This is a genomic window from Vibrio sp. La 4.2.2, assembly GCF_027586995.1.
Classification (GTDB): domain Bacteria; phylum Pseudomonadota; class Gammaproteobacteria; order Enterobacterales; family Vibrionaceae; genus Vibrio; species Vibrio mediterranei.
On record NZ_JAPPTJ010000002.1, the window covers coordinates 57672 to 288357 of the forward strand.

Sequence of the window (230686 nt, forward strand, 5' to 3'; positions counted from 1 at the left end):
TGGTCGACAAATTGATTTGAATTACAACGTCGAACAAGAAGCATTGAACACCTCTTATAGTTTTATCCAAGCGCTACCTAAATGGGGTGGGTTACAACTTTATCCATTAGCTGGTGTCGGCGTTCAGGTCAAAAACGGCAAGTTTACTGGTGATAAAGTTGAACAGGTATCTTCAGGCCAAGTGAACCCAGACGATCAATACATCGGATATACCTTACCTGGCGTCTATGCCGTTGTTGGTGGCTATAGCAAATATTCAATTACAGACAAGTTGTGGGTTAACTATAACCCGATGTGGGTCACGCCTTTAGCGGGCTCGCAAGCTTGGACGGATGCAGGTTCTGTTTTTACTAATGAGTTTGTAGTTTCTTACCAGTTCACTCCACGTTTTAACGTTCGTTACTTTGCTAACTGGACGCACGCTCAATCCTATTTCGATGGTGATCAACGTGTCGAGTTCAACTATCAGTTTTAGTCGAGTCGTTTTGAGAACGTCCACTAAGTAAGTTAAGAAGATTGTTTAAGTAGGCTCCAATGAAACTCGCTAATTCTTTATTTTTACTCTCACTAACGCTAATTGGTACTAGTGCTCAAGCTACATCTTTCACAGACCCAATTGATGGTCAGTTGGACATGGGAGACTACTTAGCGGAAAACGCGTATGGCTTCCTCCCTGTGCCCATTCTGATCACTGAACCTGCGGTGGGGTATGGCGGTGGAATGATGGGAGTATTCTTGCATGAATCTGATGCTCAAAAAAAGAAGCGTAAAGAATTAGCCCTAAAGTCACTTGATGGTGGAGCCAAGCTTCTTACTCCAGCGATTACCGTTGCAGGGGTGTTTGGTACTCAAAATGGTACGTGGGCGGGTTTTATCGGTCATAGGCATACCTGGAACAAAGACAGCATTCGCTATTTAGGCGGCGCCTTTTATGGTGACATTCATATGAATTTCTATGCTCCGTTTGCGAAAGATGACGCATCAGGTTTTGAAATGGGCATGAATGGATATGGTGTTATCCAGAAGTTGCAGTTTCGAGTTGGTAAATCACCCGTCTTAGTTGGTGTGAGTCAAAAGTTCGTTTCCCCAGAACTGAGTATTGTGGAGCCAAGCAAAGCGAATCAGGTGGCTAATCGGTGGTTGAATATGACGCCGACGGTATCAGGTCTGGGGGCGATTGCTGAATATGACACCAAAAACAACTTCTTATATCCAACGGAAGGTGGAGATTATAAAGCGGAATACATGGTATTCAGTGAGCACCTTGGTAGTGACTACGACTTTCAAACATTTGCCGCAGAAGGCACACAATATTTCCCCGTTAGTCAAAAATGGAATGTGGCATTGAAGGGTAAGTACAACACTTTATCGACGGATGAGAGGTTGCTGCCTCCTCCGGCGTACCCTGATATCGAGCTTAGAGGTATTGCTAGAAATCGATATCAAGGCACTTCAACAGCTTCAATCGAATCACAGGTCACTTATAGCTTCACAAACCGCTGGTCGAGTTCGGTATTTGCCGGGGTTGGTTCTGCTACCGATGCGACTAATGAGCTATTTAGTGACGGAAATCACTACGCCTACGGAGTGGGCTTTCGTTATTTGATCGCTCGTCGTTACGGCTTAAAAGTAGGAATAGATGTCGCGAAAAGTGAAGAAGACAATGCGCTCTATTTTCAAGTGGGTACCGGACTTTAGGATCCAAATAACACCGTAATTATTATTAAACCAAAGCTTAAAAGGTAAGTATCATGAACATTCATTTTAACACACAAAGCATTGTTTTATCGGAAAGCATGCGTTCACATTGTGTCACCAAAGCGGACCATTTATTCGCAGTGCACCCTCAGGCAACGGAGATTTTCGTCTCGATAATCCACCACCGCTCTTATGGGCAATATGATGTTGAGCTTAAAGTTCACGCTGAGCATCAATGGTGTTTCGTTAAACACTCTGGTGATGAGTTATACCATGTCGCGGCTGAAGCATTTTCTGCTATGACGCATAAACTTCAGAAACAAAAAACGAAAGCAAAAAGAGAGCTTAGAGATCATTCATTGGAGGTGGAGCACGATGAGTAGCCATAACTTAACCTATGACCTATTGGAGTGTGGTCGTTGTCGTCAACGTGTCATGCTTACCAGCAAAAGTCGCGGAGAGCTACAATGTTGTGGTTTCCCTATGCGCAATGTCACTTATGATCGACTTGGGCATTACTTGGATTTGTCACTAGCACAAAAATCATCATTGGCTCAATGCTTGAGTACCATCGAAAGTAAACTAGTGCAAAGTGATTCTTCCAATAAAGAACTGACTCATTTGAAAGAGCTAATTAACCGCCAACAGGCTGTAGCAGGCGAGTTCGCGCAACTATTAATGGGTATATCAGATGAGCCGACAAGTTTGTCGAAGTCTTTCATGAACGTCATTGATGACCTCTACCTTTCTTCGTTAAACCTTTATCCTAGCTTTTCTTTGGAAGCAAAAAGTGAAGCAAATATGGAATACGTGAGGCTTTTTGATGAGGCGACAGAGCTCGATAAGGAAACCATCGCGTTGTTAGAAGACACCTTGTATAGAGTAGAAAAAAGCCCTCAGTCCACACCATAATGCTGACTTCAAATAAACAGAAATCATTGACTCACCACGTGTAAAGACAGCTATAACTAATAGCTGTCTTTTTGTTTCCGCAATTAGTCATTCGTAATTTGATTTGAATGGACTATGTTTAATTTAGGCGAATCAGACAGATAGAGCGGAAATAATGGATCTAAATCTCCTTAAAACCTTTGACGCGGTTATTAAGTCGAAAAGTGTGAACGAAGCGGCCGAAGTTCTCAACATCACTGCTCCAGCGGTCAGTCATGCGCTAAATAGGCTTAGAGATGAATATCAAGACCCGCTATTTATTCGTCAGGGAAGAGGCATCGTACCTACTAATTTTGCTATTGAGCTTCACAACGAGATTCAAGAGCCGCTTAGCCTGTTGCTGAATGGGTCCAAATCACGTCAAGACTTTGATCCTGAGTTAAGCCAACGTACCTTTCGCATTTCTAGCCATAAAGACATCGACCTAATCGTTGTCCCCCCTTTGGTTCGCTATAAAAATGTGCATGCACCGAATGTCACCATACAGGCAGACATTGAACATTTGAATGAGCAAGACCGACACGACGACCTGAGGCGTCGTCGTGTGGACGTAATATTAGCGACGGTGCCATTAGAGGATAGGGGCTACCACAATGAGGTACTCTTTGATCAAGAGTTGGTGGTTACCGTAAGTAAAGATCATCCAAGGATACAAAGTGAATTGACGATGGAGGATTTTCTTAGAGAAAGCCACATTACTTGGAAAACTCAACGTCTTAATACCAATACACTGGACTCTGTAGCGATTGACGTCGCGCTTCCGCCACGACAAGTCGCATATTCCACGGGCTCTGGTGCGACGGCGTTGGTTATGGCTGCACAAACAGATTGGCTTGCTGTCAGTGGTCAATGGCAAGCGGAACAGCTTGCAGAGTCTCTAGGACTAAATGTCTTTCCAATACCATTTGAAACTCAGAAAGTTCCGGTTTACATGACGTGGCATCAGTCCCAAAAAAACGACAAAGGACATGAGTGGTTTCGGCAAGCGATAGTGTCATCGCTTGACCTGTAGACAGTAAAGCGACTTTACAAGATCTCAATTAGATAGCGACCTAACAGCGGTCGCTTTTTGGTGTGAATGCTGACGAAAAGTAGTTAGAAAATGACGGCAGTGAGTAAGGTTAGCAATAACACTGCTGACGAATAAAAGGTTAGTGCGAAGCCAAATGAGCGTGCTGGTGCGCCGTGCTTATAGCCAATTGCAAACAGGATTCGACCTAAAAGGAAAAGAGCTGAGCATATTGGAACCGCAGAAAGCCAAAGGCTGGGCGCCAGTGTACTCCATGCAAAGTAGATGGGTAGTGCTATGACAAGTTGTTCAAGGGTGTTCTGTATGATGCTCTGTAAGATACGTGCTTGTTGTGAGCCTTGAGTGAGGCCACTACCATCAATATCTTCTGCGCTAAAAAAACGATGTTTAGCTAGTCGCCCAATGGATATGAGTAGAAATAACGTTGGTAGAATAAACGAGTAAGACAGAACTTCGAAGCGATTTGTATTGTCATCAAAACTCAATGGGTTTGAATAAATCGCATAGCCTATGGATGCCAATGAAAGGAACAAAGCCAGCCCCATGCCTTTGGCTACGCCTTGCTGTTTGGTTGAAAGTGCCATTAAGTCGCCCTTCTATGTAATTATGAAGGGCTGAAAACAGCCCTCTCTTTGTGATTGAAGTCGTGTTGGGTATATATGTCCCTGAATAATAAAGTTAACCTTCAAATAACCAGTTCTGCCAACTTTGCATTCTTAAAATCACTTTACGGACAATACTGAACATCTCCCATTTAGGTGAATAAACCGCAACATGAGCATCAGTACCTGAAGGTATTGGCATACCTTGCAAAAGTGACGGGTTGTCCAATTCAACTTTTACTAAGATCCTACCGTTATGAGGTATCTGTTCTGGATACTTCATGATGCCAGATGGAGTGATTGCACCTTGAGCAAATATATCGTTTACCTGTACCACATGGGCTTTATACGCGTGACCTGGAATAGTATTAAAGGTCACTTCTGCCGGATAACCAGCTTTAATATAGCGCGCAGGCGCTTGTTTAAACGCAGCAAATAGTTGTTTGTCTTCTTTATGTACGAACGTTAGATTACCTTGAAATGGAACAATACGGCTTTTCATGCCTGGGCGAAGTGCCACTTGAGTTACGTAGCCATCAGTAGGCGCTTTTACAGTAGTTTTCGCTAAGTTAAATTTCGCTAACTCTAACTGAGATTGATATTTGCTTTGGTTGGCTTTTTGTTCCAACAATTGAGTTTCGATATTGTCGATATTCTCTTGCGATGAAAACCCTTTCTTACCGAGTTTCTGGTAACGAACCAATTCCGATTCATAAAATTCAATGGCAGAAGATGTTCGTTGAATGTCGCTTTCTATACGGCTCACTTTATCTTGGAAAGGCGTTTTATCGATTTGATAAAGTGGATCACCAGCTTTCACCTGTTGGTTGCCTTTCACATAGACATCGGTAATTAACCCCTCTACTTGTGATGTGATAGGAGTCGTGACGCTGTATAAACGAGCCATACGAGAAACTGGTTGATACATCGCCATATAGAGAAAGATCCAACCTACGATAAATAACCCAATAACGCTGGCCGTTGTTAGCGTCCATTTATTTTTAGGCACTTTAAAAGCTTTAAATACAATAACGCAAAGTGCTGCGTAACTCAGGATGATGAGCGTTTCCATTTCGTTACTCCTTGATTGATTTTTCAAGAGCATCAATGCGTTCAACTAATGCTTGATATTGTTTATCGGAATGGGCTGAACGAGCCCCTAACCACTGTTGTTTATCACCGTCATACATGGTTGCCCATACCCAAAGCACAGGCCACATAACATGGAGGAAAAACAAACTAATCCAACCAGCAACATGAATCGCATCGGCATGTGGATGATTACGTTTTTTGGCAATCTCATAAGGAATATCGTGCAAAATGATCAATCCATAGATCAGGATTAGAAGCACAACAAACAAAATCGCCAGTGATGCATAATCTAGAGTGAGGTTCATAGTCTCCCCCTTAGTTTAAAACGTTGTAGCCGCGGCCAACCATGCACTGTTTCATGACACTATCAACATCGTGTTGATATTTGGCTTCACTGTATTGTGCTTCAGCACGGTGGTGGAGTAAGCCACCTACCAGACCAACCCCTGCACCAACTTTGGCGCCTTTAGAACCGTGGCCGCCGGCAATGGCTGTACCTGCTGCGCCTAATGCTGCAGTGCGGGCTGTGCTTCCCACAACGTCGCGACCTAAACTATCGACTTGATTGCTTTGAACCTGGGTCGATAGTTGTTGGCATTCGTACATATCAGCGTTGTATTTTTCCATATCGACACCTTTTGTATCGACAATAACGTTAGCGAACGACGTCGCTGAATAGATGGCAGTAAATAAAATGAAAAGGCTGCTTTTGATGTTCATAATGGTCTCTCTAACTGTTTTTTCTAATAGTATTTCTGTCGTTAGAGTTGAACAAATAGCGTTCGTTAATAGTGGATTAAGTGTTATTCAACTAAGAAAAAGGTATTTGATAACATAAGGTTATGTTACATAGTTTAGAGGTGGAGATGATGAGATGATTATATAAATTAGCGTAATGAATTTTGACGCCACCTACGTTTAACAAAGTAGATGGCGCTTTAGGGGACTAATTGTCTACTGTGACGTTTAGTCGTTTGAGCTGAATGTAAGTGATAACACTCAAAACCAAAAAGAACAGTGGATCACTCCATCCCAAGCCAACGAATATTCCTGTGATACCTGCATAGGTCGTAATGACAACACCGAGTAAGTTGGTAATAAGCAACGCTTTGATCAATTGAAACTGGGCATATAAGTCTGACACTCCGCGCATCATAAAGCTAACCGCTGCAATTCCTCCTAAGAAAATGCTCGTATGCTGTGAAAGAAACAATGCATATTGATCATTGATCTGTACTCCGTATACAGGCCACATTATCGAAGGCATAACGAATAAAGCAATGGCAAACAGTGAGTAGATAACACCGTGTATGGTCAGGAATAGTCGAGAATGCATTACGTGCTCCTATACCGGTGTAATCGGGCCATGGTTGATTGCTGTAAGAGGGGTATTAATATCGAAAATAATGCCTCTAACTTCTTCAACACCAAGTTGCTTTAGTCGGGCAGTATGCATGGTTAAGTATGATTGAGCGGTTGTTTCGTCTTGGAACAAGTAAACACCTCCGCCTATACCCATTTCCGCATTTTCTGTCCATATTTTCCAAACCATACCTGGCTCTTGATTAATGGATTGAGCGAGGTCTTTTAGTGTGTTGGCCATGTCATTACCAAACGGTCCTGAAAACGCAAAGTCGACTTGTAGTAGTTTCATGAAGATTCTCCATTAGTTGAATAGGTGAATATGTCCGATTACGTACGGTGATTATTGCTTGCAAAAAACAAACAGAAAAGTTCATAATTTTGCCAACTAATGTCGAAAAAACTGACATTTTAAGTGAGGGCGAGATGAGATTTAGGACGACCTTGGAGCAATGGGTGACGTTGCGCGAAATTGATAGAGCCGGAAGCATTCAAGCTGCAGCGTTGTCATTAAACAAAAGTCACACAACAGTGATTTACGGTATCCGAAAATTAGAGCAACAATTAGGCATTGAGTTGCTTGAAGTGAAAGGACGCAAAGCCGTGTTGACATTAGATGGTCGGGATCTATTGCGTCGCGCAAATACAATGCTTGATCAGGTGAAAGAGTTAGAGCTGTTGAGTGGTCAGTTATCGGCGGGAATGGAACAAGAAATTACGGTGGCCATGGATCACCTATGTGATCCTTCGCTGTTATATGACGCGATGGGTCGCTTCATTACCAACAATAGTGCAACCTCAGTACAGGTCATCGAAACTTCACTCTCCAAGACAGAAGAGGTGGTGAAACAAGAAGTTGCAGATATTGCGATTATCACACTGCCGATCACTAATTATCCCGCAGAAGCTTTTTCTGTCACCACTATGCTACCAGTAGTGTCGAAGTCACACCCATTAGCAACATCGGTTAAAGTGTCGCTTTCAGAGCTAGCAAATGTGACTCAAATTGTTATTCGCGACCTAGGTGAAAGCGCTCTCAGGAAGACAAAGCAAGATGTGGGATGGTTAAAAGGGCAGCAGCGAATTACGGTTGATAACTTTGACCATGCTTTCAAAGCAGTAGAAAGTGGCGTAGGTTTTTGTCGGCTTCCTAGGCATATTATTGAAAGCCGTAATCAAGGACAATTAGTTGTACTTAATGTGACACTGTCAGATCAATATCAGGTGCCACTGCACCTAACCTTACCAAAAGGCGTACGAACGGGCCCTGCGGCATTAGCTATGTATGAAGCGCTTAAACAATTAAGGAAAGCATGATTTGGCTATGTTTAGATAAAGAAAAAGGCTCATAGCATAACTACTATGAGCCTTTTGATTAATAAGTCGTTTTATTTGTCATCAACGTTGACAAACATAAACGTCAACGCAAATGCCAGTGCAAACACACCAATCACGCCAAGAACCGCTTGAATGAAGTTTTGAGTACCGCTTGCTAGGTATGCAGGCAAACTAAATACTGAAGACAAAATGTAGCTCGTTAGATGCGTGTCGATAGTTACTGAGATCGCACCAACAATACCTGCTGCTAGGCTCGCCATGAACAGTGCTTTAGTGTATTTAGTCAACACACCAAAGAGTGCAGGCTCAGTGATACCAAGAATTGCAGTGATACCAGAACCTACGGTAACAGAAGACTGTTCTTTTGAAACGTTCTTACGCTGTTTATACCATACCGCCATCGTAGCACCCGCGATAGCGAGGTTACCCAAGCACATTATTGGCATAAGCAAGTCTTTTCCATACAGCGCGAAGTTATTCAAGCTGATTGGCGTCATGCTGTGGTGAATACCAAATACGATGGTGATTGGGCGAGTTAAACCAAATACAAAGCCAGTCAGTGTTGGAGAGATTTCTAATAGCGAGCTTACCACCCAACCTGCGCCATTACTTAACCATATGCCAGCTGGGGCAACCAGGGACAATACGATAGTTGAAGTGACCGTGAAGGCGAGTAGGGGAGTGAATACTGGCTTGGCGGATGAAGGGACGAATCGATCAACAAATGGTGTCACTTTTGAAAGTACCCAAACCGCTAAGATAGCAGGTACGATTGCGCCGCCATAGTTAAGCAGTTCGATTGGTACCACACCAAGTACAGTCAGCTCCGGAACGCTACCAGCGTCTTTGAGTAACGCCGCTTTTTCTACTAGTTTAGGCGCAAGCATGGCGGAAGAAACTGCCAATGCAATGTATTCGTTCACTTTAAATACTTTAGCGGCAGAAAAAGACACTAACATTGGTAGGAAGAAGAATACAGCGGTAGAAATCGAACGGAAGAAGTACACTGTATCTGAAGATTCTGAAATAACGTTGGTCGCAATTAAACCAGAAAGAAGGCCCATCAACATACCCGCACCAGCAATTGCAGGAACCACAGGGCCAAAAATGCCCGCAACGATACGCATTGCATTTTGGAACAGCTTACCTTTTTCAGCTTCAATCACTGGTTCATCACTGCTTTTGCTAACACCTGATAGCGCGTTGTACCACTTTTCTACATCTACACCGATGACGACTTGAGTCTGACCTTGAGCAAGAACCACCCCTTTGACCCCAGAAATGGCTTCTAGCTGCTCTTTCTTAGCAAGTGTCTCATCTGCTAACTTGAATCGAAGACGAGTCATGCAGTGAGTAATGTTGATGATGTTATCTTGGCCGCCAAGTGCTTGAACCAATATTTGTAGGTTGTCGCTAAAGCTATTCTTGTTACTCGATGCTTGAGCATTCAAGTTCACTTCATTATTAGTTTCAGTAAGTTGCATCTAAGGAGTCCCTATGTGCTTGCGTTATTTGTTGGGGACATAATATCCATCACTCATATTTACCCCAATCGGAAAAACAGAGACTTCCGTCACATTAAGTGCGGCAAATTGTTAATTTTCAGCAAAATTCGTCGATTGGTTCGTTTTTTTTAGCGAATGTTTAGCAATAACGAACCAGTTACTTTTTACCGAAAATTAGCGCTTGAAATAAGGTTTTTTTCGCTGTTATATAGAATAAAACCACTGACATAGAGCTATTACGCCGTGAAAGAAAATATCATATCCAACATTGAATGTATAATTACTAAGCCAGACCGACACAATCTAATTACTGTGATTGTAGAAACCGAGAGCGGCGTAACAGGCTATGGATGTGCGACATTCCAACAGCGTCCACTTGCTGTTAAAACTATGGTTGATGAATATATTAAGCCTTTGTTATTAGGTAAGAATGCGAATAATATTGAAGACCTTTGGCAAATGATGATGGTCAATGCCTATTGGCGTAATGGTCCGGTTATTAATAATGCTATTTCTGGTGTTGATATGGCTCTTTGGGATATTAAAGCCAAATTAGCTAACATGCCGTTACATCAATTATTTGGTGGTAAATCTAGAGATGCCATTCAAGTGTATACACATGCAACGAGTGACACAATGGAAGGGCTTTATGAGCAAGTTGAGCAATTCCTAGAGCAGGGTTATAAACACATTCGTTGCCAATTGGGATTTTATGGCGGTGTACCAGAGAATATGCACACCACAGAAAATCCAACTGAAGGCTCATACTACGACCAAGACCAGTATATGGATAACACATTAGAGATGTTCCGTTTACTGCGTGAAAAGTACGGTCGTAAATTCCACATTCTTCATGATGTACATGAACGGCTATTTCCTAATCAAGCGTTGCAATTTGCCAAGCAAGTTGAACAATATCAACCGTATTTCATTGAAGATATTCTGCCGCCAAATCAAACCGAATGGTTGGATAACCTACGCAGCCAAACCTCGGTATCGCTAGCGTTAGGGGAGCTTTTTAATAACCCTGAAGAGTGGAAGTCAGTCGTTGTTAATCGTCGTATTGATTTCATTCGTTGCCATGTTTCACAGATCGGTGGTATCACTCCTGCTTTGAAATTAGGCCATCTATGCGAAAGCTTCGGTGTTCGTATTGCATGGCACTGTCCGCCAGATATGACACCAATTGGAGCAGCGGTGAATACTCACCTAAATGTGCACCTTCACAACGCGGCAATTCAAGAGCATGTGCATTACAAAGAAAACACAAGAAAAGTGTTCCCTAATGCAGCTGAACCTAGAAATGGTTTTCTTTATGCTTCAGAAGACATAGGCATCGGAGTAGAAATCAACCGTGCTGCGGCACTTGATTTCCCAGTAGAATATCGTCCTCATGAGTGGACTCAAAGCCGACTTCCAGATGGCAGTATTCATACGCCATAAGGTTTAAATACTATTTAATAAATCGACCGCTATAATTAGCGGTCGTTTTGATCTCGATATTGCAAACTCTCATTATTGAATTTTGTGTGATAAGTGCATTGATAATTTATATCAATAACATCGCTAACAATAAAAGCCTCACCTGATGTTAAAAAACCGCGATTAGTAATATTCATAGCAGCGGTGGTACGTTTACATTGTAAAATGTTGGCATCCTCCGTTGATAAGTTAATTGCTTTATAGTTGGTTAGATAACTGTCAATCTTCAAACCTAACGACAACGCATATTTTTGCAGTGAACTCTCAATAATACTGTCGTTCATTTTCGGAAAAAGATGTACCGGAACGATCGTTTCTTCTATCTGTGTGATTTTATTTTGGATTAAACGTAACCTTTTGATATGCCATAAATAGTCATCTTCTCCAATAGTAAAGACTTGCATCTCATGAATAGTCGGTACCCGTTTATTCAATTGCACTTTCTTATAGGAAATTTGCTCGAAGCTGTTTTCCGTAATTGAATTGTAGATTAAGGGAGAGCCGATAATAGAAGTGTTAACATAATAACCAGAACCCGTTTTTGGTTTAACAATGCCAATGGCTTCCAATTTTGACAGGGCTTTTCTGACAGAAAAACGTGATAGTTGGTACTTATCTACAAGCTCTCTCTCAGATGGCAGCTTATAAGTGATAACGTTATTGCAGATCTTACTTATTAAATCTTGTACCAGTTCTTCGTGTTTTTTCATCTTTATCTAATTCGATAAACCAAAATAATAAAGTTAATAATAGCGGTTATGTTGTCTTACTAGCAACACCTTTACGGTTAACAGATAAGCAAACACTCACAAGTCGCAAAACTGGCATTTCTTTCATAAGAGAATGCCAGTTCGTGTCGAGGTTGTAGGCATGGTGGCCTATAGAAAAAGTAGTGTAGGTTATTCAAAAATTGCTTTTTTTCTATCCTTTAAATGAAACCATACACTTATCAAGATAAACAAAAACGCGAAATAGTAGACGAACGAGGAGAGTGAAGCGATAAAGTCGACACCTTGCTCAACTTGCTCTTGGCTGTAGCCTTGAGAAACCAGTTTGTAGTAGTACGCGTATAGCACGCCAATAGAACCATATCCCAAGTTAAACATCAGTCCTTTGAAGCTTAGAACGGTTGCGCGGTTGTGTGATTCAGTTTTTCTATTGAGGTGGTAACTAATAAAGATGTTCATCGTCATGATGATAAAGATCAGTACTAGTGCCGGAATTACGCCGTAAATCGACCAACCTAAACTGATAAAGTAGTAGGTCGCGATAGTCGCTATACCCATGATTACGATGAACTTCTTAGGGGCTAAACTTTCGGCAAATCGACGACTTTGTCCTGCAAAGAGTATCTTAAAAATACTCACGCCAGCGCCAATGAATCCAATGTAGATAATAGGAATGTCGATAGCGCGATAATATTGACTATTCATGGTGAGAAACATGCGTGAGGTGTGCTCGAAAAGACTGTAGTAGAGCAATATGAACAACACATAAGGTGTAGACATAACCCACTTACCGGTACTGAGCGTCAAGTTTAAGCTTGCTAACGTTGTTGCTAGCTTATCGCCGCTTTTGGGCATCGGTTTTTTATCTTCTTGCATATTGATTGCTGCGTAAATGGCGACCATGGCTACGATCAAAGTGGCGTAAACCGGAATACGCATAATGTCTTGAGTGCTCTCTGGTGCTGTCCATCCAAACAATTGGTACACAGACCCCATGACATCGACATCATACATAGCGGCCCCGATCAGCGTAACGAAGATACCCACTGCAGAGGCCACTCGTATTTGAATCTGCAATACATGAGGCCATGCCTCTTCCTTACCTTGTTCTTTCAAGGTGTCGTATGCCAAAGCTTCGTCGGCACCGCTAGCAAGGGCCATAGCTAAGCCACTTAATATCCGGTTAACCAAAAATACCGCGAATACCAAACTCGGATTACCTGTCGGGACAAAGGCTATCATGGCGATCTCAACGAACATGATAATCGAGGATAAGACGACAAGTTTCTTACGACCTAAAGTGTCGGCAAAGGCTCCTGATGGTACTTCCGCAAGAACGATGGTAGCAGCCCAAATCACATTGAGCATTGCAAACTGCGACAGTGTTAACCCGTAATCCAGATAGAGCAGGGTGAAAACAGGATAATAAAAACGCGCAAAATAGCTGCTTCGAAACATTAAGAAGTAGCGCACATTGCGAACTTGGATGATTTCCTTAAGTGTCATGACTTTTTCATTTATTAGACTTATATAAGGTTATGTATAACCCTTTTTGGCCGAGATGGTAAGGTTTCAGCCGAAAAATCATAGGTTTGTTGCAAAGCGATTTAGCTTTGAATATTTAGAGCAGATTAATTATGGTGGCTTCCGCATCAAAAGGACTCTTCTCAGTGTCCTCGTTAGTGACAATAAAATAAAAAACCACTAGTCACTCGATTTTCTAGCTAATCAGCATCTATGCTGTATACATGAGCTGAATGCAATCAATGAGTTAATCATGGATCCATTATCCCAAGGAGTGCTAGGTGCCTCTTTGTCTCAATCATTAAGTAGAAAAAAACAAATAGTCGTTGCTGGTATATTGGGTCTGCTCGCGGGAATGTCCCCTGACTTAGATGTGCTTATTCGTTCGCATGATGATCCTTTGTTGTTCTTAGAGTTTCATCGCCAATTCACACATTCATTGTTTTTCATCCCTATTGGTAGCTTAATTTGTGCGTGGGTGCTACATCCTTTGATTGCGAAAAGACATGGACTTTCCTTTAAACAAAGTTGGCTTTACTGCACGTTAGGTTATAGCACTCATGCATTATTAGACTCTTGCACTAGTTATGGAACTCAATTGTTGTGGCCGTTTACTAATGAGCGTTATGCATGGAGCACGGTCTCGGTCATTGATCCTATCTATACGCTACCTATTTTGATACTGGTCGTTTTGGCAACGTTTAAGCGTAAAACATGGTTAGCCCGATTGGCTTTTTTGTGGGCTGTTATGTACCCAACGATAGGCATGATTCAAAGAGACCGAGCGGAAGCAGCTGGTTGGCAATTGGCTAACGAAAGACAGCATACCCCGATTAAACTAGAGGCCAAGCCGAGCTTTGCTAACATATTACTGTGGAAAGTAGTCTACGAAACCAGCGATCGATATTATGTCGATGCAGTTAGAGTAGGAAGTACAGTGAAAACATACCCTGGACAATCCGTACCTAAACTTGATGTGAATAGAGATTTTCCTTGGCTCGATCCTAACTCACAACAAGCTATCGATATCGAACGCTTTCGATGGTTTTCTAACGGATATGTTGCACAAGATCCTGATGACAAGACACGAGTCATCGACGTTCGATATTCTATAATTCCGAATCAAGTTAAATCACTTTGGAGCATCAAGCTTTCTCCTTCCGCGAACATAAAATCTCACGTTGAATATCATACTCATAGAGACAGCAGTCCTGAGTCCCGCGAAGTGTTCTTTGGTATGTTGTTCGATTCATACTAAGAACATTCAATTGAAGCGCCTAGGTACAGCTCGGAGATTCTAGAGTCTGTCCATGGTCATTCCTATATAGGTAGGAATCTAATAACAGCATTTAGGATAACCTAGTTAGTTTATCAATAAACCTTTCAGTTGCAGTCTGTAGGTTTTCTTGTCACATCACTCCAACTATCATTACAGGATCCTGGAACGTTCGCCCAAGTGACGCTTTGATCACAAAAATACCACCTTGGTATTGTATTGGTATTACTTTGAATAGTACCATTGTTTTGTACCCTACAGTACCTAAGGATTAGAAATGAAAACGACAAACATCAAACTATCTTCAATGATGTTCATTGAATGGTTTATATGGGGCGCATGGTTCGTCCCGTTATGGCAAATACTAAGTACCAACGGTTTTACCCCAACAGAGATTGCATGGTCATACGCTTGTACTGCAATTGCAGCGATCTTATCGCCAATCTTGGTAGGTTCTATCACCGACCGATTTTTCCCAGCGCAGAAAGTACTCTCTGTGATGTTGTTGGCAGGCGCGGTACTCATGTATTTAGCGGCACAACAAACTGAATTCGCCACCTTTTTCCCGCTTTTACTTGGCTATTCACTGACCTACATGCCAACGATTGCACTGACAAACAGCATTGCTTTTTCTAATGTAGAAGATGTCGAACGTGATTTTCCACGCATTCGTGTGATGGGGACGATTGGTTGGATTGCCTCGGGTGTTGCGATTGGCTTTTTGCCTTCTTGGTTAGGTTACGGTGACATTTCTTCAAGCAATATTCCGCTTATTATTACGGCTGCAAGTTCAGCGTTATTAGGCATATTCGCTTTAACTTTGCCTAATACACCGCCAAAGAGTACCGGAAAACTAGACTTAAAAGTCATGCTTGGTCTTGATGCGATGGTGCTATTGAAAGATCGAAACTTCTTGGCGTTCTTTGTATGTTCATTCATGTTTAGTATGCCACTCGCGTTTTATTACATCTTTGCAAACGGCTTCCTAACAGAAGTAGGTATGAGTAACGCAACAGGTTGGATGACGCTGGGTCAGTTCTCTGAAATCTTCTTTATGTTAGCACTACCATTCTTTACTAAACGATTTGGTATTAAAAAGGTATTGCTTCTTGGTCTTGCTACGGCCGCCATCCGTTATGGATTCTTTGTCTACGGCAGCGCAGACACATGGTATCTGTACTCACTATTGTTCTTGGGCATTTTGCTACACGGCGTAAGCTACGACTTCTACTTTGTAACCGCTTATATTTATGTTGATAAGAAAGCGCCAGCACACATGCGTACTGCTGCTCAAGGTTTGATTACGCTAGGTTGTCAGGGTATCGGTAGCTTGCTTGGTTATCGCCTTGGTGGTGTCTTAATGGAAAAAATGTTTGCATACGACACACCACAAAACGGCTTAACGTTTGACTGGGCAGGTATGTGGGGATTTGGTGGTGTCATGATCGCGATCATCCTAGCCATCTTTATGTATTTCTTCCGTGAGCCTAATGGTGAGATAAAACCAATCCAAATGGCTGATCAGCAAGATTCCTCTAGTGCAGAACAAAAAGCACAAGCTTAAATTTCAGCCCTGCCCGATGTGTTTAATTCATGTTGGGCAGGACGTTTAACCCTTTTTTTTGGTAAGTAAGATGACGATTACAAAACAAGACAGAATCCTTGGCACTTTTTATGGTCAAGCACTCGGTGACTCAATGGGGATGCCATCTGAACTTTGGCCTCGCAGTCGAGTAAAAGCCCATTTTGGTTGGATTGACCGTTTTCTTGATGGTCCTGAAGATAACAATGCTGCGTGTTACTTTAAAGCATGTCAATTTACCGATGATACATCAATGGCACTTGCGTTGGCTGACGCAATTATAGAATGTGATGGTCAAATTGTTCCTGAAGTCATCGCTCGTAATGTACTAACGTGGGCAGAAGGATTTGATGCGTTTAATAAAAATATTTTTGGCCCAAGTTCAAAAGCGGCAATGCGCTCGATTAAAGAAGGAGTAGCGATTAGTGAGTTGGAGAACAATGGAGTAACTAATGGCGCTGCGATGCGTGTGTCGCCTATGGGTTGCCTGTTACCAACAAATAACCATGACGACTTCATCGAGCAAGTTGCATTAGCTTCAAGTCCTACTCACAAGTCGGATGTTGCCATTTCAGGAGCTGTCATTATTGCTTGGGCAATATCGAAAGCAATTGAAGGGCACTCTTGGACAGAGATTAAAGATCAACTACCAACGATTGCTCATACTGCACAAACAAAGAATGTCACGACGTTCAGTGCATCTATGGCATCACGTGTCGAACTAGCTCTGCAGGTGGCAGAAGAGAGATGTGGTATCGAAGAGCGAATGGAGAAAATCTATAACCTAGTGGGCGCTGGTGTAAGTACGATTGAGTCTGTACCGGCAGCGATTGCGATGGTTGAACTGGCCGAAACTGATCCAAACCGCTGTGCAATTTTGTGTGCAAACCTAGGTGGTGATACTGATACCATTGGCGCAATGGCAACAGCAATTTGCGGTGCATTGAATGGTATTCAAGCAATTGACGCTGCGCTCAAGCAGCAGTTAGATAATGAAAACCAGCTAAACTTTGAAGAATACGCGTGCAAATTCCTTTCTCTTCGGGAAGCTAAGGAGCAGGGCCATGCCTCATAATGCACTAATTGAATTAATACCGACACTTAACAACAAACGTCAATTATGCTTAATCGGCGCTGCTGTCGTCGACATTGTGACCGAAACCCCTTGCTTACCTGAGCGAGGCGGTGACTTGGAAATGCAAGAAAAGGGCATTCATATTGGTGGTTGTGCGCTTAATATCGCGATTGCAGTTAAACGTCTAGGCCTGCAGTCGACCAATGCTTTACCCATCGGAAGTGGAAAATGGGCAGACTTAATTCGTCACTCAATGGAGGAGAAAGGACTACAAAGCAACCTAACCGATCCAAGTGGAGACAATGGCTGGTGCTTAGCCCTTGTTGAACCAGATGGCGAAAGAACGTTTCTTTCTGTCAGTGGTGTGGAAAACAACTGGAATAGAGAAAATCTAAGTCAGCTATCGATCAATGATGACGCGATTATCTATTTATCTGGTTACCAGCTAGCTTCAGATTGTGGCGTAGAAATTATCAATTGGTTAGAAACGCTACCAAATTCTATTCAATTGTTTATCGATTTTGGTCCGCGTATCGCTGACATCGAACCGGTTTTACTTGAGCGGTTGTTGCTCTTGAAGCCAATCATTTCGCTTAACCGTCAAGAAGCAGAGCACCTAGGGATGAAAGACAGTCAACGCTTTGTGGAACAATGGTATTCACGTTATCACTGCCCGTTGATTTTACGAATTGATAGTGACGGTGCGCTATTTAGCAATGGAGAGTCTCATGGAGTCGTTGCACCATTTGCGGCGCAGGTTGTTGATACGATTGGGGCCGGTGATACTCATGCTGGTGGTGTGCTTGCTGGTTTGAGTTCAGGGTGGGAACTGGCCGATGCTGTCCTTCTCGGTAATGCAGTTGCATCATACGTAGTTAGTCATGAAGGCGGTGACTGTGCTCCAAATGTTGTCAGAATCTCAGATTATCTTCGACAATATTAAAATATTGTAATTATAAAAGGGGCTTAACACTCAGTTAAGCCTCATCACTTTCACCATCAATCTAATCGAAGGTCGTTCGGCTCCGAGCGATGCTCATAAGTAATTATCATGAATAACAAAGCTATAAGGATCCTAGCCATAGGTTGCGGGATTAATCTGTGCATCGGTGTGCTTTATACATGGAGTGTGTTTAAAAATGCCCTTATTGAATTAGGCTGGAGCCACACGCAAGCGTCTTTGCCATATACCATTACTATCGTCACATTATCATTAGCGCTTCTGGTGGCAGGGCGTATTCAAGATCAAATTGGCCCGAAGAAGGTACTGATGCTTGGTACATTAATGGCTGGTGGAGGGATGGCATTATCGAGTCTATCTATTACTCCCATGAACTTATGTTTGAGCTTTGGAATGTTGACAGGTTCCGGTATTGGTTTTTCTTATGCGTGTCTTAATCCGACTGCAATGAAATGGTTTCACGCTTCCAGAAAAGGAATGGTCAATGGCGCGCTGGCTACAGCCTTTGGCTTGGCGGCACTGTATCTTGCACCTCTAACTAGTGTGCTGATTTCTGAACTCGGGTTAGAAGTGAGTTTGCAGATCCTTGGGCTTGGTTTGTTGCTGATTGCGTTTCCTTTGGCGTGCTCTTTCACCAATCCACCTTCAGATTTCAAACCTAAACCTGCAAACATGAAACGTGAATCGAAAGCTAAAGCTCAAAGTACCGACGTGCTATGGCGAGATATGCTATCGACGCGTCCTTTTTATCTACTATGGTTTGCTTATGCATTTGGGGCATCTGCAGGGCTAATGATCATCGCAAACATTACCTCGATCGCATCAGAACAAGGGAACATTATAGATGGTGCATATTTGGTAGTAGCGTTAGCAATTTTCAACTCAGGCGGTCGATTAGCCACTGGCTTATTGAGTGATAAGATCGGTTCGATCAAAACCCTTGCTCTAGCTATGTTACTACAATTAGTAAATATGCTGCTGTTTGCTCAATTTGATTCGTCTTTCACCTTAATTCTTGGTGCAGGTTTAGCCGGTATTGGCTATGGCGCTTTACTTGCAGTTTTCCCTTCTGTTATGGCGGAGCTATATGGGTTGAAAAACTTCGGCACCAACTACGGTATTTTATACACGGCGTGGGGCGTTGGAGGATTTATTGGCCCAGTGCTCGCGGGCTGGTCGGTCGATACATTTGGAACTTACGATCTCGCTTACTCTACGTGCGCTGTTTTAGTTTTTGTTGCTACGATATTGTTGCTTGTGGTCAAACCAAAAGGGGATGCGAAGCTAGTCGTTGCTGTCACGTGAGATAAATAAAAAGTTGAAACTTGCCTGTTTCAGCTTTTTTCGTCGCCCTATCTAATCCTTTCCAATATCAGGTATAATGCAAAAATTGCTGATAAAAATAAGAACGTTATGACAACCTACCAGCCTCTTATCGAACTGATACTGACTCGTATTGAACAAAAAGATAAATCACCGCTGTATATGAAGATATCTGAATCAGTAAAGGTCGCCACTGAACAGAAAATCTTAAAAAGTGGAGATTTTATTCCCACGGAGCGCGAGTTCAGCGATTTGTTAGGTGTCTCAAGGATAACGATTCGAAAAGCGTTAGACGTGCTCGATAAAGATGGCGTCATTGTTCGCTCTCGTGGTTTGGGAACCATGATTAGCGACACGGTAGAGTATTCAGGTAAAGCTGCGACAGGTTTTTCTCAACAAGTCGTGTTAAAAGGGAAAAAGCCAGATACGCTTTGGATCAAGAAAGACACTGTATCTTGTGTGGCGGAAATTGCTCAAACCCTAAACCTTAAAGAGGGGGAGGAAGTGTTTCTTTTGAAGCGCGTTCGTTATATCGATGAGCAAGCGGTATCAATTGAAGAATCTTACGTTCCGTCTGATTTGATTCAAGATCCAGATGACATCCAGTTATCGTTGTACGATTACTTCCACAGTCAAAACATAACACCTTCAAGAACGCAAAGTCGTGTGTCGGCAAAAATGCCAACAGAAGAGTCACTTGAGAAGCTTAATATAGACTCGACAACTCCCGTATTGCTCATTGAGCAAACCGCGTTTGATAATTCAGGGCGTCCAATCGAGTACAGTATCAATCATTGTCGAGGTGACCTGTACGTGTTTGTCAGCGAGTAAAGTAGCAATACAGTTTGCAAAGAAACCACGCCGCTTGTTGGCAGCGTGGTTGAGGTATTTCATAACCAGAAAACTAGCTGAGCTGATTTAACAATTTTGGATTAATCGCACTCTAGCCCTACTGTTTTAGCCTTCTCAGACTCAAGTTCAGCCATATTTTTCGTTTGCTTGAACGATTCATCAAACAGCACTTTCTTTTCTTCTGCACTTTCAATTTCGTCGGTCACGTCAACCTTCAATATTAAGTTCAAACCAAGTGCAACGAGAGAACCTGTGGTAATTCCCGAACCTAGAATAACTCTTAAGGAATCTGGGAAGTAGGTCAATGTTTCAGGACGAATCGTCACTGTCATTCCGGCGGCGACACCCAGAGCAACAATCAACATATCGCGCTTGGTAAAGTTCAGACGAGACAGAATGTTGATACCGGATGAGATGATCATTGAGAACATAACGATGCCAGCACCGCCTAACACGCTGCTAGGAATAGTAACGACTAGGCCACCTATCTTAGGAATCAACCCTGCACAAACCATAATGACACCAGTAAAGGCGACCACGTGGCGACTTGCAACACCAGTAATCGAGACAATACCAACGTTTTGGCTGAATGAAGAAAACGGTGTCGTGCCGACAATGGACGCTAAAGCACTGCCCACTCCATCACATAAGATACCACTGGAAAGTTTTTTACCCGTGAGCTTAGTTTTGGTGGCATCGCTTAGGGCTAAGAAATCCCCTGTAGATTCCATAATAGTGACCAAGTAAGCGATGGACATACCGATAATGCCAGCTACAGTGAATTCAATGCCAAACGGCAATAGGTCTGGAGTAGCAAAAACGGTCGCCTCTTTTACAGGAGTAAAGTCCACCATGCCCAATGCCAACGCAATCAGATATCCAACAGCAATACCAATAACGATAGATGCCGCACCGAAGATCCCCTTGCCAAAGTTAGAAATAGCGATAATCAATAAAAGAACAAAAGTGCCGAGGGCGAGATTTTCTAACCGTCCGTATCCTTCTTGGCCTACAAAGCCTCCCGCGATCCAGTCGATACCGACAGGGAGTATGGTAAGACCGATCAATACAACGACCGTTCCGGACACGACGGGCGGGAACAACTTGCGTATTTGAGGCATAAATTTGGAGCCAATGATCATGACCAAGGAGCCAACCAATGCCGCTCCAAAGATGGCAGCAACACCAGATTCAATGCCAATAGAGATAGAGATAGCAACAAACGTAAAGCTTGTGCCCATAACAACCGGAAGTCTAATGCCTATTACTCCAACGCCTTTACATTGGATGATAGTAACGACTCCCGATACCAGTAACGCTGCATTAACTAAGACAATCATTTCATTAGTCGGAAGGCCAATGGCACTTCCCACAACTAAAGGCACCGCAATGATTGCCCCCATAGCCGCCAGCATATGTTGAAATGCTAATAGTAACGATGTTCCAAATGGCGGTTTATCCTCAACTTCATATGTTAACTTCATACTACGTCCTTCTATTCACCACTTAATAAATTCGTCAGCAATAGAGCAAGTTATGTTCCAAGAGCTTTGACAACCGATTATTACGTTTAGCTTTTTAGAGACTCGTTGGAGTTTTGCGATGGTAATAATTAATTTTTGATTGATGGATTTGTGAGCGTGCCGATCTCCGAGTTTAGTGGTGATTAACCGTGAATCTCGAAAGGGTAACAAGGTGTCAAGTTGATAGTTAGTGGCGATAACGAGGTTATCATTTTGATAGCTAAGCCTTGAGCAGGTGGTTAAAACGACGGGTTTGTTTCATTTTTACTAACGTCAACGTCGTAAATAGACTAAGATACACGGCCTTTATCTAGCCCAGAGCCCAGAGAGTAATGACTGACAAAACATCTCCAACAACATTCGCTGACCTAGGTCTGATTCCAACCCTAGTTGAGCGACTAGAGGAGTTGGAATACAGCCAACCGACTCCAATCCAATCTCACACCATTCCTTACCTACTTGAAGGGCGTGATCTTGTTGGTGGTGCGAATACGGGTTCTGGTAAAACTGCCGCGTTTTCGCTGCCGATTCTGCAAAAAATCTGTCAACAGGACAAACCTAACAGTCGTCGTGGCAACACGGTTTCTCACCTAATTCTTGTTCCTACGCGCGAGCTAGCGTCACAGGTGGCGTATAACGTTAAATCATACTCATATCATCTACGAAATGAGATAAAAACGGTTGCTGTATTCGGTGGTGTCTCAGCAAACCCTCAAATGCTAGCGCTTCGAGGTGGCAGCGACATTGTTGTGGCAACACCTGGACGATTACTTGATCTGGTATCAAGTAATGCTATTAAGCTAGACCAAGTGCAAACACTAGTACTAGATGAAGCGGACCGTATGTTGAGCTTAGGCTTTACAGAAGAGCTCAACAAAATTCTTGCTTTGCTACCAGAGAAAAAACAGACGTTACTATTTTCAGCAACTTTCCCTGAGAAAGTAACAAGTCTGGCGCAGCACTTACTTAGCAACCCTGTTGAAGTGCAATTGCAAAGTGCTGAGACCAGTACTCTCGTGCAACGTGTGTTTAGCGTGAATAAAGGTCAAAAGACGGCGGTACTCGCGCACTTAATCAAACAGCATCAATGGCGACAAGCGTTAATCTTTGTTAATGCCAAAAATAGCTGTAACCATTTAGCACAAAAGCTATCAAAACGCGGTATCACTGCAGAGGTTTTCCATGGTGATAAAGGGCAGGGTGCTCGTACACGTGTGTTAGAAGGGTTTAAATCTGGCGACATTCAAGTCCTGATCGCAACCGACATCGCAGCTCGTGGCCTTGACATTGAAAAGCTACCAGTCGTAATCAACTTTGACCTGCCACGTAGTCCCGCCGATTATATGCACCGTATCGGGCGCAGTGGCCGCGCAGGAGAAGTTGGTCTTGGTTTATCTCTTATCGATTATGACGACTACCATCACTTTAAAGTGATAGAAAAGAAAAATAAGTTCCGTCTTGAACGCGAACAAGTTGCGGGATTTGAAGTGGATGATGACCAGAGTGAAGCTTATTTCGCACCCATGAAACCACGAGCAAAACCGGCTGGAACGGGTAAGAAAAAGAAGAATCGAAATCAATAGAGCAACGCTGATTAAGATTAGATAGAAATCATTGCGGACTAGTTTTGGCCGCAATGATAATTCATTATAGTTGTGCTTAATGATTTGCTATTAACACAACAATGTTCAATACACTAAACACAGTTAGCCACTCAACGTTCACTTACAAAGACTGAATATGACGATAGAGACTAAATAAGTTTAATTGTTCCATCTTATCGTTTTATCCCTATATCCACGTATTCTAACGTCTCATTACCCCTTAGCGATTCAGCTATTGCCAACAAAACCGATGACATAAACCATACCAAGCATGACAAATTTCATGCACTAAAGTCGCTATCATCCTAGAACTTTATATTCACGAGCTGGTCACAAGCTCGTGTATCAATAATTGGTGTGAATGATGGCAAAAACTTGGATGGTCTCGGCTGTGTGTATGGCGCTGCTCGGCGGTGGTGCGTATTTCTATCTACAATCTTCGGAGCAGCCGTTAGCTTTTCCTACTCTGGCGGTAGAAAAAGGAACCATTGAGAAACAGGCGGTGGCCGTTGGTAATATCGTGCCCGCTCACTCAGTATCCATCAAATCTCAGATTGATGGCATAGTAGGTGAGATTTATGTCAGCGTCGGTGAAAAAGTCAAACAAGGTCAACCGCTCATCAAGGTTCGTCCTAATCCAACACCTCAAGCGTTAACCGATGCTTCAACCGATTTGATGCGCAGTGAAGCAGAGCTTGAATCAGCCAAGCAAAAGCTTGCCAACTTAAAGAGCTTAGTTGAGCAGGACATTATTCCTAAGAACTACGATGAGTACGTAAGCGCTCGTTCGTCGGTGAAATCTGCTCAAGCCAATGTGTTGCAAAAGCGTCAGAACCTTGAGCTTATTCGTAGCGGTGAAGCCTCCATCGGTAATGCTCGTCTGACATCCACTATCTACGCGCCGATTGATGGTACGGTTCTTAATCGCAAAGTTGAAGTTGGTGAACCAATAATCTCCACCCAATCCAACCAAGAAGCCACCGCCATGATGTCGCTAGCGGATATGAATAGTTTAATTTTCAAAGGCAGTGTCAGTGAACATGACGCCGCTCAATTGTCTCCAGGAATGCCTGTTGTGTTGACCGTTGCACCGTACCCTGATGTGGAAATTACCGGAGTACTGTCCAAGGTTGCTATTCAGTCTGAAAACTTAAATTCACCAGCAAGTAACTCGTCGGCAAAGAGTTTCGACAATGGATTTGGCGTTGAGGTGGGTGAGCTGTCGATCCCTAAAGGGGTTGTGTTGCGTTCAGGTTTCTCCTCGACAGCTAAAATTACCCTGAAGAAGTCAGAAAACGTCTTAACCCTGCCTGAGCGAGCACTGCAATTTAACGGCGACACACCCAATGTATTGATCCCCGATGCTTCTGAGCAGGGTTTTCACACACAACCAGTGAAACTCGGTCTGTCAGATGGCATTAATGTCGAGGTGCTCGACGGAGTTGAGTTGAACGAAGAGATTATCGACAACAGCATGATGGCAGGAGTTACACATGGCTAAGTTATCGTTGTCGAAATTAGGGTGCGCGGTATTAATTACTACCTTGAGTTTACCAAGTTATGCGATTTCTATAGAGCAAGCTTGGCAACAGGCAAAACAAAATGACCCGAATTATGAAAAAGCTAAAATTGGCGTGCAACTGGGTGAAGTGGGAGTTGAGGCACGGCGCAGTTCTCTACTCCCAGGCTTAAGTGCCAATGCCTCTGCTAATTGGAGTGAGTCGACAGACAATTCGAATAGCTACGGGGCAACACTGTCTCAAACCATTTGGGATAGCAGTTTATGGTCAGATTTAGATCTGGCGAATGCGAAATACATCAAAGCACAACTAGAGCTTTCTCGCTCACACAACGAGTTGGCGCAAAGACTGTTGTCTTCATATTTGGACGTAGCAAGTGCGCAGGGAGATCTTCAACTGGCCAAGTCTAAGCTAGAAGAAGGCAATAAGCTGCTGAAGATTATCGAGAAGCGCTACCGCGCCGGTAAAGTAAAATCGGTGGACGTAGAAGAGATTCGCGCAACTCAGGTATCTGAACAAGCTGGTATTTTGAGTGCGCAAGCTGACTTAGAAGTAAAAAGAGCAACGCTTGCCGAACTTATCAATCAAACGCCGCAAAATGTTGACCAAATTCGTACCGAGTCCCTGGCAGAGCCACCTATGTTGGTGAACTCACAACAACAATGGTTAAAGCTTGCGAAAGACAGCAGTCCAGAGTTGCTGGTGGCGGCGCAGAATGTTAAAGCGAGCGAATTTGCGAGAGATTCTGCCAAAGGTGGCTATTACCCTACATTAAAGGGAGATGTGGGATACAACGGTGGTGACCAACGCAAAGATGGTGAGTTCAGTGCCGGTATTACTCTGAGTGTCCCCATTGACCTCAATGGCTCGACGCGTGCCAAAGTAGATGAAGCATCACTTAATATTCTCAGCGCCAAGCAGGACTTTCGCAAAGTAGAGATCGATATCCATAAACGCGTGGTGCAGCAATTTACTCAAGTGGGAATCAATTGGAATCAAGTGCTGATGGCAGACAAACTGGTGCTATCTCGAGAGAAAGTTCTGCGGAGTAAAGAGAAACTATACGATGCTGGATTGCTGGAAGTGTCAGAGGTAATCAACGCCCACAACAGCCTGTTTGAAGCAAAAAACAGTCTACAAACCAATCTGTACAATTATTGGCGCCAGCGCATAGGCTTATTGCAAACGGCAGGAAAGCTGGATGATGACACGATCGCATTGATATCTCGAGCTCTTAACTCATGACCAATCTGTTGCAGCAAACATGGCAAACTCTGCTGGCGCACCGCATGAAAAGTGCGCTCGCAATTATTGCCATTGCTTGGGGTGTCATCTCCGTGGTGGTGTTGATTGCACTTGGAGAGGGCTTTTATCGTCACCAAACTCAACAGCTATCTTTCTTGATGAATAATGTACAGGTTGCATTTCCTTCTAGTACCAGCAAGGCCTGGCAAGGCTTACCTTCTAGACGCCAGATCACCATTTCCCAAGAACAAGTTGAAAGAATAAAAAACACCGGCTTCGTCGACGCTGTGTCCAGTGTTTACGCCAAATGGGATGCCAGCGTTACCAATGAAAAAGGGCAAAACTTATCGAGCAGTGTAAACGGTATCGACTCGAGCTATTTCTCCCTTATGCAAAGTAAGTTCGAACCCACCTCGCGCCATATCTCGCCTAGTGATATTGCTAATCACACTCGTGTAGCAGTGTTAGGCGACCAAATTGCTAAGATGGGAGGCCTCTCCATTGGTCATACCGTCAAAGTGAACGGCATTCCTTTTCTGGTGATTGGCGTGCTCAAAGATGAAGATTCCGCCAGCTTTTTCAGTGATAGTCGCACTGTGTACATTCCTCAAACTACTTATCGTGACTTATGGAACGTTAAACCATGGATGCTGTTAATGAAGCCTATTGAGGGCATGGATGCGCATTCGTTTAGAAAAAGTGTTGCCGATTTTTATTCGAAGCTGCTTCATTTTGATCCCACAGATAGAGACGCTATTGATATGCCAGATTTTAGCGAGGGTGCTTCCATGATTAAGGGGATCTTCAGAGGTATCCAGATATTCTTGGGCGCAAGTGGCGCCATGACCATGGCAGTTGGTGCGCTTGGTGTTGCTAATATTATGTTCCTGTCTGTTACCGAAAGAACCAGAGAAATTGGTGTGCGCCTAGCAGTGGGAGCAACGCAAAAATCGATTCTGAATCAGTTTATCCTTGAAGGGCTTATTCTTGTCGCCGTTGGAACGGCGCTAGGGTTGGCGTTTGCCTTTGCTACTGTGATGTTACTTAACTCCATCGCTCTTCCCGAGTGGTTAGGCACACCAGTGATAACTGGAGGCTCCATTGCTTGGTCGCTACTGGTGACTCTGATTTTAGCGTTGATGGCCTCTTATTTTCCCGCGAGGCGAGGTTCACGCCTTACACCGGTTATTGCCTTAAGTGCGAGGGCGTAGCGATGTTGTTACCAATAAGACAAATCTTTCAGGAAATGTCAGCAGAAAAGTTGCGTTTGGGTTTAACCATATTGGCGGTGGCTTGGGCAACGCTATGTATTGCTGCCATGCTTGCTGTCGGTGAGGGTATTCGTCAAGGAGTACTGAAAACGGCGCAAAATGGCAATGGCAACTTGATCTACTTAACTGGCGGCATCGCCAGTATCGACCATGGCGCTTTCCACCAAGGTAAGTTTCTTAAGTTAAAAAAAGAGGATGTCCAAGTTATCAAGGCGTTACCTGAAGTAGCCAGTGTCGCTCCTACTGCTCAATGGAACGAAAACATCACGGTTGGCGATAGAGGTTCATGGAAACAGCCGATAGCTGTTCCGACCGATTTTGCGTCGATGACTAACCTAATCCCGTTGCCGGGAGGGCGATGGTTGAACCCGCTAGACCAAAAGCAGATGCGCAAAGTGGTTGTGCTTGGCTATTCATTGGCTGCAGACCTGTTTAATCCAACTGACGACTATAACTGGTTTGCGACGGTGACTTTACAAGCGGATCCTGTTGGAAAAAAGGTGAAAATTGGCAGTGAGGAATTTACGGTTGTTGGGGTTTTGGCGAAGAATAGCGGACGAGTTGAGCAAGGGGATGGCATTAACTATTCGAGCTTTGTACCGCTGGCTACTTGGCAACGGTTTCACACCAATGGAGACATTGGCGGTATAAACGTCGAACCTAAAGCCAATGTGGACCGCAAAAGGTTGGCGCAAATCATTCGCCAAGTCATCGCTCGTAAACACGGAGCAAGCGTCCATGACGAGCAAGTAGTTCAAGTGGAAGACATGTTCCTACGACAAAAAAGTATGCAGCAGTTTCTTATTGGCTTACAAAGCTTCCTAGGCATTATTGGTTTTGTCACTCTTGCGGTGGCGGGTGTTGGGATTGCCAATGTCATGTATGCGACGGTAAAGCGTTCAACTCGCGATATTGGCGTTCGTATGGCGGTGGGGGCAACGCCTACGGCTATCCGTGTTCATTATTTAGTTCAATCTCTTATGACCATGATGATGGGTGGCGCGTTAGGGTTAGGTGTCACTTACGCTCTGATCTCTGCGATTAGCACCATCAGCCTTGAGGGAAATGCGTTCTATGAACAACTCGGAAAGCCTGTTCCTGAATTATCTTGGATTGTGGTCGCGATTGTTATCGTTACCCTAATGATTATCGGTGTCGCATCGGCTTGGCTACCCGCCAACAGAGCGGCCAAAGTCAGCCCGCTGGAGGCATTACAAAGTGAGTAACAATAACGCGAAACAAAGCTTGGCAAATATGCCTCTTGTTGAGCTGACTAATATTTGCAAATACTACGCTAGTGGTGAAATGGAAGTACGTGCATTAGATGGCGTTGACTTAACCATTAACCAAGGTGAATTCCTGTCGATTCTTGGTCCCTCGGGTTCTGGAAAATCAACCCTAATGAACATGCTTGGCTGCCTAGATAAACCTAGCGATGGTGACTATTTATTAGCAGGGCAGAACGTCGCGAGTTTAACCGCTAATGCTCTAGCTACAATTAGAAACCAGAAGATTGGCTTTGTGTTCCAAAGCTTCAATTTACTTGAATACGCTACCGCACTCGACAATGTAGCGTTACCTCTGGTGTACGGCGGAATTAAAGCTAAAGAGCGTCGCCAGCGTGCGGCAAGACTGCTAGAGCAGGTAGGCTTAGGGGACCGCCTTGACCATAAACCAAACCAACTATCTGGTGGTCAAAAGCAGCGAGTTGCCATTGCTAGAGCCTTGGTAAATGACCCTCAAATTATCCTAGCTGATGAACCCACAGGCGCATTGGACTCGAAGTCAGGCGCTGAGATTGAAGCATTGTTTAATCAACTTCATGAGGAAGGCAGAACACTCATTATTGTTACTCACGACAATGCATTAGCAGAGCGTACTAAACGTATTATTACTATTAAAGATGGTAAGGTGATTTCAGATAGAGCGCCGACTTAGAGCTTCTGCGTAAGATTCATTCAATGAGTTAACATGCCGACCACTGTCTTCGTGAGGGAATATAATTAGTGGCGGCATGCATTCTATTAAGTTAGCGCTGTGCTTAGTTCGTTACTTGAGAGCATACGTCTGGAAAATCAGCCCACCAATTTCGTTGATGATTTGGTTACGTTCAGACATCGATAGGTCGGTTTGTGTTAGATAAATGCTGATGACCAATGGTTTGCGATTGTCAGCCCAAATAGCACCAGTAAAACCACGTGAACCATTAGCGCCTGCACCAGAGCGGTCTGCGATAGACCATCCTTGCGGTAGAACCGATCGTAGCAATGAATCTGAAACCGTGTTCCCTTGCATCCAAGCCATTAACTGATTTTTCGAGCCTTGATTCAGGGCCCCTTCAAATAGAAGACGATGCAGTGTGGTATTCATCGCATTTGGTGTTGTTGTATCCCGTTTATCGCCTGAAAGTGCCTGATTTAACTCTGGTTCAATGCGGTCTAATCGAGTCACGTCATCTTGGTTCAAACGTAGAAACTCAGTGAGTCCTTGAGGTCCCCCTATGGAATGCAGAACGATATTGGCTGCAGTGTTGTCGCTCGTTTCCATTGTCGCTTCACAAGCTTTGCTGACGGTAATGGAACTGCCCACCATTTTCTCTGTAACCGGTGACCAAGGAATAAGTTTGTCAGACGTTATGGGAGCCAAAGCGTTCTTGTCTAGCTCTCCTGAGTCAGCGTCATGTAACATCTTTGCGCATGCCAGAGTTTTAAACGTGCTCATCATAGGAAAGCGTTCATTGCCTCGATAGTGCCATTGCTGTTGATTTCTGGAATCCAAAACGGAGACGCCGATGCGTCCCGAGATTCGTTGCTCAATTGATGCTATAGACTCATCGAGCGTTGAGGCAGATGAAAAGAAAGATATAAGTATGAGGCTCAAGAGCAAAACAGGTTTTTTCATGGTTTCAGTTTTTTACAGGAAAGCGAGTTTACGGTGCGGAGTATTACTAGGGAAACAGTATTATTCAACCGTCAAAATGCGCACAGTGCTTAATATGTTCAATGAACAACGGTATCTTGTTGGCTACATGCCTTCTTGACGCGTAAAATGCATATAGCACCAAGTCATCAGGTTGATGTTCCATTTCTATCACTTTCAAAGCACCAGAACTCAGTTCACCTTGGCATATGTCTCTAGGGAGAATTGCCAGCCCTATACCAGAGAGCGCGCCTGTTTTAGCGAGATGTCCGCTATTGACCTTAAAAGAAGACTTAACTTTTTGGGTAATTCGTTCACCGCTGTCCGTTTTGAAAACCCACGGTTCGCCATTGATCGCGGTCAGACTGCTAATGCAAGGAATGTGTTGTAAGTCAGTGGTCTTAAAGGGTCTAGGGTAACGATCAAGAAGTTCCGGAGCACCGACTACAATACTAGGCCAGCGTTTAATTTCCCTCGCTACCAAATTGGTATCGTCAAGATTCCCACGATGGAATTTTAAAATTACATCGAACCCGTTGAATAAGTCCTCCTTGGGGCTGACGCTGGTATCACAACTAAGCGATATTGAGGGGTGTTTTTCGCAGAAACTTACCACGGCATTAGCCAACACAGGGGAGTCGGGCATCAGTATTCTCAACTGTCCAACGGCCTCTTGAGAATGATACGTAACCTCTTCAAGTGCATCATTAAGCTTATTTAGCAGTGGCTGTGTGAGTAGATATAGGTGCTCCCCAGCACTTGTCGGCGCAATTCTTCTAGTCGTTCTATCGAAGAGTCGGGTATCAAGTCGCTCTTCAAGCAAGCTGATATGGCGACTGAGATTGGAGGTTGGAAGTTGGAGAAACTCCGCGGCACGTTTAAAGCTCATGTTTTCGTACACACAATGAAAGCTCTTTAGCCATTGTTGGTCAATTCTCTCAAGCACGACTTATTGTCCCAAAATGTTGGATTAAGTAACTCAATATCGACACTTTATTGCTAATTACGAGTTTATACAATGATGAAATCAATTAAATCACGAAGGTATAAACGCGCATGAGTTGGCTTGAAAAGCTATTACATAGAAAAAAACTGGTTAGTAATCGCAAAGCAAACATACCCGAAGGTTTGTGGAGAAAGTGCTCTCAATGCAGCCACATTCTTTACAACAAAGCGTTGCAACTGAGTTTGGAGGTATGCCCCAAATGTAGTCACCATATGCGAATAACAGCACGTCGGCGTCTCGCTAGTTTCTTAGATACCGAGGGACAGGTTGAAATTGCAAGTCACTATCAACCAGAAGATATCTTGGGTTTTAAAGATAAAAAGCATTACACCGACCGCTTAGCTTCAGCACAAAAAGAAACTGGGGAGAAAGATGCCCTCGTCGCAATGAAGGGACAGCTTATGGGGTTGCCTGTTGTTGCCTGCGCGTTTGAGTTTTCGTTTATGGCTGGTTCTTTGGGGGCGGTAGCAGGCGCTCGGTTTGTTCACGCTGTTAACGTCGCGAGAGATAGCAATTGTGGCCTAGTGTGTTTTTCAGCTTGTGGTGGTGCACGGATGCAAGAATCTTTAATGGCATTGATGCAAATGGCCAAAACCAGTGCCGCTTTGAATCAACTATCAATGGCTGGATTACCTTATATTTCCGTCCTCACTGACCAAACATATGGCGGTGTGTCTGCTAGCATCGCTATGCTAGGTGACATTAATATTGGTGAACCCCAAGCAAGAATTGGCTTCGCTGGACGCAGAGTCATTGAGCAAACCGTACGTGAAGAATTGCCAGAAGACTTTCAGCAAAGTGAGTTTCTTTTGGAGCATGGGGCGTTAGATATGATTGTGGATAGGCGCGATATGAGAAATCGAATCGCTGAGCTTTTATCTAAGATGACCAATAGTCAGCTGGTGGAAGAGAGTGATTAAGCATTTACACTGATTTACTCTCCCTGACGTAGGGTTACATTAGAAGGAGTAGAGTTAAAGCTCAACAGGAGCGTTATTATGAACAAACTCTATTCAATGGTGCTCGCCCTCATCCTGGCTATCATCTTTATCTGGCTTCAAGCGGAGCCTTCATTGGTCGCCAATGAAACCTTCATGCAGTGGCGAAGCGCCTTAATCCAAATCACGGGTATCGTTTCAGTACTTCTATTAACTCTAGTGATGTTGCTCGCTTTGAGATTACCACTGATTGAGAATTTTACCCGAGGCTTAGATAAGTCTTATCGCCTACATAAATGGGTAGCAATTTATGCTGTTATCATAGGCGTTATTCACTGGCTACTTGCTATCGTACCAAAACAACTGGTGCGTGCGGGATATATTGAACGACCTCAGCGTGGTGCTTCGTCCATCGACCCTGACTCTTTCTATGCTCTAATTCGTCCTTTGCGTGGCAGTGCGGAAACAATGGGCGAGTGGACGTTGTACTTATTTGTCGTTTTAACGGTATTGGCGTTATTTGCTCCTGTTCGCTATAAGTTTTTTAGATGGACTCATAAACTGATGGCGATTGCCTTTATCGCTATCGGCTATCACTCGCTGATTCTTCTCAAACACTCTTATTGGGATAACATTATCACACCAATCACTGTGTTCGTTGTTCTTGCGGGCATTACGGCTGCCATTTTGAGTGTGATTGGGTGGATTGGCAAAGACAACAAACATGCTGGCACTATCAGTGAGGTGGTTTATAGCAAAGAAAATCATACGACGCGACTTTCCGTCCATCTTCCAAGTTGGAGAGGTCATTTAGCTGGTCAGTTTGCGTTTGTAAGGATCGGCAGCGAAGAACCTCACCCGTTCACTATCGCTTCAGTAGATAGTAAACAGCGCAATGTAAGCTTTTTAATTAAGGCTCTTGGCGACTTTACTGGCAACATTCATAAGCAAGTTCAAATAGGACAACAGATAGAAGTTGAAGGTCCGTATGGCAAGTTCGATTTTGACGATAGTAAAAAGCAAGTATGGATTGCTGGAGGGATTGGTTGCGCGGCGTTTAAAGCCCGATTGGATGAACTCGCCCAACAACCAGATAGAGGTGGAGTTGTTTTCTATTATTGTACCGAGAGCCCATCGCCTTCTTTGATCATAGAGATGGAAAGTGCAGCCAGAAAAGCAAACATTGAGTTTCATGTGATCGATAATCGGCTAAAACCTTTTTTGTCTATTGAGCAGATACGCCAAAAACATCCTGATATTGCGCAGCGAAGCATTTGGTTTTGCGGTCCTGTTGGATTTAGGAAGGCGTTGCTGGGTCAACTTAAGGCAATCAGATTCGACACAAAGAATTTTCATTCAGAGTTGTTCAACTTTCGCTGATCTTGTTTAGTTCGGATTCTCTTACAAGGTTCAAAGGTGCTGTTTGATGTGTTCAACCAAAAATAAACTAATGGTTGGTAATTGAACTGGTTTAGAAAGACTGCAATATTGAACGATGAAACCCACGAACAATCAGCCAACAAGCACTAGGTCGCTCGGGACGGTGAATAGGATCAGACATATGGAAGTTAAAGATTGGGACACTCCATTCAGTGAAGGAACGATATATATCGTTGATTTATCATGGAATGGAAGGCATTTTGCAGTGACGTATCCAGATGGTAGTGGTTACGAGCTTGAAGGAAGTGAACGGCATGAAGATTACGCATTGATAGTAAGCGTCTTCCATGAAGAAACTGAAAGTCTATACGATGTCATGTTTGATATGGTAAGTGGGTTTCGCCTGTTAGATGAAGGTGGTTTACTCGAACTTTGGGCGGTAGGGGATAGATTCCCAAATTGTGCTCTTATTAAAGGGCATCTATGGAGTAAAGAAAGTCCAATAACGTTTATTTCTGGCTATGAAGATGAATGGTCCCACTTAATTGCAACCTCCGATGAGTGTGTAGAAATTGTTTCTCATAAGCATCCAGACATCAAGCTAGTAGGGAAATCTAATAAACGGGAAACAGCTAAGTAACCATAAAGCTCAATGAAAACGTACGGTAGTGAGCATCTAACGCATATTTTAATAAGCTACTGACCCACTTATGTGCTGTTATCAACGTCACTTTGGTACAAAAATATACCGTTATTCCCTTGATAAAGAGAATCTCCTACAGCGTGTCGTATATCTAGTTAACATGACCTGGTTTACATATTCAGTAATCTACACGCTATAGAACACCATCTTCGTTTTCACGAAGATGGTGTTCTATTTGAGATCGAAGGTGGGTATTGGATAGTAAATAACTTATTACTTCCCAATATGCTATCTCAACGCCCTTTGGAACTTGAATCTCTTTGGTTTAGTGACATTGGGACGGTGTACTTCGTAGCTTCTGAATTACCTAATAGCGCTTCTATGGTGGTTACGGCTATTTGGCTAAAGTCGACACCAACAGAGCTAAGTGATGGTCTTTGATATTGATTGAAAGGGCTGTTATCGAATCCTACGACGCCAATTTGATTCAAATAATCAGGGTCGTGTTCTCTAAGTGTTTGAATGAAGCCATAAGCGATAACATCAGCAGCACATACAAAAGCGTCTGGACGAGAGGTCATTCCAAGCACTTTGTGGGCAGCTTCCTTTCCTGATTTTTCCGAGAAAAGTGCATCAAATACAACTTGCTTCGCATTGGCTTCAAGTACAGCGCTTCGATAACCTTCTAGTCGACTATGAGCAGAGTGTTTGTTGTCCAAACCACCGATAAAAGCGATAGAGTTGAAATCTTGTTCGTATAAGTGTTCAACGGCGAGTCTAGCGCCACCGAAATCGTCGGTGAAAATATTAATACTCTTCTTAGCCTCTTTGATCTCTCGATCTATCACTGCGATTCGATAGTCATCCTCTATCAAGTTATCTATAAACTTGACGTCGTTAGAAAGCCCGAGAAAAACCGCAGCCGCAATGGTTTTTGAATCAAAGTCTTTACGTATTTGTGCTTCAACTTCTTGTTCGTTATCTCCGAACTCTATGAGTTCCACAACAAGTTTATGGTTGTGGTTTTTTGCAGCTTTAATGAAGTTAGAAATTATTCCCATGACATAGGGTGATTCTAATGAGCTCAAAGAATCAGTTTCCATATCCACCTCGTAAGCGTACGCATAAAGAGCGATCACGGTCTGTGGCACCCCCTTAAGTACTTGAGCAAAGGCATTTGGTTGATACTTATGCTTCTCAATTACCGATAGAACCTTGGCTTTTGTGTCCTCTGGGATATCAGGGTAGTTGTTGATGACTTTTGATACGGTACTTCGAGAGACTCCCGCGAGCTTAGCGATCTGCGTTGCATTGATTGGTTTTTGAGACATGGCAACCTCTAATGAATGGCTGCGAAAATAATACCAGCAAAAGAGTTTCTCTCACGAACAAATATCATACGCTCAAGTAGTCAGTTTGTAGATCTAAATCACGTTTTTTGACTAGAGCATACTGAATGTGCGGTGGATCACTTACACGCAAGGCAAATTCTTATAAGTTTACGAACAGCTGTTCGTAAACTTATAATTTTTGATTCGTGTAGATAGAGATAAATAATGAAGCTAGTAGATTATTTGACGTTTGAAGCAACTTGTCTCGATACAAATGCTGTAGAGGTAACTGCAACTCCTCGTTTTGATGAGGAGGTTGTGTTTTTAGATATTGAGGTTTCAGCAAAAGAACCCACTAGGTTCCCTGAAGTAACCGTAGACGTCCATTTTCCCTTTATCGACATGCACAGCCTCTGGACGCCGTGCCCTCACGGTAACCCCAAAGCATTGCGTAACAAGGGTATCCCAGAATGGTGGCCATACTACTCAAGTCATATTAGCCATGTCGCTCCGGTAGGGTGTTTTTACTCTCAACGTAGCCAAAGCCGCTTGGCTTTTGCATTTTCGGATTGCAAAAACATCGTTAACGTTCATGCGGGAGCATACGAGGAAGAAAATGTTGGCAGAATTAGACTTCGTCTGTTTAGTCAATCGAATGAAGAGCTAACCTCTTACCGAGGAACGCTTCGCTTAGACACAAGAGACATACCAGTATTTGACGCGATTGAATCTATGGCTTTGTGGCACGAAAAGCTACTTGGTGGCGAGCAAATGCAAGTTCCTGAAGCAGCCTTGGAACCAGTTTATTCAACATGGTATGCATTCCATCAAGATCTCTCTCAGCAGGAAATTGAAGCGCAGTGCGAGATGACCGTATCGGCAGGGTGTAAAACAATTATCCTCGACGATGGTTGGCAGACGGATGACAACAATCGAGGTTATAAATACTGCGGTGATTGGCAGGTAGCAACATCGAGATTTCCAGATTTTGCCCAGCATGTACGCAATGTTCAGGGTATGGGCATGAAATATATGTTGTGGCTCAGCGTACCGTTTATGGGGAAGGGGTGCGAGAGATGGAACGAATTTGAAGACTATTTATTGTTCTATAGTGAACAGAATGAAACTGGGACGCTTGATCCGCGCTACCCACAGGTTCGAGATTATCTAGTGGAAACATTCAGTCGAGTAGTACGTGAATACAATCTTGACGGTTTAAAGCTGGATTTCATTGACGAGTTTGACATGACAAATGCGCAAGGTAGTGCTTTGTCGCCAGACCCAAAAAGAGACACAGAATCTCTTCCAGAAGCAGTAGACATGCTGATGGTCGATGTTCGCCGAACTCTGGAAGCTCTAAACCCTAATATAATGATTGAGTTTAGGCAGAGATATATCGGTTCGATGATCCGAAAGTATGGCAACTTGTTTAGGGTTCATGATTGTCCAAATGATCCTATTGGGAATCGAATGGGCATTGTTGATTTGAGAGCTTTTTCGGGTAGTACTTCCGTTCACTCCGATATGTTTACTTGGTCACCTGAGGACACAGTCGAAAGTGCTAGCTTACACTTTATTAACTCCCTATTTGCGGTGCCTCAAATCTCTCCCAACATGCGAAAACTATCAGACTCTCACTTAACGATGGTTAAGCACTGGCTTGGTTTTTGGGTAAAACATAAAGATATTTTAATGAAAGGCAAGATTAAAACTTGCAACCCAGAAATGCAGTATCCGATCGTCGAGTCTTCACTGGATCATCAAAAGGTAGTCGCTGTCTTCTCTGATACACCTGTTGAGGTCTTTCATGATGGTATTAACGATATTACCATCGTCAATGGTTCTATGAACGAAAGAGTCATTCTTAGAAGCTTGAGCGAGAAATCAGTATCCGTTAGCACTTTTGATTGCCTGGGGAAACAATTAGAACACAAGACAATGGAACTGAAAGTGGGTCTTACTGAGCTCGCGCAGCCAATCTCAGGTTATATGAAAATTAGCGTCTAATCGATTTAAAGCCTGATAACCCTACAGTCAGGCTTAGTCCAAATTGCAAGCATTTCTAAGGAGTGATAATGAATAACGTGATTACAGGTAAGGTCAGTAATCAAACCAAATGGTCGTTTGGTTTAGGTGGCTTTGGAAAGGATTTTGGTTTGGTGTTAGTAAACATCTTTATCATGATTTACTACACAGACGTCGCCGGTCTCTCCCCGATATTCCTAGCAGGTATGTTTCTACTTGCTAGGGTATGGGACACCATCAACGACCCAATACTGGGTTATATAGTTGCTAAGACAAATACTCGATGGGGTAAATACAAGCCTTGGATTCTTGTCGGGAACGTATTGAATGCCGTCTTCTTAGTGGGCATTTTCGCCGCTCACCTTTTTGAAGGAAACGCGCAACTGTGGTGGGTAGTGTTTACCTATGTAGGTTGGGGTATGACCTACACGATGTTAGATGCACCTTTCTGGTCATTAGTCCCTAAGATCACTCTGAATAAAGATGAAAGAGAAGGGTTAATGCCTTATCCAAGAGTATTCGCGACTGCTGCAAGTTATACTGTGCAGGGGGTAGCTGTTTATGCGGTGATGTTTTTTGGTGCGGGTGATGATGGGCGCGGCTATATGCTGTTCGCCGTGTGTGCTGGAGTGTTGGCTATCATTAGCGCTTTGATTACCTGCAAATGGGTAGAAGAATCCTTTGAAGAGGATGAAGCTGCTTCAAAGAACTTCAACTTAAAGCAAGCTTTCTCGTTGATACTTAAAAATAAACAGTTTCTTTGGCTATTAGCTATTGCGCTTTGTTACAACGTCGGTACTGCTCTTATGGGCGGCTACACATTGTACTTCTATACGTATGTGCTAGGTGATGCGACAAAGCTAGCTGTCGCCTCTGCCTGTGGCGGTATTGCAGGAGTTGGTACTCTACTTTTCTTCAAACCTATCGTCAAAGCCGTTGGTCGCCAAGCTCTGTTCTCTGCTTCATTGGTTTTTCCAGTACTCGCCGCTGTTTCTCTATGGTTTGCTGGGAATTACGCACCAGAGTCGAATCTGCTTATAGGGCTTTCTGGTGTATTCGGAGGTGTCTCTGGAGCGGTCTATTGGCTAATCATTCTGATAATGGTTGCGGATACAGTCGATTATGGAGATAAAACCATTGGTATTCGTGCTGAAAGTGTATCGTACTCTGCTCATACATTAATTTCTAAATGCTCTGGTGCTCTTACGGGCTCTCTTATCGGGTTGGGGCTAGCCGCAATTAACTTTGTCCCTAACGAAGTTCAAACGACTGAGGCGTTAACGGGTTTACAATTCCTATATTTATCTCCTGCGGTACTATGTGCCCTTGGCTTCTTCATCTATTCAAAGTTCTATAAGCTAAACGGTGAAAACCTCGATAAATTGCAAGATGACCTCAGAGCTAAATACGCGTAAAGACTATACTGAGTAAAGTGCCGCCTTATGCCGATAGGACGGGTGGCACTACTGACCGATAAATGCTCCAGCCCAAATACTGTCATTCCTGCCAAGGCAGGAACCTACTGACAACGCCCACTGAATCATATGGTTCACTCCGCAAACTGAGTGACGAGGCTAGATTGTTTTTTGCCCATTTCTAAGCTAGTTCACTTAGATGTCATACTTTACGCATAAGAACTTGATCTACTCTCTTATCAGTTTGGTGCGTGCTTAGTAAACTGTAGGCTTACATCTTTTCAATTCGAGGCAAGCAAGCTTTTTTGGCATTTTTAAACAAGCGACTTAATCTTTTTTAATACTGGAATAGTTAAGGCTAATATCAACCCGATTTGAAGGGCTATATCGACGTAGTTGATGCTATGTCCAAGCGCTGTCGTATATTTGGAGAATTGATAGAGCCCCAATACGCTATAAATCACTAGTAAGCTAAACACCATTGAATACTGTTGGCTATCACTCCAATTCGCGCACTGACTCCAGCGCAACATAAAGTACATTCCGAGCAGATAGGCAGACAGCATTGAAAACGCGACAAAATGCTCGCTCAGTCCAAGCGTGTACATGTGATAGTGCTGACCAAAAAATACAACGCCTAAAATTATGGTGGTGATAAACACCTTTAAGTTGCTAACTCTCTTGTTACTAAGCTTGAAGGCGATTTTAAGTCTAAAAAGCGCGAGAGCGGAAAACGCTATTATAACCGTAATAACGGCTAATTTTTGTAGCAACGTACTCTGATAAGGAAAGGCTTGCTGGGTTCCAAGGAAGATGGACGCTGACGCTACAAAGTAGAGAGTTGTACACACGAAAAAGGACGGCCAGTTTAACCAAAGTTTCTCACGCTCTGAACTATCCAAGCGCAACTCAACCATTAATATAGGCAAACAAATACTGCCAAGGCTATGTAGCCCGAGAACATATATTATCCAGAATGGTGACGTACCAAGTGACTCGATATATCCAAAAGATAATAATCCAGCGTGATAGTAATCCGTGTTGAAAAACGTTTGAGTTAGCAATCCCTCTTCTATTAAACCAAACGCAAAAGAAAGTGCGAATATTCCAACCCAGCCACTTCCGCTTCGTCTTGCAATTTCTCTCACAAGCAATGCACCACAGCCATAAAAAGGCACCAAGAATAGCAGTGATGAAAGCTGCGTCAGTGACCATATACCTAACAAGTACTCGGCAATAATGGGGCTTAGGATACAAAGTGAGATAGCGGCTAGTTTGGCATCGCTAAAGCGAATAAGTTTCTGTAGTGACATGGAAATATGGGACTCTCAAAATAAATGGTTGTCGGCAATCGCTCTACAATACAAAGGGTTTCAGTTTACTCAATTTCTGTAAAGTATTTAGTCTAAATATATCGCACATACTAGACGAAGCATGTATGAATTTGTCGATTGTTACTGGGCTTTAAAGTCAAGCTAAAGAACTAATTCTTTTTAGGTTTGAATCTTACGAATGCTAGAATTAGTTGCCTTAACTATGCGATGCGCATGAACTAGTACATTCAAACAACCCTTTGTATTGTCGATAACTACAGGAGGATCAAAAGCGTTTGGACGTAGCATAGCTGTTCCAGCATTTGAAGCGTCCTTCTCCTTAATTGAACGGCTCTTCTCAGCTTAGGTGCACTTGACGTATGGGCAAAAAGTTGAGTGGGTATCAAAGTACGATGTTTATCTGATTTGCATCATCAAAACTGGACGCATAACTAATGGACTTTCCAAACCTGTGGCTATTGACCTATTTCTAATCTAGTAGCGATTCTGGCACATTTTTGTCCATTTCTGTGTCAGTCAACTCAGTATTAACTCACTTATTGTCGATTACGTAGCAGATCAAATTATCAATGACGTCTTGTTACTACATGTTAACTACATACAAATACAGTATGTAGGCACTTAAAGCATATTCGATAGGTGCAGGCTCGGTACCAATCAATAAAAACAGCTAGGTGCATATCAAAAGCATTATGTCTGTATAGAAGTGTCAGGTCTGATCTGAAAAATTGATCTTGAACAAGTTATGCTAATGAGATGTTATATCCATGTATTCACATAACAGAGAGTAAAGGTATAAATATGGCACAAGTAACTTTCCAAGGTAACTCTGTAAGTATTGCGGGTTCTATTCCTGTCACTGGTGATTCTGCACCTGAGTTTTCTCTTACAGCGTCTGATTTATCGGACCTTACATTATCAAGTTTCTCAGGTAAAAACGTAATTCTTAACATCTTCCCAAGTATTGACACTCCAGTATGTGCCAACAGTGTAAGACGTTTCAATGAAGAAGCTGCGCAGCTAGAAGATACGCAGGTGATCTGTATTTCAGCTGATTTACCTTTTGCCGCTGGTCGGTTCTGTGAAATTGAAGGTATTGAGAATGTTCAGCACGCGTCCACCTTCCGTAGTGCAGATTTTGCAGAAACTTATGGAGTGGCGATTCCTGAAGGTGCTCTGCGAGGTTTGACGGCTCGTGCAATTGTATGTGTGAGTAAAGAAGGCGTGGTGACTCACAGCGAATTAGTTTCAGAGATAACTAACGAACCAAATTACGATGCTGCAATTGCGGCGATTCAACAATAAGTCTTAAGAAATAGTACGAGCTGCGAAGAGTATTAGTTTTTTATTGTTACTCTGTTGATTTCTAGCTTTAGGTATCGAATCAAAGCGCCTCAGTCTATGGGGCGCTTTTTGATTTAATGAATCGTGGCTTACTGCTGTAGTGTCACTGTTTAGCCTGCATCTCTAGCAAGAGTTACTTGGCCGTTAACGCTACACCATCAAAGCGAACGCCATCCCAGCCATGCTGGATAAAGTTACGGATATTGGCATGGTCGCTGCCATTTGGATTTTTCAACACGTCATCACGATAGAACTGGCCGAAGCAAGCCAGAGTTGATGGTTTGTCTAATCCTTGTATCTGAGCAAAAGCAAAAATCTTACAAGAGCCATTGTTTTGTCCTGCCTGATTTTCGGTTTCTCCGTTTACAAAGCTTACTGGGCTAAAGTCAAAATGTTCGTCTATAACCTGCATCGTTTGCTCGAAAGTGACTTCATTAGGCTTAGTTGCCAGTAGCTTTAGAAATTTATCCATTTTACTTTATCCTTGATACTTGATTAGAGTTGCTACTATAACACCCAGTCAACAGAATGTGACGATATCGATATAGAAAAGTACTAGTTTACGGGGAGTTACGGTTCGTTCTTCGCAATTTGTATGCCTGATGGCAGAGTTCTTAAAACAGCCCATTAGTCCTTAAAATAAAAAAGCGAACCGTTTAAGGTTCGCTTTTGAGTATCATTTGTGGCATAGAAAACTAGTCTTCGTAGTTATCAATGCTTGGGCAAGAGCAAATTAGGTTACGGTCGCCGTACACGTTGTCTACGCGGTTAACCGTTGGCCAGTATTTCCAGCTCTTAGTCGCGCTTGACGGGAAGCAGCCTAGTTCGCGAGAGTACGGGCGATCCCATTCTTCTTTTGATAGGTCTACTTGTGTGTGAGGCGCGTTAACAAGCGGGTTGTTATCTAGTGGCCAAACCCCTTCTTTAACTTGTGTCATTTCGTTGCGGATCGCAATCATTGCATCACAGAAACGGTCTAGCTCTTCAAGGTCCTCTGACTCTGTTGGCTCTACCATTAGCGTGCCAGCAACTGGGAACGACATCGTTGGTGCGTGGAAACCGTAGTCCATTAGGCGCTTAGCGATGTCTTCTTCACTAATGCCTGTTTCGTCTTTCAGTGGACGAATGTCGATAATACATTCGTGCGCTACGCGGCCGTTAGTGCCACGGTAAAGAACAGGGTAGTGTGGAAGTAGACGTTCCATTACATAGTTCGCGTTTAGAATCGCGACTTTAGTTGCGTCAGTCAGGCCCGCCTCACCCATCATTGCAATGTATGCCCAAGAGATTGGTAGGATAGAAGCACTGCCTAGATCTGCTGCGGATACCGCGTAATCGCTACCTTCAACACCATTTTCAATGTGGCCTGGAAGGAAAGGTGCTAGGTGTGATTTTACACCGATAGGACCCATGCCTGGACCGCCACCACCGTGTGGGATACAGAAGGTTTTATGAAGGTTCAGGTGAGAAACATCAGAGCCGATGAAACCAGGGTTAGTCAGACCAACCTGTGCGTTCATGTTCGCACCATCTAGATAAACCTGACCGCCAGCTTCGTGAACCATTTCGCACACTTCTTTCACATGCTCTTCGTACACACCGTGTGTGGAAGGGTAGGTGATCATGATGCTTGATAGGTTTTCGCGATGTTTTTCAATCTTCGCAGCTAGGTCGTCAGTGTCGATGTTACCGTTGTCGTCACACTTCACTACTACCACTTTCATTGACACCATAGACGCTGTCGCTGGGTTAGTACCGTGTGCGGAGCTTGGAATCAAACAAACGTTACGGTGACCTTCGCCACGGCTTTCATGATAGCGTTGAATCGCAATCAGACCTGCGTACTCACCAGATGCACCTGAGTTAGGTTGCAGTGAGAACTCATCGTAGCCTGTGATTTCACATAGCTTCTTCTTAAGGTCAGTCGCTAGGGCTGTGTAGCCCGCCGCTTGGTCAATTGGAGCGAATGGGTGAATAGAACCAAACTCTGGCCAAGTTACAGGAATCATTTCAGCTGCTGCGTTTAGCTTCATGGTACAGCTGCCTAGTGGAATCATACCGTGCGTCAGTGAGAAGTCTTTGTTCTCAAGCTGTTTTAGGTAGCGCATCATCTGTGTTTCGCTGTGGTGCGTGTTGAACACAGAGTGAGTTAGGTAGCGAGAAGTACGACGGCAGTTCTCTGGAATAGCAGCAAACTCATTACCAGCGATTTCAGCAGATAGAGTTTCTACTTTCTCTTTAACTTCGAAGACGGCAAATAGGACGTTGATATCTTCAATCGTTGTTGTCTCATCGAAGCTGATACCGATTTGACCATCTAGTTGACGTAGGTTGATGTCAGATGCCACGGCTTTTTGAAGCAGCTTATCTGTGTTCTCACCAGTGTTGACTGTGATGGTGTCGAAGAAGCTGTTGTGAGCCAGTTCGTAACCAGATTTAGTTAGACCTGCTGCTAGGATAGCTGTCATGTGGTGTGTACGGCGAGCGATAGTTTTAAGGCCTTCTTCACCGTGGTAAACCGCGTAAAACGCAGCCATGTTGGCAAGCAGTGCCTGAGCAGTACAGATGTTCGATGTCGCTTTCTCGCGGCGGATGTGTTGCTCACGAGTTTGCATTGCCATACGAAGTGCTTGGTTACCGTTAGTATCGATAGAAACACCGATAACACGACCAGGCATAGTACGCTTATGCTTATCTTTTGTTGCCATGAACGCAGCGTGTGGACCGCCGTAGCCCATTGGTACACCAAAGCGTTGTGCAGAACCGATAACTACGTCTGCACCCATTTCACCCGCAGGCTTAAGTAGAGCAGAAGCAAGAAGGTCGGTGGCTACCGTTACTAGCGTTTTGTTTGCTTGTGCTTTAGCAATGATGTCAGTTAGGTCGCGAACTTCACCTGTTGTGCCAGGGTACTGTACTAGTGCACCAAACACGTCTTGTTCAGGTAGTGACTCAAGTGAACCAACTTGAACTTCGAATCCGATGAACTCTGCACGAGTTTTCACAACTTCTAATGTTTGTGGGTGTACATCGTCAGCGACAAAGAAGACTTTGCTCTTACTCTTACCAGCACGCTTACATAGGGTCATCGCTTCTGCCGCTGCAGTTGCTTCATCAAGTAGCGACGCGTTAGCGATTTCCATACCAGTTAGGTCCATGACCATTTGTTGGTAGTTTAGAAGTGACTCAAGACGGCCTTGAGAGATCTCAGGCTGATAAGGTGTATAAGCTGTGTACCAGCCTGGGTTTTCCAGAACATTTCGCAGAATCACGTTTGGCGTGAAGGTGTTGTAGTAACCCTGACCGATGAATGTGCGTTTAACTTGGTTCAAATCCGCGAACTTTTTCATTTCAACCAGCATGTCCGCTTCGCTCATTGGAGCGTCTAGCGTCATTGGCGTTTCAAGGCGGATTTGCGCTGGGACAGTTTCTTCAATTAGCGTATCTAGATTGAGTACGTTAATCGCGTCCAGCATCTTTTGTTGGTCAGATTTGTTTGGCCCATTGTGGCGTGCAACAAATTCATTTTGCGTGCTTAGGCTTTGAAGTAATTCAGTCATGATTCCTTTACCTTCTCAAAGATCCTCTGCGAGATCTTTAAAATCGTTGCTCGAATTTTTAACGTCATTCTTACTTTTTACGTCATTCCTGCGCAGGCTGGAATCACTAAAAGCATGTGCCCAACTAAAATAAGATCCCTGCCTACGCAGGGATGACGACGCTTTTTTACGGATGCGTCGGTTCAAGTTAGGCGACACTAAAACAGACAAGCAACGTCTGTATATTGCTTACTCGTCTTCGATAGAAGCTTGATACTCTTCTGCACTCTTAAGGTTTTCAAGCTCAGAGGCGTCAGACATTTTCACCTTAACAATCCAGCCGCCTTCGTACGACTCTTCGTTGATAAGCTCAGGGCTGTCTTCAAGCTCTTCGTTGATTTCAACGATTTCACCTGAAACTGGCGCGTAAATGTCGGAAGCTGCTTTCACTGACTCTACTAGAGAGAAGCTTTCACCCGCTTCGATTTCGTCTTCTACTTCTGGTAGGTCAACGAATACTACGTCACCTAACATCTCTTGAGCGTGCTCTGAAATACCGATAGTCACAGTACCGTCACCGTTGTCACGTACCCATTCGTGGCTGTCAGAAAACTTCAAAGTGTTATCCATTGCTTTATCTCCAAAATTAAGGATGTTTTATTCTTTAAGTGTAAAGTGGGAAGCGAGCACACAGTGCCTTCACTTCTTTACGAACACGTTGTTCGACTTCTGGGTTACCCTCAGGGTTTTCTACCAGACCGTCAAGAACATCGCCAATCCACTCACCGATGAGTTTGAATTCTTCAGTACCGAAACCGCGAGTGGTTCCAGCTGGCGTCCCTAAGCGAATACCAGAAGTAATCATAGGTTTTTCTGCATCAAACGGGATGCCATTTTTGTTACATGTGATCCCCGCACGCTCCAATGCTTCTTCTGTTTTGTTGCCTTTCAGACCCTTAGGTCGTAAGTCAACAAGCATAAGGTGCGTATCTGTACCGCCAGTCACAATGTCACAACCGCGAGTTTGCAATACTTCGGCTAGAACTTTTGCGTTAGCGATCACTGAATCGATATAAGTTGAGAACTGAGGGCCTAAAGCTTCGCCAAATGCCACGGCTTTCGCTGCGATGACGTGCATTAGTGGACCACCTTGAAGACCCGGGAATACCGCAGAGTTAATCTTCTTAATGATGTCTTCGTGGTTAGTCAGGATCATGCCGCCGCGAGGGCCGCGTAGTGTTTTGTGTGTTGTCGTAGTGACAACATGCGCATGCGGTAATGGGCTAGGGTGAGCACCTGTTGCGATAAGACCAGCGATGTGTGCCATATCTACCATCAGGATTGCACCCACTTCGTCAGCAATTTCACGGAACTTGGCGAAATCAATAACACGTGGAATGGCACTACCACCTGCGATAATCATTTTTGGTTTGTGTTCAACGGCTAAGGCACGAACGTCGTCGTAGTTAATTTCTAATGTATCTTTATCAACGCCGTACTGAACAGCATTAAACCATTTACCAGACAGTGCTGGACGTGCGCCGTGAGTTAAGTGTCCACCTGCATCAAGCGACATACCCATAATGGTGTCACCCGGCTGTAAAAGGGCTAGCTTAACTGCGCCGTTTGCTTGTGCGCCAGAGTGAGGTTGAACGTTTGCGTATTCACACTTAAAAAGGGTTTTTGCACGTTCAATAGCAATAGCTTCGACTGTATCTACGTGTTCACAGCCACCGTAGTAGCGACGGTTTGGGTAACCTTCTGCGTATTTGTTGGTCAGGCATGTGCCTTGCGCTTGCATTACCGCTTTAGAAACGATGTTCTCAGAAGCGATAAGCTCGATTTGTTCATTTTGACGGACAAACTCGGCTTGTATTCCGGTGAATACTGCGTCGTCTGTAGCAGACAGGTTGGTTGAGAAGAAGCTTTCTAGGCTGTGATTTTGGTAGCTTTTCAAGTACTGAGCATTCATGGCGGTGAACCTTCCATTGTTCAATCAGTGCCTTTTATTACCTATTGTTGGTACTGACTGAGGCTTGTCTTAGTACTGCTTGGACGAAACAAAAGTCCAATGTTGCAGCGCGAGAATGTCCCAAAAAGTAGGACTAAATCATTCAAAAAAACGGCACAGGTTGGAGTTAACAACGCAACGGACCTGTACTCGCTAATGCATCTCTTCATCTAACAAGCCGATAACATACCTCGCTCGGCACCAACAATCAATCAAAAATTTCCTATAGGAAACACAGTTTCCAAAACTGTTACGGAGAGCACGCTTTATTTTTGTACATGGTCTTTAATAAAGACACAGCTTCATGCAACAATGAAAATGAGTCACAGGAAGTTACTGGTAGAAGAGGGAAAGCATGTCAGAAGACATCTATGATGAATACCCATCGCTGACTTTAGCGAAGGAAGGTGATGAGAACATTGAGCCTCTAAAACTAGGCGAAAGAATTAAAGATATTCGCGCCAAACTAGGACTGACGTTAGAAGAAGCGAGTCAAAGAACTGGCCTTGCACGTTCAACGTTAAGTAAGATTGAAAACGAACAGATATCGCCAACGTTTCAAGCCATGCAAAAACTTGCATTGGGCTTGCATATAGATATGCCGCAACTATTTGAACCGCCTAAGAAAAAGGTGGCAACCGGTCGTCGTGATTTTACTCGTCGAGGTGAAGGTAAACCTCACCCAACACCTACCTATGAGCATGAGTTACTTGCCACTCAGCTATCAAACAAAAAGATGATGCCTTTTAAGAGTACTGTTAGGGCGAGAACCTTCGAAGAATATGGTGACTGGGTACGACATGATGGTGAGGAATTTTTGCTGATTCTCTCAGGGGAAGTGAAGTTCTTTTCTGAGTTTTATGAGCCGATGATAATGTCGGCGGGAGATAGTGTGTATTACGATGCAAATATGGGTCATATGCTGATATCCATCAGTGAAGAAGATGCCCATATTTTGTGGGTGACGGCGAAATAATCGTCAAACGAGATAGTTTCCTATAATAAAGGCAAACGTTTGCTTTTGTGTTTAAAAGTCGTGAACGAGCGTGGTTTTGATGAAAATGTCGTCGAAACCACGCTTTTTTCATGCCTGTTACTCTGTGAATGGAATGTTAAATGTCACATTTTTGAGTGTTCATATCTTGTTAAAGGTGAAAAATGGGCGCATTCTTGTTTATTATAGGAAACAAGGTTTCCAAATGACGAAAATCTAACTTCGTATAGGCGTCAACTATAAGACGTAAGGTGCGATAACTCATGCTCCGCCATTCCTACTGCAAAGCAGATAAATTAGGGATAGCGGAATTTAGACATCCCCGATTTAGGAGCAGGGCTAATTAATGCAGCCCGACCCAATGGAGAATACAATGGCTCAAGAACAAGCAACCCAAGATTTGTTGAAAACACCACTGCATGCATTACACGTGGAAGTGGGGGCGAAGATGGTTCCTTTTGCTGGCTATGATATGCCAGTTCAGTATCCACTTGGTGTGAAGAAAGAGCACTTGCATTGTCGCGATGCGGCTGGTCTGTTTGATGTGTCTCACATGGGACAAGTGCGTTTATACGGAGAAAACGCAGCGAAGATTTTAGAGTCATTGGTGCCAGTTGATATTATCGATTTACCGGAAGGTAAGCAGCGTTATGCTTTCTTCACTAATGAAGAAGGTGGCATCATGGACGACTTGATGGTTGCGAATCTAGGCGACCACTTGTTTGTAGTCGTAAATGCTGCATGTAAAGAACAAGACATCACTCACTTGGAAGCGCACCTTACTGATGGCGTAGAAATGGAAGTGATTGAAGATCGTGCTCTGCTTGCGCTTCAAGGGCCAAAAGCCGCTGAAGTGTTGGCTCGTGTACAACCTGAAGTAGCAGATATGCTATTCATGGACGTGAGAAAACTCGACATCAATGGCGTTGAGTGCATTGTTAGTCGTTCAGGTTACACTGGAGAAGATGGTTATGAAATTTCGGTACCATCTGCAAATGCAGAAGCACTGGCGAAATCTCTAACAGACTTTGAAGAAGTAGAGTGGATTGGTCTTGGCGCCCGTGACTCACTTCGTCTGGAATGTGGCCTGTGTTTATATGGTCATGATCTGGATACGACGACGACACCAGTTGAAGCGAGCCTGCTATGGGGCATTCAAAAGGTTCGCCGTGCTGACGGTGAGCGTGCTGGTGGCTTCCCGGGCGCAGACATTATCCTAAAGCAAATCGAAACTAAAGATGTAGCACGCAAACGTGTTGGTCTTGTTGGTCAAACCAAAGCACCTGTTCGTGAAGGTGCGAAGTTGTTTGATGCTAATGATAACGAAATCGGTATCGTGACAAGTGGTACTGCTGGTCCTACAGCAGGCAAGCCTGTATCAATGGCTTATGTTGCGACTGAATTCGCGGCAATCGGTACCGAAGTATTTGCTGATGTTCGTGGTAAAAAGCTGGCTATGACAGTAGAGAAAATGCCATTCGTTCCTCAACGCTACTACCGTGGCTAAACACAGTTCTACAACACAGAACTAGATGATAATAAGCATCGCATTAGCGGTGCTTTTTTCATTTTAGGACATTGTTTCTATGAACGATAGAAAAGGCCACAAAATGAAAAAACCGTATGGTATTAAATAATTAGTGAGGTAACCCCACACAAAAGTCATATCTTGTTTGCATGTTTTTTGCGAGAGTGATATCAAAAGAGAATGAATCTCAGTTCGTCGATAGTGTACAAGGAGTAACTGTCTAGTGATTCTATCATTACCTTATAAACGCGCTGCATTTACATCGCTCGCGTATACAGTGCTAGCGTTTTCTATCACTTCACCGGCTAACGCTCAAGTCGAAGTCACACCTTATATTGTTAACGGTAGTACGGCGAATGTTGCCGATTATCCGTCGTTTGTTAGCTTATATTTGGACGGTCAAGAGTATGGAGTGGGTTATTCTTCCTCTCCTTATTGTGGGGGAACACTTCTTAATTCTGAATATGTTTTGACCGCGGCGCATTGTGTTTATGGCAATCGCGACTCGCAGCTACTTACAATGGCTGCACCTAACTTGCAGTATGAGTCAGATTACGTTAACTCGGAAAAAAGACGTGTAGTTGAGATATTTTATCCATCTGACTATGTGGATGATATTAATAAATTATTACCCAACGACATTGCGATACTTAAACTAGAGTCTGCATTAGGAGTGGGGACGGCAATAAACCGTCCAAATAATGAAAGCTATCGCAATCCTGCGAGCGTGTTTACTGCTGTTGGCCATGGTAATACAAGTTATGGTCACGATGCGTTTGATGTACTGCAGAAAGTGAATCTAACGTATGTGAACAATACTGTTTGTGCCGGTGCGTTCTCGGATGGTAGTCATCTATCACCGGAGAAGCAAATTTGCTTCACCGGTGATTACAGCAACGCGACGAAATTGTTAGCAGGTACTTGCCAAGGCGACTCAGGTGGACCTATTTATTGGGATAACAATGGTCAACAAGTTCAGGTTGGTGTTACAAGCTTTGGGCCCGTACCTTGTGGCGACAAAAATCGCTCGGTAACCGCGGTGTTTACCGAAATAGCGGATTATTCTGATTGGATTAATCGTGTCCTTAATGGACAAGAGGTAGCTAAACATATGTCCAACGATACTGCGAGGCGTAATTATCTGATCAGTAAAGGCTATAACATTGGTTCATCTGGCAATAATGGTTCTTCTTCGAGTTCCTCTTCGGGCTCTGGAGGTGGTGGAGCGGTGCATTTTTCTTTTGTTGTGTTACTGGTTGGTTTGGGCTGGATGAGACGTCGAAAGACAATTCAAGTCTGAGTCTTACTTTCGATACTGCTGCTTAACAACAATTTCTCGAACTCCCTTGGTTGAGCTCTATACTTATTTATGAACGACCGCTCCGATGGCGTCGTCGATAAGTTGGGTTGCAAAGGGAGTTTTTTATGAAATCATGGTTCGCCAACCATTCCGGTTCGTTACTTGCCCTTTTAAGTTCATTAAGTGTTTTGACGTTACCAACTAACGCGGATGAAATTGATATTGCACCTATGATTGTTGGTGGGGAAGACGCTTCAATCAACGACTTTGATTCTTTTGTTAGCTTATACATTGATTCTACGGATTACGATGGTCGCTACTCAAGTGGAGCCTATTGTGGGGGAACGTTCTTAACGTCGGAATATGTGATGACGGCGGCTCATTGTATTGAAGGTGATATGGGAGCGTTACTTTTCACATCCGCTGTTGCCATGTTGGAAAGTGAACGAGATTTCTTGAATGCGGACCGGCGCCGTGTCACCGAAGTATATATTCATCCTGATTTTAACAACAACATTACCTTACTACTGCCTAATGATATCGCTATTTTGAAACTGGAATCACCCGCGTCTTCAGGGAGTAATGTTAATCGTGTTACGACGCAAAGCTATCGAAACGTCAATGAGACCTTTGTTGCTGTAGGGCATGGCAACACACGCTCCGGTGTAGATGGCACACCGATTTTGCAAAAGGCGAATTTGTTTTGGGTAAGTAATGCGGATTGTGCTTCAAACTTTCAGAATGGCAATAATTTAACAGATAAGCAGGTTTGTTTTAGTGGCGATGTTAGTCAATCAACTGGGCTGAAAGCGGGGACGTGTCAGGGAGATTCCGGTGGTCCTATTTACTGGAACAATAATGGTAGTTACCAGCAGGTTGGTATTACGAGTTTTGGTCCAGCGACGTGTGGTGACCCTCAATCTTTGGTAACGGCTGCATATACAGAAATAGCGGATTATGTGACGTGGATTGATAGTGTGTTAGCCGGATCGGAAACGCCGTTTATTGTTTCCGATGAACAAGCGCGATTGGACTATCTATCAGTTAATGGTCAGGTCATCTACACTGGTGGCACGACTTCCTCCAACACATCGTCAGGTGGCGGTGGTGGGGCACTGACCTGGTTCGCATCGCTAGCGTTACTTATCATCGCGGGATACAGACGTCGCCTTGGCTAAGTTATGAGTCCTTTCTGATTCTTGTGTAAAGTCGAGTCGTTGTACTCGGCTTTTTCTTAGGTGCAAGTTTAATCACACTTTTTTGTAGCATTAGGCTATTTGGATAGGTAATTAAGTTGCCATTGTCGTGCCTAATTAAGACGTGGAACATTCGTATATCTTGAATAATGCCAGAAATATCCTCGTCTTTATCAACCACCTTAATTCTGTCACCAACACGATAAGGAAAGACGAAAAAGATCAAGAAACTCGCGGTTATGTTGCTCAACATTGACCACTGTGCGACGAGAGCGACACCTAATACCGCAAAAACTGAGGAGAAGAACAGTGATAAGTCGCCGTATCCAACACCCACAGTAATAGAGAATATGGCAATAAATATGAAGGCAAAAGCGATATTGAAAGTTCTCAGGATAAAACTGCTTCTAGCGGCAGATACTTTCTTGGTTTCTGCTAACCGTTTAATCCAACCATTTACCAGCTTAGTAAACAGGTAATAACCAAGAAATAGCACGATCGCAAGTAAGATTTGGACCGAGAGGGTATGCGGAATTGAGTTCGCTAGGCGTAGTAAATGTTCCATGGCATTCAGAGTTCGTTAACAAGTCATAAGGAATATGGAGCCCAAAGGGACGGAATACAAGCTATTAGTAAAAACACAAAAAAGCGCTGCGAGGAGCAGCGCTGAAAATGCCTATTTGGGGGTGGCATAGTGCCAAGTGAGTAGGCTCACTTGGACTTTTAAATGGGTTAGGCTGTCGCCACTTCTTTGCTTTCTTCACGACGCTTTAGGAAAGCGTAAGTGAAGCCAGTTACTGCCGTACCTGCCGCGATAGCCACTAGGTACATAAGCACTGGTGAGATGGCACCTGGAATCAGTAGAACAAACAGACCACCGTGTGGCGCCATTAGTTTCGCACCGACTAACATAGATAGAGCACCTGTTAACGCACCACCAATCATACAAGATGGGATAACACGCATTGGGTCTTTTGCTGCGAATGGAATCGCACCTTCAGAGATGAAGCACATACCCAGTACAAAAGATGCTTTACCCGCTTCACGCTCACCTGCTTCGAACTTGTCTTTAGCTAGGAACGTTGCCAAGCCCATACCTAACGCAGGAACCATACCTGCAGCCATGATTGCTGCCATTGGAGCGTAGGTTTGAGAAGCTAGTAGACCAACACCAAAGGTGTATGCTGCCTTGTTGACTGGACCACCTAGGTCGAAGCACATCATTGCTCCAAGGATAATACCCAGCAGTACTGCGTTCGCGCTGCCCATGTTGTTTAGGAAGTCAGTCATTGCTGCCATGATGCCTGCAACTGGACCACCAACGATGTAGATCATGACCAAACCAGTGAACAAACTTGCTAGGAATGGGATGATCAAAATAGGTTTAAGCGCTTCCATTGACTGTGGCAGAGACACTTTGTCAGCAATCAACTTTGCTGAATAACCCGCAATGAAACCTGCTGCGATACCACCAAGGAAACCTGCACCTGTAGAGCTTGCCAGCATACCGCCGATTAAACCCGGAGCTAGACCCGGACGGTCTGCGATTGAGAATGCAATGAAGCCTGCTAATACAGGGATCATCAGAGCAAATGCGCTGCCACCACCGATGGTCATTAGCGCAGCCGCTAGTGTGCCTTCTTCTTTAAATGCTTCGATACCGAATACGAACGACAGAGCGATGATCAAGCCACCTGCTACAACAACAGGTAGCATGTGAGATACACCAGTCATAAGGTGCTTATAAACGCCTTTTTTCTCTTCCGTTGCGCCTGCTTGGTTGCTTGCACCAGAGTGAGTGTAAGTAGTCGCTGAAGCGAAGGCCTTATCGATTTCTTGTTCAGTTTTCTTAAGTGCTAGACCTGTACTGGTTTTGTACAAAAGCTTGCCGTCAAAGCGATCAAGCGGCACTTCAATATCAGCGGCAATGATGACTAAGTCAGCATCAGCGATCTCTTGAGCAGTCAGCTGGTTTTTGGCGCCTACTGAGCCGCGAGTTTCCACTTTAATTGTGTGACCTAGACGTTTACCGTGTTCTTCTAGTGCTTCTGCTGCCATGAAGGTGTGTGCAACACCTGTTGGACAGGCCGTGATAGCAACGATTTTCTTCGCGCCACCAGTTTGTTCAACTGCAACTGGAGTAACTGATGTACCTTCGGTTAGCTCAGTCGCTTTTTCGATTGCGTTAGCTAGGAACGCTTTTGGATCCGTTGTGCACTCGGAAATGCTCGCTTGGTAGACTTTCTTACCTACTAGGCGCTGTGTATCCACAGGCGCATTTGCGGCAACAATCACCACTTCCGAGTCAGCAATTTGCGCGTCAGTTAGTGTTTGTGTTTCAACAACACTTGAGTGACATTCGATAGTTGCATCGTATCCAAGTGCTTTAGCCGCTTGATCGAGCAATCCGGCTGCGATAATGCTGTTTGCTACCCCACTAGGGCAGGCTGTAATAATTGAAATTTTCATAGGTTTGACCTTTGTGTCCATAAGTGCCACAAAATCAGAATCAAAGATTCGGATCGATTAGCGGCTCAGCTCTTGTAACAGTATTTGTTGTTGTAGTGATTTAACTTCTTCAATGCTTGGCACTCCAACACCCACTTGACTTACCGCCAAAGCAGACAGTGCAGTTGCAAAGGAGAGTAATTCTTCTTTAGCGAATGATTGCATGTGACCCCAACATAGTCCTGCAACCAGAGTGTCGCCCGCACCAACGGTGCTAACGACATTCATTCTTGGTGGTTTTGCTTGTAGCCATTGGTTGTTTTCAAGCCAAAGCACGCCATCGGCACCCATAGAAACAACAATATTGGTAATGCCTTTGTCTGAAATTGACTCTGCTGCTTCTAAACATTGTTCTTGAGTTTCTAAATGACGACCAACGAACTGAGACAGTTCTTCGTCGTTAGGTTTGATTAGCCATGGCTTAGAATCTAGACCTTTGGCAAGCGCTTCGCGGCTGCTGTCGAACAGTACGCGTTTGCCTTTTTGCTCTAATCGTTCGATCCAATTTGCACATTGCTCGCTACTAATACCGCGAGGCAAACTCCCCGCGAAGACAAAGTAATCGTGCTCTTGCATCAACTCATCAAGCGTGGCTTCAAATTGACGGATTGCTGCTTCGTCGACTTCTACACCTGGGAAGTTAATGTCGCTCACTGCGCCGTTCTTCTCGACCAGTTTCACGTTTATGCGAGTAGAGCCTGAGACTCGAATAAAGTGGTCTTTGGCACCCATCTGCTCGAAAAGTTGGCAGAACAGCTCTTGGTTGTCGCTGCCTAGGAAACCTGTCACAGTAACGTCTGCGCCTAAATCACTAAGTACTTTCGCTACGTTGACACCTTTTCCCGCAGCATGTAGAGAGCCTTGATTAACCAGACTCACCGAACCTGTGTTTAAGGTATCTAAACTCCCTGTGAGATCTAGTGCGGGGTTAAGTGTAATAGTTACCACTTTATTAGTTTGTGCTGTCATGACGAGCTCCTTAACCTTCACCAAGGCCGGAAGCGATCGCTTTACCAATGGCTTCTAGTGCCTCTGCTGCATCAGGGCCTTCAGCAGAGAACTGCAATTCGTGACCATGTTTTACTCCTAGAGCAATCACTTTCATTAGGCTCTTCGCGTTAACCGCTTTACCTTCACCGTTTAGGTTAGAAACCGTAATGGTTGATTCGAATTTCTTCGCTTCTGCCACTAACATTGCACCTGGACGAGCGTGCAAACCATGCGCATTCTTAATCTTAAATACGGCAACGTTTCCGTCTGTCACATCGGCACTTGCTACTTCTTCGCCAGTGAAGAAACCCAGCACCTGTTCTGCGGATAGTGATAGCAACTTCTCTTGCTCTTGCTTGAATACCACTTCAGTGATTTTGTTGAGCATAGATTGGTGAGCATTGTTACAAGCTGCAAATGCGATCAGAGCGTGTACTGGTGTACCGTCTAACTCACATTGATTGATGGTTGAAACAAACGCCATACCTGTGCGAGTCACCGCCTTGTCGCTGCTCACTAGCCACAAACCTTTACCTAGGTGAGTAGGGGATTTAGTCACTAGGTCTGCAACGAATTCTGTTCCAGCACCGCCAGTATTTTTTAGCAGACCGCCAGCGACTGCTGCCATTTGAACCATGTCGCTTGCAGGGAAGTTAAGTTGGATAAGTGATGCGTCAAAATCTGCTTCAAGCTGAACATCACCATTAAGTAGAGCGATGATTTCGTTTGCTGACTTCGCTTGCTTAAGCTTTTGTTCAACGCCGTCAGCAGACAGTACTTTGGTAAGCTGTTTTAGGATGCCTAAGTGCTCATCTGATTTTGCGGCAATACCAATTGCGACGTAAGCAGTGTTGCCGTCGCCCCAATCAACACCGTTAGGGAAGTGATGAACCGCAACACCAGTTTGTTTTACAAGACCGCGTGTGTCTGTTGTGCCGTGTGGAATGGCAATACCGTTGCCCAAGAAGGTAGAGTTTTGATCTTCACGATTAAGCATACCGTCGACATAACCTTCTTGAACTAAGCCCTTTTCTGTTAGATCAGCAGCAATCACTTTGATTGCGCTTAGTTTGTCGTCCGACGATTGATTTAGTTTGATGTTACTACTGTTTAGTTCAAGCATGTTCGCTCACCCACGTTATTCTTGTTCTTGAATCGATTCTTTGTTCTGCTTTTAGCTCAACTGAATCGATTCAGCAAAATTTTAAAAAAATTCAGCAAAGCGTATTTGCTGTACCGACTTTGCTGTGCTAGTTCCTATGTTCACTGACATTTTTATCTGACAACGTCACTGTAAATATAGGTCAGTTTTCAAAACTGTGAACTTTGCTGAATCCTTTCAGCTTTTATACTGAACCGATTCAGCTTATAATTCAACTTGTCAGTTAGGTTGGAATTCATTTATATGATCCATCGCACAAAAAGGATCGAGTTATGACTTTAGATGAAATAGCGAAGTTAGCGGGGGTCTCAAAGACCACAGCAAGCTATGTAATCAACGGTAAAGCACAGAAATATCGAATTTCTGAAAAAACCCAAAAAAAGGTAATGGCCGTTGTCGAACAGCATAATTACCGCCCAGATCATGCGGCATCATCACTCCGTGCTGGCCATAGTCGTTCATTTGGTTTGATCATTCCTGATTTGGAGAACACCAGTTATGCACGTATTGCAAAACTGCTCGAACAAAACTCTCGTAAAGCAGGGTTCCAAATTCTAATTGGTTGCTCAGATGATGATCCTGAAACGGAAAAACTTGTAGCTGATGCCTTGGTTTCTCGTCGAATTGATGCGTTGTTTGTTGCCAGTGCTATAACAGAAGCCAGTGACTTTTATCTTACGATCCAAAATCGTGGCACCCCTGTGATTGCGATTGACCGTTCGTTGGACGATGAACACTTTAGTTGTGTGATTAGTGAAGATTTTGGTGCAGCGTTTGAACTCACTAACTCGGTTATCGATACCAGCACGCAATCGGTTGGACTTATCGGAGCTCTGCCCGAACTGAATATTTCTCGTGAACGTCAGTTGGGTTTTGAGTCCGCGGCGAAAGATGCGGGTATCGAGTGTTACGTAACGTATGGTGAGCACTTTAATAACGACGAAGGTAAGCGTGTGTTTAGTGACTGGGTTGAGGCGAACTCTATTCCTGATGCTATTGTAACAACGTCTTATACCTTGCTTGAGGGGGTGTTGGATGTCCTTATCGAACAGCCCGAGTTAATGAGCAAGATTAAACTCGCCACATTTGGTGACAACCGTTTATTGGATTTTCTTCCGACCAAAGTAAACTCGTTACCTCAGCAGTTTGAGCTGATTTGCGATAGCGCTTTGGAGCTGGCGTTAAACGCGTCTGCGAAGCGTTATAAGCATGGAGTTGAACTTATTCCAAGGAAACTAAAGATGAGGTAGGTCAGCGTAGCCGTTTTTATCTGAAGTCATTGCTTCACTCTACTTCCCACGACATTTCAAGCAATTAATCGCGGGTTTACTGGAAACCAATCAACCGATTACTAGACTGCTTTCAAACGATATTCTCGGTGGAAGACGGTAAAGGAGTCGCGATGAAAGGTTTGATGATTTGGGTTACGGTGATGTTGTCTTGGGTGACGTACGCCAACGATATTGTCGTTAACCAATTAGGTTATGAACCTTCCGCAAATAAACGGGCGTATTGGGTCGATCCAGAAAGCAAGCACCTTGATCTTCTTGCCATTCCCAATGACGCTAAGGTCGCTCGGTTTCCTCTGACCTACAATAGCCATTTACCCAACGGCAAACCGGTTTATGTTGCTGACTTTTCTGTTGTCGCCGAACCTGGCTGGTATGTCCTAAAATCAGCAGATAAGCGTTCGGTACCCTTCGAAATAAAAAACAATGTGTACCAAGGATTGCAAACTGCTTTAGTACACGCGTTGTTTTTGCAGCGCTCTGGTGAGGCCGTGTATTCACCAGTAACAGGCATGGCGAGGCCGCCAAGTCATATCAAAGACGGTGAGATTTTTCGTGGTGATGAGTTTAACCCTAAAGGGACAGTTATTGATGCTAGTGGAGGTTGGTATGATGCTGGTGACTTTGGTAAATATATCGCCACGGCGACAATTACCGTAGCGAGAATGCTTGAAGCTTATCGACAGTCACCGAATCAGTTTGATTCTCCTAACGGAGCAATGCCCCCAATCTTAGTTGAAGCGCTATATGAGCTGAACTGGATGATGAAGATGCAGCGCAAAGACGGAGCAGTGTATCGCAAGCTATCTGGTGCGACGTGGCCTGCTAAAATTCCACCTTGGTTGGATACCCAAACTCGATATATCTATGGCGTCAGTACGCCAGATACCGCAAAGTTTGCCGCTACACTAGCGTTCGCATCGCGCATCTATCAACCATTTGATAAAACCTTGTCAAAGCAAATGCTCGCTGCGGCAGAATTGGCATGGCGTTATTTAGAGACTCAACCTGAGCAATATATCGATTGGCAAAAAGAGGACGACAGTGGTTCTGGCCCTTACATTTACAACCAGTTTGATAAAGAAATTGCGCTGGAGACCGACGTCGACGATAGAATTTGGGCGGCAGCAGAACTCTATATCACAGCTAACAAAGAGAGTTATCTGTCCTATGTTGAGTCGCATTATTCCCAGCTTGTTGCCACCGGACGCCCAATGCTCGATTTTTTTGAATGGAAAAATCCAGCGCTTATGGGGGTATGGCACGTTATGACTGATACCAACACCAAGTTGGTTGAATCTATGAAAAGGGATCTAGATAGTGTCGCGCGTGATTATGCTAAGAGCGCTCAGCAATCACCCTTCTATGTTGCCAACCGAAAGTTCATTTGGGGTTCCAACAAAATGGTTGCCGAGATTGGTATCTTGCTTGCTTGGAGCGATATTATCTCTGGTAAACGGGATTACCAGTGGTTGGTTCAAGCTCAACTAGACTACTTGCTTGGTGCGAATGGTTTTAATATGAGTTACGTGACCCACTTTGGAACTCATGCGGTAAGACATCTCCATCATTTATATCGAATTGGCACGGGTGTAAGTCTCCCAGGTTTCTTGGTGGGAGGACCAAATATAAAAGGGCAAGCAGGCATCGCGCCTAAAGACTTGGGAATGCTGAGTTATGTTGATGATGAAAAGTCGTACGCTGTGAATGAGTTTGCCATTGACTACAATGCGGCATTAATCGGTTTGCTCGCCGTAATTGACTACTATCAGGAAGAGTAAGATAAGTCACCCTCTTACCGAGTGTAAGAGGGTAGAATTGGTTACTGCTGAGCGCAGTTAATATCGCCTAACGCAGTGCAAATCTCTTTTTCACGCTGAGCGTCTTGCTCCATTTTGTTGCCAATTTCTTGGTTATTGCGATATTCATTTGATGGTGCACAACCTGCGATCACTATAAGAGCGCCCATTGCCAATAGTGCTTGATACTTTTTCATGTTACCACTCCTAATCCTTGGGTCATTTATATTGTAGTTATAAGCAAACACTATAGATTGAAAGAGATGGCTATACAACCATATGAAATTTGGTTGCTGGTGAATTGAGCGGCAGAGGACAGAACGAAGGGCGCTTTGGTATTAAGCGCCCAGCTAGGTATGATTAACCTTTCACGGCTCCTGCGGTTAAACCGTCGATAAGCTTACGAGAGCTGATTACAAACATCACCATTAGCGGTAGCACGGCGATAGCGACACCACTGAAAATTGCGCCGTAAGGAACCAGTCCGGTACTACCTTGCAACGCACGCAACGCGAGCGGAACGGTGTACATTTCCATATCGTTCATAACAACCAGTGGACCCATGAAGTTATTCCATTGACCAATGAATACCACAAGACCCAGCGTACCCAACGCAGGTTTGATCAATGGCACAACAATGCGCCAGTAAATTCCGAACTCGCTACAACCGTCCATTCTCGCCGCTTCAATCAGCTCTCTTGGAATGGCGCTGCCGATATATTGTCTCATCAAGAAGATGCCCATCGCCCCACATGCCATAGGGACATAGAGCGCTTTTGGCGTATTCATCCAACCGAGAATCGACATGATTAAAGCGGTCGGAATCATGCTCAAAAACGCGGGTAACATGAGTGTGCCCATAATGAACACGAACAACATCTTTTTGTATCGAAACTCAAACATAGCAAATGCATAGCCAGCAAGTGAACAAAACAGCAGGTTCAAGGCTGTTGTGATAGCAGCAATGTAGAAGCTCCAACCTAAGTTTTTCCAAAAGTAGGGTAAGTAATCAATGAGCGCGGTTAAGTTGTTGCCTAACTCGTCACCAAACCACAGTGGAGGCGGCACCGACATAATGGCCGTATTATCGTGGGTCGCAAAAACAAACATAAAGTAGAACGGAGCTAACATAACGATCGCACCAAAGGCGACGAAACTGTAGGCGGTGATTTGTCCTGCGGAGAAATTAGTCTTCATCGTTTGCTCCTCGGTTTTTCTCAGAGAACAGTTTGTTGTTGCCCCAAGATAGAGCGGCAATAATCATAAATAGAATCCAAGAGATCGCGGAGGCAGTACCAAAATCACCTTCTTGGAATGCAGTAATGTACATATGCATAGCCGCAGATTTACCGGCTTGGTCTATACCGCCCGTCCCATTGGTAATGATGAAGGGTTCTTCGAAAATTTGTAGACTACCAATGATCGACAGCGTAATCGCGAAGAACATCATCGGTTTAAGCATTGGCAGCGTAATGTAGAAGAACTGCTTTATTCTGCTTGCCCCATCAATGGTGGCAGCTTCATACAGGTCTTTTGGAATAGTTTGCATCGCTGAGAGGTAGAGAATGGTATTCCAACCCACATAACGCCAAAACACCACGAATGAAATCATGCCTTTAGTATATTCGGGCTGATTCCAGTCGATGTTTTGCGTTGGGAAGATCCATGCAAACGGCTCTATACCGCCAATGGAAATAGTACCTATAGAGGTAAGGACCATATTTACTAAGCCATAGTCACGTGAAAATAGCGTAGTAAAGATCATCGCCACCGCAACGGTTGAAGTAATGTAAGGCAGAAAGTAGACGCCGATGACTCCATTTCTGGCACGCTTAAAACTGGTATGGATGAAGAAAGCCAGAGGTATGGCGACTAAGTGTTGTGGAACGCCTGATGCCAGTGCCATCCAGAATGTGTTGTAGAGCGATTTGTGGAACCAATCGTCGGTAAGCGCAAATTGGTAGTTTTCCCAACCCACCCATTCCATCGCACTGAGACCAGCCGCTGGCTCCCAATAATGAAAGGAAAGGTAGAGAGAGAACAGCATTGGGAACACCCCAAATGCTAAGAAAATAATGAAAAAAGGACTAATAAACAGGTAGGGTACCCATTTATGACTCTTGGCTCGCCATTGATGCCAAGTACCAGTATTTTCACTGGGTTTATTGGTAGTGGTTATGCTAACAGACATGTTGGACTTCCTGTAACGATACTCGATTAGGCTGCATGTAAAACTTTGCCTTCGGCATTAAATACATGCGTTCGTTTAACATCGAAAAACAGCTCGATGTCTTCTCCTTCAAGTCGAGTGAGGGAGTCTGACGAATCGATTTCGGCAAGAATTTTGTTGTCACCTAACTGGCAGTGTAAGTGATACATAGATCCTAGAAGTTCAGCGTGAATCAAACGTACTTTAACGCTGGCAATGTTGTCTGACTCAATGGCTTGTTTATTAAGATACAAATCGCTTGGACGCACACCATACTCGATGCCTTCATGTGAATTGTGCAGGCAGCGGTCAAGTTCAACAACTTGATTGCTGATATTCAGGCCACGTGAGTGAGGCATAGTCACGGGAATCATGTTCATTTCAGGACTGCCGATAAAGGTGGCGACAAAACGACACTCTGGGGTGTCGAAAATCTCTTTAGGTGTGCCAATTTGTGCCACATAGCCATCTTTTAAAATCACGACTCGATCGGCAAGACTCATGGCTTCTACTTGATCATGAGTAACGTATAGCGTGGTTGTTTTTAACTTCTGATGCATCGCTTTGATTTCAGCGCGCATGCTGCCTCTTAATTTGGTATCAAGGTTAGACAGTGGTTCATCAAACAGAAAGACAGAGGGAACACGTACCATCGCTCGCCCCATCGCCACGCGCTGTCTTTGTCCACCGGATAAGGCTTTTGGATAACGTTTGAGTAACGGAGTGAGTTCCAAGGAGTCAGCTACGGCAGCAACTTGTTGTTTGATATCATCTTTGCTGCGACCAGCCATTTTAAGAGGAAATGCGATGTTTTGCTCCACCGTCATATGTGGGTAAAGGGCATAGCTTTGAAAAACCATGGCGGTATCACGATCAGTTGGGTGAAGGTCGTTGACTAAGCGGTCTCCGATATAGATTTCGCCCTCAGAAATCTCTTCTAATCCAGCCAACATGCGTAGCGTCGTGGATTTGCCGCAGCCAGATGGTCCCAGAAATACGACAAACTCACCATCGTTAATATGCAGATCAAACTGCTTAACGACTTCAGTTTTGCCGTAGCGCTTTTTTAAGTTCTTAAATGTTACAGAAGCCATAGTTTTCTACTTACCTAAATCGAGCATCACTCCTAGCAATCGCTAGGAGTATGTCTTAAAAATTGATGAAACGGGATTAACGACGAGCGCGGCGCTTAATTTGACGTGCGGCATCTGATAGCGCCTTATCGATCTCTACATTACGAGTCAGTACCGATTGAAGCGCGTCATCGACGATCTGCTCGGCAATAGGATCATGTCGATGTGCCTTAATTGCAGGGATGTTGGCGGCGGCCAGTTTCCACTGCATGCGAGCTTGAGTTCCACCTAAGTATTCAACAGGTTGTTCCATAAATTCGGAATTTTGCGCTTCGATAAGAGAAGGGAAGATATTGAGCTGCTCGAACACTTCCATTTGAATATCAACACGTTGGCTCATGAATTCAATGAACTTCCATGCTTCATCTTTATGGTCCGCGCGTTTTGGAATTGCCAAGAATGAGCCACCCCAGCTTGCAAATGTATTAGCAGGAAGGTCTGCGGTGCGCCAGACGTTTTCTCCCGGAGATATCCAGCCGTTAAAGTGCCCACCAAGCCAAGAGCCCATCATCTGGCTGGCAATATCACCGCGACGCAGACCTTCGGTCCACTCCGTACTCCATGCTTTTACCTGCGCATCGAGATGAGCATCACGCACTTGTTTTGCGAGTTTGAAAGCTTCTTTAAAACGATCAGACTCGACCATGATTTTGTTGTCTTGATCGAAGTAGATAGATTCGCCATCTTTTAGACCAGAGCGGATAACGATATCTTTAATGTCCACCGCGTCTGCAACAAGGTAGGAGCCGGTTTTCTCTTTGATTTTCTTGCCAGATTCAATGAATGAGTCCCAGTCACGTAGCAGTTCTTCTTGGGTCACACCAGCTTTGGCCAATACTTCACTGTGATAGAAAATCGCACCCGGGCCGATATCAACCGGTAAGCTTGATTGCTCGCCTTTGTTGTTTTGGCCTAAAGGTACTGTAAATGGTGAGAAAGTATCAGCAAATGTGCCTGCGTTGTAAGGTGGTTGATTAAGATCTTCCAAGCCGCCTGCGTTAGCGAATCGGCCGATATAGCCCACTTCAATTGCCATTACATCGGGTACGTTCGCACCCGTCGACAGTGAGGTTGTCATCGCTGTGTGGTGATCATCGAATGCCAAGGAGGTTAGGTTGATTTTGATGTCTGGATTCTCTTTTTCAAACATCGGGATCGCCATACGAATTGCCTGGTCGTAGTTTGCAAATGCTGCCACATTTAGCGTCGTTTGCGCCCATGCCGTGCCAGACAGTGTTGCTAGCGCGATAGCAGAGACAAGTTTGGAGTATTTTAATGCTGTTTTCATTGCTCTATCTCTTTCTTATTAGGGTAAGCGCTCAGTTTTTGTTCTTTAGTGCTGAGTCACTTTGTGGTTGATGCTAGCGACCAATTTGGTCGCTAGGTCAGGTAAGCGTTAGTTTGTTCTAGAGTGCGACTACCGTCATATCCGTGAAGTGCACAGGGCCTAATTGGTTGTAAAAACCTACACCGCCAGACTGATAGGTGTCAGGCATGGTTTCATCAATAGACGTCAGAACTTGTTTGCCGTTAATCGAGCAAGCAAACAAATTGCCGTTCACCGAAAGGTCGAAGTGATAGCGCTCGTGTGGTTGCCATTGGAATGGCTCTATGGCGATAACGACATCTTTGCTAAACTCTCTGCGTATCAATGAGATCTGATCATCCGTATTGAGTTCGACTCGGTAGTAACGTTCCAATCCTTGGTAGCGAACTATAGGACCAAAAGCTTGTTTTATCTGAGGCTTAAGCGCGATGGATAAAGAGTAGTCGTGCCAATCTTTACTGCCGTATACGTAGAGGCCAGGGTGAGACGCGTCGTTATTGACTAAGCGGTAGATATCTTGATTGTCGAACTTGATGCAGGTATCCATAGTATTGATAAAGCTGCTTTCCCATATTTCATGGATTGGGTTGCTATCAATGCCTATGGTTTGCGATGGTGTGCCTTGCCAGTCCAATGAATGCAGCTTGATATATCCAGCATCGTTTCCTGAGTGAGGGTTACTAATTTGCAGTCCAACGGTGGCAATCATTACGTTATCGAGTTTTGGTAGGGTCCATTGATGAGTTTGTGGTTGCGTTGACAAGGTGAATGGTTCACTAAAAATGCGTTCAACGTTCATTTGGCTGTCGTAAGTTTCGACGTAGAAACTGACACTGGCGTGGTCATAATCGGTTGCACCTGACACGCTCGCTTCGATAGTTTGAGAAGGATAGAGTGTAGGACTGCCAACTATGTGGTACGACGATTCGTTTACTTTACTATCAAGTGGCGTATGTGTTGCGGTACTCACTTGCAACGGTACACCACATACCAAATGCGAGAAGTCCAGTCGCAGCGCTTGCTCACTGTTGCTAAGGCGTGCGTTTTGGTTGTAGTTCAAGTCAGGGTTAATAGCAAAACCTTGCAATGACCCTTTAGGCGTAAAGTGGAATCTAGGACGTTTGGGTAGGCGCTCATTATGATGTAATTGATGAGCGATCGCATAGAGCTTATCGGCTTCTTGAACTGCATCGAAAATATGATCTTGAATATTGGCACTTGGAAGAAGAATTCTATCCGCGACTGGTGTGCGCCAATCAAAGCCATCATCAAGAGCGGCTAAGCCTAATCGAATACCGTTGAGACAACCTACGTTCGCCGCGTTACAGTCGGTATCCCAACCTAATGTATTCACAATTTTCATTGATTCGTGGAAGCTTTCACCTCCGTAAAGAAGAGATAAAATGATTAATCCATGGTTGGGAATTACATGACAAGTGCCGTCAAACTTGTCGTAGCCATAGTGAGTTTTAAGCTGCGAAAATGCCCAATTCCAATCACGTGGATTCTCTTCATGCCAGCCACGAACAGCGTTAATGACTTCAGCAATTTTCGATTCTTTGGGGATATAACTCAAGCCGAGGTCGATGAGAGCGTGCAAGTCGGTTTCAATAAACGCTTGAGACTCCATAACGGCAAGTAGAACTGCGGCGTGAACGGCTTCACCGTCGTGGCTAACCTTAGCTGCTTCAGTTGCCATCTGCGCGGCTTTATCTGGCATTGCAGGGTTGATGAGTGCCCAGCCATCAATAAAAATCTGTGCGCCTATTTGTTCTGCGACGGTTTTTCCGTTGGTTTCTATTGAGCCACTATGCGGTGCTTCAAACCCATTTCTTAAATTGAGCCAAGCAGTGTGCTCGGTCGATTGTCCATAGCCACCCCACCAAAGAATGGTTTTTCCTTCGATTAAATTATCAAGCCAAGATTGACCAAGATGCTGGCTAGAAAAGTCAGAGCGATACTCATGATCTTCCAAAGCGTGAGTGAACATAAAGGTGCCAGTAATGTCGTCATCACTGACGATAAGAGGATGGTTAACTTGTTCGTTGACGTAGCGGTTTATCTCACCGAATTGGTCAACGATATGCTCGTTAACCCAACCCTCAAAAGGTCGTCCTGCATACACTCCAATTATCTTGCCTAAGATTCCAGCGTACAGCTTTTCGTAATATGTATTATCTAATTTCATTGTTGCTTAAGGTCTCTATATAAATCCGACTGAATATGGACATGACAAACATGCAGCGAGTGAATTTCTAAATTTATGCTAACGAACAATAATGAGATGTTTTGTGATCTAATCCACCATGTCTAATTTATAAAACTAACGGGTATGAAATATTTTTCATCATAACTATTTGATTTATGTGGTTAAATTGTGAAAAATAAAAAGATATTTCATGGCTTTGTTGTATTTCTAAATATGGTTCATGGTTTCGATATAAATAAAATCTGCAGCAGAAGTAGTGAGACAGATATCACTCAATTAGCACATTAATTTGTTTAGCCTTGAGTGATTACAAAGCAAGCGTGAAGTGTTGTAAGTCACACAAACCAAAGCAGATGAGATTAAGGAGAAACGATGGCTTTCAAAGATGATTTTATTTGGGGGGCTGCTGCCGCCAGTTATCAAATTGAAGGTAATACCCAAGGTGTTGATGGCTGTGCAGATTCCGTCTGGGACATGTGTTCTCGCCGTGATGGATTCGTAAAGGGTGGAAACACAGGATTTATGGCTTGCGATCACTACAATCGCTATGAAGAAGACGTAAAAATCATGCAGTCAATCGCTCTACAAGCGTATCGATTGAGCATTATGTGGCCAAGGGTGATGCCAGAAGGAACTGGTAAAGTGAATACTCAAGGGTTGGATTTTTACGACCGTTTGGTAGATGAGTTGCTTGCTAAAGGCATTTCACCTTGGGTGACGTTATTTCATTGGGACTATCCGATGGCGCTGTTCCACAAAGGTGGATGGTTAAATGACGACTCTAGCGATTGGTTCGCTGAATATACTCGAGTGATTGTCGACCGTTTGTCTGATCGAGTGGAAAACTGGTTTACGTTAAATGAGCAAGCATGTTTCATTGGGCTTGGCCACCAAACCGGAATGCATGCCCCTGGTCTTGAACTCCCTGCGAAGGAAGTGAATCGTGCGTGGCACAATGCACTACTTGCCCACGGTAAAGCGGTACAAGTGATTCGGTCGAATTCGAAACGTCCAGCTAAGGTCGGGGCAGCACCTTGTTTCCGAACCGCTGTACCTATGACCAACAGCCCAGAAGATATTGCAGCTGCAAAAGCGCATACCTTTAATGTTATTAATAAAGAAATGTTTAACGCGAGCTGGTGGATGGATCCTGCATTCAAAGGTGAATATCCAGAGGATGGATTGGCATTATTTGGCGCTGATGCACCTATTATCAAACCTGGTGATATGGAAACCATTTGTCAGCCTTTGGATTTTGTTGGAATTAATGTCTACAGCTCGGAAATGGTACGTGCAGCAACCGATGGGACACCAGAAGTTGTGGAGTATCCGAATAACTATCCGAAGACCCATTTCGATTGGCCGATTACGCCTGAAGCACTCAAGTGGGGCACTGAATTTTTGTATGAGCGTTATAACAAGCCGATTATTGTCACCGAAAATGGACTTAGCACCAATGATTGGGTCAGTTTAGACGGTAGAGTGCATGATACGACTCGCATCGACTTCTTGCATCGTTACTTATTAGGTTTGAAAGAAGCGGCCGCGAATGGTGTCGACATCATGGGATACTTCCAATGGTCAATACTCGATAACTTTGAATGGGCGGAAGGTTACAAGCAGCGCTTCGGCTTGGTTCACGTTGATTATGAAACGATGAAGAGAACGCCCAAGGAATCTGCACTTTGGTATAAGTCAGTGATCGAATCAAATGGCGCGTCATTAGGAGAGACGAGTGCGTTGCAAGGCTGGATGAAACCGAGCGACTTTAACCGAAATACTTGTTAACGCTCTCGGTTTGACCCTGCCGTTTCGAGTAAGTTATAAAGCGTCTATGTTTAGGCGCTTTTTTTATGGGCGCTGATGTTGGTAGAACCATGAAAAAAGAAAAGGAAAGCAAAGTTACCTTAACCGAGGTAGCAAAACGAGCGGGTGTCTCTCCAAGTACTGTTTCTCGTTACTTAAATCGAACCAGCTTCATTGCTAAAGATAAAGTGCGTGCTATCGAAGAAGCGATGTTTGAGTCTGGGTTCAAGAGTAAACCTCGAAAATCGCAACCTATTACCAAGCGCAGTATGTCGATTGGGGTTGTCGCTGCATCATTTGATAGTCCACATATCGCAAGAATATTAAAGGGCATGGACAGTACTGTACTCAACCACTCATACCAGATCATTGTTGAAACGAGCCATTGGAATAAAGCCCGTGAAACTGAAATCCTCAAACAGTTTAAGCAGCGAAATGCCGATGCTATTGTGTTAATTGGTAGCTACCTCAATGATGCTGAAGTAAAAACGATCCTTGGCAAAACGCCGGTGTTACTACTGGGAAGTCCGGTCTATCTAGCTCCTACAGATAGCATTACTGGTATTCCTCAAGTCTTAGTCGATAATGAGCTTGGTGGGTACTTAGCGACCAATCATTTGATTCAGTTAGGTCACACCAGAATCCTTCATCTTCGCGGAGCCATCGGTAATAACGATTCTGACGAGCGGGTAGTCGGGTATAAACGCAGTTTGGAAAAAGCGGGAATCGAGGTGCTGGATGAGTTGATTGTTGAAGGTGAATTTAAGTCAGAGCAGTCGCTTGAAGTGGTTAAAGAGACAATAGAGCAAGGGATTGAGTTTACGGCTATCTTCGCGTCTAATGATGAAAGCGCTTATGGAGCAATTCAGGCATTACATCAAAAAGGCTATTCTGTTCCGGATGACATTTCACTCATAGGTTTTGATGATCTGCCATTTTCCAGCTACCTAATTCCACAACTCACCACGGTTAAACAGCCACTCGAAATCATGGGATCTATTGCGATACGTTATGCTCTTGATTTGATTAGTGGAATTAAGCCAAACTACCAAGTCCCTCCTGTGGAGGTAATTGTCCGAAATAGTACACAAAGGAATGCGGTGAAATCGGCCATATGAAAGAGAAAAAAGCCACCATATACGACGTTGCTAGAAAAGCTGGCGTTTCGCCAAGCACCGTCTCACGTTATTTAAATCGAACGACCTTCATCGCTAAAGACAAAGTCGACACCATCGAAAAGGCTATCTTTGACCTTGGTTTTAAACCTAAAGGTCGTAAAGCCCAGCCTAAGACAAAGCGAAACATGAAGATCGGTGTTGTTGCACCTTCATTTGATACCCCTTATGTAAGCCGCATCCTATATGGCATGGATCGTAGAATGCGTAACCACAGTTACGATATTATTATCGAAACCACGAACTGGGAACAAAGCCGTGAACGTCACGAGCTTCAAGATCTGGTTTCACGGCAAGTGGATGGCATTATCGTTGTCGGTGGTGATTTGGCAGAAGAAGATATCGCAGCACTAACAGGGAAGATCCCGACATTATTGATGTGTCGTAGAGGTAAAGGAATTTTGCCTCTCATAAACGTTGATAATGAAATGGGGGGATATCTTGCCACTAACCATTTGGTTCAGCTAGGTCATAAGAAAATCATGCATTTGACGGGACCAAGTGGCAATATTGATTCTGAGAACCGTATTGCTGGTTATTTGCGCTCGCTGAAAAATGCAGGGTTAGTGGCAGAACCCGGTATGGTTATCGACGGTCACTTTGAATCAAGAAATGCTTTCCAAAACCTTACGACTGCATTAAAGGGCGGTGCCAAGCCCACTGCAATATTTGCAGCTAATGATCATAGTGCGTTTGGCGTAATTCAAGCATTGCATCAGTACGGTTTACGAGTCCCTGAAGATGTTTCGGTAATTGGTTTTGATGACCTTCCTATTGATGAATACTACATTCCTCGTCTAACTACAGTACGCCAACCATTTGCAGAAATGGGTGAGATCGGTGTCAGATATCTACTCGATCTTATCAGTGGCAATAAACCAAATTACGACATCCCCCCTGTGCAAGTTATCATTCGAGACAGCACTCAAGCACACAGCTAATTGGTGCGCCCTTAGTGGATCTGGGCGCATTTTCGTTACCTTCTAAACGTTGCTATTGTCCTTTTAGTTATTAAATGAAAATATATTTTTTTGCGATCTTGATCGATGAAGTAAATTTTTATTAATGCAAAAGTAAACTAGGCTGTATGACATGCTAGTGACCATTTTGCGTCACTCAGTTTTTTATTCAGGCCTACTTTGTTGTGATTCAGAGCGTTGTCGAGTCGTTGTCGCAAAGTAACACCATGAGTTAGTTTGGATTTAGACAGAAGGGAACAAATATGGTTTTTAGGATAAACCGACAAGCAGTTTGGCTCGTTATGGCAATAGGTACCGCTCCGCTGGCAAACGCAGAGCTGTTTGATTACATGGCAACAACTGACCCCGTCAAAGATCAGCCAAGTGAACAAGGCTGGATTGCAGATCATAGCCAAAGTGGTAGTGGTGCGCTATCAACAGTAGATGGGGTGACAGCATGGGTCGCTCAAGGTGAAGGCGGACGAGCACAGTGGAAAACGGTGTTATCTGACGCGTTAAAGAGTCAAGCAACGAACTACGGCTGGAGGTTATCGACTGAAATGCGCGTGGTTAGTGGCGGCATGATCACCAACTATTACGCCGATGGCAGTCAGCGTGTGTTGCCAATTTTATCCATAAACAGTGCTGGTGAGCTGGTGGTGGAGTTTGAAGGTCGAAGTGGTACTACTGTACTGGCGACAGGCGCGGCGGCAACGGACTACCATAAGTACGAATTGGTCTTTCACCCGGGGGATAACCCTAATGCGAGCTTTTACTTCGATGGACAGCTAATTCTCGATCAGATATCTCCTTCACCAACGTCACAAAATATGTTGGTGTGGGGTAACGGCTCAACCTATACCGATGGTGTCTCAGCATACAAGAATATAGAGTTCGAAGTGCAAGGCGATGTGATTTTCAACGGCCCCGATCGCATACCATCTCTAGTTGCGAGCACAGAAACACCCGGTGTGGTGACAGCCTTTGCAGAGAAACGAGTGGGGGGAGGTGACCCAGGTTCAACCGCCAACACCAATGATATTATTACTCGCGTCTCTACCGACTCAGGGGTGACATGGAATACTGAATTGAACTTAACCGAGCAGATCAACGCTAACGACGACTATGATTTCTCTGATCCTCGTCCTATTTACGATTCAGCGTCTGACAGTGTTATTGTTTCTTATGTCCGTTGGCCGACTGACGCCGCGCAGAATGGCGATAAGATCAAGTCATGGATGCCAAGTGGGGTCTTCTACAGTACCTACGATATCGCTACTTCAAATTGGCTGGCTCCGGTGGATGTGACTCATCAAGTGAAGGAGCACAGCTATCAAATTGCAGGTTGGGGAGGTTCAGAGCTCTACAGTAAATCAGCCACTCTAAACAGTAATCAGGACTGGCAGTTGAATGCCACACTACGAATCTTTGACGGTGCTGCTAACCGAATACAGGCGGCAGATGGAGCTCGTACTTTTGTGGTGACGTTTGCTGTAGACCCGTCAGGACAGCTTACCGCGCAATTAAATGGTGAGTCTTCGCCTGTTGTTGTCGCGCTAAGTAGTGGTGATGTGTATGGTTTTCATCAATACCAAATTGCCTATTCAGCCCTGAGTAATCAAGCGTCTCTATTGGTCGATGGCAATACTCTGGCTAGTTGGTCAGGTGAAACGTCGAGTAGCAATCTTGTGGAGTTTGGTAACGCAGACAGCAGTGTTGATGGCCGAATTCATCTACAGGATATCGCTCTTGAGCAATCAGGTGTGATCTTGGTTAGCCTAGATGCGGCTTATTTAGCTCAACAAGATCCAGCGAGTACCACGACTGACCTAGAACAATTAGGTTGGAGCAAACAGAAGTCCGGCAATACCATGAGCTTTTACGGACACGCCAGTGTGAACCCTGGGCCTGGTCACGGGATCCAGCTTGAACGACAGCAAGCGATTGCTGGTAGTCATAATGGACGTCTAATATATCCCGCTATTACACTAGACCGATACTTCTTAAACGTCATGTCTGTGTACAGTGACGACGGTGGTCAAAACTGGCAAACAGGGGCAAGCTTACCGCTTCCTTATCGTTGGAAGAGTGCGAGCAGTTTGGAAACGCTTGAGCCGAGTGAATCGGATCTTGTTGAACTAGATAATGGTCATTTGCTCTTGACTGCACGCCTTGATTTTAACAAGACCGTAAGTGGTGTTAATTACGGTCCGCGTCAACAGTTCTTGAGTGAAGATGGCGGTAAAACATGGGCTATGCTCAGCGGTAACAATGCCGATGTTTTCCCAGGTATAAGCTCTGGAACCGTCGACGCTTCAATTACTCGCTTCGAAGAAGCGGATGGTAGTCGATATCTGCTGTTCACCAATCCCCAAGGTAGTCCGTCTAGAGCGAGCAATCGTCAAGACTTAGGTTTATGGTTTAGTTTTGACGAGGGCAACAGCTGGAAAGGTCCAATTCAATTGGTCGAAGGTGCATCGGCTTATTCAGATATTTATCAACTTGATGCTGAAACAGCAATTGTGATTGTCGAAACCAATAGTTCCAATATGCGTATACTGCGAGTGCCTGTCACTTTGCTAAAACAAAAGGCGTTGGCGCTGCCTTAAAAAGCGCGTAAACAAAAGCCAGACCTGTTGTCTGGCTTTTTTTCATTTGGGTTATTCGCTTAGTGATTTACCTTGGGTTTTAATCACTTCTTGATACCAATGGAAGCTTTTTTTACGCTTACGTTCTAGTGTGCCGTTGCCGTCATCATGACGGTCGACATAAATGAAACCGTAACGCTTACTCATTTCTGCGGTGGAGTTCGCTACAAGATCGATAGGACCCCAACTAGTAAATCCCATTAATTCAACACCATCTTCAATCGCTTCTCTCGCTTGTACTAAATGGTCATTTAGGTATTTGATGCGGTAGTCATCTTCAATGTTGCCATTCGCATCAATTTCGTCTCTTGCTCCTAAACCATTTTCTACAATAAACAACGGCTTTTGGTATCGGTCGTGCAGGAAGTTAAGCAAAATGCGCAGTCCTTTCGGATCGATCAACCAACCCCACTGGCTTTTCTCCAGATATGGGTTCGGTACACTGTCAACGATGTTACCTACTTCTTTTTGCTTTGGATCGGCACTTGCACAGCCGCTGGCGTAATAGCTAAACGAAATGAAGTCGACTGACGCTTGTGCGATGGTCTCTAAATCTTCGTCGTGAATATCGAGTTCAATTTGGTTTTCACGGAAGTAACGCAACATGTAGCCTGGGTATTGACCACGAGTTTGTACATCTCCGAAGAAGAGCCATTTGTTATTTTCGTGCATCGCTGCGATCACGTCATCAGGGTTGCACGTGTACGGGTAGTTTAACGCGCCTAACAGCATGTTACCGATCTTGCCATCTGGAACGATCTTTTGGCACAGTTTTACCGCTTTGGCATTGGCGACCAACTGATGATGGATAGCCTGATAGATTTCTTGTTCTGTAGCATCTTCTTGCAAACCTACACCGGTAAAAGGTGCGTGCAATGACATGTTGATTTCGTTGAATGTCAGCCACAGTTTCACTTTGTCTTTGTAACGTTCAAACACCGTTGTAACGTAACGTTCAAACATCTCAATCAGTTTTCGATTACCCCAGCCGCCGTAGTTTTCTACTAACGCGTAAGGCATCTCGTAGTGAGACAAGGTCACGAATGGTGTCATGTTGTACTTCGCTAACTCATCAAATAGACGGTCGTAATAAGCGAGTCCCGCTTCGTTTGGCTGTGTGTCGTCACCATTTGGAAAAATGCGAGTCCAAGCGATAGAAAGTCTCAAGCAGTTAAAGCCCATCTCATCAAAAAGCGCAATGTCTTCTGGATAACGGTTGTAGAAGTCGATAGCAAGATCTTTGATACCAGGAGTACGTTCATCGCGAGTTTGATGAGGACTCAAAATGCCTGAAGGCAGCATGTCTGAGGTCGAGAGTCCTTTGCCATCAAGGTTATAAGAACCTTCAACTTGGTTGGCAGCAATGGCACCACCCCACAGAAAGTTATCCGGAAATTGAGTCATATGAAACCTCTAAGCTTATTTGCTTTATTGATTTGGATTTGTCGCTAATGAGCTTGCTGCAAGCAACAATCTGTAAGTAAAACTACTATAGACCTAGTATTGATTAATATGAGGAATGAAAAAAGAGTGAATGTTTTTGTATAATCTTCCTCAATATGTGTTTATTAGCGAATTTTAGTGCTAAATAGAGGTGGCGGGATTTAAATGAGGAAGAAAATGTATCGTAATTTTCCTGACTGTGCTTCGAAATCAGCACGCTTCTGTAATTGAGGGATGAAATGAAAGACCAGCGCGCACTGCATTATTATGAACGTTTACTGCCTCTAGGAACCAAATGTGATGTGTTTATTTCTCTGTCTGAGGTGGCAGAAAAACTTTGTACTACGACTCGTCACAGCCGCACCTTGTTGCAAGAGCTTCAACAGCGACAATGGCTTACCTGGCAGCCCAAAGTCGGGCGAAATCAGCGCTCGGTAATACACCTTGCTTTTGAACGTGCCGAAATTCGCCAAGTATTAGCTCGAGTGCAGATTGAAGCTGGATACTATGAAAATGCGATGACGTTCCTCGAAGATGACCAACAGCAGTTTGCCGCTTTATTGCGCCAAACTTCAGGTGCGATCGTTCGTGAAGATCAGCTGCATATTCAACTAACGTATCGACGCGTATTCGATGAACTGTTGCCTCACACTCCATTGAGAAACAGCGAGCGATTCTTAGTAAGGCAGGTTTATGCTTGTTTGACAGGGTGTGACAAAGAAGGGCAGTTAACCCCTCAGCTCTCTCACGCGTGGACCAGCAATGAAGACGCTACCATTTGGCGCTTTTATATTCGCCCGCAACTTAAATTTCATTCCGGTGAGGTTATCACCGCCGCACTCATCAAAGAGCTATTTGAGCAATTGCACGGGCTTCCAGAATACCGCGAAGAACTGTCGCATGTGGTGACTATCTCCTTTACAAAGCAAAGTGTGACGTTTGAACTTAGTAGTCCAGATCTAGGCTTTGCAGCATTGCTCTCTGACTTGCGCTATTCCATTCAACCTCCTAAGCAAATCAGTTCCCCCATAGTAGCAACCATAGACGGTTCTGGAGCTTTCCAAGTCGTTGAGCAATCGGACGAGCGTTTAAGGTTACAAGCGAACGACTTTTATTTTGGTCTGCGTTCTTTGACCGACACTGTGACGATTTGGCAATTAGCCAATACACCAAGTGAACGTATTCAGTTAGGTCATTATGATCAGCCTAATCTTCTAGATCGGCCTGACTATTTAATAGAAAACCGCAGTGATGTTCAGGAAAGTACCCAGACCAGAATCGAAAATGGATGCCTGTATATGTTGTTCAATACAGCCAGTCAGCAACAGTTAACCCTCGCACAGCGGCGTTGGTTGGCGAGTGTGCTCTCACCTGAAACGATATTACAGCATGATCAATTGTCAGAACTGTTAATGGCGTCGATTCCAGCTCACAACTTTCTACCTAGTTGGACACAGATTAAACCTTGTCAACCAGAGCCGGCATCGCTTCCAAGTTGTCTGGATATAGCAGTCTACGACCATCTGGTAATAAAAGATTGCGCTCAGGTGATGAAACATACTTTGAATCAAATGGGTATAGACTGCACCATCAATGTCTACTCGTTAGAAGAAATGCATAAGTTGTCACAACACCGTCAGCTCAGTGAGCCTTTAGTGATTGCCAGTTTTAATGTAGATGACAACTTGCCGATTTCTGTGTATCGATGGTTGATGTCAGATTCTATCTTACACCAAGGTTTATCGGACGATGCATCTGCGTGGCTAAGGGCAGAAATGATCAGCCTTCGTGAAAGTAGCCAAGTAACTCAGTATTTAGCGAAGCTAGAGTCTATTGCCACAACGATGCATTATCAGAACTGGCTCACGCCGCTGTTTCACCACAGACAGACACTGCGTTGGAAAGGAGTGTTGCAGGGAGTATCCATTACGGATTGGTCGTGGCCAGATTTTAGAAATGTTTGGATAGAAGATGAGTTAGAGCAATAGAGAAGATGTCATGGAGCTTATAAAAAGGGAGTGCTCCATGACGTATTCGTTATTTCAGAGGGTCATTGTCGGGTAAGGCACTGTGGAGCCAAATAGCGAGTCGTTTTTTGATGTGAGGTCCATCTTCTTTGTCTTCCGGGAGAGGGACGATTTGTTTTACTTCTACGAGAAAGTGATAGAGAGCTTTTGCTTTCGTTGCTGGTGTCGCTGATTGATCCTGAATGGGATATCCCTGCATTGCTGCCATTTTGCAGCCAACTTCCAATGCCTTTTTGAATAACTTGTCTTCGTTCTCAAGTTTGGTTGTTTTTGACATCTGTTTACCTCGTACACTGATAACTGTGCTGTTCTGCGATTAGAATTTACCGCCGTTGACCCACTCATGCTTTGGTGGAACAGGCTCTTCATTGATCCAAATTTCGACTATTTTCGCATTACTCACTCTGAATATCTCAAAGCGCGCATACTCTTGTTTTTGATGGATTACGCGACTGTACGCCACCACCGTATCACCCTGTCCGATGATTTTAAATACTTGGTTGTAAGCGCCGATGAGTTTTGATGGGTGAACCACGTTCGAGGAGGCATGAATAGGAATATCGTCAAAGGTGATGTAGTTGTCTATTGATTCCGTTTGACCAAGAACCATTACATCACAGAGAAAGCGACGTACTAGTTCTTTGTTGGACTCGGTGTGCTCTAAATCAGTGATTTCAGTTGGCCCACTGATCTGGTCGAGTTGGTCATCCGGATTATTTTGATAGGCAGAAATGACGTCCCAATGCTCAACTATCTTGTCGTGTTGGTCGGTGTCGAAAAGGTCAGTTGTGAGCCAATAAGCTTCGCCGTTATTGATATCTTGATAAGCTTGAACAAAAACATATTGTCCGTCGACAACAGAGCGAATGATCTGGATATCTCTGACTCGACAGCGTTCAATGAATGGCTCAAAAAACTCCACGAAACCCTCAATTCCATTTCGGACACCAGTACTGTGCTGGGTATAACGAATTCCTGTATATTTGGTCACCGCTTCTCTTACGTGACCATCGCGAATTCCTTCCATATATAGATTGGTGGCATTTTCCAGCTTCTTGCTCATATCTAACCCCGTCAATAAAGTGTCATTGTTAGAGTATTAAGCGTAGTTGAATCTTATTTAATGAGGAGAGAAACAAAAAGCCTCTCGTTACCGAGAGGCTAGGATAAGACTATTGTCCTTTAATGGTCTTCTTCAAATTTTGCATGAAGGTTTTGAAGTGGGGCATAAAGTCAGAGAATAGCGGATGCTTACGATCTTGCATCATCAAAGGACCTAATAGACGGATACTGACTCCAAGACGAGTCGCCGCTTGCTCATCCAGTCCACTCGACTGCTTCATTTTTTCGACAATGGCAAACATATCTTCTCTATCCTCGATTTCAAACGTCATGGTTTGAAGCTCGCGTTCCGCTTTAGTATTAGTTTCTTCGATAGTGATTCGATAAGTGTTGTGTTTACTATTGAGTGAATTCATAGTGCGCTCCTGTAGGGGGATTATTATTCTAAAGTCTAGCTTTTTAAGAAGGTTTCGATTTTAGGTTTCACTGTCATTGACATAACGACCATGATCGTTAGGCCAACAGGTAGTGCGGCAATAAAGCCCTTGAACCATTCATTGGTGAATACTGTCATATCAGCAAATCCAATGTTGTTGGCTGCGGTAACGAAAGCCAATAGCGATTCCATTACGACCGCCATACTTATCCCAACGATGAGGTTACGAAATGTCGCGCTTATTGACGGTAGCAGTCGATTGGCGAGCTTAGTAAGTAAAGTCATCATCACCATCCCGAAAGGCATCATTACGATAGCGGCTAGGGCAAATGAAGATAACCAATCGCTGTAAAAGGTTTCACCTAAACCGACATTCATGTAAGTCATCACACCTGTCAGAGTTCCTCCAATCACTGTCATCAAACTGACAATGACAAGCACCTTATATAGGATAGGGGTGCTTGCATCATTGGTGACAGGGGAAGCAGGCATTGTTTGTGTCGTCATTTAGGTTCTCCGGTCTTGAAATTGCTTAGAATTAAGTTGATAATGTCAACTATAAATATAATGGTTGATAATGTCAACTATATTTTTAAGGATCATTATGTCTGAAAACACCTCACTTGAATCGATTTTCCGCCTCGTCCATACGCTGAAGCGTCAAATGAGTGAACAAATTGAAAGCCTTGATTGCGATGTAGCACCGATGCATATCAGAGTAATGAAGATCATTACTAAGCGAGCACCTTGTACATCAATTGATATTGCAAACCTGCTAAGCAGAGATAAAGCGCAGGTTACAAGGCTTATTAATACTTTGATTTCAGAAGGGTTGTTGGAGAAAGCTCCAAACCCTGAAGACAAGCGAAGCCACTTCCTGATATTGACGCCCGCAGGTGAAACCATCATGAGTAAAGTGGCTGAGATTGATAAAGCGATGTTGCTTCAAATGACGGCGGGTATTGATAAGCAAGACTTGGCCAAGTTTGCTGCCGTTGCGGACGCGATGACGGATAACCTAACAAACTAGCGTAGCAGTCCTGATAGTGTGGGGTACCTAAACGGTCCGCAATATAGGAAAAATTGGAAAATTGCTGCAATCTGATTAGAATGCGCGGTTCCATTTGATCGTTAACCAGAGCAACTTACTATGCTTCGTGATTACACCTTTAACTGCCTTGTGACCATGCCTCGTCATGAACTGGAAGAATTCAGCCTTCGAATGATTAGCCGAATGGTGCCAGAAGATGTTATGAGTGAGCTGTTTACCTTTGAACAAGAAGAAGCGGACAGCGAAGAGCGCATGATGTCGGCCCGTCTTGACGCAACGTTGCGAATGACGGCAATTGCTCTGAGCGAGATTCAACAGGCATTTGATGATTCTGAAAATGCAAAACAGAACAGTGAGCGAATGACACGACTTGTTTTGTGGCATTTCTATGCCATCTCATTCAATTTAGAGCAGGCAATTACCCTAGAGGTGCACTGTGAACAGGTCGAAAAACTGCTGATTGATCCGCCACAAGATGCGTTTGGCTGGGTCAAAATACTCACTGAGCTGCTGCACACGTACGCGAAGATAAACGCTGAACAGAATCCGCAACAAGACGCCGAATAATTGCGGGCATTTAGAGTTTAGTTATATATGAATTGAGAAGGTGGTCGCGCCTTCTCAATGCATAGCTAGGTAGAGCTATCGCTCAGAGCCGAATGATTACCTAGCTAAAAACTGACTGTTTTGTCCGCCATTAATACCCAATTTGCCAAATCATCCATTGTGGCGAGTTCACAGCCTTCAATAACATCAAGTCCTGATAATCCACGCGCCTGAATACAAGAGCCGCAGAATTTGACCTCACTATCTTGGGCAATCACTATCTCTAGCATTTGTTGTATGTTGTAGCCTTCGTTCGGGGATTGTCTTGGTAAGACTGCAGTGACAGCATCGGAAAGCAAAAATAGATTCACCTTAACGTTCTGACTGTCTTGCTCATTGAGTTGAATGGCGAGTCGCAAGGCATTAAAGAGCTTCTCGGAACCATAAGGTGCATCATTGACGATAATCAGGACCTGCTGCATTTGAATTTTCCCTCTCGCAAAAAATAACCGTAAGAAGGGTAACATTACCTCACAAATTAAAGGGTTAATGGGATCACGTTATAGGTTCTGTTCGCAAGCTTAGACTGCCACTGTCTTAATATAGTCTCGAGGTGATAAACCAAATTTTCCTTTGAAGCGTTGGCTGAATCGACCCTCGGATTGATATCCACACGATTGGGCTAATAGTGCGACGTTATAAGAGCCGTTTTGGATTAAAAACAGAGCATGGTTTAAACGCACTTCTGCCAGTACTTCTCGATACTGTGTACCTTCTTGTTTTAACCGACGAATCAGAGTAGCACGACTCATAGCGAAATGTTGTGCGACGGTTTCTAGGGCATGTTCTTCGCTTGGGGAATGAGAAAGATAGCGACTCAGTTTTTGACTAAATCGAGTCTCTGAGTCAGAGAACAACTGATGCAACGCGCCGTATTCCGCTAATTGTTGGTAAAGCCCCATCACCCAGAAATTCTGGGTTACGTTACTCATGTGGTGTTGTTCAAATGAAAACAAAGCATTGAGTATGTCTTGTAATGTGTTTGTCGCTTCTAAGATTGGTAGGTCGTCTTCTTGGCTACGATTTCTGCTTGTCTCTAACATGGATTGTGTAGGTAAGCAGTGGAAACTGAATACTCTGGAAAGAAATCGTCCTTTCTGTGGTAGGTTTTCAAAGCTTAGTGATGCGGAGGCTTCGCAAAGCAGCAATTGAGAGTGCGACACATCCATGGCATTGTCTTTCCAAAAAAGTCGCTTACTTCCAGAAATGATTTGAATAATACTAGGGGAATGAATCCGCACATTTCTGAGTCGTTGAAGTTGTTCGGCTCGAAATAACGTTACTTGGTATGGATGGTTCATCATTCCCCCTTGAATAAGTTAGCGTGTATAAGTAGCAGTCAGTTTTGCTTTGCCTATCGCCATATTATTAAGCGTAAAGCCGATAACCGCAGATGGTGTGTCCTGATCAAGATCGAGTTTCTCTGTTGGCAACGCCCAGACGGTAAATTGGTAACGATGCATACCATCGGCCTTTGGTGGGCAAGCACCACCAAATCCAACACTACCATAATCGATTCGAGATTCTTGCCCCCCTAGTTTTTTGATATCCACACCTCGCGGTAACTCGGTCACAGAAGCTGGAATATTAAAGGCGATCCAATGCCAGAAACCACTGCCGGTTGGGGCATCTGGGTCATAGGCGGTGATTGCAAAGCTCTTTGTTCCCTCTGGAACGTCGCTCCATGTCAGTTGCGGTGACTGATTGCCACCATCACAACCCCAACTGTTATATTCAAAGGTTTTAGCCATTGGATGGCCTTCTTGAATATCATTGCTTTTTAATTCAAAGGCGTGTGCTGATCCCATGGCTAACAGGCTTAGCGCTAATACTGACGGAGTAAATACTTTCATTGTGGTGTCCTTTTGTGTGAGTTCGAAGCTAAGTGTATTCCTTCATTCACACTTCAGATTGTCAAAAAGTATCAAAGTTAACGGTAATTAATAATTTTATGATACTTAATGATAAAGGCAAACACCTCAATAGAGGTTTAAATGAAGTGGGGTGCCACTTTTGTTGTATAGGAAAGATATTGTTGTAGTAGGAAGACCCCTAACTCTGAACGGTGACTAGATATTGACGCGCACCAAAAACAGCACGAATAACGTTTCTATGGCATAATCCTGCGCCATCAAAGTACGCTTTTTATTATCTGACAAACCAAGTAGAACCCTATCAATGACAACAGAATCTACCGTCATTATCGGATTACACAATCCGAAGAGCCCAACGAATGTCGGTGCCGTAATGCGAGCAGCAGGGTGCTATAACGCAACCCAAGTTCGTTATAACGGAACCCGTTATAGCCGAGCTGTGAGATTTCAAACGGACACGCAAAACACCCATGAACGGATTGAGCTGGTTGAGATGAATGACTTAACGGCTGACGTCGCAGATAACGTTTCAGTTGTTTGTGTCGAGTTCGCCGTCGGCGCGACGTCGCTTCCTTCATTTAATCATCCAGACAATGCCGTTTATGTATTTGGCCCTGAAGATGGCTCATTACCACAAGAACTAGTAGATAAAGCCGACCATGTGGTTTATGTGCCTACCCATGGCTGCATGAATCTTGCGGCAACCGTCAATGTTGTCTTGTATGACCGTTTGGCCAAGTCGTTAGGACCGATCGACGATCATCAACAAGTTATGAGCAATCGAGATAATAAGAATCGTCTAAAGGTGAAAACAGTCGCCGTGTGACGACTTCAAGACCTCAAATAGTTGAGTAAAGCCCACTTTCTAAGGTGGGCTTTGTTTTCACTAATCCTATGTGAAAAACAATTACCTTCCAATCTGTTAGCTTAGGTGTTATACATGTATATAACACCATTTCAGTCAAGGGGCGCTAATGACGCATTGGCATGATCGTCAACCGATTTTCCGTCAGTTGGCTGATCAAATTACTCAACAAATACTCCAAGGTATATGGCAAGAAGGCGAGCCGTTACCGTCAGTTCGTAATGTCTCTGCAGACATGAAGATTAACCATTTAACGGTAATGAAAGGTTATCAGTTGTTGGTAGATGAAGGGCTAGTAGAAAAGAAGCGTGGCCAAGGCATGTTTGTGGCGATAGGGGCTAAAAACAAATTACTGGCTGATGAAAAAGCCCGTTTTCTTGAACAGCAAATCCCTCAAATTGCTGTAACTTTGCAGCGTCTGGATATGTCATTAGACGAGTTTGTCCAGCAAATTAAACCCCATATTAAAGGTGACCAATGAGCGCTTTAGTCAGTGTGCAAAATGCATCCAAGCAATATAGTAAGCAAGGTGAAGGCTTGCACGATATCAGTTTTGAGTTACAGGCTGGTCAGGTACTAGGTTTGCTTGGACACAACGGTGCAGGTAAATCGACACTCATTAACGCCTTACTCGGCGCACACGATTACAACGGAACCATCCGTATTAATGGATTCGAACCGATAACTCAGCGTGACAAGATCATGCAAAGCTTGTCGTACATTTCGGATGTTAATGTGCTTCCTGGTTGGATGACCGTGGCGCAGTTATTGGATTACACCGAAGGGGTGCACACAGGGTTTGACCGCAGTAAAGCGGATGAACTACTGCGCCAAACTGACATCAAACCACGTGCTCGAATCAAAGCTTTGTCTAAAGGTATGAAAGTGCAATTGCACCTAGCGGTAGTCATTGCGACCAATACCCAAATACTGATTTTAGATGAACCAACATTAGGACTCGACTTGGTTTATCGAGATACTTTCTACCGCCACCTTCTAGAGTGGTTCCATGATGGTGATCGAGTACTAATTATCGCCAGCCACGAGGTGAGTGAAATCGAGCATCTACTTACCGATGTGTTGATTCTTAAACAAGGGCGTACAGTGCTGCAAAGCTCAATGGAAGCCATCAGCGAAGATTACTTCATTCTAGATGCTAGCGATGAGTATCGCGCCGAAATTGAAGCTATGAAGCCGCTCTCTTCTCAGAAAGGACTGGGCAGCACCAAGTGGTTGCTGCACTCACACTTTTCAGAACAGGCAGAAACGCTAGGGGCGGTATACGGCGTGAAATTGGCAGACTTATTTTTGGCTTTGCAAAAGGAGGCGGTGTAATGCGTTCTATTATGGCAATGCTACGTAAAGAGTGGATAGAGAACCCGCTTGTAACGCGAGTTCCGTTATTCCTATTTGCTTGTGGTTTACTTTTGTTTATTAGCTTAATGAGCAGTTCGACCTTGCAGCACAATATGTTCTTTCATATGAACTTTAGTGGTGACGTGAGTGACATCCATAAAGAAATGGCTGACGACGTCAACATGCTGATTGCAGGTGGTGCGGGGCTTTTGTCAATACTGCTAGGTACTCAGTATTTCCCACGAACACTGCGTAAAGAACGTACTGAAGGAAGCATTATGTTTTGGCGTAGTATGCCAGTCAGTGATGTGAAAATGCACCTAGTTAAGTTAGCCTTTGGATTGCTAGTGATTCCACTGGTGTGTTCAATACTGGTGTTTTTTGCCGATTTTCTGTTGTGGTTGCTCAATACTTCAACCGATCATCAATTGGCATTGTTACATAAACAGTCTTCTTTACTAGCGGTTATGTTTAGTTGGGTAGGCTTCTACTTGAGAATGGTGATTGCCGGTGTACTCTTGCTCCCATTGGCCCTTAGCGCTATGGCAATATCGCAAAAAGTAAACTCTCCATTGTTGATTATGCTTATTGCAATCTATGTACTGCGCTGGATGCCGATAGCCATGTTTGGGTTTTACGGTGTCGACCAGTTCTTTTCGGACATTTTCTATCTGCCATTACATGCGATCTTGGCACCAAATCCGTTGAGTGCGATTCCAGCCGCCGGTTGGATGAATGTTAGTGTGTACGCAATTATCGGGTTCGCTGCTTGGACATTGAGTTTGAGGTTTAGTAAAACCGTTAGCTAATCGATATCACTCTAACTGACAGCCGTCTCCTGCTTGAACAAGGGACGGCTGTTTTGTATTGAGGTTAAATAGATTGCCCAGCCATCACAATGGCAACAATTCCTAAGCTTGCTCCAAGGCCGCGGTTGACCCACAAGAAGTATTTAGGCGATGTCAGTAGCTTATTGAGTGCTGAACCACAGTATGCCCAAATGCACATAGACGACACTCCAATTGCAATGAAAATAGCCATAATCACCGCGTCATCCGATAGAACTCTGTTTTGACCAGGCAGAAACTGCGTCAGTAGAGTTAAAGACGCAACCCAAGCCTTGGGGTTCAGAATCTGAACCAGCGTACCACTGAAAAAGCCAGTTTGTTTGTCCGTCTCACTATCGCTCAGTTTGAGGGTTGAAATCGACCAAGCAAGATAAAGTAGGTAACAGGTCCCTAGTACTTTTAGCGCTGTGTATAACATTGGTTCGGAGCTCAAAAGGTTTGTCAGTCCGAGCCTTGAGCCAACAAGAATAATCGACACACCTAAAGCACTGCCTGCGATGAAAGGTAACACAGCAACAAAGCCATACCGACTCGACAAACTAAGTAGCGCGATATTACCAGCGCCAGGTGCTATCGATATAGAAAATGAAAAAACGATAAACGCAAAGAGCAATTGTGCACTCATAAAATCCCCTGATAGTGTAATGTTGCAGTCACTATTTAGCTTATCGAAACCACTAGAAATAGAATTGCAATTTACGTTAATATCGAACTCATATTGAGCAGAAAATTTCCAAATTAACTATGAATAAGAAAGAAAGCGCTACATATGAGTTGGATGATATAGATATTGCCATACTGAGGATCATTCAACGTGAAGGTCGAATTAGTAATAATAAACTTGCTGAACGAGTGAATTTGAGTGAAACGCCATGTTGGAGGCGTTGGAAACGACTTGAAGAAGCGGGTTATATCGACAACTACACAACGGTTCTCAATCGACAGAAACTCAACCTACAAGTGTCAGGCTTTACATTGGTAACGCTAGGTAATCACGATGTTGAAAGTACAGAGCCGTTTGAAGAATTTGTGGGTTTGGTAGAGTGGGTGGTTATGTGTAGCTGCATTGCTGGCAGCGCCGATTACATTGTCCAAATAGTTGCCCAAAGCCTTGAGCAATACTACGACAGGCTTAGCGAGTTGCGACGTGTCAAAGGTGTCACGGCGCTACAGTCGAATATGTCGATAAAAGAAATAAAGAGTACCTCCCACTTACCGATTGGTTGAACACAAGCAGTTTCATACCTAAACGTTGACCATTGCCACTTATTTTCTAGAGAAAACTATCAATAGGTTGCTTGGTGGAAACTTCCTACTCTTTGATAAAAATATAAGCAAATTTCGCCTATATGCCTCATTTTATTACCTTGGTCTAGAATTATTCACTTATTGATTTTTCATCGTGAATTAAGATCACGATATCGAAAATCTATACAAAAAGTACATGTATATCATGTGATTAATTTCTTACTTCAATCATATAATTCCTACGGAACTCAATGCGTTGCTGTATCTAAATGCTGAGTGAATCCCGTAATGAAATTGAATGAATAAGAGGTAATATGATGAAGCAAAAAACGCTCTATCTTGCTGTGGCTCTAGGTTTAGGCAGTATTGCGAGTGCAGCATCGGCGAATGAGATGGTGAACCCGGAAGCTGGTGTTGTAGTTGGTTATTGGCATAACTGGTGTGATGGCGCTGGCTATAAAGGTGGTAATTCGCCTTGTATTACGTTGGATGATGTTGATCCTATGTACAACGTTGTCAACGTTTCATTTATGAAGGTATTTAACACCAGCGAAGGCCGTATTCCCACTTTTAAACTAGACCCTGCTATTGGCCTTTCTGAACCGGAATTTATCGCACAAATTGAGAAGCTTAATCAGCAAAACCGAGCAGTGTTGATCGCGTTAGGTGGTGCTGATGCTCATGTCGAATTGAAGACAGGTGATGAACAAGCATTCGCACAGGAGATCATTCGACTGACTGACAAGTTCGGTTTTGATGGTTTGGACATCGACTTAGAACAGTCGGCGGTAACCGCTTCGGACAACCAAACCGTCATACCAGCTGCGCTACGTATAGTAAAAGAGCATTACCAGCAGCAAGGCAAGAACTTCCTAATTACGATGGCCCCTGAATTTCCTTACTTAACGGAAGGTGGCAAATATGTTCCGTATATCACCGGACTAGAAGGCGACTACGATTGGATAAACCCACAGTTTTATAACCAAGGTGGGGATGGTATATGGGTGGATGGCGTTGGTTGGATTGCTCAGAACAACGACGCTTTGAAACAAGAATTTATTTATTACATCTCGGATTCTCTTGCTAACGGAACACGAGGTTTCCACAAGATTCCGCACGATAAATTAGTATTTGGTATTCCTGCCAATATTGACGCTGCGGCGACTGGTTTTGTCCAAGATCCTCAAGACCTCTATAACGCGTTTAACCAACTAAAGGCTCAAGGTCAGGCGCTGAGAGGTGTGATGACATGGTCAGTAAACTGGGACATGGGCACCAACGCTTCAGGTCAGGCTTACGGTGAACAGTTTATTAACGACTACGGTGCGTTTGTACATGGTCATACACCGCCACCACCTAGTGAAGGTAAGCCTGTATTTAATGGTGTATCTGATGTTCGTGTGCGTCATGGTAATGCGTTCGACCCTTATGCAGGCGTGACCGCAAAAGACAAAGAAGATGGAGACTTAACCAATAGCATTTCTGTTGAAGGCTCGGTCGACACTAACACCATCGGTACTTATGTATTGATTTATAGTGTGACAGACAGTGATGGCAACGAGACCAAACAGAGCCGTAATGTGGAAGTGTACAGCTTAGCTCCAGAGTTTGAAGGCGTCGCCGACGTCACCATCAAATTGGGCGATAGCTTTGATCCAATGCAAGGGGTAAAAGCCATTGACGCAGAAGATGGTGACTTAACCTCTCAAGTGCGTGTAGAAGGCAGCGTGGATGTAAACAAACTAGGTAAATACGACTTAGTTTACCGAGTAACAGACAGTGCTAATCAAACCACTACGGCAAATCGTGTGGTAACGGTCGCTGATGGCAGTTCTTGTGCAAACGCATGGGATGTTAGCGCTACCTACTCTAAAGGAGATCTCGTTTCTCATAACGGCTCAACGTGGCGTGCTGAATGGTGGACTCGTGGTGATGAACCAGGCACTACCGGAGAGTGGGGAGTATGGCGAAAAGTGGATGATAATGGTTGCGGAACGCCAGCGCCAGGTTTTGAATTCACTATCGATGGGTTGAGCTCTCAGTACACTTTGACTGGTGGTAGTGTTACTTTAAACCCAGTCATAAAAACCAGTGAATCTGCTTCTGTCGCCGTTACAGTTGAAGATAGCTCTAGCGCTAAGATATACGAGCAAACCCAGCAGGTGAATGGCGAAGCGACGTTAACCTTGACATTGTCAGCTATTGAAGCTGGTAACTTTGTATTCAGAGCCACCGCGACAGACGGTGACGGCAATTCGGAAGTGGCGACTCATGGATTTAAAGTGGTGGATGAATCAGTAACACCTCCTCCGGGAGAACATCCTGCTTACGATCCTAACACGACCTATGCAGAAGGGGATATAGTCACTGGCTCTGACGGCGGTTTATATCAATGTAAACCATGGCCTTATACAGGTTGGTGTTCAAACCCATCGTATGCACCGGGTGAAACTGTGCATTGGTCAGATGCTTGGGACAAACTCTAATAATTAACTTCTGAGTTCCAAAGATAAGCCTCTCTGAATATCAGAGGGGCTTTTTTGTTGGCGGAGAGTAAGCTTTGCTCGGAAATGTGTTCTTTTACGTGATTCGTAGACTAAACAGCACTATTTTTGAAAGTGATTGAATACATCATCAATTGAACATGATACATCGAGTGGATTTTCTTGCCCTTGCACTAACATCATAGCGGAGCTAATTTCGGCTAGCGTACTGTTTCTCGAACTAGCAACCCTCTCTGGAGTCGACATACCAGCATGTGGCCAACCAGCATAGCCACCTTCTCGCCAGTTATCATTCGCACCACCTTCACTACCACTTGGCAATCGAAAGTCATCCTCTTCGGCTTTATCGATGACGACCATAACTAAGTCTTGGTCCCTTGGGTAGTAACCTGGGTCCATACCCAATAAGCGTTCTATTCTTAGGTGTGACAGGCCTATGCCAAAGCTATCAAATGTACTGCGGTCTGTAACCCAGAAAACACCGTCTTTTCTTCCGAGTGTCCTGTTGGATTTCACATACTGCTCAAAGATATTCCTAGGGAACACGCAGACTGGAATATTAAGCTTATAGTTTGTCATCGGCACGAGAGCGGTAGAGGTTTTGTCGATAACGGCTAAAGCATTACACAGTCGAGTTGGTGTAACTAGGTTTTTAGACTGCTGTAATAACTGTCGAGATAATAATAAAGGTGATGGAAACATGGTATGACCCCTGTAAATAACTAGTAGTGAAAATGACAGCTCATACTTCGATAGTGCGTGTGAGAATTAGTATGGCACAACTTTCATATCGCGTTGCGTTTTATAGAACGGTTTTCACAACGAGCAATCTATAGGGCGTTAACGAAGTTTGGTCAGAAAAAGTTACTTAAAATGTCGTTATGAAAGGCCGAGGGCGCGAAGTTCGGGTTACATGTACTGGCAGTGCTTTAATAAGAATCAATGGGGTCGGGTCTTGCTTTTTCTACTATTCGTTTGGGTATTTCAAAGAATTGTCGTCGGACAATAAAGTTTGTGACCAATTTCGAAGAAGCTTTTGGACAAAAATAAGTTACGGAAAATTGCCTATTTAAAACTCATGAATAATAAAAAGTATAGTCGCAAAATAGCAGACTAATCATTTCTTTCCGCTTGCTGTTTTAGTAGTGCTGATATAAATCAAGTTAAAAAGACTGATGTCAAGCCATACAAACCAAGTCACCATAAATAGCAGCGTAAAAACGGCGAATTCGGTAAAACCAAGGTGAGGACTCAAGTAATTTCCCAGCACGAAAATCGATAAGACATGAGCCAAGTCGTGAAAAAGCCCTATCCAGTGCACATGATCGCTGCAGGTCTCCGCATCTTGATGGGGCTTGGGTTTGCGCCACAATGGATGTTTCTTGAATAAATCCATATAGTTACGTCCTTTGCAAGATCACTGTGCGCTAAGCCGCATGTTCTGTTCAGTATGTTAGCACCACCAATAATTTCAACTAGTTTATTTTTGGTAACCTTTAACCGTCTATCAACCCACACGCCCACTCCAATGAAAAAATAAAAGTACAGTAAAACATACACTTAAGAACATTCAATTCGATCTTTATGGTGGTTACTAAAAGTTAACTAATTGCACTAGAAATGTAGGTAACCATAATAAACCACAAGACAGCGAAATCATTATTCGCTCGGTAAACATCCAAATATTGAAGGGTTAATATCATGAGTAACGTTCTAATCATTAACGCACACGAACCATCTCCATTTTCTGAAGGCAAACTCAATGCGGCTTTAGTTGAGAAAGCTCGTACCCAGTTAGAATCAAAGGGTCACGAAGTTCGCGTAGTGACAATGCAAGATGACATCGTCGTTGACGAGCAACTGGCGAACTTTGAATGGGCAGATCGAGTGATCCTACAGTCACCTGTCAACTGGATGACCATCCCATGGTCTTTCAAGAAATACATGGATGAAGTATTCACTGCGGGTATGGGAGGCGCACTCTGTGCCTTTGATGGCAGAACGCCAGAAGAACCAAAGAAAAATTATGGAACAGGCGGCACTCGAACCAATACCAAATACATGCTTTCTTTCACATTCAATGCACCAGAGGAGTCATTTAATGATGATAGCGAATACTTATTCCAAGGTCGCGGTGTGGATGATTTGATGTTCCACATGCATGCAAACTTCCGCTTCTTTGGCATGACTGCACTGCCAACGTTTGCTTGCTACGACGTGATGAAAAACGCAGACATTGAGAACGACTTTGCTCGCTTTGAATCGCACCTAGACGCATACTTCTAAGAGGTAGTCATGAGCACTGGATTTACTAAACGTCAAGCGCTGGAAGTGCTGACTGGCCTGGCTGCTTAGCTTATCTCAAACTTCACTAACGCATTGGCGCACACTCAGCCGGATGCGCCATTCTAGAAGTTTGCGTGGACGCACCCTAGCGAACGTTAAACTCAGTTAAAGATAGCAAACGCAAATAAAAGCACTGTTTGCCGCGTGAGTACAGTGCTTTGAGTGGGAAACTCATATGAATAATACAATTAAGCTCGACATTATTAGTGATGTTGTCTGTCCATGGTGCATCATCGGATACAACCATTTAAAAGCAGCTATCAAACAGCTTGGCATTGAAGATAGCATCGAGATTGAGTGGCAGCCTTTTGAATTGAACCCTGATATGCCTGCTGAAGGTGAAAACCTTCGAGATCACGTTGCTCGTAAATATGGCAGTAGCGCAGAGGAAAGTAAGAACGCGCGCATCCGTATCGCCAGTATTGGGGCAGAGCATGGCTTCAAGTTTAACTACTTTGATGAAATGAAAATGGTGAACACTTTTGACGCACACCTTTTGCTTGATTACGCCAAGAGTTTGGGCAAGCAGACTGAGCTAAAATTACGTTTATTTACCGCATTCTTCAGTGAGCAGAAAGACGTCTCTGACCGTGAGATTCTTAAGCAAGAGCTAATTTCTGTAGGTCTTGAACCCGAAGAAGGAATGCGTTGGCTAGATGATGTGCAGCGACGAAGCTCAGTACGTAGTACAGAGAAACAATGGCAAAAAATGGGCGTATCGAGTGTTCCAACGGTGATTTTCAATGGAGAACATGGTTTTTCTGGCGCGCACTCAGTGGAAAGTTACAAACAGATCTTAGTTGAGTTAATAGCTCAGGCGAATCAACTCTAGGTTACTAAAAGTATACTGGTTGCAACTTATTTCTTAGTATCCTATCTTTTTCTAACTAGTTGTGACTTCAATCTCAGGAGCCCAGATGACATACTCACAAAAACTAAAAGCGAGTGACGCTTTTCCTACATTAGAGGCAACAAAGCTTGATGGAACCAAAGTCAAGTTAGGTCAACCTCAAGGTGATGCAACATGGCAAGCGGTGTTTGTCTATCGTGGTAAACATTGTCCACTTTGCACCAAATATTTGAATGAAATTGAGACCTATAAACAAGCATTTAGTGACTCAGGTGTTGATATTTTGGCAGTCTCTGGTGACTCAAAGCAACAATTGGAGCAACACCTAGAAAAGCTCGATATCAGTTTTCCTATCGCCTATGGCCTTACGGAGCAACAAATGAAGACTCTGGGGCTTTATATATCACTACCACGCTCCGAAGCTGAAACCGACCATAACTTTGCAGAGCCGGGGTTGTTTGTCGTCAATGAACACGGCAACCTACACGTGGTAGACATATCCAATAACCCATTTGTTAGACCTGAGCTCGGTGCACTGACCCGAGGTTTGGCATGGATTCGTAACCCAGAGAACCACTACCCTATCCGTGGCACACTAGACTACTGAATCGCCAGTTCGAAATACTACAAGGCAACCATATTGGTTGCCTTGCTACGTTAAAGAGGGAGTTAGATAAATGTAGCTCTCGCTATCTTAGCTGTATATTGTTGCTTTCAGACCATTTTCTCAACTCATCGAGAATTGTTAAAGCACTGCGCCCAAACTCGGTAAGTTCGTAGCTGACTGCCAGTGGTTTTTCATTGAGCACACGGCGTATTACCATGTTTTCACTTTCTAGCTCTTTTAGACGCTGATCGACCATCTTCTTGCTAGCACCGCCCAACATTCTTGAAAGGTCATTGAATCTCACTGGGCCATCTTTTAGATGGTAGATAATCGATCCCTTCCATTTTGAACCCAAAATCCTCATACCTTTTTCGATCGCACAAGGCTGAGTACAGGCATCAACGACGCTCTTACGCCCTTTTGGGTCAACTTCAACTTTTGCTTTCATACAGCCCCACGTCATTTTGAGAAACTAAGCAATGTAATTTTTCAGCATTGATAATAAAACGTCACTCGTAGTTATTGAACACGCACATCGAATAAGTATAAGAGTAGGCACCTAATGGCGAGCGCCTTACGGTATATTTTAGTTACCTAGAGATTGAATACAATCAGTATACTTTTAGTAACCTAGTTGATAATGAGCTGTAACAACTAATATAAAAGTCTCCATAGACTGACTGTACAGCTAGTTTTTTTGGCCATTTCGACTAACTTTTCTCGTCACAACACATGTCTATAACTTGTATTGGAGCAGTTTTGTGTTGCGTACTCCGTCAGCACACCTCTGGACAAAAGTGAGTCAGTGACTATTTTAATTTAGCAAATCATTGATAACTCTGTGTATGGAAAGACACTTAAACCGGTGTCCAACCTTTTATACATATATATAAGGGAAGTGTGGACTTTTGAGTGCTCTCCTACTCAAAAGTAGCTCTAAGGAGGAACTTGAAAGTGAGGAGAGCTGTATAGTCAGTGAATCGTCTATATTATTGACCTTTCGTAATCTAACTCAATATGATTACTTACCACCATGGATGAATTGAGCTTTCCTATATTCAATCTCTGTTTGTTCTGCTTTTCTAATTACTTCATCCAATTCGGCTCCTCGGGTTTTGGTAGCGGGTGAATAGACTTCAACATACACAGACTTCATAAACCCATAACTCATCATCGTTACCATAATGGCGAAAGGGCACCCCATAATAACGAGTAGCGATTGAATAGCGGTCATGCCTCCACTCATTAATAACAAGCTAGTGATACCAGAAATTGCAATTACCCAGCCAATACGTTGTGAAATCGGAGCATTATCTTCATCCTTTGATGTCAATGTATTAATAACAAGCGTGCCCGAATCAGAAGTCGTTATAAAGAACACGAAAATACTGAATAGTGCTAAGTAACTAGGTAGACTCCAATCAGATACCAACTCAAAGAACTTAAATAATGCCGACGAGGAGTTGGTCATCACTGCCGCACTTAACTCCTCGATACCTTGGTTATGAATAAGGTCCAACGCACTATTACCGAATATTGTTAGCCATGCGAAAGAAAAACCCACTGGTATAACAAGAACACCTACCACAAACTCTCGTATTGTTCTGCCACGTGAAATTCGAGCAATAAACAACCCCGTTGGCGCAGCGAAAGCAATCCACCAAGCCCAGTAAAATAGTGTCCAACCATAAAACCAATCTGGGTTAGTATAAGCGTAAGTATCAAAAGACAGGGGGACAAAGCTCGCCAAATAGTTGCCGATATTTTCAACTGTTGAGTTGAGGATAAAGGTTGTATTAGAGGCTAAAAATACATACGTCATTAGTCCAATTGCGACGCAGATGTTAATGAGTGATAGCGCTTTTATCCCTTTCTTTAGGCCAAGCACCAGTGAAATACACGTCGTTATTCCAATAATTGCAATCAAGACAATTTGATTGCCTGTGCTAATCTCCACGCCTAGTACATAATTTAAGCCAGTATTAATTTGTTGCACGCCAAAACCTAGGGGAGTCACAATACCAACCACTGTTGCAAGTACAGCAAAGACATCAATAGCTACTCCTAAAGGTCCATTGATTCGGTCACCAAATATTGGATAAAATGCGCTTCGCATTTCTAGTGGACGGCCTTTACGATACGCTGCGTAAGAAATAACAAGAGCTACAATAGTGTAAATAGCCCATGCATTGATGCCCCAATGAAAGAAAGTAATGTTCATTGCATCTCTCACTGCTACATCACTCTGTGCCTCAACGATAGGAGGGTTCATATAATGCATGACAGGCTCAGCGACGCCGAAAAAAACAAGCCCAATGCCCATCCCTGTGCTAAAGAGCATCGAACCCCATGCAAACCCTGAAAATTCAGGTCTCTCATTATCTTTACCGAGCCTTAAATCTCCAACACGGCTACATGCACTAAAAATTAAGATAGAGATAAACAATGCGACACTGCCCATATAAAACCAGGCAAACTTATGCGCGATGTAGTTTTTCAGATTTGAGAACATGTCAGTGCTTGCTTCTGGAGCAAGTAATACATAGACAAAGCACAGAGTTAAAATTATCCCAGCTCCCGCGCTTACTAGTAATTTATGAGTGTTTTTAGGTACGGATGTCATGTGCTGCTCCTACTTTAATAACTCTTTTTCAAATGGGTAGTTCGTTAGGTTTTCAAACCCATCTTCTGTGATAATGACTTGGTCTTCCAATTTGACCCCTTCTTTGCCGCCAACAGCGCCAACATATGCCTCAACACAAAGTGCCATGCCTGGCTCCAATACACCGTCATACCCATGACCTTCTAGATCTTCTGGATATCGTATTGAAGGGTACTCATCGCATAAACCGACACCGTGCATCATTACTCCATAGCGTTGTGGTCGGTATTTTTCAGGAAGTAAAAGGCCAGAGCGTGTTACTTCTTCGAATGTCATACCTGGCTTTAGTATTTCCATATTGTGTTGGATATGTTCATAGGCCACGCGGTATAAATGTCTCTGTTCTTCGGTCGCTTCTACATCACCGATTAGCCACGTGCGTGATAGGTCTGCACAGAATCCATAAGGACCAATGAGGTCGGTATCAAAAGCTAACAGCTCTCCTTCTTTAACTATGCGAGGACCGCACTCTTGGAACCATGGGTTTGTACGAGGTCCTGAAGACAGGATTCGACACTCTATCCATTCACCACCGCGCTTAATGTTTTCTGCATGTAACACCGACCAAATATCGTTTTCAGTGACGCCAGGAACAGTTGCCTCTTGCATTTTTTTCATTGCAATCTCTGTCGAAGCAATCGAACAGCGCATTGCGTTGATCTCATCAGTGTTTTTGACTGCTCTAGCTAGTTCCATCACTTCTTGGCCATCAAAGATATCGAGGCCTTGCTTATCGAGCTCACGCAAACCAACAATCTCGATCTTGTCTACAGCGATACGATTGCTCCCACCACCGTGACGCTTAACGATGTCAGCAATCTCTTTTGCAAAATGATGGGCGTGTTCATTGGTTCGATTTCCAGTTTCGAAGTAGAAGAATGACGCTCCATTACGTACTTCTTTCACAAGCGGTAGGTGTGCAGATAAATGGTCACAGTTATGGAAATCCCAAAGAATCATGTAGCCCTCTGCAGATACAAAACAAGCACGAGCGTGGTTGTGTGCAATCCAAAGCTGCATGTTGGTCGAATCTGTTGCATATCGAATATTCAAAGGATCAAATAACAACACCCCTGCCAAGTCACGGGCTTGCAATTGGTCTACAATGCGTTTTAATCGATACTCTCGCATTTTATGCAGATTTGGTGGAGTGAGACCTAGGTCTGCCCACTCTTGGAATGCAAGAGCAGTAGGCCCTATCTCGACTCTATCATTGTCGTTCACGCTTCCATCTGGTTTTAATTGTGCGGCACGTCGACGTGACGGATCTATTTTTCGATTGGAGCCAAGTACAAATTGGTTTGTCATTTTATTTCCCTTAATAAACCACCGTATTAACTGGGTTTAATGTTACAGCAATGTTATTGGTGATTGATGGAAATAAAGTCTCATACCTAAGAACAAAATTCGCTGGGTAATGAATCCTCTGATTAAACAATCGGTTAGATTAAGTTGAGCTTGAATGTCTATATGCCAATAGTGATAGCCATCAATAACGCGTTGTTAATTGAGTGTTGCATTTTGAAAGGTTTACTTTTAGTTCTGTGAGCTAAGTTTAATTGCCTGACGTGCGTAAAAGCCAATATCATTCTAGGTATCAGTAAGTTAGGTTGATTTTGTAAAACCAGTGGCTTGTAAAACCCTTGGGTTAGCAATAGAAGTAGATGGAGATAGTTGAGCTAACTGTTGACTATATCCGGAAGGGGTCAAAAAGTGTTAAGTATGACTGGCGTCATTCAGGAAGCTGACAGTTATAGATGGGGTTTTCAAATTAAAAATACAAAAAATGGCACGTTAAGTGCCATTTGAATACAGTTTGAATTATATGCCATTTATTCAGCGTAAATACCTTTGGGAAGGCGAGCCTCTCGAGGTATACGATTTCCTGCGGTGTAATCGTTGATTATGTCGCAAGGCGTATAATTGCGTTCTAACTCAAATATATCATCTTGATCTAGATTCATTTCCAACGCAGCTAGAGCGCTATTGAATTGTTCAGGTGTATCAGCACCAACTAACATCGAGGAAACGTATTGTTTAGATAGTACCCAAGCTTGTGCTACCTGAGCGGGGGCTACGTTGTGCCTCTGGGCTACGCGGGCAACAGAAGTAGAAATATCTAATGAAGCCTTGTCGTTATACATTTCGGCAGTAAAGAAATCGGTTTTGTTTCGGTTAGACTGCAGATCATTAGTGAGAATACCCCGAGCAAGAGGACTAAATACCGACACTCCGATGCCTTGGTCTTGGCAATATGGAATCATCTCTCTCTCTTCTTCTCGGTAGGCACAATTATATTGTAGTTGCATGTTGATAGGTTTTACCCAACCGTTTTGATCACATACCTGGATGATCTTAGCGAGCTGCCATGTATACATGGTTGAAACACCAATATAGCGAGCTTTGCCTGATCGAACAATATCATTCAGCGCGCACATTGTTTCTTCTATAGGGGTGTTTACATCAAAGAAATGAAGCATGTAAATATCTACATAGTCCATCTTCATACGCTTTAGCGATGCGTCAATGGAGTTCATTATATGCTGGCGAGAATGGCCTTGTGCGTTGATGTCATCATTCATTTGGTAGCCAACTTTAGTTGTTACAATCAGTTTGTCACGTTGTCCAATGCGATTGAGAACATTACAAACGACTTCTTCACCTGCCCCATATGAGTAAAAGTCTGCTAGGTCGATAAAGTTAACACCATGGTCGATAGCATGACGAATGATTGGTTCGCTCTCTTTCTCATTAAAGATCCAAGGCTTCCATTCTTTAGAACCCATGTTCATCGTTCCAAGGCACAAACGAGACACCTTGAGGCCAGAGTTACCTAGTTGTACGTATTCCATATTCACCTCTCGCATTATGTAAACGAAATGTTTAATTTTTGTTTGTTGACCTGAGTATTTAGATTCAAAAGCCAACAAAACACGAGTGAATATAAGTTAGGCTTGTATGAGTTTAGTTCATTACCGCATGCAAGGTGAATTTAAAACCTTAAAAAACAATTGGTTATATTTTTGCCTTCAATAGGGGTTATTTGAAAAATTGAAGCTAAGACACGCTAAGACACTCTTCTTTCAACCAGGACACAAATGCTTCAACTTTACTCGTACCGACTTTGGGAGTCGGGACATGAATGAAGTACCCATAGCGACTGCGGCATTGTAGAGGGTGGAACTGAATGAGCTCTTGTTTTTTAAGCGAGTGATAGACCATATTGAGATCTACAACCGCGAACCCGCCCCCAGCGATAGCTGTATTTATCACCTGCTCTTGAGTACTCATCGAAATCCCTTTTCGGTGTCCCTCTGCCAATTGGATATTTGCTGATTCAAGCCAGTCTTTCCATGCTGGGAGGTTATGGCCGTGGTGGCGAATATGGAGCATCTTATGTGTATGCGCCTCAATATTCATGCTCTCGGTAACAAGATCTTGATTGCAGACTGCTACGTATTTTTCTTTAAACAACAAGTTGTCTTTTGCATAGAACTCACTGACTTCATCAAAGAGGATTTCAATATCGTATAGGGTACTTTGTTCTCGTTTGCTATAGATCTGTAAGTCATACTGAGGAAATACTTTTGCAAAGTTAACGAGGTGAGCACTCAACCAACGACTGGTAAATGTTGGAGGGGCTAGGACAACTAATCGCTGTTGGAGATTGGGGTTTCGTATGACCTCTAATCCTTTCTCAACCTCAGAAAGAGAACGAGAAATTGTGTCGAGAACTTGCTCGCCAATCGGAGTTAACTCAAGAAGCCCTCGAGTAGATGTGCGTTTGAAAAGCGGTACACCTAAATACTCCTCAAGTTGCTTTATCTGTTTGCTAACCGCCCCCTGTGTAACATTTAAGATGTTTGCCGCAGCGGTGAAACTCAAGTGGGTGCCTGCAACTTCAAATACTCGAACTGCATTAAGCGAGGGTAGCTGTCTCATTATCTTGCTCCTAGTCACAAATACAACGACCTAGAACTCAAACTCAGTCACTGCGTTTCACATTAACTTCCGCAATAGCGCGCTTTTATAGATTTTTCTGAATTCTAATGATTAAATTTCATATGTTAATTACTTTTATTCGGTTGTTGTGAAATTGTGACATCTGTAAATTTTTAAGGACTGACCACAATGACAAATGCGCAGTTTGGAGAAAATATGGATACTCAATACAATTTAGCGATCACTACAGCTAAAGAGTGGCTAAGCAAAGACAAAAAACAATTTATTGGTGGCCAATGGGTTCTCGGCAACTTAGAGAATAATTGGATGGTTACCAACCCTAGCAATAGAGATGTGTTGTGTAACATCCCTTTAGCTGATGAGCAGTTAGTTGAAGAAGCGACGGCTGTTGCCTCACAAGCTCACCAATCTGGTGTGTGGAGTAAAGTGAGTAGGACTGAACGAGCTAAAGTTCTTCGCGATATTGCTCAAGTTATTCGTGATCATACTGAAGTCTTAGCGGTGCTAGAGACGCTACCAAACGGGAAACTTTTAACAGAGTCGTTGGCAGATGATATCCCAACTTGTGCTGATATCTTTGAGTACTATGCAGGTTGGACTGACAAGTTTTATGGCGAAACGTCACCTGTCGACCCTGAGTACCTTAACTTCACGAATAAAGAACCGGTTGGCGTATGTGCGCTTATCGCACCTTGGAACTTTCCTCTTTATCAGGCCGCGTTGAAAATTGCTCCGGCTTTAGCTATGGGGAATACGGTTATTCTTAAACCATCCGAGTTTACACCTTTGACCTCCTTATATTTGATAGAAAAAATTGTTGAAAACGTTGATATTCCAGACGGTGTTTTAAACTTAGTAATTGCTGATGGAGCGGCTTCAAATCAACTAACAGTCAGCAATAATGTGCAAAAAGTTTCCTTTACGGGCAGTACACCAATTGGACGCAAAATTATTGAGAATAGCGGCCAATCAAACATGAAATCAGTCACGCTTGAGCTTGGCGGTAAGTCTCCTTGTATCTTCTTTGAGGATACTGAAAACTTGGATGCAGCTATTGATCGTGCCTTTACTGTTATGTTCTCTCACAAAGGTGAAAAGTGCTCCGAACCAACACGATTCTTAATTCAAGAAGGAATTTATGACTATGTTCTCGAGAAACTGATTGCGAAAGCAGAGGCTGTTAAGTGTGGTGATCCGTTAGATCCTGAAAGTGAACAAGGGCCTCAATGTAATGAAGCGCAGTTCAATAAAATCATGTCTTACATTGAGATAGGTAAAACCGAAGCGAAACTGGTTGCTGGTGGTACGCGAGATACATCAAATGGGAATGATAACGGTTACTTTGTGCGACCAACGATTTTCTCAGAAGTACCTGAAGATGCCCGTATAGCTCGTGAAGAGATCTTTGGGCCAGTGCTTTCTTGTATCAAATTCAAAAGTGAAGAAGACGCCGTTAGAATAGCTAACAACACGGAATATGGACTTGCGGCAGGTATATACACATCCAATGTGACTCGCGCACATCGAATGGTTGATCAGATTGATGCTGGTATGGTGTTTGTAAACAAATATGGTTGCTATGGACTTGCCAGCCCATTTGGAGGCTTTAAACAAAGTGGCTGGGGTAAAGAAATGGCCATTCATTCGCTATCTTCTTACACAAAGACTAAGAGTATTTGGGTCTACTACGGCGAAAGCTAATCAAATATGTTGGGCGGTCCTATCCGCCCAATTAAGGAAAATCATGCAATACAGAATCGAAGTCGATAATATTGGTGAAGTGAAAATTCCGGCGTTACTCCCTTATGGTGCTCAAACACAGCGAGCTCTATATCTGTACCCCGTAGACAATCAAAAAACACTTGGCGACTACGCTTCACTTATCAACGCTGTTTTACGTATCAAATTAGCTTCTGCTCGTGTAAACAGGGAAATAGGAGAAATGGATCCAGTACTTTCATTGAACGTTGAAAACACCTGTCAGTCCATATTAGAAAACTACCAAAGGGAGCTATTCCCCGTTCACGCATTTCACGGTGGTGGTGGGATTTCCGTTAATATGAATGTCAATGAAGTCGTCGCGAACATTGTCAATCACAGTTATTATGCCCAGCCCTACGGCACTTATTCTCCCGCTCATCCGAATGATACCATTAACATGAATCATTCAACGAGCGACTGCTTGCAAACCGCAAGTCACTTGGCTGCGATTGAAGCCCTTGACCGCTTAGATATAACCATCGAGCGCTTGATATACGCGCTTGAGTATTTAATAGCGAATCACAGCAACAGTTCTAAACTCGCCAGAACCTGTATGCAGGATGCTGTCACGATTGAGTTTAAACAATTCTGGAGCGGTTACTTAGCATCACTACACACCTATCAAATGCACCTTAAAGCGTGTCGCAATGACCTTCAGGCTGTTAATTTAAGCGGTAATATCATTGGTCGAAGTGGTGACTGCTCAGCGGCTTATGCCGAGCGTTGTATCTCAGTACTTTCAGACGTTACCGGTATAGAGCTTCGCAAGAACGATAACTTGTTTCAATCCAGCCAATCATTCGATGCTCAAACTAATTGTGTGAGCCAGGTGGAGAACTTAGCGGGCTTTATTCTCAAGATAGCGAAAGACCTGCGTCTGATGTCTTCCGGTCCAGAGGGCGGTTTATCGGAAATTACGCTTCCAGCAGTACAGGCTGGTTCAAGTGCTATGCCAGGGAAAGTAAACCCTACGATTCCCGAGTTTGCCATTCAGTCTGCTATGCAAGCACAAGGGCATTGTTACTCATCTAAACAAGCACATATTCATGGAGAGTTAGATTATAACCCGTGGGGAATGCTACTGATTATCAATCTATTGGATGCGATAGATCACTTAGAGAAAGGTATTTCAGTACTAACTGAGAAGTGTATTCTCGGGATAGAAGTCAACTCAGAGACACAATCTCGTAATGAGTCTGCCTTAGTGCCACTCGTTGTACGGGTTAAGTCTAAGATTGGATACAAAGCGACTTTAGACCATGTTAAAGAGGCAAAAAACTCGATTGAATTAAAAGAGACGTTACAAGAGATACTCAAGCGGTGACTTCTACTCATTAATAGCCACTAATACTGTAACCGGAATGCTAGATTGTGGCACCGACTCTATTAAAGCGGCTTAAATCTTTTGATGTCGCTCCACCTGCGAGTGACAGTTCTGTAGACATTATTCAGATTAGAATAAATAGGCCAAATACCAATCTGCAAAGCATCACACGAAAGTTATGTAGCTTGTAATGGGGCAAATTCGTGTTACCAACGGCGTCAGTCGTGACCCTGCTCGCATGACCAAAAGTATGGAAAAACTCTATATACGTGGCCAGTTTTAGTGAATCACTACAAGATGTCTGGAATAGCTTGAACAGAATAGAGGCCCCCAACTGGCTTAAGGCTTTAGCTTGGGTTTATCTTGGTAGGGTCATAGGAGTCGGTGTGTGTCTTGATTCTAAAAGCTGACCAGATTTCAGCTTGGTTTGATAGGTATCTACTGAAGAAAGACAAAAAGTAGACATGATTGTGAAGCTCTAGTATCGGTCCTTAACATGATAAAAGCGAGTAGCCAAAATGAAATGGCTCTCGCTTTTTCATCAATTACCACGTTCGATTCGAGATAAAAATTACCCAGTAAACTCTTCAGAATCGGGACGATTGGTAAACTGCACACCATTTAAGAAGTCACACAACAGTTGGTCTTCACACTGTTTGTAGTTTTTGTTGCTTGGCTTGCGGAAATACGCACCAATTTCGTATTTACTTAAACTAATACCAACCACTTCTAATACGTCCAACACATCTTCTGCTTTCATGTCTAGCGCAATGCGCAGCTTCATGAGAATCATGTTGTTGGTCAACGCCATTTCTGGCTTAGGTTGCTCGCCGTCTTTTTTTCCTCGCTTGAGGTTAATAAAGCCATTTAAGAATACCGCCAACTCTTTATCCTTCATCTTCACGCAAGATTTGTCGCTTTCATCTTTTAACCAGTTTGCCACTTTATCGTGAGCCACAGTGACTTCGGCCTGCCCGAAAGCTTTCATTATCTGCGCGTTTTTAAGGTTTAACGCGTGTTGGATACGACGTAAAATTTCGTTGTTAGTCACTAGGGATTCCTAAAATGAGTTCTAAGGGTGAATAAAAATCCATCAATTACATGCGATCTGTGGGTGTCTTTATTCAATAGCGTAGTTGACGGTGACTCTAACAGAGAACACGTTTCTTCGGTAGGTTAAAAAATGGAAATAAGACGGCCTATTCGAACTAGTTGGCTAAGTTGGTAAGAGCTCATTTTCATAGACACTATGCTGATTAGAAGAAGTAGGTCAAACCACCTCACTGTGATTTGTGAGGTTGAATGTTACTGGCAAGGAATAGGGCAATAATAAGCTAGCCTCGTCACTCAGTTTGCGTAGTGGACCATACGATTCAGTGGCGCTGTCAGTAGATTCCTGCCTTCGCAGGAATGACGGGGTTTGAGTTTGGGTATTTTTCTTTGGAAATTTGCCCATCCTGAAATGCGCAGGGGAGTCGAAGAGTTACAGTGACGGGTGTTGTAAATGTCAGCGTATTAATGAGTGATCACTCAAGATTTGACAGTTTGTGTTGGCGAAATGACCAGACTTGGCTAGCTTCATAGAGTGACTACACTAACGACAAGGAGAATGCGATGGATTGTAGCTCGCTTGCGGTTTGCATGAATATTAACGGAACGGATTTGACGTTAGCATGGGGACCTAACAAAACTAAACAGCAGTGTCTTGACGAATACCACAGTATAACGGCCGACCTTAATGCTAAAACCTATACGCTCAACCTGAAAGATCATGCTGGCTCAACGCTGGTTAAACCGATTTCACACCGAAAAGCCTCTGAGTTAATGGACGAGTGGGGTGATATACAAAACAACTTGAACCAAGATCTAGATATCCACTGGTAGCGGCTCGAATAGAAACTTCTATGCCCTTGTTTGGATTTGACCAAACAAGGGCTTTTACATTAATGATTTGTATAACAGCTGCTGTTATCTCACGACGGGCTGTTTAAACTGTAACTCCACCAAACGTTTATATAGTTCGCAATTTTCTAGCAACGAATGATGATCGCCAATATCGACCAAACGACCATGGTCTAACACCGCAATTTGGTCTGCGTGCTGAATGGTTGAAAGACGGTGCGCGATGATGATAGTGGTTCTTCCGACCATTAACTCTTCTAATGCTTGTTGTACATGATGTTCACTCTCGCTATCGAGGGCGCTTGTGGCTTCATCAAGCAGAAGGATTTTTGGATCTTTGAGGATAGCGCGCGCAATAGCGATGCGTTGGCGTTGCCCTCCAGAAAGTCGCACGCCCCTTTCTCCTAAGAAGCTGTGGTAGCCATCTGGCAACTGCATTATGAACTCATGGGCATGGGCTTTTTTCGCTGCTTCAATTACTTGCTCATCGGTCGCGTCTGGATTGCCGTAACGGATGTTGTGAAAGACGTCGTGACTAAACAAAGCGGGTTGTTGTGGAACTAGTGCCATTTGCTTGCGAAGTTCGTGAGGGTCAAACTCTCGAATATCGACGTTACCTAACTTCACTTGTCCGGCTTGAGGATCGTAGAAACGCTGCAAAAGCTCAAATACCGTTGTTTTACCCGCTCCAGACGGCCCAACGAGTGCAAGTACTTTACCTTCGTCTGCTTTGAGGGTTAACCGTTCAGTGGCAGATTGAGAAGGTCGGGAAGGGTAATGGAAGGTTACATCGTCAAACGTAACTTCAGATCGCAGCGTATTGGTAGCATTGAAGATGCTATCAGGCGCCTTGATATGGCTGTCAACTTGCAGGATTTCTACCAAGCGCTCGGTTGCGCCAGCAGCGCGTTGCAACTCACCTAAGACTTCTGAAATGGTCGCTAAAGAAGAAGCTACCATAATTGCGTAGAATACAAAAGCACCAAGGTCACCGGCTGACATGGTGCCGTGGATCACGTCGCTGCCCCCAACCCAAAGCATGCCAGCAATAGCAGTAAAAACAATAACGATAACGCCAGAAATCAAGATAGCGCGCTGCTTAACGCGCCTACGTCCAATGTCATAAGCTCGTTCTACTTCCTCAGCAAAAGCCGCACGCTCTTGCGCCTCAAAACTGTAACTTTGGACCGTTTTGATATGTTCAATCGCTTCGCCTGCGTAGCTGCCTACGTCCGCCATAGAGTCTTGGCTTTGACGTGAGAGTGCTCTTACACGACGCCCGTAGAACAAGATGGGAATCAAAATAAACGGAACCGATGCTAATACAATGAGCGTCAACTTAATGTTGGTGGCAAACAACATGATAATGGCACCAATACACATAAGCGCACTGCGCATTGCCATAGAAAAAGAAGAACCAATGATACTTTGCAATAGCGTCGTATCAGTGGTTATTCGAGACATGATATCGCCGCTGCCGTTGGTCTCAAAATAACTCGGATGCAGAGTAATGATGTGATTGAATACCGCGAGGCGAATATCTGCGCTGACGCGTTCACCAACAGAAGAAACTAAATAGAATCTAAAAAAGGTGCCAATGGAAATGCACACGGTGACCAACATGATAAATTGAATCGCATTACCCAAGTCTTGCAGTGATTGCTGAGCAAAGCCTTGGTCAATTAAGATTCGAACCCCATGACCAACAGACAGAGTGAGGCCTGCGGTGAAGATGAGTGCTACCAGAGCGGCAAATACTTTGGCTTGGTAAGGGCGAATGAAGTTAACCAGTTCTAATAGAATACCTAAGTTTTTGCTCTTAGCTCTGGATTGATCTTGTTGTTGCATTGATGTGCCTAATCGTTCGCTTTATTACTTAAGGTTATGGGGGTGGATTAACAAATAGCAACACTATTGCCTATTTCTGATCCCAAAAGCGTGAGCTTGAATAGCCAGAGAATGAATTTTCATGAAATATTTCAACCTAAGTCAATGATTAATATAATTTAAATTATGAAAATTATAGAAAAGTTTCATGAGTGAGGAGGTTTCTGTGCAACGCTTTTTAGTTTTAACAAATAGGCAACCCATTGCCGATCCAATGTGGTTTTAGTCACGTTTATAAACCGAATTCCTCGCTAGTATCCTTGAAAAACAACGATAACGAACTTCGCCTACACAGTTCATAAACAAGGATAGATAGATGAAAAAAACGCTGCTTCTTACTTCTGCAATTGCTGCATCAATGGTTATCCCCGCTCACGCTGAAGAATCGTCTTCCATGCCAAACTTGAAGATTCTCAATGAATTCTCAACTGGCTGGGTGCGTAACTTTAACCCTTGGTTTGGTGGTCGTTCAGACTTTGCTTATGAATCGCTATACATCTTCGATATCTTAGACTCGAAAAACGTCCATCCTTGGCTCGCAACAGGTTATGAACTGAGCGATGATTTGACGGTACTGACTGTCGATCTTCGTGAGGGTGTTCTTTGGTCTGATGGGAAACCGTTCACGGCTGATGATGTTGTGTTTACTTACGAGTATCCGAAAGCACATCCAGAGATCGATACCGGCGGTGTCAGCGGTAAAGTTGACAAAGTCGAGAAGGTTAATGACCTACAAGTTAAAATCTATCTAAAAGAACCGAATGCGTTTGCAGCGCGCGATGTTCTTGGTGAAACGGTTCGTATCGTCCCTAAACATATTTGGGAAGGTAATGATTCGCCAGCCCAAAGCACGAATGATAACCCAGTGGGCACGGGCCCATTCACAGAAATCCAGCGTTTTACACCACAAGTTTATGTTCAGTGTCGTAACCCAAATTACTGGAATAAAGACCTCAAAATCGACTGTTTAGAGTTCCCGCAATTCTCAAGTAACGATGCAGCGCTAGAGATGCTTTCAAAAGGAATCGTGGACTGGGCAGGTATCTTTATTCCTGATATCGAGCGTACGTTTGTTTCTAAACATCCAAATAATAAGTACTGGTTCCCATCGAACGATGGTGTTCGAATCACATTCAACTACAAAACAGAGAATGAAGGCGCAAATAAAGCCTTCCATGATGTGAACTTCCGTAAAGCGGTAAGCCTATCAATGGACCGTGAAGCCATGATGATGATTGGTTCTTATGGTTACGTTGTCGGTGGAAACCCAGCAACAAACTTACCAAAAGGTATGTGGAATTGGCGTGACGAACAAGCCGACAAAACTTGGGCTGAAGTGAACCAGTACGACATTAACAAAGCTAAGCAGTTATTAGCAGACGGCGGTTACAAAGATACTAATGGAGACGGCTTTGTAGAGAACCCAGATGGCAGCAAATTAACCTTCAAAATCCAGGTACCAAGTGGTTGGAGTGATTGGGTAAACAACACTTCTATTGCGGTAGAAGGTCTGCGCATGGCAGGTATCGATGCAACGGTAATTACTCCAGAAGCTAATGCGTATGCGAAAAACTGGGAAACAGCGAACTTCGATGCCACATTCGGTGCTGGTTCGATGCAATCTTCAGTATGGAAGTTCTACGATTTCACTATGGGTTCTGAATACGTACAAAGTCCAGTGTGGTGGTCTACTACCGTTAGTAACTATGTTGACCCACAACTTGACCAGTGGATCTCAGAGCTAGGTTTGACTAAAGACGAAGATCAACAGAAGAAAATTGCGGCTAACGTAGAACGTTACTTTGCCGAAAATGTGATTCAAATTCCTCTTTACTACAACGGTATCTGGTACGCATATAACGACTCTCGCTTCGAAGGTTGGGCTAATGAAGATAATCAAATTGGTCACCCTGCACCTTGGAATGGCATGAGCCGTCTTGTTCACCTAATGAACCTAAAACCGAAAGGTTAATCCAGTTTAGCGTGGTCTCTTGAGCGAGGGAGGCTGCGCTTTTTTCTCTCACTTCTCTTACTTGTCGGCTCCCCATAAGGCGGAGCTGAGGGGAAAGTCTAATTGGAATTTAGGTTATGAGATATTTATTAAGCCGATTTGGCTTCTATTTGCTGGCCTTTGTCGCCGCAGTAACCATTAACTTTTTCTTGCCAAGATTGATGCCTGGTGACCCAATTCAATCATTTTTGGGGCGTCTTGCACAAAATGGTGGGCAAATTACACCAGAGACCATCGCTTCTCTTGAAGCTCTTTATGGTTATTCCACCAATACTCCACTGTTTCAACAGTTTTTAACTTACCTACAAAGCATCATGACGGGTGAGTGGGGAACATCGACACGTTTCTTCCAACCTGTATTTGATGTTCTTGGCCGTGGCATGTTGTGGACGTTGTTGTTGGTTGGTTCTTACCTTGTCGTGTCTTATACCATCACAACGTTGCTCGGTATTTGGGTGGCTTGGAAGCGAGGCACGTGGGTCGATTCTGTCATCACTGTGAGTTCGGTAGTGATATCGTCGATTCCTGCCGTAGTAATGGCTCTACTTATGTACTTTATCTTTGCATCAGATCTCGGCTGGTTTCCGACGAGTTATGCTTACGACCCATCGCTCGATCCTGCAATGAGTTTTGAATTTGTCAGCAGTGTGGCTTATCACTTGGCACTGCCATTGCTCAGCATGGTACTGCTTGGAATGGGCAACGTTATGGGCATGCGTTCCAACATGATCAACCAGCTTGGTGAAGACTTTATTGTCATGGGCTGGGCTAAAGGTGTGAAAGACAAAAAGGTGATGCTGCAATACGGTGCGCGCAACGCAGTGCTGCCAATGATCACTACATTTGCTATGTCGGTTGGCGCCATCTTCGCGGGCTCGCTGATTATCGAAATCATATTCAATTACCCGGGATTAGGACAGGTCATGTTCCAAGCCATGCTTGCGCGTGATTACCCGTTGATTCAAGGCTACCTGCTTATCATGACCATCATGGTATTGGGCGCTAACTTTATCGCAGATTTACTGCTGTTCGTGCTTGACCCACGTCTTCGCACTGAGTTGGGTTAAAGGAGTTAAGAGCATGAAATACTTTAAAATGGCTAAACAATTTTTCTTGGATAACCCCAAAGCTGCGGTTGGGATCTTCTTAGTCGCAACAGTGGTGTTGATGTGTGTTTTTGCACCGCTGCTTACCGATGTATTGCCGGGAGCTCGCGTTGGTCGACCACACCAAGCTCCAAACCCAGACAATATTCTAGGTACGACGCGAATGGGACGTGATGTCTGGTCTCAGCTCCTTTACGGTGGTCGCGTTTCGCTTATGGTTGGCTTCGTCGCTGGCACGTTTGTGATTGTAATGGCGATGGTGATAGGTATCGCTTCCGGTTACTTCGGTGGTGTGATTGATAACGTATTATCATTCTTTACTAACCTAGTGATGGTTATTCCAAGCCTACCGTTAATGCTGGTATTGGCTGCGTTCTTAGACCAAGTATCGCCTCTGGTTATCGCGATAATAATTGGTGCGACGTCATGGCCGTGGGGAGCTCGCGTACTACGTGCTCAGACCTTAGCGATTCGAAATAAGGACTTTGTCCACGCCGCTGAAGTGATGGGTGAAACCAAACCGAGAATGCTGTTTGCTGAAATTATGCCAAATATGATGTCGATTCTGGCGAGTAGTTTTATTGGTACGGTCATCTACGCCATTATGACGCAAGCGACCTTAGAGTTTATTGGGTTGGGCGACCCTCTTGCAGTGACGTGGGGCGGTATGTTGTACAACGCCGACCAAACTTCTGCGATACGTATCGGTGCGTGGTGGGAAATTATGGCCCCTTCTGTTGCGTTAGCATCGGTCGCCATTGGTCTAGCGCTTATCAACTTCTCGATTGATGAAATATCAAACCCGAAACTGAAAGCTCAACGAATCATGGCCCGTTATCGTCGTGAAGAGAAGAAAGCAGCGAAACAAGCTGCGAAGCAACAGCGCTTAGAAATGGAGAGTGCCAATGGTTAATTTCACACATACAGAAACGTCTAAGTTGGTGGATGTCCGAAATCTCTGCGTCGACTACGTGACTTTTGATGGCAAAGTTCGTGCAGTGAATAACGTCAGCTTTCACATTAACCGTGGCGAGATTTTAGGGCTAGCGGGCGAGTCAGGTTGCGGTAAGTCAACTATTGCTTACTCGCTAATGCGTTTGCACAGACCGCCTGCATTGATCTCTGAAGGTGAAATCCTATTCGAAGGTCAAGATGTACTGAAAATGGACGACGATGAGTTAAGAAACTTCCGCTGGAAGGATACGTCGATGGTTTTCCAAAGCGCAATGAACTGTTTAAACCCAGTGAAAACCATTGAATATCAGTTCTTTGATATTTTCGATGCTCATGGTTTGGTATCTAGCCGAGAGGAATCCATTGAGAAAGCGAAAGAGTTGCTCCGTATCGTAGATATCCCAACAGAGCGTCTGTTTGACTACCCACACCAGTTTTCTGGTGGTATGAGACAACGAGTTGTCATTGCTATGGCGTTAGCTCTAAATCCAAAGCTACTTATTATGGATGAACCTACTACTGCACTTGATGTGGTGGTACAACGCGAAATCCTGCAAAAAGTGTATGAGCTTAAAGAGCGTTTTGGTTTCTCTATTTTGTTTATTACCCATGACCTCAGTTTGATGGTGGAGCTATGTGACCGTATTGGCATCATGTACTCAGGTCAGCTGGTGGAGCTCGCACCATCGAAGATCATTTTGCAGCAACCAAACCACCCTTATGCACATGGCTTGGGCGACTCATTCCCGACATTAAAAGGTGAGTTACAAGAGATGAAAGGAATTCCAGGTTCTCCTCTCGATCTTAAAAATGTGCCTTCAGGCTGTCGTTTTGCGCCTCGCTGTTTTAAAGCCACTGCACAGTGCCGAACACAAGAACCTAATTTGGTCAGTTTAGGAGAGTCGCGTTGGGTGGCTTGTCATACTCCACTACAACTTGAAGCCGAAGGAGTGGCGTAATTATGAATGCAAGAAGTCCTCATATTGACCAAGCGGCATTGGATGCAAAGCATCCGGTTATTTTGGAAGCCAAAGACCTTTGCATCGATTTTCGTAAAAAAGGTGACTCAATTTTTTCACCAAAGCAGTACTTACGTGCTGTTAATGGACTCAATTTCCAACTACGTGAAGCGCGTTGTGTAGCAGTGGTTGGGGAGTCGGGGTGTGGCAAAAGTACCAGTGCAAAAATAGCGACTAAGATTCACAAGGCCACCGAAGGTGGTATCTATTATCACGGTACCAACATTGATGAGTTTACCTCTGGAGAAGAGCTAGATGCCTATCGACGCGATGTACAGATGGTATTCCAAGACCCGTTCAGTTCGTTAAATCCGCTACATACGATTCGCTATCACCTGATGCGTCCAATGCAGATTTACCACGGATTAAAACCGGGTAAAGAAATGGAATATCGCCTAATAAAAATCCTAACCCAAGTGGGTTTAACACCGCCGCAAGAAGTGTTGGATAAGTTTCCACATCAGTTGTCAGGCGGTCAACGTCAGCGTGTTTTCTTGGCAAAAACACTGGCTATTGGTGCGAAAGTGATTCTGGCGGATGAGCCAACGTCAATGTTGGATGTCTCGATTCGAATTGGTGTGCTTAACTTAATGAATCGCATGAAGCATGAGATGGGCAAGTCATTTATGTATATCACCCATGATATTGCTACGGCACGCTATTTTGCAGAAGACACCATAGTGTTGTACTGCGGTCATATGGTCGAGTGGGGAGACACAGAGCAAATCACGCAAAACCCGCAACACCCGTATACCCAGTTATTGCTTGCGGCGGTGCCGGATCCGAGCCGCAGCATTCACGAGAAACTACCAACGCACCGCTCAATGGAAACACCAATGTGGTCACCTGAAAAGAAAGGTTGCCCGTACGCAGGGCGTTGCCCACAGGCGAAAGCGGAATGTTCGCAGTATTTGCCTGAACCGGTAGAAATTTCAGCTAATCACTTTACTCGTTGTCATTTATTCACATAGTTTTGTATTTAGGAATTCAAGATGTCTTATCAAACACCTTACTTTAAAGAATGGCCACAAATTAAATCTGCAATCGCTAAAGACGCTGCAATAGAAAACGAAGTCGCAAGCATTGTGGCTCAGATGACTACCGAAGAGAAACTGGGTCAGATGATTCAGCCGGATCTTCGCGGTGTAAGCCCAGAAGAGGCTAAGCAATACAAGCTAGGCTCAATATTGAATGGCGGCGGAGCATGGCCAAACGAGAATAAGCACTCTAGCGCTCAAGATTGGAGCGATAAAGCGGATGAGTTCTGGCATGCCATTGAAGAAGCCTATGCAGATAGGCCATTCCGTATTCCATTTATGTGGGCGACTGATGCAGTACATGGTCACAACAATGTATTTAGCGCGACAGTCTTCCCGCACAACATTGGTTTAGGCGCAGCACGCGACCCTGAGTTGATTCAACGAATTGGCAAAATTACGGCGGTTGAAGTTGCAGCAACAGGATTAGACTGGACCTTTGCTCCAACAGTAGCAACGCCACGTGATTTACGTTGGGGACGTGTTTACGAGGGTTACTCTGAAGATCCTGAAATCACCTTCGCTTATGCCGCTAAAATGGTCACGGGCCTTCAAGGGACGGCGGATGATCTGAAAGGTGAGCATCATGTTATTTCTAACGTGAAACACTGGGTTGGAGATGGCGGTACGCTCACTGGGGTAGACAGAGGTAAAAATGGCTACTCAGAAGATCTACTCAGAAATATCCATGCAATGGGCTATTTCAGCGGTCTAGAGGCCGGTGCTCAAGTAGTCATGTCTTCATTCAATACATGGGAAAATGAAGCGAATTATGACCACAATCCTGAAGTAGGTGAGCGCTATAACTATAAGATTCATGGTAGTAAATATCTTCTAAATGATGTGCTCAAAGGCAAAATGGGCTTCGATGGTCTTATTGTCACGGATTGGCATGGGCATGCGGAAGTTAGCAAATGTACCGACGGCGATGCAACGTATGCGATTAATGCAGGTAACGATGTGTTAATGGTTCCGGTGCATGAGCACTGGATAGCGGTGTACCACAAAGCGCTAGAAGACATTAAGTCAGGTGTAATCCCAATGGAGCGTATCGACGATGCGGTTACTCGTATTCTCCGCGTCAAAATGCGTGCTGGTTTATGGGATAAGCCTTCACCGAAAAAGAGAGCACTAGCAGGCAAGCAATCTTTATTGGGTGCGCCAGAGCATCGAGAAGTAGCACGAGAAGCGGTACGCAAATCTTTGGTGTTATTAAAAAACAAAGATCAGTTATTACCTCTGAATCCAAATCAAAAAGTATTGCTTACGGGTAGTGCTGCAGACGACCTACAAAAGCAGTCTGGTGGTTGGAACTTAACGTGGCAGGGTGATGAGAATACACTTGATGATTTCCCGGGAGCAACGACGTTCAAAATGGCTCTTGTCAATGAATTGGGTTGTGACAATGTCACTTACGATCCGCAACTAGAGTCGACTATTCAAGCAGGCGATGTTGCAATTGTAGTCATTGGTGAAGATCCTTACGCTGAAATGATGGGTGATATCAAGGCCTGGCAAACACTTGAGTTTGGCAAGCTTAAACGTAGCTACAAGGCTGATGTAGAGAAAATTCACAAGTTACACAAGCTGGGTGCTAAAGTGATTACCGTATTCTACAGCGGTCGTCCTTTGTACTTAAATGAAGAGATAGCTAAGTCGAATGCCTTTGTCGCTGCTTGGCTTCCAGGAAGTGAAGGTGAGGGCATCACAGATGTGTTGATTGCTGACGCTAAAGGTAACGCTCGTTATGACTTCCAAGGTAAGCTGTCATACAGTTGGCCAAATAAAAAACGAAGTGCAACGGTCAGCCGTATTCCGCCACATATTCCAGATTATCAGGTGCCTGAGTTGGAGCAATCTCCATTGGGTGAGCACGCTCCGTTATTTGAATACGGCTACGGACTCAACTATTCAGATACGCTTCAACAGGCCGACCTTGACCAGATTGAGTTGGATGAGGCTGGTACTCAGGGCGAAGGTGTCGCCGATAGTGCGACAGAGATATACGGTATCAAATCGACAATTGGTGATTTCCAACTGAAAGTCGCCGATTTTGTTCATTGGATCGGCAGCGATGTATCGCGCAACAATCCTATGTCTCTGAGAACGATAGATACCAAACCGTATAACTATCAGCAGCAGCAAGATGCGGTAGAGTTGACGTTCAAAGGTGGGTTTGCTGCTGCGTACATCCAAACTGGTGATGGTGGTATCGAGAACTTATCAGGTTATAACTCTGCCAAGGGAATGCTGAGTTTTGAGGTTAAGGTTTCTAAAGCACCTAAGCAGCCAGTTTATTTGTCTCTGCAAAAGTGGACGGAGAATAAGCTTCCAGATGACGTAGCTAAAATTGATATTGCCGATAAGCTGCAGTCTATTGACGAGTTTGTGACTATTGATATTCCAGTCTCACTTTTTGTCGCTCAAGATGTGGACCTCGCATTTTTGGATACGCCGTTCATGCTATTTAGTGAAGGAGAGTTCAAAACGGTACTCGCTAATATCCGTTGGCATAATGACTAACCAGTGACGTTCAAATTGTTTAGTCAAAGGCTCCTAAATAAGGAGCCTTTTTTGTTTGTGTAACGGATGCACTAGTTAGAGGTATCCGCTTTAATATCAATACTCCAAAAATTGGCAAGAAAATCTATAAACTGTCGAACGATTGGTAATTGGTAACTCCTTGAGAGATATACTGCCCAAAGTGTACTGGTTGGAATAGCGTAGTCTTTTAGAATTGGGGTAAGTGAACCCGATTCGATTAGCGGATTTGCCAAGTCACAAGGCAGTAAGACGATTCCCTTATCTCTTTGCGCTGCTTTTACTAATACGCCTAGATCATTTGCCTTTATGTTTCCACTAACGTTAACTGACACTGTCTCACCACCTTTGACTCCCTCCCAAGAAGTACGCTCCAAATGGAGAAAGCAGTTGTGATTGCTAAGATCATCAAACCGCGTTGGCTCGCCATGTTTTTCGATATAGTTTTTTGAGGCACATATCAGTGAGTCGATAGACATGAGTTTACGAGCAATAAGATTGTCTGCTGGTTTGTTGGTATAACGAAGTGCGATGTCGATACGCTCGTCAACTAATTCAGCAAAACTGTCCGAGGCAAAAAGCTGAATAACAACGTTGGGGTGCTGTTCTGTGAACTGCTCAACAGCATCCAGTAAGATGTTTTGTGTTAAGCCAATAGGCGCCGCAACACGAACAGTACCGGAGAGATAAGGGGTTTGTGGCTGAGATGACAGTTCTAACTGTGACGTTTCGTGCAAAATGCTTTCACATCGCGCCAGTGCTTGTTCACCAGCTGTCGTTAGACTGACTTTGCGTGTGGTCCGGTGAAGCAACCGCTGCTCCAACCACTGTTCTACTTCGTTAACGTGACGAGAAACTTGTAAGCGACTTAAACCAAGGCGTTCGGCTGCCTTAGTGAAACTGGCGCAGTGAGCTACCTCGACAAAACTGCGCATCGCTGTAAGTCTATCCATCATCGGCTCCTGTTAGATATGAAGCTTATTAGTAACTCAACTAGATACAAACTGCATCAATTTTGTGAATTTATCTCGAAAAAAGGTTCTATTAGACTGTCAACGTCATCAAGAAAACACCAAACAAGACGGAGAGATAATTATGAAAGTAGCAGTAGTAGGCGCAACAGGTTGGATTGGTAGCCATATTTTAAACGAAGCTAAACAGCGTGGTCATGAAGTTGTGGCACTGGTTAGAGAAGTGAATCGAGTTGAAGATCCAGATATTGAAGCTAGAGCGTTTGACCTCACAGCGCCTATCGACGAGATGGTCGACTCATTATCAGGTGTCGATGCCGTGATTGCTTCCATAGGCGGACGCGCGAAAGGTAACCACGATATTGTAAAACAGGCAGCTAAAAAGCTACTCACGTCGGTCTCGGAAGCGAAAATAGGGCGTTTGTTGTGGGTAGGTGGTGCTGGCTCTCTGGAAGTTGCACCGGGAGTGACTTTGATTTCAACTTCAGAGTTCCCTGAAGAATATAAAGCTGAAGCCATCGCACAGGGGGAAGCGCTTGATGTGTTCAAACATACAGCCAACGGCGTGAATTGGACATTTGTATCACCAGCTGCGGAGATTTTTCCGGGAGAAACGCTATCAAAATACCGTACTGGTGGTGAACAGTTATTGCTTGATGAACAAGGCAACAGCCGAATTTCAGTAAGCGACTACGCTAAGGCTATGATTGATGAGTTAGAGTCTAATCAACACCCAAACCAGCGAATTGGCGTGGCTTATTAGTAATCTGATATTTATTAACCCGGTGATTTGGCCAAAGATGACAAACCATCTTTGGCCCTGTTTTCAGTGTTACTGCCATTGATTATCAGCAAATTGATGTTGTTGTAATAGTTCAATAAGAGCGTTTAGTACCGGGCCATTAGTACGACTGCGTGACACAAGACAACCAACCGTCGTCACCCAGCCACTTTTTTCATGAGCCACAGGTAGCGCAACCATTCTCCCTTCAGCCATAGGCTTCTTAACTAACATTTCAGGTAAGTTAGACCATCCCAATCCTTCTGAGACCATATCAACGAGCGTTTTGTGGTCGTTTGCGTACCAAATATTAGAGCTAATACCGTAGGTAAACCATAGCTCCTGTTTTTCAACACTTCGGTGGACACATTGCCGAAAGTGCTTTAAGTCGGAGTCCTTGACCACTGGCAATCGTGTGAGTTCGTGGTTTGGAGCGACAACGGTTAAGAAACGAGCTTGACCGAGGATGAAAATATCCATGTCTACTTTTAACTCACCGTCGGCATAAACAATACCTATTTGTGCTTTGTCTTGCCGAATGAGTTCTTCGATATCAAACGTTGAGGCGCAGATAAGCTCGAAGTTAGTAATAGGGAACTGAGCCGCCAATGGGGACAATAGTTTAATAAACTCCTGACTCATCAAGCTATCGTCGACAGCGATGGTCAGTTCGTGTTCTGAGTCATTGGAAAGAGCTTCGATCTTTTGGTCGAAGTATTTTTGCTGATGCAATATAGAGCGAGCAATAGGAAGAAGTGCTTTGCCATTTTCGGTGAGCTCGGGTGTGTTTTTTTCTCGACTAAATAAGGTTTGATCAATGGCGATCTCCAAATTAGAAATGGCTTGGCTTACCCCTGATTGGGCTCTTTTAAGCTTACGGGCTGCGGCGGAAAATGAACCGTGCTCGCAAACCGCTACAAACACTTTAAGCTGCTCAAAACTGTACATTGTGATACCCCAAAAAGTCGAAATGCCAATTTAGGCTATCACGATGTGTGATGGTTGTTAACTTTCTATATTGCTGAGAATAACGATAATCACCGCATACGATGTCCCCAAACAAAAATTAGTGAGGAATTTATAATGGGAATAGTAGAGCGTGTCTTTCACTCAGTGCTTTTTGAAGCGTTGGCAGTGACGTTTTCAGTTATCGGATTAGCGTTGTTTACCAACCATGATGTTGCTGCATTATCAGGAACTATGATAGTTATTGCCACCATGGCGATGTGTTGGAATTATCTATTTAACATGATGTTTGACTCTTTTGTTCAAGGGGAAAAGACACTGCGTTCTTTGAAGACGAGGATAGTTCATGTTGTTCTTTTTGAAGCAGGTCTATTGCTGGTTACTATTCCTGCAATGGCTTACTTACTTAACGTTTCTTTACTAGAGGCGTTTGTGATGGATATTGGTGTCACGATTTTTATTACCATCTACGCTTTCTTGTTCAACCTGATCTATGACTATGCTCGTGTTTGGATAGTTACCAGCCGTATAGAAATGGTGAAATAACCTATGAAGACAAGACAGAGTGAACTTTAAAACGCTCTGTCTGAAAACACGGATAGTCTGCACGAAAGTTGACCTGTGTAGCTCTAATCATGTGATGTTGGTTCAAAAATGTGGAGCGTCTACCAAATTTAAACTTTTGGCTTAAAAAAAGGGATATCGTCGAAGCAATATCGCTAACTAGGGTTTAGACTCTATTATTCGATATTCAACGTTATGCACTTTTTTTACGATTTATGCTTGAACTTATATTGTCAGCACATCAAGGTTCCTCCGAAGAATTACTAGGCTTATCCGAAGTCTTTGATGCGGTGGATGCTTATATCTTCATTAAAGACAATAAAGGGAAGTACCAGTATGTGAATCGTAAAGTACTCGACAACTTTGATGTCACAATGAAAGGGATAAAAGGCAAAACGGATTGGCACCTGTTCAATTTCAGTGTTGCCAAAAAAATGCGTATCAATGACAAAAAGGTGATTGCAACTAAGAAGCCGACGCAGCAAAAAATCCCTTTCAATATCGATAATCAGGAGTTGTACCACTTAACGGTTTCGTCACCCATTATCAAGAACGGCAAAGTGCTTGGAGTTATTGGGTTTGCTGTTGATGTCTCAAAGGATATGGAAGAACGTCAGACCTTGCTAGAAGAAGCTAACACTGATGGCCTTACCGGATGTTTCAATCGACGTTACCTGCATTTAGCCTTAGAACAGCAAAAACAGAACTTTGCTCAGAGCCAAACGCCAAGTTCACTGCTTATTATTGATGTAGATCGCTTTAAACCAATTAATGATAAATATGGTCACTCCATAGGAGATAGAGTATTAATTGACGTCGTTAAGGTTATTAAACGCTTTACGCGTGAAGAAGATATGCTGTGCCGATATGGCGGTGATGAGTTTGTACTTTTGTTACCGGGCAGCAATATCGATCAAGCCTATGCATTAGCGGGACGTTTGTCCGAAAAAATAGACAAGCTAACCTTTAAGAGCAGTGGGGGTAAGTCGTTCAATGTTTCTTGCTCCATCGGGGTAGCGACTCATACGGTCGAAGACGCGAACATCATTGAGCTGGCTGATAAAGCTTTGTATGTCTCGAAGAAAGGCTGTTCAGAAAAAGTACATATGCATTGTCCTAAAACTCAACAAATCCTTCATTGTCACTATTGTGATGCAGAAGTGAGCGCCTAGCTCCAACTGTTGCAAAGATTAACCGTTTATTAGCACGCTAGAGCCTTCCTCCCCTTGAAAACCCCGTGAAATACAGCTATTTATATCAGTATAAATACGTTTAAGCATCACGATGATGATAAGAAGAGAAAGGACGTTTCAACTCGGCCTTTCTCTATTTTGGGGAGAAAGGAATGGCGCTATTGAAGAGAGCAGCAATGGCTGTGGGAGTTGGTTTATTCACGAGTAGCGTATGGGCTGCCAATGTAGTAGAGACGACAACCTTGGTGGGTTTTGGAACCGCAAAATACCCCGCAGACTTTAAACACTTCGATTATGTCAATCCTGACGCACCCAAATACGGAAAAGTAACCTACGGCCAAAACGGCACGTTTGATAACTTCAACCGATATGCCTCTCGCGGACAACCTGCTGCCGCTACTGGTAACCTCTACGATACGCTTATGTTCTCTCCAAGCGATGAGATCGATGCATTTTATCCTCTGATTGCTGAGAAAGTGCGTTACTCAGACGATTACTCGTGGCTTGAAGTCGATATCAATCCCAAAGCGAAATTTAATGATGGTGTTCCTATTACCGCCAAAGACGTTGAGTTTACTTATGCCAAGTTTGTAAAAGAGGGGGTACCGCAATTTCGTGCGTACTATAAAGACGTTAAAAGCGTAAAAGCAATTTCTGATCTCACTGTGCGTATAGAAATGTCGGTTCCAAATAAGGAAAAGTTATTCAGTTTAGCGCAAAGTACTCGTGTACTGCCTGAACACTACTGGAAAGATAAGAACTTTTCTGAGCCGCTAAATGAACCGCCTGTTGGCAGTGGTGCTTATAAGATCGTCGATTATAAGATGGGACAATCTCTAACTTACCAACTCGATGAAAACTATTGGGCAAAAGATCTTCCGGTGAATGTCGGACGCAATAACTTCAAAACGATTCAGTACGATTACTATCGTGATGACACGGTTATGTTAGAAGCATTCAAAGCAGGGGAGTTTGATTTTAGAGAAGAGTCCAGTGCTAAGTTTTGGGCTAGTTCCTATAACGGTGTGAATTTTGATAAAGGATATATCAAGAAAGAAGAGATTGAGCACCACAAACCAATGGCTACTCAGGCATTTGTGTTTAACACGGAGCGTCCTGTATTTAGCGACCCCAAAGTACGCGAAGCTCTAAACTACGCCATGGATTTTGAGTGGATGAACAAAAATATGTTCTATAACCAGTACACTCGAACTCGTAGTTATTTCCAAAACACCGACTATGAAGCAAAGGGTCTACCATCTGAAGCAGAACTTGAGGTCTTAAATAAATATAAAGGTAAGATCCCAGAGCGCGTCTTCACCGATGAATATAATCCACCGGTCACAGACGGATCAGGTCGCATCAGACCACAAATGCGCAAGGCCTTTGCACTGCTAAAAGAAGCCGGCTGGCAGTTAAAGAATAAAGTCATGACTAACATGGAAACGGGTGAGCCGCTGAGCTTTGAACTATTGATTTATAGCCCAACTTCCGAACGATTCGCGATTCCGGTGCAAAAGAACATGCGTGCGATGGGTATCGATATGCGCATTCGTACTGTCGACACTACACAATACTTGAAACGTTGGCGTGATCGAGACTTTGACATGGTCTCATCTCGTTACACAGCACATCCATATCCAAGCTCTGACTTGAAGATTGTTTGGAACTCTAATTTCATCGATTCGACCTATAACCAAGCGGGCGTTAAGGATCCTGTTATTGATGATCTGACTGACTTGATTGAACAAAATCAGCAAAACCCTGAAAACTTATTAGCGTTGGGAAGGTCTTTAGATAGAGTACTTCAGTGGAACTTTTACATTATCCCTCAGTGGTATATCAAAAAATACCGTGTAGCCACTTGGGATAAATTTGAGCGCCCTGATGTCTTACCTACTTACGACTTAGGTGTCGATACTTGGTGGGTGTCTAAAGAGAAAGCTGAAAAGCTTCCTGCAAAACGTCGATAAGAGGGATAGATGGCGGCTTATATATTCCGGCGCTTGTTGCTGGTGATTCCAACACTTTGGGCAATTATAACCATTAACTTCTTCATTATTCAGATTGCACCTGGAGGGCCTGTAGAACAGGCTCTTGCTCAAATGCAAGGTCTGGAATCTGGAGTCATGGAGCGCTTTAGTGGCGGCGGGAGCGAGGTTGATCTTGATTCAGGCCCTAGTGATGAAGCAACGGGATACAAAGGTTCCCGTGGGCTAGATCCTGAAGTTGTAGAGGCAATTAAAAAGCAGTTTGGTTTCGATAAACCAATGCATGAACGCTATTTTGACATGCTCAAAAACTACGCGATGTTCAACTTTGGAGACAGTTTGTTTCGTGGCGGTAATGTCATAGACCTCATTAAAGAGCGGCTGCCAGTATCGATATCATTGGGGTTATGGAGTACCCTGATTATCTACTTGATATCGATACCATTAGGCATTCTTAAAGCGATACATCATGGATCTCGCTTCGATATTTGGTCGAGCGCCGTTGTCATTGTCGGTTATGCTATCCCGGGTTTTTTGTTCGCCATTATCCTCATCATCTTTTTTGCCAGCGGCAACTATTTCAGTTGGTTCCCATTAAGAGGTTTGGTGTCGAGCAACTTTGATCAATTGACTTGGTATCAGCAAATCGTCGACTATTTTTGGCATTTAACCTTGCCGATTCTTGCTATGGTTATTGGCGGTTTTGCTACGCTCAGTATGCTGACCAAAAACTCTTTCCTTGATGAAATTAACAAGCAATATGTAGTGACAGCTAGAGCGAAAGGGCTTGATGAAAGCAGTATTCTCTACAAGCATGTATTCCGAAATGCAATGCTGATCATCATTGCCGGTTTCCCTAGTGCTTTTATCAGCATTTTCTTCACCGGTTCTATGTTGATAGAGGTAATGTTCTCGCTTGAGGGGATAGGGTTACTCGGTTTTGAATCTACTATTCAACGTGATTACCCCGTGGTATTCAGTTCTCTCTACATTATGACGTTACTAGGTCTGATCTTGAGTATTATTTCTGACTTAACTTATACGTGGGTTGACCCTCGTATCGACTTCGAGGCGCGTTAAATGGCAATGAATCCTCTTACAAGAGCTCGTTGGCAGCGCTTTAAAGCCAATAAACGTGGGTACTGGTCAACATGGGTATTCTTCGTTCTTTTTTTCTTGAGTCTGTTTGCTGAGTTTATCGCCAACGATAAGCCGCTACTGGTGGAATACGACAACCAATGGTATTACCCAATTTTCACACAGTATGCAGAAACCAAGTTTGGTGGGGAGTTTGAAACAGAAGCTGATTATACTGACCCATATGTTATTGACCTTATTGAGGAAAAGGGCTTTATCATTTGGCCGTTAATCCGCTTTAGCTACGATACCATCAATTACGATATAGTGGCGTCAGTTCCGTCTGCACCGGATAACGTCAACTGGCTGGGTACAGATGATAAAGGTCGGGATGTGTTAGCTCGGATTATTTATGGCTTTCGAATATCTGTATTGTTCGGTTTTATCCTAACCATAGTATCCAGTGTGATTGGTGTTGCAGTGGGTGCGACACAAGGTTATTACGGCGGTTGGATAGATTTATTCGGTCAACGCTTTATTGAAGTGTGGTCTGGCATGCCGACTCTTTTCTTATTGATTATCTTATCGAGTTTTGTTGAACCAAACTTCTGGTGGCTACTGGGTATTATGGTGCTATTCAGTTGGATGAGTTTAGTTGGTGTCGTTCGGGCTGAATTTCTAAGATGCCGAAATTTCGATTACGTGAAAGCGGCTCACGCCATGGGTGTAGACGACAAGCGAATCATGCTCAGGCATATGTTACCCAACGCGATGGTGGCGTCACTGACGATGATGCCATTCATCCTCTCTGGCTCAGTGACCACGTTAACGTCGCTAGACTTCTTAGGATTTGGTTTACCCGCAGGCTCGCCGTCGCTAGGTGAATTGCTTGCGCAAGGTAAAGCTAATCTACAAGCGCCTTGGCTTGGTTTGTCGGCGTTTGCCGTTCTATCGATAATGTTAACGCTACTTGTATTTGCTGGTGAAGCAGTACGAGACGCATTTGACCCTCACCAGCAAGGTTAATAGGCAACGTATGACGAAAGATGATCCAAAACACGTACTTGCTATTGAGGACCTTTCCGTTGGGTTTGGTAGAGGTAAGCATGTAGAACAAGTGACCTATGATGTTTCCCTAAAAATCCGCAAAGGGGAAACTTTAGCATTAGTAGGAGAGAGTGGTTCAGGTAAATCGGTAACAGCCAACGCGATCCTTAAGCTGCTGCCGAAAGGCTCTAGCCACTATCTAAACGGTCACATTACGTTTGATGATATTGATATGCTTAATTGCTCCGAGCGGCAACTTCGAGGTATTCGAGGTGGTCGCATCGGAATGATTTTCCAAGAGCCGATGGTGTCATTGAACCCGTTGCATAAAATAGGCAAACAGCTGGTAGAAACTTTAGCTATTCACCGAGGTATGAGAACCAGTAAAGCAGAGTCGCTGGCGATTTCATGGCTGAAGAAAGTTGGCATTCGATATCCAGAACAGAAGATCTTAGCCTATCCACATGAGCTTTCCGGTGGAGAGCGTCAACGTGTCATGATTGCCATGGCGCTGATTAACGAGCCTGAACTCCTAATCGCTGATGAACCTACCACAGCACTAGATGTGTCGGTCCAAGCACAGATTTTAGACCTTCTGAAAGATCTACAACAAGAACTCGGTATGGCGATGCTGTTTATTACTCATGATTTGAGTATTGTACGGCGTATTGCCGATAGAGTGGCGGTCATGCAACAAGGGCGTTTGGTTGAGGTTGGCGAGTGTCATCAAGTGTTTAATGCACCTGAACATCCTTATACACAAAAACTGATCAACTCCGACCCTAGAGGCTTACCCGTTGAGGTCTCTGCCTCCGCGAAACCACTGCTTGCTGTTGATGATTTGAAAGTTTGGTTTCCTATCACGGGTGGCTTGTTCAAACGCGTTGTCAGTCATGTCAAAGCAGTAACCAATATGCAGTTTGAACTTAAGCAGGGTTACTCGATTGGCCTAGTTGGAGAGAGCGGTTCAGGCAAATCAACGACGGGCATGGCGATTCTTAAGTTAGTTCAAAGTGAAGGTATCATTGAGTTTGATGGCCAAGACATTCAGACGTTGGACCGCAAAGGTATGTTGCCTTTTAGAAGCCGAATGCAGGTTGTGTTTCAAGATCCTTTCTCAGCACTAAACCCAAGAATGTCTGTGGCACAGGTCATAGGAGAAGGATTAAGAGTTCATTTTGAGCACGACGAGGCGACTCTAGACAAGATGATTTGTGACGTGATGCAAGAAGTGGACTTAGATCCTGAAACAAGGCACCGATATCCAAATGAGTTCTCTGGAGGACAAAGGCAGCGAATTGCGATTGCAAGGGCATTGATTCTCAAACCAGAATTTATCTTGCTAGATGAGCCTACGTCTTCTTTAGATAGAACGGTGCAAGCACAAGTTCTTGATTTGCTCAAAGAGCTACAAATAAAACATGGGCTGACTTATTTATTTATCAGTCACGATTTGAATGTTGTAAAGTCACTTTGCCATTACACCATCGTAATGAAAGATGGCGAAATTGTAGAGCAGGGCGATACACAAACGCTGTTCGCAACGCCTCAGAAAGACTACACCAAAACCTTGGTTTCTTTATCGGCATTCTAGAATTGCTGCAAAAAATCCCCCTACCAAAACAGAGTGATAGGGGGTGAGCTACCGATGAAATTTGGTAAAAATCTAAAAGCTCCAGCCGATTCGTGTAATTAAGTGAGTGAGCTGCCCATTGTGAGAGTCCACCAAGCTGGTTTCAAAACCTCCTGACAGAGTTAAACCAAAATCGAAACTAGCAAGTACTCCGGTGCCGAGTGCAAGAGCTTTGTTGTCCTCATTTTTATAACGATAATCACCCACACCGCCTGAGAAATAGAACGCGACGTTATCAGTAAATCCGTAAGAAGCACCGAGCATATAGGTTTGAAGTGACGGCTTTTCTCCACGTATCTCAGAGTATTTTAAGTGTTGGTAACTCAATAGCGGCGCCCAGCCATCCTTACTAGGCATTTTTCCAGCCATTGCACCGATATTGTGTTGTAGAGAGTTGCTCCACGTGTCACTCCAGGCAAAGCCAACGGACACGAAGAGTTTGTTTTTGTCGTCACTGTTAATAGTGTCTTCTTGTTTCGCTTCCGCAAATGAAAGCCCACCTAAGAAAAGGAATATCGTCGCAACTAATTTGGATACCCAAGACGGCTTAGCTTGCTCTAATTGCATATTCATATTGTCACTTCTATTGAAAGTTGAGGTTGAAACCAAGTTCGTAAGTACCTTCTATGATTTGAGACTCACTAAGACGAACACGGTGTTGTCCGTATCGATACTTCGCAAGTGTTCAAAGTATTTAGGTTCAAAAGTAAGAGTTAAGTCGACGTGATAGCTGCTAGGTTACAGTGAGACATCCAACATAATTCGCTCGTTGCTTCATACATTCGAAGTTGACTCTGTTTAAGCGCACAATAGACCTCTCTTACAAGGAGGCGAGTTTACGCTGGATGCTAAGGTATTCTAATGAAAGGGGGGAATAAGGCTGATTACCCATAGTTATTAATAATCAAAGGTAGTGGAAGTAATAGTTAAATGGAATTACTCCAGTAATATGTCGAGGAGTTTGTTGTGCAGCCAGCGAGTCGTGGCATTATTGCGGTTTTTATAATGATAGAAGGCATTAATGTCAGTATTGACGGTCTCACTAGCAAACAATATTTCTAGTGAACGAAGTCCGGGGTGGGCGTCAAGGTTTAGGTATCTTGAGCCAGGGAAAAGCACGTCACTATTTTTCACGATATCAATTATTGCTGAAGGGAGCTCAGATCTAAAAACGATGTTGGCTTCAATTCCTCGTAGCTTCATCATTTTTTCAGAATTAGAAATATTTGAGTTCCAATCTGCCGCTATTAAAGTTGCGATTTCAAAATTACCACCCTCAAGCAGATCTACTTGGTTTCTATCAAAAGGGTGTTCATTTCTTACGTAGGCACGAAAATCATCAGAAACCATAAATTTCCGAATGAGTTCTTTTGGTGCGTGCGAAATACTGTAGTTAAGTCCGATATGAATGTCATCATTAACAATATCTTGCAGAGTAGTCTTACTCCAGTTCAAAAACTGTATTTGTACTGATGGTGCCTCTCGACGCAATGAATGAAACAGCTTGGTAGCAATACCTGAAAGGAAAAATGGGGAAATAGCGATCTTAATTGTTCCTTCAAGTTTAGCCGGGTCAAACTTTGAGGAGTGGTTTAGGGCGTTCGCCAGTTCATCCATTAGAGGAGAAATAGATTCAGCTAACTGTGAAGCTTTTTCAGTAGCTCTAAGGCCATGATGCGTTTTCACAAATAGTTCATCATCGAAATGGTCACGAAGCCTTTGAAGTGCTTTACTAATGGCGGGTTGCGACACAAATAATCTTTCAGATGCCTTACGCATATTTCGTTCTTGATTAAGAATGATAAAGGTTCTTAAAAGATTTAAGTCGAGGTTGGCGAACAAGTCTTTTGCCATTAAAGGTCCCCACATACTGCCTAGCTTTTATTCAATACTAAGTACAAACACTTACCTTCGCAAAGAGTTGGTAACAAATCGTAAAACAAAACATTGAATTTTTGAGATAGATGCCGATATAGTGATGAATTAATCAGGATTTTATAGAGGTTTAAGGATGAAGCTCTCGATATCGGGTAAGCTCAGAACAAGTTTTCTGGCGCTTGGCGTACTTTTTATCGTCTCATCACTTTTTGTGTATCGCAGTGTAGAAAGCGTGCAAGCAGACACCCAGTCTTTGTTATTACATGACCTTCCAACGGTCGATGCCAGTCGGCAACTTGGTCAGTCTATTCAAGAAACGGTTTCAGAATTGCGAGGCTTTCTGCTCTTAGTGGGCTCTGAAGAGCAAGTCGAAAGCTATCGTGGAGAGGTTCTCTCAAAAATAGATCTAGTTGATATCCAGTTGATTAGCTTGGAATCATTGATTTCTTCTCAGCAATACCAAGTCATCAATGATGAATGGAGCACTATTAAAGCAACTTCAGCTGATATTTTAGCAATAAGCCATACCGATGAAAATTTACCGGCGCACTCTCTATTTATTAATGAAGCCGCTCCTATTGCCGAAGTGGCTCTCGATCAGTTGCAAGGACTGATCAATGATGAAGCCGGAAAAACGGAAGGTGGAGAGAGAAAGCGACTCTTTAAGCTTTATGCCGATGGTTATAATTCTCTCGCAAATGCATTAGCGGCGCTACGTGACTACTTGCAATATGGCGCGCAAGATTATCTAGATAAGTATGCGGACTTGATGAAATTCCACGACCAAGTCGTGACCCAAATTGGTTACAAGCAATCGTTCATGAGTGATAGTGACCAGAGCTTATGGTCTCTATTTAACGAAATGAAAGCGTTGTATGTTCCGCTAGCAAAGCAAGTTATTGAGATACGACAATCGGATGGTTGGAATCGCTCGAATAGTCTGATGTCTGACACTTTGCTGCCTGCGATTAAAGTGGTTCAAAATGAACTGAATGGTATCGTTAGCGCACAACAACAAAAAGCGTCATCGACAGAACAAAGTATCAGTAGTAGCGTGACCGCACTTATTACCGTGCTAGGCATCAGCTGTATTGCGGTACTTGTCGCAGCGTTTGTCATTTCTCATATTATGGGACGCCAAATAGGAGGGCGTATTTCCCTTATTGTCAAACGAGCTCAAATTATCGCGGAAGGTAACGTCTCCAGTGAACCACTGGCGGTGTCTGGCAGTGATGAGCTTGCTGATTTGACCAAATCTATTAACGCTATGAACCATGCGCTGGCAACATTAGTTGGTCAAGTTACCAATAGTGTAGAAGCTGTTGAACTGAGGATGGGCGATTTAACTCAAAACAGCCGTGAAAGTTTGACTAAAGTTGAACAGCAGTCACAACATGTCGATGAAATAGGTCACTCTTTGTCTGAGGTTGCGGTAGGGTCTGAACAAACGGCCAGTCAAGTACAGTTGTCGTCCTCGGCATTGGTTGATGCGAAACAAGAACTGATTTCTGGTGAGGATGTGTTGACCGAAAACCATACCAACATGACTTCGTTAGTCACGACCATTGAAACAACTCAGCAGTTAGTTGAACAATTAAGTAACGAGAGTCAAGCGATCGGTAAAGTGACTGAGGTCATCGAAGGGCTAGCAGAGCAAACCAACTTACTGGCACTGAACGCAGCGATAGAAGCTGCGAGGGCTGGAGAACAAGGGCGAGGCTTTGCCGTTGTTGCTGACGAGGTGCGAATGCTGGCTAGTAGAACGACGGAATCGACAACGGAAATCAACACTATCATTCAAGCTATTCGAACTTCCACAAGTAAAGTTGTAGAGCAAATCAACGTCGGCACCACCATAGCATCCGAAGCGATGGAACAAACTAGTGGCGCATTGAGTCGAATTCAATCATCCGGTGAACAGGTAGAGCTCGTAAATGACCAGATGGCAAGCTTGGCGGCAACCGCGGAGCAGCAGGCGATGGCCACTCAGTCTATTTCGAAGCTTGTTAACGAGATTAATGAATCGCTTAAATTAGTAGCGGAACAATCTCGTACAACAAACCATGTAACGGAGCAAGTCACCAGCAACGTAGGGGAGTTGCACGCTCAGGTCGCTAAATTCAAGGTCTAGCAAACAAAAATGCCCTTCATATGAAGGGCATTTTCTTCACATATTTTAAGCGCTGCTGAGTTAAACCAAAATGTTCATTAGGAACATAGCGCCAAACGCGTTCAAGACAGAAATTGCAATCATTACTGGGATATAACGACCCTCTGTACCGATTGGTCCCATGATACGTCCCATATATTGAATTTGAGAACCCATCAAATAGATAGCTGGAGCTAGGATGGCAATATGAGTGCCGTTTAGAATGCCTTGGTCGAATAAAGTGATTACCACACCGACAGCACCGCCCATAGACATCCAAGCACCGATAAGTACAGCAGCAGCTTCACCCGGTAGGCCAAATACAGCCATCACAGGAGAGAATAAAGCGCCCATTGCATCCAATGCCCCCGTTATCTGTAGCGCTTTAATAATGACAAACGCCATTAGAACGTTAGGGACTGTAGATGTGGTTGCAATAACCCAACCTTTCTTAGCACCTTCAACAAAGATGTCCGTCACCATAGGTTTTTTCGCTTTTACTTCACTCATGATGTCGCCTCTTGTTTAGTCATAGTTTCGTCGTCTTTATTCGACTTGTCTTCTTTACCTTCAGTGATATTTAGGTAAACACGGAATAGATTGGCACCAACAAACTTAAATAAGAACATAACGGCTACCGCTAAACCGATTGAGGAAGAAACAGCTAGTGAGCCGTCCATCATCGTTAACGTAAACAGCACCGCGCCAGAAGAGAAGAAGTTAACAATTGCTGCGCCAGCAGTGAACTGGAACATAGTGAAGACATCCGTTTCGCGTTTGGTCAAATGACCTTCGTCTTTCAACTGTCGAGTCATCGCAGCACCCGCATCAGTACTTTGAAGTGAAGCGATAAGTGCCAAGCCAGAGTTTCCTGGGATACCCATTAAAGGACGGAGAAGAGGAGAAAGAAGTTTGCGAGCCGCATCAAGTGCTCCGTAGTGCTCTAAAACATTGATCATGCCCAGTGCAAACATAACGGTTGGAATTAGTGTTAGTGCAAAAATGAATCCGTCACGAGCACCGCTACCACCAACACCTCGAAACGAAGTGGTAGCAGCTTGTACGCCAGCTTCCGTTTCAGTTACGTTGTGGGCAACTTGTCCAAATGCGCCGTTGAGTGTTGTAAAGTCAAATACCCCATACCATTCGTTGGATTGGAGTAACCCAGAGAAAAACACAATAGCAAAAGCTAGCGCAATGTAGCTTCCTATCGTTACCTTACGTTCTTTAGTTGAATCAGTCATATGACAGCCTTGAGATAGTGGAACAGTGTGCATATTTTGAGGAGTTTGATGTGCTAGAGAGATGATCGCGGTCAATTAGAATATGTATTTATATGAAGCGACTGTAACAAAATATATATCTGTGAATCAGCTTTGAAATTAGATATAGCTCTGCTAATCCCAAGGTTAAAGTTTCTAATGAGAGGGCGGAATATGTATTCAATTTGGCTAAGGAACAGAGTGGGCACTAGTCATAGTATGTTACTTAACTATCCCGTGTTTTACTTATTTCGCAGCAGCATAATTGGGACACTTTGGGATACTTTTAGACATTAGGTTCCTAATTATGATGGAAAAACATGGTATTTCGTATTGGTACGCAGCAGCGTTTATGTTTGGTGCGGTGCAGTTGGTGGCGTTACCGATTTTGATTCCAAGTCATATATTTGAAGTAACAGGGTCGATGGCACATACTGGCGCGGCTCTAGCCTTTGTGGGGCTGAGTGGTTTTGTTGCGCCAATCATAGGCAGTGTGATAGATCGTTTGCGAGCTCATGCCTTAGCGCAGAAGCTCGCTTTGTTGAGTCACATTGTTGCGATGGTTATTTTTGCGTTTGTCCCTCAAACATTGGCAATGTATTTGGCGACGTTTCTTGTCGGCTTGGGCTCAATCACTTTAATGACGGTTAATCCTACATTTATCGTGGCTGCGGGTTACAACGACGAACAGCAAGCTCTGCGTCTTACTCGAATGAACCAAAGTATTTTTGTTGGTGCAGTGATGATGGGAGCAATACTCCCCCTGAGTATAAACCTGAGCTCTCAAGTAGCATTTCTTGTCGTCGCTATTACCGCTGTACTCTCATTAATGATCAGTGAAATTGACAGCAAGAAAGCGGCATCACGTTTGGTACTAGAAGAGACGACTGAGTCAGAAACAACGGAAAAAGGTCATTGGAATGCCACGTTCGTGACGTTTTTATTGGCGGTGTTCATCGCTATGATTGCGAGTTCCAATCAGGTGGCGCAAGGTCCTAATCTATTTGAAAGCTTATTCTCAATCGATAAGTCAGCAACTTCATTATTACTGGCATTCTCCTCTGTAATTAGTTTACTAACGTTGGATATCGCAGGTCGAGCGTTAACCAAATTTGGTGCAGGGAAGGTATGGATAGTCGGTTTAATCGGTTATTTTGTCGTCGGTTTGGTATTGTCTTTACTGGCGACAGGGTACGCGCGATTTTTCTACTTGCCGTTAGTCATGCATTTGTTGTTTATGCAATGCTTATCTATGGTCGACATGGTTAAACCGGCTATTGTCGCCAAAGTAACCACTCTGCCTCCGGCTTCTACACAAGGCTTGCTACTGTTTGCTATCGCGGGCGGTTATGCAGCTGGTACAACGATGGGTGGAATCACCGCAGAATGGTTTGGATTAGCGAGTATCTTTAGTTTAGTTACAGGCGCTTCAGCGATTGCTGGGCTGTTTGCTGTACTTACGTTATCAAGAATCAAATCTTAGAAGGAAAATTGGCGTGTTAACGGTAAACGCAGCCACGCCATTATGCTAGTTATTCAGCAAACCAATAGCCTTTATTGACTAGTTCAGTGATTAACGAAATCGCAGCGGAGTTTTGTGTTAACGATTCTCCGCTGTTTTCAAGACAAATAGTATCTTGGTTAGAGAGCAATTCTGCGAAGCTAGTTAACTCTTCAGGGATCTTGAACATTTCACCGTTTACATAAATCATGTTCGGCTCGGCTTCGTGTGAAAGTGTTCTTAATCCAGCGACTTTGAATATAGCGCCACCACTTTCTAGGTGCTGATACACATCCTCGCAACTCCACTTTGAACTAGGCTCAATAATATTAAGTTGGTGTCGAGATTGGCTCAGCATGCATCCCATGAAATCTTTGATAGTGTCTTCGTCATCCAGTTTCGCTTTTAGCATGCTGACAAGGGAATCTAAGTCGCTTGTTGAAATCTTACCAAAGTTGTCTTGTGTGCGAAGATCGGGCTTGTGGAGATGCTCATCACCATAATCGTGAGCCAAAATGTAATCTGCGAAGTTACTAATAAGTTCTTGTTCTTTTGGAGAGCGGAATCCAACAGAGTAGCTCATTGAAGGTTCAAGGGCGTATCCATCGTGTGGGAAACCAGGTGGAATGTAAAGAATGTCACCGGGTTCCAAAATGTCATCAATCTCTGCTTCGAAAGATTCGATTTGGCGTAGCGCTTCATGGCGCTGAGTCTCTTTATACTGTCCAACATCTTTTGCGCCAACTCGCCAATGACGTTTACCCATACCCTGAATAATGAATACATCATATTGGTCGATATGAGGACCAACACCACCACCCTCGACAGAGTAGCTAATCATTAGATCATCAAATAGCCATTGCGGCATAGTTTGAAAAGGTTTAACAAGTTGCGCTGCGCCGTCATGCCAATGGTTCGCCGCCTGAACGATAAAAGACCAATTACTCTGAGGTAGAGAGGCGAACTTATCATCACCAAAAGGACCGTGTTCGGCTAGCCAATTATTATCAAGATTAGATACAAAACGTGAGTCGACCACTTCTTCCATCGTTAATCCTGCAAGTTCTTCGGGAGTGAGAGGATCTTGGAATTCAGCGAATCCCCCCTTGATGATTGTTGGCTGTTTTTGCCAATAATTGCGTAAGAACTCGTCGAGAGAGATGGTCAATTTATACATGGTTTTACCTAGTCTTCGTTTGATTGCGGAGGGATTCTAACAAAAACAGCTAGCAACACCCACGATAATCACGATGGCTCACGTTTTTCACTCTCGACACTGTTTATTAAGTGAGTGGCGCCTATGCTTGAAAGGTGACAATTGAGGAGGTCCGGAGCTTGAAAGTAAAAATCTTGGTGTTATCGATGATGTTAGCTGTGACGGGATGTACAAATACGCTTCCAACGCAGTCAGACTATAAGCCGCAAGACAGTTATCGACACTTTGCGGTGGAAACCATAGGTACGTATGACGGCGTTTCTTGGTATGAACAAGGCTTTAGTCTCAATAACTACGCTGCTCTAGAATTAGGAACCGTCACCGCGGAGCGTAAAGCAAACCAAGCGTATGTGTCACAGAGTGTCGTTGATACATTGCGCTCTGAACTTGAGCAATCGCTACGAAAGCGAATAGAAAATCACTCTGTGAAATCATCGATGAATAGCAAACAAACTCTGGAAGTGGCTGTTGATGTACAGAACATTGAAGGAGTTTCCGGTGCAGTGAAGCCAACGGATTTCATTCCTATTGGTGCGGTTATCGATTTAGCTAAGGTTGTTTCAGGCACACGTGATCGTAACTTGCGATTGATTGTGTCCGTCGAACTTGTTGAGAGCGAGAGCAAACAAGTAGTAGGAAAGAGATTATTCGTTATCACTGATAAAGGGGTATTGGAGAATCGAAACTCAGAAATAACAGTAAAGTTACTTGAGCCAGATGTTAAAGAAATCTCTGATAACGTTTCTGCTTTCATCGAATATTTGAGTCAGAGAAGTTAGCCCACTCGATAAGAGCGGGCCATGAAGATGAGTCGTTGGTTGCGTAATACTAACCAAAGTCCCCTGAAATATAGCGCCTTGTGCGCTCGTTTGCCGGGTTATGGAAGATGGTCTCAGTAAGGGAAAACTCTTCGAGTTCTCCCAAATACATAAAGCCTGTGTAGTCAGAGATACGCATTGCTTGTTGCATATTATGTGTGACGATAACGATCGTGTATTTCTCTCGTAACTCTGTGATTAAGGTTTCTATTGCGGCAGTCGCAATAGGATCAAGCGCCGAAGTCGGTTCATCCATCAAAATAACTTCAGGCTCAAGGGCAATCGTACGTGCAATACATAGCCGTTGCTGCTGCCCACCCGAAAGGCCATTCGCATCGTGATGCAAATTATCTTTTACTTCTTCCCATAGGTGCGCTCGTTTAAGTGCCGATTGAATACGAGCGTCAATCTCGGCTTTTGATAGCTCGCCTTGTATCTTTAACCCAAACGCCATGTTGTCGTAAATAGACATTGGGAATGGTGTGGGTTTTTGAAATACCATCCCGACTTTAGAACGCAGTTCATTTACATCTGTATTAGAAAATATGGATTCGCCATCAAGAAGAATCTCACCTTCTGCGTACTGGTTACCATAAAGATCATAAATGCGATTTAAGGTGCGCAGTAGCGTGGATTTTCCACAGCCTGACGGTCCAATTAGTGCCGTTACTCGGTTTTTATATATCGGCATCGACACATTCTTCAATGCAGGATTTAGCCCTTTAGCATAGAAAAAGTTTAGATTTTGAATATCCATACGGTGTGTCAGATTAGACACGTCGTTGGCGTTGTTTGTCTCACAATCAAGGGTAGAAATGCAGCTTCCAAGAATGGATTGTTCGCTATTTTGAATTATGTTTGCAGTAGCCATACTTATGCCTTTCTCGCTTTTAGAAGTTTCGGCAAAGCTGTTGCCGTGATATTTACAATCAAAATAAAGGTGGTAACGATGAGAGCGCCCGCCCATGCCAGTTCTTGCCAAGAGGCGAAAGGACTCATAGCAAATTGATATATGGTGACAGGCAAGTTAGCCATTGGTTTGCTCAAATCAGTCGTTAAGAAACTGCTGTTCAATGAAGTGAAAAGCAGAGGAGCCGTTTCGCCAGAAATACGTGCGACAGACAGTAATACGGCAGTAATAATTCCGGGTCCAGCGGCTCGATATCCAAGCTGGGTGATGACTCGCCACTTCGGAGCGCCTAGGCCACTTCCTGCTTCTTTCAATGTTGGTGGGACCAAGCGCAGCATCTCTTCTGTCGACGCTACGATCACAGGCAACGCCAATATTGCTAATGCAATTGCACCTGCCCAGCCTGAATAACCTCCGGTTGGAACCACGATAACCGCATAAACAAACAAGCCAACTAGGATTGAAGGCGCACTCATAAGCATACCGTTTAGGAAGCGAATTGATTCGGCAACTTTATTGCCAGGCTGAGCCTCTACTAACCATGTTCCAGCAAGTACCCCGATAGGTGTAGCTATGAGGATACCGATAGTGGTGAGCATTAAGCTCCCTAATAGAGCATTTTTGAGTCCACCATGACTGCCAGGACCTGGAGTAATCTCAGTAAAGACTGCCCACGTGATGCCTTTGATTCCTTCACCCACTAAGGTATACAGTACGCAAGCCAATACAAACACACCACATGCTGCAGAGAAGGTACAGAATGCGAGAAACAGCTGATTCTTTAGCTTTCTTATTTTCATGATGCTTTCCCTACTAGACGACGAGCAAATCCCATCACGAAGAACGTAATAAAGAAAAGTACAACGCCAAGCGCAATCAGTGATGCAATATGCGTTGGGTCGGTGGCTTCATTAAACTGCTGAGCGATTGTCGATGAGATTGATGCAGCAGGCATAAAGAAAGAAGTTTCAATACGGTTTGCACCCCCAATCACAAATGCGACCGCCATGGTTTCGCCTAGTGCGCGACCCAAACCCAAGATACCAGCGCTCACGGTTGCATTTTTCACTTTAGGAATCAGTACCTTGGTAATCACCTCAAAAGGTGTCGCTCCGGTACCATAAGCTGCTTCTCTCAACACATTGGGGATAGACTTTAGTGCATCTCGTGTAAGTGACGTCATGATTGGTAAAATCATGAAGGACAGAATAATGCCCGCAGTAAGAAGTCCGATGCCAATAGGCGGACCATTAAACCAAGGTCCGATGATGGGGATTTTAATAAGGTGTTGACCAGCCCAGGTTTGGAAGCCATTTGAGAACCAAGGAGAAAAGACAAAAAGACCCCACATACCATAAATAATGCTTGGAATAGCCGCTAGCAATTCGATCGCTTTACTTACCGGTACGCTGACCCATTTAGGCGCTAACTCGGCGAGAAATATTGCTGTACCTAAGGCAATAGGGACGGCAATAATAATGGCAATTAGTGATGTCACTAGAGTACCGTAGATGGCTGACGCAGCGCCGAACTGACCTCGAATCGGATCCCATACGTTATGGAATACAAAGCCCGGTCCGAATTCTTTAAATGCAGGCCATCCTCCATCAATGAGTGACAGTAAGATTCCAGAAAGAGTAACAAGAATAAGTAGGGCACTAGTAAAGCTCAATCGTTCGAAAATTGAGTCGCCATTTACTTTGTTGGATAAAGTTAAAGTAGTCATAATACTGGGAATACGAGCCTGAACCTCGAGAGGTTAGGCTCGTTAATAGTGAATTATTTAATAATGGCTTGATTGTTGGTTTTTAGACTTTGTTTCCAAGTGTCATTAACCATGCTAACGACTTTCTTCGGCATTGGAATATAGTCGAGTTCTTCAGCAGCTTTGCCTTGGGTATAGCTCCATTCAAAGAACTTAATAATCTCTTGTGCTTTCTTGGCGTCAGGTTGGTCCTTATGCATCAAGATGAAAGTTGCGGCGGTCATCGGCCACGAATCAGCTCCCGGTTGGTTGTTAAGAAGTAAATGATATCCTGGAGCGTCTTCCCAATCGGCGTTTGCGGCAGCGGCTTGGAAGGTTTTCATGGTTGGCATTAGATATGCACCATCGTGAGCCTGCATTTGTGTGTACGCCAGATCATTTTGTTTAGCGAATGCATATTCTACGTAGCCGATAGCACCACGAGTGCGCGTAACGAAGTTGGCGACACCAGCGTTACCGTTTCCACCAATTGCCGTCGCTGCCGAGGGCAATGCGATGTCTTTGCTTGCACCGATTTTTTCGTGCCATTCTGGGCTAACTTGATCAAGATATTCAGTGAAATTGAATGTAGTACCTGACCCATCAGAGCGGTGGACAACATAAATAGGTTGATTCGGGAGCGCTATATCTGGGTTAAGTCCCGTAATAGCTTTATCGTTCCAGTTCTTGATATTTCCTAAGTAGATATCAGCTAATACTTTGCCTGTCAGTTTTAATTGACCTGCCTTGATACCTGGGAGGTTGATTACAGGGACAATCGCGCCCATGACCATAGGAAATTGAATCATGTCTTCTTTGTTCAACTCTTCGATGGTAAGCGGTGCATCTGTCGCGCCAAAGTCTACCGTTTTTGCTGTGATCTGACGAATGCCACCACCAGAACCGATAGCTTGATAGTTGATCTGGATACCCGTTTCCTTTTGGTATTGCTCAGCCCACTTTGCATAAATTGGATGAGGGAAAGTCGCGCCCGCACCGTTAATAGTGGTCTTTGCTGCCAAGCCGAATGATGCAGTGACTAACAAAGAAGACAAGAGAGCTGATCTGATAAATTTCACAATATATCTCCGATATAATTCGTTTAGTGTGGGCCATTAAAAAGGAGTAATACTTTTTAATGGCCCGGTTTAGTTTTGTGTTCAAATAAAACTAAGGTGATTGAAACTACTCAATCCATTAATCGGTATGTACCAATCAACAAAGCGGAGATTAAGAACCAAATATTACAGTTATATTAAGCGAGTACGTGACAGTGCTATTTAACGCAAAGGTTTATATAAAGTGATGCCTATCTGATAATAAAACTTCACAACATTTTACTTGGTTGTTTTAGCATGTAATACTTCTATTAATAGGTAACTTAACGATGTGAATTAAAATATTACAAAGTATGGATGAATTACTTACTTTTTCAGTTTATTTGGTTTATGGACTCGCTTTCTTTGCGATCTTTTTCGCTATATTGTTCCGAGACCTGAGTCAAAGTCGTATTTCAATGGCATCGGCACTACCGACGCTTGCTGCGTTCGGTTTATTACATGGTCTGCATGAGTGGTCTGAGCTTTATCTTGTTATTTACGCTGACGACCTAGAAAGTGTCACGGGCTTAGCAACCTTCAAGGTCGCCAAGTTGTGGCTGTCGTATATTGCATTGGGTGCTTTTGCGTGGCAGTTGCTTTCAGTAACCACTTGGCGGCAGATAAGATGGATAAAAGCATTAGGTTGCGCTGCGTTTATCTATTTCATGTTCAGTGTGGTTATCCAGTACTGGGCGTTAAGCTATAGCGATTACCTGCAACTGATTGCCAATCAAGTTCGCTTGATTTTTGGCTTTGGTGCTGCTTGTTCAGCAGGGTTAGTGATGTACGTTTACGCGAATGAGCTTGAACACGAAGGGCATGGTGCTTCAAAACCGTTTAAATTAACTGGACTCGCATTAGTTTTATATGGCATTTCAGCAGGAGTACTTACTGCCGAGTTTGGCATCTGGGTAATAATACTGCGAACGGTTAGCGCAATACTCATACTCATCTTCATTTGGAGAGCTTTGCGAGTCTTTGATCGTGAGCGAGATATACAGTTAGAAACTCGGCTTCAGCAGTCACTGCATGATGTGAAACTTCGTGAATTGGGAGAGCTATCGTCAGCCGTGGCCCACGAAATCAAGACACCACTCTCAAGTGCAACGATGGGCTGTGATATTCTTGAGCGTCAGCTACCTGAAAACGATGTATATCAACGCCAGTTGACGCGAATTCGTACTGGGCTTGAACGAGCTGCAGATATCAGTCAAGAAGTCCTAAATTACGCACATAAAAAGCCCGTATTACGAGAACGAGTGAACGTACAAGACGTGATTTACAATACATTTGAGCTTAATCGATTTCGACTTGACGGCACTGACTGGCAAGTAGATTGTCAACATGGTTTAGAGGTAGTTGGTGATGCTCAAGCTTTGCAAGATGTAATTTCTAACCTGATATCGAATGCTTGTGATGCTAGAAAAGATGGGTTAATTATAACCTTTAAGGCCTATCAAGAGCAGTTGAACGCAGTCCTAGTGTTTAAAGATAATGCTGGCGGTATAAGTAAAGAGATCATTGCGAATGCTTGTAAGCCATTTTTCACAACGAAACCAAAAGGTGAAGGGACAGGGATGGGGCTTGCTATAGTGAATCAATTGGTAATGCAGCACAATGGGTCAATGAACCTCTACAACGAAGGTTGTGGTTTGACCGTAGAAATAAAACTTCCGAGATATTTGAAATGACACTGAGATTGTTACTAGCTGAAGATGACAATGAACTGCAAGAAGCACTGATTGAAGCACTTAGCCTCGAGTCATTTGATGTCGTTGCATTTGATAATGCCGAAGATGCCATTGAGGCTGCATTGGTACAACACTTTGATGTTGCGTTACTCGATGTGGTGATGCCTGGTATAACGGGCATAGAAGCGTTATCAAGTCTTCGTCGAATTCACCCGAACATTGGCATAGTGATTTCTACGGCATTTGCGACGGTAGATGTTGCTGTGGATGCGATGAAAAAGGGAGCGGACGAGTTTCTTACTAAACCTTTTAACCTCACTACGGTTTCGACAACCTTGAAACGAATTCATGCTCAGCGATCTCCTAAGTCCCCTAAGCTAGAGCGGGATGATGATTTAGTGTTTAGCGCTCTGTCGAATCCTATTCGACGACAAGTGCTTAAACAATTACGACTGCATCGTAAAATGAAGTTCATGGATCTATGTCGAGTAGTGGGGGTAGAAGATCACACCAAATTCAATTTTCATTTACGTCAATTAGTTAAAGCCGGGCTGGTGTTTAAGGGTGAAGGGAAAATTTATTCTTTAACTCAAATGGGGCTGCAAGTCCATTCGGGGTTATTAAAATAATGATGGGGATTTAATTGATATAACAATTAAATCCCTAAGAAAAGCGTTATACATTATCTATCAAACTATGACGTTAATATAACTCAATAGGTTGTTGGTTAATTTAATATTTAAAAATCTAAAAAAAGGAGCTACTATCAGCTCCTTTTTTATCTACTTTATAAAAGGTCTCGAACTCTAAAATAAGACATGGCTAGAACCAACGCTGGGGTTCTAAACATTCGACCACCCGGGAAGGGCATGTGTTTGATTTTATCAAATATAGAGAATCGCTCTGCAGTGGTCGCAATACACTCCGCCATTAATGTACCCGCCATACCTGTCGCGGCGATACCATGGCCTGAAAAACCTTGCGCAAAATAGACGTTTGGTTTTAGCCGGCCAAAGTGGGGGGCTCGATTCATAGTGATGGCGACGTTTCCTCCCCAAGCGTATTCGATTTTTGTGTCTTTAAGCTGTGGGAATATATCAAGCATCCGCGCGCGCATGGCTTTTTCTAAGTTAAATGGTGCGACGCCTGAATAACTCACCCTTCCACCAAATAGCATACGGTGATCACCGGAACATCGGTAGTAATCGAGAACGAAGTTGATATCGCAAGCTGAGATATGATCTTGCATCAGCGATCCTGTTACTTCCTCGCCTAATGACTCGGTCGCGCAAATATAAGTACCGACCGGCATTACTTTATTTTCGAGTTTCGATTCCAGCCCTTCCATATAGGCATTACAAGCAAGAATGACGTGATTTGCTTTTACTTTTCCATCTCTAGTAAACAGCGTTGCCGGATCACCATGTTCAATCTTGTTTACTGCGCTATCTTCATAAAATTCTGCCCCAGCGAGTTTGGCTGCATTAACCAAACCTAAGGTATAGTTGAGCGGGTGTAAGTGGCCACTGTTACTATCAAACATTCCAGAGGTATACTTGGTACTTGCAATGCGACTGGCAACTTCATCTTTGTCCCACATTTCTAATGATTCATAACCATAGTTTTCAGTTAAATCGTCATACCATGCTTTTAACTCTTTATCGTGGCGTGGTTTCATACCCACATGAACCATGCCATCACGCCAGTCGCAATCAATGTTGTATTTGTTGATGTTCGATTTCGTTAACGCCAGCGCTTCGACAGAGATGTCCCAAAGCTTTTTGGCATCGGATTTACCGACTAATTTCTCAAGTGTGTCCTGCTCTGATGCCCAACCGAAAATGGCTTGGCCTCCACTGCGACCAGATGCCCCCCAGCCCACGCGGTTAGCTTCTAACACAATGACTTTAAAGCCTTTGTTAGCCAGCTCTAATGCAGCGGTGGCTCCGGTGATTCCGGAGCCTATCACACAGACGTCGGCAACATGTTCTCCCATAAGTTTGGGGAAATCGAAATGCTGATTTCTTGATGCTGCATAGTAAGAGTCTGTGTGTTTGACTTTCATTTTGTATCCTTACTTATTTGTACCACTGGTATTCTAATGGAGAGACTTGTGCTGAAAAGCGCGCCTGTTCATGTTTTTTATTGGCAAGATAGACTTTACAAAACTCTTCACCAAAACTGCTTTTCATAAACTGACTGTTTTCAAACTCATGGAGAGACATATCCCATGAAATAGGAAGCATAGGCAGTTCTAGTAGGGTCGCATCCCCTTCAATTGGTGCTGGTGGAGTCAGTTTGTTCTCTATTCCGTCGATTATTGATGCTAGCAATACTGCTACGGTGAGATAAGGGTTTACGTCCGCGCCGGAGAGTCGATGTTCAATTCTTTTGTCTTCGGTACCGCTCGCTGGAATTCTTACCGCTACAGTACGATTGTCCCACCCCCATGTAGCGTGAAGTGGTACAAACATATTGGGTTGAAGTCGACGATAGGAGTTTGCATTGGGCGCAAATATTGCCATGCTATCCTCTAAATGAGCGAGAACGCCCGCGATGGCATTGAGTAGTAGTTCTTCATTTTCACCAAATACGTTGTTGCCGACGTCGTCTTGCAGACTAATGTGGACATGGCAGCCGTTACCAGCATACTCGGTGTAGGGTTTGGCCATAAAGTTTGCGTAGAAGCCGTGTTTCTTTGCCACCGCTCGCACTACACGTTTTAGCAGCATAGCTTGGTCACAAGCCAGAAGTACGTCGCTCGTATGTTTGAGGTTGACCTCGAACTGTCCAGGTGCGTATTCGGCGGTGATATTGTCGGCAGGGATATTTTGAGCGTTGCAGGTCTCAATCACTTCATCTAGAAACGCTTTAAACTCATCGAGCTCTTCGAGTGAGTAGACTTGCGTTTGTGTCATCCTTTCACCGCTTATCGGCATCAATGGTGGTTGCGGGTTACCCGCTTCATCGGGCTCAAGGTCTTGTAAGTAAAACTCGAGCTCAACGGCTATACAAGGCTTAAAGCCTTTCGTAGCTAATTTGTTTAGCTGTACTTCTAGTACGTGGCGAGGGTCGGCAAAAAACGGTTGATTGGATGTGGGTTCAAACATAGTCACAATGGCTTGAGCACTGTTTTCCTGCCATGGTGTAGTAACCAAAGAACTTGTGACCATACGACAAATTCTGTCACCATCGCCTTTTTCGAAACCTAAACCAGTTTCTTCTACGGTTTCTCCACAAATATCTAAGGCAAATACAGAAGCCGGAAGACAGATACCTTGCTCTAGTACCTTATTTAGTTGTGATAAAGGAACGCGCTTACCTCTCACTACGCCGTTCATATCGAACAATATGAGATCCAACGTTGTCACGTCAGGGTGGTGTTCAATAAATCGTTCAATTGTTAGCTTATCGTGACTAACCTGTATTGGTTCTATGTTGTCAGCACTGTTTGAAAGTTGACTTGTTCCCACTGTGGCTCCTCCACTTATCTCCAACCTATCCATGTATAGCAAGCCTTTGTTTTGAATCTTGCGCCACTGGTTGCTTTTTAACCATAGACATAATGTTCAGTAAAAGACAACACAAATGTATATAAAATGTTAATCAGTATCTCAAAAGTTACAAAATAATTAACATATTTGTTTGACAATTGTACAGCTTGCTGCCAATCCTAAATGGAGCTTATTGATAAATTCGTTGAGCAATTTTTGAAAAAGAAGGATTTATGGAAACGATTAGGAAATGGATAGAAGAGAACCGTATTACTGAAGTTGAGTGCCTGATCCCCGATATTACAGGCAACGCGCGAGGCAAGATTATGCCTGCGAAAAAATTCCTTCGAGAAGGGGGCATGCGTCTTCCCGAAGTGGTTTTTTTCCAGACTGTAACCGGAGACTGGCCAGACGATGAAAGTATGATCGACCTGACAGAGAAGGATATGACTCTGGAGCCTGACCAAAATACCATTCGTTTTGTTCCATGGACAAAAGAGCCTACCGCTCAGGTTATCCATGATTGTTTTACCGTCGATGGAGACCCGGTAGATATCTCACCGAGAGCCGTGCTACGTCGAGTGCTAAACCTCTATGCAAAAGAGGGGTGGCAACCTGTTGTTGCCCCTGAACTTGAGTTCTTTCTGGTACAGAAGAATCTAGATTGGGACTATCCATTAGAGCCGCCAATTGGTCGAAATGGACGCCCTGAAACAGCTCGTCAGTCTTTTAGTATTGATGCAGTGAATGAGTTCGATCCTATTTTTGAAGACATGTACGACTACTGTGAAGCTCAAGAATTGGACGTCGATACTTTGGTGCATGAATCTGGCGCTGCACAAATGGAGCTGAACTTTGACCACGGTGAGCCGCTCGATAGAGCTGACCAAGTGTTCTTATTTAAACGCACTGTACGTGAAGCAGCTTTAAGACATGATGTGTATGCCACCTTTATGGCAAAACCAATGGAAGATGAGCCTGGTAGTGCAATGCATATTCACCAGAGTTTGGTGGATAAAAACGGAAAAAACCTGTTTGCCAATGAAGATGGTACTAACAGTGACCTTTTCTTGAATTATATCGGCGGTATGCAGAAATACACGCCAGCGGCTATTGCGTTCTTCGCGCCTAACGTGAACTCCTATCGCCGTTTAGTATTTGGTGACTCTGCACCAACGAACGTGGCTTGGGGTGAAGATAATCGTACTGTTGGATTACGTGTGCCTATCTCAGATAAAGAGTCTCGCCGTCTTGAAAACCGCTACGCCGGCGCGGATGCAAACCCTTATCTCGCCATGGCATTGACGTTGGCATGTGGCTACTTAGGTATGAAAGAGAAGCTTACACCAACGGAAAAAAGCACAGGTGATATGACCACTGAGCCATACTCACTTCCTCATAACCTAGAAGACGCTTTGGTGTTGTTAGAAAACAGTGACGAGCTGAGAGAAATTTTAGGTGACCGATTCGTATCTGCTTACGTAGCCATCAAACGTAAGGAGTACAGAACGTATTTCCAAGTCATCAGTTCTTGGGAAAGAGAGTTCTTATTATTGAACGTTTAATACAGGCAACGCTATAGAGAAAAGCAAACCCGTTAATACAGCGAGAAATGGAATTAAGTTATGTCAAAACAAACTGGGTCTAAATGGATTGAACAAGATAGTGCACACTGCTTGCACCCATTTACCAACTTTAAAGCACTCAACGATAAAGGCTCACGCGTTATTACCCGAGCGGAAGGCATTTATATTTACGACGAAGATGACAACAAAATTCTAGATGGAATGGCAGGGTTATGGTGCGTCAATATGGGCTATAACTGCCAGCCACTTATCGAGGCTGCGACGAATCAACTTCAAGAGTTGCCTTACTACAATTTGTTTTTCCAAACCACTCATCCACCAGCTGTAGAGCTTTCAACTTTGCTTGCCGAAGTAGCGCCTGAAGGCATGAACCACGTGTTCTTTACCGGTTCAGGCTCAGAGTGCAACGACACCGTGGTTAGAATGGTGCGCCATTACTGGGCAAGCTTAGATAAGCCAAATAAACAAACCATTATCAGTCGCAAGAATGCATATCACGGCAGCACGATGGCAGGGGCAAGTCTAGGTGGCATGGCATTTATGCATGCCCAAGGTGGTCTACCACTACCGAATATTGTTCATATTGATCAACCTTATCATTTTGGTGAAGGACAAGGGATCGACGCGAATGAATTTGGTCTAGAACGTGCGCAGCAGCTTGAAGCCAAAATCCTAGAACTGGGTGAAGACAATGTCGCTGCGTTTATTGCGGAACCCATTCAGGGTGCAGGTGGCGTTATTATTCCGCCTGACAGTTATTGGCCTGAAATTCAACGTATCTGTGACAAGTATGAAGTCTTACTTATTGCTGATGAAGTCATTTGCGGCTTTGGGCGCACCGGTGAGTGGTTCGCAAGCCAAACATTCAATATCAAACCTGATCTGATGTGTATGGCGAAAGGCATTACTTCTGGGTATTTACCACTTGGCGGTGTAATGGTTCGAGACCATGTCGCACAAGTGTTGACAGACGCAGATACTGAATTCGCTCATGGCTTTACCTATTCGGGTCACCCAGCGGCATGTGCAGTTGCTATCGCCAACATTAAAGAGATGCAAAAACACAATATTGTTAATCGTGTGCGTGAAGATATTGCTCCGTATTTTGCTTCTCGTTGGAATGAACTTCTTGAACACCCAATGGTGGCAGAAGCTAGAACGAAAGGACTGGTCGGGGCTATTGAATTAGTCAAAGACAAGACCACCAATGAGCGTTTTGACAAAGAACTTGATGTCGGTACTCGATGTCGTGAACACTGCTTTGCCGCGGGTGTCGTGTTGCGAGCTGTTGGCGACACCATGATCTGTTCACCACCGCTTATCATTACACGTGCAGAAATTGATGAGTTTATCGACAAGGCAAAAATAGCCTTAGACAACACACTCGCCGACGTTTCGCAGTAGCCGACGAGATTTATACCCAAAGGTATTAACCAAAGAGCAAACAGGAACGGAGATCCAAATGGAGAAAACAAAAGCATGCTTCGGTATCGCGTTAGGGATGACGATAGGACTTAGCTCAATGACATCCTATGCGGCTGAGGAAAAAGTGCTCAATATCTATAACTGGTCAGACTATATCGCGGAAGATACGATTAAAAAGTTTGAGGAAGAGACAGGCATCAAGGTGGTTTACGATGTATTCGACTCAAATGAAGTATTAGAGGCGAAGATATTATCTGGTAATACAGGCTTTGACTTAGTTGTGCCAAGTAATGATTTTCTGGGACGTCAAGCCAAAGCTGGCGCGTTCCAAAAGCTGGATAAGTCAAAGCTAACTAACTACAGCAACCTAGACCCTAAACTAATGGGGATTCTGGCGGACACTGTCGACCCCGACAACGCTTACTCTGTGCCATATCTTTGGGGCACAACGGGCATCGGTTACAACGTTGCTAAAGTGAAAGAGGTTTTGGGTGAAGATGCGCCAGTGGATAGCTGGGACTTAGTATTCAAACCAGAAAACATGGAGAAACTTTCTAAGTGTGGTGTTGGTTTCCTGAATGCACCGACAGAGATCATGGCAGCGGCGCTGAACTATATCGGCAAAGATCCAAACAGTACTGATCCTAACGCTTATAAAAAAGATGCGCTTGCACTGCTTAAACAAGTTCGTCCTTATGTAACCTATTTCCACTCATCACAATACATCAATGACCTAGCTAACGGCGATGTATGTGTGGCGATTGGTTGGTCAGGCGATGTTCTGCAAGCGGCAGATCGTGCAGCTGAAGCAGATAATGGCGTAGAAGTGGCTTACTCGATTCCAAAAGAGGGAGCGCTTGCCTGGTTTGATTTAATGGCGATTCCAAAAGAAGCGAAGCACCCAGAAAACGCTCACTTGTTTATCAACTATCTACTTCGTCCAGAAGTGATTGCTGAAATCAGTAACTATGTTTGGTATGCGAATCCAAACCCACCATCACGTGAGTTTATTGACGCAGAAATCTTGGAAGATCCAGGAATCTACCCAACAGAAGAAGCGCAAGCGAAGTTATATAGCTCAAAGATGTTACCGCATAAGACATCACGTGCTATGACTCGCGCTTGGACGGATTTCATTAAGAACTGATCAAACCCTAATTTGGCGACTCGCTTTGAGTCGCCAATTTTGCTTGGAGACTACCATGACAGTGATGTCACTTGATACAGAACTCAATCACCAACATGTTTCGCCGGTGCCACCAAAACCATTATTAGAAATCCGAGGACTGACGAAGGACTTCGGCGGCCATCTTGCGGTAGATAACATCGATCTTACGATCAACCAAGGTGAACTGTTTGCGCTATTAGGCGCGTCGGGGTGCGGAAAATCAACCTTGCTACGAATGCTCGCTGGATTTGAACAACCAAGCGCAGGACAGATTATTCTTGATGGTGAAGATCTTGCCGATATCCCTCCATACAAACGACCTGTCAATATGATGTTTCAGTCCTATGCACTGTTTCCTCACATGACCGTAGAAAAGAACATTGCGTTTGGGTTAAAGCAAGACGGTATGCCAAGCCAAGAAATTGCTAGTACCGTTAAGCATATGCTTGAGCTGGTCAGAATGACAGATTTCGCGAAGCGTAAACCGCACCAATTATCTGGCGGTCAAAAACAACGTGTTGCACTCGCCAGAAGCCTAGCTAAAAAACCAAAGCTACTTTTGCTAGACGAGCCAATGGGTGCACTGGATAAAAACTTACGCGAAAAAATGCAGCTTGAGGTGGTCGACATACTGGAAAGTGTGGGTGTTACCTGTGTGATGGTCACGCATGACCAAGAAGAAGCGATGACCATGGCAACACGTATCGCCATTATGAACAAAGGCCAGTTTGTGCAAATTGGTTCTCCAGAAGCTATTTACGAGCATCCGAACTCGAAGTTTGCCGCGAAATTCATCGGCTCGGTCAATATTTTTGAGGGTGTTCTAGAAACCAATCTTAGCGATAAATCGACGGTTCGAACCCCAGACCTATCGAATGTGATTACTATTAATCATGGTATTTCAGGTGCTCCGGGTATCCCTTTGATGATAGCTGTTCGACCAGAAAAAATGACGCTATGTGACCATACCCATCACTCTAGTAATTCTTGTAGTGGGGTGGTGGAAGATATCGCCTATATGGGCAACCAATCCATTTACCATGTTCGTTTAGATTCCGGCAAGTTGGTCACTGCAACGCTACAAAATACGAGCCGTGTGAGGAAAGGTATGCCAACGTGGGAGCAAAGAGTCAATCTTTGCTGGGACATGGAAAGCTGCGTGGTACTGAAACTATGAAGAAACAAGCCAAACTCAATATTTGGCGTATTGTTCCCACGCCAAAGTGCTTATTGCTTGCTGTTCCCTACGGATGGTTACTGCTGTTCTTTCTATTGCCGTTTCTAATCGTATTCAAAATCAGTTTTGCTGAAGCTCAAATATCGATTCCACCTTATTCTGAATTGCTTAGTTATGCTGAGCAGCAGTTGCAGCTATTACTCAACGTCGGCAACTATCAATATCTGATAGAAGATGACTTATACGCTTCGTCGTATTTACAGTCGATTCGTATTGCACTTATCTCTACATTACTCTGCTTAGTGATTGGTTTTCCGATTGCCTGGGCTATTGTTCATTCGAAGCCGTCAACTCGAAATGTGTTATTAATGCTGATCATATTGCCATCGTGGACCAGCTTTTTGATTCGTGTTTATGCTTGGATAGGAATCCTCAAGAATAACGGCCTTCTGAACAATATGTTGATGACCTTCGGTGTTATTGAGGAACCGCTCAAGATATTACACACAGATACTGCAGTTTATATTGGTATTATCTATACCTACTTACCCTTTATGGTTTTGCCTCTTTATACCGCATTGATGCGAGTGGATTACTCCTTACTGGAAGCGGCAAGTGATCTCGGGGCGAAACCAGTAACGACACTATTCACGGTTCTCGTACCATTGACACGTGCCGGTATTATCGCAGGGTCGATGTTAGTGTTCATCCCTGCTGTGGGTGAGTTTGTTATTCCGGAACTACTTGGCGGGCCTGATACAGTATTGATTGGTAAAGTCTTGTGGCAAGAGTTCTTTAACAACCGAGATTGGCCAGTCGCTTCGGCGGTAGCTATCGTAATGTTGCTTATTTTGATGTTGCCTATCTTATGGTTCCATCGTTATCAAAAACGTGAACTGGAGGCGCAAGCATGAACGACATTCCGGTCTATAACAGTAAACTGAAGTGGTGTATTTTGGCGGCGGGTTTTACCTTTCTTTATCTGCCAATTCTGATTCTGATTGTTTACTCATTTAACGAAAACCGATTGGTTACGGTATGGTCCGGTTTTTCGTTTAAATGGTATTTTGAGCTATTAGAAGATGATTTGCTCATGGGCGGTGTGAAGCTGAGTCTGATGATAGGCTTTTTATCAGCCAGCGCAGCTGTTGTTTTAGGTACTATTGCTGCATTTGTATTGAATCGCTTTGGGAAATTTAAAGGGGAAACTGGGTTTGCCTTTATGATCACGGCGCCCTTGGTTATGCCAGAGGTTATTACAGGTCTTTCTCTACTATTGTTATTCATTGCGATGGGACAAGTGTTTGACCTGTTTAGCCAGCGAGGCATGATGACCATTTGGATTGCCCATGTAACTTTCTGTACGGCTTATGTCACTGTAGTAGTGAGTTCTCGACTTCAAGAAGTCGATCGCTCTATCGAAGAAGCTGCTATGGACTTGGGCGCACCACCTTGGAAAGTGTTCTTACAGATAACGCTGCCTTCGATTGCACCCGCTATTTTGGCGGGATGGTTATTAGCGTTTACCTTGTCATTAGATGACTTAGTGATTGCGAGCTTCGTATCTGGTCCGAGTGCGACAACATTACCTATGGTGGTATTCTCAAGTGTCCGTTTAGGTGTTAGCCCTAAAATCAATGCATTAGCAACACTGACCATATTAGCTGTGTCTTGTGCCACGTTTATAGCGTGGTGGTTGATGGCGAAGGCGGAAAAGCGTAGGCTGCTTGAAATGAAAATGAGTCAACAATAGTTCAGCAAGTGGTTGATGCTAAGTAATCGGTTCTAATTTGGGAGAAAGACATGGATGTAGGTAAGCAACTAAAAACAATTCGTACCATGCGAGGGATGTCACAGCGTGAACTCGCTAAACGAAGTGGTGTCACCAACTCCATGATCTCTCAAATAGAACAGAACTTAGTAAACCCCTCCGTTGGCTCTTTGAAAAAGATCCTCGATGCTATACCAATCTCAATGGGAGAGTTCTTCACCCTCGACGTTGAGCCTAAAGATGACATCTTCTTTAGTGCAGAACAGATGGCGGATTTAGGGGATGGACAGATAAAAATGTTGCTAGTTGGTGCAAAGCGAGAAGGTCGCCAATTAGCAGTCTTAAGAGAAATCTATCCGCCAGGCTCAGATACGGGGACTGACTTCATCGAGCATGATGGAGAAGAGGGCGGTGTCATTATTCGAGGAGAAATTGAGATTACGGTTGGCAGCCATACTAGAGTATTAAAGGCAGGTGACTCGTATTACTTTGAAACTCGCAAACCACATCGCTTTCGTAATAAAGGAAAGGTCGAATGTGAGCTTATTAGTGCGGCGACACCTCCAACTTTCTAAAGTCTTTGAATAAAAAAATAGCGAAGCATGAGCTTCGCTATTTTTCTTGTGTTGAAAGAGAACTCTAGTCTAATTCAATCCACGTCGATTTCACTTCAGTGTATTTATGCAGAGCATGCAGCGACTTATCACGACCGTTACCACTTTGCTTGTATCCACCAAACGGCATGGTCATGTCACCGCCATCCCAGTTGTTCACGAATACCGTTCCCGCTCTTAATGCACGAGAGCATTTAATGGCTGTTGACATGTCAGATGTCCAAATACCTGCCGCCAACCCGTATTCGCTATCGTTAGCAAGTTGGATCGCTTCATCAATCGAGTCAAAACTGGTAACACATAGAACGGGCCCAAAAATCTCTTCTTTATAGATGCGCATATTGGGTGTGACATCAGTAAACAAAGCGGGTTGAATAAAGAAACCATCGGTGTTGCCCATTGCAGACTTACCACCGTAAGCTAGTGTTGCTCCTTCTGTCTGACCAATGTCGATGTAACTTAATACACGCTCATACTGTGCAGCATCTACTATCGCACCGACCCGAGTATCACTCTCAAGAGGATCGGCAGGCTGCCAATTCGCCATGTATTTCTTAACCAGTTCAATAAACTCATCTTTAATAGAGGAATGAACCAGAAGTCGCGAACCTGCTGTACACACTTCCCCTTGGTTGTAACAGATAGCAGAGGCGGCTGTTGCAGCAGCTTTTTCTATATCTTTAACGTCGTGATGTACAATGTGGGGGCTCTTGCCGCCACATTCCATAAATGCACGTTTTAGGTTGGATTCACCCGCGAAAGATAACAGCTTTTTACCTACGGCGGTTGAACCAGTAAAAGTGATACAATCGACATCGTTGTGAAGCGCTAATGCTTGTCCTGCCTCATGGCCAAAGCCAGGGAGCACTTGAAACACTCCGTCTGGAATACCTGCTTGTTTGGCCAAGTCGGCGAGCAAAATAGCGGTGAGAGGTGATTTCTCAGAAGGCTTCACAATAACTGAATTACCAGTTGCTAATGCGGGCCCAATCTTCCAAGCCGCCATAACAGTAGGGAAGTTCCAAGGTACGATTGCCGCAACGACACCTAGTGCCTCGTGAGTCACAAGTGCTAATGCTCCTTCTGTTACTGGTGCTACTTCATCATAGACTTTGTCTATGGCTTCTGCGTTCCATTGAATGCAGCGCGCGGTAGCCGGCGCGTCATATCCCATTGCATCTGATATCGGTTTACCCATATCGAGTGATTCGAGAAGGGCAAACTCTTCTTTATGTTCGTCAATGAGCTTAGCGTAGTTAAGTAGGATCGCTTTGCGCTCTGCCGGTGGTAGACCACACCAGACACGGCTCTTAAACGCTTGGCGAGCAGCATTTACTGCAAGCTCAACATCTTTATCTGTGCAGCGGGCGACATGCGCCAATAGGTGACCTGTTGCTGGGTTGATGATTTCAAACGTATCGCCGGAGACTGAATCAACAAAGTGTCCGTTGATAAAAGCCTGAGTACGAAAACTCAACGCTTCGGCTTTATCATGCCAAGTCATAGTGTCCATATTGTTTACCTTCTTCCTTAAAAACTGGCTGGTGAGTTTGCACTGACAATGATGCAATCAATATCAGAAGTATTTCTAAATCGGTGAGTACGTGTACTGTCGAAATAATAGCTGTCGCCTTCATGTAGAACGACGACTTCACTGTCGACCGTGAGCTCCAACTCGCCTTGGACAATAACACCGCACTCTTGACCTTCGTGAGCGAGCATCTCATCTCCGGTGTCTGCACCTGGAGCGAGTGTTTCTCTCAACATGCCAATTTGCCTGTCGTCGTGATAGTGACCTATCTGGCGATAGCTGATCTTTCCTCTGCCTATTTCTGGTTGTTGCTGTTTGCGTGAAAAAAACTGATCAGGCTTTGGTTCATCAACCGCAAAAAACTCCGCCATAGATGAAGGGATCTTGCTAAGTAGTTTACTCAGCGACGCGACAGACGGGCTTACGGCGTTACTTTCAATCTGAGAAATGAATCCATTGGTCACGCCGGCTCTTTTGGCTAACTCACGCTGTGATAAGCCTGCACGTTCTCTTAGTGCTTTAAACCTTGGTCCTATTTCTGTTTCCATTAGGCGAAATCTCCAACTCTTCCCTTTGTGATTAGTAAACTAAACACAATCCTAGCTCACTAAACAGAAAAAACCAGCAAATGTTTATAATTTAATCATTGAATAGGCAAATAAAACGTTCTATAGTCAATTTTGTTCATTATTTAATAACATTGCATTTACATACTGTGGTTCGAGTGTTTAGCGGTGTTTAGTAAAAGAAACAATGCTGTTCAGTATTTTTAGTTGGAGTGCACGATGCAAGGTATAAACAAGCAAGGTACAACTAGTTCAGGAAATATGGATGCTTTTTGGATGCCGTTTACTGCTAACTCGCAGTTTAAATCAGCGCCACGCATGTTAGTTTCAGCTGAAGGGATGTACTACACGTCAGAAGATAAACGCAAGATACTCGACGGTACAGCAGGTCTATGGTGCTGTAATGCAGGACACGGGCGTCATGAAATCAGTGAAGCGGTGGCGAGTCAGATTCACAATCTAGACTTTGCGCCAACATTTCAAATGGGTCATCCATTGCCATTTGAATTTGCTGAGTCACTCTCAGAAATCGCTCCATCAGGTTTGAATCGCGTATTTTTCACTAACTCAGGTTCTGAATCTGTTGATACCGCACTAAAAATTGCGTTGGCTTATCAGAGATGTATCGGACAAGGGACTCGTACGCGCCTAATTGGTCGAGAGCGTGGTTATCACGGTGTCGGGTTTGGTGGTATTTCGGTAGGTGGAATTGTTAATAACCGCAAGACGTTTGGCAGTCTGTTAACTGGTGTCGACCACCTTCCGCATACATTGAGCATTGAAAATAGCGGCTTTAGCAAAGGGCTACCTGATTACGATCCCGGCTGGGCGGAAAGCCTAAACAATATCGTTACTCTGCATGATGCGAGCAACATTGCTGCGGTTATTGTTGAGCCGATTGCGGGATCTACGGGGGTAATTCTTCCTCCTAAAGGTTACCTGAAACGTCTTCGTGAAATCTGTACCCAACATGGCATTCTATTGATATTCGATGAGGTTATTACAGGATTTGGTCGCATCGGTAGTCCTTTTGCAGCGCAAGAATTCGACGTCAAGCCTGACATTATTACTACCGCTAAAGGCTTAACTAATGGTGCTATTCCTATGGGAGCCGTTTTTGTCAGCGACGAAATTTACCAAGCGATGGTGGCTCCAGATAGTCAAGCTATCGAGTTGTTCCATGGCTACACCTATTCCGGCCATCCAGTAGCCGCAGCGGCTGGTTTAGCGACACTAGATATTTATCGCAATGAGAATCTCTATACACGAGCGGCTGAGCTCTCAGATTATTGGGAGCAAGCGGTCCATAGCTTGAAAGGGCTACCTCACGTAAAAGACCTTCGCAATTATGGTTTGATTGCTGGTATTGAGTTAGAAGGAATTGCGGGTAAGCCAGGATCTAGAGCGTTCCAAGTCTTTACCAAGTGTTTCGAGAAGGGCGCACTGATTCGTGTCACTGGGGACATCATCGCGCTTTCTCCGCCGCTGATTATTGAGAAGCAGCATATCGACGATTTATTTACTCTGATTGCAGACGTTTTGCAGAATATTGATTACAAGGAATAAGACTATGTCAGTTTTGGTATCTAATTTTATCAACGGCCGAACGGTAGAGAGCCACAGCGGAAGAAACGCAGACTTGTTTAACCCAGCAAATGGTGAGTTGCGAGGGCAAGTTCAGCTATCAAGTGCTAGTGAAGCGCTAGAAGCTGTGGCTGTCGCGAAACAGGCGCAAGAAGCTTGGCAAGCAACACCACCACTGCAACGTGCTCGAGTCATGTTCAGATTCAAAGCTTTGCTTGAAGAGAACGCGGATGAGCTTGCTACGTTAATTTCTACCGAGCATGGCAAAGTACACAGTGATGCATTAGGAGAATTGACACGTGGATTAGAAGTGGTTGAGTTTTCTTGTGGTATCCCACATCTGCTAAAAGGTGAACATTCACTTAATGTTGGACGCGAGATAGACAGCTATTCTTTAATGCAGCCAGTTGGTGTCTGCGTTGGTATTACACCATTTAACTTCCCTGTGATGGTACCGCTATGGATGATCCCAGTAGCGCTTGCCTGCGGAAACAGCTTTATCCTTAAACCATCTGAAAAAGATCCGAGTGCGTCTTTGAAGCTGGCTGAGTTATTGAAACAAGCAGGTCTTCCTGATGGTGTTTTTAATGTTGTCCAAGGTGATAAAGAAGTGGTTGATGCGCTTCTTGAGTCACCAGACGTTGCAGCCGTGAGTTTCGTAGGTTCAACGCCGATCGCTGAAGCTATCTACAGCAAAGGAAGTGCAAATGGCAAACGAGTTCAAGCGTTAGGCGGTGCTAAGAACCACTTAGTTGTTATGCCAGATGCAGACCTTGAAGGGGCGACAAATGCCATTATGGGAGCGGCCTATGGTGCGGCGGGAGAGCGTTGTATGGCTATCTCAGTGGCGGTTGCTGTCGGTGATGAAACTGCCGATCGATTAGTGGCACAGTTGAAACAAAAAGTGGAAGCACTGCGCGTAGGCCCAGGGCTGGGAGTATCACCTGAAAACGAAATGGGTCCATTGGTGAGTGAGCCTCACATGAACAAGGTAACGGAGTACATTCAGAGTGGTGTTGACCAAGGCGCAACGCTTGTAGTGGACGGGCGTGGCATCAATACCTCTGCTCCTGGTTACTTTGTCGGCGGGACGTTATTTGACAATGTTACTCCAGATATGACGATTTATAACGAAGAGATTTTTGGTCCCGTTTTGTCGGTAGTACGTGCCAAAGATTATCAAGAAGCACTGCAACTTATTAATGAGCACGAATTCGGTAATGGTACTGCAATTTTCACTCGTGATGGTGATACCGCGCGCGACTTCTCAGAAAAAGTAGAAATCGGTATGGTAGGGGTGAACGTGCCAATTCCAGTGCCAATGGCATTTCATAGCTTTGGTGGTTGGAAGCGCTCAATCTTTGGACCTCTCAATGTTCATGGCAATGATGGCGTGCGCTTCTATACTCGTATGAAGACGGTTACTGCTCGCTGGCCTAAAGGGCAAAGAGAAAGTGAATTTGTAATGCCAACAATGAAGTAGGTGATAAATGAAGATAGGGATATTAACGTGCGGCCATGTGGACTCGCCATTATCAGATGACCATGGTCAATATGCAGACATGATTGAGGCCTCTCTCTATGAGGTCAACAATGAGTTCACTTTTCAGAACTACGATGCGACAAAAGGAGAGTTACCTCATCATGATGAATGCCATGGGTTTATAATCACAGGTAGTGTACACAATGCTTACGATAATCATCCCTGGATTCTCAAACTCATAGACTGGATAACGCGCTGTGAAGCTCGTCGACGTCCACTAGTAGGCATCTGTTTTGGACATCAGATTATTGCGAGAGCTCTCGGCGGCAAGGTGCAAAAATCGGAAAAAGGGTGGGGACTTGGCAGCTATGAAGTTCAAATTACCGCTCAGAAGAAATGGATGAATCTGTCTGTAGACTCTGCGCGACTATTAGTGAGTCATCAAGACCAAGTGATTATTGTTCCTGGCGGTGTGAAAGTTATTGCTACTAATGATTTTTGTCCTAACTTTATGCTTGTGAAAGATAATCATATATTCACAGTCCAAGGACATCCTGAGTTTAGCTCCAGCTTCACAGAAAAATTGGTGGAGAAGCGTAAGCATCTCCTAACTCCTCAGCATTATGACCAAGCGTTTATTGAAATAAACAAAGCACAAGACTCTGCGTTAATACTGCATTGGATTGATAATTTCTTTGTAATGGCGCAGCAAGGTAAATATGCTGAAAACTTGCAACAAGCCGTGTAGCGGCAATTAGGAAACAAAAAAAGAGCTCATAATGAGCTCTTTTTTAGGTAAGTTATAAAAAAGAGTTTTAGACTCCGCAGCTGAAGCAACCGTCATCCCTTCGCAGGCGAGGAGCTACTTACAACTCGCTTCAAGTCCTGAACATTCTTACCTTAATTACTAAACGTACTGTGAAATAACGGTTTGCATAACGCCTAAGCAAACTCTTTTTGCAGATAAGAAACTATGTCGGAAGACTCATACATCCATTTCTCTTCACCACCTTGAGTGATCTTCAGACAAGGTACTTTTACTTTACCGCCACCCGCTAGCAGTTCGTCGCGCGCAACTGAGTCATTTTTAGCATCTTTCAATGCAATGTTGACTGATTGACGTTTCATTTCTCTACGTACTTTCACACAAAAGGGACACGCTTCAAATTGATAGAGCTGCATAGTTTGCGCTTTTTGATCGGCTTGTTGCTGTGCTTCAGGCGTGCGTTTAACGCCACGCGGAGAGAAAACGAAATTTAATAGCAGTATGATTTTACCAAGAATAATACGGATGAACTTCATAAATAACCTGTTGAGCAGTCTTGTTGTTTTTAGAAAATTATAATGACGGTATGCGAGACATACCGTCGAATATTAACATCTTATTTACGATTCTGGTACGGTTAACATTAACTGCGAGAAAGGGTATGGCTTTTGGTCACACTAATTCCCAACCGTTTCGATAAGCGAATCAAGTTAGCTCGATCAGTTTTAAGGACTCTGCTTGCTTTAGCCCAGTTATACTCGCATTCAATTAAGGCATTGGATATCAAGCTTCTTTGATATTCTTCGGTGGACTCTCGAATGCCTTTCGAGTGGTCAATCATTGGAGCGCTTGTTTTACTTTGCTTGGTCGGAGTGATGCGGCTTTCATCGTCAAAATGACCACAGTCGTCAATGCTTACGGTGACCACCTTCTTATCAAACAGCCTTGCTTTCGCTTTCAGAGCTGCTCGGTTAATAACATGTTCTAACTCTCGAACATTACCGGGCCATGAATAGCGGTTCAAATGAGATACGACATTTGGACTTAGCTTGATTTGGTTAATGCCAAGCTTACGTCGAGCTTGCTCCAGAAAGAAGCCTGCCAGTAACTCTATATCGCCGTTTCTTTCACGCAATGGCGGTACAGAAATTGGGTAAACACTGAGTCGGTGATAAAGGTCTGCGCGGAACTTACCTTGTTCAACTTCTTCCTTGAGTTCACGGTTGGTTGCGGCGAGGACTCTAACATTGATCTTTTGAATCTCATCCTTACCAACGGGTTGTATTTCGTTATTCTGTAATGCTCGTAAAAGCTTACTCTGTGCTGCAAGTGGGAGCTCGCCAATTTCATCCAAAAATAGTGTCCCGCCATCGGCTAGCGCAAACTTACCCATGCGATTTTTATCTGCACCCGTGAACGCCCCTTTTACATGACCAAATAACTCACTCTCGATGAGGTTTTCAGGAATTGCCGCACAGTTAACATAGACTAACGGATTCTGTCGGCGAGTTGATTGGTAATGTAGATTACGTGCCACCAACTCTTTACCAACACCGGTCTCACCATGAATTAAGATATTAAAATCTGATGGCGCGACAATTTCGATATCGGATTTCAACACGCGCATTAACTCGCTATCACCGATCATATCGCTGCCATCTCGTTCCCAAGCTTCGACGTTGAGTTCTTCAAGCAGCTGTTTGGATTGTTTGGCTTGGTATTCCAACTGAGAAAAAGTTAGTGCCATTTTTAATGTGGATGCAGCAATGGCAGACAATACTTCTAGGCTGCGCGTTGGAATGTGGTCAAAAGCATTAGTCCCTAGGCTATCGAGGGTGAGGGCTCCCAACATCTTGTCGCCAAAAATCAAAGGCAAACCCATACAAGAGTGCATTGGAAGATCGCCATGGTGGTCAATGAGCAAGCCGTCAAATGGGTCAGGCAACTCAGAATCGGCGTCAAAGATAACCGGAGATGTGGATGCGCAAATCTGAGCGAATCTTGGATGTTCACTAATAACGAACCTGCGCCCTAGAGTATCGCGGCCTAAGCCCTGCATCGCGAGAGGAACAAGCGTATCACCTTGAAGTGATAACAAGGCAACACAGTCACACATGATGGTTTTTCTGATGGTATTGATAAGCGAATCGAAGCGTTCTTGGTCGTTATTGCTGCTGGCTAGGCCAATAGTCAGCTCCATTAAGTTGGAAGGGGAAATGTCTTGCATAGGAGATTACAACTTATGGTAATGAGTATGCTAGGCATTATAGAGTCATATTGACCTAAATTAAAGCAGTCATTTTGACTGATATTTAATAGTTAACTCTTGAATAAGTGAGAGTTTTTAAGGATTTCAAAATTGGCACGCTCTGTGCTTTGTAGGTATTCGTTGAAAAACAAATAAGTGTGATTCTCAACTCGCACTATACCCGAGAGAAATATCTCAAGGGATACAACTAAAACTATAAAAAAACAATATGAGACAGTCGAAGTTCGTACTGTAAAAGTCTAAGCCTTCTAGGGAGCGTATATGCTAAATAACAACCATATCGAAATCATCAAGAGCACAATTCCATTACTTGAGTCTGCAGGCCCTGCTTTAACTCAGCATTTCTATCAAAGAATGTTCTCTCACAACCCTGAGCTGAAGGACATCTTCAATATGACGCACCAAAAGACAGGGCGTCAAAGTGTTGCTCTATTCGAAGCTGTTGCAGCGTATGCTAAAAATATTGAAAACTTAGCGGCGCTTACTACAGCCGTTGAACGTATCGCGCACAAACATACTAGTTTTAATATCAAAGCAGAACACTATCAAATCGTTGGTCACCACCTCATTGAGACCTTAAGAGAGCTGGCGCCAGATGCGTTTACCAAAGAAGTTGAAGAAGCTTGGACTGAAGCTTACCTATTCTTAGCGCAAATCTTTATTGATCGTGAGGAAGAGCTATACCAGTTGCGTGAAAAGGCGACCGGTGGATGGCGCGGTACTCGCCGATTTGTGGTAACTGATAAAAAGCCTGAATCTGAGTTGGTTATGAGTTTTGTCTTTACTCCAGAAGATGGCGGCAAAGTCCTTGATTATGAAGTAGGGCAGTACCTAGGTGTACAGGTCACACCTTCAAAAGGTGAGAATGTAGAAATTCGCCAGTATTCACTTTCCCAAGCTCCAAATGGTGAAAATTACCGAATTTCTGTCAAGAAGGAAGGTAATAACAGCGACCAGTTAGGTTTGGTATCTCACTATTTGCATGATGAAGTGGAAGTGGGTGCGGTGATCGAAATACTGCCTCCTGCAGGGGACTTCTTCTACAAAGAAGTTAATAAGCCGGTCGTTCTGATTTCTGCAGGTGTTGGCTGTACGCCAATGCAAGCAATGCTTCAACAGTTGGCAAAGGATGGCAAGTCCGATCCTGTTACCTATTTGCATGCCTGTGAAAACGAACAGCAACATTCTTTCATTGATGAGGTAGATACCATCGTATCAGCAAAAGGTTGGAACCATAGAGTGTGGTATCGTGAACCACTTAATGCAGAGGGTATCAATAATTCGAGCACAGGTTTAATGGATCTAGCACAAATCAAAGATTCTCTTCCAACGAACTTTGGGCACTTCTATACCTGCGGCCCAGTAGTCTTTATGGACCATGTTGTGAAGCAACTTGAATCGATTGGCGTTGAGCGAGACAGAATTCACTACGAGGTATTCGGACCTCACGCCAATCTTTAATCGCCACTAAAGAGCTGATTCAGCTCGCTAGTTGAACCATTTCTCAAACCACCGTTTCCATCCAGAAGACGGTGGTTTGTTTGCTTCAAATTCTCGAAAACCAAGATAATAGCTTTGGTTAAAGTCGGTACGTAGAGCATCAGCGCTTTGATCGAGCAATCCACTGATTGCGTTACTGGTTTGTGTTGCGTGGTCATTGGCCAAACTATAATCCATACCAAGATAGCCTTGAATATATAGCCATATATGCGTGACGAGTTGCAACTCTTCCAGCACCGGTAGCCGAAAAGCCTTAGCATGTTTCTCTTCAAGCTGTTGATCGAATATGGATTTCATTTCAGAGATTTGCTCTATATGAGATTCAACTGAGGAAAGAGCTTCAACGTTTAACTTAGTGAAAAGGCCAAGAAGCAGGTGAGTTGGGCTAGATTCTGGCTTGTTCTCTTGAGCTGTTGCATACAGCAAGTTTTCTCGTTCACACAAATTATCCAGTGCTTCAGACTGAACATTGACAAGTTGAATTTGATTAACCTTAATACTGTTGAGCGCTTCCCTCAATTCGATCATTTGTCTTGCAACTCCTCAATCGTCACTTCTGCTGATCCAGTCTCTGCGTCAACAAATAATGAGGTTCCGGTAATCATGACTGAGAGATCCATTGTGCGAGTGACTAGCGAAGAGAGGGCTTCAATCGAGTCATTATTGAAACGATAAACACTGGCATCGAGGTAACCGAATTTACCTTGGTTTTGCTGCCACCATACGTCGCTTTTAGTGTTGAAGCTGTAAACTTTGGTCTTTTTAGCCAAACGTGTCGCTTTTTTGACGCGCTCAACGTCAGGCTCTCCGATATCAATCCACAGTAAGGTTTGATCGTCGAGAGATTTTTCCCAGATATCAGGCTCTTCAATCGTCGATAGTCCCTTTGTGAACTGCAGATCAGGAGAGGCATTGAGACAAAAAGCCATGAGCCTTGCCATCATACGTTGATGGTTTTCAGAAGGGTGCAGTGCTACGGTCAGATTAAAAGAGTCATAATAATCTCGATTCATATCCGTTAACGCTACGCGAAACTTATATATGGTTGGTTTTAGTGCCATGGGAGTGTCTAATTCGTAGAATAGTGATGTCTATAGTACGCTTATGGGCGCAAAAGGGTATAAACAATAGAGAGAATGTGCTTCAAGTGATATAAAAATAGCCAGCTTAGCTGGCTATTTATCAAAGGTATTGCTTACTGGCAGTTATACCAAAGTAATCTCTTCAGCTTGAGGACCTTTTTGGCCTTGTGTCACTTTGAATGCCACTTTTTGACCTTCAGCTAGAGTACGGAAACCGTCCGCTTTGATGTTGCTGAAGTGAGCGAACACGTCAGGACCATTTTCTTGTTGAATGAAGCCAAAGCCTTTAGTTTCGTTGAACCACTTAACTGTACCAGTAACTGTGTTAGACATATCTATATCCTAAATTTTACTATCTTTTGTTTCTTGTTTGCCAAATCCGGCAGCTATAGCGTGGAAAAGTAAATTGCTATTGCGTACAACGCGTCGGGGGAATTCCGAGAATTCAACGAATGCCTTTTGTAAACAATGGAACTATTTTTCTAGCCAGTCATGAATATAAGGTAGTTCTTACTTAAGTCAAAGATAGTTACTTGGAAAGTTGCTGAATATTTGAAGTTCAGCTCGTTTTTAAGTGTCAATTACATGACATTTCAAACAAACGAGCTTATTTTTATGATCTAAGTCAATACAAGGGTTTCTGGTATAACTCTTTGATATAAAACATTATTTCGATTAGTGAATTAATAGTTTTGTAAAGATTTTGCAAACAATTCTATTATTATGAATCCCATTAGAGTTCTATAAAATAATCTTCTTATTAAGTATTTTATCGCTCAATCTTTGGTGAGTAGATCGAATATGCGGTTATTTGTCCGGCTACGATAGCAGAGAACATAAATAATGCGGATAAACCGATGTTTGGTATCGGAAGAATCGATTGTTCAAACACTGATTGACTTGCACTAACGAGAACGCGGCTACCAGGAACAAGAATAATAATGCCTTGAACAATATAAATTGAGCCTGTTAGATCCAAGCGTTTCGCTACCCATGTACCGTATAACGTTATCAATACAGTGGTGACCCAAGTACCGACGATCCAGCCGCTATCAAAGCCTAAATAAAATGGCCCCCACATACCTAATACAGCAACGGGAAGACCCAACAAAATATCCTTAGGTCTAGCGTTGAAAATCACACCGATTGAGGTAGAGATAAGCAGTAATCCAAAGCAATGAAGCCAGAGTGGCACCTCATTGGTATAAGAGAGTGATTCTGTTTGACCCCATAAAGCTTCACCAATATTCAAGCCCATTATCACGCCAATGAACAGTTTGATGAGGGTAAGGGCACTCTGTCCTAAAAGGGCAGTACCTGAAACGAGATCATTGAACGCCAAACACTCTAAAGAGTTAGCAATAGATAGACCGGGCACAAATAGTACCACCGACGCAATACATAACGCCCAAATAGGAATGGCCGCACCTGTACTTGCAATGAAGGCAACCAACACGCCTGTCAATAACGCAGACACAAACTCAACAGCAATGGAGTTGCGACCTTTATAAATAAGTTGGCATATCCAAACCATCAAACCCAATAAGATGGAGAAGCCAATCGCTTCAAGCGTGCTTCCTACCAGCATAAGATAGGCTGGTGGAATCCCCATATTGGCTAGGGCAACCACCCATTTAGGGTAACCAACGGGCTCAGGAAGCGCTTCGTTACTTGGTTGGTTGATACGGATAATAGTATTAGCGAGCAAACTGAGGTTAATGGATGCTGGCTTTAAACGCTTCATTACTACCGTATTGTTTTTGTCCGGAAACTGATAGTTGATAGCGGTAGGTGTTGCTTGAACCATTACATCAAGTCCGTGCTTTTGAGCATAGTATTGCGCGTACTTTTCCACTTTATATGGAGCACAACCACTTCGATGAAGTGTGTCGCCAATTTCTACGATTTTTCTGATGGTTTGTGGAGAAGGCATAGTTCCGTCTAATCAATTAAAAGCACTCGATTTAATGGCGTAAAGGTAACAGAGCTTAATAGAATTATCGAGAGTGAATATTCGAAATATTGTCAATTCTATGCAGTTTTATAATCACTGGACTGCGAAAAGTGCAAGCGATTGCGTGAACCGTCTATGTTCGGTACGAGCAAGGTGCTCCACAATGACGATACATAACAAGGAGTGCTAATAAATGCACCAATTTAAAGTCATCAAATAAGGAAGATACCATGTCTCTACAACAAGAATTTCGTAATGCTATGTCTAAGTTGGCTGCGGCGGTCAACATTGTCACTACCGGCGGAGAGGCTGGAACCGTTGGCATTACCGCGACAGCAGTTTGCTCGGTGACTGATTCACCGGCAACTGTATTGGTCTGCGTCAATCGCTCGAGTGCGTCAAATGAGATCTTCAAAGCAAATGGTCGTATGTGTGTGAATACATGTGCGAGTGAACACCAAGAAATGTCCATGCACTTCGCTGGGATGACTGGATTGGAAATGGAAGAGCGTTTTGCTTTAGAAGGGTGGAACCTAAATCAATATCAAGTTCCAGTGTTAAAAGGAGCATTAACGACACTGGAAGGGCGTATTAGTGATATGAAAGAAATGGGTACGCATACAGTGCTGTTCTTAGAGGTTGAAGCAATTACGACTCAGGATAAGGACGCACTCATGTACTTCGACCGCCAATTTAAACATCTGCAAGCTGACGTCAAAGTAGCGGAAGTGGCTTAATTGCCATAGTTAGAGTTCTAAACTTGAAAACACCCGCCTAAGCGGGTGTTTTAGTGCTTGCTATCAATAAGTTCGTTGAGCAAATTGGAAAGTTGTGAGTACTTCTCTTCACCCATCCGTTGTTTAAGTGATACATATTGCTCTTCGATGCGAGGTCGAAGCGTCTCAACCAGCGCAACGGCTTTATTGGTCAAATGGATGTATGATTTACGACCGTCATGTTCGCATTTTTTCTTTTCAACGTAACCAAGCTTCTCTAGCCTATTAATGATGCCAGTCAGACTTGGGCTTAGAATACAAGATTCGCGGGAGAGTGTAGTAAAGTCAATTTCCCCTTTCGTATCCAATACACGCATGACACGCCATTGCTGTTCCGTTATGTCATTGCTGGCTAAAACTGGGCGAAAGTATTCCATTGCGATGTCTCTGGCCCGAATAAGTTGTAGCGGGAGAGAATCTTCGTATTTAGTCACTAAGTTAACCTTCATAATTTCCTTACTCGTAATAAACCATATATCAGAAACGAGGCGAAGTCATCCTATTGATATATGGTGAGTTATTTGTCAGCTAATACATGTAGATACATTGCTCTAAACGAAAAAGAGCTTTCCTCTACGGAAAGCTCTTTCATAGTTAATACAACATGTTAGGTAAAAACAGAACAATTGCCGGAACCAAAACAATAACTGCTAAGCGAACCATGTCGGCTACCCAAAAAGGAAACACCCCTTTAAAGATGGTCCCGGTATTGATGTCCTTAATAATCCCAGACAGCACAAAAACATTTAGCCCGACTGGTGGTGTGATTAAGCTGATCTCTGTTACGACAACGACCACAATGCCAAACCAGATAGGGTCAAAACCAAGTTCTACCACTACAGGGAAGAAGATTGGTACGGTAAGTAGCATCATTGACATACTTTCAAATACGCAACCCAAGATAATGTATATCAATAGAATCAGCCCCAACGCCATCATCGGTGTAACGTTGGCTGCTTGAATCATTTCAACCAATGCGGTAGGTAAACCGGCTCGGTTGATGAAATTGGATAGAATCAGCGCACAGATGACCACGGCGAACAAAGAGGCAGAAGTTTTTGCTGTGTCGACAAGAATATCTCGCATGACCTGATAATTCAGTTTACGACGACACGCAGCAAGGGCAAACGCTCCAGTAGCACCAATACCAGCAGCTTCAGTTGGCGTGAACGCACCGACGTATATGCCTCCCATGACTAATACAAAAAGAAGTAGTGTCGATAGAATCCCTTTTAAGGCAACAAATCGTCCTTTCCAGTTAACGCGTTCTCCGGGAGGCGCGCTGTCTGGCGATCGAAAGACTACCCATTGAACGGCTGCGAGATAAAGACCAATACCAAGTAGGCCTGGTAGGAAGCCTGCGGCAAATAACTCTCGTATACTGCTCTCGGTTAATAGACCGTAGATAACGAGCATGACGCTTGGAGGAATCAAAATTCCGAGTGTTCCGCCAGCAGCAATCGAGGCCGCGGCCAAACCGTCTGAATATCCATATTTTCTCATTGGCGGCATGGCGACTTTAGACATGGTGGCAGACGTCGCTAAGCTTGAGCCGCAAATCGCTGAAAACCCACCACAAGCCAAAATGGTCGACATGGATAAGCCACCTTTTTTGTGGCCGACAAACGCATTGCACGCTCGGTATAGTTCATTGGATAGCCCTGCTTTGGTGACAAAGTTACCCATCAAGATAAATAGTGGTATGACGGAAAGACTGTAATCTTGTCCGGTGTCGATAATGCGTCTAGCTGCCATCGACATTGCCGCGTTCCAGTTGTAATCGTTGATGTACCAAAAGCCAATAAAGCCAACAACTCCCATTGCAAAAGCAAGTGGCAAGCGAAGAAATACCATGATGATAAGGGCTGTAAAGCCAATAATGGACTCTATCATTTAAGCCTCCTTGCTCGTTGTGTTTATCGTATTTTTTGCTGGTTTACTATTAAATAGACCCTTGGCATAAAGCAATGCGTTAAGGCCTGTTAATGCACCGCCTACAAAGCCAGTAATCGATATCAAATACGTGACGTATCCCAGTGGCATCTCGAGTATTTCTGTTACTTCTTCGTAATCCAACGAGCGACCGGCTAACTTCCAGTTCATCATGGCTACAAGTATTAAAGAACATGAGCAAATGAGGTTGATCACCACCTGTCTTAGGCCTATCCATTTTTCAGGAAAGTAGTTATCCAGAAGGTCGACACAAATATTCTCTTCATTCCAAGAGACAAGAGGAAACGCCATAAAAACCATAACTGCGAGCAATACTTCAATAAGCTCAGTCGAACCCATCACAGGAGCGTTAAAGAAATATCGACCAGTCACATCAACAAACGTAATCAACATCATGAGCAGTAAGCTGATGGCAGCGAGAGCTTCAAGCCCTCGCTGTATGGTCTTAGCAATACTAAAACCATTCATAATTACTACAATCCTTGTTCAAGTTGTTGATAGAAGTAGTCGTAAGCCGCGTGGCCATCAACTTTGCGTTTCTCCGCAACCTTGTACCAGTTGGAAACTAATGGCTCACTCGATTTCTTGAGTTCAGCGATCATTTCTGGGGAGGCTGGAGTGAAAGTATGGCCGCCTTCCAAAGCAGTGGTATAAGCGGAATTGTCCACGTCATCCCACATTTTGCCAAATAAGCGCGATAGCTTCTCACCCGATACATTCTTAATTGCTTCTTGGTCCTCTTTAGATAGGTCATGCAACGTGTCGAGATTCATGACGATTGCAAAACTACCGCGGTACAGACCACCAGGAATCACTAAAGTGTTATCTGCGACTTCTGCTAGTCGGAACGAGCTCAATGCTTCTACAGGTTGATAAGCGCCCTCGACGACACCTTGCGAGATCGACTCGTAGACTTTGGTGGTGGGGATAAAGACAGGTGTTACCTTCATATCTTTAGCAACGGATGAAATAACACCACCGCCGACACGAATCTTTTTGCCTTGGAGAGACTCTAGTGATTTGACTGGATTTTTGGTGATGAGTTGTCCAGGTCCATGTACGCTTAGCGCCATTACTTCAACGCCACGATGTTCACGACCTTTTTTCAGATACTTCTCGTATGTACGCCAATAAGCCTGAGACATTAACTCTGAGCTAGTACCTTCAGAAAAAGTCGGAATTTCAGGAAGTTGAGTTAACTGAAAACGACCTGCTTTATGTCCATGGAAGATCCAAGTTACATCACCGATACCATCAGTAACTACATCTATCTGTGTTTGAGGTGGTGCAAGATCATACTCGATTTTAATACCAACCCGACCATCTGTAGCTTCTTCGATCCATTGACCCCAAGTTGGCCAAACCACTTTGTTGATACCATGGTTTGGGGAGCCCCAAGTGCTTATTTTAATTATTTTTTCTGGTTCTGCGTGTACAGAGAAAGAACTTAATAAAAGTAGAGCAGTACTAGTAATGGTGGCGACTTTGTTTACTCGCATAACGTATTTCCTTTCGTTTCACGGTTTATTTATTGCTCTGTTCCTGCTTGAGCATTGCCCACTTAGTGAGTCGTTGTTTGAATACTTAATATATTAACTACTTTTATCAGAATGCGAATCTGTTGTGTTAATTAAATGTAGGCAAAATGCTTAATATGTTAACTAGATCAATGAATCAAAAATTAATCACAGGTTTGTAAAAAGAACTAAGTGATAAAAACCTCATTTCACCTCTTCTGTTGGCACAATAGTGTGATGTTAATCAATTTTACAATGTAAATGGATTACAGTCTCATGGTCTATAAAACGAGAATATATAAAATAATATATAAATATCAGTGTCTTATGTGGTGCGTTTGGGTTTCTGGACTTTATTTAATATATTAACTAAAGTACTTAACATATTAATTAAATCGGCGAGTGTGTCGCTCGGTTTGCAAAGGCCAGTTGATAATTAAAAGGTCGAAATAGAAGTCAGTACTGAAACGAAAGGAAGTCGAATGTTAACAGAAGAGCAAATTCAAGTAGCTGCGGAACGCCTTTATAAAGCAGAGAAGAATAGAGAGCAAATTACCGCTCTTACGCTTGATTACCCAGAAATGTCGATGGAAGACGCATACAAAATTCAAAGTCGATGGGTAGATAGGAAGAAAAGAGAGGGTGCAAAAGTCAAAGGTTACAAAATTGGCCTTACGTCTCGAGCGATGCAAATGGCAGTCAGCATTGATCAACCGGATTATGGCGTACTGCTCGACGACATGTTTTTTTCAGACGGCTCACAGATACCTGTTGGCGACTTTCTCGATCCTCGTATTGAGGTTGAGCTTGCCTTCGTACTAAAAGAAAAACTCGAAGGTGACAATGTCACTATTTTTGATGTGCTTAATGCTACCGACTATGTGGTTCCAGCATTGGAGCTGATAGCTGCTCGTTGTCACCGAACTGATCCCGAAACTGGTTATACGCGAAAAGTTTACGACACAATCGCGGATAACGCGGCTAACGGAGGAATCATTATCGGTGGAAGGCCAATTAAACCTACAGAATTAGACCTTCGTTGGGCAGGCGCCATGCTTTACCTCAACGGACAAATTGAAGAAACCGGGTTGGCAGCTGGCGTATTAGGGCATCCTGCGAATGGTATATGTTGGGTATGCAAACGCTTTGCACCGCATGGTGTTTCATTAGAGCCTGGACAGGTCATTTTAGCGGGTTCTTTCACTCGTCCCGTAGCAGTGAATGAGGGAGATACGATTCACGCGGACTTTGGTCCATTAGGCGGAATCTCGGTCAAATTTGTTTAAGGATAATTGAGATGCTTGAAAACAAATTTAAACAATCTTTAAAAGGCCATGATCCATTGTGGGGGTTATGGTTGGGGTTACCTGACACGAGTTGTGCAGAGATCTGTGGAAGCGCTGGGTTCGATTGGGTACTCATTGATGGTGAGCATGCTTCGTTTGATCTAACGGGTATTAAGCATCACCTACAAGCTCTGGCGGCTCACAGTGCTTCACCAATTGTCAGAGCTGAAGACAGTAATCCAACACTAATCAAAAGGTTGCTCGATATTGGCGCACAAACGGTTTTAGTACCGATGGTTAATGATGCAAACGAAGCCGAGCAAGTGGTTAAGTCAGCACTTTATCCGCCACTTGGTCACCGTGGTATTGGCAGTGCTCTAGCAAGAGCGTCCCAGTGGAATAGAGTTCCTCAATATCTACACCGAGCGAATGAGCAGATCTGTATTTTGGTGCAAGTCGAAACCAAGCAAGCTATCGACAATATTGAAGCAATTGCAGCGGTGGAAGGTATTGACGGCATATTTATCGGACCTTCGGACTTGTCGGGCTCAATGGGGCATATCGGTAACCCGTCTCACCCAGAAGTTGTTGCAGCAATTGACCACGCGATAGAGGTCATTCAACACGCCGGTAAAGCAACGGGGATACTGTCATTAAACCCTCAGCAAGCACGCGAATATGCAGCGAGAGGCGTTAAGTTCATAGGTGCTGGTGTTGATACGTTGTTGCTTCGACTTGGTGCGGAACAACTTGCTTACAAGCTTAACCATGTAGATGACATTGAAACGCCAGTCATTGATAACGTTTATTAAGCAGGAAATATGATGAAAACAAAACTACAAGGAAAAGTGGTGTGTGTGGCTCTCAATGACCAACAGCAATTGGATAAGATGACGATTGAGTTTGAACAAGCACCCTATAAGGCTCTACCCACTGAACCAGTATTGTACTTCAAACCCCACAATACTTGGAATAATGACAATAGTCCCATTGATTGGCCACATCAAGATAAAGCGTTGGTTGTTGGAGCGAGTCTTGCGGTTATTATCGGGCAGCAATGCTGTCGAGTCGCCGTGCAAAATGCCGAAGAGTATATTGGCGGCTTCGCGTTGCTGCATGACTTTTCCCTCCCAGAGAAAAGCTACTACCGCCCAGATATTAAAGGAAAATGTTTAGACAATTCCGCAACCTTGTCTGCGCCAGTATCAGCTTCTGACATACCGAACCTTAGAGAGCTTGAGCTGACGACGTCTGTGAACGGCTCTGTTAAACGTTACTTTCCAATAAGTCGTCAACACCGTTCGATTGAGACACTTATCAGCAAAATTTCCCACATCATGACCTTAGAAAAAGGAGACGTAATTGCTGTTGGATTTGCTGGTGAGCGCGTGGAGTTGCAACCTTATGACCAAGTGAATTCAAGCTTAGGTGATGTACTTCGCCTTGAAAATATTGTTACAGGAGGTGAGTAAATGAGACGGGCAAGAATAGATTATCAAGGGCAAACGCTAAACGTAACGGTGAATGATGATTTATCTGTAACGAAGCAATCTGGTGAAAAAATAGCAAAGGATACGTTTAAGTGGCTGGTACCAATAGAGAACCCAGGAACCATTTTTGCGCTGGGTCTTAATTATGCCGATCACGCTTCAGAGCTTGCTTTTGAACCACCTAAAGAGCCACTGGTTTTCCTTAAAGGTCAAAATACACTAACAGCACACGGTCAACCTTCTTACCGCCCTGATGATATCGAGTTTATGCATTATGAATGTGAGCTTGTTGCTGTGATTGGCAAGGAAGCACGAAACGTGAAGCGTCAAGATGCAATGCAATACGTCTCGGGTTTGACGGTATGTAACGACTACGCCATCCGTGACTATTTAGAGAATTACTACCGTCCAAATCTACGAGTAAAAAGCCGAGACTCTCTTTGTCCGATTGGACCTTGGATAGTGGATATTGATGATATTGGAGATATCAACAACCTGACGTTGGAAACTCGTGTTAATGGTGAAGTCACTCAGCAAGGTACGACGGCGGATATGATTTTCGACATTCCATTTCTTATTGAATATCTAAGCCAATTTATGACTCTTAAACCCGGAGACCTAATTGCGACGGGCACACCTAAAGGTCTGAAAGACATTCAACCGGGTGATGTAGTGACGTGCGAAATCGCAGAGGTGGGTACGCTTGAAAACCCAGTGTTATCTGAGCAGGCATTCTACGAACAACGATAAATTCAAAAGGATAAAGGAATTACATCATGGCTCAACAACTCGACTTAAATTTGACTAAAGCAGAACAATATCTCACTAAATACAGGGAACGCACTTTAGGTCACTATATTGGCGGCGAATGGACACTTGGAAGCGAAGGGGAAACATTTGAGAATCTCTCGCCAACGAACAACGAACCCTTGGGGTTGGTGGTTAAAGGCTCTGAAGAAGATGTAAATCAAGCGTGTTTAGCAGCACAGAAAGCGTTTACTGAGTGGGCCGATTTACCTGGTGCTCAACGTAAGAAGATACTTCATTGTTTAGCGGATAAAATAGAAGAGCGTGCTGAAGAAATTGCGCTTGTTGAATCTATGGATTGTGGGCAGCCATTACGATTTATGAAACAAGCTGCGATTCGTGGTGCTGCCAATTTCCGTTTCTTTGCTGACAAATCACCGGAAGCTAAAAACGGTCTATCACTTCACCAAGATGACCATACAAACTATACCGTTAGGACACCAATTGGGCCAGTGGGCGTGATTACGCCTTGGAATACTCCGTTTATGCTTTCTACTTGGAAGATTGCACCAGCGTTAGCCGCGGGCTGTACCGTTGTGCATAAGCCAGCCGAGTTTAGTCCTTTGACGGCAGCCATTCTTGCAGAGTGTGCCGAAGAAGCGGGGTTGCCGGCCGGAGTGTGGAACATGGTGAATGGTTTCGGTGAAGTTGCTGGCAAAGCGCTGACCGAGCACAAAGCCATAAAAGCAGTCGCGTTTGTTGGTGAGACAGTCACTGGTTCCATGATCCAAGCGCAAGGCGCGCCTACATTAAAACGTGTTCACTTTGAACTAGGCGGTAAAAACCCAGTGATCGTGTTTAATGATGCGGACTTTGAACGTGCACTGGATGCAGTGGTTTTCATGATATACAGCCTCAATGGGCAGCGCTGCACAAGCTCCAGTCGATTGCTAATTCAAAAAGGAATCAAACCTAAATTTATCGAAGCGTTAAAGGCACGTGTGGAAAATATTCAGGTAGGACATCCGTTAGACCCAGAAACAGAAGTAGGGCCGCTAGTTCATAAGTCGCATTACAACAAAGTGCTTAGCTATATGGACGCTGCAAAAGAGGATGGAGCGACAGTAGCAGTTGGTGGTCGAGCTATCAAGGAGTTAGGGAACGGTAACTACCTTACGCCAACGTTGTTTACTGAAGCCGATAATACTATGCGTATTGCCAAAGAAGAGATTTTCGGTCCAGTGCTTACTTGCATCGAATTTGAATCCGAGGAACAGGCGATTGAGATAGCGAACGATACGGATTACGGGTTGTCGGGATACATTTGGACATCCAATACGGGTCGAGCCATGCGATTGGCGAGTAAGGTGGAAGCAGGCATGATTTGGGTGAATTCAGAAAATAACCGCAATCTACCATCGCCTTTTGGAGGGGTAAAAATGTCTGGGATTGGGCGAGACGGGGGAGATTGGAGCTTTGACTTCTACATGGAAACTAAAAATATCTGTATTGCTCATGATACACACAACGTTCCGACGTTAGGAAAACGCTAGGTCATTTGACCATTCAGTATTCGTTAAAAGTAATGGCAATTGCGCAGGCTCGTTTCAGCGATTGTAGCGAGCCTATTTTAAGGAGATGAAAATGCCGCATTTCATAATGGAGTTCTCACCAAACATAGAGAAGGATGTAGACATACCGGATTTAATGAAAGTTATCCATCGAGAAGCCATTGCTACGGGTGTTTTTCCTAAGGGTGGAATTCGAACCCGTGCGGTCAAAAGTGATTACTATCTTATCGCGGATGAGGATCCAGAAAATAGGTTTGTCCACCTAACGGCAAAAGTCGGTACGGGCAGAGACCTAGATGTTAGAAGAAAAGCTGCTGAACAAATTTTCGAGGTATTTTCAGCGTATTTAAAGCCAGTATTCGAACAGCAATACTTAAGTATTGGCTTTGAGATGATAGAACTGCATCCAGAGCTAAATTTTAAGAAAAATAATATACATCAGAAGCTTACTAGTCAGTCTCAGGCTTGAAAGTGGAAGGAGAAGACTCGTGATAGCTATCGAACATCTCCAATATGTAGTGATGACTATTCTCCCGGTATTTCTTGTTATTGGCCTGGGTTACCTTGCTTCTAAGAATAGAATCATACCGGAAAATGGTCATAAAGCGTTGGCAGCGTTTGTTTTTAACTTCGGATTGCCAGCCGCTATTTTCAGTGCATTAAGTACTAAGCCTCTGGAAGAGGTATGGAATGTGGCTTATGTAATGGTGTACACCGTTGGTTCGCTTTTAGCCTTTACGTTTGTTGCCGTTCTTTGTATTTTTGCGCTAAAAAAAACGGTCACAGAAAGTATTGTTTTGGGATTGGGAAGCAGCTTTTCCAACAGTTTGTTGATCGGTTTCCCTGTTATTTACTTCCTGTTCGGTACCTCTGCATTAGTACCATTTTCTCTGACCTTAGTTGTTGAGAATTTAATTATGTTACCGCTTTTGTTAGCTCTTGCAGATATGTCTAACTCGAACAAATCTACTCGTTTTCTTAAGAAGCTATCAGATACAGGGAGAAGCCTTTTAAAGAATCCGATCGTATTGTCTATTTTACTCGGGATGTTGGTCTCTGGACTGAACATCAATACACCAGAAATGGCTGAACGGATGGTCGAGATGCTCGCCAATACTGTTACCGGTGTTGCGCTGTTTACGATTGGCGGCGGCTTGGTTGGTGTGCGAGTCAATGGCATGAAAAAGGAGATAGGGACAGTAGTATTTGGAAAACTAGTCATTCATCCTCTGCTTCTGCTGGTGATGATTGTCCTTTGGTTCGATCTCGATCCTACGATGAGTGCAGTCGCTGTCATTTTGGCGAGTATGCCTATGTTTGGTGTCTATGCCGTAATTGGGCAGAGATACAACATGGGAGGGTTGTGTTCGGCGGTTCTACTACCTACCACCATTATAGCGATGGCAACGGTCAGTGTAGTGACGACCAGTGTCATTACGATCTTCAGTTTGTATTAGTTTTATATTCAATAACCTATCAACCAATAATGGAGCTTCTTGCCACAGAGCGAAGCCTTATTCAAAAGGAACCGAAAATGGGAAAATTATGTGTTGCCGCCAAAATTACTCACGTGCCTACCATGATCATGTCAGAGCAACCAGGCAGATTACATGGTTGTCGTAAATCAGCGATAGATGGGCATAAACAAATTGCTCAGATGGCTAAAGATCTTGATGTCGATACAGTGGTGGTTCTGGATACACACTGGCTGGTAAATGCTGGATATCATATTAACTCGCGAGATAGATTCTCGGGAAACTATACCAGTAACGAGTTCCCTCATTTTATCCAAAACCTAGAATACCAATATTACGGTAATACTGATTTAGGCGATAAAATCGCAGAGTGCGCGACTGAAAAAGGCGTGTTTACTTTGTCTCATCAAGTTGAATCATTAGACCTAGAGTACGGCACGCTAGTGCCAATGCGTTATATGAATGAAGACTGTCAGTTTAAAGTGGTCTCAATTGCTGCGTGGTGTACGGTGCATGATATTGAGTCTTCACGCAAACTCGGAGAAGCCATCCGTGAAGCGATAGAAGAAAGTAGCAGTCGAGTGATGTTACTAGCCTCTGGCTCGCTATCACACAGAATATGGAATAATGAGGAGTATGAAGCCAACAACGGCACGTTCACTATCTCAAAGGAGTTTAACCGCCAAGTAGACTTGCGCGTACTGGAACTCTGGGCCCAGCGTGATTACAGCACTTTCCTCAATATGCTTCCTGATTATGCAAACCTTTGTTCAGGTGAAGGGGGAATGCATGACACTGCTATGCTATTTGGCGCTCTGGGATGGGATAAGTATGAAGGTAGAAGTGAAGTAATAACAGAATACTTCCCTAGCTCAGGCACGGGGCAAGTTAACGTAGTATTTGAAGTGACTGACTAGGAGAGCACATGAAACTCAATAATCCTAAATTATTGATTCAGCAACGCTGTTTTATTGGCGGTGAATGGTTTAGTTCACCTAACGGCACTTATGATGTGGTTTATAACCCATCGAATCAACAAGAGATTGGTTCAGTGCCTCGACTGGGCAAAGCGGAAGCAGAGTTAAGCGTTGAGGTTGCACAATCTGCATTCCAATTGTGGAAGGACACCACTGCCGAGCATAAGTCAGTGGTATTGAGAAAATGGTATGATTTGATTGTTGAAAATACCGAAGATCTTGCCACAATTTTAACCTCAGAACAGGGCAAACCACATGCAGAAGCGAAAGGAGAGATTACCTATGCTGCAAGCTTTGTATTGTGGTATAGCGAAGAAGCGAAACGCGCTTATGGAGAAATGATCCCTAGTCATAAGACTGATGGAAAAATCGTTGTGACTAAGGAGCCTATTGGTGTGGTCGCAGCAATCACGCCTTGGAATTTTCCTGCAGCGATGATCACCAGAAAATGTGCACCTGCATTTGCAGCGGGCTGTTCAGTAGTGTTAAAACCAGCGCCTGATACGCCTTTTACTGCATTTGCTCTCGCTGAATTAGCACAACAGGCGGGTATTCCTAATGGACTGCTAAACGTGATTACCGGTGACGCAGTTGAAATCGGCAGCGTTGTTACTGCACACAAATGGGTGCGCAAAGTATCGTTCACTGGGTCAACTAACGTAGGTAAGATCCTAATGAATCAATCCGCCTCATCTATTAAAAAAATGGCGCTAGAGCTTGGAGGTAATGCTCCGTTCATTGTATTTGATGATGCTGATATAGATGCCGCTGTTGAAGGGGCGATGATTGCAAAGTTCAGAAATGCTGGACAAACCTGTGTATGCGCAAACCGTATTTTTGTTCAGGAGGCGGTTTATGATGAATTTGCTTCTAAGTTAACCAAGAAAGTCCAAGCGTTAAAAGTAGGCGACGGTTTTGAGCAAGGCGTGACCATAGGGCCTCTGATTAATGCTCAAGCCGTGGCAAAAGTACAATCGCACGTGGATGATGCCATTGTAAAAGGTGCTCAGATTCGGTGCGGTGGATTTGATGAGCGCTATCGTCAGTTTGTGACTCCTTTCGTATTGACAGGTGTCACCGATGATATGTTAGTAGCACATGAAGAAACCTTCGGGCCGTTGGCGCCATTATTTAAGTTCCAGTCAGTCGAAGAAGTGATTGCCAGAGCAAATAACACAGACTCAGGATTGGCTGCTTATTTCTATACTCAGTCGTTGGCGAAGGCGTGGACAGTTGGTGATGCGTTGGAAGTGGGTATGATTGGTATCAATGAAGGTCTCATTTCTACTGCTGCTGCACCATTTGGAGGAGTTAAAGAGTCGGGGCTAGGGCGTGAAGGTTCCCGACATGGAATGGAAGAATTTATGGAGATGAAATACATGTTTATGGGTGGTTTAAAGTAATAAAAAGCGAGTGTCCACATTCACCATTCTTAACAGAATATTCAATACATCCTCATAGAGGAAGAGGCAGCTATTGCTGCTCTCTTTCTCTGAACTCTGTTGCCGTCTCACCAGCGTTTTTCTTAAAAAAACGAGCGAAGTAAGCCGGGTCTTGGTATCCCAATTCATATGCGACTTCTTGTACTGACATGGCCGTCAATAGTAATAGTCTTCTAGCTTCTTGCATTACTCTATCAGAGGCTAAACGTTTTGACGCTAAGCCACTAATACGTTTGCAGATATCGTTTAACCGTGCTGTTGTTAATCCGAGTTTTTCTGCATACTGAGGAAGCGTCCAATGAGACTTGTAGTGTTGTTCAATAAGTTGGCTAAATTGATTAAAAATATGAACATCGCTACTACGATAAGTAGTATTGGTTGGTTGAGCATTTGCTAAGCGAATAACATCGATCAGTATAAGTTGTAAGATCGACTGGCAGGCGATGTCATTCATAAAATCTGATCCGCTTTGTTCCGCTATCAAATGCTCAAAAAGTGTCACTAAACGATGCCCACTTTCGAGTTCTGTGCAAAAAGGTTGCATGGCGGTAGAAGCAACATCATTTCTTCCAATTTCAATGTCTAATAACCTCCAAACAAGGGTTTGACTGGCTGTAATAACAAAGCCACTGGCGTGATCTTCTGTGACAAAGGAGTGAGGAACGGTCGGGGGAGTAAAGAACAGTGTGACACCGTTCCGCGAGTAGTGAGATTCATCGAGTAAAACGTGCGTGTTCCCTTCCAAAATACAGTGAATTTGATAGTAACGATCGTGATAATGAGTTGGCATGTTACGACCAAAGAACAAGGCTAGACTATCCAATTTTTCAACGTGAAAGTCATTATCCTGATAACGAGAGTCGTACACTTTACCAATATTCAGGTTAGGGATAGTGAGAGATTCCATATGCTTTATCTTCTCAATTTGAGTTAATAGTTAATATATTAGGTAACTCTGCGAAAAGTACAAGCAAACAAAGGTAACATCCATTTAACAACTTCGATTTTGTGAACATACTAGTCAGTAATTGCCCACCTGATAACGATTATAGGGCTAACCTTCAAAAGGAATCGATGATGAAAACACCTAATCCGTTACTCGAAAAATTACACGTTATTTTGCCAACTATCGCTAATAACGCGATGCAAGCAGAACAAGACCGAACGCCACCCGAAGAAAACATCCGATTGCTAAGAGAGATTGGGTTCTTTAGGGCGTTTCAACCTAAGGCTTACGGTGGCCTTGAAATCTCTTTGCCAGAATTTACTGATTGTGTCGCTGCACTTGCTGGTGCATGTGGAGGTACAGCTTGGGGCGCAAGCTTGTTGGCGACTCACAGTCATCAAATGGCTATGTTTTCCAAAGAAGCGCAGGAAGAGTTCTGGGGAAGTGACCCTGAAGCCACAGCGAGCAGCAGTATCGCTCCGTTTGGTAAGATTGATGAAACAGAAGGCGGCGTCATCTTCAACGGTGATATGCGTTGGAGTAGTGGATGTGATCATGCAGATTGGGCCATTTTAGGATTCAATCGTTTCGATGAAGATGGCAATAAATCTTATTGTTTTGGTATCGTTCCTCGCCATCAGTACAAGATTGTCGATGACTGGTATGCTGCGGGTATGAAATCAAGTGGTACGAAAACCCTAGAGCTTAGAGATGTTTTCATTCCGGAACACAGAATTGAAACCGCAAAAGGTATGATGGAAGGGGAGTCCGCTGGCTTTGACTTATACCCAGAGAGCGACATTTTCTACACACCTTATCGCCCTTACTTTGCATGTGGCTTTGCAGCTATTGGCTTGGGTATCGCTGAACGTATGTTGGATGTTTACAAAGAGAAGCAGAAGAACCGTGTACGAGCTTACACCGGCGCTAATGTTGGCGTAGCAACTCCTGCGTTGATGCGTCTTGCGGAATCAACACATCAGGTTGCGGCTGCTAGAGCCCTATTAGAGAAAACTTGGCAGGACCACAAGGAACATGGTGAGCGTAAGGAATACCCTTCAGCAGAGACCCTAAGCTACTGGCGCACAAATCAAGCGTATGCCGTTAAGATTTGCATTGAAAGTGTTGACCGTCTTTTCGAAGCCTCTGGCGGTATGGCATGGTTTAGCGACAACGAAGCCCAGCGTTTATTCCGCGACTCTCATATGACAGGTGCACATGCCTATACCGATTACGATGTTTGTGCTCAGATCCTAGGACGAGCATTAATGGGGTTAGAACCAGATCCAACAATGGTATAGTCCGTCATAGTCGATAAAGGGCTACTTGGTGTCGCCCTTTATCGCATTTGTGCACCATGTCACGGATTTTTGAAGGTAGGTGATTTGAAGCGGGTAAGAATTGTTCGTTAAGAATAAAAAATGTGCAAACAAACACTTAAGTCCTAATTAGTGCTTTTCTTTTGTCTCAGATATGGCATATTAACTCTCGTTCCACGATGATGCGTGCATCGTATAATGGCTATTACCTCAGCCTTCCAAGCTGATGATGCGGGTTCGATTCCCGCTGCACGCTCCAATTTCTCTCCCATGTTATTTACTCTTCACATAACACCTGAAACAACTAAGTATTCTAGAATTACGTTCCTAAGCTTTCGCTCGCCATAAATGAACTACACCATTTAGATCAAAAATTGTCTGCTTGGACATCTAGGGTATTCAAAAATCGTGTCTGCTTATGTTGCAGTGATGATAGTACCGCCCGACTTGCAAACAGGCGGCACATCAGAATATCAATAGAACGTTACCTTCGCGTTATATTCTACTTGGTCATCATCGCCCACAACATTCTTGTAGTAGTCAACAGTAAAGTAAATAGGTTTGTCCTTTTTGACTTTTTCAGCAATCTTCTTGTCTAAATTCTCAACAGAGTGGAAGTCATATACATGGAAAGTGTAACCAGGTTTTAGGTTCATCTCTTTAGCTTGTTTGCTCGTAATGTAAGTTTCTCGATAGATGGGAGATAAGTAAGAATCAAACTGCTGTCTAACCTCATCGCCATCCGATACTTCATATCCAAAATCATTAACAACCAACGTGCCACTTTGTAATGATTCCATGGACGCATCCATGTTCTCTTTATCTGAGCTTTGTGTTGCAGTACAAGCGATGGTTAGTATAGAAAAAGATACGAGCATCATGAGCCTGAAAATAGATTTATACATATTTAACCTCATACTTCCTTTTAGTGTCAATTTAGTCATTAGCCAGAATGTTACTGACAGCTATATTATAGGTAAGATTATGAGTAGTTCCATTGGTTGATTTTATCTATGGCAGTTATTGTACGAGTTGAAGGGTGACAAGGCGTTTTTTATAAAATGATATGGGGCAGTGCTAAGTTAAAAATGCATTAAATCAAAATGCTATCGTGTTTTTATCTCTAGAATCCGTACTCTAATAAATACTCAAGTGGCTAAATAATTGGCTAACTCTAAATCCACTCATCAGAATAGTAATCTATTCAAACGTTAATTAGGTGTCCTTTATACGTGTAAAATTACTATCGTATTGACAATCAAGGTTTTTATTGATTTAGTAATGCTAAAATCTCTTTGAAGTATAATTCAGTAGTCGTTGTGATATCTTCGCATTAAGATTAAATCACGATATTTCAGCTAAGCATGAGATTACTTGGATTTACAATTAGCACGAGTTAATCGTATTGTGATTAATTTGGTTTTGTTTGTTGAGATTTATAATTAACCTGTATTTTATTGAGGGTTTCTTTTCGATAATTGTTTAAATGAAAGAAACTTCTTCGAGGAATAGATGTGAGTATTGAAATACCTATACCAAATTGGGCTAAAACGATTAAAACGGTATATTTTGGATTTGATGGTACGTTAGCTGAGGATGGAAAGCTCATTGGGGGTGTCGAAAATAAGCTAAGAGAGCTTGCTTCATTAGTAGATATTTACGTGCTAACTGCGGATACATTTGGCACCGCCAAAGACGTTTTGTCATCTCTACCCGTTAATGTAGTCACTTTAGACCACTGTAATACTCAAAGACAGAAAAGCGAGTCTATATCTACACCATCCTCAAGCTCTGTTGCTATTGGTAGAGGTCTAAACGATGTACTTATGCTTGAAAAAGTGACGTTAGGCATTGTCGTTCAGACAGCTGAAGGCGTTCACCCAAAAGCACTTATGCGAGCAGATCTAATCTCTAACAGCATTCACGAAGCCATCGATTTACTTTTGAATCCGAAAAGATTGGTATCTGGTTGTCGTATATAAGTTCATTAGCAACATATTCAACATAACTAATATGCGGAGCAATCCAGTGGAAAGGTAACTGCTTACCAGTTGAATACGAATTAATAACCACGTGAGAACGAGAAATGAAAAGAAAATTAGTACTAATGATATTAGTTGCACCACTAACTCTATTTGGTTGTGCAAACAACATACACCAAGCCCCTAAACCGGTGAAAACGGAGGTTCAGCATTATTGTGAGGCGAATGGCGGTAGCTTTATATCCGCTTCTAATGAGTGCAAACTCGAAGATGGCAATATTATGGATGCGACGGTTTATTTTCAAGATCATCAACCGGACTATTAATCATAATACTTGCTGATGTTATGTCTTTAGTGATTCCTTGGATTTAGGGAGATGAAGATGATTGCTCTGCATTAAAACCGTTGCGGATATTTGAGAATGTAATTGCTGCGAAGAGCGTTATCACCATTGATAAATGCCAAGGTTCACTCAAACCTATCCGAACCAATCCCATACTAACCAGGGATGATACAATCATCTGCCCACCTCCAGATAAAGCGGCGGCGACACCTGCTTGTTTTTTGTATGGAAGAAGGACCATTGCTTGAGAGCAAGGGAGTGCGATGCCGTTACCTAAAATCATCAAAAACTGACCTAACATTAAATAGAAAGGTTCGAGGGGAGATAGAAATAACCAAAGTGCTGCAATTAAGTGTATGAGAGGCGTACAAAAGAGCATGTTTCTTGTACCGATGATAGGACGTATTCGATTACATAGTGTCGTACCTAAAATCATACCGAAAGCCGGGATAAGCGCCCATAATGCGTACTCATCAGAATTCATACCAATTTGATTCTGCATGATAAAAGGCATAACGGATACGGTAGTGATCATTAAACTGAAGTTCAGCCATCCGATACTGGCGAAGCTCATAAAGTAGGTCGAACGCATCAGTTCCCAGTATTGGCACAGCATTTTTCGTGGAGATGGTATTGAAGATTTTTGAGCTACTGTTTCTTTGAATTGGAAAGCAATGACTATCCATGCCAATGCAACATAACTAAACAAGGAAACGAAAACCATGCTCCAACCGAAATGGAAGTTGATGAAACCACCGAGGACTGGCGCAATGACAGGGGTTATGGAAGCGGCCATTGCGATGTAGGACATAGCAATTGGAAGGTCAGCACCGTTAAACTGGTCTCTGGTTGATGCTCTAGCGAGTACGGCACAGCATCCCGTCCCTAAGCCTTGTAAAAATCGGCCTAATACCATCCCTTCAAACGTACTCTGAAAGACAATTATTGTTATTAGCCCCATTAAGGCGATGATGAGTCCCGATAACAGGACTTTTTTTCGTCCCACAGCATCTGAAATGGGACCATACAAGAATTGAGATGGTCCGAAACCCAATAAATAGATACCGACCAGAAGCTGTGCTTGGTCCAAAGAAATATCAAAATCCGCAGCAATCCAAGGCAGTGATGGGAATACTAAGCCCATACTCAACTGACCAACGCTAATAATTAGGCAGGCGAGTAGTATTACTTTGTAGCGAATTCCATTTGTCATTGGTGTTCCATCAAGAGACTCTAAGACTAGATAGAGGAGTTGGGAGTTGAATTTGTATTACATAATACTCTGTTTATTTCGATTATGCGCTAGGTTTGAATGTAAATCTTGGTAAAAAACCAACGGTAACAATGGGCTACCGTTGGTTAGCTAGGGCCTAAATACCCTTCGAATATTGGTGGTTAGTTGTTGGCGAGATGAGAGTCCCTATAACAGCACCTGATGTATGCTCTGGCTCAGCCAGCCACTGCAAAAAAGTGCTTATAATTAGCTGCTTATCGTCGTTGACCTTAGTTTCAGTTTGAATGTTGCGCATATCAATGAATACATCCGTAATTAGATCGTTGTGGTCATTGAGTACTTCAAGGTTTAGAACATTCAACTCACTATAAAGGCTATTAAACGAGCCTTTTTGTTTATCGACCACATATGGGTTGTCTTTTAAGTTAATGATGGACGTTCGTTTACTGCAGCGCTTCAAACAGCCATTATTTACCTTAATCTTTTTACATCCTTCAGTTTGTTGGAATAAGCACTGTCGACTGGTAAGTAAAGTATTTGGATGATAAACACTGTAGAACGTTCGCATCGTAGTTGGACGACGGATGTACTTGAGCTGTTTTTTGCTCAGTTCATTCGATAAGAACGCGCCACTGGCTTGGTATTCGTCGTTTAAACATTTGAGCGAATAAGAGTTCGCAGTGTTCATCTGAGGGCCGGCGATCCAATTCAACCCAGTACTTTGTGCGTAAAAGCCGACACCTGAATTATTAGTTACCAGTGTCGATGGACTAATGGCATCTAACAGCTGTTTCGCCGCCTCAAAATCATCACCAATTAAAATGGCAGGGAACCATGGTTTGAGTCGAGGATTAGCTTCAAAGAGTGCAATGAGTGATGTTAACTCGGCTTTTAGACCCATCGGCAATTGATAGTAGACATCGACATTATCGTTAAGCGTTAGACTGACGTCCTGTTCCGATGAAACAAGTATGGAAAGGCGCTTTTTACTACCAATTGTCGGGTTTTCAAGTAGAGGCGCTAGTTTAGGAGCTTCAATGGAGCCTTTTAAGCTGGTTACGGTATTCGTTGCACCGAGGTCCATCGCCGAAACTTCACACTCAACATGTTGAATAATTTTGGTTTTCTTATCGTAAAGACGACGTTTTACGGACTGAACTTCATCACTGGTAGTGCATTGATAGACCGTTGAGAAGTGCTTTACTGCGTGATCACGCGGGTTGTCGATATACATGTTTTTTCCAAACTCACCTTGCAGGAAGCCATTGGAAAAATCACGATTAAATACGGTGTAAAGATCGGTTGTATCATTGGAGAGTGCTTTGCCGTCGCACAGACGGTCAATTTGTTTTCTCCAGTTATCAACGACAGTGTAGACGTAATGCGGCTTCTTAATACGGCCTTCTACTTTGAGAGAATAAACTCCAGCATCGGCTAATGCTTGCAGGTCATTAAAAGCGGAATTGTCTTTTAAGTTTAATGGGTAATCGGAACCTACTTTTGTCGTCTCATACTGCTCACGACATGGCTGGCTGCAACGTCCGCGGTTACCTGACGCACCATTGCGAGCAGAGCTAATATAGCAAAGGCCAGAGAATCCAATGCAATATGAACCATGGACAAAGACTTCCATTAACACGTTGTGCTGGTGGCCGAATTTGGCTAAATAACCAATCTCTTTGATATTCAACTCGCGCGAAAGATTAACTCGACTTACCGTCATCTGCTTTAAGAACTCAATTTGCCCAGTATTGTGGGTATTGAGCTGAGTAGATGCGTGCACATCTAATTCAGGAAAATGGTGCTTGAGTAGGTAAGCGAGTCCTAGGTCTTGAACGATGACGCCGTCAATATCAGTTTGTGCTAGCTGAGCAAGCAGTCGCATGACTGCTGGAATCTCACTCTCCAGGATCAACACATTAAGCGTCAGGAAAACCTGGCAGTTGTTAGCGTGTGCGAGTGCCAAAACACCTGTTAAGTTTTCTAAGGTTAGGTTTGCTGCGCGGTTTCGAGCGTTAAAGCGGTCTAGTCCGCAATAAACGGCATCAGCGCCTGCCGCAATTGCTGCTTTAATAGATTCAACATCACCACCAGGTGCTAAAAGCTCAAACTGATCTCGTGTCACAACTTATACCCTACCAATAAAAACGAGGGCGTATTCTACGGGAACTTAAGCAGAATTTCTCACCTTATTAACAGTAAGGATAAGCAAGGTGTTAACGTTTGAGTGAAACCGCGACCGATTCATAGGTGAAAAGTGGATTAGAACCAAGCACCATAGATTCCCCGAGTACCGAATGAATATTGATGAGGTAGGTGGTTAATAACTCACGATAATCGGAACGTGCTGAATAGATCGCTTTGTGCACTACCATGTCGAGTTCACTTGGGGCATACAAACGGCGCCACTGTTGGCAGTGATGAACGTGTAAGCTTCTAACCTGTGTACATCGACTTGTTAAAGACAGAATGACCGAATTATGGTCAATACTCCTTAAAAAGCGCGTTAATCGTTATCATATTAGTATCCCCTTAATTAATCTCTATTATTCGACTTAAGTTATCCAGCCATTCGCGCTGATTTATCTGTTGAATGAAAGCTCAAATATCTGTCCTTTTAGAATGACAAATAACTTGGGTTCTTCGTCTCTGGATCAAAAATCATCTTGACATGGTGGTGGGTTATTAATTAAGTTAATGATATAAACTTAATGATGTTAACTAAATAAGGGTGACCAGGCAATGACAAACAAGAAAAGTAAAGGTCGACCTGCGCAAATAACAAGAGCTGAAGTGATTGAATGTGCACTACAAATAGGGTTGTCCAATGTGTCGATGCACACACTGGGTAAGCAACTTGGTGTGAGTGCGACTGCACTCTATCGTCACGTAAGTTCAAAGGAAGAGCTTATCGTTTGTTGCAGCGACTACGTAATTGAGAAAGTTGAACTACCACAAGAGAAAGAGTGGGATAAGTACCTTTACGCGTTTGCTGAAAATTTCAGGTCGGTATTACTTTCTTATCCGAATTCCGTTGAGTTTGTTAGATACAACCAGCAGTTTACTCCCGCAAGTAGCGTGCTCGCCAATGATGTATTAGGGGTTTTTCGGAAATCAGGCTTTGAGGCAGAAGTTGGATTTATGGCGTTCGCAAGTGTTTATACGCGTGTAACGGACATTGTTCAGCACCAAGAGCAAGCGAAACTGCAACCTCAAACTGCATCTAATCAAGAGCCTTCTTCTTTGATTGACAACACGTTGCCGAATCTAGCGTGGTTACTGAAACAGACGAAACCCGTTGACTATGAAAAGTACTTTGTTGACGGGATCAAAATTACTATCGAAGGGCTAAAAGTGGTGTATTCACAACGCAATAGTGAGGCTTAAATGTCGATTTTTATAGACAATGCAATAAGTGGATGGATTCGTAAAGCAGAGCAAACCGGGGAGTTAAAGGACAATCCCTACAAAGGAAAAAGTATTGATTTGGAAGATTATTTTAATACGCCAGCAGAGCACCGCATGGGTATGAAAATACTCAAAGATGCCAATTGCCTTCCTCCGGCAATTCAATTAATGAAAGAGATTGAAGTAAAGAAAGAGCAATTCCAACAAGAAGCTAACGAGAATTCAAAGGAGGCTCTAAGAAAAGAGATTATCTCTTTAGAGCTGAAAAGAAACCTGCTCCTGGAGAGCCAATAATGAAAGCTTGTCCATTTTGCGGAAGTAAGATGTTACTAGTGGAATGGAGGACCTCAGCTTGGAATGAAAGATACTCAGATTGGCACGTGATTTGTCAAGATTGCGCTTGCTCCGCGCCGACTTATATTTGGAATAGAAGACACAACAGCTCAGGAACCGTAAAGCCTTTCAGTGAGATTGGAACAAGGAACGCGCTTGTCAATTTAGCTTAAAACACTTAAGTCAAAGTCTTGTGCTCAATCTATATGACCAATCAAGTGTCTAGAGTAGATTCTTTATTAGAGTCTACTCTAGAGTAACGAACTATTTGTTTAGACACACTTTCTGAAAGTCATTCCATTCACCCACCCCCGGAGCCACTTCTAAGCAGCCTTCCTTAGTGTCCATAACTGCGGTTAGCGTAGAGATAAAATCCGACCCATATGCTGCATGTTGAGCGATAGGTTTGGTATTAAGCACGTACTTTGCTGCGTCAACATTTCCCTCAGGGCTATTATTGATAAACTGTTGAGCAAACTCTGCGCGCCATTCAGTGTAGGCAGTAGCGATGGTGCGTTTTCTGCTTTTCTCGCCTAACCCTACTGATTCAGCAAAAGACTGCATCACGCCCGGACGTTCGGAATGGTTCGCATGACCGATACCTGCTGGACGTTTTATGACGTAATTATCGCCTTCTAGCATTTCTATACCAATGGTATCGCCATTTACATCTGCAAAGTTAAAATGCGATGCAACAACCGTTCGGTGTTTCTCTAGAATTTTCTCTGCTTCTTCCACGCTTTTGGCGTGACGAGCTAAGTAGTTTTGAAGAGCGCCAAGTTCGATTGCACTATTAGATTGAAGACCTACACCTTTTGAGTCAGTGCCCTGAAAGTTAATCACCACACCTATGTCTTTGCCAAGCGTTTGGCCAGAGCCATAAAAACCGGACGCCATGACTTGAACGTAATCGTCAGCTTGAAGAACCCAATAGTTGCCGCCAGATAAAGAAGGGGTATCGTTGACTTGTCCAACCACCCCTGTACCTGCAAAACTAATGGTTGTACAGCCACTTAATGATGATTGGGCTGCTGACGCTAACGCGGCGTCAAGTTGAGATAATGTGAACATCCTTTCTACAGAAATACCTCCGACTTCTGCCAATGCTTCTACTATTTCAAAGTACTCGGGATTGAGTTTTCTCGAGTTCTCCAATACTTTCATGGAGTCTTTTTCGAATTCGACAACATCAATTCCCGCCAGTTTGTAAACATACTCTGCCTCTTTAATGCCTCGCCTAACCTCATCACCAATTTGGTTTTCAAAAACCGTGACATAGCTTTTAGAGTCAAGACCTCGAATATCCACAACTGGCAAGCTTTTCTGTTGTACGAATGTCTCTGGAGCGTAATAGGGTTGGTTAACATTCAAACCTTGTGCAGGCTCGAGAGATATTGCGTTTGCACTACAAGACAGCGTTAGTGCGGTGATGATTAAAGCTTGATGAGTAGTTTGCATAAAGGTGCCCTCAGTTAAAATATAAGGTTTGATAACTAGTGTTGTGTGTAACCTGGTATAAACTTATCATTTGATATATCCGTTATTCGGATAGGATGGGTATGTAAATTCCACATAATGGACAAATCGAAATGGCAGAGATTGAAACAGAAGGTTTTGAGTTTTTTGGGGTCGAGGAACAGGTATTCCGAAAAATGGTTATAGAGAGAATGGAAGCATTGATGGTTCAGACCCAGCTTTCCAAGAACTCACTGGCAAAAAAAGCGGGAATTGGTCGATCTGCGCTTTATGAGAAAATGGATAGAGAAGGAAAGAGCCATTTTTCTATTCTAGATTTTTTCCGTATTGCGAAAGCACTTGATGTTAGTCTTCTTCAGCTATTCCCCATGACCAGCTTAGAACGACTTCATGGCGGGCAATTACCGTTATCCGCAAGCACGTTGAAGTTTCTGGATCTAATGTTGGCAGCTCCGAAAGAAGATGTTGAGTACTTATCAGAATTCTACCGTACATTGAAAAAACGAGACGAGCAGAAAGCATAGCAATTATTTGTTCATCAGGTCGTAAGTAAAAACCACTTTCCATATTCCAGACAAAATAGGGCTATAGTTTCCATATAATGGACGCTGTCTTTGATACGATTTTTGTCGTTGGCACAGTTGATGTGCCTGTCGAAATGTTATCGGAGACCTTGTATGAAAACCTTACTTAGAACTGTCCCACTGTCTTTATTATTGCTGTTACCGTTGACCGTAAGCCACGCTGCTTCATCTCCCGAACCTACTGCTCGTGAGTCCCAAACCGAACAATACGCTATGGTGATCGCATCCGGAAAACTCTTAAGTCTGACGAAATGGAAAGTTGAGGTCGACTTTGGGCAAGAACTGGAGATTGGCGTTAGGAACAAAGACCTATTACGCGACGAAAATGGCAAAACCATTGCGTTTAACTCGCCAATGGATGCTCTAAATTACATGAATAGTCAGGGGTGGGTGCTTGTTTCTACAGCCACGACGGAGAGCAAGTTTACCGCTGTAATGAAGCGTACAGCGCATCAGTAAGTAGGTAGGTTGTGCGTATGATGAGCAAAGTAATAAACGTTTCGATGACTGACGTAGATAAGCAGGCTGAGCTGTGGCGGAATAGAACTGTAGCATCTCGACCCAAGGTACCTGCTTTGTGTGTGAATTCCGCGTTAACGTATGTTCGAAACCTATTTCTTCAAGAGTCGATTCTGCAAGAGCCGAGCCACGGCTGCGGTTGGTTAGATGATCTTCTAAGCGGATGTTCTCGATATAGTGCTCTGCATTACAGTGAAATTTTAATCGTCAGCAGTTTAGTAATAAAGCACCGTTTGGAATTTGAAGGCAATGGTTTACTAATTAAGCCAGCATTATACGGTGAGACGCTTGATGTTGAACCTATGTGGGGAGAGGGGGGAGATAAGCGCCAAACGCTCATTCATATCTTGTATTTGCTTAGTAATATGGTGAAACGAACAGGCACGCCAAGTAGTTCGCTTATTACTAGTGCTTTCGTTAGTGCTATAGAGTGCTTCGATGCGATTGGATTAGAGTGCAGGTCATGTTACTTAATCAAGACATCTAGTGGGATGCTGCAAATAAAAACGGCCACCTTGTCTTAGACAAGTTGACCGTTTAATTTTCAGCTGCGCAAACGTAGATTAATCGCAAATCTCAATTGTTGTATCGCCTTTATTCACAATAGCCTCTAATTCTTTAGTCAGAGGCGCATCAGTGAATAAGCAACTTGCATCACTAATTGGACCTAATTCAATGGACCCCTTTGGGATAAACTTAGTTGAATCCAAAGCGACCAACACATGTCGAGCCGATTTCATTACTGTTTGAGTAATCAGAGTTTCGCTTAAGTCATATTCCAATAAGGTACCATCAACATCGATAGATGCTGCACTGGTAATAAGGAAATCAAAACGGAAGTTGGAAATAAAGTCCAATGCTTCAGTCCCGACAATACCACCGTTAAATGCCTTGACCTTGCCACTTGGTATCAGAACATCAAATGTCTTGTTACCGTGTAACACATTCGCAACACGTAAGCTGTTAGTAATAATCTGCAAGTTACTCTTGTTAAGCAGATGACTCGCAATAACTTCAGCGGTCGTACCAATAGTGATGAATACCGTTGAATTATCAGGAATCATATCCGCAATACGTTTAGCAATAGCGTTTTTTTGTTCGGTCTCTGACACCTTACGGACTTCGTAATCTAGGTTCGTTTTGGTAGCAGGAGAACTTGCTCCACCATGGTGACGTATTACAAGGCGCTCTTCACTGAGTTTCTTAATATCACGACGAATCGTTTGAGTCGAAACGTCGAGCATTTCTGCGAGTTCTTCGACGGTGTAGTAACCTTTGTCGTTAACGAACTGCAATAATTTATCTTGTCTTGGATTAGTCACGATAACCCTTCTTTTTTATTATTAGTTTTATATAGTGTCATCCACTTCTTTTCGGGTTGGAATACCTTCGCGGCCTCCAAGTTTCTTACATTTCAGCGCAGCTACGGTATTGGAAAAGATAATGGATTGACGCGTTTCCATACGCTCTGCAACAGCGACAGCAAGTGCTCCGTGGAAGACATCGCCTGCACCTGTGGTGTCAACAACATCTACTTTCAAACCTACTTGATGTGCGAGTTCGCCATTTTCAAGCCAATAACATCCTTTTGAACCGACTGTAACATAAACTCGTCCAGATGTCTTTTTTTGAGCGATTTTGAGACCTTCAACAGGATCGCTTGTTCCAGTGAATTTTTCGAGACCTGGCTCACTAAAAGCGACGTGATCTGCTAATTCTACAAGTTCATCAATGGGTTCGGGAGTGATGTCTGCATCTAAAACTGAGGGAATACCCAGTTCTCTTGCTTGCTGTAGTGCATATTTTGCGCCATCTATCCAACGAACATCTGTAAGAATTGTGGAATATGTCGAAAAATCAACATTTTTAAGAGGGGTAGCATCGCGCAGCAGAGACTTGTCTTGATAGTTGACTATCATTCGTTCGCCTTCTTCATCGACGATGACGGCTGAAAATGCAGAGGATGCACCTTCGATTTTCACCATCTTGTCTACGCCAACACCATAGCTGGCCAATTCGGTCAACATGGTATCAGCAACGCTGTCACAACCAACACGACCTATGAAGTCAACGTCATGGCCTAACTTAGCCACTGCGACCGAAGCTGTAGCGGCTGGTCCACCACCAACTTCAAAGTAATCGTGTGCAACATATTTGCCGCCCTGAGTCGGGAGTTGGGAAACCAATTGCACTCGGTCTAATACTGTAATACCAACACAAGCTATCGCCATTTTATATCTCTTATCGTTTCAAACATCATTGGAAAAAAAGCGGTGAAACTATCGTTAGCTTTAAGGAAAAATCTCCGTCGAAAACCATCGAGTGTTTTCACAACTCATGGGCTCATTATAAGGACTAAATAGATTTGCGATGAGAGTATTCTCACAAAAAGATAATAAATGGACATAAAACAACAAAATGTGACAAATGTTGTGGTTATTAAATCTCGAATGATTATAGTAAGTAGCAATTCAATAACAGAACTAAGGACTTTTTCATGTCAACAGTAGGATTCATCGGTCTAGGTCAAATGGGCAGCCCAATGGCAGCAAACCTTATTAAAGGTGGCCACTCTTTACGCGTGTTTGATATCAGCGAGACTGCTGTCGCAAAGATGGTTGAGTTAGGTGCTACAGCCGCTACATCACCAGCAGACGCTGCATCTGACGCTGAGTTTGTTATTACTATGCTGCCTAATGGCGCACTGGTCAAAAGCACACTCTTTGGTGACAGTGGCGTTACAGAAGGCTTAGATAAGCAGGCGTTACTTATCGACATGTCGACCATTCACCCGTTTGAAACTGATGCGCTTATTAACGAGATGTCGGAAAAAGGCTTCTCAATGATGGAAGCACCAGTAGGTCGAACATCTGACCATGCGATCAAAGGTGAGCTGTTGATTCTTGCTGGTGGTACTCCAGAGCAAATCGCCAAAGCGCAACCATTATTTGATTGCATGGGCTCTGAAACAATTGATGCTGGTGGCCCAGGTAAAGGTATTCGCGTAAAAATCATTAACAACTATATGAGCATTGCTCTTAACGCATTGTCTGCAGAAGCGGCGACACTTTCTGAAGCTATTGGTCTTGAGTTTGATGCAGCATTGAAAGTCATGAGTGGTACTCCAGCGGGTAAAGGTCACTTTACAACAACCTGGCCGGGCAAAGTATTAGCAGGCGACCTAAGCCCTGCATTTATGCTGGATTTAGCGCATAAAGATCTAGGAATTGCTTTGGATCTTGCTAACCAAGTGAATGTACCAATGCCTTGTGGTGCGGCATCTCGCGAGCTATATAGTGTTGCGCGTGCAGCAGGCCGAGGTCGTCAGGATTGGACTGCGGTATTTGAACAGCTACGCGTTACTTCAGGTCTTGAAGCAAAAATTAAATAACGGATAGAGGCAATCACGTGAAACTGACTCAAGAAAACTGGGGCCACATTGAGGGTCAAGAGGTACCGGTTAAGCTCTTTACGTTGGCGAATGAACACGGTATGACGATACGTGTAACAAATTACGGGTGTATTGTCTCTTCCATTGAAGTCCCAGACCGTAACGGCCAGATTGCTGATGTGGTTCTAGGTTATGAAAGCCTTGAAAAGTATGTTGCTGGCCACCCGTTTTTTGGAGCAGTCGCGGGGCGCTTTGCAAATCGAATCAGAGATGGCCGTTACCAATTAGATGGACAAGTCTTTCAGTTAGAAACGAATGAGCTTCCGACGGGGCAGCATTTGCACGGTGGCTCAAAAGGGTTCGACAAATACGTTTGGAATTACACGCTAGAAGAGCAAAGTGAAGCGATTTTTGTTCATTTCAGTCGAATCTCTCCGGACGGTGAGTCAGGGTTTGGTGGCAACTTAGTCGTGACACATTCAATCGGTCTGGATGAACAGAACCAAGTCCATTACAACTTTACTGCTCATACCGATCAGTCAACGGTCGTCAATTTGGTCAATCATAGTTATTACAATCTTGGTGGGCATGATTCAGGAACCGTTGATAATCATCAACTAACACTGCAGTCAGAGTTCTATACTCCAGTGGATGAAACCATGATTCCAACGGGAGAAATTTGTTCGGTAACGGGCAGTGATCTCGACTTTACCTCCCGCACAGAAGTAGGCAACAGAGAGTTTGACCACAACTTTATATTAAACGGCGATACAGACCGACAAGGTTATCGAATTGCTGCTGAACTGTATGAACCTAATAGTGGTAGAGCAATGACGGTCTTTACTACTCAACCTGCGGTGCAGTTCTATAACGGTTTCAAGTTGTCGAATAAGCCTTGGTATGGTCGCAATGGTCATAAGTATGAAAATCGTGAAGGACTATGTTTGGAAACACAGCATTATCCGGATAGCCCTAACCAAGCGCACTTTCCATCCGTGCGTTTGAATCCTGGTGAATTGTTCGAAGAAAAAACTATTCACCGTTTTGAGGTGAAATAGACCTAAAAATCAGCAAACCGCTATTGCCGTTCGCTAGATAACAATAATGATACTGAATTCAATGCGATGGACTGATAGGGTCGGTCGCAACAAAAAATAACGAGGAAACACCCTATGAAATGGATTAATACCCGATCCCATAACACATGGTTAGATAACGAAACTGACCGCATTTTTGAGTTTGGCAGAAACTCTGTGGTACCAAACGGTTTTGGTTGGATTGGTAACAACGGCAATGTGCGCGAAGAGATGGGCACACGTCTTTGGATAACTGCGCGCATGCTCCATTGTTATTCCTTGGCTGCACTTATGGGACGCCCTGGTGCCTATGACCTTGTCGAGCACGGTATTAAAGCTCTAGAAGGCCCGTTGAAAGATCAAGCTCACGGCGGTTGGTTTGCGACAATTGATAACGAAGGCGAAGGCATTGTTGATGAGTCAAAACAAGGCTACCAACATGCGTTTGTGCTCCTTGGCGCAGCGAGTGCAGTCACTACAGGTCACCCTCGTGCGCAAGCACTTCTGGAAGAAGCCATTGCCGTATATGAAAAGCACTTCTGGGTCGAAGATCGTCAAATGTGCTTCGAGTCTTGGGACAGAGAATGGACTGAAACCGAGGATTACCGCGGCGGTAATATGGCGATGCACTCTGTAGAGGCTTTCTTGATTGTTTACGATGTGACAAAAGATAAGAAGTGGTTGCAGCGCGCACTTAACATCACCGAGTTTATGATCAACAAAACAGCGAAAGGATTAAGCTACCGCGTTAATGAACACTTTGACTCTGAGTGGAAACCTCTTCCTGATTACAACAAAGAAACGCCAGCAAGTCATTTCAGAGCGTACGGTGGTACACCAGGCCACTGGATCGAGTGGGGACGTTTGATTTGTCACTTACGTGCGACCTTGCTTGAGATTGGTGAAGATTGTCCAGAATGGTTGTTAGAAGACGCTATTGGACTATTTGATGCTACGGTGCGTGACGCATGGCATGTCGACGGTGCGCCGGGCTTTGTTTATTCGGTAGATTGGGATGGCAAGCCAGTAGTTCGTGAGCGTATCCGCTGGGCTCCTGTAGAAGCGATTGGTACTGCTTATGCTCTATTTACAGTAACGGGTGATAAGAAGTACGAAGATTACTATCGTACATGGTGGGATTATTGCCGTACCTATTTGATTGATTATGAAGGATGCTCTTGGTGGCAAGAGTTGGACGTAAATAACCAAGCCGGCACTAGCAAGGTATGGGATGGTAAACAAGATATTTACCACTTAATGCATTGTTTGGTGATTCCTAGATTGCCACTGACTCCAGGGTTAGCTCCTGCATTATCTCAAGGCTTGCTTGACCAAGATATGAGATAACATCCTAATATCATTAGATATTAAATTTAAGTCTTTCCGAAAGATGACGGTGTAGTGCCGTCATCTTTTTTTTGTTTTTAACATTTTGGTAGAGAAAATCAAAAAACAACATAAAGATGTGCTCTATAGCTCATTTTTGTCCTTAATTGAGCGTTTGTGTCATAAAGTGATACATAACTAACAGAAGTGGACGTTTTGTACTGGTAAATTACTACAGTAACGAACAAATACAGAGGAACACTCACAATGCCTTATATGTCAGGTAAAACAATGATTCAAGAAGCGTGGAACAATGGCTATGCCATCGGCGCTTTTACTGCACACAATTTAGAAACAATTAAAGCAGTGCTTCTTGCCGCTGAGAAAGAGCAATCACCAATCATGCTTCAAATCGGCCAAAAAGCGATTAATGAAATGGGCATGAAACCGTTACGCGATGCTGTTGACTCTCTAATACAACATCACCAGATTTCAGTGCCAATCTGTATTCACCTTGATCATAGCCGCAAGTTCGAACAGTGCATGGAAGCAGCAACCCGTGATTTCCAATCGCTGATGTTTGACGGTTCGGCACTTCCTTTCGAAGAGAACATTCGCATTACTAAAGCTGTCGTCGACGTAGCTAATGCACTTGGCTTAGGTGCTGAAGGTGAGATTGGCAAAATTGGTGGTACGGAAGATGACATCACTGTTGATGAGAAAGATGCAATGATCACCACGGTTGAAGAAGCTCTGGACTTCTCTGAACGCACGGGTGTTGATTATTTGGCCGTTTCTATCGGTACCGCTCACGGTGTATATAAAACAACACCAGAGCTGAAATTTGACCGTTTAAGCGAAATCAAAGAAGCAGTGAAAAAACCTATTGTACTTCATGGTGGCTCAGGTGTACCTGATGACCAAGTGGTCGAAGCTGTGAAACGCGGTGTAGCGAAGATCAACGTTGATACTGAGCTTCGTCAAGGCTTTATCAAAGGTGTTCAAGCTCACTGGAAACAGAATGAAAATGATTTCATTTTGGCGGATGTCATGAACACAGGTATTGAATCAATGATGGAAGTTGTTCAACACAAAATCCGTCTATTTGGCTCAAACGGTAAAGCTTAAAACGACCAAATGTCCATAATGTGACATTAACCCTACAAAAAACGACATATTGTTGCTCAGTGTGAAAAAACTCACGGTTAAAAATTACTAACTGGGTTATCAATATAAATAGAGTGGACAATATGTCGTTTAAATAACAAAAATTATTATTTTTTATGGTGGTTCTATGCTTAAAGCAATGGAAAACGCTTTAAATACGATTAATGCGCCAATAGCGCGCTGGACAGCAAATATAGCAGGTTTCTTCTTGTTAGTGATGACTGTCATCGTATTGATTCAAGTAGCCTTTCGCTACATTTTAAACACTCCTTTGGGGTGGACAGATGAATCATCTCGTTTCTTGATGATCTACATGACTTACCTTTGCCTACCAATCATCTACCTAGATGAGCGTAATATCGCGATGACATTCGTCACCGACAAATTAAAAGGGACGCGTATATTCGAACTCTTGATGGTATTTGGCCATGTCGCTAGCTTGGTCTTGTTTGCGGTCTGGATTTACTTCGGTTACGCGTTTTACAAAACAGGGTCGGTAATGGCGGATAGTCTTCCTATTCCAATGTTTGTCGTGTATGCGATTCCACCGATTATGCTGGCGATTTCGTGTCTATTTGCTCTCCAAAAGTTACTTGGCGCATTACACAACCTGATTCATTTCGATCCTGCTGAACATAATTCATCAGCAGTAGAAGCGGCCGAGTAGAGGTAACGTTATGGTTTCCCCAATTTTCCTAGTTTATTTTCTAGCATTCCTATTAATGGGTGTGCCTGTGCTGATGGCATTAGGTTTGTCGCCAATCATCACATTTATTCAAAATGACCAAGTACTGTTCATCAACATGCTTTATCAACGCTTGTACTCTGGTCTTGATAACTTTCTTCTATTAGCGCTGCCATTCTTTATGTTGGCGGGTGAGTGTATGTCGAGCGGCGGTATCACGCCACGTATTATCTCTTTCGCTCAAACTCGAGTTCAACACCTACGTGGTGGCTTAGGGCACGTAGTTATTCTTGCCTCCACGCTGTTTGGTGCACTAACCGGGTCGGCAGTGGCTGCGACATCGGCAATCGGCAACATGCTGATTCCAGAAATGTCCAAATACAAGTATGACAAGAGCTATTCAGCAGCGTTAACGGCGGCGGCGACGGTACTTGGTAATATCATTCCACCTTCTGGTCTGATGCTGTTGTATGCGTTTGTCATGAACACATCTGTCGCTGCTATGTTTATTGCTGGTATTGTCCCAGGCATCATCTTCTGTGTTGGCTTGATGCTGGTAAACCGAATGCAAATTCGTAAGTATCCTGAAGTACAAACTCTGCCTCGTGCTACTAAGCTAGAGCGCAGTCAAAGTTTGAAACTGGCGATTCTGCCGTTGTTGACACCAGTCATCATTCTCGGTGGTATCTATGGCGGTATCTTTACGCCAACGGAAGCGGCAGCAGTAGCAGTAGCTTATGCCATCTTCCTGTCGGTTTATGTCATCAAAGTGACCAATATTAAAGCTACCTATGCGTTGTTTGCAAAAGTAGCGGTGAACGCAGCAGCCGTACTTATCATTGTTGCAGCGGCAAGTGGCTTTGCGTCAGCGATCAGTTTCTCAGGTATTTCGAATACGGTTACAGAGTTCTTTAATAGCATTACTCGTGACCCACTGATGCTGTTCTTCATCATCAACATCTTCCTATTCATCGTAGGCATGTTCTTGGATGCTGGTCCAGCAATCCTAATCTTCGGTCCTATTATTGCGCCAATCATGATCAATGCGGGTGTCGACCCAGTGCACTTTGGTGTGGTGATGTGTGTCAACCTATCTATTGGTCTTGCGACACCACCTATGGGACTAGTTTTATTCGTTGCTTCGGGCGTATCCGGACAACCCCTACAGAAAATTTCGAAGGCGATCATTCCATTCTTGATTGTAGAGTTCTTGATCATCTTCCTCATCTCATTCTTCCCGGAATTAGTGATAGGCCTACCTAAGCTGTTGGGCGTGATGTAGAGCTGATTCAAAAGAATACGTGAAACAAAAATTTATAAAGATAAAAGGAACATAGAATGAAAAAAACACTACTAGCCGTCGCTGCCACAGCCATGCTTGCTTCTGGCGCCGCTTATTCAGCAGACTATAAACTGACGGTTCCACACGTGTCTAACCTAGATAGTTATAACCATCAATCGCTACTGGTTTTCAAAAACTTTGTAGAGTCTCGTTCTAACGGTGCGATTGAAGTAGACATCTATCCATCAGGTCAGCTATGTGGTACGGCGAAAGAGTGTATTGCTGGAGTTCAAGCAGGAATGTTTGATTATTTCCAAACGACAATTCCTGAGTTAGCGAACTTCTGGCAGCCTGTTGGCGCATTCGACTTACCTTACATGCTTCCAAATGACCGTGTTGCTGAGTGTGTATACGACAACGAAGAGTTCATTGGGGATGTACGTGGTGAGCTTCTAAAGAAAGCGCCTAACGTTCGTCTAATGATGGTATCGAACTCTGGTGGTTGGCGTAACATTGCTACGACTAAGAAGCAGGTGAAAACTCCTGACGACGTGAAAGGTTTGAAATTACGTACTGTACCTGCACGTATTCAACAAGAGCTTGTTAAAGAGCTAGGCGGTTCACCAACACCTATCGCATGGCCTGAAGTGTATACCGCTCTATCAACGGGTGTGGTAGATGGTACTAAGAACGGCATCGTTGATATCGTTCAAAACAAGTTCCACGAAAGCTTGGACTACATCATCCTTGATGGTCACGCGTACATGGGCGGTGCTTGGGTGTTCAATGACATGAAATTCAAGTCTATGCCTGATGAGTTGAAAGCAGTGCTCATTGACGGTGTTGCAGCACAAAACCAATACCTACGTGCTTATCCGAAGCACAAAGAGTTTGAAGCTTACGAAGAGTTCCGCAAAGCGAAAGGGACTATCTATAACCCATCTGCAGAGGAGCGTGCTGAGTTCCAAAAAGTAGCTGGTCCAGTGAAAGATTACTTCCTAAGTACTGCTGGTAAAGAAGGTGAGCAATGGCTACAGCGTTTTGAAAATGAGATCAAAACGTGTGAAGCGAAGATTGATGCTGAATACAAAGTTCAGTTCAAGTAATACGCCAGCTTTTGATTAACGATAGTAGGGCGCTAGGGCACAGACTTTAGCGCCTTCTTCAAATGATTTTTCGATTCAGATTTCTGAATTCTTTAGGGTTAATAAGATGAACTTAGTCGTTACAGAGCAAGGCTTTACCTTGCAACATAAAGGCCGCACGGTTGTCGAGCATAGCGTGTCTAAGCCTGCTCTTTATTTGGGTATTGGTGAAGGCAACTTCGACATGTATCGCGGTAATTTTGATATCACGGATTACGTGACTGAGCGCCTGCCACTACGTCAATTCAAAGTGGACAGTTTTACTCGTGAAGGCCAAGACTTTCATACCATTGGTTTCTATTTTGATGGTAAAGAAGTCATTAAAATGATTGTTGGTGAGACAGCTGAGTCTCGCTTAAAAGCGGAATTTGAGGCGATTGATAAGAGCTTCAACCGTTTCTGGATGCGCATCTCAGCAACTGAAGAAGAACGTGTTTTCGGTTGTGGTGAGCAGCTAACGTATCTAAATCTACGTGGCAAAAATTTCCCGCTTTGGTCATCAGAACCGGGTGTTGGCCGTAACAAGAACACTTATGTGACATGGCAAGCGGACGTGCTTGATAAAGCAGGGGGCGATTACTACAACACTAACTACCCGCAACCAACTTTCGTTTCAGACAAAAAGTACTTCTGCCATTTAGAGACTACGGCTTACGCAGATTTTGATTTTACCAATTCAGAGTTTCATGAGCTGCAAGCTTGGGATATCCCACAATACATTCTGTTTGATGCAGAAGACAGCTACCCAGAACTCATGACCAATATTACAGGTGTCTTTGGTCGTCAGCCAGAAATGCCAGACTGGGTGCATGACGGTGTGATCTTGGGTATTCAAGGTGGTACTGAAATTACCATCGAGAAAGTGGAAGCTGCTAAGAAAGCGGGAATTCAGGTAGCAGGTGCATGGTGTCAGGATTGGCAAGGTATCAAGATGACGTCGTTTGGTAAACGACTTCAATGGGATTGGCAGTGGAACAAAGATCTATACCCAGAGCTAGATACTAAGATCCATGAATTGAAAGAGCAGGGCGTACGTTTCTTGGGTTACATCAACCCATATGTGCTTGAAGATTTTCCTCTGTATGACGAAGCACAACAAAAAGGTTACCTAGCTACAAAGGAAGATGGCTCTAAATACGTTGTCGACTTTGGCGAGTTTTATTGTGGCGTCGTTGATTTCACGAACCCTGAAGCTTGTGAATGGTACAAAGGTGTCATCAAAAGCAACATGATTGATTTCGGCCTTGACGGTTGGATGGGGGACTTTGGCGAATACCTCCCTACAGACTGCTCACTAAGCAATGGTGTAAGTGCGGAAATTGAACACAACAAATGGCCTTATCGTTGGGCAAAAGTGCAGCATGAAGCGGTTGAAGAAGCGGGCAAAACCGATGATATTTTGTTCTTTATGCGCGCTGGCGGTACAGGCATTCAAGGATATTGTCACACCTTATGGGGTGGCGACCAATCAGTAGATTGGTGTCTTGATGATGGTTTGGCTTCTGTTATTCCAGCGGCTCTGTCTTCAGGCTTAATGGGTAACGGTATTCACCATAGCGACATCGGTGGTTACACTACGTTGCATGGTATGAAGCGTACTAAAGAGTTATTCCAACGCTGGGCAGAAATGGCTGCATTTACGCCAATTATGCGCAGTCATGAGGGTAACCGTCCTGGAGATAACCACCAATATGACTCTGATGCGGAAACCATGAGTCATTTGGCTAAGATGACTAAGATATTTGTCCACCTTAAGCCATACATTAAAGATGCAGTTGCACTTAATGCTAAGGAAGGTATGCCGGTTCAACGTCCATTGTTCATGCATTATGAGTCTGACGACGAATCCTACGACATTAAATATCAGTACTTATTCGGCCGCGATATCCTAGTTGCACCAGTATACAATCAAGGCGAAACCGTAAAACGTGTCTATCTCCCTAAAGACAAGTGGATTCATGCTTGGACTGGTGAGGTATTTGACGGTGGATGGATAGATGTGGAGGCGCCAATTGGAAAACCTGCGGTATTCTACCGCGAAGCATCTAGTTATCGTACTTTATTAGATGGCATTAAAAACGCGTAAATTCAGATAGTTATAGAACTAGTTAAGGCCCTGTGTTAACACAGGGCTTTTTGTTTTGTTGTTTTCAACATAAATGGACAAATAATTACAATTCGATATTGACGTGGTTCACAAAAGAGTGCAAAATTGCGACATAAATCACAAGGTGAGCTGGATTGCAGTTCGCTGCTTTAAAAGGAAAACACATGAACAACACAGCAACTATTGCTCTTGAACAACCAATTGAACTTATTGATTCAAAATCTAAAGTTATACTCCGTGAAGCGCTATCTTTAACAAAAATGGCTGCATCTATCGCAGTACCTCTTTTGCTACTTTCTCTTGCTTGGATCTAATACGATTCGTTATGCACACATGGAAGTGCATTACTAACCTTATCCTCTTACTTTCTCAACATATCCCAATAACTTCTGCAGATTAGCCTATTGCCGATCAGGCAAGGCCTAATACTAAAGAGTCAATTTTCAGTTAATTCTAACCAATTCTGACTAAGATCAGTGTTATTCGAATTAGTCATTAATGTCCATTCGTGTTGTGAATACGATCACTCTCACTAATAGTGTAAGTCAGTAAAATACAGGGTCTGCACGATGTAGCAAGCCTACTCGTCAATTCGTATCCGTTTCGCTCAAAAGCGAACAACTCTGGTTTATCAATGCTGTCCATAGAAGATAACAAAAAGAAATGGGATTTTTTCCAAAAGCATCATTGGGTTTCCCCGGAATTCATGTTGTCACCAATTCTGGAATCGTGGGAGCGCTGCTCAAAGCAATCTAGCCCCTATAATTGGTCTAAGCCGCACATTGCCTCAGGTTATACTCTCAAATCACTTATCAAGCGTAATGAGCGAGTGATTACCTGTGCGACTACAGTTATTGAAGATACTTACGATTTGCTGCGTGATGAAGCTGTCATTCTATTTGTGACAGATGATAGTGGTTGTGTCTTATTTACCGTAGGGCATGATGATTTGCTGCGCGAAGTGAATGAACTTGGTTTAAAAAAAGGCTGCTTTTTTTCTGAGGGCAAAGTAGGCACTAATGCCATCAGTTTGACTTTGAATACCCATATGCCAGCGGAAGTATTTGCGGCTGAGCATTTTAATCGACATTTGCATCCTTATGCCACAACAGCGGCGCCTATTTTTGATACGTTCGGACGCTTGAGGGGCACTATTTCTTTGCTAAAACGCGCTAAGGAATACACCAAAGAAAACCATGTGATTATTTCGTCCTGTGCTAAGGAAATTGCGTTGCAAATCCATGTGCAAAATGAGCAAGAGAATATGAACCGATTGCTGAATGCGCACAATGCAACATTAGAGTGTATGGATGACGGTTTACTAGCATGGAATGATGAAAACCGGATCACGATGGCAAACCATCAAGCAGAACGATTACTTAAATTTAAGACGTTAGATGTTATTGAAAAGGATATCTTTTCTATTGTTCGTTTTGCGCCTTCTATCTTGAGAAGTATTGAAGAAAACAGCACGATCCGCCGTAAGCAAACCACGGTAGAGATTGGTGGTGAGTTTATTGAATCGATCATCACACTCAGACCATTAGTGGATGGCTCTAAACTGCTCTTTATCCATCCAATCGATAAGATTCGTGAGTTAGCACAGCAGCAAATTGGCGGCAGTGCGAAATACACTTTTGCTAATCTCAACGCGCAGTCAAAGGGCATGAAGCATGTTATTACTGTGGCGAAGCGAGCGATCAAATCTAAGGCACCAATCTTAATTACTGGCGAAGAAGGCGTGGGTAAGTCTGACTTAGCTATGGCGATACACAACGAAAGTGACTTCAAAGATGGACCGTTCATTAGTATCAATTGTCGCTCACTCACTTCAGAAGCAATGATTCGAGAAATGTTGGGTTACGACGATGAAGATGGTCATGGCTTGCCTTCTAAGTTCGAATTGGCGCACAACGGTAGCTTGTATCTGGAGAAGATCGAGTATTTAAGCCCTGAACTACAAACTGTGATTTTGAAGTTACTCAAGACTGGCTTGGTGAGTCGTAGTGACAGTCAGCGCTTGATTCCAGTAGCATTTCAGCTTATTACCAGTACCACATCTGACATTAGTGAATATGTGGCGCAGCGCTCCTTTGGTCGTCAGCTCTATTACGAAATCTCGTCCAACGAACTCAATATCCCACCATTAAGAAAGCGCAAGGAAGATATCGAGCAATTAGTGATGATGATTATTACCAACTATGAAAAGCGTCATAATGTAGCGGTGTCGATTGAGCGCACAGTAATGGAAGCTCTGGTACAGTTTAGTTGGCAAGGTAACAATTCAGAGTTGAAAAGTCGTATGGAACGAATTCTACTCAACCGCAGTTCCAATATGATTTCGCTCGAAGATATCCCAGAAGAGATTAAACATAATTCTAATGACGCGATGGGAAAGAGTGGTAAGCAAATACTGACACTCGAAGAAGTAGAGAAGAAAGCCATTATCCAAGCTTGGAATATGTTTGATGGCAAGATGCAAGATATGGCAAAAGCGCTTAACATTGGTAGAACAACCTTGTGGCGCAAGATCCAAAAATATGGCTTGGATGATCAAACATTAAGCTGATGTACTAAGAGCATGTTTTGTACGGCGCAATTCTGCCGGATTAATACCGTAGTGGCGTTTGAATTGTTTGCAGAAATAACTGACATCACCGATGCCGATTTCTTCGGCAATTTGACCAAGTGGTAGGCTTGAGTTGTTTATTCGCCAATGTGCATGCCCAAGACGCATCTTTAACCAGTAGCCTTTTGCAGTGGTATCGTGTGTTTCCATGAACAAACGATCTAACTGGCGTCGGCTTATACCAATTTCGCTCGCGATAACATCGATAGTTTGTCTCTTCGATAGCATTTGACGCATTAGCGCTATTGCACGTTTGGTTTGCGTAGGAGAAGCAGTATTGCCATCCTGCCCAAAAGAGAGGGATTTCACTCCATGCTGACTCTGCCTTGCCTCATCGACGAACATATCGGCGAGTCCTTTTAGTGCTTTTTGTCGGCCACAATGTCGACTGATTAACTCAACGGCTAACTCAATCGCAGCGGTGCCTCCAACACAAGTTATTCGATTTTTATCAACGTGATAGAGCTGATCAGAGAGCAATGGAATATCAGGAAATTCACTAACAAACTCTTGTTCGTGACGCCAATGGACGACAACACTATGTCCATTCAGCAACCGACATGCCGCGAATAGGAAGCTAGCATTATCGATAGCAACTAAAGTTGCACCCCGTGTCACTGCTTTTTTTAATAGTGGCTTATATTCCGTCGCGTTCTCCATACTTTGCGTAGCGCCTCGTGAGCCGAAAACAACAACATAATCGTAATGCTCAAATTGAGCGTCTTTTAACGCAAATTCAGTTTCAACCGCAACGCCACTGCTTGAGGTGATCGTGCCATGTTTTAGAGAGGAGATGTTCCACTGACAATAGCGCTGCTGGCTGTAATCTTCTTCGTCGGCTGAAAAACGTAATTTATCCAAAAAACCGCCAAAAGGTAGCATGTTGAATTGGTCTAGGACGACTAAAAGAAAGCGAACATCCGTATGGTCAGGTGAGGCAGTCATGAGAGCTCCGTTGATGATGTAATGTCCAAATATTACCGTGTTAAGTCTATATATCACCCAAAGAAAACGCTAGTGATTCGTATACTGACGTCATAAGTAATTCAATTTAATGGTTAACGATGACGTTTGATGTTTGGTTAGTGTATCTGTTTAGTGTGGTGTGTCTGTCTTTGGCTCCTGGTCCGAATGGCATGCTTGCATTGAGTCATGGGGTCGTCTACGGCAAGACAAAAGTGTTAGCGACGATTACCGGGGGCGTGATTGGTTTTGTGTTGTTGATTGCACTGGCGATGTTTGGTGTAGGTGCAGTCATGTTAGCGACTTCGGAAGCACTTACGATCTTAAAGTGGGTGGGTGGCGCTTATCTTATCTATTTGGGTTATAAGCTATGGAATAGCCCGAGTCCAGAACAGACGAGTGTCGAGAAAACTGTTAACGCCAGAAAACGTGGTTTGTTTATTCAGGGCTTTTTGGCGGCGGTGTCTAATCCCAAAGTGTTGTTGTTCTTTGGTGCATTTCTACCTCAGTTTATGAATTCCACCACACCATTGATGCAGCAATTTGTGGTTATTGCTGTAACCTTTGCTGTAGTGGAATTTTCTGTTGAGTATCTTATTGCTCGTCTGGCAAATAGGTTACGTCCTTGGTTGGCTCGGCATGGAAAGCGCTTCAACAAAGGATGCGGTTCTATATTTGTGATATTGGGTGGCAGCTTCATCGCCTCTTAAACAAAGTATTACGGCTGACTGTAGACGACTTCGCCTTGTAGCATGGTCATCATAAACTTTGCTGAAGGGATATCTTCTACTGCAACCTTCGTGATATCACGATCAAGAACAACAAAGTCAGCAGATTTTCCAACGCTAATGCTGCCAGTAATATCACTAATACCTAGACTCTTTGCGGCATTAATTGAATAGGCATCGATCGCCGTACTTACATTGGGAAGTCCTTTACTGCCCATGTGAATACTATTGGCTATGCCAACTAACGGGTTGATGTCATGCACATTCCAGTCACTACTTAAGGTTAAGTTCGCACCGCTAGTAAATATGGCGCGCAAGTTCATCAAAGCGTGAGCCCGTCTTGCGCCAAGAAATGCTTGTGCCCATTGATGGTCATTGTTGGCGACGTAGTCGGAACCAACTTGAAAGTCGGCGGTGACATTTAACTCGGCAAAACGAGGAATATCATCGTTGTCGATCAACTCCACATGAGTCAGGGTGTAGGGTTTAGTAGAACCATGGCGACGAACTATTGCTATCGCGTTGAGTGACTCTCTGATTGCGCCATCACCGATAGCGTGGATGTGTGCACTGTAGCCAATTGCATCAAGTGCCGTCAGCCATTTCTCCATATCGCCTGGGGCGATGTAATTTAGGCCGTAAGGTTGGTCTGGAACATAAGTATCCAAGTAGGGTGCTAACGTTTTCGCAGTTCCGTTGATAAAGATGCCATCGCTGTACATTTTGACTTGGTCTACAATCAGTCGTTGTGAGGAGTCGCTAGTGTGTATTTTCTTCAGATAACCTAATTGGGGTTTCATAATGTCAGTGGGGTAAATCCAAGGACGCAAAGATACACGAGCGGTTAAATCGCCGTTGCGCTCGGCTTCTTTCCACACATCAAACCAACCTCGCTTCCAATACAGGCGTCCATCACCAATCGTGGTAATACCATGAGCGGCCGCTTCTTCTAGCCCAACCATTAAACCATCGTAACTTTGGTCGAACTGGTTGTTCATGCTATTCCATGCCAACTCCATAACGATGTCGCCAGCGTTATCCAAAAGGATACCGTTGAGCTCTTCGCTCTCTTGATCTTTGAGGATTTTTCCGCCTTGAGGATCAGGCGTATTGTTAGAAATTGCTGCGAGCTCCAAAGCCACGGAGTTGACCCACATAGAGTGCGAAGTTTGCTCCATTAGGATAACCGGACGGTTAGGGAATATCTCGTCTAGAACTTGCAACGGGGTGTTCTCGTTGTCGTCACTTAAAATAGCCTCTAGCGAAAAACCGTATCCAATCAACCATGAGTTGTCAGAAGAGTATCGTGCACAGGCTTTTAAGTAAGGGATTTGCTGTTCCAACGTTGCATCCAATCCCAGCGCACAGTTTCCGCCAGCCTCTGAAGCTGCTTCAAATACGTGATTGTGATTATCAATAAAACCAGGCAAGACATAAGTTTCTTTAAGATCGATAATCTCAGTGTGCTTATCTTGGTAAGACTTAATATGTAAGAGGTCACCAATAGACTGGATTTTGCCATCTTGAATGGCAATGGCCGTTGCATTGTCGTAGCCGTATATCTTGGCATTAATCAACAGAGTATCAGCGCTACTGGTAGCATTGGCGTAACTACTAATAGTGAACCCAAAAGCAGCGAGTAGAGCGTAGGTGTTTTTCATGATCATTCCTTCTGTCCCTCACTCATTATGAAAGGGATTGTAGAAAATAACTACTACTCAAAGTGATTGATTTGTTGAAGAAATTGAAAATGGGCTCTGCGTACGGTAACTGTAATAATAGCCATAAAGTCGGCAGCTACGCCGACTCACGAATGATCAGTTGAGGTGGTTGAATAAGACTATACGGTTGAGAATGTTCTTGTTCTAGTTGGCTAATAAGACGTTTCGCAGCCTGTCTACCCATTTCTCTTGCGTTGAAGTTGACGAAAGTAAGCGGAGGCTCGGTTAACTCTGCTTCTTCTACGTCATCAAAACCGATAAGTGATACTTGTTCACCAATAAACTGATCTTTGCCAATTTGTCGACCAGAACGATGAATGCCATACACAGCACCAAGCGCAGTGGAAGAGTGGTGGCAAAGAATTGCGGTTATTTGCGGGTGTTCAGACAGTAGCGTTTGTACTGCGTTAGCGGCCGCCTTTTGACCTTTTTCGCATTCCACAACCCATTCTGGTTTAAATGGCAAACCAAATTGCATGAGGGTGGAACAGTATCCACCGATTCGCTCGGCTCTACACAACGAACTGCTTGCACCTCCAACGTATGCGATTCGGCGATGTCCTTGTTTTATTAGATGTTCGGTTGCAAGCTTCGCCGCATAGTTATTATCAGGGCCGACAAAATCTATTTGCTTGTCGAGCGATGCACGAGAGACGCAGACCAAAGGCAGGTTTTGTTCCTTCATTTTTTCGATATTAAATTGCTGGTTGTCAGCGATAGGGCAGAAAGCGATACCACCGACACCTTGCCGTGACATTGTCATCATGCACTTTTCAAATCGTTCCTGACTATCGCCACTTTGAGCCAGAATCAACATATAGCCTTGGTGTTCAATCTCTTCGCTAATTCCAGATGCGACTTCGGAGTAATAAGGGTCACTAATGTCTTTAAGGATCAGACCGATTATTTCGCTCGAATTTGAGCGTAAGTTTGCTGCAGCGCGATTACGAATGTAGCCAAGCTCTTCAACAGCTTGGTTAACCTTGTCTATAGTGTCGGGAGAAATACGTCCTTTGTTTCCCAATACCATGGAAACAGTTGTGACGGAGACTCCCGCATATTTAGCGACTTCTGTAATGGTCACTTTTTTTGATGACATAGTTTCACTTAATGTAGGAAAAACGTTTTATCAAATTACTTTACCTTCATTGTGTTGTTTTTTAAAGCCTTACTTTGGCTATGGGATTTGTTGTTTAAGTGGATCACAGATTTGCTGATAAAACGTTTTATCAAAAGTTTTATCAGCTTATATTTGCGTCATAAATACAAAATATCATGCCCATCAGCAGTGGTGAGTATGAGCCCTACAAGCTCTTAATCTTTTGGAGACGTACTATGTCTACACGCAATAACAAATCGACCATGTGGGAGTTTCTGCAAAGCCTCGGCAAGACTTTCATGTTGCCTGTCGCACTTCTTGCTTTCTCAGGTATCTTACTTGGGGTGGGGAGTTCACTGTCGAGCGCGGCAATTAAAGAAGCGATCCCTTTACTAGATAATACCTTGTTGCAATACCTATTCATGTGGATGACAAAAATAGGTCTTGTTGCGTTTATTTATCTTCCAGTAATGTTCGCTATCGCCATTCCTCTTGGTCTAGCTCGCGAAGAAAAGGGTGTGGCGGCCTTTGCGGGTTTTGTTGGTTATGCCGCGTTTAATCTCGCAATCAACTTCTTCCTAACCGTGGCTGGCGTGCTAGGTGATAGCGCCCAAGAAAAAGCGTATGGTGTAAAAAGTATTATCGGTATTGAGTCGATAGATACAGGCATCTTAGGCGCAGTCGTTGTGGGTATTATCGTCGCAAAACTGCACCAGCGCTATTACACCTTTAAAATGCCTGATGCATTAGCCTTCTTTGGTGGTGCGCGTTTTGTCCCGATTGTATCTGCGATTGTGCTAGGTGTGGTTGGTGTATTTATCCCATTTGTTTGGCCATATTTCGCAGCGGGTATCAACGGTATTGGTCATGTTATCGAAGGTGCTGGCGAGTTTGGTCCGATGCTATTTGGTACCGGCGAGCGTTTGTTATTACCTATTGGTTTACACCACATCTTAGTTGCTCTGATTCGTTTCACTGAAGCGGGCGGTACAATGGAAGTGTGTGGTCAAACGGTTTCTGGTGCATTGAATATTTTTTACTCTGAGCTGTCTTGTCCTGATACTCAAGGATTCACACCTGAAGTTACCGCTTTCCTTTCTCAAGGTAAAATGCCGACTTTCCTAGGTGGTTTACCAGGTGCAGCATTGGCTATGTACCACTGTGCGCGTCCAGAAAATCGTTCAAAGATTAAAGCACTTTTGATCTCTGGTGTTGTAGCGTGCGTGGTAGGGGGTATTACTGAGCCTCTAGAGTTCTTGTTCTTATTCGTGGCACCAGTTTTGTATTTTGTTCACGCAATCCTGACTGGGCTTGGCTTCATGATTATGGGACTGTTAGACGTCACGATTGGTAACACCGACGGTAATATTATCGACTTCTTCGTCTTTGGTATTCTCCAAGGAACAGCGACCAAATGGTATTTGGTACCACTAGTCGCGGGTGTTTGGTTTATCGTCTACTACTCAGTGTTCAAATTTGCCATCACTCGTTTTAACTTGAAAACGCCGGGGCGTGACGTTGATACGGCTGAAGTCGATAGCCAACTTGAAGCAGCGTTTGTAAATGAATCTGGCAAAGGGGCTGCGGTGTTGGCTGCGTTAGGTGGAAAAGAGAATATCACCTCTCTCGATAACTGTATTACGCGCCTTCGCATGTCTGTTAATGACATGAGTTTAGTGGATGATGCGAAGCTAAAAGCCAACGGTGCTCTGGGTGTTATTAAGCTTGATGAACATAACTTACAGGTGGTCATTGGCACTCAAGTGCACTTAGTTAAAAACGAAATGCAGGCTTTAATGAGCGCAAGCTAGTCCAGTGTTTTGCTCTGCCTCAGTGTCGATTGTCTGACACTGAGGTTTATTCATTTTTGGAGACAGTAATGACTCAAGAGTTTGATTTTGACACCGTAATAGATCGAAAAGGCACTTATTGCACTCAGTGGGATTATGTTCAAGACAGGTTTGGGAAAGCAGGCTTGCTGCCGTTTACGATTTCCGATATGGATTTTGCCTCTCCTCCAGCGATTCAAAGTGCGTTGAAAAGCCGAATTGAACACCCTGTTTTTGGTTATAGCCGATGGAATCATGATGATTTCAAAGCCTCGATATCTCACTGGTTTTCAAAAAGATTCCGTACAACGATCGACAAAGGTGACATTGTTTATGGACCATCCGTTATCTATATCATCTCTAAGCTCATTGAACGTTGGTCGAAAGTAGGAGAAGGGGTAGTCTTTCACACACCGGCTTATGACGCGTTCGACAAAATGATTGAAGGGCAAGGTCGCTTTTGCGCAAGGAGTACACTGCTAAAAGTTGAGGGCCGCTATCAAATAGATTGGCAGAGTTTTGAATGTCTAATTGCTCAGCCTGAAAATACGATTTTACTACTTTGCAGCCCGCATAACCCTACAGGAAGAGTTTGGACTCATGAAGAGCTGACAAAAATGGCTGAGCTCTGTGCCAAGCATGGTGTGCGAGTTATCTCGGATGAGATTCATATGGATGTCAGCTTTAGCACTCATTTCCCATTTACTGGATTTGCTCAATCAATGGAATGGGCGTTAGTAACCTCAGCATCGAAGTCGTTCAATGTCCCTGCGTTAAACGGCGCGTATGCATTGATTCCTAATGCTCAAACGAGAGAAGATTACTTATTTAAATTGAAGCAAGTAGATGGATTATCATCCCCTTCAATTCTTGGCGTTATTGCCACGATGGAAGCGTATAATCACTGTGAAGATTGGTTAGAAGCACTCAATAACTACGTTTACCAAAACCATAGTTATGTACGAGAATCGCTCAATGCTGCGTTTAAAGACCTTCAGTACGTTATACCAGAAGCAACCTATCTGGCGTGGATAGATCTTTCACCGTTAGCGCTAGATATGGATGTCCTTAATAGGACATTAATTGATGATTATGGTGTAGCGATCATGTCGGGCGAGGTATATGGAGAGTCTGGGCTTGGTTATTTGAGACTGAACCTTGGTTGTTCACGCGAGAAAGTGAAGGCAGGGGTCCAGTCATTGATTCAAGCAATTCAATACCAATTAAAGTGTTAACTGATTAATTCTATTAGCTAGCAGTAAAACAAAAGCGAGCATGTAAAGATGCTCGCTTTTAGGTTATTCAGGAAGTTAATTGTCGATTAGGACGATTAATTCTCTTTCATTGCCGATATTACCGATGGATCATTAAGCAAGTTAAATAGTAAACTCTTAGCTGAAGAGCGCTGAGAATCAGAAAGCACTTTCTTAGGATTGTCTCTGGTTTGAGTAATAATGTTTTTGACGAAACGGCTGTTGGTACCAGAGAGTTCATATACATAGCTGAGTGTGCTGATTAACTCGTCTTGAGGAAGGCTATAAACAGCCATTTCACAGCTTAAACCATCCATTGCAAGAAAGTTGTTGACCACTTCTTTTCGCTCAGCATTGAACTTCTCTTTCGCTATAAAGCCATCAATCAATGCTTGTACTCTATCAGCGATAGCGACAGGTACTTCCATTGTTTTTGTTTCATGGGTCATTATTGAGTCTCCTCTACATGGGATTAACCGCTGCTTGTACGTAGCTACTGATTATTTCAACCATTATATTCATTCTGTAAATAATGGAGGATCGAGCTTTCGTTGTTGTTTAATCATTCTGCCATACGCAGAGCATGCTTAATAGTCACGAACGCGCAATTTGGCTCTATTTGCTGTTGAATTGGTCAATCAATTACGGTGGATTAACTATTGGCTTGAAAGTCTAGCGGTTACTGCGGATTTAGTAAGGCGAGTGTGGTAGGAAAATAAAGAGAAACAGCTGAAGCGAGGGGCTTCAGCTGAGAAGAGTTATTTTTGCGTGTTGTATTAGTTCGTTACGCGTTCAAGTACGGACGAATCTGTGTGAGCAAATTCACCATCATAGATGCTCAGTATTGTCGACTGAGAATAAGTCAGCGTGTCACCGTCAACTTTGATATTCATTGTGAAACCGGTTGTGCTTGCTTTTTCTTTCATAAAGTTAGATTCAGCGACACCTCTTTCTGACATCACTAATGTCATGTCATTACCAGCAGCACCTTCTGCAGTGACACAAGTGGTTCTCGGTACGCAGAACGAGTTGTAAACGATTTGGTTCTCTTGATCATAGATAAAGTAACCGCGTTGGTCGTGGAACTTAGTATCGTCTGCTTTGCGGAAAACTTCTTGCTTGTAGTAAAGCGCAACAAGCGTTTGCTCACTGGCATTAACCGCATCTGCTGCGACTTCAAACGTCATGGTCTCGTAGAACGGCGTAATGGCAGGTGCACCTTTACCTTGTTCGGTACCTGACCGAGCTGGAGAGATATCGACACCGCCGCTTTCTACTGATTTCCATGTTCCGACAAGTTGAGCTAGAGGACCGAAGTCCATACCGTCGATTACCGTGTGATCTGCCATTGCTGAAATTGGAGCTAAAAGTATCGCCGATAAACTTAGTACTGCTGTTGATTTCATTACTGCTTCCTTATTGATATTAGAGTTATTTTTCACAAGAGATACTAAGTGCATATTGATGTGCAAAAATTAATCTAAATCATGTTTGCTTCCGCAAAATAAATTCAACTGATTCATAAGGTTAGTATCTGTTTCTAGATGTGAATTACGCTTATGAAGTTTCAATTCTGTGGGTTTGTTTGGGCAAAGAAACGACGAAAGGCCTACATAGTAGGCCTTTCTAAGTGTCAACTTATAAAGGTATTTTAATTACTCTATTTGTTTGTTCGTACTTGACCGATTAACGGATTTTTCACTGGTTGAGCTATACCGTAAACCACGACAATACCGTTTCCTCCTCCCATGGTTGATGTTCTGCGCTCAGGATTTTTATCAGTTAAAGCAGTAATAACGTTCCAGTTATTGGCTACCCATACGTTACCTGCGTCGTCCACCATTGTGTCGGTTGCTTCTTGCATAACACCACTTTTGTATGAGTGAATAAGGTCACCCGTTTTGGTATCCGCAGGGCAGCTAGAAGTATCTTCACCGCACACTTGAGCAAAACCTGTACCTAAGAAGTTGCCCACAAAGACATTGTCAGCACCGTCAATACTAACCCCCCATGCGGCATAGATTTCTTTATCAAGTAAGTTAGATTTTACCACTTCACCATCTGGAGAAATCATAGTTACGTTGCCTGTTTTTGGTATATCAGCTTGGTGCGCAAATATGTTCTCAATTGAGATACGGAATTCATCAATAATGCTTGTTCCTTTTGGAATGTTAGGTAACGGGTAACCTGGAGACAAGTTAGCGCCTACCCATACGTTGCCTTTTGAATCAATAGCGAGACCACGTGGAGCAATACCAGTTTTAATTTGTTTCGCATTAGCAGGGTTATCTGCCTCAAAACGTGTGACTGTCATTGAGCCGTTATTTGTTACCCAAACGACGTTATTGTTGTCTACAGCGACCGCAAATGGTCGTTTAAGTCCCGGTACATCAACGATCTCGCCTTTGGTGTAATCGCCTTTAGGGAAACGTATCATATGATTGTACTGGTTATCACAAACCCATACATCGCCATTTGGAGCAGTTGCTAGACCCTGTAATTGGCCGTGCTGACCATTAATAGTTGCAGGGCCGAGTGCTTTACCTGTCAGATCGAAGACACCAACTTTTGCATTGAATGTACTAATCCAAACCTTGTCTTTTGACACAGTAGTACCCCAGCCGCTGCCATCGAGTCCTTGACTGTTATACCCAACTAGAGGAGGGGACAGTGGCTTGCCACTCGGCGCCATTTTTACTACGCCACCGCCAATCGCTGTACTTAAGCCCGACTGAGAACCAGGCATCCAGTTTTGTCCGCTCCAAAGCTGACCTTCGTTATCAAACATCAGGCGACCCGGAGAATAAATACCGCCACCAGTGAAACGAACCATAAGTGCAAAATCATCTGGCCTGTAGCTCAAGTATGGTAAAAAGTCGGTATCTCGACGCTGCTCCCCCTTTGGATAGACGTAGGCATTAGCAAACTGATCAAACAAAGCCTTAGTGTGTAAATAGGGCTGCTGGGCAATCTTGGATAGTGCTTCCAAAGTATCATCACTATTTGTGATCGCTAAGTATTGGTCACATAGGCCGCGTGCTTGCTCTGCACCACAAAGCGCAGTTAATGCTGCAAGCGTATTCATTCGAGCGACGGTCTCGGAGTCTGCTGAGTTAACTCCGTTGAGTACGGTAGCGCCAAACTGGCCTGTTTGCACATCTACTAAGTTTTGAACTTGCTCTGAGCCGATAAGTAACCCGTTATTAGATCCACTTAAACCATAGTTTTGAACGTATTGTTGGGCATTTGGCCAAAGTGAACCGATAGTAGAGAGTTCATTCAGTACAATGTCACCTTGCTGCTGGCTATTTAAAATCGCCAAGCTTCGGTATTTTTCGACGGACTTGCCTTGGATAGTGCCGCCTTTTGCCGTTAGGTAATAGACCCCGTCGTCTTGTCGTGTATTCTCAGAAAATGATACCTGGCCATCGTGTCCACTTTTACCTTCAGCCATAAGCACTGGTGATTGACCAGCTTGTGTATACCACAATGATACTTGAGCATCGCTAATTTGTTGGTGGTCAGATTCTACCGTCACATCAAACGACAGTGTGTCACTTGCATGGACGCTAGCGGATAGCGCAAGAGCAGCAGGAAGAATAGTCGCGAGTTTAGAAGCTTTCATGGTAATCCTCATGTGTAAATTCAGTAAGTTGTTCTTAGACATAAAGAGAAGAAACTTCCTAATTTGCTGTCTCGCCTCAGTTGATGAGGTAATACTAACCATCCGGTCGGTCGTGAACAATCAACAGCACTAAGATGTGGATTAAGTTTGGTTCACTTAAAGTTAAACTCAGATAAATGTATGTTAGTTAACAACTAACACATGCACAGAGGTGAGGAAGGAAGCTAGTAGTGTTAGGTAACAGGGCAGTTTAGTAAACGTTTGAACACTAAAGTACTTCCATCAACAAACAATGCTTGTCGTTGATGCTCTTCGTAAACTAGGTTCTGCGCTGTAGACATAAACATTGAATAGACGGACTCAACTAGCACTTCTGTACTCTCATTTTGTAAACCATTACGGTGTTGGGCTTCCTGAATAAGACGGTGCAGTCCATCAAGTGATTGCTGTTTAGCTCGCTGACGAGCTTCTCTAGGAACAGAGCGAGATGTGTAATACATGCTCAAAAATGCTACTTTCTCTGGATTTACAATTGCCCAAGATAGGCTTTCTCGCCATAAAAGCTCTAATCGAGCATTGATATCTACGGTCTCATGGCCAGTAAAAAAGTCGTAATCTGTCTTGATCGATTCATAAATCGCATTTATGAGAGCCTGTTTAGATTTGAAATGATGGAATAGCGTTGCTTTTGCAACCTCTGCCTGTTTCGCTACCTCAATGGTGGATAAGGAATCGATGCCTGTCGTTGTTGCTAGCTCAAGAGCCACTTCTAAGATACGTTGCCTTTTGGCTGTCACTGTCCTAACTCTCTCTTTTTAAGAACCTTTTTGAGTATAGATAGTAAATTGGCAGTAGGGAACATCGACCAAAAAAAAGAGCCAGCTTAAAGCTGGCTCTTGATTCTCATAACGATAGGGAGATTACTTTTGACCAAGTTGGTGCGCAGTAAGGATCGCCGCGAACACACTGTCTGCAGTAACAGGGAATGGCATGTTGTGAATGGTCTCACCTTCAGCCGTTGCGCCTTCTGCTACTTCAAATAGCTTGTCTTTGTTGATTTCTTTTACGCCCATTTCAAATAGGTTAGTTGGTAGACCTACTTCGCGGCAGAAGTTGATTACAGTGTTAATCTCTTCCATTGGTGCGTTTTCTAGAACAAGTTGAACCAACGTACCAAATGCTACTTTTTCGCCGTGATACAGGTGGTGACATTCTTCAAGTTTCGTTAAGCCGTTGTGAATAGCGTGCGCAGCCGCCAAACCCGAGCTTTCAAAGCCGATACCGCTTAGGTATGTGTTTGCTTCGATGATGTTTTCAACAGCCGTAGTGCTGACGCCATTTTCAACGGCAACTTTTGCTTTTAGGCCATCTTCAAGCAGCGTTTCGTAGCAAAGTTTTGCCAGTGCTTGGGCAGAGCGTGTTGGTGCGCCACCAGCCATTGTTGCTTTGCCAGATGTCATATTGGCACGTGCTTCGAAGTAAGTAGATAGAGCATCACCCATACCAGCTACAAGAAGACGAACTGGTGCGCCAGCGATAACTTTGGTGTCCATAACAACCATATCTGGGTTTTTAGGGAATAGCAGATACTCAGCGAATTCACCTTCTGGTGTATAGATAACCGCTAGTGCACTTGTTGGCGCATCAGTTGAAGCGATAGTTGGTACTACAACAACTGGGATCTTAGTGTAAAACGCTACTGATTTAGCCGTATCTAGCGTTTTACCGCCACCGATACCGATGATGACATCGTTCTTTTGAGTTGCGCAGATGTCAGTAAGGCGGTCGATTTCGACACGTGAACATTCACCGTTAAATACGTCCATTGCCAACGGCATATCTTCTTTAGAGAAGCTTTCTTTAACTGTGTCGCCTACAAGGCCAGTTACAAATTCATCAGCAATAGCAAGTGGGTTAGCACCAAGTGCTTTTACATAGCTAGCGATAGAGCCTAATACGTTTTCACCTTGAACATACTTACTTGGGCTAATAATAATTTTGTCCATTTTTTCAGACCTTCTGTTAATGGTTATCTTTGTTTCAACGTTGGATTCATCATAGATATCAAGGCTGCGTTTACTAAGTCATTCTCCACTGCGCTTGTTGTTTTTATGACATGGCTAGCAAAGCCAGATTTGCGAAGAATGGAGAGTATGCTCATATCTTGGAGTAGATCACTAAAAGGACAAAATAGCGACGTTGGTGTTCCAAAATGAAACGATAAATAAACAGAAACGTTTCATTATGAAACGCAAATTCTTTTCGTTGTCGGGGGAGGATTTGTTCATATTATGGACCTAAACCTACACAAATCCAATTAAACGAACATTAAAAATTACAAAAGAGAAACAAGGTATGAAAAAGCTAATAAATAGTGTTGAAGACGTTGTAAAAGAGCAAATGGAAGGTCTTGCTGCCTCTCGCCCGCAATTAAAAGCTAACTACGAGCCACGTTATATGTGGCATGAAGAAACGCCAGGACAAGTGGCGTTAGTTTCCGGTGGCGGCGCGGGTCACGAACCATTGCATGCGGGCTTCATTGGTAAGGGTATGTTGACGGGTGCTTGCCCAGGTGAAGTATTTACCTCACCAACACCTGACCAAATGTACGAGTGCGGTAACCAAGTGAACACGGGCGAAGGCGTTTTATTCTTCATTAAAAACTATACTGGTGATGTCTTGAACTTTGAGACAGCGGTGGAGCTTCTTCATTCTGACGGCATCAAGGTTGGCTCAGTGTTGATTGATGATGACGTAGCGGTAAAAGATAGTCTATATACCGCAGGCCGCCGTGGCGTTGCTGGCACAGTACTTGTCGAGAAAATCGTGGGTGCAGCAGCAGATAAAGGTTACTCATTAGAACAGTGTGAAGAACTCGCTCGCCGAATTAACAATAACTGCCGTTCGTTCGGTGTTGCTTTAGATGCATGTGTAGTACCAGCAGCGGGCAAACCATCTTTCCAACTTGCAGATGACGAAGTTGAATTTGGTGTTGGTATCCACGGTGAACCGGGTATCGAGCGCATTAAATACACCAACGCTGACGAGTTGGTTGACAAGATGTTCCTTGAGCTAAAAGAAAACATCGCTTATAGCCGCACGCTGCGTATTTGGAATCGTGTCGAAGGTGAATGGGACGAAGTAGAGTCAACGATTGAGAACTTTGAAACAGATCATGACTATATCGCTATTGTGAACGGTCTTGGTGCAACACCAGAGTCGGAACTTTACGGTGTATACAACCGTTTGGCACATAACTGTGAGAAAGAAGGGTTCCGTCTTGCTCGTAACCTAGTGGGTAACTACTGTACGTCTCTGAATATGGAAGGTGTGTCTATCACGCTATTAAAAGCAGACACAGAGATGCTAGAGCTATTTGATGCTCCAGTAGATACAGCAGCGATGAAGTGGTAAGCCGAGGAATAACATATGCAAATTGAAAAACAACACATCATTAATTGGCTTGAGCTTTGTGCAGTATCGTATGAAGAAAACCAAGACTTTCTAACTGATCTTGACCGTGACATCGGTGATGCAGACCATGGTCTAAACATGAATCGTGGGTTCAAGAAAGTAAAAGAAACCTTGCCAAAAGTTGAGAAACAAAATATCTCAACCATTTTGAAGAATACTGGTATGACATTGCTGTCTAGCGTTGGTGGGGCGAGTGGTCCATTGTACGGCACGTTATTTATTCGTACAGCTGCGTCCGTAGGAAGCCGTGAATCTTTGACTTTCCAAGAGTTAATTGACGATCTTAAGAGTGGTGTTGATGGTGTTATCTCTCGCGGTAAAGCAGAGCAGGGCGACAAGACCATGTGTGATGTTTGGTTACCTGTACTAAACGAGATGAAAACGTCTCTAGAAGGCGGTACTAGTCCTGATCATTTACTTGATGAAATGGTGGAAGTTGCAGAGAAAAGTGCAACGTCAACGATTGAAATGCAAGCGAAGAAAGGCCGTGCAAGCTATTTAGGTGAGCGCAGCATCGGTCACCAAGATCCTGGTGCGACGTCATCACTTCTAATGATCAAAGCACTAAGACAGGCGATAGCAGGAAAGTAAGCATGGTAGGCATTGTAGTAGTATCGCATAGCCGCCTATTAGCAGAAGGAGTGGCCGAACTGGCCACTCAAATGACGCAAGGCAAAGCTAATATTGCGATCGCAGCGGGAGTTGACGATCCTGAGAACCCAATCGGCACGGATGCAATTGCCGTTATGGGGGCGATTGAAGAAGTATGTGACCAAGATGGTGCTGTAGTTTTAATGGACTTAGGTAGTGCGCTACTTAGTACTGAAATGGCATTAGAACTGTTAGATGATGAGACCCGTGACAAAGTCGCGTTGGTGTCTGCGCCAATAGTAGAAGGCACAATGGCAGCGTCAGTAGCGGCAGCGGCTGGCTTGCCTATTGAAGCAGTAATCGCTGAAGCATCCAGCGCTTTAGACGTAAAAAAAGAACATCTCGGTGAGGATCTTACTGTGCAGTCTCCTGACTTTGCGGGCGAGCCTGTCGACGATGCGAATGCGTTAAGCTTTCAATGGATGGTTAAAAACCCTCATGGTATTCACGCACGACCAGCTGCGGCAATCGTTGGTTGTCTAGCGCCGTTTTCTAGTGATGTGTATTTAGAAAAAGCAGGACAAAAAGTCAGTGCGAAGAGTCTAAATAGCATTGCTAAATTAGGGGTTCGTTGTGATGAACAGATTACGTTCTATGTCAGTGGTGGTGATGCCCAAAACGCATTAGATGCTTTTGTTAGCCTTGCCAATGAGCACTTTGGTGAAGCGGAACAAGTCGCTAAAGGTGAAGTAGTAGAAGAGGTATTGGAGCAAGCTCCCGAGCTTACTAACGATATTGAAGGCGCCTTGGCCGGTATTAGTGTCAATGGCGGTATCGTGACGGCTCCAGCAGTCATCTTTACCCAAGAAATGCCCAATGTTCCGATACGCACATTTACCAATGCAGAGCAAGAATTTGCGAAGCTTAAACACGCTATCGCAGAGGTTAAGCAACATTTAGAAGCTCAAGCAAAATTGCCTCATGGTGAAATATTTGCTGCGCATGCGATGATGTTGGCTGACCCTGAAATTGCGACTCAAGCAGAAGCAAAAGTTGCAGCGGAGTTAATCGCTGAGCAAGCGTGGATGGACGTGATGATGGCGCTAGCGGCACAATATCAAGCTGCGGAAAGCCAATACATGCGTGAGCGTGAAGCAGACGTTTATGATATTTGTCGTCAAGTGATGCTGTCATTGACGGGTGAGAAACCGAAGGCGATAACCATCGAGCAGCCAAGCGTTTTACTCGCTCGTGACTTAATGCCTTCGGATGTGGCGGGTCTTGATAAATCAAAAGTGGTAGCTATTTGTCTAAGTGAAGGCGGTAAAACCTCTCACAGTGCTATCTTGGCAAGAGCTATGGGAATTCCTGCAATAGTAAAAGTTCAAGGTTGCCTTGAACAGGTTAAAGCAGGTGATAACATCACAGTAGATGGCTTCAGTGGATTATTGTGGTTTGCCCCAACTCAAGCGGTACAGGAAGAGCTAAATAGCAAGCGTCATGAATGGCTTGCGGCTCAAGAGGTCGCGTTACAAAACGCTCAATCACAAGCAGTAACCCAAGATGGTACCTTGATTCACGCTTTGGCTAACATCGGTGGTCCTGAAGATGTAGAAGCGGCGTTAGCCAATGGCGCTGAAGGGGTTGGCCTGTTCCGTACCGAATTTTTGTTCCAAGAAAGCGTAGAACTACCAACAGAAGATGAACAATATACGGTCTACAAAGAGATTGCAGCTGCGTTTGGCGACAAGCCAATCACGATCCGCAGTCTTGATGTTGGTGGTGACAAGCCGCTTGCCGCATATCCGATGCCAGAAGAGGAAAACCCTTTCTTGGGTCAACGTGGCGTTCGTCTGTGTTTGAAGCATGAAGCGCTTTTTGAAACGCAGTTACGTGCAGTTTTAAGAGCTTACGCAGAACAACCTAACATTCAATTGATGATTCCAATGATTGCAACGGTTGCTGAAGTAAAAGCAGTGAAAGCATTGATCGCTAAACAGTGTGATAAGTTGGGGTTGCCCGAATCCACTCTGCCTGTTGGCATAATGATTGAAGTACCAGCTGCGGTATTCAACGCGGATGCCTTAGCGGCAGAGGTCGACTTCTTCTCGATTGGCACCAATGACCTAACACAATATGTTATGGCGGCTGATCGAGGAAACACTGAAGTTGCTGAGCTAGTAAATTACTTCGAACCAGCGGTTATTAAAGCTATCGAACTGACCATTCAATCTGCAAACAAAGCCGGTATTTCGGTTAGTATGTGTGGTGAAATGGCAGGGGATGTTAAAGCGACAGAGCTATTGATGAATCTAGGGCTGAGAAAATTCAGCGCGAGTTCTACACTGATTCCAGAACTTAAACAAAAAGTACGTTCCTTAGATTTTGCAAACGCATAATCATCTTTAAGATAGCTAAACATGGCCAGTAGTTAACACTACTGGCTTTTTTGTTGTTTGGATCTACACATTCATCGATTGTTTTGCCAGTGTTTTAACCCTTCGAGTACACCAAGCGCATGGGTATTTTTCGCCGTATAGACATGAGATAAAGAAGAAAGGTGCGCGACCTCTTGATAGTGATTCGCCACCAATATTGCGTTAATCCCTGCTATGGTCAACATAGCGGTATCGTTGCCGGAGTCGCCTGCAACGACAACTTCTGAAGGACAGAGCTTATGCTTATTCATTAAGTGGTGGATGGCTGTTGCTTTATTTATACCTTTTGGTGTGATGTCTAAAAACCAATCGTGCGAGTAGGTGAGGTCGACATACAGCTCATTTTCTTGAAACAGAGCTTGTAGGTACTGTAATTGCTTACCGTCTAATCTCCCTTCATAAGTCAGCTTATAGCTGCCCTGATGTTCAGGTGTCTGTTTCCCCAAAAAGCCACAATCATGTAACGCGGCAGAAACTCGTCCTTCATCCCATAGACAATCCATTTTTGTGTGCCAGTCATAGTCAGGGGTTAGCGTACGTTTATGATGAATCTGAGTGCCGACGTCACTGACAATAGTGTTAGGTCTAGGTAACGTATGCTGAGCTAATCCATCGTTAATTGAATGAAAGGTTCTCCCCGTAGCGACTACGAACTGCATACCTGTTTGAGCTTCAACGTAGGAAGTAAACTCTGATAACTCATCGGTAGGCCCACCACTGATTGTTCCATCAAAATCGCATACCAACATCTTTATCATTGAATAAACTCCTTTTTTCTTGATTTAAGTGTATATCAACGGAGAAAGACAGAGTGATATTTCTACGAGATTTTTCCTTACTAGTGACAAGAAAAAACGCGACTAGCCCGAAAACTAGAAATACGTGGGATGTGAGCCACACTTGTTTTATGGATTGTGGAGGGAATTGAGATGCAAAGAAGGCAATTTATAACAGTCTGTTCAATATGGTTTGCTTGGCCTGTATTGGCTAAGACTCCACTCCCCAAAACACCATCACAAGCTGAAGGTCCGTTTTATCCAGTAACGAACATACCCATTCGTTCGAATCTTATCCTAGATTCAACAATGCTGATTGGTAAGCCCTTTCAACTGAGTGGTAAAGTGCAAAATTCAAAAGGTGAGCCTTTAGCTGGAGTTCGAGTAGAGATTTGGCAGTGTGATGGTGATGGTTACTATGATCATCCCAAACAACCCAATGTCGAGCAGTTCAACCGAGCATTTGCCGGCTTTGGAGCTGTTGAATCCGATATTAACGGACGCTTTAACTTTTCCACTTTGTTCCCCGTCCCTTATGCGACTAGACCTCCCCATATTCACGTAAAGTTAAAAAAGGGAGACAGTGAGTTATTGACGACTCAATTATATCTGAGGAATCAAACAGGCAAAGAATGGCGGGGAGGAAGTGAACGAGATCAGCTTCAGTTAGATGTTACTTCGAATGGGGAACAGTTGGAAACCTATTTCCAATTTGTTGTTTAAATAGAAATAAGTGATATTCCTAAAGCGATTGTTAAAGGTATTAATATAGGAATCTTGTGCTAGCTTTAACAGTAGTTTGCCAGTTACTGATATGTGGATAAGATTCAATGACGATATGTGTACTAGGTAAAGTTCCCCAATTGCTCAGCAATAGTGCTCTAGAGCTAAAGAGTGTTTCTCTAAACGAAACATTGTTAGCGCAATCAGGCGTTGTTTGTGTGTTAAACCTGAACAATGAGGAACAAGATCGCATGTTAAGTCAAATACACCGTTCTAACTACGGTTGGAGCTGGAGAGTATTTACTTGTCAGCCCAGTTTCCTGAGTGATTATTTGTCTGATGGATTAGTGGATAGTGATTGGTTATCTAGTAAAGAAAAGCATTTGCCTTTTGAGAAGCTTAATCGAATCATCAATGAGCCGAGCGACAAATTATTAGCTTATTTATGGCTGGATGAAGCGAGAACACTATCTCCGATGAAAGTTATCAGTGAGACGGCCATCTACCGTTATCCCTTGTTGGATATTTATCATAACCAAGTTCGAACCCCTTTTCGCTACCTTCATAGGTTGGTTGATGCTGACTTAATAGAAGCTGACCAATGTGTCGACAGAGTGCGTTATTGTCACTCTTGTCAGTCTGGACACTTGAACTTTGTCGATACTTGCCCTTCGTGCCATTCAATTGATATCAAAACTTTTGACGCATTGCACTGTTTTACATGTGGCCATGTAGATGATGCCAAGCTGTTCTTATCAAGAAGAACAATGAGTTGCCCAAAGTGTCATACTGAGCTTAAACATATTGGAGTAGACTACGACCGACCATTAGAGCTGTATGATTGTAATAACTGTCATCAAGAGTTTGTAGAATCTGATGTGGTAGCAAAATGTATGACATGTGACCATACCAATTCGATCAATGAGCTAACATCACGAAGCTATTATCACTACTCAGTAGGGGAAAGTGCGCAACGCTATCTTTTAGATGATCAGCTTGAATCAAAGCGTAACATCATACTTTCTGGCTCTGTAACGACGTCGGTTTTTGAAGCAACTTTAGCTTGGAAGAATCAACTTTCCCTTCGACATAAACATCAAGATCTTTTAATTGGAATAAAAGTTCAAAACATAGATGACTATATTTTGAAGTTTGGGGATGTCGCTTATATCGAGTTTATCAGTGCGTTTTCAGAACAGTTAGAATCATTGTTCAGAACTACGGACTTGAGTTGCCAGTACACAGACGATGTATTCTTTATACTTCTCCCTCATTGTGAGTCGAGTTTTTTATCCGTTATTGAAACAAGAATTTCAGAGTTTGCTGGCAAAGTAGATTCAGAATTACTTTCTTTGATAGTCAAAAGTTGGTTATTGCCAAGCATAGAACTAAGTGTTGCTTCCGAATGGTTAAGTGAAAGGAAGTCAGAATTAAATGATTGAGGGCATAATCACAGTCGCAAAAACAACCTCTACTCAAGTATTCACTAATACAGAATTATTGATTACGTTTTTGCCTGTCATTCTGATGGTGGAGTTGCCTTTGATACTTTTAGTATTAATAGGCATTTTTAAATGGCATTGGAAAAATAAAGTGCCAGTTAACACGCACACACCCAATGTTAGCTTCATCATCACTTGTTACGGTGAAGGAAAGGGAATAGAGGTCACAGTGGATACGCTGGTGGAGCAAATATACCCAGGTAATATAGAGATACTCGCTGTTGTCGATGGAGCAGTTCAGAATGTAGAAACCTACCAAACTGCAATGAAGCTTCAAGAAAAATATGCTTCGCGTAAAGATAGAGTAGTTCGGGTTATTCCTAAATGGCAGAGAGGAGGCAGAGTCTCAACCTTAAACACCGGCTTATATAAAGCGAAACATGACATTGTGATCAACGTTGATGGTGACACCTCTTTTGATAATGATATGACGTTCAAAATGATGCGTCAGTTTACCGATTCTAATGTCATAGCAAGTGGTGGGGCATTGAGAGTTAGAAATTGGGACAAGAACGTGCTGACTAGGATGCAAGCCCTCGAGTATATGATGTCAATGCAAGGAGGAAAAACCGGCACCAGTCAATTTGGGTTATTAAATAATATCTCAGGAGCATTTGGTGCGTTTAGGAAGAAGCAGTTAAAACGTGTTGGTGGGTGGGACACTCATACTGCTGAAGATTTAGATTTGACCATGCGCCTCAAACAGTACAAACGTCGTTACCAACAGTCAAAGCTCGCTTTTACGCCTCATGCAGTTGGGCACACAGATGCTCCCGATACATTAAGGGACTTTGTACTGCAACGACTGCGTTGGGATGGTGACTTGTTATTTCTGTATCTTCGAAAACATATCAAGGGATTAACACCACGGTTACTGGGCTGGCCTGTATTTCTTTATACGATGGTTTATGGTGTTCTTCAAAACGTCCTGTTACCTATTTTCATCGTGCTATTCACAAGCTACATTTTTGCTAGCTACCCAATTTTATTTTTTGCGTCAGTATCCTTTATCGTGTACGGGATTTATCTAGGCTTTGTCGTAGTTAAATTTACGGTTTACCTATGCTTAATATCCGAGAGAAAAAAAAGTGATGTTAGCCTTGCTGGTTGGCTAGTCTTCTATCCGATATACGCTGTTTTTTCTCGATTTGTGACAGCTTTTTCAATTATCAACGAAACAGTGCGACGCTCTCACGAGGAGTCGAGTATGGCACCTTGGTGGGTACTAAAGAGAGGTAAAAGATTTTGAAAGTTACATTTCAAATGAATAAGCAAAAATCGCCACAAAAAGAACGTGGGATGAACGTTGCCTATGGAGAAGCTAAGCGAACGGGTTATAGGCTTCGCTGGTTTGCGTTGCTGGCGATAGTTATTTTCCCCGTTGCGGTGGCTCTGTATTATCTAGTGAAGCCGCAGGTTTTTACTATAGCTCAAGGTGTCGTGAGCTATGAGCCGGTTTCTATTAGCGCGCCGCAAGAGAGCGTAGTTGAGAGTCTATTCTTTGAAGTTGGTGATAGTTTTTCGCAGGGACAGTTTTTACTTCAGTTACAAAATAGAGTGTTGGACGATGAAATCAGTTTTTTACAAGGGCAGATTGATGAGTTAGAGAGCTATGCTCAACGCAGAGGAAAAGACCTTTCTAGTATGTATGCTTTATCAGAAATGGAAGCACAGAAAAACCTAAACGAAATTGAAAAAATAAAGAGTGAATTTCAGAAGTTTAATAATGAAGGATTAGTCAGTACCGGGGATTATGCTTCTGTTTTAAACAATTATTATTCAGCACAGTCACTTAAATCCAAAGCTTCGCTAGAACTGGCTCTCGCGAAGTTGGAGGAAGCTGACGAACAATATGTTGGTTCGATTACCAATATTATTCGTCAACTTAAACAAGAGTTAAATCGCAAACAGAGTCAAAAACGCGCTCTACTTATTTCTGCACCATTTGATGGACATGTGATAGACGTTATTGCGAAAAGAGGGGAGCGGTTTGAAGCGCATATGGAGTTAATCACGATTGCGCCAGATACTGATCAGGTTAAAGTCATCGCTTACTTAGATTCAAAACACATTGATAAGGCAAAGGTTTCGAGCAAAGTAACCGTTAAATTACCGAACGGAGAGAGACTTAATGCTCACGTATCTAGCCCTACAGAACTTGCCTCAAAACTACCGATTCAATTATCCAAGCCTTTTGAGGGCCAGCAAGCTCTGTTGGAAGTAGTATTGACCATCGATGAACCAGTTCCACCTAGAGAAGAACTGATTCAAGGTATGCCTGTAGAGGTTTACTTTTAAGAGTTGGCTGCGACAGGCTGATAACGCCCTGGCTTGTGATTCATCGCTAAAATTAGGTTAGTTGCAATGGCTCCGACAACGGATAGAGCGATGAGGTAGAAATCGACGACAAACAGTGACAGAACCACAATAGTGCAGTCTAGTGCCATTTGAACTTTGCCTGCTCGTATGCCGAAGCGCTCTTGCAAGAACAGAGCGAGAATATTAAACCCACCTAAACTCATTTTATGACGGAAAATGACCAACATGCCCATTCCAATTAGTCCGCCACCAATCAACGCAGCATAGATTGGTTCAATGTGTGCGATCTGAATGACGTGGTGAAGATGGTCTACCGCGAATGAAACGATACTCACGGCAATAAAGGTATTGATGGTGAACTGCCATCCCATTCGGGTTACCGAAAGAATGTAGAACGGTAGGTTAAGCATAAAGAACACTTGGCCAAAACTGAGAGCGGTCACTTTAGTGATAAACAGTGCGAGTCCCGCAGTGCCACCGGTCAGTAGCCCCACTTGGTTGAAAAAAATAACGCCAAGTGATACCAGTGCGCTGCCAAGAGTGAGAGCGAGTAGGTTCTCTCTAAGGCTATGATCTTTGTCCATAAAGACACTTCCTTTGAAAATAAAATTGATATCTACAGTGCAAACGATCCTTCGTGGAACTTCACAAATGTAAGAGGCGCGAGTTTAATTGTGACGGCAGGGTGGTGTCGAGTTGATGGCTGATATCAGATTTTTATTGAGTGTTTCGTCAGATTTACACTTGGCGCATACGATGCTATGAGTGAGTGTGGGATTTGACCGTTTGGATAACAGTCACCACAATGTAGCAAACGACTAGTAATGGAGAGTTATGAATTTCTTAGCACACCTGCACATTGCGGATCACTGTCAGAGCAGTCTACTAGGCAACTTACTTGGAGACTTTGTTAAGGGGGACCCCTCAAAGCTCTATAATTCTGATGTTAGCCAAGGGATCAGGCTGCACCGTTTTGTCGACTCTTATACCGACAACCATGCCATCATCAAACTGTGTAAACAGCGTTTCGATCCAGACCTAAAACGATTTGCGCCTATCGCCATGGATATGTTTTGGGACCATTGTCTAGCTAAGCGATGGCATGATTACCACCATCAAACCCTGCAAGAATTTGTTGATAGTGCAGAAGCAAAGATTACGTCTACTGAAGAAGTATTACCAGAGCGTTTTATCAATATGACTTCTCATATGTGGCAAGGACGTTGGTTAGAGTCATACAGTGAACTAGAAAACATACAGTACGCCCTAGAGCGAATGTCACTTAGAAGTATGCGCATGACACCTCTTGCTGATTGTGGAGTGCAACTAGAACAGAATTATCAAGAGTTTTCAGACTTTTTCGCTGAACTCTATCCAGAGGTTCTTGAGCAAGCGATTAAGATCGGGAAGATTTTCTGACGATTTGGCGAACTACGTTTGTCTTGTTTGAACTTAATCTATACCTGACCCGTAGAAGAAATTCTAATGATAAACAGATGGTTATGGGTTTGAAATGAATCGTATTAATCCAGCTAAGTTACGAAACAGCAAATGGACGGCGATTAAACCGCTTAATAGAGAAAAGCACTTTCTGGTGTCAGAAGTCGAGTTTGAAGAGGATGGGACAGTCATGTCGTGCAAGCTTGAAGCCGTGCTGTCTCGTAACGAATATCCGATTGATTGGACTGAGTTAAAAGACAGCGAAAAGTGGCTTCAAGGATGGAAATAGCGGAGGCGTTGAATGCGTGAGCTTACGCCGCATATTTGCTTTGTACACCGAAGCTTTTCTTTAATTCAGCCAAAAATTCTTCATCTTCACACATAGCTTTTTCTGGCTCGTCACTGATTTTTGCAACAGGACGACCGTTGCATTCAGCCATTTTGACGACAATAGACAGGGGGTGGTATTGCACAGAATCTTGTTGCCAATTGCCCATGTCATTGGCTAGGAATGTACCTATACCAAAGCTGATATTCGCACGACCCGCGAAGTACTCACATATGTCGAGAGCGTCAGCAAAGTTTAGTCCGTCGGTGAAAATTAAGATTTTTGACATTGGATCGATACCAAGGGATTGGTAATGCGCGATCATCTTGTCACCCCATTCAAAAGGATTGCCTGAATCATGACGCACGCCAGCGTAGTCATTGGCTCGCTCTACATTGAAGTCCTTTAGAAAGGCATCAATACCAATCGTATCAGTAAGCGCAATACCAAGTTTTCGATTAAACGTAGACTGCCAAAGGTCTAGAGCAACTTGTTGCGACTTCTCTGGTTTCACTAGTGCTTGATGCGCCATAAACCATTCATGTGCCACGGTACCAATTGGCGTAAGGTCTAGCTCTTTTGCTAATTGATAGTTGCTTGTGCCACTCATTAGTGCAGGAGCATGTTGCTTGAAGTAGCTCACCACCTCGCGTTGAACCGGCGCGCTAAATCGACGACGGCTACCCATTTCAGAAAACTGAAAATTTTCAATGGAACGTTTCTTCAGTTCGGATTTTATTGCATCGACTTTTTGTTCAAGCGTAGTCGTGAACTGAGAGTAAGGTATTGCGTTCCAACGTTGGCGACTGCGCAGCTCTGAGATAATGCTCATCACCAAGGTTTCGTAAAGAATGGTTTCGTGCCAAATGCCGGTAATGGAAACACTAAGCTGATCGTCAGTCTTAGATACCTTCACTTGGTGCTTAGGAGCAAATGCGAAGTCAGACAGATAAGTGAGGAAGTTGTCATTGAGGTAAGGGGCTTGGGTTGTTAAATAAGCAATATCTTCGGTCGTAAATCGACAGTCTGAAAGAGCGTTTATCTCTTTTTCAATAAGGGGTTGGAGGTCTGATAAATCTTCATTCGATCGAACAATAAGTTCGTAACGCACGCGAGTCTGCGGATAATGCGTGAACGCTGCAAACATCATATTGATTTTGTATACGTCTAGGTCGAGTGCGCTTTGAATAATACGATCGTTGAAAAGTGAGCCTGACATCCGGCATTCCTACTGTGTTACTAGGATTGATAAAGAAGTGGCACTCTAGATAAGGCTGAGAAAATTGTCAAATACCCTGTTGGGTGAAGACGCTATTCGTAAAGGACGTGTGTTATCTATTTACTTAAGTATGATAGAGAGTATAACCGATTAAACCCTAGACGAATCGTGAAGGAAGTCACCATGTCTTTGACCACTATACAACTCTTTAAATCCCAAACTGCGTCCATTGATGTGGACCCTCAAAAAGGATTCAGCGAGCTGTGTCCTGATGAATTGCCAGTGCAAGGCGCGTTAGAGATTGTTGCAGAGTTGGTAAACAATCATAGTAAAGCTGCGTTAAAACTGGTTTCTCGAGATATGCACCCTCCTGGTGCCGCTTGGGAGGCGGAAACGCCGGAGCGTATGCTGGAACCCGTTGGATTGCCTGAGGTCGACATCAAATGGAATCCTCACTGTGTGGTGGGAACGGAAGGCGTGGAGTTGCTGCCTGGACTGCCAGCGATTCGTGACTATGATTTTCAAATCAATAAAGGCATCGACCCAGATGCTCATCCTTATGGTGCATTTTATCACGACCAAGCTGATACATTATCAACGGGAGGGATTGAGTTTTTACAATCTAAACGGGTTAAGAATGTGATTGTTGGTGGCTTGGCTCTAGACTTCTGTGTGAAAAAGTCTGTTGAACAGCTCGTCGATGCAGGCTTTGACGTTATTCTGAATTTGGCTTCGACGCGTGCCGTATTTCCTGACAATGTGCAGGAAGTCATTGAGCATCTTGTTAGTCAGGGTGTGACAGTTGTGGAAAACGCTGCCTCCATCCAGTTATTGGATACTTTACATGCCTGAACTAAAAACAATGGGGCTGTTCTTCGTCACTGCAGTGGCGGAGATATTAGGTTGCTATCTGCCTTACTTGTGGTTAAAAGAAGGGAAGTCAATTTGGTTGCTTGTCCCTGCTGCGATTTGCCTTGGTTTGTTCGCCTGGCTTCTTTCCTTGCACCCTACAGCGGCTGGCAGGGTGTACGCCGCGTACGGTGGCGTTTATATTTTCG

211 protein-coding genes and 1 tRNA gene (2 of these 212 only partly in view) are annotated in these 230686 nt (G+C 43.7%); 122 read left to right on the top strand and 90 right to left on the bottom strand.

The genetic code is table 11. The features are described 5' to 3' along the window. The 5 genes from OH456_RS03455 to OH456_RS03475 form a co-directional block, all read left to right on the top strand. Nucleotides 1–475, top strand: partial view of a hypothetical protein gene (locus tag OH456_RS03455; protein WP_270032798.1) — the 3' portion only. It extends 338 nt beyond the left edge of the window; only the last 475 of its 813 coding nucleotides appear in the window; its start codon lies off the left edge, out of view; it ends in the stop codon at nt 473–475. Nucleotides 476–534: 59 nt separating this feature from the next. After that, entirely contained in the window at nt 535–1698 is a 1164-nt protein-coding gene (locus OH456_RS03460; protein WP_270032799.1) for a BamA/TamA family outer membrane protein, read from the top strand. A 53-nt stretch (nt 1699–1751) separates the two neighbouring features. Next, nucleotides 1752–2081, top strand: coding sequence for an HPF/RaiA family ribosome-associated protein (locus OH456_RS03465; protein WP_270032800.1), 330 nt, complete (start codon nt 1752–1754; stop codon nt 2079–2081). Further along, a complete protein-coding gene (locus OH456_RS03470; protein ID WP_270032801.1) occupies nt 2074–2610 on the top strand; it encodes a hypothetical protein in 537 nt (178 codons plus the stop codon). The genes OH456_RS03465 and OH456_RS03470 overlap by 8 nt, the downstream gene beginning before the upstream one ends. Nucleotides 2611–2764: 154 nt before the next feature. Then, nucleotides 2765–3661, top strand: a complete 897-nt coding sequence (locus OH456_RS03475) for a LysR substrate-binding domain-containing protein (RefSeq protein ID WP_006069418.1) — start codon at nt 2765–2767, stop codon at nt 3659–3661. An 83-nt stretch (nt 3662–3744) separates the two neighbouring features. Here the strand turns inward: OH456_RS03475 and OH456_RS03480 are convergent, their stop codons facing one another. The 6 genes from OH456_RS03480 to OH456_RS03505 all read right to left on the bottom strand — a co-directional run bounded on the left by OH456_RS03480 (nt 3745) and on the right by OH456_RS03505 (nt 7027). Then, nucleotides 3745–4263 (bottom strand): MAPEG family protein, encoded by a 519-nt coding sequence (locus tag OH456_RS03480; RefSeq protein ID WP_270032802.1) that lies wholly within the window; start codon nt 4261–4263, stop codon nt 3745–3747. Between the two features lie 94 nt (nt 4264–4357). Further along, a complete protein-coding gene (locus tag OH456_RS03485; RefSeq protein WP_006069420.1) occupies nt 4358–5353 on the bottom strand; it encodes an HlyD family secretion protein in 996 nt (331 codons plus the stop codon). 4 nt (nt 5354–5357) lie between these two features. Further along, nucleotides 5358–5678 (bottom strand): DUF3302 domain-containing protein, encoded by a 321-nt coding sequence (locus tag OH456_RS03490; protein WP_038227107.1) that lies wholly within the window; start codon nt 5676–5678, stop codon nt 5358–5360. A gap of 10 nt (nt 5679–5688) precedes the next feature. Continuing rightward, nucleotides 5689–6093: a glycine zipper family protein gene (locus tag OH456_RS03495; RefSeq protein ID WP_006069422.1), complete on the bottom strand. Its 405-nt coding sequence runs from the start codon at nt 6091–6093 to the stop codon at nt 5689–5691. A 226-nt stretch (nt 6094–6319) separates the two neighbouring features. After that, on the bottom strand, nt 6320–6709 hold the full coding sequence (locus tag OH456_RS03500) for a hypothetical protein (RefSeq protein ID WP_270032803.1): 390 nt from the start codon (nt 6707–6709) through the stop codon (nt 6320–6322). Between the two features lie 9 nt (nt 6710–6718). After that, nucleotides 6719–7027, bottom strand: coding sequence for a monooxygenase (locus OH456_RS03505; protein ID WP_270032804.1), 309 nt, complete (start codon nt 7025–7027; stop codon nt 6719–6721). 134 nt (nt 7028–7161) lie between these two features. Between OH456_RS03505 and OH456_RS03510 the strand changes: the two genes are divergently transcribed. After that, nucleotides 7162–8052, top strand: a complete 891-nt coding sequence (locus tag OH456_RS03510; RefSeq protein ID WP_270032805.1) for a LysR family transcriptional regulator — start codon at nt 7162–7164, stop codon at nt 8050–8052. Nucleotides 8053–8123: 71 nt separating this feature from the next. Here OH456_RS03510 and OH456_RS03515 read toward each other — a convergent pair whose 3' ends face one another. After that, nucleotides 8124–9557, bottom strand: coding sequence for a PTS transporter subunit EIIC (locus OH456_RS03515; protein WP_270032806.1), 1434 nt, complete (start codon nt 9555–9557; stop codon nt 8124–8126). A 264-nt stretch (nt 9558–9821) separates the two neighbouring features. Between OH456_RS03515 and OH456_RS03520 the strand changes: the two genes are divergently transcribed. After that, complete coding sequence (locus OH456_RS03520; RefSeq protein ID WP_006069427.1) at nt 9822–11021, top strand: enolase C-terminal domain-like protein; 1200 nt, start codon at nt 9822–9824, stop codon at nt 11019–11021. A 35-nt stretch (nt 11022–11056) separates the two neighbouring features. On the opposite strand, the gene OH456_RS03525 is transcribed toward OH456_RS03520, so the two are convergent. Further along, nucleotides 11057–11770 (bottom strand): GntR family transcriptional regulator, encoded by a 714-nt coding sequence (locus OH456_RS03525; protein ID WP_006069428.1) that lies wholly within the window; start codon nt 11768–11770, stop codon nt 11057–11059. A gap of 189 nt (nt 11771–11959) precedes the next feature. Then, nucleotides 11960–13294, bottom strand: coding sequence for an MFS transporter (locus OH456_RS03530; protein ID WP_270032807.1), 1335 nt, complete (start codon nt 13292–13294; stop codon nt 11960–11962). Nucleotides 13295–13565: 271 nt separating this feature from the next. Here OH456_RS03530 and OH456_RS03535 point away from each other — a divergent pair, with 271 nt between their 5' ends. The 6 genes from OH456_RS03535 to OH456_RS03560 all read left to right on the top strand — a co-directional run bounded on the left by OH456_RS03535 (nt 13566) and on the right by OH456_RS03560 (nt 20360). Further along, nucleotides 13566–14570, top strand: a complete 1005-nt coding sequence (locus OH456_RS03535) for a metal-dependent hydrolase (RefSeq protein ID WP_252039927.1) — start codon at nt 13566–13568, stop codon at nt 14568–14570. A gap of 295 nt (nt 14571–14865) precedes the next feature. After that, nucleotides 14866–16152: a nucleoside permease gene (locus OH456_RS03540; RefSeq protein WP_006069431.1), complete on the top strand. Its 1287-nt coding sequence runs from the start codon at nt 14866–14868 to the stop codon at nt 16150–16152. Nucleotides 16153–16222: 70 nt separating this feature from the next. Further along, on the top strand, nt 16223–17245 hold the full coding sequence (locus tag OH456_RS03545; RefSeq protein WP_270032808.1) for an ADP-ribosylglycohydrolase family protein: 1023 nt from the start codon (nt 16223–16225) through the stop codon (nt 17243–17245). After that, the gene (locus OH456_RS03550; protein WP_006069433.1) at nt 17235–18188 is read left to right on the top strand and encodes a PfkB family carbohydrate kinase; all 954 of its coding nucleotides are present in this window, start codon (nt 17235–17237) and stop codon (nt 18186–18188) included. The genes OH456_RS03545 and OH456_RS03550 overlap by 11 nt, the downstream gene beginning before the upstream one ends. 108 nt (nt 18189–18296) lie before the next feature. Then, nucleotides 18297–19511 carry an L-lactate MFS transporter gene (locus tag OH456_RS03555; RefSeq protein ID WP_270032809.1) on the top strand — a complete coding sequence of 405 codons (1215 nt, stop codon included), beginning with the start codon at nt 18297–18299 and terminating at the stop codon, nt 19509–19511. A 108-nt stretch (nt 19512–19619) separates the two neighbouring features. Then, on the top strand, nt 19620–20360 hold the full coding sequence (locus OH456_RS03560) for a GntR family transcriptional regulator (RefSeq protein WP_006069435.1): 741 nt from the start codon (nt 19620–19622) through the stop codon (nt 20358–20360). 101 nt (nt 20361–20461) lie between these two features. Here OH456_RS03560 and OH456_RS03565 read toward each other — a convergent pair whose 3' ends face one another. Beyond that, on the bottom strand, nt 20462–21865 hold the full coding sequence (locus OH456_RS03565; protein WP_270032810.1) for a uracil-xanthine permease family protein: 1404 nt from the start codon (nt 21863–21865) through the stop codon (nt 20462–20464). A 371-nt stretch (nt 21866–22236) separates the two neighbouring features. On the opposite strand from OH456_RS03565, the gene OH456_RS03570 reads away from it, so the two are divergent. The 6 genes from OH456_RS03570 to OH456_RS03595 all read left to right on the top strand — a co-directional run bounded on the left by OH456_RS03570 (nt 22237) and on the right by OH456_RS03595 (nt 29482). Then, complete coding sequence (locus OH456_RS03570) at nt 22237–23487, top strand: DEAD/DEAH box helicase (protein WP_270032811.1); 1251 nt, start codon at nt 22237–22239, stop codon at nt 23485–23487. Between the two features lie 385 nt (nt 23488–23872). Next, nucleotides 23873–25009 (top strand): efflux RND transporter periplasmic adaptor subunit, encoded by a 1137-nt coding sequence (locus OH456_RS03575; protein ID WP_006069444.1) that lies wholly within the window; start codon nt 23873–23875, stop codon nt 25007–25009. Next, on the top strand, nt 25002–26273 hold the full coding sequence (locus tag OH456_RS03580; RefSeq protein ID WP_270032812.1) for a TolC family protein: 1272 nt from the start codon (nt 25002–25004) through the stop codon (nt 26271–26273). The genes OH456_RS03575 and OH456_RS03580 overlap by 8 nt, the downstream gene beginning before the upstream one ends. Beyond that, nucleotides 26270–27484, top strand: coding sequence for an ABC transporter permease (locus tag OH456_RS03585; protein WP_270032813.1), 1215 nt, complete (start codon nt 26270–26272; stop codon nt 27482–27484). Before OH456_RS03580 ends, OH456_RS03585 begins: the two co-directional genes overlap by 4 nt. 2 nt (nt 27485–27486) lie before the next feature. Further along, the gene (locus OH456_RS03590) at nt 27487–28770 is read left to right on the top strand and encodes an ABC transporter permease (protein ID WP_270032814.1); all 1284 of its coding nucleotides are present in this window, start codon (nt 27487–27489) and stop codon (nt 28768–28770) included. 19 nt (nt 28771–28789) lie between these two features. Beyond that, nucleotides 28790–29482: an ABC transporter ATP-binding protein gene (locus OH456_RS03595; RefSeq protein ID WP_038221729.1), complete on the top strand. Its 693-nt coding sequence runs from the start codon at nt 28790–28792 to the stop codon at nt 29480–29482. 111 nt (nt 29483–29593) lie between these two features. On the opposite strand, the gene bla is transcribed toward OH456_RS03595, so the two are convergent. Together bla and OH456_RS03605 are read right to left on the bottom strand one after the other, a co-directional pair. Further along, on the bottom strand, nt 29594–30445 hold the full coding sequence (bla, locus tag OH456_RS03600) for a class A beta-lactamase (RefSeq protein WP_270032815.1): 852 nt from the start codon (nt 30443–30445) through the stop codon (nt 29594–29596). Between the two features lie 64 nt (nt 30446–30509). Beyond that, nucleotides 30510–31409, bottom strand: a complete 900-nt coding sequence (locus OH456_RS03605; protein ID WP_240205531.1) for a LysR family transcriptional regulator — start codon at nt 31407–31409, stop codon at nt 30510–30512. Between the two features lie 110 nt (nt 31410–31519). Between OH456_RS03605 and accD the strand changes: the two genes are divergently transcribed. The 3 genes from accD to OH456_RS03620 all read left to right on the top strand — a co-directional run bounded on the left by accD (nt 31520) and on the right by OH456_RS03620 (nt 34427). Further along, a complete protein-coding gene (gene accD, locus OH456_RS03610) occupies nt 31520–32389 on the top strand; it encodes an acetyl-CoA carboxylase, carboxyltransferase subunit beta (protein ID WP_270032816.1) in 870 nt (289 codons plus the stop codon). 78 nt (nt 32390–32467) lie between these two features. Next, nucleotides 32468–33787 (top strand): ferredoxin reductase family protein, encoded by a 1320-nt coding sequence (locus OH456_RS03615; protein WP_270032817.1) that lies wholly within the window; start codon nt 32468–32470, stop codon nt 33785–33787. 181 nt (nt 33788–33968) lie between these two features. Next, nucleotides 33969–34427 carry a hypothetical protein gene (locus OH456_RS03620; RefSeq protein ID WP_268667149.1) on the top strand — a complete coding sequence of 153 codons (459 nt, stop codon included), beginning with the start codon at nt 33969–33971 and terminating at the stop codon, nt 34425–34427. 296 nt (nt 34428–34723) lie between these two features. On the opposite strand, the gene OH456_RS03625 is transcribed toward OH456_RS03620, so the two are convergent. Further along, the gene (locus tag OH456_RS03625; protein WP_268667148.1) at nt 34724–35761 is read right to left on the bottom strand and encodes a LacI family DNA-binding transcriptional regulator; all 1038 of its coding nucleotides are present in this window, start codon (nt 35759–35761) and stop codon (nt 34724–34726) included. A 225-nt stretch (nt 35762–35986) separates the two neighbouring features. Here OH456_RS03625 and OH456_RS03630 point away from each other — a divergent pair, with 225 nt between their 5' ends. Together OH456_RS03630 and melB are read left to right on the top strand one after the other, a co-directional pair. Next, nucleotides 35987–37768 carry a glycoside hydrolase family 36 protein gene (locus OH456_RS03630; RefSeq protein ID WP_270032818.1) on the top strand — a complete coding sequence of 594 codons (1782 nt, stop codon included), beginning with the start codon at nt 35987–35989 and terminating at the stop codon, nt 37766–37768. A gap of 68 nt (nt 37769–37836) precedes the next feature. Further along, entirely contained in the window at nt 37837–39201 is a 1365-nt protein-coding gene (gene melB, locus OH456_RS03635; protein ID WP_198559071.1) for a melibiose:sodium transporter MelB, read from the top strand. Nucleotides 39202–39515: 314 nt separating this feature from the next. Here the strand turns inward: melB and OH456_RS03640 are convergent, their stop codons facing one another. Beyond that, complete coding sequence (locus OH456_RS03640) at nt 39516–40514, bottom strand: hypothetical protein (protein ID WP_270032819.1); 999 nt, start codon at nt 40512–40514, stop codon at nt 39516–39518. A gap of 822 nt (nt 40515–41336) precedes the next feature. On the opposite strand from OH456_RS03640, the gene tpx reads away from it, so the two are divergent. Then, nucleotides 41337–41840 (top strand): thiol peroxidase, encoded by a 504-nt coding sequence (tpx, locus tag OH456_RS03645; RefSeq protein ID WP_236112015.1) that lies wholly within the window; start codon nt 41337–41339, stop codon nt 41838–41840. Between the two features lie 172 nt (nt 41841–42012). On the opposite strand, the gene OH456_RS03650 is transcribed toward tpx, so the two are convergent. The 4 genes from OH456_RS03650 to OH456_RS03665 form a co-directional block, all read right to left on the bottom strand. Continuing rightward, nucleotides 42013–42351, bottom strand: coding sequence for a HopJ type III effector protein (locus OH456_RS03650; RefSeq protein WP_270032820.1), 339 nt, complete (start codon nt 42349–42351; stop codon nt 42013–42015). 223 nt (nt 42352–42574) lie between these two features. Next, on the bottom strand, nt 42575–45439 hold the full coding sequence (gcvP, locus tag OH456_RS03655; protein ID WP_006069461.1) for an aminomethyl-transferring glycine dehydrogenase: 2865 nt from the start codon (nt 45437–45439) through the stop codon (nt 42575–42577). A gap of 228 nt (nt 45440–45667) precedes the next feature. Next, nucleotides 45668–46048 carry a glycine cleavage system protein GcvH gene (gene gcvH / locus OH456_RS03660; RefSeq protein WP_006069462.1) on the bottom strand — a complete coding sequence of 127 codons (381 nt, stop codon included), beginning with the start codon at nt 46046–46048 and terminating at the stop codon, nt 45668–45670. Nucleotides 46049–46082: 34 nt separating this feature from the next. Further along, complete coding sequence (locus OH456_RS03665; RefSeq protein ID WP_270032821.1) at nt 46083–47390, bottom strand: serine hydroxymethyltransferase; 1308 nt, start codon at nt 47388–47390, stop codon at nt 46083–46085. 394 nt (nt 47391–47784) lie between these two features. Between OH456_RS03665 and OH456_RS03670 the strand changes: the two genes are divergently transcribed. The 4 genes from OH456_RS03670 (at nt 47785) to OH456_RS03685 (ending at nt 52429) form a co-directional block, all read left to right on the top strand. Next, nucleotides 47785–48405: a helix-turn-helix domain-containing protein gene (locus OH456_RS03670; protein ID WP_270032822.1), complete on the top strand. Its 621-nt coding sequence runs from the start codon at nt 47785–47787 to the stop codon at nt 48403–48405. Nucleotides 48406–48796: 391 nt separating this feature from the next. Further along, on the top strand, nt 48797–49930 hold the full coding sequence (gene gcvT / locus OH456_RS03675; protein ID WP_198559062.1) for a glycine cleavage system aminomethyltransferase GcvT: 1134 nt from the start codon (nt 48797–48799) through the stop codon (nt 49928–49930). 244 nt (nt 49931–50174) lie between these two features. Next, entirely contained in the window at nt 50175–51251 is a 1077-nt protein-coding gene (locus tag OH456_RS03680; protein ID WP_270032823.1) for a S1 family peptidase, read from the top strand. A 125-nt stretch (nt 51252–51376) separates the two neighbouring features. Then, complete coding sequence (locus OH456_RS03685) at nt 51377–52429, top strand: S1 family peptidase (RefSeq protein WP_270032824.1); 1053 nt, start codon at nt 51377–51379, stop codon at nt 52427–52429. 1 nt (nt 52430) lies between these two features. Here the strand turns inward: OH456_RS03685 and OH456_RS03690 are convergent, their stop codons facing one another. The 4 genes from OH456_RS03690 to fruB form a co-directional block, all read right to left on the bottom strand. After that, nucleotides 52431–53012, bottom strand: coding sequence for a mechanosensitive ion channel family protein (locus OH456_RS03690; RefSeq protein ID WP_096441873.1), 582 nt, complete (start codon nt 53010–53012; stop codon nt 52431–52433). Between the two features lie 167 nt (nt 53013–53179). After that, on the bottom strand, nt 53180–54916 hold the full coding sequence (gene fruA / locus OH456_RS03695; protein WP_198559059.1) for a PTS fructose transporter subunit IIBC: 1737 nt from the start codon (nt 54914–54916) through the stop codon (nt 53180–53182). A 57-nt stretch (nt 54917–54973) separates the two neighbouring features. Beyond that, nucleotides 54974–55924, bottom strand: a complete 951-nt coding sequence (gene pfkB / locus OH456_RS03700) for a 1-phosphofructokinase (protein ID WP_006069471.1) — start codon at nt 55922–55924, stop codon at nt 54974–54976. A gap of 10 nt (nt 55925–55934) precedes the next feature. Beyond that, nucleotides 55935–57068: a fused PTS fructose transporter subunit IIA/HPr protein gene (fruB, locus tag OH456_RS03705; protein WP_270032825.1), complete on the bottom strand. Its 1134-nt coding sequence runs from the start codon at nt 57066–57068 to the stop codon at nt 55935–55937. Nucleotides 57069–57379: 311 nt separating this feature from the next. On the opposite strand from fruB, the gene cra reads away from it, so the two are divergent. Both cra and OH456_RS03715 read left to right on the top strand, forming a co-directional pair. Next, a complete protein-coding gene (cra, locus tag OH456_RS03710; RefSeq protein WP_006069473.1) occupies nt 57380–58357 on the top strand; it encodes a catabolite repressor/activator in 978 nt (325 codons plus the stop codon). 152 nt (nt 58358–58509) lie between these two features. Then, complete coding sequence (locus OH456_RS03715; protein ID WP_270032826.1) at nt 58510–60177, top strand: glycoside hydrolase family 9 protein; 1668 nt, start codon at nt 58510–58512, stop codon at nt 60175–60177. Between the two features lie 41 nt (nt 60178–60218). Here OH456_RS03715 and OH456_RS03720 read toward each other — a convergent pair whose 3' ends face one another. The 6 genes from OH456_RS03720 to OH456_RS03745 form a co-directional block, all read right to left on the bottom strand. Beyond that, on the bottom strand, nt 60219–60392 hold the full coding sequence (locus OH456_RS03720; protein WP_006069475.1) for a hypothetical protein: 174 nt from the start codon (nt 60390–60392) through the stop codon (nt 60219–60221). Between the two features lie 163 nt (nt 60393–60555). Continuing rightward, entirely contained in the window at nt 60556–61392 is an 837-nt protein-coding gene (locus OH456_RS03725; protein WP_006069476.1) for a carbohydrate ABC transporter permease, read from the bottom strand. Further along, nucleotides 61382–62386, bottom strand: a complete 1005-nt coding sequence (locus OH456_RS03730) for a carbohydrate ABC transporter permease (protein WP_270032827.1) — start codon at nt 62384–62386, stop codon at nt 61382–61384. The genes OH456_RS03725 and OH456_RS03730 overlap by 11 nt, the downstream gene beginning before the upstream one ends. 26 nt (nt 62387–62412) lie before the next feature. Beyond that, complete coding sequence (locus tag OH456_RS03735; protein WP_270032828.1) at nt 62413–63498, bottom strand: ABC transporter ATP-binding protein; 1086 nt, start codon at nt 63496–63498, stop codon at nt 62413–62415. Nucleotides 63499–63574: 76 nt separating this feature from the next. Further along, the gene (locus OH456_RS03740; protein WP_006069479.1) at nt 63575–64825 is read right to left on the bottom strand and encodes an ABC transporter substrate-binding protein; all 1251 of its coding nucleotides are present in this window, start codon (nt 64823–64825) and stop codon (nt 63575–63577) included. Nucleotides 64826–64943: 118 nt separating this feature from the next. After that, nucleotides 64944–67052, bottom strand: a complete 2109-nt coding sequence (locus tag OH456_RS03745; RefSeq protein ID WP_270032829.1) for an ADP-ribosylglycohydrolase family protein — start codon at nt 67050–67052, stop codon at nt 64944–64946. Between the two features lie 393 nt (nt 67053–67445). Between OH456_RS03745 and OH456_RS03750 the strand changes: the two genes are divergently transcribed. The 4 genes from OH456_RS03750 (at nt 67446) to OH456_RS03765 (ending at nt 73622) form a co-directional block, all read left to right on the top strand. After that, nucleotides 67446–68861 carry a GH1 family beta-glucosidase gene (locus OH456_RS03750; protein WP_270032830.1) on the top strand — a complete coding sequence of 472 codons (1416 nt, stop codon included), beginning with the start codon at nt 67446–67448 and terminating at the stop codon, nt 68859–68861. An 89-nt stretch (nt 68862–68950) separates the two neighbouring features. Continuing rightward, nucleotides 68951–69997, top strand: a complete 1047-nt coding sequence (locus OH456_RS03755; RefSeq protein WP_038221737.1) for a substrate-binding domain-containing protein — start codon at nt 68951–68953, stop codon at nt 69995–69997. Next, nucleotides 69994–70995 (top strand): LacI family DNA-binding transcriptional regulator, encoded by a 1002-nt coding sequence (locus tag OH456_RS03760; RefSeq protein ID WP_031497171.1) that lies wholly within the window; start codon nt 69994–69996, stop codon nt 70993–70995. Before OH456_RS03755 ends, OH456_RS03760 begins: the two co-directional genes overlap by 4 nt. A gap of 281 nt (nt 70996–71276) precedes the next feature. Continuing rightward, a complete protein-coding gene (locus OH456_RS03765) occupies nt 71277–73622 on the top strand; it encodes an exo-alpha-sialidase (RefSeq protein ID WP_270032831.1) in 2346 nt (781 codons plus the stop codon). A gap of 51 nt (nt 73623–73673) precedes the next feature. On the opposite strand, the gene OH456_RS03770 is transcribed toward OH456_RS03765, so the two are convergent. Further along, nucleotides 73674–75065, bottom strand: a complete 1392-nt coding sequence (locus tag OH456_RS03770; RefSeq protein WP_270032832.1) for a glycoside hydrolase family 1 protein — start codon at nt 75063–75065, stop codon at nt 73674–73676. A gap of 278 nt (nt 75066–75343) precedes the next feature. On the opposite strand from OH456_RS03770, the gene OH456_RS03775 reads away from it, so the two are divergent. Further along, a complete protein-coding gene (locus OH456_RS03775) occupies nt 75344–77092 on the top strand; it encodes an SgrR family transcriptional regulator (protein ID WP_031494116.1) in 1749 nt (582 codons plus the stop codon). 49 nt (nt 77093–77141) lie between these two features. On the opposite strand, the gene OH456_RS03780 is transcribed toward OH456_RS03775, so the two are convergent. From OH456_RS03780 to OH456_RS03795, 4 genes are all read right to left on the bottom strand, one after another. Continuing rightward, a complete protein-coding gene (locus tag OH456_RS03780) occupies nt 77142–77408 on the bottom strand; it encodes a DUF5062 family protein (protein ID WP_031494115.1) in 267 nt (88 codons plus the stop codon). A gap of 39 nt (nt 77409–77447) precedes the next feature. Beyond that, nucleotides 77448–78194, bottom strand: a complete 747-nt coding sequence (locus tag OH456_RS03785) for a nuclear transport factor 2 family protein (protein WP_268668170.1) — start codon at nt 78192–78194, stop codon at nt 77448–77450. 109 nt (nt 78195–78303) lie between these two features. Further along, on the bottom strand, nt 78304–78609 hold the full coding sequence (locus OH456_RS03790) for a DUF3861 domain-containing protein (RefSeq protein WP_006069489.1): 306 nt from the start codon (nt 78607–78609) through the stop codon (nt 78304–78306). A 35-nt stretch (nt 78610–78644) separates the two neighbouring features. Continuing rightward, nucleotides 78645–79136 (bottom strand): DUF2798 domain-containing protein, encoded by a 492-nt coding sequence (locus tag OH456_RS03795; protein ID WP_006069490.1) that lies wholly within the window; start codon nt 79134–79136, stop codon nt 78645–78647. 97 nt (nt 79137–79233) lie between these two features. Between OH456_RS03795 and OH456_RS03800 the strand changes: the two genes are divergently transcribed. Next, nucleotides 79234–79659: a MarR family winged helix-turn-helix transcriptional regulator gene (locus OH456_RS03800; RefSeq protein ID WP_006069491.1), complete on the top strand. Its 426-nt coding sequence runs from the start codon at nt 79234–79236 to the stop codon at nt 79657–79659. 120 nt (nt 79660–79779) lie between these two features. Continuing rightward, the gene (locus tag OH456_RS03805; protein ID WP_270032833.1) at nt 79780–80247 is read left to right on the top strand and encodes an exoribonuclease R; all 468 of its coding nucleotides are present in this window, start codon (nt 79780–79782) and stop codon (nt 80245–80247) included. Nucleotides 80248–80351: 104 nt separating this feature from the next. On the opposite strand, the gene OH456_RS03810 is transcribed toward OH456_RS03805, so the two are convergent. The 3 genes from OH456_RS03810 to OH456_RS03820 all read right to left on the bottom strand — a co-directional run bounded on the left by OH456_RS03810 (nt 80352) and on the right by OH456_RS03820 (nt 82139). Then, nucleotides 80352–80708: a DsrE/DsrF/TusD sulfur relay family protein gene (locus OH456_RS03810; RefSeq protein ID WP_038227068.1), complete on the bottom strand. Its 357-nt coding sequence runs from the start codon at nt 80706–80708 to the stop codon at nt 80352–80354. A 99-nt stretch (nt 80709–80807) separates the two neighbouring features. Further along, nucleotides 80808–81587, bottom strand: coding sequence for a helix-turn-helix transcriptional regulator (locus tag OH456_RS03815; RefSeq protein WP_270032834.1), 780 nt, complete (start codon nt 81585–81587; stop codon nt 80808–80810). 18 nt (nt 81588–81605) lie between these two features. Beyond that, nucleotides 81606–82139, bottom strand: a complete 534-nt coding sequence (locus OH456_RS03820) for a YbhB/YbcL family Raf kinase inhibitor-like protein (RefSeq protein WP_270032835.1) — start codon at nt 82137–82139, stop codon at nt 81606–81608. A gap of 325 nt (nt 82140–82464) precedes the next feature. Here OH456_RS03820 and OH456_RS03825 point away from each other — a divergent pair, with 325 nt between their 5' ends. The 4 genes from OH456_RS03825 to OH456_RS03840 all read left to right on the top strand — a co-directional run bounded on the left by OH456_RS03825 (nt 82465) and on the right by OH456_RS03840 (nt 85190). Continuing rightward, a complete protein-coding gene (locus OH456_RS03825) occupies nt 82465–82986 on the top strand; it encodes an RNA methyltransferase (RefSeq protein ID WP_270032836.1) in 522 nt (173 codons plus the stop codon). A 148-nt stretch (nt 82987–83134) separates the two neighbouring features. Further along, nucleotides 83135–83506: a GntR family transcriptional regulator gene (locus tag OH456_RS03830; protein WP_006069497.1), complete on the top strand. Its 372-nt coding sequence runs from the start codon at nt 83135–83137 to the stop codon at nt 83504–83506. Next, entirely contained in the window at nt 83503–84360 is an 858-nt protein-coding gene (locus OH456_RS03835) for an ABC transporter ATP-binding protein (protein ID WP_063605132.1), read from the top strand. Before OH456_RS03830 ends, OH456_RS03835 begins: the two co-directional genes overlap by 4 nt. Further along, nucleotides 84360–85190, top strand: a complete 831-nt coding sequence (locus tag OH456_RS03840) for a hypothetical protein (protein ID WP_006069499.1) — start codon at nt 84360–84362, stop codon at nt 85188–85190. Before OH456_RS03835 ends, OH456_RS03840 begins: the two co-directional genes overlap by 1 nt. A gap of 64 nt (nt 85191–85254) precedes the next feature. On the opposite strand, the gene OH456_RS03845 is transcribed toward OH456_RS03840, so the two are convergent. Next, a complete protein-coding gene (locus OH456_RS03845; RefSeq protein ID WP_124941271.1) occupies nt 85255–85854 on the bottom strand; it encodes a LysE family translocator in 600 nt (199 codons plus the stop codon). A 119-nt stretch (nt 85855–85973) separates the two neighbouring features. Here OH456_RS03845 and OH456_RS03850 point away from each other — a divergent pair, with 119 nt between their 5' ends. Both OH456_RS03850 and OH456_RS03855 read left to right on the top strand, forming a co-directional pair. Further along, nucleotides 85974–86456, top strand: a complete 483-nt coding sequence (locus tag OH456_RS03850; RefSeq protein WP_031494763.1) for an Lrp/AsnC family transcriptional regulator — start codon at nt 85974–85976, stop codon at nt 86454–86456. 335 nt (nt 86457–86791) lie between these two features. Next, on the top strand, nt 86792–88963 hold the full coding sequence (locus OH456_RS03855) for an immunoglobulin-like domain-containing protein (RefSeq protein WP_270032837.1): 2172 nt from the start codon (nt 86792–86794) through the stop codon (nt 88961–88963). A 120-nt stretch (nt 88964–89083) separates the two neighbouring features. Here the strand turns inward: OH456_RS03855 and OH456_RS03860 are convergent, their stop codons facing one another. Together OH456_RS03860 and OH456_RS03865 are read right to left on the bottom strand one after the other, a co-directional pair. Further along, nucleotides 89084–89683: a hypothetical protein gene (locus OH456_RS03860; RefSeq protein WP_270032838.1), complete on the bottom strand. Its 600-nt coding sequence runs from the start codon at nt 89681–89683 to the stop codon at nt 89084–89086. 415 nt (nt 89684–90098) lie between these two features. Further along, on the bottom strand, nt 90099–90377 hold the full coding sequence (locus tag OH456_RS03865; RefSeq protein WP_270032839.1) for a hypothetical protein: 279 nt from the start codon (nt 90375–90377) through the stop codon (nt 90099–90101). A 305-nt stretch (nt 90378–90682) separates the two neighbouring features. On the opposite strand from OH456_RS03865, the gene OH456_RS03870 reads away from it, so the two are divergent. From OH456_RS03870 to OH456_RS03880, 3 genes are all read left to right on the top strand, one after another. Next, nucleotides 90683–91267, top strand: a complete 585-nt coding sequence (locus OH456_RS03870; protein ID WP_088878035.1) for an NAD(P)H-dependent oxidoreductase — start codon at nt 90683–90685, stop codon at nt 91265–91267. A 235-nt stretch (nt 91268–91502) separates the two neighbouring features. After that, complete coding sequence (locus OH456_RS03875) at nt 91503–92159, top strand: DsbA family oxidoreductase (protein WP_270032840.1); 657 nt, start codon at nt 91503–91505, stop codon at nt 92157–92159. An 85-nt stretch (nt 92160–92244) separates the two neighbouring features. Next, nucleotides 92245–92784, top strand: a complete 540-nt coding sequence (locus tag OH456_RS03880) for a redoxin domain-containing protein (protein WP_270032841.1) — start codon at nt 92245–92247, stop codon at nt 92782–92784. Nucleotides 92785–92866: 82 nt separating this feature from the next. Here the strand turns inward: OH456_RS03880 and OH456_RS03885 are convergent, their stop codons facing one another. From OH456_RS03885 to OH456_RS03905, 5 genes are all read right to left on the bottom strand, one after another. Beyond that, the gene (locus tag OH456_RS03885; RefSeq protein WP_088878038.1) at nt 92867–93232 is read right to left on the bottom strand and encodes a winged helix-turn-helix transcriptional regulator; all 366 of its coding nucleotides are present in this window, start codon (nt 93230–93232) and stop codon (nt 92867–92869) included. Nucleotides 93233–93805: 573 nt separating this feature from the next. Further along, the gene (locus OH456_RS03890) at nt 93806–95407 is read right to left on the bottom strand and encodes a BCCT family transporter (protein ID WP_198557720.1); all 1602 of its coding nucleotides are present in this window, start codon (nt 95405–95407) and stop codon (nt 93806–93808) included. A 9-nt stretch (nt 95408–95416) separates the two neighbouring features. Further along, on the bottom strand, nt 95417–96754 hold the full coding sequence (gene dddP, locus OH456_RS03895) for a dimethylsulfonioproprionate lyase DddP (protein ID WP_270032842.1): 1338 nt from the start codon (nt 96752–96754) through the stop codon (nt 95417–95419). 524 nt (nt 96755–97278) lie between these two features. Next, nucleotides 97279–98298, bottom strand: coding sequence for an aldo/keto reductase (locus OH456_RS03900; protein WP_124941053.1), 1020 nt, complete (start codon nt 98296–98298; stop codon nt 97279–97281). Nucleotides 98299–98503: 205 nt separating this feature from the next. Continuing rightward, complete coding sequence (locus OH456_RS03905) at nt 98504–99388, bottom strand: LysR family transcriptional regulator (RefSeq protein WP_124941052.1); 885 nt, start codon at nt 99386–99388, stop codon at nt 98504–98506. A gap of 189 nt (nt 99389–99577) precedes the next feature. On the opposite strand from OH456_RS03905, the gene OH456_RS03910 reads away from it, so the two are divergent. Continuing rightward, a complete protein-coding gene (locus tag OH456_RS03910; protein WP_239919895.1) occupies nt 99578–101110 on the top strand; it encodes an aldehyde dehydrogenase family protein in 1533 nt (510 codons plus the stop codon). A gap of 43 nt (nt 101111–101153) precedes the next feature. Continuing rightward, nucleotides 101154–102494, top strand: coding sequence for a lyase family protein (locus tag OH456_RS03915; protein WP_270032843.1), 1341 nt, complete (start codon nt 101154–101156; stop codon nt 102492–102494). 571 nt (nt 102495–103065) lie between these two features. On the opposite strand, the gene OH456_RS03920 is transcribed toward OH456_RS03915, so the two are convergent. Beyond that, the gene (locus tag OH456_RS03920; RefSeq protein ID WP_270032844.1) at nt 103066–103545 is read right to left on the bottom strand and encodes a DUF1456 family protein; all 480 of its coding nucleotides are present in this window, start codon (nt 103543–103545) and stop codon (nt 103066–103068) included. 563 nt (nt 103546–104108) lie between these two features. Here OH456_RS03920 and OH456_RS03925 point away from each other — a divergent pair. After that, a complete protein-coding gene (locus tag OH456_RS03925) occupies nt 104109–104378 on the top strand; it encodes a hypothetical protein (RefSeq protein WP_006069509.1) in 270 nt (89 codons plus the stop codon). 84 nt (nt 104379–104462) lie between these two features. Here the strand turns inward: OH456_RS03925 and OH456_RS03930 are convergent, their stop codons facing one another. Then, complete coding sequence (locus tag OH456_RS03930; RefSeq protein WP_270032845.1) at nt 104463–106244, bottom strand: ABC transporter ATP-binding protein/permease; 1782 nt, start codon at nt 106242–106244, stop codon at nt 104463–104465. Nucleotides 106245–106599: 355 nt separating this feature from the next. On the opposite strand from OH456_RS03930, the gene OH456_RS03935 reads away from it, so the two are divergent. The 6 genes from OH456_RS03935 (at nt 106600) to OH456_RS03960 (ending at nt 114933) form a co-directional block, all read left to right on the top strand. Further along, a complete protein-coding gene (locus OH456_RS03935; RefSeq protein WP_062461093.1) occupies nt 106600–108255 on the top strand; it encodes an ABC transporter substrate-binding protein in 1656 nt (551 codons plus the stop codon). Nucleotides 108256–108371: 116 nt separating this feature from the next. Then, nucleotides 108372–109361 carry an ABC transporter permease gene (locus OH456_RS03940; protein WP_124941250.1) on the top strand — a complete coding sequence of 330 codons (990 nt, stop codon included), beginning with the start codon at nt 108372–108374 and terminating at the stop codon, nt 109359–109361. Between the two features lie 13 nt (nt 109362–109374). Then, entirely contained in the window at nt 109375–110313 is a 939-nt protein-coding gene (locus OH456_RS03945) for an ABC transporter permease (protein ID WP_063606825.1), read from the top strand. Further along, nucleotides 110306–111313: an ABC transporter ATP-binding protein gene (locus OH456_RS03950; protein ID WP_062461101.1), complete on the top strand. Its 1008-nt coding sequence runs from the start codon at nt 110306–110308 to the stop codon at nt 111311–111313. Before OH456_RS03945 ends, OH456_RS03950 begins: the two co-directional genes overlap by 8 nt. A gap of 2 nt (nt 111314–111315) precedes the next feature. Further along, nucleotides 111316–112344: an ABC transporter ATP-binding protein gene (locus OH456_RS03955; protein WP_062461104.1), complete on the top strand. Its 1029-nt coding sequence runs from the start codon at nt 111316–111318 to the stop codon at nt 112342–112344. Nucleotides 112345–112365: 21 nt separating this feature from the next. After that, nucleotides 112366–114933 carry a glycoside hydrolase family 3 protein gene (locus OH456_RS03960; protein WP_270032846.1) on the top strand — a complete coding sequence of 856 codons (2568 nt, stop codon included), beginning with the start codon at nt 112366–112368 and terminating at the stop codon, nt 114931–114933. 71 nt (nt 114934–115004) lie between these two features. On the opposite strand, the gene OH456_RS03965 is transcribed toward OH456_RS03960, so the two are convergent. After that, nucleotides 115005–115904, bottom strand: coding sequence for a LysR family transcriptional regulator (locus OH456_RS03965; protein WP_270032847.1), 900 nt, complete (start codon nt 115902–115904; stop codon nt 115005–115007). A 142-nt stretch (nt 115905–116046) separates the two neighbouring features. Here OH456_RS03965 and OH456_RS03970 point away from each other — a divergent pair, with 142 nt between their 5' ends. Continuing rightward, nucleotides 116047–116685, top strand: coding sequence for an NAD(P)-dependent oxidoreductase (locus OH456_RS03970; protein WP_270032848.1), 639 nt, complete (start codon nt 116047–116049; stop codon nt 116683–116685). Nucleotides 116686–116754: 69 nt separating this feature from the next. Here OH456_RS03970 and OH456_RS03975 read toward each other — a convergent pair whose 3' ends face one another. Continuing rightward, complete coding sequence (locus OH456_RS03975; RefSeq protein WP_171392289.1) at nt 116755–117651, bottom strand: LysR family transcriptional regulator; 897 nt, start codon at nt 117649–117651, stop codon at nt 116755–116757. Nucleotides 117652–117786: 135 nt separating this feature from the next. Here OH456_RS03975 and OH456_RS03980 point away from each other — a divergent pair, with 135 nt between their 5' ends. The 6 genes from OH456_RS03980 (at nt 117787) to OH456_RS04005 (ending at nt 125135) form a co-directional block, all read left to right on the top strand. Further along, complete coding sequence (locus tag OH456_RS03980) at nt 117787–118215, top strand: PACE efflux transporter (RefSeq protein WP_124942201.1); 429 nt, start codon at nt 117787–117789, stop codon at nt 118213–118215. Nucleotides 118216–118448: 233 nt separating this feature from the next. Further along, entirely contained in the window at nt 118449–119405 is a 957-nt protein-coding gene (locus tag OH456_RS03985) for a sensor domain-containing diguanylate cyclase (RefSeq protein WP_006069522.1), read from the top strand. Nucleotides 119406–119602: 197 nt separating this feature from the next. Further along, entirely contained in the window at nt 119603–121399 is a 1797-nt protein-coding gene (locus tag OH456_RS03990) for an extracellular solute-binding protein (RefSeq protein WP_270033068.1), read from the top strand. Between the two features lie 9 nt (nt 121400–121408). Beyond that, on the top strand, nt 121409–122497 hold the full coding sequence (locus OH456_RS03995; protein WP_006069524.1) for a microcin C ABC transporter permease YejB: 1089 nt from the start codon (nt 121409–121411) through the stop codon (nt 122495–122497). After that, nucleotides 122498–123520, top strand: coding sequence for an ABC transporter permease (locus OH456_RS04000; RefSeq protein WP_006069525.1), 1023 nt, complete (start codon nt 122498–122500; stop codon nt 123518–123520). Between the two features lie 10 nt (nt 123521–123530). Beyond that, on the top strand, nt 123531–125135 hold the full coding sequence (locus OH456_RS04005) for an ABC transporter ATP-binding protein (RefSeq protein WP_270032850.1): 1605 nt from the start codon (nt 123531–123533) through the stop codon (nt 125133–125135). 72 nt (nt 125136–125207) lie between these two features. Here OH456_RS04005 and OH456_RS04010 read toward each other — a convergent pair whose 3' ends face one another. Together OH456_RS04010 and OH456_RS04015 are read right to left on the bottom strand one after the other, a co-directional pair. Beyond that, a complete protein-coding gene (locus OH456_RS04010; RefSeq protein ID WP_240205494.1) occupies nt 125208–125747 on the bottom strand; it encodes a hypothetical protein in 540 nt (179 codons plus the stop codon). 363 nt (nt 125748–126110) lie between these two features. Further along, entirely contained in the window at nt 126111–127028 is a 918-nt protein-coding gene (locus OH456_RS04015) for a LysR family transcriptional regulator (RefSeq protein ID WP_270032851.1), read from the bottom strand. 157 nt (nt 127029–127185) lie between these two features. Here OH456_RS04015 and OH456_RS04020 point away from each other — a divergent pair, with 157 nt between their 5' ends. Next, the gene (locus tag OH456_RS04020) at nt 127186–129183 is read left to right on the top strand and encodes a methyl-accepting chemotaxis protein (protein ID WP_270032852.1); all 1998 of its coding nucleotides are present in this window, start codon (nt 127186–127188) and stop codon (nt 129181–129183) included. Between the two features lie 60 nt (nt 129184–129243). Here OH456_RS04020 and OH456_RS04025 read toward each other — a convergent pair whose 3' ends face one another. Both OH456_RS04025 and OH456_RS04030 read right to left on the bottom strand, forming a co-directional pair. Beyond that, nucleotides 129244–129711 (bottom strand): YjiG family protein, encoded by a 468-nt coding sequence (locus tag OH456_RS04025; RefSeq protein ID WP_006069530.1) that lies wholly within the window; start codon nt 129709–129711, stop codon nt 129244–129246. Then, the gene (locus OH456_RS04030; protein ID WP_006069531.1) at nt 129708–130445 is read right to left on the bottom strand and encodes a nucleoside recognition domain-containing protein; all 738 of its coding nucleotides are present in this window, start codon (nt 130443–130445) and stop codon (nt 129708–129710) included. Before OH456_RS04030 ends, OH456_RS04025 begins: the two co-directional genes overlap by 4 nt. A gap of 325 nt (nt 130446–130770) precedes the next feature. Between OH456_RS04030 and OH456_RS04035 the strand changes: the two genes are divergently transcribed. Beyond that, entirely contained in the window at nt 130771–131946 is a 1176-nt protein-coding gene (locus OH456_RS04035; RefSeq protein WP_270032853.1) for a hypothetical protein, read from the top strand. Nucleotides 131947–131995: 49 nt separating this feature from the next. On the opposite strand, the gene OH456_RS04040 is transcribed toward OH456_RS04035, so the two are convergent. Further along, nucleotides 131996–133141 carry a ribosomal protein uL16 3-hydroxylase gene (locus tag OH456_RS04040; protein ID WP_270032854.1) on the bottom strand — a complete coding sequence of 382 codons (1146 nt, stop codon included), beginning with the start codon at nt 133139–133141 and terminating at the stop codon, nt 131996–131998. A 158-nt stretch (nt 133142–133299) separates the two neighbouring features. Here OH456_RS04040 and OH456_RS04045 point away from each other — a divergent pair, with 158 nt between their 5' ends. After that, on the top strand, nt 133300–133959 hold the full coding sequence (locus OH456_RS04045) for a DUF3313 family protein (RefSeq protein ID WP_006069534.1): 660 nt from the start codon (nt 133300–133302) through the stop codon (nt 133957–133959). Between the two features lie 49 nt (nt 133960–134008). Here the strand turns inward: OH456_RS04045 and pstB are convergent, their stop codons facing one another. From pstB to pstS, 4 genes are all read right to left on the bottom strand, one after another. Further along, a complete protein-coding gene (pstB, locus tag OH456_RS04050) occupies nt 134009–134755 on the bottom strand; it encodes a phosphate ABC transporter ATP-binding protein PstB (protein ID WP_443088624.1) in 747 nt (248 codons plus the stop codon). Between the two features lie 116 nt (nt 134756–134871). Next, nucleotides 134872–135708, bottom strand: coding sequence for a phosphate ABC transporter permease PstA (gene pstA / locus OH456_RS04055; RefSeq protein ID WP_270032856.1), 837 nt, complete (start codon nt 135706–135708; stop codon nt 134872–134874). Then, entirely contained in the window at nt 135705–136634 is a 930-nt protein-coding gene (pstC, locus tag OH456_RS04060; RefSeq protein WP_270032857.1) for a phosphate ABC transporter permease subunit PstC, read from the bottom strand. Before pstC ends, pstA begins: the two co-directional genes overlap by 4 nt. Nucleotides 136635–136687: 53 nt before the next feature. Continuing rightward, complete coding sequence (gene pstS, locus OH456_RS04065; protein ID WP_270032858.1) at nt 136688–137731, bottom strand: phosphate ABC transporter substrate-binding protein PstS; 1044 nt, start codon at nt 137729–137731, stop codon at nt 136688–136690. Nucleotides 137732–138063: 332 nt separating this feature from the next. On the opposite strand from pstS, the gene OH456_RS04070 reads away from it, so the two are divergent. Together OH456_RS04070 and OH456_RS04075 are read left to right on the top strand one after the other, a co-directional pair. After that, nucleotides 138064–139443, top strand: a complete 1380-nt coding sequence (locus OH456_RS04070; protein WP_270032859.1) for a sensor histidine kinase — start codon at nt 138064–138066, stop codon at nt 139441–139443. Then, nucleotides 139440–140072 carry a response regulator gene (locus OH456_RS04075; RefSeq protein ID WP_270032860.1) on the top strand — a complete coding sequence of 211 codons (633 nt, stop codon included), beginning with the start codon at nt 139440–139442 and terminating at the stop codon, nt 140070–140072. The genes OH456_RS04070 and OH456_RS04075 overlap by 4 nt, the downstream gene beginning before the upstream one ends. Before the next feature lie 158 nt (nt 140073–140230). On the opposite strand, the gene OH456_RS04080 is transcribed toward OH456_RS04075, so the two are convergent. Next, the gene (locus tag OH456_RS04080) at nt 140231–141508 is read right to left on the bottom strand and encodes an NAD(P)/FAD-dependent oxidoreductase (RefSeq protein WP_270032861.1); all 1278 of its coding nucleotides are present in this window, start codon (nt 141506–141508) and stop codon (nt 140231–140233) included. A gap of 13 nt (nt 141509–141521) precedes the next feature. Then, a complete protein-coding gene (locus OH456_RS04085; protein ID WP_412104893.1) occupies nt 141522–142934 on the bottom strand; it encodes a glutamine synthetase family protein in 1413 nt (470 codons plus the stop codon). Between the two features lie 236 nt (nt 142935–143170). Here OH456_RS04085 and OH456_RS04090 point away from each other — a divergent pair, with 236 nt between their 5' ends. Genes OH456_RS04090 through OH456_RS04120 form a run of 7 tightly spaced genes read left to right on the top strand, consistent with a single transcriptional unit; the run spans nt 143171 to nt 150639 of the window. Continuing rightward, nucleotides 143171–144502, top strand: coding sequence for a glutamine synthetase family protein (locus tag OH456_RS04090; protein WP_006069543.1), 1332 nt, complete (start codon nt 143171–143173; stop codon nt 144500–144502). 60 nt (nt 144503–144562) lie between these two features. Further along, on the top strand, nt 144563–145927 hold the full coding sequence (locus OH456_RS04095) for an aspartate aminotransferase family protein (RefSeq protein ID WP_006069544.1): 1365 nt from the start codon (nt 144563–144565) through the stop codon (nt 145925–145927). Nucleotides 145928–145985: 58 nt separating this feature from the next. Further along, nucleotides 145986–147095, top strand: coding sequence for a polyamine ABC transporter substrate-binding protein (locus OH456_RS04100; protein ID WP_006069545.1), 1110 nt, complete (start codon nt 145986–145988; stop codon nt 147093–147095). Nucleotides 147096–147150: 55 nt separating this feature from the next. Continuing rightward, nucleotides 147151–148293, top strand: a complete 1143-nt coding sequence (gene potG, locus OH456_RS04105) for a putrescine ABC transporter ATP-binding subunit PotG (protein ID WP_031494535.1) — start codon at nt 147151–147153, stop codon at nt 148291–148293. Then, entirely contained in the window at nt 148290–149207 is a 918-nt protein-coding gene (potH, locus tag OH456_RS04110; RefSeq protein WP_006069547.1) for a putrescine ABC transporter permease PotH, read from the top strand. The genes potG and potH overlap by 4 nt, the downstream gene beginning before the upstream one ends. Further along, nucleotides 149204–150046, top strand: a complete 843-nt coding sequence (locus tag OH456_RS04115; protein WP_006069548.1) for an ABC transporter permease subunit — start codon at nt 149204–149206, stop codon at nt 150044–150046. The genes potH and OH456_RS04115 overlap by 4 nt, the downstream gene beginning before the upstream one ends. 50 nt (nt 150047–150096) lie before the next feature. Further along, nucleotides 150097–150639, top strand: a complete 543-nt coding sequence (locus OH456_RS04120) for a cupin domain-containing protein (RefSeq protein ID WP_006069549.1) — start codon at nt 150097–150099, stop codon at nt 150637–150639. Between the two features lie 64 nt (nt 150640–150703). Here the strand turns inward: OH456_RS04120 and OH456_RS04125 are convergent, their stop codons facing one another. Together OH456_RS04125 and OH456_RS04130 are read right to left on the bottom strand one after the other, a co-directional pair. Continuing rightward, nucleotides 150704–152191, bottom strand: a complete 1488-nt coding sequence (locus tag OH456_RS04125; RefSeq protein ID WP_270032862.1) for an aldehyde dehydrogenase — start codon at nt 152189–152191, stop codon at nt 150704–150706. 17 nt (nt 152192–152208) lie between these two features. Beyond that, complete coding sequence (locus OH456_RS04130) at nt 152209–152757, bottom strand: cupin domain-containing protein (RefSeq protein ID WP_038227041.1); 549 nt, start codon at nt 152755–152757, stop codon at nt 152209–152211. 237 nt (nt 152758–152994) lie between these two features. Here OH456_RS04130 and OH456_RS04135 point away from each other — a divergent pair, with 237 nt between their 5' ends. From OH456_RS04135 to OH456_RS04145, 3 genes are read left to right on the top strand one after another with little or no spacing between them, the layout of a single operon-like run. Then, on the top strand, nt 152995–154341 hold the full coding sequence (locus OH456_RS04135) for an aspartate aminotransferase family protein (RefSeq protein WP_006069552.1): 1347 nt from the start codon (nt 152995–152997) through the stop codon (nt 154339–154341). Between the two features lie 4 nt (nt 154342–154345). Then, a complete protein-coding gene (locus OH456_RS04140) occupies nt 154346–155842 on the top strand; it encodes a CoA-acylating methylmalonate-semialdehyde dehydrogenase (protein WP_270032863.1) in 1497 nt (498 codons plus the stop codon). Between the two features lie 7 nt (nt 155843–155849). Continuing rightward, nucleotides 155850–156590: a type 1 glutamine amidotransferase gene (locus OH456_RS04145; RefSeq protein ID WP_038227038.1), complete on the top strand. Its 741-nt coding sequence runs from the start codon at nt 155850–155852 to the stop codon at nt 156588–156590. A gap of 194 nt (nt 156591–156784) precedes the next feature. Here OH456_RS04145 and OH456_RS04150 read toward each other — a convergent pair whose 3' ends face one another. Continuing rightward, entirely contained in the window at nt 156785–157144 is a 360-nt protein-coding gene (locus tag OH456_RS04150; RefSeq protein WP_088878657.1) for a glutaredoxin family protein, read from the bottom strand. A 107-nt stretch (nt 157145–157251) separates the two neighbouring features. Beyond that, nucleotides 157252–158835 (bottom strand): nitric oxide reductase transcriptional regulator NorR, encoded by a 1584-nt coding sequence (gene norR / locus OH456_RS04155; protein ID WP_006069556.1) that lies wholly within the window; start codon nt 158833–158835, stop codon nt 157252–157254. 303 nt (nt 158836–159138) lie between these two features. Here norR and hmpA point away from each other — a divergent pair, with 303 nt between their 5' ends. After that, on the top strand, nt 159139–160338 hold the full coding sequence (gene hmpA / locus OH456_RS04160) for an NO-inducible flavohemoprotein (RefSeq protein WP_270032864.1): 1200 nt from the start codon (nt 159139–159141) through the stop codon (nt 160336–160338). 27 nt (nt 160339–160365) lie between these two features. On the opposite strand, the gene OH456_RS04165 is transcribed toward hmpA, so the two are convergent. The 4 genes from OH456_RS04165 to OH456_RS04180 form a co-directional block, all read right to left on the bottom strand. Continuing rightward, nucleotides 160366–160905: a hypothetical protein gene (locus OH456_RS04165; RefSeq protein ID WP_006069558.1), complete on the bottom strand. Its 540-nt coding sequence runs from the start codon at nt 160903–160905 to the stop codon at nt 160366–160368. Beyond that, complete coding sequence (locus OH456_RS04170; RefSeq protein WP_006069559.1) at nt 160902–161438, bottom strand: YaeQ family protein; 537 nt, start codon at nt 161436–161438, stop codon at nt 160902–160904. Before OH456_RS04170 ends, OH456_RS04165 begins: the two co-directional genes overlap by 4 nt. A 144-nt stretch (nt 161439–161582) precedes the next feature. Further along, the gene (locus OH456_RS04175) at nt 161583–161792 is read right to left on the bottom strand and encodes a cold-shock protein (protein ID WP_006069560.1); all 210 of its coding nucleotides are present in this window, start codon (nt 161790–161792) and stop codon (nt 161583–161585) included. Nucleotides 161793–162228: 436 nt separating this feature from the next. Then, the gene (locus OH456_RS04180) at nt 162229–163392 is read right to left on the bottom strand and encodes a threonine/serine ThrE exporter family protein (protein WP_006069561.1); all 1164 of its coding nucleotides are present in this window, start codon (nt 163390–163392) and stop codon (nt 162229–162231) included. Between the two features lie 251 nt (nt 163393–163643). Here OH456_RS04180 and hpaC point away from each other — a divergent pair, with 251 nt between their 5' ends. After that, nucleotides 163644–164150 (top strand): 4-hydroxyphenylacetate 3-monooxygenase, reductase component, encoded by a 507-nt coding sequence (hpaC, locus tag OH456_RS04185; protein ID WP_006069562.1) that lies wholly within the window; start codon nt 163644–163646, stop codon nt 164148–164150. Nucleotides 164151–164200: 50 nt separating this feature from the next. Here hpaC and hpaR read toward each other — a convergent pair whose 3' ends face one another. The 4 genes from hpaR to OH456_RS04205 form a co-directional block, all read right to left on the bottom strand. Beyond that, nucleotides 164201–164638, bottom strand: a complete 438-nt coding sequence (gene hpaR / locus OH456_RS04190) for a homoprotocatechuate degradation operon regulator HpaR (protein WP_006069563.1) — start codon at nt 164636–164638, stop codon at nt 164201–164203. 145 nt (nt 164639–164783) lie between these two features. Beyond that, on the bottom strand, nt 164784–166082 hold the full coding sequence (locus OH456_RS04195) for a TRAP transporter large permease (protein WP_270032865.1): 1299 nt from the start codon (nt 166080–166082) through the stop codon (nt 164784–164786). Continuing rightward, nucleotides 166083–166610 carry a TRAP transporter small permease gene (locus OH456_RS04200; protein WP_006069565.1) on the bottom strand — a complete coding sequence of 176 codons (528 nt, stop codon included), beginning with the start codon at nt 166608–166610 and terminating at the stop codon, nt 166083–166085. Nucleotides 166611–166615: 5 nt separating this feature from the next. Then, the gene (locus OH456_RS04205; RefSeq protein WP_006069566.1) at nt 166616–167641 is read right to left on the bottom strand and encodes a TRAP transporter substrate-binding protein; all 1026 of its coding nucleotides are present in this window, start codon (nt 167639–167641) and stop codon (nt 166616–166618) included. 500 nt (nt 167642–168141) lie between these two features. Between OH456_RS04205 and hpaH the strand changes: the two genes are divergently transcribed. From hpaH to OH456_RS04250, 9 genes are all read left to right on the top strand, one after another. Next, nucleotides 168142–168945, top strand: a complete 804-nt coding sequence (gene hpaH, locus OH456_RS04210; RefSeq protein WP_270032866.1) for a 2-oxo-hept-4-ene-1,7-dioate hydratase — start codon at nt 168142–168144, stop codon at nt 168943–168945. 11 nt (nt 168946–168956) lie between these two features. Beyond that, complete coding sequence (gene hpaI, locus OH456_RS04215; RefSeq protein WP_198559009.1) at nt 168957–169757, top strand: 4-hydroxy-2-oxoheptanedioate aldolase; 801 nt, start codon at nt 168957–168959, stop codon at nt 169755–169757. A 9-nt stretch (nt 169758–169766) separates the two neighbouring features. Continuing rightward, nucleotides 169767–170417: a fumarylacetoacetate hydrolase family protein gene (locus tag OH456_RS04220; protein WP_270032867.1), complete on the top strand. Its 651-nt coding sequence runs from the start codon at nt 169767–169769 to the stop codon at nt 170415–170417. Then, nucleotides 170418–171185: a fumarylacetoacetate hydrolase family protein gene (locus tag OH456_RS04225; protein WP_270032868.1), complete on the top strand. Its 768-nt coding sequence runs from the start codon at nt 170418–170420 to the stop codon at nt 171183–171185. A 26-nt stretch (nt 171186–171211) separates the two neighbouring features. After that, nucleotides 171212–172735: a 5-carboxymethyl-2-hydroxymuconate semialdehyde dehydrogenase gene (gene hpaE, locus OH456_RS04230; protein WP_270032869.1), complete on the top strand. Its 1524-nt coding sequence runs from the start codon at nt 171212–171214 to the stop codon at nt 172733–172735. A gap of 91 nt (nt 172736–172826) precedes the next feature. Then, entirely contained in the window at nt 172827–173222 is a 396-nt protein-coding gene (locus tag OH456_RS04235) for a 5-carboxymethyl-2-hydroxymuconate Delta-isomerase (protein WP_270032870.1), read from the top strand. 19 nt (nt 173223–173241) lie between these two features. Continuing rightward, nucleotides 173242–174210 carry an AEC family transporter gene (locus OH456_RS04240; protein WP_006069573.1) on the top strand — a complete coding sequence of 323 codons (969 nt, stop codon included), beginning with the start codon at nt 173242–173244 and terminating at the stop codon, nt 174208–174210. 77 nt (nt 174211–174287) lie between these two features. Next, nucleotides 174288–175145 (top strand): 3,4-dihydroxyphenylacetate 2,3-dioxygenase, encoded by an 858-nt coding sequence (gene hpaD, locus OH456_RS04245; RefSeq protein ID WP_270032871.1) that lies wholly within the window; start codon nt 174288–174290, stop codon nt 175143–175145. Between the two features lie 8 nt (nt 175146–175153). Further along, on the top strand, nt 175154–176608 hold the full coding sequence (locus tag OH456_RS04250) for an NAD-dependent succinate-semialdehyde dehydrogenase (protein WP_006069575.1): 1455 nt from the start codon (nt 175154–175156) through the stop codon (nt 176606–176608). A 70-nt stretch (nt 176609–176678) separates the two neighbouring features. Here the strand turns inward: OH456_RS04250 and hpaA are convergent, their stop codons facing one another. Further along, nucleotides 176679–177554: a 4-hydroxyphenylacetate catabolism regulatory protein HpaA gene (gene hpaA / locus OH456_RS04255; RefSeq protein WP_006069576.1), complete on the bottom strand. Its 876-nt coding sequence runs from the start codon at nt 177552–177554 to the stop codon at nt 176679–176681. Between the two features lie 167 nt (nt 177555–177721). Between hpaA and OH456_RS04260 the strand changes: the two genes are divergently transcribed. Together OH456_RS04260 and OH456_RS04265 are read left to right on the top strand one after the other, a co-directional pair. Continuing rightward, nucleotides 177722–178894 carry a p-hydroxyphenylacetate 3-hydroxylase oxygenase component gene (locus OH456_RS04260; RefSeq protein WP_206379155.1) on the top strand — a complete coding sequence of 391 codons (1173 nt, stop codon included), beginning with the start codon at nt 177722–177724 and terminating at the stop codon, nt 178892–178894. 202 nt (nt 178895–179096) lie between these two features. Then, nucleotides 179097–179171, top strand: a tRNA-Gly gene (locus OH456_RS04265). Between the two features lie 214 nt (nt 179172–179385). Here the strand turns inward: OH456_RS04265 and OH456_RS04270 are convergent. Then, the gene (locus OH456_RS04270; protein ID WP_270032872.1) at nt 179386–179817 is read right to left on the bottom strand and encodes a hypothetical protein; all 432 of its coding nucleotides are present in this window, start codon (nt 179815–179817) and stop codon (nt 179386–179388) included. A 609-nt stretch (nt 179818–180426) separates the two neighbouring features. On the opposite strand from OH456_RS04270, the gene OH456_RS04275 reads away from it, so the two are divergent. Together OH456_RS04275 and OH456_RS04280 are read left to right on the top strand one after the other, a co-directional pair. Beyond that, nucleotides 180427–180894, top strand: coding sequence for an ATPase P (locus OH456_RS04275; protein WP_252039853.1), 468 nt, complete (start codon nt 180427–180429; stop codon nt 180892–180894). A gap of 104 nt (nt 180895–180998) precedes the next feature. Next, nucleotides 180999–181220 (top strand): hypothetical protein, encoded by a 222-nt coding sequence (locus tag OH456_RS04280; protein WP_124942187.1) that lies wholly within the window; start codon nt 180999–181001, stop codon nt 181218–181220. 43 nt (nt 181221–181263) lie between these two features. Here OH456_RS04280 and OH456_RS04285 read toward each other — a convergent pair whose 3' ends face one another. From OH456_RS04285 to OH456_RS04295, 3 genes are all read right to left on the bottom strand, one after another. Continuing rightward, nucleotides 181264–182451 (bottom strand): multidrug effflux MFS transporter, encoded by a 1188-nt coding sequence (locus OH456_RS04285; protein ID WP_270032873.1) that lies wholly within the window; start codon nt 182449–182451, stop codon nt 181264–181266. Nucleotides 182452–182608: 157 nt separating this feature from the next. Next, nucleotides 182609–184597, bottom strand: a complete 1989-nt coding sequence (locus OH456_RS04290; protein WP_270032874.1) for a peptidase U32 family protein — start codon at nt 184595–184597, stop codon at nt 182609–182611. Between the two features lie 91 nt (nt 184598–184688). Then, a complete protein-coding gene (locus OH456_RS04295; protein WP_156020610.1) occupies nt 184689–184847 on the bottom strand; it encodes a hypothetical protein in 159 nt (52 codons plus the stop codon). Nucleotides 184848–185214: 367 nt separating this feature from the next. Here OH456_RS04295 and OH456_RS04300 point away from each other — a divergent pair, with 367 nt between their 5' ends. Together OH456_RS04300 and OH456_RS04305 are read left to right on the top strand one after the other, a co-directional pair. Beyond that, entirely contained in the window at nt 185215–185859 is a 645-nt protein-coding gene (locus OH456_RS04300; RefSeq protein WP_270032875.1) for a TetR/AcrR family transcriptional regulator, read from the top strand. Then, nucleotides 185860–186174, top strand: coding sequence for a J-domain-containing protein (locus tag OH456_RS04305; RefSeq protein ID WP_270032876.1), 315 nt, complete (start codon nt 185860–185862; stop codon nt 186172–186174). 303 nt (nt 186175–186477) lie between these two features. On the opposite strand, the gene OH456_RS04310 is transcribed toward OH456_RS04305, so the two are convergent. Continuing rightward, nucleotides 186478–187671 (bottom strand): C45 family autoproteolytic acyltransferase/hydolase, encoded by a 1194-nt coding sequence (locus tag OH456_RS04310; RefSeq protein WP_270032877.1) that lies wholly within the window; start codon nt 187669–187671, stop codon nt 186478–186480. Between the two features lie 131 nt (nt 187672–187802). Here OH456_RS04310 and OH456_RS04315 point away from each other — a divergent pair, with 131 nt between their 5' ends. The 3 genes from OH456_RS04315 (at nt 187803) to OH456_RS04325 (ending at nt 189316) form a co-directional block, all read left to right on the top strand. Continuing rightward, the gene (locus tag OH456_RS04315; RefSeq protein WP_270032878.1) at nt 187803–188213 is read left to right on the top strand and encodes a helix-turn-helix domain-containing protein; all 411 of its coding nucleotides are present in this window, start codon (nt 187803–187805) and stop codon (nt 188211–188213) included. A 153-nt stretch (nt 188214–188366) separates the two neighbouring features. Beyond that, nucleotides 188367–188732, top strand: coding sequence for a hypothetical protein (locus OH456_RS04320; protein ID WP_171390311.1), 366 nt, complete (start codon nt 188367–188369; stop codon nt 188730–188732). Nucleotides 188733–188749: 17 nt separating this feature from the next. Then, nucleotides 188750–189316 (top strand): hypothetical protein, encoded by a 567-nt coding sequence (locus OH456_RS04325; protein ID WP_062461270.1) that lies wholly within the window; start codon nt 188750–188752, stop codon nt 189314–189316. 39 nt (nt 189317–189355) lie between these two features. Here OH456_RS04325 and OH456_RS04330 read toward each other — a convergent pair whose 3' ends face one another. Together OH456_RS04330 and OH456_RS04335 are read right to left on the bottom strand one after the other, a co-directional pair. Beyond that, entirely contained in the window at nt 189356–190114 is a 759-nt protein-coding gene (locus tag OH456_RS04330) for a DeoR/GlpR family DNA-binding transcription regulator (protein WP_124942181.1), read from the bottom strand. 27 nt (nt 190115–190141) lie between these two features. Beyond that, nucleotides 190142–191023 (bottom strand): sugar kinase, encoded by an 882-nt coding sequence (locus OH456_RS04335; RefSeq protein ID WP_006069611.1) that lies wholly within the window; start codon nt 191021–191023, stop codon nt 190142–190144. A 266-nt stretch (nt 191024–191289) separates the two neighbouring features. On the opposite strand from OH456_RS04335, the gene yihU reads away from it, so the two are divergent. The 10 genes from yihU to dhaR all read left to right on the top strand — a co-directional run bounded on the left by yihU (nt 191290) and on the right by dhaR (nt 203540). Beyond that, nucleotides 191290–192183 carry a sulfolactaldehyde 3-reductase gene (yihU, locus tag OH456_RS04340; protein WP_006069612.1) on the top strand — a complete coding sequence of 298 codons (894 nt, stop codon included), beginning with the start codon at nt 191290–191292 and terminating at the stop codon, nt 192181–192183. 17 nt (nt 192184–192200) lie between these two features. Continuing rightward, on the top strand, nt 192201–193241 hold the full coding sequence (locus OH456_RS04345; RefSeq protein WP_006069613.1) for an aldose epimerase family protein: 1041 nt from the start codon (nt 192201–192203) through the stop codon (nt 193239–193241). 114 nt (nt 193242–193355) lie between these two features. Beyond that, nucleotides 193356–194606: an AGE family epimerase/isomerase gene (locus tag OH456_RS04350; RefSeq protein ID WP_006069614.1), complete on the top strand. Its 1251-nt coding sequence runs from the start codon at nt 193356–193358 to the stop codon at nt 194604–194606. Between the two features lie 246 nt (nt 194607–194852). After that, on the top strand, nt 194853–195713 hold the full coding sequence (locus OH456_RS04355; protein ID WP_006069615.1) for a class II fructose-bisphosphate aldolase: 861 nt from the start codon (nt 194853–194855) through the stop codon (nt 195711–195713). Between the two features lie 166 nt (nt 195714–195879). After that, nucleotides 195880–196419 (top strand): TRAP transporter small permease, encoded by a 540-nt coding sequence (locus OH456_RS04360; RefSeq protein WP_270032879.1) that lies wholly within the window; start codon nt 195880–195882, stop codon nt 196417–196419. A 10-nt stretch (nt 196420–196429) separates the two neighbouring features. Further along, a complete protein-coding gene (locus tag OH456_RS04365) occupies nt 196430–197719 on the top strand; it encodes a TRAP transporter large permease (protein ID WP_038221714.1) in 1290 nt (429 codons plus the stop codon). A gap of 56 nt (nt 197720–197775) precedes the next feature. Continuing rightward, nucleotides 197776–198825, top strand: a complete 1050-nt coding sequence (locus OH456_RS04370) for a TRAP transporter substrate-binding protein (protein WP_062461282.1) — start codon at nt 197776–197778, stop codon at nt 198823–198825. A gap of 106 nt (nt 198826–198931) precedes the next feature. Continuing rightward, complete coding sequence (locus tag OH456_RS04375; RefSeq protein ID WP_270032880.1) at nt 198932–200950, top strand: alpha-glucosidase; 2019 nt, start codon at nt 198932–198934, stop codon at nt 200948–200950. 185 nt (nt 200951–201135) lie between these two features. Next, nucleotides 201136–201285 (top strand): hypothetical protein, encoded by a 150-nt coding sequence (locus OH456_RS04380; protein WP_038227019.1) that lies wholly within the window; start codon nt 201136–201138, stop codon nt 201283–201285. Between the two features lie 320 nt (nt 201286–201605). Then, nucleotides 201606–203540, top strand: coding sequence for a dihydroxyacetone kinase operon transcriptional regulator DhaR (dhaR, locus tag OH456_RS04385; RefSeq protein ID WP_088878623.1), 1935 nt, complete (start codon nt 201606–201608; stop codon nt 203538–203540). Here the strand turns inward: dhaR and OH456_RS04390 are convergent. After that, nucleotides 203532–204545 carry a GlxA family transcriptional regulator gene (locus tag OH456_RS04390; RefSeq protein ID WP_270032881.1) on the bottom strand — a complete coding sequence of 338 codons (1014 nt, stop codon included), beginning with the start codon at nt 204543–204545 and terminating at the stop codon, nt 203532–203534. The genes dhaR and OH456_RS04390 overlap by 9 nt on opposite strands. A 119-nt stretch (nt 204546–204664) precedes the next feature. Here OH456_RS04390 and OH456_RS04395 point away from each other — a divergent pair, with 119 nt between their 5' ends. Beyond that, nucleotides 204665–205273, top strand: a complete 609-nt coding sequence (locus tag OH456_RS04395) for a LysE family translocator (protein WP_270032882.1) — start codon at nt 204665–204667, stop codon at nt 205271–205273. Nucleotides 205274–205281: 8 nt separating this feature from the next. Here OH456_RS04395 and OH456_RS04400 read toward each other — a convergent pair whose 3' ends face one another. Together OH456_RS04400 and malI are read right to left on the bottom strand one after the other, a co-directional pair. Next, the gene (locus OH456_RS04400) at nt 205282–206952 is read right to left on the bottom strand and encodes an amidohydrolase (RefSeq protein WP_270032883.1); all 1671 of its coding nucleotides are present in this window, start codon (nt 206950–206952) and stop codon (nt 205282–205284) included. Nucleotides 206953–207088: 136 nt separating this feature from the next. Beyond that, nucleotides 207089–208111 (bottom strand): Mal regulon transcriptional regulator MalI, encoded by a 1023-nt coding sequence (gene malI / locus OH456_RS04405; protein WP_240205439.1) that lies wholly within the window; start codon nt 208109–208111, stop codon nt 207089–207091. A 236-nt stretch (nt 208112–208347) separates the two neighbouring features. Here malI and malX point away from each other — a divergent pair, with 236 nt between their 5' ends. Both malX and OH456_RS04415 read left to right on the top strand, forming a co-directional pair. Beyond that, nucleotides 208348–209922: a maltose/glucose-specific PTS transporter subunit IIBC gene (malX, locus tag OH456_RS04410; protein WP_088878619.1), complete on the top strand. Its 1575-nt coding sequence runs from the start codon at nt 208348–208350 to the stop codon at nt 209920–209922. A gap of 68 nt (nt 209923–209990) precedes the next feature. After that, a complete protein-coding gene (locus OH456_RS04415) occupies nt 209991–211175 on the top strand; it encodes a MalY/PatB family protein (RefSeq protein ID WP_270032884.1) in 1185 nt (394 codons plus the stop codon). 95 nt (nt 211176–211270) lie between these two features. Here the strand turns inward: OH456_RS04415 and OH456_RS04420 are convergent, their stop codons facing one another. From OH456_RS04420 to OH456_RS04440, 5 genes are all read right to left on the bottom strand, one after another. Continuing rightward, nucleotides 211271–211642: a hypothetical protein gene (locus OH456_RS04420; protein WP_006069628.1), complete on the bottom strand. Its 372-nt coding sequence runs from the start codon at nt 211640–211642 to the stop codon at nt 211271–211273. Nucleotides 211643–211969: 327 nt separating this feature from the next. Further along, a complete protein-coding gene (locus tag OH456_RS04425) occupies nt 211970–212599 on the bottom strand; it encodes a heme-binding beta-barrel domain-containing protein (RefSeq protein ID WP_270032885.1) in 630 nt (209 codons plus the stop codon). 254 nt (nt 212600–212853) lie between these two features. Then, complete coding sequence (locus tag OH456_RS04430; protein WP_270032886.1) at nt 212854–214818, bottom strand: hypothetical protein; 1965 nt, start codon at nt 214816–214818, stop codon at nt 212854–212856. Between the two features lie 233 nt (nt 214819–215051). Next, nucleotides 215052–215615: a TetR/AcrR family transcriptional regulator gene (locus OH456_RS04435; protein ID WP_198558987.1), complete on the bottom strand. Its 564-nt coding sequence runs from the start codon at nt 215613–215615 to the stop codon at nt 215052–215054. A 123-nt stretch (nt 215616–215738) separates the two neighbouring features. Further along, nucleotides 215739–216824: a glycerol dehydrogenase gene (locus OH456_RS04440; protein ID WP_063606919.1), complete on the bottom strand. Its 1086-nt coding sequence runs from the start codon at nt 216822–216824 to the stop codon at nt 215739–215741. A 349-nt stretch (nt 216825–217173) separates the two neighbouring features. Here OH456_RS04440 and dhaK point away from each other — a divergent pair, with 349 nt between their 5' ends. Genes dhaK through ptsP form a run of 3 tightly spaced genes read left to right on the top strand, consistent with a single transcriptional unit; the run spans nt 217174 to nt 221282 of the window. Then, nucleotides 217174–218232, top strand: coding sequence for a dihydroxyacetone kinase subunit DhaK (gene dhaK / locus OH456_RS04445; RefSeq protein ID WP_006069633.1), 1059 nt, complete (start codon nt 217174–217176; stop codon nt 218230–218232). A gap of 15 nt (nt 218233–218247) precedes the next feature. Then, entirely contained in the window at nt 218248–218883 is a 636-nt protein-coding gene (dhaL, locus tag OH456_RS04450) for a dihydroxyacetone kinase subunit DhaL (RefSeq protein ID WP_006069634.1), read from the top strand. A 2-nt stretch (nt 218884–218885) separates the two neighbouring features. Further along, nucleotides 218886–221282, top strand: coding sequence for a phosphoenolpyruvate--protein phosphotransferase (gene ptsP / locus OH456_RS04455; RefSeq protein ID WP_270032887.1), 2397 nt, complete (start codon nt 218886–218888; stop codon nt 221280–221282). 71 nt (nt 221283–221353) lie between these two features. Here ptsP and OH456_RS04460 read toward each other — a convergent pair whose 3' ends face one another. Further along, complete coding sequence (locus tag OH456_RS04460) at nt 221354–222079, bottom strand: HAD-IIB family hydrolase (protein ID WP_062461329.1); 726 nt, start codon at nt 222077–222079, stop codon at nt 221354–221356. 171 nt (nt 222080–222250) lie between these two features. Between OH456_RS04460 and OH456_RS04465 the strand changes: the two genes are divergently transcribed. The 4 genes from OH456_RS04465 (at nt 222251) to OH456_RS04480 (ending at nt 226620) form a co-directional block, all read left to right on the top strand. Continuing rightward, nucleotides 222251–222820 (top strand): dioxygenase family protein, encoded by a 570-nt coding sequence (locus OH456_RS04465; protein WP_270032888.1) that lies wholly within the window; start codon nt 222251–222253, stop codon nt 222818–222820. Nucleotides 222821–222927: 107 nt separating this feature from the next. Next, a complete protein-coding gene (locus OH456_RS04470; RefSeq protein WP_270032889.1) occupies nt 222928–224262 on the top strand; it encodes a diguanylate cyclase domain-containing protein in 1335 nt (444 codons plus the stop codon). After that, complete coding sequence (locus OH456_RS04475; protein WP_198558983.1) at nt 224255–225571, top strand: glycosyltransferase family 2 protein; 1317 nt, start codon at nt 224255–224257, stop codon at nt 225569–225571. The genes OH456_RS04470 and OH456_RS04475 overlap by 8 nt, the downstream gene beginning before the upstream one ends. A gap of 14 nt (nt 225572–225585) precedes the next feature. Next, nucleotides 225586–226620 carry an HlyD family secretion protein gene (locus OH456_RS04480; protein ID WP_198558982.1) on the top strand — a complete coding sequence of 345 codons (1035 nt, stop codon included), beginning with the start codon at nt 225586–225588 and terminating at the stop codon, nt 226618–226620. Here the strand turns inward: OH456_RS04480 and OH456_RS04485 are convergent. Further along, the gene (locus tag OH456_RS04485; RefSeq protein WP_124942163.1) at nt 226617–227225 is read right to left on the bottom strand and encodes a YitT family protein; all 609 of its coding nucleotides are present in this window, start codon (nt 227223–227225) and stop codon (nt 226617–226619) included. The genes OH456_RS04480 and OH456_RS04485 overlap by 4 nt on opposite strands. Before the next feature lie 250 nt (nt 227226–227475). On the opposite strand from OH456_RS04485, the gene OH456_RS04490 reads away from it, so the two are divergent. Further along, entirely contained in the window at nt 227476–228060 is a 585-nt protein-coding gene (locus tag OH456_RS04490) for an acyl carrier protein phosphodiesterase (RefSeq protein WP_198558980.1), read from the top strand. Nucleotides 228061–228154: 94 nt separating this feature from the next. Then, nucleotides 228155–228370 carry a TIGR02450 family Trp-rich protein gene (locus tag OH456_RS04495; protein WP_006069640.1) on the top strand — a complete coding sequence of 72 codons (216 nt, stop codon included), beginning with the start codon at nt 228155–228157 and terminating at the stop codon, nt 228368–228370. Nucleotides 228371–228392: 22 nt separating this feature from the next. On the opposite strand, the gene pncB is transcribed toward OH456_RS04495, so the two are convergent. Then, nucleotides 228393–229628: a nicotinate phosphoribosyltransferase gene (pncB, locus tag OH456_RS04500; RefSeq protein WP_270032890.1), complete on the bottom strand. Its 1236-nt coding sequence runs from the start codon at nt 229626–229628 to the stop codon at nt 228393–228395. A 183-nt stretch (nt 229629–229811) separates the two neighbouring features. Between pncB and OH456_RS04505 the strand changes: the two genes are divergently transcribed. Together OH456_RS04505 and OH456_RS04510 are read left to right on the top strand one after the other, a co-directional pair. After that, a complete protein-coding gene (locus OH456_RS04505; protein ID WP_270032891.1) occupies nt 229812–230480 on the top strand; it encodes an isochorismatase family protein in 669 nt (222 codons plus the stop codon). After that, a protein-coding gene (locus OH456_RS04510) for a YnfA family protein (protein ID WP_038227010.1) crosses the window boundary here: on the top strand, nt 230473–230686 show its 5' portion. The gene runs 119 nt beyond the window's last position; 214 of the gene's 333 nt are visible here — the first part of the coding sequence; its start codon is at nt 230473–230475; its stop codon lies off the right edge, out of view. The genes OH456_RS04505 and OH456_RS04510 overlap by 8 nt, the downstream gene beginning before the upstream one ends.

Excerpts from the sequence above, each read along its gene's own strand:
- OH456_RS03900 (WP_124941053.1), bottom strand. The coding sequence starts at position 98,298 with ATGGAATACGTACAACTAGGTAACTCTGGCCTCAAGGTGTCTCGTTTG.
- OH456_RS04205 (WP_006069566.1), bottom strand. The coding sequence starts at position 167,641 with ATGCGAGTAAACAAAGTCGCCACCATTACTAGTACTGCTCTACTTTTA.
- OH456_RS04005 (WP_270032850.1), top strand. The coding sequence starts at position 123,531 with ATGACGAAAGATGATCCAAAACACGTACTTGCTATTGAGGACCTTTCC.
- OH456_RS03860 (WP_270032838.1), bottom strand. The coding sequence starts at position 89,683 with ATGTTTCCATCACCTTTATTATTATCTCGACAGTTATTACAGCAGTCT.
- fruA (WP_198559059.1), bottom strand. The coding sequence starts at position 54,916 with ATGAAAATTTCAATTATTACAGCCTGCCCTAGTGGGGTAGCAAACAGC.
- OH456_RS03965 (WP_270032847.1), bottom strand. The coding sequence starts at position 115,904 with ATGGATAGACTTACAGCGATGCGCAGTTTTGTCGAGGTAGCTCACTGC.
- malX (WP_088878619.1), top strand. The coding sequence starts at position 208,348 with ATGTCTACACGCAATAACAAATCGACCATGTGGGAGTTTCTGCAAAGC.
- OH456_RS03490 (WP_038227107.1), bottom strand. The coding sequence starts at position 5,678 with ATGAACCTCACTCTAGATTATGCATCACTGGCGATTTTGTTTGTTGTG.
- OH456_RS04470 (WP_270032889.1), top strand. The coding sequence starts at position 222,928 with ATGACGATATGTGTACTAGGTAAAGTTCCCCAATTGCTCAGCAATAGT.
- pfkB (WP_006069471.1), bottom strand. The coding sequence starts at position 55,924 with ATGACAGCACAAACTAATAAAGTGGTAACTATTACACTTAACCCCGCA.
- OH456_RS04115 (WP_006069548.1), top strand. The coding sequence starts at position 149,204 with ATGAACGACATTCCGGTCTATAACAGTAAACTGAAGTGGTGTATTTTG.
- OH456_RS04195 (WP_270032865.1), bottom strand. The coding sequence starts at position 166,082 with ATGATAGAGTCCATTATTGGCTTTACAGCCCTTATCATCATGGTATTT.
- hpaA (WP_006069576.1), bottom strand. The coding sequence starts at position 177,554 with ATGGAATCTCTCACTATCCCTAACCTGAATATTGGTAAAGTGTACGAC.
- OH456_RS03730 (WP_270032827.1), bottom strand. The coding sequence starts at position 62,386 with ATGTCTGTTAGCATAACCACTACCAATAAACCCAGTGAAAATACTGGT.
- OH456_RS03670 (WP_270032822.1), top strand. The coding sequence starts at position 47,785 with ATGTCAGAAGACATCTATGATGAATACCCATCGCTGACTTTAGCGAAG.
- OH456_RS03650 (WP_270032820.1), bottom strand. The coding sequence starts at position 42,351 with ATGGATAAATTTCTAAAGCTACTGGCAACTAAGCCTAATGAAGTCACT.
- OH456_RS04095 (WP_006069544.1), top strand. The coding sequence starts at position 144,563 with ATGTCAAAACAAACTGGGTCTAAATGGATTGAACAAGATAGTGCACAC.
- OH456_RS04475 (WP_198558983.1), top strand. The coding sequence starts at position 224,255 with ATGATTGAGGGCATAATCACAGTCGCAAAAACAACCTCTACTCAAGTA.
- OH456_RS04015 (WP_270032851.1), bottom strand. The coding sequence starts at position 127,028 with ATGGCAAAAGACTTGTTCGCCAACCTCGACTTAAATCTTTTAAGAACC.
- OH456_RS04440 (WP_063606919.1), bottom strand. The coding sequence starts at position 216,824 with ATGGACAAAATTATTATTAGCCCAAGTAAGTATGTTCAAGGTGAAAAC.
- OH456_RS03735 (WP_270032828.1), bottom strand. The coding sequence starts at position 63,498 with ATGGCTTCTGTAACATTTAAGAACTTAAAAAAGCGCTACGGCAAAACT.
- OH456_RS03915 (WP_270032843.1), top strand. The coding sequence starts at position 101,154 with ATGCAATACAGAATCGAAGTCGATAATATTGGTGAAGTGAAAATTCCG.
- OH456_RS04490 (WP_198558980.1), top strand. The coding sequence starts at position 227,476 with ATGAATTTCTTAGCACACCTGCACATTGCGGATCACTGTCAGAGCAGT.
- OH456_RS04375 (WP_270032880.1), top strand. The coding sequence starts at position 198,932 with ATGAACTTAGTCGTTACAGAGCAAGGCTTTACCTTGCAACATAAAGGC.
- OH456_RS03510 (WP_270032805.1), top strand. The coding sequence starts at position 7,162 with ATGAGATTTAGGACGACCTTGGAGCAATGGGTGACGTTGCGCGAAATT.
- OH456_RS03755 (WP_038221737.1), top strand. The coding sequence starts at position 68,951 with ATGAAAAAAGAAAAGGAAAGCAAAGTTACCTTAACCGAGGTAGCAAAA.
- dhaK (WP_006069633.1), top strand. The coding sequence starts at position 217,174 with ATGAAAAAGCTAATAAATAGTGTTGAAGACGTTGTAAAAGAGCAAATG.
- OH456_RS04170 (WP_006069559.1), bottom strand. The coding sequence starts at position 161,438 with ATGGCACTAAAACCAACCATATATAAGTTTCGCGTAGCGTTAACGGAT.
- OH456_RS03480 (WP_270032802.1), bottom strand. The coding sequence starts at position 4,263 with ATGGCACTTTCAACCAAACAGCAAGGCGTAGCCAAAGGCATGGGGCTG.
- OH456_RS04480 (WP_198558982.1), top strand. The coding sequence starts at position 225,586 with ATGAATAAGCAAAAATCGCCACAAAAAGAACGTGGGATGAACGTTGCC.
- OH456_RS04075 (WP_270032860.1), top strand. The coding sequence starts at position 139,440 with ATGACACTGAGATTGTTACTAGCTGAAGATGACAATGAACTGCAAGAA.
- OH456_RS04390 (WP_270032881.1), bottom strand. The coding sequence starts at position 204,545 with ATGACTGCCTCACCTGACCATACGGATGTTCGCTTTCTTTTAGTCGTC.
- OH456_RS03815 (WP_270032834.1), bottom strand. The coding sequence starts at position 81,587 with ATGAACCATCCATACCAAGTAACGTTATTTCGAGCCGAACAACTTCAA.
- OH456_RS03555 (WP_270032809.1), top strand. The coding sequence starts at position 18,297 with ATGAATAACAAAGCTATAAGGATCCTAGCCATAGGTTGCGGGATTAAT.
- OH456_RS03630 (WP_270032818.1), top strand. The coding sequence starts at position 35,987 with ATGAAGCTAGTAGATTATTTGACGTTTGAAGCAACTTGTCTCGATACA.
- OH456_RS03850 (WP_031494763.1), top strand. The coding sequence starts at position 85,974 with ATGAATAAGAAAGAAAGCGCTACATATGAGTTGGATGATATAGATATT.
- OH456_RS03750 (WP_270032830.1), top strand. The coding sequence starts at position 67,446 with ATGGCTTTCAAAGATGATTTTATTTGGGGGGCTGCTGCCGCCAGTTAT.
- OH456_RS04285 (WP_270032873.1), bottom strand. The coding sequence starts at position 182,451 with ATGACAAATGGAATTCGCTACAAAGTAATACTACTCGCCTGCCTAATT.
- OH456_RS04505 (WP_270032891.1), top strand. The coding sequence starts at position 229,812 with ATGTCTTTGACCACTATACAACTCTTTAAATCCCAAACTGCGTCCATT.
- OH456_RS04030 (WP_006069531.1), bottom strand. The coding sequence starts at position 130,445 with ATGACTGATTCAACTAAAGAACGTAAGGTAACGATAGGAAGCTACATT.
- OH456_RS04070 (WP_270032859.1), top strand. The coding sequence starts at position 138,064 with ATGGATGAATTACTTACTTTTTCAGTTTATTTGGTTTATGGACTCGCT.
- gcvT (WP_198559062.1), top strand. The coding sequence starts at position 48,797 with ATGGCTCAAGAACAAGCAACCCAAGATTTGTTGAAAACACCACTGCAT.
- OH456_RS03760 (WP_031497171.1), top strand. The coding sequence starts at position 69,994 with ATGAAAGAGAAAAAAGCCACCATATACGACGTTGCTAGAAAAGCTGGC.
- OH456_RS04460 (WP_062461329.1), bottom strand. The coding sequence starts at position 222,079 with ATGATAAAGATGTTGGTATGCGATTTTGATGGAACAATCAGTGGTGGG.
- hpaD (WP_270032871.1), top strand. The coding sequence starts at position 174,288 with ATGGGAAAATTATGTGTTGCCGCCAAAATTACTCACGTGCCTACCATG.
- ptsP (WP_270032887.1), top strand. The coding sequence starts at position 218,886 with ATGGTAGGCATTGTAGTAGTATCGCATAGCCGCCTATTAGCAGAAGGA.
- pstB (WP_443088624.1), bottom strand. The coding sequence starts at position 134,755 with ATGGATATTCAAAATCTAAACTTTTTCTATGCTAAAGGGCTAAATCCT.
- OH456_RS04135 (WP_006069552.1), top strand. The coding sequence starts at position 152,995 with ATGCAAGGTATAAACAAGCAAGGTACAACTAGTTCAGGAAATATGGAT.
- OH456_RS03770 (WP_270032832.1), bottom strand. The coding sequence starts at position 75,065 with ATGACTCAATTTCCGGATAACTTTCTGTGGGGTGGTGCCATTGCTGCC.
- OH456_RS04235 (WP_270032870.1), top strand. The coding sequence starts at position 172,827 with ATGCCGCATTTCATAATGGAGTTCTCACCAAACATAGAGAAGGATGTA.
- OH456_RS04080 (WP_270032861.1), bottom strand. The coding sequence starts at position 141,508 with ATGAAAGTCAAACACACAGACTCTTACTATGCAGCATCAAGAAATCAG.
- gcvP (WP_006069461.1), bottom strand. The coding sequence starts at position 45,439 with ATGACTGAATTACTTCAAAGCCTAAGCACGCAAAATGAATTTGTTGCA.
- OH456_RS04165 (WP_006069558.1), bottom strand. The coding sequence starts at position 160,905 with ATGATCGAATTGAGGGAAGCGCTCAACAGTATTAAGGTTAATCAAATT.
- OH456_RS03970 (WP_270032848.1), top strand. The coding sequence starts at position 116,047 with ATGAAAGTAGCAGTAGTAGGCGCAACAGGTTGGATTGGTAGCCATATT.
- OH456_RS04395 (WP_270032882.1), top strand. The coding sequence starts at position 204,665 with ATGACGTTTGATGTTTGGTTAGTGTATCTGTTTAGTGTGGTGTGTCTG.
- OH456_RS03995 (WP_006069524.1), top strand. The coding sequence starts at position 121,409 with ATGGCGGCTTATATATTCCGGCGCTTGTTGCTGGTGATTCCAACACTT.
- OH456_RS04305 (WP_270032876.1), top strand. The coding sequence starts at position 185,860 with ATGTCGATTTTTATAGACAATGCAATAAGTGGATGGATTCGTAAAGCA.
- gcvH (WP_006069462.1), bottom strand. The coding sequence starts at position 46,048 with ATGGATAACACTTTGAAGTTTTCTGACAGCCACGAATGGGTACGTGAC.
- pstA (WP_270032856.1), bottom strand. The coding sequence starts at position 135,708 with ATGAAAATAAGAAAGCTAAAGAATCAGCTGTTTCTCGCATTCTGTACC.
- OH456_RS03685 (WP_270032824.1), top strand. The coding sequence starts at position 51,377 with ATGAAATCATGGTTCGCCAACCATTCCGGTTCGTTACTTGCCCTTTTA.
- OH456_RS04035 (WP_270032853.1), top strand. The coding sequence starts at position 130,771 with ATGATGGAAAAACATGGTATTTCGTATTGGTACGCAGCAGCGTTTATG.
- OH456_RS03570 (WP_270032811.1), top strand. The coding sequence starts at position 22,237 with ATGACTGACAAAACATCTCCAACAACATTCGCTGACCTAGGTCTGATT.
- OH456_RS03625 (WP_268667148.1), bottom strand. The coding sequence starts at position 35,761 with ATGTCTCAAAAACCAATCAATGCAACGCAGATCGCTAAGCTCGCGGGA.
- OH456_RS04175 (WP_006069560.1), bottom strand. The coding sequence starts at position 161,792 with ATGTCTAACACAGTTACTGGTACAGTTAAGTGGTTCAACGAAACTAAA.
- OH456_RS03790 (WP_006069489.1), bottom strand. The coding sequence starts at position 78,609 with ATGAATTCACTCAATAGTAAACACAACACTTATCGAATCACTATCGAA.
- OH456_RS03460 (WP_270032799.1), top strand. The coding sequence starts at position 535 with ATGAAACTCGCTAATTCTTTATTTTTACTCTCACTAACGCTAATTGGT.
- OH456_RS03550 (WP_006069433.1), top strand. The coding sequence starts at position 17,235 with ATGCCTCATAATGCACTAATTGAATTAATACCGACACTTAACAACAAA.
- OH456_RS03925 (WP_006069509.1), top strand. The coding sequence starts at position 104,109 with ATGGATTGTAGCTCGCTTGCGGTTTGCATGAATATTAACGGAACGGAT.
- accD (WP_270032816.1), top strand. The coding sequence starts at position 31,520 with ATGAGTTGGCTTGAAAAGCTATTACATAGAAAAAAACTGGTTAGTAAT.
- OH456_RS03620 (WP_268667149.1), top strand. The coding sequence starts at position 33,969 with ATGGAAGTTAAAGATTGGGACACTCCATTCAGTGAAGGAACGATATAT.
- OH456_RS03865 (WP_270032839.1), bottom strand. The coding sequence starts at position 90,377 with ATGGATTTATTCAAGAAACATCCATTGTGGCGCAAACCCAAGCCCCAT.
- potH (WP_006069547.1), top strand. The coding sequence starts at position 148,290 with ATGAAGAAACAAGCCAAACTCAATATTTGGCGTATTGTTCCCACGCCA.
- OH456_RS03935 (WP_062461093.1), top strand. The coding sequence starts at position 106,600 with ATGAAAAAAACGCTGCTTCTTACTTCTGCAATTGCTGCATCAATGGTT.
- OH456_RS03535 (WP_252039927.1), top strand. The coding sequence starts at position 13,566 with ATGGATCCATTATCCCAAGGAGTGCTAGGTGCCTCTTTGTCTCAATCA.
- OH456_RS03665 (WP_270032821.1), bottom strand. The coding sequence starts at position 47,390 with ATGAATGCTCAGTACTTGAAAAGCTACCAAAATCACAGCCTAGAAAGC.
- OH456_RS04425 (WP_270032885.1), bottom strand. The coding sequence starts at position 212,599 with ATGAAATCAACAGCAGTACTAAGTTTATCGGCGATACTTTTAGCTCCA.
- hpaR (WP_006069563.1), bottom strand. The coding sequence starts at position 164,638 with ATGAAGGTTAACTTAGTGACTAAATACGAAGATTCTCTCCCGCTACAA.
- OH456_RS04220 (WP_270032867.1), top strand. The coding sequence starts at position 169,767 with ATGATGAAAACAAAACTACAAGGAAAAGTGGTGTGTGTGGCTCTCAAT.
- OH456_RS03875 (WP_270032840.1), top strand. The coding sequence starts at position 91,503 with ATGAATAATACAATTAAGCTCGACATTATTAGTGATGTTGTCTGTCCA.
- OH456_RS04120 (WP_006069549.1), top strand. The coding sequence starts at position 150,097 with ATGGATGTAGGTAAGCAACTAAAAACAATTCGTACCATGCGAGGGATG.
- OH456_RS04380 (WP_038227019.1), top strand. The coding sequence starts at position 201,136 with ATGAACAACACAGCAACTATTGCTCTTGAACAACCAATTGAACTTATT.
- OH456_RS04270 (WP_270032872.1), bottom strand. The coding sequence starts at position 179,817 with ATGTATAAATCTATTTTCAGGCTCATGATGCTCGTATCTTTTTCTATA.
- dhaR (WP_088878623.1), top strand. The coding sequence starts at position 201,606 with ATGCTGTCCATAGAAGATAACAAAAAGAAATGGGATTTTTTCCAAAAG.
- OH456_RS03560 (WP_006069435.1), top strand. The coding sequence starts at position 19,620 with ATGACAACCTACCAGCCTCTTATCGAACTGATACTGACTCGTATTGAA.
- OH456_RS04150 (WP_088878657.1), bottom strand. The coding sequence starts at position 157,144 with ATGAAGTTCATCCGTATTATTCTTGGTAAAATCATACTGCTATTAAAT.
- melB (WP_198559071.1), top strand. The coding sequence starts at position 37,837 with ATGAATAACGTGATTACAGGTAAGGTCAGTAATCAAACCAAATGGTCG.
- OH456_RS04250 (WP_006069575.1), top strand. The coding sequence starts at position 175,154 with ATGAAACTCAATAATCCTAAATTATTGATTCAGCAACGCTGTTTTATT.
- OH456_RS04260 (WP_206379155.1), top strand. The coding sequence starts at position 177,722 with ATGATGAAAACACCTAATCCGTTACTCGAAAAATTACACGTTATTTTG.
- OH456_RS04295 (WP_156020610.1), bottom strand. The coding sequence starts at position 184,847 with ATGGTAGTGCACAAAGCGATCTATTCAGCACGTTCCGATTATCGTGAG.
- OH456_RS03465 (WP_270032800.1), top strand. The coding sequence starts at position 1,752 with ATGAACATTCATTTTAACACACAAAGCATTGTTTTATCGGAAAGCATG.
- OH456_RS04040 (WP_270032854.1), bottom strand. The coding sequence starts at position 133,141 with ATGTATAAATTGACCATCTCTCTCGACGAGTTCTTACGCAATTATTGG.
- OH456_RS04430 (WP_270032886.1), bottom strand. The coding sequence starts at position 214,818 with ATGAAAGCTTCTAAACTCGCGACTATTCTTCCTGCTGCTCTTGCGCTA.
- OH456_RS04130 (WP_038227041.1), bottom strand. The coding sequence starts at position 152,757 with ATGGAAACAGAAATAGGACCAAGGTTTAAAGCACTAAGAGAACGTGCA.
- OH456_RS03880 (WP_270032841.1), top strand. The coding sequence starts at position 92,245 with ATGACATACTCACAAAAACTAAAAGCGAGTGACGCTTTTCCTACATTA.
- OH456_RS03470 (WP_270032801.1), top strand. The coding sequence starts at position 2,074 with ATGAGTAGCCATAACTTAACCTATGACCTATTGGAGTGTGGTCGTTGT.
- OH456_RS03715 (WP_270032826.1), top strand. The coding sequence starts at position 58,510 with ATGAAAGGTTTGATGATTTGGGTTACGGTGATGTTGTCTTGGGTGACG.
- potG (WP_031494535.1), top strand. The coding sequence starts at position 147,151 with ATGACAGTGATGTCACTTGATACAGAACTCAATCACCAACATGTTTCG.
- OH456_RS04355 (WP_006069615.1), top strand. The coding sequence starts at position 194,853 with ATGCCTTATATGTCAGGTAAAACAATGATTCAAGAAGCGTGGAACAAT.
- OH456_RS04020 (WP_270032852.1), top strand. The coding sequence starts at position 127,186 with ATGAAGCTCTCGATATCGGGTAAGCTCAGAACAAGTTTTCTGGCGCTT.
- OH456_RS03795 (WP_006069490.1), bottom strand. The coding sequence starts at position 79,136 with ATGACGACACAAACAATGCCTGCTTCCCCTGTCACCAATGATGCAAGC.
- OH456_RS03720 (WP_006069475.1), bottom strand. The coding sequence starts at position 60,392 with ATGAAAAAGTATCAAGCACTATTGGCAATGGGCGCTCTTATAGTGATC.
- tpx (WP_236112015.1), top strand. The coding sequence starts at position 41,337 with ATGGCACAAGTAACTTTCCAAGGTAACTCTGTAAGTATTGCGGGTTCT.
- OH456_RS03785 (WP_268668170.1), bottom strand. The coding sequence starts at position 78,194 with ATGAGCAAGAAGCTGGAAAATGCCACCAATCTATATATGGAAGGAATT.
- OH456_RS04025 (WP_006069530.1), bottom strand. The coding sequence starts at position 129,711 with ATGAGTGAAGTAAAAGCGAAAAAACCTATGGTGACGGACATCTTTGTT.
- OH456_RS03890 (WP_198557720.1), bottom strand. The coding sequence starts at position 95,407 with ATGACATCCGTACCTAAAAACACTCATAAATTACTAGTAAGCGCGGGA.
- hpaC (WP_006069562.1), top strand. The coding sequence starts at position 163,644 with ATGTCTCTACAACAAGAATTTCGTAATGCTATGTCTAAGTTGGCTGCG.
- hmpA (WP_270032864.1), top strand. The coding sequence starts at position 159,139 with ATGCTAAATAACAACCATATCGAAATCATCAAGAGCACAATTCCATTA.
- OH456_RS03950 (WP_062461101.1), top strand. The coding sequence starts at position 110,306 with ATGGTTAATTTCACACATACAGAAACGTCTAAGTTGGTGGATGTCCGA.
- OH456_RS03565 (WP_270032810.1), bottom strand. The coding sequence starts at position 21,865 with ATGAAGTTAACATATGAAGTTGAGGATAAACCGCCATTTGGAACATCG.
- OH456_RS03940 (WP_124941250.1), top strand. The coding sequence starts at position 108,372 with ATGAGATATTTATTAAGCCGATTTGGCTTCTATTTGCTGGCCTTTGTC.
- OH456_RS03500 (WP_270032803.1), bottom strand. The coding sequence starts at position 6,709 with ATGCATTCTCGACTATTCCTGACCATACACGGTGTTATCTACTCACTG.
- OH456_RS04415 (WP_270032884.1), top strand. The coding sequence starts at position 209,991 with ATGACTCAAGAGTTTGATTTTGACACCGTAATAGATCGAAAAGGCACT.
- OH456_RS04365 (WP_038221714.1), top strand. The coding sequence starts at position 196,430 with ATGGTTTCCCCAATTTTCCTAGTTTATTTTCTAGCATTCCTATTAATG.
- OH456_RS03800 (WP_006069491.1), top strand. The coding sequence starts at position 79,234 with ATGTCTGAAAACACCTCACTTGAATCGATTTTCCGCCTCGTCCATACG.
- OH456_RS04010 (WP_240205494.1), bottom strand. The coding sequence starts at position 125,747 with ATGAATATGCAATTAGAGCAAGCTAAGCCGTCTTGGGTATCCAAATTA.
- hpaH (WP_270032866.1), top strand. The coding sequence starts at position 168,142 with ATGTTAACAGAAGAGCAAATTCAAGTAGCTGCGGAACGCCTTTATAAA.
- OH456_RS03840 (WP_006069499.1), top strand. The coding sequence starts at position 84,360 with ATGCGTTCTATTATGGCAATGCTACGTAAAGAGTGGATAGAGAACCCG.
- OH456_RS03775 (WP_031494116.1), top strand. The coding sequence starts at position 75,344 with ATGAAAGACCAGCGCGCACTGCATTATTATGAACGTTTACTGCCTCTA.
- OH456_RS04280 (WP_124942187.1), top strand. The coding sequence starts at position 180,999 with ATGAAAAGAAAATTAGTACTAATGATATTAGTTGCACCACTAACTCTA.
- OH456_RS03820 (WP_270032835.1), bottom strand. The coding sequence starts at position 82,139 with ATGAAAGTATTTACTCCGTCAGTATTAGCGCTAAGCCTGTTAGCCATG.
- OH456_RS03975 (WP_171392289.1), bottom strand. The coding sequence starts at position 117,651 with ATGTACAGTTTTGAGCAGCTTAAAGTGTTTGTAGCGGTTTGCGAGCAC.
- OH456_RS03590 (WP_270032814.1), top strand. The coding sequence starts at position 27,487 with ATGTTGTTACCAATAAGACAAATCTTTCAGGAAATGTCAGCAGAAAAG.
- hpaI (WP_198559009.1), top strand. The coding sequence starts at position 168,957 with ATGCTTGAAAACAAATTTAAACAATCTTTAAAAGGCCATGATCCATTG.
- OH456_RS04370 (WP_062461282.1), top strand. The coding sequence starts at position 197,776 with ATGAAAAAAACACTACTAGCCGTCGCTGCCACAGCCATGCTTGCTTCT.
- OH456_RS03515 (WP_270032806.1), bottom strand. The coding sequence starts at position 9,557 with ATGCAACTTACTGAAACTAATAATGAAGTGAACTTGAATGCTCAAGCA.
- OH456_RS03985 (WP_006069522.1), top strand. The coding sequence starts at position 118,449 with ATGCTTGAACTTATATTGTCAGCACATCAAGGTTCCTCCGAAGAATTA.
- OH456_RS04335 (WP_006069611.1), bottom strand. The coding sequence starts at position 191,023 with ATGGCGATAGCTTGTGTTGGTATTACAGTATTAGACCGAGTGCAATTG.
- OH456_RS03825 (WP_270032836.1), top strand. The coding sequence starts at position 82,465 with ATGACAACAGAATCTACCGTCATTATCGGATTACACAATCCGAAGAGC.
- OH456_RS04310 (WP_270032877.1), bottom strand. The coding sequence starts at position 187,671 with ATGCAAACTACTCATCAAGCTTTAATCATCACCGCACTAACGCTGTCT.
- OH456_RS04090 (WP_006069543.1), top strand. The coding sequence starts at position 143,171 with ATGGAAACGATTAGGAAATGGATAGAAGAGAACCGTATTACTGAAGTT.
- OH456_RS04420 (WP_006069628.1), bottom strand. The coding sequence starts at position 211,642 with ATGACCCATGAAACAAAAACAATGGAAGTACCTGTCGCTATCGCTGAT.
- OH456_RS03580 (WP_270032812.1), top strand. The coding sequence starts at position 25,002 with ATGGCTAAGTTATCGTTGTCGAAATTAGGGTGCGCGGTATTAATTACT.
- OH456_RS03835 (WP_063605132.1), top strand. The coding sequence starts at position 83,503 with ATGAGCGCTTTAGTCAGTGTGCAAAATGCATCCAAGCAATATAGTAAG.
- OH456_RS03980 (WP_124942201.1), top strand. The coding sequence starts at position 117,787 with ATGGGAATAGTAGAGCGTGTCTTTCACTCAGTGCTTTTTGAAGCGTTG.
- OH456_RS03525 (WP_006069428.1), bottom strand. The coding sequence starts at position 11,770 with ATGAAAAAACACGAAGAACTGGTACAAGATTTAATAAGTAAGATCTGC.
- OH456_RS04320 (WP_171390311.1), top strand. The coding sequence starts at position 188,367 with ATGAAAACCTTACTTAGAACTGTCCCACTGTCTTTATTATTGCTGTTA.
- OH456_RS03725 (WP_006069476.1), bottom strand. The coding sequence starts at position 61,392 with ATGAAGACTAATTTCTCCGCAGGACAAATCACCGCCTACAGTTTCGTC.
- yihU (WP_006069612.1), top strand. The coding sequence starts at position 191,290 with ATGTCAACAGTAGGATTCATCGGTCTAGGTCAAATGGGCAGCCCAATG.
- OH456_RS03765 (WP_270032831.1), top strand. The coding sequence starts at position 71,277 with ATGGTTTTTAGGATAAACCGACAAGCAGTTTGGCTCGTTATGGCAATA.
- OH456_RS03740 (WP_006069479.1), bottom strand. The coding sequence starts at position 64,825 with ATGAAAACAGCATTAAAATACTCCAAACTTGTCTCTGCTATCGCGCTA.
- OH456_RS03745 (WP_270032829.1), bottom strand. The coding sequence starts at position 67,052 with ATGAAATTAGATAATACATATTACGAAAAGCTGTACGCTGGAATCTTA.
- pncB (WP_270032890.1), bottom strand. The coding sequence starts at position 229,628 with ATGTCAGGCTCACTTTTCAACGATCGTATTATTCAAAGCGCACTCGAC.
- OH456_RS03640 (WP_270032819.1), bottom strand. The coding sequence starts at position 40,514 with ATGTCACTACAGAAACTTATTCGCTTTAGCGATGCCAAACTAGCCGCT.
- OH456_RS04140 (WP_270032863.1), top strand. The coding sequence starts at position 154,346 with ATGTCAGTTTTGGTATCTAATTTTATCAACGGCCGAACGGTAGAGAGC.
- OH456_RS03910 (WP_239919895.1), top strand. The coding sequence starts at position 99,578 with ATGACAAATGCGCAGTTTGGAGAAAATATGGATACTCAATACAATTTA.
- OH456_RS03870 (WP_088878035.1), top strand. The coding sequence starts at position 90,683 with ATGAGTAACGTTCTAATCATTAACGCACACGAACCATCTCCATTTTCT.
- OH456_RS03540 (WP_006069431.1), top strand. The coding sequence starts at position 14,866 with ATGAAAACGACAAACATCAAACTATCTTCAATGATGTTCATTGAATGG.
- cra (WP_006069473.1), top strand. The coding sequence starts at position 57,380 with ATGACTTTAGATGAAATAGCGAAGTTAGCGGGGGTCTCAAAGACCACA.
- OH456_RS03905 (WP_124941052.1), bottom strand. The coding sequence starts at position 99,388 with ATGAGACAGCTACCCTCGCTTAATGCAGTTCGAGTATTTGAAGTTGCA.
- OH456_RS03495 (WP_006069422.1), bottom strand. The coding sequence starts at position 6,093 with ATGAACATCAAAAGCAGCCTTTTCATTTTATTTACTGCCATCTATTCA.
- OH456_RS03530 (WP_270032807.1), bottom strand. The coding sequence starts at position 13,294 with ATGACACTTAAGGAAATCATCCAAGTTCGCAATGTGCGCTACTTCTTA.
- OH456_RS04465 (WP_270032888.1), top strand. The coding sequence starts at position 222,251 with ATGCAAAGAAGGCAATTTATAACAGTCTGTTCAATATGGTTTGCTTGG.
- OH456_RS03780 (WP_031494115.1), bottom strand. The coding sequence starts at position 77,408 with ATGTCAAAAACAACCAAACTTGAGAACGAAGACAAGTTATTCAAAAAG.
- dhaL (WP_006069634.1), top strand. The coding sequence starts at position 218,248 with ATGCAAATTGAAAAACAACACATCATTAATTGGCTTGAGCTTTGTGCA.
- OH456_RS04495 (WP_006069640.1), top strand. The coding sequence starts at position 228,155 with ATGAATCGTATTAATCCAGCTAAGTTACGAAACAGCAAATGGACGGCG.
- OH456_RS03585 (WP_270032813.1), top strand. The coding sequence starts at position 26,270 with ATGACCAATCTGTTGCAGCAAACATGGCAAACTCTGCTGGCGCACCGC.
- OH456_RS03845 (WP_124941271.1), bottom strand. The coding sequence starts at position 85,854 with ATGAGTGCACAATTGCTCTTTGCGTTTATCGTTTTTTCATTTTCTATA.
- OH456_RS03830 (WP_006069497.1), top strand. The coding sequence starts at position 83,135 with ATGACGCATTGGCATGATCGTCAACCGATTTTCCGTCAGTTGGCTGAT.
- OH456_RS03960 (WP_270032846.1), top strand. The coding sequence starts at position 112,366 with ATGTCTTATCAAACACCTTACTTTAAAGAATGGCCACAAATTAAATCT.
- OH456_RS04485 (WP_124942163.1), bottom strand. The coding sequence starts at position 227,225 with ATGGACAAAGATCATAGCCTTAGAGAGAACCTACTCGCTCTCACTCTT.
- norR (WP_006069556.1), bottom strand. The coding sequence starts at position 158,835 with ATGCAAGACATTTCCCCTTCCAACTTAATGGAGCTGACTATTGGCCTA.
- OH456_RS03615 (WP_270032817.1), top strand. The coding sequence starts at position 32,468 with ATGAACAAACTCTATTCAATGGTGCTCGCCCTCATCCTGGCTATCATC.
- OH456_RS03575 (WP_006069444.1), top strand. The coding sequence starts at position 23,873 with ATGGCAAAAACTTGGATGGTCTCGGCTGTGTGTATGGCGCTGCTCGGC.
- OH456_RS04300 (WP_270032875.1), top strand. The coding sequence starts at position 185,215 with ATGACAAACAAGAAAAGTAAAGGTCGACCTGCGCAAATAACAAGAGCT.
- OH456_RS03505 (WP_270032804.1), bottom strand. The coding sequence starts at position 7,027 with ATGAAACTACTACAAGTCGACTTTGCGTTTTCAGGACCGTTTGGTAAT.
- OH456_RS03810 (WP_038227068.1), bottom strand. The coding sequence starts at position 80,708 with ATGCAGCAGGTCCTGATTATCGTCAATGATGCACCTTATGGTTCCGAG.
- malI (WP_240205439.1), bottom strand. The coding sequence starts at position 208,111 with ATGTCATCAAAAAAAGTGACCATTACAGAAGTCGCTAAATATGCGGGA.
- OH456_RS03805 (WP_270032833.1), top strand. The coding sequence starts at position 79,780 with ATGCTTCGTGATTACACCTTTAACTGCCTTGTGACCATGCCTCGTCAT.
- OH456_RS04225 (WP_270032868.1), top strand. The coding sequence starts at position 170,418 with ATGAGACGGGCAAGAATAGATTATCAAGGGCAAACGCTAAACGTAACG.
- OH456_RS03690 (WP_096441873.1), bottom strand. The coding sequence starts at position 53,012 with ATGGAACATTTACTACGCCTAGCGAACTCAATTCCGCATACCCTCTCG.
- bla (WP_270032815.1), bottom strand. The coding sequence starts at position 30,445 with ATGAAAAAACCTGTTTTGCTCTTGAGCCTCATACTTATATCTTTCTTT.
- OH456_RS04400 (WP_270032883.1), bottom strand. The coding sequence starts at position 206,952 with ATGAAAAACACCTACGCTCTACTCGCTGCTTTTGGGTTCACTATTAGT.
- OH456_RS03545 (WP_270032808.1), top strand. The coding sequence starts at position 16,223 with ATGACGATTACAAAACAAGACAGAATCCTTGGCACTTTTTATGGTCAA.
- OH456_RS04000 (WP_006069525.1), top strand. The coding sequence starts at position 122,498 with ATGGCAATGAATCCTCTTACAAGAGCTCGTTGGCAGCGCTTTAAAGCC.
- hpaE (WP_270032869.1), top strand. The coding sequence starts at position 171,212 with ATGGCTCAACAACTCGACTTAAATTTGACTAAAGCAGAACAATATCTC.
- pstC (WP_270032857.1), bottom strand. The coding sequence starts at position 136,634 with ATGACTACTTTAACTTTATCCAACAAAGTAAATGGCGACTCAATTTTC.
- OH456_RS04360 (WP_270032879.1), top strand. The coding sequence starts at position 195,880 with ATGCTTAAAGCAATGGAAAACGCTTTAAATACGATTAATGCGCCAATA.
- OH456_RS04315 (WP_270032878.1), top strand. The coding sequence starts at position 187,803 with ATGGCAGAGATTGAAACAGAAGGTTTTGAGTTTTTTGGGGTCGAGGAA.
- OH456_RS03885 (WP_088878038.1), bottom strand. The coding sequence starts at position 93,232 with ATGAAAGCAAAAGTTGAAGTTGACCCAAAAGGGCGTAAGAGCGTCGTT.
- dddP (WP_270032842.1), bottom strand. The coding sequence starts at position 96,754 with ATGACAAACCAATTTGTACTTGGCTCCAATCGAAAAATAGATCCGTCA.
- OH456_RS03990 (WP_270033068.1), top strand. The coding sequence starts at position 119,603 with ATGGCTGTGGGAGTTGGTTTATTCACGAGTAGCGTATGGGCTGCCAAT.
- OH456_RS03930 (WP_270032845.1), bottom strand. The coding sequence starts at position 106,244 with ATGCAACAACAAGATCAATCCAGAGCTAAGAGCAAAAACTTAGGTATT.
- OH456_RS04350 (WP_006069614.1), top strand. The coding sequence starts at position 193,356 with ATGAAATGGATTAATACCCGATCCCATAACACATGGTTAGATAACGAA.
- OH456_RS03855 (WP_270032837.1), top strand. The coding sequence starts at position 86,792 with ATGATGAAGCAAAAAACGCTCTATCTTGCTGTGGCTCTAGGTTTAGGC.
- OH456_RS03945 (WP_063606825.1), top strand. The coding sequence starts at position 109,375 with ATGAAATACTTTAAAATGGCTAAACAATTTTTCTTGGATAACCCCAAA.
- OH456_RS03475 (WP_006069418.1), top strand. The coding sequence starts at position 2,765 with ATGGATCTAAATCTCCTTAAAACCTTTGACGCGGTTATTAAGTCGAAA.
- OH456_RS04200 (WP_006069565.1), bottom strand. The coding sequence starts at position 166,610 with ATGAATGGTTTTAGTATTGCTAAGACCATACAGCGAGGGCTTGAAGCT.
- OH456_RS04325 (WP_062461270.1), top strand. The coding sequence starts at position 188,750 with ATGATGAGCAAAGTAATAAACGTTTCGATGACTGACGTAGATAAGCAG.
- fruB (WP_270032825.1), bottom strand. The coding sequence starts at position 57,068 with ATGCTTGAACTAAACAGTAGTAACATCAAACTAAATCAATCGTCGGAC.
- OH456_RS04125 (WP_270032862.1), bottom strand. The coding sequence starts at position 152,191 with ATGGACACTATGACTTGGCATGATAAAGCCGAAGCGTTGAGTTTTCGT.
- OH456_RS03485 (WP_006069420.1), bottom strand. The coding sequence starts at position 5,353 with ATGGAAACGCTCATCATCCTGAGTTACGCAGCACTTTGCGTTATTGTA.
- OH456_RS04145 (WP_038227038.1), top strand. The coding sequence starts at position 155,850 with ATGAAGATAGGGATATTAACGTGCGGCCATGTGGACTCGCCATTATCA.
- OH456_RS04100 (WP_006069545.1), top strand. The coding sequence starts at position 145,986 with ATGGAGAAAACAAAAGCATGCTTCGGTATCGCGTTAGGGATGACGATA.
- OH456_RS04180 (WP_006069561.1), bottom strand. The coding sequence starts at position 163,392 with ATGCCTTCTCCACAAACCATCAGAAAAATCGTAGAAATTGGCGACACA.
- OH456_RS03955 (WP_062461104.1), top strand. The coding sequence starts at position 111,316 with ATGAATGCAAGAAGTCCTCATATTGACCAAGCGGCATTGGATGCAAAG.